We start from the raw sequence: 230,686 nt of genomic DNA on the forward strand, positions 1-230,686 counted from the left end.
GTGTCAGTGGAACTTTGGCAGCAGTGCGTGGAGCTTTTGCGCGAAGAGCTGCCTGCCCAACAATTCAACACCTGGATCCGTCCACTACAGGTCGAAGCCGAAGGCGACGAGTTGCGCGTCTACGCACCGAACCGTTTTGTTCTGGACTGGGTCAACGAAAAGTACCTGGGTCGTGTCCTTGAACTGCTGGATGAGCATGGCAACGGTCTGGCACCGTCGCTTTCCTTATTAATAGGCAGCAAACGCAGTTCGGCGCCGCGTGCCGCACCGAATGCGCCATTGGCCGCTGCGCAAGTCTCCCAGGCTCAGGTGAACGCCGCGCCGGCCAGCGCTCCGGCGCCAGCCCCGACCGCTGCACCGACCAAGCGCTCGACGCAGAAAACCGAAGAAATCAGTGAAGAGCCGTCCCGCGACAGCTTCGATCCGATGGCCGGTGCCGCTTCGCAACAAGCTCCGGTTCGCGCCGAACAGCGCACCGTGCAGGTCGAAGGCGCGCTCAAGCACACCAGCTACCTGAACCGCACCTTCACCTTCGAGAACTTCGTCGAAGGTAAATCCAACCAGCTCGCCCGTGCGGCGGCCTGGCAGGTGGCAGACAACCCGAAGCACGGCTACAACCCGCTCTTCCTTTATGGTGGCGTGGGTCTGGGTAAGACGCACTTGATGCACGCGGTGGGCAACCACCTGCTAAAGAAGAACCCGAATGCCAAGGTCGTGTACCTGCATTCCGAGCGTTTCGTGGCCGACATGGTCAAGGCGCTGCAACTGAACGCGATCAACGAGTTCAAGCGTTTTTACCGTTCGGTGGACGCCCTGTTGATCGACGACATTCAGTTCTTCGCCCGCAAGGAACGTTCCCAGGAAGAGTTTTTCCACACCTTCAACGCCCTGCTTGAAGGTGGCCAGCAGGTCATCCTCACCAGTGACCGCTACCCGAAAGAAATCGAAGGACTGGAAGAGCGCCTCAAATCCCGCTTCGGCTGGGGCCTGACGGTCGCCGTCGAGCCGCCGGAACTGGAAACCCGCGTAGCGATCTTGATGAAAAAGGCCGACCAGGCCAAAGTCGAGTTGCCTCACGATGCGGCGTTCTTCATTGCCCAGCGCATTCGCTCCAACGTCCGTGAGCTGGAAGGCGCGCTGAAACGCGTGATCGCCCACTCGCACTTCATGGGCCGCGACATCACCATCGAGTTGATTCGCGAATCCCTGAAAGACCTGTTGGCGCTGCAGGACAAACTGGTCTCTGTGGATAACATTCAGCGCACGGTCGCCGAGTACTACAAGATCAAGATCTCCGACCTGCTGTCCAAACGCCGCTCGCGTTCGGTCGCGCGTCCGCGTCAGGTGGCCATGGCATTGTCCAAGGAACTGACCAACCACAGCCTGCCGGAAATCGGCGATGTGTTTGGCGGCCGCGACCACACGACCGTGTTGCACGCCTGCCGCAAGATCAACGAACTTAAGGAATCCGACGCGGACATCCGCGAGGACTACAAGAACCTGCTGCGTACACTGACTACTTGATGAACACCAGCGCAGCTTATTAAGGCAAGGGACTAGACCATGCATTTCACCATTCAACGCGAAGCCCTGTTGAAACCCCTGCAACTGGTCGCAGGCGTCGTCGAGCGCCGACAGACCTTGCCGGTACTGTCCAACGTGCTGTTGGTCGTCGATGGCCAGCAACTGTCGCTGACCGGTACCGACCTCGAAGTCGAGCTGGTCGGTCGGGTGCAACTCGAAGAGCCGGCTGAAACTGGCTCCATCACCGTGCCCGCGCGCAAGCTGATGGATATCTGCAAAAGCCTGCCGAACGATGCGCTGATCGACATCAAGGTCGATGAGCAGAAGCTGGTGGTGAAAGCCGGCCGTAGCCGTTTCACCCTGTCGACCCTGCCGGCCAATGACTTCCCGACTGTGGAAGAAGGCCCGGGCTCGCTGACTACCAGCCTGGATCAAAGCAAGCTGCGTCGCCTGATTGAACGCACCAGTTTCGCCATGGCCCAGCAGGATGTGCGTTACTACCTCAACGGCATGTTGCTGGAAGTGTCGACTGGCATTATTCGTGCCGTGGCCACCGACGGTCACCGTCTGGCCATGTGCTCGATGCAGGCCGACATCGGTCAGCAGGAACGCCATCAGGTGATCGTGCCGCGTAAAGGTATTCTCGAACTGGCGCGTTTGCTCACCGAGCCGGACGGCAACGTCAGCATCGTCCTGGGCCAGCACCACATTCGTGCGACCACCGGCGAATTCACCTTCACCTCGAAACTGGTCGACGGCAAATTCCCGGATTACGAGCGCGTGCTGCCGAAGGGCGGCGACAAACTGGTACTGGGTGATCGTCAGGCGTTGCGTGAAGCGTTCAGCCGTACCGCGATTCTGTCCAACGAGAAGTACCGCGGCATCCGTCTGCAACTGGCCAGTGGTCAGCTGAAGATCCAGGCCAACAACCCGGAGCAGGAAGAGGCGGAAGAAGAAGTAGGCGTGGAATACAACGGCGGCTCCCTGGAGATCGGCTTCAACGTCAGCTATCTGCTGGACGTGCTGGGCGTGATGACCACCGAGCAGGTTCGTCTGATCCTGTCCGACTCCAACAGCAGTGCGCTGGTGCAAGAGTCCGACAATGACGATTCGGCTTATGTTGTCATGCCGATGCGTCTGTAATCAGCTGACTCTGGATGTCGCTAAGTCGCGTCTCGGTCACCGCGGTGCGCAATTTGCACCCGGTGACCTTCTCCCCCTCTCCCCGAATCAACATTCTTTACGGCGCCAACGGCAGCGGCAAAACCAGTGTTCTGGAAGCCATTCATCTGCTGGGGCTTGCCCGTTCGTTTCGTAGTACGCGGCTGTTGCCGGTCATCCAGTATGAGCAGCTTGCCTGCACCGTATTCGGTCAGGTCGAGCTCGCGGAAGGTGGCCACAGTGCACTGGGGATATCCCGCGATCGTCAGGGCGAGTTCCAGATCCGCATCGACGGTCAGAATGCGCGCAGCGCCGCACAACTGGCGGAGATCCTGCCGCTGCAGTTGATCAACCCCGACAGCTTCCGCCTGCTGGAAGGTGCGCCGAAGATTCGCCGGCAGTTCCTCGACTGGGGTGTGTTCCACGTCGAGCCGCGGTTCATGGCCACCTGGCAGCGTTTGCAGAAGGCCTTGCGCCAGAGAAACTCCTGGCTGCGGCATGGTACACTTGACGCCGTTTCGCAAGCGGTTTGGGACAGGGAACTGTGCCAGGCCAGCGCTGAAATCGATGAATACCGCCGCGCTTACATCAAAGCCTTGAAACCAGTCTTTGAACAAACCTTGAGCGAACTGGTTGAGCTCGAAGGTTTGACGCTCAGCTATTACCGAGGCTGGGACAAGGACCGGGAATTGAGCGCCGTACTTGCCGGATCCGTGCAACGGGACCAGCAAATGGGTCATACCCAGGCCGGGCCACAACGGGCTGACTTGCGTCTTAGATTGGGCGCACACAATGCCGCGGACATCTTGTCCCGGGGTCAGCAGAAGTTGGTGGTCTGTGCGCTGCGGATTGCCCAGGGGCACCTGGTGAGCCAGGCCCGACGCGGCCAGTGTATTTATCTGGTGGATGACTTGCCGTCCGAACTGGACGAGAGCCACCGTCGCGCGTTGTGCCGCTTGCTGGAAGACTTACGCTGCCAGGTCTTTATCACCTGTGTAGATCACGAATTACTGAGGGAAGGCTGGCAGACGGAAACGCCAGTCGCTCTGTTCCACGTGGAACAGGGCCGTATCACCCAGACCCACGACCATCGGGAGTGAAGGCATTGAGCGAAGAAAATACGTACGACTCATCGAGCATTAAAGTGCTGAAAGGCCTGGATGCCGTGCGCAAACGTCCCGGTATGTACATTGGTGACACCGACGATGGCAGCGGTCTGCACCACATGGTGTTCGAGGTGGTCGACAACTCGATCGACGAAGCCCTCGCCGGCCACTGCGACGACATCAGCATCATCATCCACCCGGATGAGTCCATCACCGTTAAAGACAACGGTCGTGGCATCCCGGTAGACGTGCACAAAGAGGAAGGCGTTTCCGCCGCCGAGGTCATCATGACCGTCCTCCACGCTGGCGGTAAGTTCGACGACAACTCCTACAAGGTATCCGGCGGTCTGCACGGTGTAGGTGTTTCGGTTGTGAACGCGCTTTCCGAAGAGCTGGTTCTGACTGTTCGCCGCAGCGGCAAGATCTGGGAACAGACCTATGTCCATGGCGTACCTCAGGCTCCGATGGCCATCGTTGGCGACAGCGAAACAACCGGTACCCAGATTCACTTCAAGGCTTCCAGCGAAACCTTCAAGAACATTCACTTCAGCTGGGACATCCTGGCCAAGCGCATTCGTGAACTGTCCTTCCTCAACTCCGGTGTCGGCATCGTCCTCAAGGATGAGCGCAGCGGCAAGGAAGAGCTGTTCAAGTACGAAGGCGGCCTGCGTGCTTTCGTTGAATACCTGAACACCAACAAGACTGCGGTCAACCAGGTGTTCCACTTCAACATCCAGCGTGAAGACGGCATCGGCGTGGAAATCGCCCTGCAGTGGAACGACAGCTTCAACGAGAACCTGTTGTGCTTCACCAACAACATTCCGCAGCGCGACGGCGGCACCCACCTGGTGGGCTTCCGTTCCGCACTGACGCGTAACCTGAACAACTACATCGAGCAGGAAGGTCTGGCTAAGAAGCACAAAGTCGCCACCACCGGTGACGATGCCCGTGAAGGCCTGACCGCGATCATCTCGGTGAAGGTGCCGGATCCGAAGTTCAGCTCCCAGACCAAAGACAAGCTGGTGTCTTCCGAAGTGAAGACCGCGGTCGAACAGGAAATGGGCAAGTACTTCTCCGACTTCCTGCTGGAAAACCCGAACGAAGCCAAACTGGTCGTCGGCAAGATGATCGACGCTGCCCGTGCCCGTGAAGCCGCGCGCAAGGCCCGTGAGATGACCCGCCGCAAAGGCGCGCTGGACATCGCCGGCCTGCCAGGCAAGCTCGCTGACTGCCAGGAAAAAGACCCGGCGCTGTCCGAACTGTACCTCGTGGAAGGTGACTCCGCGGGCGGCTCTGCCAAGCAGGGACGTAACCGCAAGACCCAGGCCATCCTGCCGCTGAAGGGCAAGATCCTCAACGTCGAGAAAGCACGTTTCGACAAGATGATCTCGTCCCAGGAAGTGGGCACCTTGATCACCGCGCTGGGCTGCGGTATCGGTCGCGAAGAGTACAACATCGACAAGCTGCGCTATCACAACATCATCATCATGACCGATGCTGACGTCGACGGTTCGCACATCCGTACCCTGCTGCTGACCTTCTTCTTCCGTCAGTTGCCTGAACTGATCGAGCGCGGCTACATCTACATTGCCCAGCCGCCGCTGTACAAGGTCAAGAAAGGCAAGCAAGAGCAATACATCAAAGACGACGACGCCATGGAAGAGTACATGACGCAGTCGGCTCTGGAAGATGCGAGCCTGCACCTGAACGAAGACGCCCCGGGCATTTCCGGTGAAGCGCTGGAGCGTCTGGTGAACGACTTCCGCATGGTGATGAAGACCCTCAAGCGTCTGTCGCGCCTGTACCCGCAGGAACTGACCGAGCACTTCATCTACCTGCCGGCCGTGAGCCTGGAAATGCTCGGCGACCACGCCAAGATGCAAGACTGGCTGGCCCAGTACGAAGTCCGTCTGCGCACCGTCGAGAAGTCGGGCCTGGTCTACAAGGCCAGCCTGCGTGAAGACCGTGAACGTGGTGTGTGGCTGCCAGAGGTCGAGCTGATCTCCCACGGCCTGTCGAACTACGTCACCTTCAACCGCGACTTCTTCGGCAGCAACGACTACAAGACCGTCGTCACCCTCGGCGCTCAACTGAGCACCCTGCTCGACGAAGGCGCGTACATCCAGCGTGGCGAGCGCAAGAAAGCGGTCACCGAGTTCAAGGAAGCCCTGGACTGGCTGATGGCCGAAAGCACCAAGCGCCACACCATTCAGCGATACAAAGGTCTGGGCGAAATGAACCCGGATCAGCTGTGGGAAACCACCATGGACCCAAGCGTGCGTCGCATGCTGAAAGTCACCATCGAAGACGCCATTGGCGCGGACCAGATCTTCAACACCCTGATGGGTGATGCGGTCGAACCTCGCCGTGACTTCATCGAGAGCAATGCTTTGGCGGTTTCCAACCTGGATTTTTGATCACTTTGCACGCATAACCGAAGTCATACCAAGCCCGGTGGATCTTTGATTCATCGGGTTTTTTTATGTTCGAATGCGCCACTAAACCGACGGCCTTTTTCCGACAACAATGTATGCATTTGTAAGCCACCATTGATTCTATGGAGGTGTCAGTGTGAATCTCTTCCGGGTCAAAGGAAGGATTCAGATCACCCCAATCCGCGGAGGATTTACCTTGAGCGAGCAGCACCGGTCTTTCGAAGACCTGAAGCACCAATCGGAAGATGGCTTTGAATTCTGGTCCGCCCGAGAGCTCGCCCCTCTCCTGGAGTACCGTGATTGGCGAAACTTCGAAAACGTCATTAGCAAAGCCGTGCAAGCCTGCGAACTCAGTAATCATCGCATCGCAGACCATTTCGTTGACGTCACCAAAATGGTTTTGTTGGGGTCCGGTTCCCGGCGGTCAGTGAAGGATATTCAGCTTTCTCGGTATGCCTGTTATCTGATAGTTCAAAACGGAGACCCGATCAAACCGGTTATTGCCGCGGGGCAGACTTATTTCGCAATCCAGACCCGACGTCAGGAATTGGCGGACGACGTTTCATTTCAGAAGCTGAAGGATGATCAGAAGCGCCTGCTTTTGCGTAATGAGTTACGTGAGCACAACAAGCAATTGGTGGAAGTAGCACAACAGGCCGGCGTTGAAACCGGCCTGGACTTTGCCATTTTCCAGAATCACGGTTACCAAGGGCTATATGGCGGCCTTGATCAGAAAGCTATCCATCAACGAAAAGGGCTTAAAAAGAGCCAGAAAATTCTTGATCATATGGGTTCAACCGAACTGGCTGCTAACTTGTTCCGTGCTACACAAGCGGAGGACAAATTGCGGCGTGATAACGTCCAAGGCAAGCAGCAGGCCAATAAAGTCCATCTGGACGTCGGTAGAAAGGTGCGAGAAACCATCGCAGAGCTTGGCGGTACCATGCCGGAAGATTTACCGGTTCCGGAGAGCAGCATTAAAGAGATTGAGTCCGCAGCCAAGAAATTACAGTGATTTCTTGATCCAGGTTACTCGCTGCCTGCCGCCACACTCTCCAACCGATACCCATACCCATAAATCGTCAACAACTGCCAACCCCGATCCGCCGTCAGTCCAAGCTTGTTGCGCAGGCGATAGATATGGGTGTCCAGTGGTCGCGACGTCGACATTTCTTCGTGGGGCCAGAATCGTTCGTACAGATAGTCTCGTGACAGCGGTCGGCCGAGGTTGCTGAACAGGCAATGGGCGAGACGATATTCGCGCTCGGTCATGACGATCGGTTTTCCGTCACGGGTGACGGTCAGTTCGGCGTCGTCGAACACCAGGTCATTGAAACGCAGGACTTCGGCCGGGGCGCTTCGTTGCAGACTGTGCCGACGCAATACCGCCGCCACGCGCGCCTTCAGTTCGTTGGGCCGAAATGGCTTGCTGACGTAATCGTCGGCCCCGGCGTTCAGGGCCTGGACGATGTCGCTCTCACCATCGCGGCTGGTGAGCATGATGGCGGCCGGCGGCGCTTCCATGTGTTCGCGGGTCCAGCGCAACAGCGCCAGGCCGGTGAGGTCGGGCAATTGCCAGTCGAGAATCAGCAGGTCGAAGGTTTCCCGGCGCAACTGTCGCAGCAGGTCTTCACCGCTTTCGAAGCTGTGCAGTGACCAGGGCTGTCCTCCGGCCTCGGCCATTTGTTGCAGGGTCTGCTCGACCCGGCGCAGTTCGGCGGGTTCATCGTCCAGTATCGCAACGCGCATACGCGGTGGTTCCTTGTCGCTCGGGCAATGGGTGCCGGTCTTATCGGCTCACTCCATGCAGTGAAAGTAAGCGGCACGCCGTGGGGTGAGCCGCTATGATTCTTCGGGTCTACGTCCTCAGACCGGCCGCCTATGAAACCATTCAACCCGCCCTGCCCTGTTTCCCATGAATAACCACCGCCGACACGAAAGTCGTGTACCCAGCCAGGTTCAGCGTTTATTCCGGCAACTGGTGCGCGAGTGGGTGTGGATAAGTCTAGTGCTGTTGCCGCTGACTGCACTGCTTTCCTGGCGTGCGCAGATCAATTTGCATGACCCGGCGCCGTTGATGGGCGCGGGACTCTCGGTGACCATGGTCGCGTGTGTACTTGGGTTGCTGCTATGGCGCCCGCGTCTGGCGCTCTGGCTGACATTGGGCGGGATGGCCTGCGTGCTGCTGACCAGTGCGGGTCTGGCGGAGATGAAGCGTTGGTGGTCGCCGACGCCGGCGGTGCTGGGCATGTTGTTCGGTTACTTGATCTGGAACTGGCGACGCCTGAGTGTGGTGCTGACCTACTTCGGCTGGGAGCTGGCGCGGCTGGACAGTGAACCGAAAGTCTTTCCCGAACGGCGTCGGGCGCAGTTTCCCAGCGCGGACCGCTTGCAGGGGCAGATCATGGCGCTTGAGCAAGCCATGAGCCGCACCCGCGATACTCGCCGATTCATCGCCGACGGGCTGGAATATCTGCCGGTCGCGACCCTGATCAGCGATCCCCGGGGGCAAGTCCTGTTGGGCAATCGCAAGGCCCGGAGTCTGTTCGATCACAACCTGGTGGGCGAGGATATCCTCGATCAACTGGCGAGCCTGGGCTATCCGGAGTTGTCCACAGATCCGCGCCCGACGCTCTCCGAGCTGCCTCTGCTGGAGTTTCGTGACCACAAGGAACGTAGCCTGCGCCTGGAACGAGCCGCATTGTTGCCGGTAGATGGAGACCTGCCGATCGGCTGGCTCCTGAGTCTCACCGACCTGAGCGCAGAACGGGCCGCCGAGGAACAACGTGGTGTGTTGCTACGCTTCCTGTCCCATGACCTGCGCGCCCCGCATTCGGCGATTCTCGCTCTGCTCGAGGTACACCGACATCAGACGGGAACGGATTCGCCGCTGTTCGAACAGATTGAGCGCCAGGTACGCCGGGCGCTGGAACTCACCGACGGCTTCGTTCTGTTGGCCCGGGCCGAGTCCGAGGCATATCAGTTTCAACCGAGCCTGTTCGGGATGCTGGTCATGGACGTGCTGGACCAGGCACTGCCCATCGCCCAGCAAAAACGCATCGAACTCTTGAGCGATATGGACGAACAATCCCAGGAGCGCCTGATCCTGGCCGATCAGGGCTTGCTGACCCGCGCACTGTTCAACCTGCTGGAAAATGCGATCAAGTACAGCCCGGCCGGATCCACCGTCGACCTGCGTGTCATTTGCCACGACGACTGGCTGCGTTGTGAACTGACCGATCAAGGCAAAGGCATCGCTTCAGAGGAACTGCCCGATCTGTTCAGCCAGTACCGGCGCTTTTCTTCTGCGCAGGGCATCGATGGTGTGGGGTTGGGGTTGTCGATGGTCAAAGCCGTGGTGGATCACCATGGCGGCCGAATCGAATGCCTGAGCGTGGTCGATCAAGGCACGACATTCCGTCTGGAGCTGCCGCTGATCGCTGAAGAGCAGGCATAAAAAAACCGGCTATATCAGCCGGTTTCCTTACTTCCGAAAAAAACTTATGCACCTTTTACGGTGTTTTAGCAGCTTCGGAAATATATAAGTAAATCAGTCACTTAATTTGATAATTCGGGACTTTGCGAACAAACCGTACACAGGTTATCCACAAATCTCAGACAGCGATCTGATCGTTCGCAGCCGGTGCCTGAGGGGACGGAGGCAGCGAGCCCATTTCCCGTTGCGTCTTTTCGTTCCACGCCTGCACCCGATCATTCAGATCGGCGATGGCGCGAGGGCCGTTGCCTTCGGCGTACATCGGTTCACCAATCACCACGGTGATCACGCCCGGCTTTTTACCCCAACCGATTTTCGGCCAGAACTTGCCGGCATTGTGCGCAATCGGCAGCACTGGAAGCGCCGCATTCACCGCCAATGCGCTACCACTGCGGGAGAACTTGCCGATGGTGCCGTGGGGAACGCGAGTGCCTTCAGGGAAGATCAGCACCCAGACATTGTCCTTGAGCAATTCATCACCTTTTGCTGCGACTTGCTTGAGCGCAGCTTTGGGGTTGTCGCGATCAATCGCGATCGGCCGCAGCATGGCCATGGCCCAGCCGAAGAACGGTACGTACAGCAATTCGCGCTTGAGCACCTGGCTCAAGGGCGAGAAATAAGCGGAGAGAAAGAACGTCTCCCAGGTGCTCTGGTGGTTCGATTGAATCACGCAGGGCCGGTCAGGCACGTTTTCCGCGCCTTTGACTTCGTAACGGATACCGAGGAACACCTTGGTCAACCACAAGGCGCAACGGCACCAGTACACGTTGATGAAACGATAGCGCGCCTTGAACGGCAGAAAGGGCGCGATAAAAAAGCTCAGGCTGCACCACAGCAAGGACGTGGTGCCCAGCAGCAGGTAAAAGAGGAAAATTCTGATGGCCTGCAGTATCGACATGGCGACGTTTACCGTTACGGGCAATGCCCGACTGTTCAAGCGCACTCCCGATCAATCCCTGGTCAGGAACTTCAGAAGCACTCTAGTTGTGGATAAGTTCTGCGGCAATCGCCGCGAGATCGTCAAAAATCAGGGTGCCCACCGGCAAGGTCTTGGCCTGAGTCTTTTCGCCTTTCCCGGTCTTTACCAAAACGGGCTGTGAATCGACGGCTTTGGCGGCCTCCAGGTCACCAAGGCTGTCGCCGACGAACCAGACATTCGTCAGCGCCACGTTGTAATGCTGCGCGATGGTTTTCAACATCCCCGGTTTCGGCTTGCGACAGTCGCAACCCTCGTCCGGCCCATGCGGGCAATACACGATCAGCCCGACTTCACCGCCCTGCTCCGCCACCAGCGTGCGCAGGCGCGCGTGCATGGCGTCGAGGGTGGCGAGGTCGTAGTAGCCGCGAGCAATGCCCGACTGGTTGGTGGCGACCGCCACCGTCCAGCCGGCCTTGCTCAACTGCGCAATCGCTTCGATCGAGCCGGGCAGCGGAATCCACTCCTCCACCGACTTGATGTAAGCGTCGGAGTCGTAATTGATCACTCCGTCCCGATCGAGAATCAGCAGTTTCAACAGCAATCCCTCAACCCAGCAGCGAAATGTCGGCAACGCCCAGGAACAGGCCACGCAGACGCGCCAGCAGCGCGTAACGGTTGGCCCGTACATTGGCGTCTTCGGCATTGACCATCACCGCGTCGAAGAACGCGTCCACCGGTTCGCGCAGGGCAGCCAGACGTGCCAGTGATTCGTTGTACTGACGCGCCGCAGCCATTGGCTGTACAGCCTGGTCCGCTTGCTGGATCGCCGAGTACAGCGAGAACTCGTTGGCGTTGTCGAAGTACTTGGCCTGGACTTCGGTCGGCACCGAGCCTTCCACTTTGCTCAGCAGATTCGACACACGCTTGTTCACCGCCGCCAGCGCTGCCGCTTCCGGCAGTTTGCGGAAGGCCTGAACCGCTTGCACACGCTGGTCGAAGTCCAGCGCCGAACCCGGCTTCAGGGCACGTACCGACAGGTAGGTGGCCACATCCACGCCTTCGTCTTCGTAACGCGCACGCAGACGGTCGAAGATGAACTCCAGCACCGCGTCGTTCAGGCCGGCAGCCTTGACCTTGGCGCCGAACGCATTCACGGCGAAAGCCACGGCGTCGTTCAGGTCCAGATCCAGTTGTTTCTCGATCAGGATCCGCAGCACGCCCAGTGCCGCACGGCGCAGGGCATACGGGTCTTTGCTGCCGGTCGGCAGCATTCCGATACCGAAGATGCCGACCAGGGTGTCGAGCTTGTCGGCGATGGCCACGGCCGCACCGGTCAGGGTGGCAGGCAGTTCAGCGCCGGCACCGCGCGGCATGTACTGCTCGTTCAGCGCCAGGGCGACGTCTTCCGGCTCGCCGTCATTGAGGGCGTAGTAGTAGCCGGCGACACCTTGCATCTCCGGGAACTCGCCGACCATTTCGGTGGCCAGGTCGCACTTGGACAGCAGGCCTGCACGGGCAGCCCACGAAGCGTTGCCGCCAATGCGTGCGGCGATGTACGCGGCCAGTTTCGACACGCGCTCGGCCTTGTCGTAGACGCTGCCGAGTTTTTCCTGGAACACCACGTTCTGCAGGCGATCGTTGAACGCTTCGAGCTTCTGCTTCTTGTCCTGCTTGAAGAAGAATTCGGCGTCAGTCAGACGTGGGCGAACCACCTTCTCGTTACCGGCGATGATCTGCTGCGGGTCTTTGGATTCGATGTTGGCCACGGTAATGAAACGTGGCAGCAACTTGCCGTCGGCATCCAGCAGGCAGAAGTACTTCTGGTTGTCCTGCATGGTGGTGATCAGCGCTTCCTGAGGCACATCGAGGAAACGTTCCTCGAACGAGCACACCAGCGGCACCGGCCACTCGACCAGCGCGGTCACTTCGTCGAGCAGCGCCGGCGGCACGATCGCGGTGCCTTCCTGGCGGGTCGCCAGCTCTTCGGTGCGCTTGCTGATGATTTCGCGACGCTCGTTGGCGTCGGCCAGCACATACGCGGCACGCAGATCGGCCAGGTAGCTCGACGGCGAACCGATGCGCACGCTTTCCGGGTGGTGGAAACGGTGGCCACGGGATTCACGGCCAGCCTTCTGCGCGAGGATCGTGCAGTCGATGACCTGGTCGCCGAGCAGCATTACCAGCCACTGGGTCGGACGCACGAACTCTTCCTTGCGCGCACCCCAACGCATGCGTTTCGGGATCGGCAGGTCGTTCAGCGAGTCTTCGACGATGGTCGGCAGCAGGCTGGCGGTCGGCTTGCCGGCGATGTTCTGGCTGTAGCGCAGTTTCGGACCGCTCTGGTCGATTTCGCTCAGCTCGACGCCGCACTTCTTGGCAAAGCCCAGTGCCGCTTGAGTCGGGTTGCCTTCGGCGTCGAACGCAGCCTGACGTGGCGGGCCGTCGAGGTTGATGCTGCGATCCGGCTGCTGGGTGGCCAGCGCGGTGATCAGCACGGCCAGACGACGCGGCGCGGCGTAGACGGTTTTGGTCTCGTAATTCAGGCCGGCCGCCTGCAGGCCCTTGTCGATACCGGCCAGGAATGCTTCGGCCAGAGTGTTCAGGGCTTTGGGTGGCAGTTCTTCGGTGCCCAGTTCAACCAGAAAATCTTGAGCACTCATTGTGCAGCCTCCAGCTTGGCCAGTACTTCGTCACGCAGGTCCGGGGTTGCCATCGGGAAGCCCAGCTTGGCGCGGGCCAGCAGGTAGGCTTGGGCGACGGAACGCGCCAGGGTGCGAACGCGCAGAATGTATTGCTGACGCGCGGTCACCGAGATCGCCCGGCGTGCGTCCAACAGGTTGAAGGTGTGCGAAGCCTTCAGAACCATTTCGTAGCTTGGCAACGGCAGCGGCTGGTCGAGTTCGATCAGGCGCTTGGCTTCGCTTTCATAGAAGTCGAACAGTTCGAACAGTTTGTCGACGTTGGCGTGTTCGAAGTTGTAGGTGGACTGCTCCACTTCGTTCTGGTGGAACACGTCGCCGTAGGTCACTTTGCCGAACGGACCGTCAGCCCAGACCAGGTCGTAGACCGAGTCCACGCCTTGCAGGTACATGGCCAGACGCTCGAGACCGTAGGTGATCTCGCCGGTCACCGGGTAGCACTCGATGCCGCCCGCCTGCTGGAAGTAAGTGAACTGGGTCACTTCCATGCCGTTCAGCCAGACTTCCCAGCCCAGACCCCAGGCGCCGAGGGTCGGCGATTCCCAGTTGTCTTCGACGAAGCGGATGTCGTGGACCAGCGGGTCCAGGCCGACATGCTTGAGGGAGCCCAGGTACAGCTCCTGGAAGTTGTCCGGGTTCGGCTTCAGGACTACCTGGAACTGGTAGTAGTGCTGCAGACGGTTCGGGTTTTCGCCGTAACGGCCGTCAGTCGGACGGCGGCTTGGCTGCACGTAAGCGGCGTTCCAGGTTTCCGGGCCGATGGCGCGCAGGAATGTCGCGGTGTGGAAAGTGCCGGCGCCTACTTCCATATCGTAGGGCTGAAGTACCACACAACCTTGCTCGGCCCAGTATTGCTGGAGCGCGAGGATCAAGTCTTGGAAGGTACGCACGGCTGGCGTAGGCTGGCTCACGAAATTCACCTGTTTCTTGGGCTGCGATTTAAAGAGCGGGAGTATACCCGATTCAGTCGCACCTCCACCCCCTGGAGCCTTATGCCACGCTGCTTTTGGTGCAACGAAGATCCGCTGTACATGGCTTACCACGATCAGGAGTGGGGTACGCCGCTACGCGATGCGCAGGGTTTGTTCGAGTTGCTTTTGCTCGAAGGGTTCCAGGCCGGGCTTTCGTGGATCACCGTGCTGCGCAAGCGCGAGCGATATCGCGAGGTGCTGTTCGGCTTCGACGTACAGCGCGTGGCGCAGATGAGCGACGCGGAAATCGATGAATTGATGCTCGATCCGGGGATCATTCGCAACCGCCTCAAGCTCAATGCCGCCCGGCGCAATGCCCAGGCGTGGCTGGCGCTGGAGGATCCGGTGGCCTTCCTCTGGTCGTTTGTGGATAACCGCCCGGTGATCAATCATTTCAAGGATCGCAGCGAAGTCCCGGCCATCACCCCGCAAGCCGTGGCCATGAGCAAAGGCCTGAAAAAGGCCGGTTTTACCTTCGTCGGCCCGACCATCTGCTACGCGCTGATGCAGGCCTCGGGCATGGTCATGGATCACACTCAGGACTGTGACCGCTACGCGCAGTTGGTCAACGCCGGTTAGAATGGCCGCCTCGCGCACAGCACAAGATCAGGAGTGACCTGTGGAAAAGTTTAAAGGCGCCATGCTGGTTGGCGCTCTGCGGCTGTTTGCCCTGCTGCCGTGGCGGGCCGTGCAGGCCGTCGGTTCGGCGATCGGCTGGATCATGTGGAAAACCCCCAACCGTTCCCGCGACGTGGTGCGGATCAACCTCGCCAAATGTTTTCCACAGATGGACCCGGCCGAACGCGAACGTCTGGTCGGCCAGAGCCTGAAAGACATCGGCAAGTCCCTGACCGAAAGCGCCTGCGCCTGGATCTGGCCGGCCCAGCGTTCCATCGACCTGGTGCGCGAAGTCGAAGGCCTCGAAGTGCTGAAAGATGCGCTGGCCTCGGGCAAGGGCGTGGTCGGCATCACCAGCCACCTGGGCAACTGGGAAGTGCTCAACCACTTCTATTGCAGCCAGTGCAAACCGATCATTTTCTACCGGCCGCCAAAGCTCAAGGCTGTGGATGAATTGCTGCGCAAACAACGCGTGCAACTGGGCAACAAAGTCGCCGCGTCGACCAAGGAAGGCATCCTCAGTGTCATCAAGGAAGTGCGCAAGGGCGGTCAGGTGGGGATTCCTGCGGACCCGGAGCCGGCAGAATCCGCCGGGATCTTCGTGCCGTTCTTCGCCACCCAGGCCCTGACCAGCAAGTTCGTGCCGAACATGCTCGCCGGTGGCAAGGCAGTCGGCGTATTCCTGCACGCCCTGCGTCTGCCGGACGGTTCCGGCTACAAGGTGATCCTCGAAGCGGCGCCGGAAGCCATGTACAGCACTGACACCGAAACGTCCTGCGCGGCGATGAGCCAAGTGGTCGAGCGTTATGTGGCGGCTTATCCAAGCCAGTACATGTGGAGCATGAAACGCTTCAAGAAGCGTCCGCCGGGCGAGGCGCGCTGGTACTGATCGTCGAGGGGTGTTTGTGGATAACCTGACCAAACGGGTTATCCACAGCAGTCACGGCTTCTGCCGATCGAGCTTCTTCAGAAACACCGTCATTTCCTTCTCGGCCTGCTTGTCGCCATGGGCCCGGGCCGCTTCCAGCCCCTGCTCCCACGCCTGCCGTGCAGCTGGCAGATCCCCAAGCGCCAGTTGCGCCTTGCCCAGCAGTTTCCACGCCGCCGAGTACTTCGGATCGAAGCCGACACAACGCTGGAAATGCTCGGCCGCCCGCGCGTTCTCCCCCAGATCCAGATACCCCTTGCCGAGGCCGAAGCGCAGCAGCGAGTTATCCACACCCTTGGCGAGCATTTTTTCCAGGGATTCGATCATCGGTGGATTCCTTGCATGAGAAGTGTCAGGTCAGAATCATGGTGTTGCTGAAACCGCATCGCTGGCAAGCCAGCTCCCACAGAACTTTCGTTTGTTCACAAGTGCAATGTTCACCCGAGAACTATGTGGGAGCTGGCTTGCCAGCGATGGGGCCAGTGCAGTCAATGACGAAAATCAGAAGAAACTCAGGCCAACGTGGAACAGCTTCTCCACATCGCGAATATGCTTTTTATCCACAAGGAACAGGATCACATGGTCGCCCGCCGCGATCACTGTGTCGTCATGGGCGATGATCACTTCTTCATCGCGGATGATCGCGCCGATGGTGGTCCCCGGCGGCAGTGCGATGTTTTCGATGGCCTTGCCGATGACTTTGCTCGACTTCGAATCGCCATGAGCCACTGCTTCGATGGCTTCCGCCGCGCCCCGGCGCAACGAGTGCACGCTGACGATATCGCCGCGCCGCACGTGGGCGAGCAAGGTGCCGATGGTCGCCAGTTGTGGGCTGATGGCGATGTCGATGTCACCGCCCTGGATCAGGTCGACGTAGGCCGGGTTGTTGATGATCGTCATCACCTTCTTCGCGCCCAGACGCTTGGCCAGCAGGGACGACATGATGTTGGCTTCGTCATCGTTGGTCAGCGCAAGGAAGATGTCCGCGTCGGCGATGTTCTCTTCCAGCAGCAGGTCGCGATCCGACGCGCTGCCCTGCAGCACCACGGTGCTGTCGAGGGTGTCGGAGAGATAGCGACAGCGCGCCGGGTTCATCTCGATGATCTTCACCTGATAGCGGCTTTCGATGGCCTCGGCCAGCCGCTCGCCGATCTGCCCGCCACCGGCGATGACGATGCGCTTGTAGGTTTCGTCGAGGCGGCGCATTTCGCTCATTACGGCGCGAATATTCTCACGGGCAGCGATGAAGAAGACTTCGTCGTCGGCCTCGATCACCGTGTCGCCCTGGGGAAGAATCGGTCGATCACGACGGAAAATCGCCGCCACCCGCGTTTCCACATTCGGCATGTGTTCGCGCAACTGACGCAGTTGCTGACCCACCAGCGGTCCGCCGTAGTAGGCACGAACCGCGACCAGTTGCGCCTGGCCCTCGGCGAAATCGATCACCTGCAAGGCGCCGGGATGCTGGATCAAACGCTTGATGTAGTTGGTGACCACCTGCTCGGGACTGATCAGCACGTCGACCGGAATCGCCTCGTTCTGGAACAGTTGCTCCTCGCGGGTCAGGTACGACGCCTCGCGCACCCGGGCAATCTTGGTCGGTGTGTGGAACAGGGTGTGGGCGACCTGGCAGGCGACCATGTTGGTTTCGTCGCTGTTGGTCACTGCGACCAGCATGTCGGCGTCGTCGGCACCGGCCTGACGCAGAATGTTCGGCAACGAGCCACGGCCCTGCACGGTACGAATGTCGAGGCGGTCGCCAAGATCGCGCAGACGGTCACCGTCAGTGTCGACCACCGTGATGTCATTGGCCTCGCTGGCCAGATGTTCAGCCAGCGAACCGCCAACCTGTCCCGCACCGAGGATGATGATTTTCATCCAGTCACTCCATTGAATCCGTTTAGCCGCGCGCGGCAGCGATCTTGATCAGCTTGGCGTAGTAGAACCCGTCATGCCCGCCCTGCCGGGCCAGCAATTGGCGACCATGGGGCTGCTTGATCCCGGCGGCGGTGGCCAGATCCAGCTCCCGGGCACCCGGTGTGCGCTCAAGGAACGCGGCGATCACTTCGGTGTTCTCGGTCGGCAAGGTCGAGCAGGTGGCGTAGAGCAGGATGCCGCCCACTTCAAGGGTTTTCCACATCGCGTCGAGCAGTTCGCCTTGCAGTTGCGCGAGGGCGGCGATGTCGTCGGCCTGACGGGTCAGCTTGATGTCCGGATGGCGGCGGATCACGCCGGTGGCCGAGCACGGTGCGTCGAGCAGGATGCGCTGGAACGGTTTGCCGTCCCACCACGCTGCCGTGTCGCGACCGTCGGCGGCGATCAGTTCGGCGTTCAGACCGAGGCGTTCGAGGTTTTCCTTCACCCGCACCAGACGCTTGGCTTCCAGGTCCACCGCCACCACACCGGCCAGCGCCGGTTCGGCTTCGAGGATGTGGCAAGTTTTGCCGCCAGGGGCGCAGCAGGCGTCCAGCACTCGCTGGCCCGGCGCGAGGTCGAGCAGGTCGGCGGCCAGTTGTGCGGCTTCGTCCTGCACGCTGATCCAGCCTTCGGCGAAACCCGGCAGGCTACGCACGTCGGTGGCAGCGTCGAGGACGATGCCGTCACGGCTGAAGGTGCATGGCTGCGCGGCGATACCCGCTTCAGCCAGCAGGCCAAGGTACGCGTCGCGGCTGTGATGACGGCGGTTGACCCGCAGGATCATCGGCGGATGCGCGTTGTTGGCTTCGCAGATGGCTTCCCATTGCTCAGGCCAGAAAGCCTTGAGGGATTTTTGCAGCCAGCGCGGGTGAGCGGTGCGCACCACCGGATCGCGTTCCAGTTCGGCGAAGATCGCCTCATGTTCGCGTTGCGCATTGCGCAGTACGGCGTTGAGCAAGCCTTTGGCCCAGGGCTTTTTCAGCTTGTCGGCGCAACCGACGGTTTCGCCGATGGCGGCGTGCGGCGGGACGCGGGTGTAAAGCAACTGATAGAGACCGACCAGCAACAACGCCTCGACATCGGCGTCGGCCGCCTTGAACGGTTTCTGCAGCAGTTTTTCCGCCAGCGCCGACAAACGCGGCTGCCAACGGGCGGTGCCGAATGCCAGGTCCTGGGTGAAGCCGCGATCGCGATCTTCGACCTTGTCCAGTTGCGTCGGCAGGGAGCTGTTGAGCGAAGCCTTGCCGCTCAGGACAGCGGCGAGTGCCTTGGCGGCGGCCAGACGCGGGTTCATTGCGCGTCCACCGCTGCGCCCAGCACGGTGCCGGTGGCGAATTTCTCACGACGGCTGTTGAACAGATCGCTGAAATTCAGCGCCTTGCCGCCGGGCAATTGCAGGCGGGTCAGGCACAGCGCCTGTTCGCCACAGGCGACGAGCAGACCGTCCTTGCTGGCGCCGAGAATGGTGCCCGGTGCGCCTTTGCCTTCGGCCAGTGTCGCCCCCAGCACTTTCAGCGCTTCGCCGTTGAGCGTGCTGTGGGTGATCGGCCATGGATTGAAGGCGCGGACCAGACGTTCCAGTTCGATGGCCGGACGGCTCCAGTCGATGCGTGCTTCGTCCTTGTTCAGTTTGTGCGCGTAAGTGGCGAGCTCGTCGTTCTGCACTTCGCCTTCCAAGGTGCCAGCGGCCAGACCCGCAATCGCCTGTACCACGGCAGGCGGGCCCATTTCGGCGAGGCGGTCGTGGAGGCTGCCGCCGGTGTCTTCGCCGCTGATCGGGGTGACGACCTTGAGCAGCATCGGCCCGGTATCGAGGCCGGCTTCCATGCGCATCACAGTCACGCCGCTTTCGGCGTCGCCCGCTTCCACGGCGCGCTGGATCGGCGCCGCACCGCGCCAGCGCGGCAGTAGCGAGGCGTGGCTGTTGATGCAACCCAGGCGCGGAATATCCAGCACCGCTTGCGGCAGGATCAGGCCGTAGGCGACCACCACCATCAAGTCAGGCTTCAGCGCCGCGAACTCGGCTTGAGCGTCAGCGTTGCGCAGAGTCGGCGGCTGTAACACCTGGATATTGTTTTCCAGAGCGAGCTGTTTGACCGGGCTCGGCATCAGTTTTTGCCCACGACCGGCCGGGCGATCCGGTTGGGTGTAGACCGCAACGATCTCGTAAGGGCTGTCCAGCAGGGCCTTGAGGTGTTCGGCGGCGAATTCCGGGGTGCCGGCAAAAACGATGCGCAGTGGCTCAGTCATGGGGGAGTCTCATAAAAAGAAAAAGGCTTGCCGCAGCAAGCCTTTGGAGAGGGGCATCAAGCGTTCTGGCGGTGCTGCTTTTCCAGTTTCTTCTTGATCCGGTCGCGTTTGAGCGTGGACAGGTAATCGACGAACAACTTGCCGTTGAGGTGGTCGCATTCGTGCTGGATGCATACGGCGAGCAGGCCTTCGGCGATCAGTTCGTAAGGCTTGCCGTCACGGTCCAGGGCCTTGATCTTGACCTTCTGCGGGCGGTCGACGTTTTCGTAGAAACCCGGCACCGAGAGGCAGCCTTCCTGGTACTGCTCCATTTCGTCGGTCAGCGATTCGAACTCGGGGTTGATGAACACCCGCGGTTCGGTGCGGTCTTCGGAAAGGTCCATCACGACGATACGTTTGTGCACGTTGACCTGGGTCGCGGCAAGGCCGATGCCCGGCGCTTCATACATTGTTTCAAACATGTCATCGACCAGCTGACGCACTTCGTCGTCCACTACAGCCACAGGTTTGGCGATAGTGCGCAGACGCGGGTCCGGAAATTCGAGGATGTTCAAAATGGCCATAAGCTTGATTGCTGCACGTGTGAGGTAAAGTCGGGCGATGGCCTGGCGGGTCCGAAGATGCAGGCTACCGTTGTGAAACGTAGCTCCTTGATTTTCAGCATAGAGCAGGGAGCGAGCCACGGGGGCTCTGGCGTTTCACGCGAACGCACATAATAAAGGGATTCACCGCATGAGGAAATCACTACTCGCCCTGCTGTTTCTGGCCTCGGCCGGCGCCGCGCACGGGCAAGTGCAACTCAAGGAAGGTTTTCCACAGCAATACACGGTGGTTTCGGGGGATACGCTCTGGGACATTTCCGGTAAATATTTGCGCGAACCCTGGCAGTGGCCGCAACTGTGGCGGGCCAATCCGCAGATCGAAAACCCCAACCTGATCTATCCCGGCGACACGCTGACGCTCAGTTACGTCAACGGCCAGCCGCGCCTGACCGTCAATCGCGGTGAGTCGCGCGGCACCATCAAGTTGTCGCCACGCATCCGCACCAGCCCGGTAGCGGAGGCGATTCCGAGCATTCCGCTCAAGTCGATCAACAGCTTTCTGCTGAGCAACCGCATCGTCGACAAGGTCGAGGACTTCGACAAGGCGCCGTACATCGTTGCCGGCGATGCCGAACGGGTGCTCAGCGGTACCGGCGACCGGATCTTCGCCCGCGGCCATTTCGATCCGAACCAGCCGGTCTACGGCATCTTCCGCCAGGGCAAGGTCTACACCGATCCGCAGAGCAAGGAGTTTCTGGGGATCAACGCCGACGACATCGGCGGTGGTGAAATCGTCGCCACCGAAGGCGACGTCGCCACCCTTGCCCTGCAACGCACGACCCAGGAAGTGCGCCTCGGCGACCGCTTGTTCAGCGGCGAAGAGCGTTCGATCAACTCGACCTTCATGCCCAGCGCGCCCACCACCGACATCAACGGCCTGATCATTGATGTGCCACGCGGCGTCACACAGATCGGCGCGATGGACGTGGTGACCCTGAACAAAGGCAAACGCGACGGCCTGGCGGAGGGCAACGTGCTGGTGGTGATGAAAACCGGGGAAACCGTTCGCGACCGGATCACCGGCCAACCGCTGAAAATCCCTGATGAACGCGCTGGCTTGCTGATGGTGTTCCGCACCTACGACAAACTCAGTTACGGCCTCGTACTGAACGCATCGCGCTCGCTGGCGGTACTGGACAAGGTGCGAAATCCTTAGCTGGCTTCACAAGTTACCAACAGAGTTATCCACAGCTTGTTCCGAAAGGTTCGGGCCTTATAACGATCAAGGATGATCCATGATGATGCCTGACTCGTCGCCGGTTTCGCCGGCGGAACTGGAAGCGCGCCTGCGCCTGCACCGCTTGCCGGAAATCGGTCCCAAGCGTTTCACCAAACTGCTCGAAGCCTTCGGCTGCGCCTCGAAGGCGATCAGTGCACCGGCCACCGCCTGGCGCTCCTTAGGATTGCCGGCGGCCTGTGCCGAGGCCAGACGTTGCCCTGAAGTTCGCGACGGCGCCAGCCACGCATTGCGCTGGCTAGAGCGGCCGGATCAACATTTGCTGATGTGGGATCAACCGGATTATCCGGCCTTGCTGGCGCAGATTCCCGACCCGCCACCCTTGCTGTTCGTCGCTGGCGACCCGCGGATTCTGGAAAAACCGCAACTGGCGATGGTCGGCAGTCGCCGCGCTTCACGTCCGGGCATGGACACTGCTGCTGCATTTTCCCGCAGTCTCGCGGGGGCGGGATTCGTCATCACTAGCGGCCTGGCGTTGGGCATCGATGCGGCGGCGCATCAAGCCGCTGTCGACGTCGGCGGGCAAACGGTCGGCGTGCTGGGTACCGGTCTGGAAAACTTTTATCCACAGCGCAACCGACGGCTGGCGGACGCGATGATTGCGTGCGGCAGTGCGGTGGTTTCGGAATTCCCTCTGGACACCGGGCCGACGGCGAGCAACTTCCCGAGGCGCAACCGGATCATGATTAGGTAAACCCTTTGTCCGTGTAAATAAAAAATCAGAGAAAGGCGCATTGACCCCTAGACGAAGCCATAGGATACCATTAGCATTCATTCGACCCGTAGCGAGTCATAGGCGGTCATCAAAACCGTGATTACTAATCAAATCACAAGCTAAATATCCGTTGAGAGATCTAACACATGAAATTGATTGACAGTTCTACCGTTACCGAAATGCTCGGTATTAGCAAATCAACACTATATCGTTGGTGTGATATTAAAGAGTCATCAGATGACTTTTTAGGCAGTCTAAGCAGCGCATCTATGTTATCTAAAAAACGCGCGGGCTTAGCAGCTACCATCGGAACCTCTAGCATCGGCGGAAATTTGTTTGAAAAGATGTCAAGTCTGGCTGAGGAGTCTATGGACTTTCCTAGACCTTACCGTGTGGGTCGCGCACTAAAATGGAACGAGGAAGAAATCAAGTCATGGCTTGAAACCCGTAGGGTTTGATTCGCCGAATTGGTTTTTTTGCGAAGCATGAAAACTCCAAAGGTGCGGAAATTGTTCCGCATCGACTAGCTGCTAAATTTCGTTCCGTTTCGGTTTTTGGGGAATTGGCGAGAACCTAGAAAATATAAAACAAAGAGGCGAAGACAAAATGGTCGAGTCTAGTGATATGTTAAAGCTATTTATCCCTTATATACTTGGTACTGGCTTATTAACGGTAATCATAACATTATCCGTGGATAAAACATTTCTACTAATAAACAACCGAAAAGAAAAAAAACACTCATCAATTCGCGTAGCAGTGATATTGGAAAGCTATGCACTTACATGCTCGGACTTTATCAGCGGGAATGAGTATTTTGGTCAGCGTTATGGGCTCAATGAGAAATCATATGATATGACGAATGGAGATAGACCTGTCCTTCAAAACTTCCCGACAGATATAAATTGGAAGGAGATAAAGCCGTCTCTTGCATCCAGAGCGCTTTCGTTGAATGCCGAGGAACTAATGACCAACTCGTTACTGAGTTCGTTGACGGATGATGAGTTCGGTTGGGATAGACTCGCTGAGGTACATAAAATAGTTGGTTACAACGGTTATAAGGCGTGGATGCTGGCAAACGAGTTTCGGGCAGATGTGTCGTTACCGAGAGCAGAAACTCTTCACTTGGAAAAATACGTTGAGAAACATCTAAATCGTTACCATGAAAAAAGTATAAAAGAAGCTAACATGCGCCATAGCTTTTCAATCGACTAACTAAAAAGTGTAAATCTGGACAGTTACACCATTTGTAGAACGCGGGCTTTTAGAGTAGATGTAGTCGCCGGGCGAAAACTCAATGAAAAGGTCATGACTTGAAGTGGATTCAGAACAATGAGCTGAACCAGATGAGTCGATAAAGAAATCAAAATAATGCGTCGTCTTTGTGGGCGCTCCTTTGCCACCGTCTATATATTTCCGTTTTAAACAATCACTTTCCGCACTGAGCATCGCATTATATTTAGCGACCTTAGCCTCAGCCATAGCTTTTGCTACTTCTTTTGAATTCTGAACTGGTTGTTGGGCTTGTAGTATTGGGCTAGATGTCCTGTTGAACGCACTCGGATTCATATAATGCAAACAGGCAAAAAACACGATAGGGAAATAGATAAAGCCTAAAAGAGACGTGTCATTGCTTCGCATAAAGATTTTAGATTTGGTATCTGCCAATTATACCATGTCACATTTCAGACTCACGATTTTGATTTTGCTCTTCTTGGATAATTCTAAAATAACTGTCGCAACCTTTAAATCCGTGGCTTCCAGCATATCCCACTTCTATTAATGCTCATACGTTCCATGTCTGCAAAGTGACAGACAATAAAAAAGAGCCTTTCGGCTCTTGTGTTTGGGTTTAATTTGTTATAATGAAGTTACTACACAAAAATATAAGAAATGAAACTTACCAATAAGTCTATTATAGCATTTAAAAATAAAAAGCAAGAGCTAACAAAAGAAAACATCGCAGAAGTAAAATCTAATGCTAAGCTTTTTCTTAATCCGCTTATTCATGTATCCGAATTATCAGCGAAGCTGAAAGTCATAATATCTCAACTAAACCCCCTTACCAGAACATTCGAGTTGTCGAGTCAGTATCGTGTTGAGTCTTCATTGCCATTTTTGAGTGACGAAGAAGCCGATGAACTTGGCTTTACAAAACGAATAAAAATCCTCGGACAAAAAGTTAACGTTATCCGAGCCAATGGAAAACACGCTTTTGGGTACGAAAACAAAATTGATGAATATGCAAAAGAAGCTCTGGCGTTAGCCAAGATGATAAACCGCGTGTTTAGTTATGTATGCTTTGATGACCATATCAAAATGCTAATACTGAATGTAAGTGCGACCCCTGATTTGAAAAAAGAACTGAACCAGATTGAGATATATAAGGACGTTAAATTTGCGGACTTACGTTGCTCGGGGACTATTCTTGACAAACTCTACGAGTTCTTTATCGATGATGAAGGTATAAGGTGCGCCAATGATAGAAGCATTTTCGACAAAGAAATAGATGGTAAGTACAAAAGCATTTTTAGAAGGCTTGTTAAAATAGTCAAGTCTGTTGCAAGGAAACAACGTGAGATGCACTTGCTGAAAAGCCGTAAGATTGGCGAAAGCGGTGAGGCGTATTGCAGTGATGAGCTTTTGGAGTATCAGAAACAAAAGGATATTGAACAGCAGGAATTTATTGATAATACTGAAATTGTTTACTCTGTCGATGGAGTTGAGCAAAAAATACCATTGTCACAATTTGCTTTGACTGACGAACGTAAAGCATCTGAAATCTACATGAAAGTTAAGGACTTGGAGAAAGTAGCAAAAGCGAAGGGATATATGGCTTTATTTACCACGTTCACCTGTCCAGCAGAGTTTCATTCGAATCCTAAAAACGGTCGAAATTGTTGGGATGGATCAACGCCCAGAGAAGCCTCTGATTGGCTTTCCAAAAGACTGGTAGCGTTAAACAAGGATAGGGAAAGACACGGCATACAATCCCTGGGAATGTGGTGTAAGGAAGCCCACAAGGACCAGTGCGTTCATATGCACTCCATGTTTTTTGTTCGTCCCGACCAAGCAGACGATTTGATTTCTCTTATTCACAAGCATTATTCGCATAGTGAAAATGCCGTGAAAATCGTGCATATATCAGAAGAGGAAGCAAAAAAAACAGGTAGAGAATTCGCAAGCCCGGCAAGTTATATAACGAAATACGTGATTAAGAGTCTACGTGAAAAATCCGATGAATCAATGAAGAACAAAGCAGTTGCCCGCCTTTGGGGTTTTAGAATGTATGGTTTTTTCGGTAAAACTCAAACTATACTATGGCGTGCCTTCGACCGTTTTTTCGATAAAGAGCCTCATGAGCTTTTCAAAACATTGAAGAACAAGGTTTTTGTTCAACTCGCAAAATTCAGACAAGCCGGGCAGTTTTGGGCATTTTGTGAGTATGCCAATGAGTTTGTTCAGTCTGTGATTGTTGAGCACGATGAAATTGCTTGGAGTGGTTTTGAGTACATTCGAAAAGTGAAATGGGGATATAGGATAAAAGATACTGATGATTGTTTAAGAACGAAATTTGATTGTATCTTGAACACAATATTCAGATAACAAAAAAGAGTCATAGGCTCTCTTCACGTATTTATTGCATTATGACCAATCGGGCTTTATAGGATTGAGGTCTGGCAAGCCACTAAGTGTTTTATCTTTTTGCTTATTGATTGATTTTAGCAATTTGCTGTCGGTGTCCATGTCGTCGAACAAGAGGTCTGCTCTTGATTTTTGTGGCTGCTTAGTAATTGGTGCTGGTTTAGTATTATTGTTTTTCATTTCAATTTCCTCATTATTTTCAGGTTGTTTATTTGTTTGGTTTGGTTCGTTTGTAAATAAGCTTGAAAAGCTTAACGGTGTTTCTAACATTGTATCAATTTCAAGTCCTTCTTTTTTCAGAGCGTCAAGATGAGTTTCAAGAAGCTTAATTTTTGTCTTTGGGTATTTTTCTTGATTGGCTTTGACACGCTCGAAAAGCGCTGACAAGTCGGTTTTTGTGGGTTGGTAATTGGATATTTCTAAACCCATCATGGCAGATACAAGCCACGTTTTTCGCTTAAAATCTTCCGACCCTGTAAGGTAGAATGGTCCTTTACTACCTTGTTCGATCAAAGCCTGAATTCCTGCTTTGATGCTCATTTCATTTGGGTTTGTGAAAGAAACGCTATTAGCGTTGACCGTAAAGCCCGTTTTGTATTTCTCATTCTTGCTTGTATAGTTCACCCCATCTGAAGTTTGGAATTTGGTATACAGGCTTTCACGGCGGTTAGGTTGTGGTTTCGGGTCTGGTCCTGGACTCGAAGAAATTTCACCTAATTCGTCGGGTGGTAATGGAGACTCATAGCGTAGGATTAATTCGGCAATTCCTTTTTCATCGAACTTGTATTTTTCAATAAGTTTACTCATTTGAAAACCGATGGAACTTGGTTTTATAGATGTTGAACCTTTGCTTATGTAATAGCCTGACAGCCTTGCAGGGTCGGTTTTGCTCTTGTTCGCTCGTATTGTATAACCTTCTTCATTCAACGCCTGAAACAGAGCCTCCGGCGTCTTGGAGTTGGAAAGAATGCTCTTCAACTCGTTTTTATACTTCTTCTCGTCAGATTCTTGACCTGTACGATTTTCATACTGTTTAGCGGAATAGTTCAGTCTGGTCGGATTTGGGTCATTCCTGCTTTCAGAAATTTGCCCGTTTTTAAGCGAATACTTTTTTTCGAGCTTCTGGGCAAGAGACTCTAATCCACGGTAGTTGTCTTTCTTGTAAAATGGCTTATTATCAAAATCTCTATTTTCCATGACCAAGTGCAAGTGCGGGTTGTTCGTGTCTCGATGAATAGCAATCAGGAAATTACGATTATCACCGAAGTGACGCTCAATAAGTTCATTGCCAATGCGCATTAATTTATCATCAGATATATCTTTATGAAGCTCCTCAAACGAAACGATATAATGCATTTCATTGCTTTTTTGCCTATCCGTTAAACGGCTATTGAAATCCAATTCGATTGCTTTGGCTGACTCATTGAGGTTGGCAGTATCGACTGGGATATTACCGCTTATCTTGCTGGCTTTCCTCAAAACATAATTAGCAAGGTTCCGAGTGTTGGGTTTAATTCTTGGGACTTCTTTGATAAGCATTATTTAGCCCCGTCAATAAATGCAAGGAGGTCGGCGCTCGCTTTTATGATTCTCTGATGTCCCTCGCTGAAAAATTTACTTTCAAGAAAAATCAGAATCTGGATTAGCAGCTTTTCATCGCTTATCTTTTTAACAACGTAGTTGTTGACCGCATCACTGCATTTCAAAAGCGTTTCATCGGATGTATAAGCAACGGCAGTATTTGAAAACTCTTTTTCATAAACTGTAAATTCGTCGAAAAAACCGAAGAGCAACTTAACGAAGGTTTGACTTGCGAACATCTCTTGATGCTTTTTATTTTCTTGTTCAGTGAGACTAATCGTATACTGTTTTTTTCTTTCTGAATGACTGTCGTCAAAAGGGGGTAGATGTATAGTTGGCTCAAAATCTGGCTTTGTAGCAGTTTTTATTTCAAGCGTCTTGAAGCGTAAACGACTAACATCGAGCTTCATCTTTATTAAGTTTCGCAGAGAATTATTTATGCGCCTTGTTATTTCAGGTTCGGCGTTTTTAATTTGCGATAGGTTGGTGTGAAGATTTGCAAGTATTTGATTGTACTTACTAAACTCTTCGTAGTTGGCGTTTTTGGCTATTACGACATAACTACGATTATGAAAAAGGTGTTGCTTGAATGCGTCCGATAGCGAAAATTTTGATACAGAAATTTCGTTATACTCTCTTCGAAGTTGTTCGACTTGTTCGGCGTTTATTTCTGTAAGGCGGGTACTTGCTTTAAATTTGCTCATAGTTTATTAAGTGGCTATAAACATATAATAGCATTTGTTTTTTTAATTGTTGCCTTCAAGCTTTGCTGTTAGATACGACCCTTGTGGGAGTAGCTTTGCCCCCCGTAATGACCGCTAGGGAATGAGTGGGGCAAGCATAAAAAACGAACGACGATAGTCGTGATGGTTTTTTATTCTGCTTGCTTCTTTTGATTTCAATGTTGTCTGATATTTTAGCTAATTTTCGAAGTAAACTATTTTAAATAGCGAAGTCCAAAAAAATACGGAATTTTCAATTCAGGATTTTATTGGGCTGGATTTTTAGCTAACAGTTAGGTCAAACATAGTTTGCAAGTCGCCAAGCCCGTAGCTTCCGAGAATGTCTTTCAACGGAAACCTTATAAAGTTATTGCAAATCTTTTCATCAACTAAGTCGTTTTTTCGTCGCATTGAAAATCTCGTTTCTCTTGTGGCTTTCGTATGACTCACAAGAAATATAATATCGTTGGTCTTGAAGAAATAATTTAACTTTGCTCGACCTTCGTCTGTCATAAATAGGTCTGTCACGGTTTTAGTATCTTGTACATCTATGGTGCCCTCATCAGCGAAAGCACTATGAATCAATAATATTTCTTTGTTAAGTGCTTCGATTTCTTTTTCAGTTTTAGATATTTCCTGAATGAATTTCGTAGGGACGTTGTAATCAGCCTCAACCATTTGAGTGTTCATGTTATCGAGTTTAGTCCGTCTTGAAATCAGTTGCTTTTGCTTCTCTTCAAGAACCAAGTTGCTGTTTCCACTATCAGTCTTTAGCAGGCTGTTTATTTTTGGATTGATAAATCTTGCTTGGGTAGAGATACCTTTAAAGTCTCGTTTGAACTCAGTGGCTATCCTATTAATCATCTTTATACTATCCAATAGCGAGCCTAAAACACATTCAAACCTGATATTGTCGGCGGTGCAAACGTGCTTTTGAACTCGGGCATTATCGCATTTAAAAAATGGGTAAATTTTTCCCTTGTATCTGCTTCCTCTATGGTCGTAGTAAAGTTTTCCGCCACACTCTGCGCAGAATATACAATGTTTGAAGATGTTAAAATCTTGTTCTGCTCTTCTACCAGTCCAATTTTTCTGCTTGCGATTTGCCATTACATCAACGGCTTTATAGAAAAGTCCCGGCTCAATCAAGTTAGGATAATAATTTTCGATAAAACCGGTTAAAATCTTTTTGGCTTTACCATCAGCGGTGTATTCGATACGGTGAGTCGCCATACAGCCAATAACAGTTTTATGCTTGATTATTTTGTTGAGTGTGCCGTTGTTCCATTTTTTTAATGATGTTTCGTTAATCTTCGTGATGGCTGTGTTAATGCCAAATTTAAGCAAAAGTTCGAAAAGCTGTTTTATTTCTTCTTGTTCTTCTTTGTGAATTACGAACTGACCTTCTTCAACACGCAAACCGTATGGGATAGATTTGCCTTTTTTGATAATGACTTCGCCATTCTCTGCTCTGGCTTTACGTGCTTTCCAAGCAGATAACAAACGACCAGATTTTGTTTCAGATTCTTCGTTAGCCCTTTTCGCAATTAGGCTAATCATCAGGAGGTTTTCAAAATCCCGACTGGGGTCATTATACGAATATGTCTTTTTATCAACGGTCGTATAGATGTTAATACCTTTCTTCAAAATCCCTTGAAGAAGCTCAACGCCGTCAAGCACACGTTGGCGGGTGATACGGTCAATGCTCTCAACCACGAGGTAATCACCACGGCGAATAGCGCCGCTTTGCATTCTGTCCAACATCTCTTTGAAATTGCCAGACCGGGCATTGTCGCCACGAAAGGCGGATTTGCCTTTGTCGTATACGACTTCCACGATTTTGGTTCCTGTGGCTGTCTCAAAGAGTTCTAGGGCGGTCAACTGGCGGTTTTCGCTGTCCCCGGTGGCTTGGATAGCACGGGAATAGCGTATATATGCGTAGGCTTTGGTCATTTTTTAACCGTCTGATTGTCACTCGGTAAATCATATCACCTGACCATCAGCGGTTTGTCCCTTGGCGTGCTAGTGGTCGAGGCCAGCGTTGCCAGCGGTTCGCTCATTACTGCACGGCTGGCGGCAGAACAGGGGCGCGAGGTGTACGCCATTCCGGGTTCGATCCACCACCCCGGTGCTCGGGGCTGTCATCAACTGATCCGTGACGGCGCCGTGCTGGTGGAAACCATCGAGCACATTCTCGAAGCCCTGCGTGGCTGGCAGCATCTGCCGGTCTCCACAGCCGCAGTGAATCCGGATAACCCGTTGCTGCGTCTGCTGCACGCCGCGCCGCACACCAGCGAGGGCCTGGCCGACAGTAGTGGCTGGGCGCTGCCCAAAGTGCTGGCGGCACTCACCGAACTGGAGATGGATGGCCGCGCGGTGTGCGAAAACGGCCGCTGGTTTGCGCGCGTGAGCTAGGTTTTACATTGAAGATCGGTAAACTGCGCGAAACCTGTTTGCGGAGAGTTTTTCATGGTCAACAGTTGGCGTGTGCAACAAGCCGCACGAGAGATTCGCGCCGGGGCGGTGATTGCCTATCCAACCGAAGCCGTCTGGGGGCTGGGGTGCGATCCTTGGAATGAAGAAGCGGTGGATCGCCTGTTGGCGATCAAGAACCGTTCGGTGGACAAGGGCTTGATCCTGGTCGCCGACAACATTCGTCAGTTCGATTTTCTGTTCGAGGATTTCCCCCAGGACTGGATCGACCGCATGGCCAGCACCTGGCCAGGGCCGAACACCTGGCTGGTGCCGCATCAGAACCTTTTGCCGGAGTGGGTGACCGGGGTGCATGACACCGTGGCGCTGCGGGTCAGCGATCATCCGCAGGTGCGGGATCTGTGCTCGCTGGTAGGGCCGTTGATTTCCACGTCGGCCAATCCGCAGGGGCGGCCGGCGGCGAAGAGTCGCTTGCGGGTCGAGCAATATTTCCGAGGCCAGGTCGATCTGGTACTCGGCGGAGCGCTTGGCGGTCGCAAGAACCCGAGCCTCATTCGGGATCTGGCCACCGGCAATATCGTGCGCCCGGCCTGATATCACCCTTGGTTAATCATGTGAGTACTCCTCGGCTTTCATGGCGAGGAGTACTACGCGTGCCTGCGATTTTTCCTTCATTTAGCTGAATTTATAGCCCCGCGTTTTGTTTGAATTTTTCCTTTCTACGTCAGATGAATCTTTAAGTATTCAATTGTTGTAATTTTTCCGACGTTATTCTCAGAAGCCACACAGTGGCGATTTTTCTAAAACCATTCATTATTTCAATGCGCTCAGAAAACTTCGAAAAGTTAACGGCTGCGGAGAAGAAATGGATATCAGGGATTCGCAATTAACGGATTATCTGCAAGAGATTCAGACGACCTTTAAAAGGCGTCATGAAAACTATCGCATCGTTATTCTTGAAGCAGGATCAGACACACGAGAGTTTGAACGGTTTGTTTCCCGCCATTTTCGGCTGCGATTGCAACACTACATGTTGACCCCTAAGGCCAGGTTACTTGAAACACGCCTGGCGATTATTTCGCGCAGTACCCACTTTTTGTTGTATGAGCACGACAGGCTCACGGCGGTATTGAGAGTGACCACTGCGCCGTTCGAATGGGCCTCACTGGCGCAGCAGCAACTGTCTCCTGCCACGACGCTGTCGCGCCATGTCGAGTTCAGTCGTTTGATCAGCCACTCGCAGAATCAATTTCCCATGTCGGTCAACGGCCTGCTGGCGGCTGCCACGGAATGGGCGATCAAGCGCGGTTATGAAGGCGTTACCGCGCTCTGCCGTTCACCGCAACGGCGATTGTTCCAGCGCTTCGGCCTGACACCCGTCACCGCCGACGCCCTGCGTATCGAACAGCGCCAACGCGGCGATTACTGGCTGCTCTCGGCTCAATGGCAGCAAATCCTCACAGCACTTCAACAGTCTGCCCACCTGCTCGCCAATCCATTGGAGAACCCCGTTGATGAATACGCCTCTCAGTTTTGAACAACAATTAAGCCTGCTCGATGAGCGAATCGAAAAATCGTGGGCCGATATTCTGGAAAGTTCGCGACTGGTAAAAGCCATACGCGAAGGCAGCGTTTCAAAAGCCTTATATGCGATCTACATGATCCAGACTTTTCACTACACGGCACATAACGCACGAAATCAAGGATTGGTCGGAGTTCGGCATGCGGATAATCCGGTGTATGCCAAGTTCTGCTTTGAACATGCGGCACAGGAAGTCGGTCATGAAAAAATGGCGCTGCACGATGTCATGAGTCTTGGTTTGAAAAATGAAGTGTTTGATATGCCGACTGCACTTCCGGCCACCGATGTGCTGATCGCTTATTTATATTGGATTTCCTTTACCGGTAACCCTTTACAACGGCTTGGTTATAGTTATTGGGCAGAAAATGCCTATCAGTTCATTACTCCGCTCATTGATAGCCTGAGTGAAACACTGGCGCTCAAACCCGCTCAACTGACTTTCTTCATTGCGCATTCCGACATTGATATCGAGCACTTCAACGAAATCAAATTGATGCTGCAGCGCACCTGCAAGCGTCAGGAAGACTGGGATGCGATCAGCACTGTCATGGAAACCAGCCTGCGCCTGACCGGCAACATGCTCGAGGCGGTTTACGAGCAGTTCGAGGCCTGGCAAAACGGGCTGGCGCCCCGCTATGACTTCCTCCACGCCCTGGACAACCAATGAAGGCCGCCTGCCCATGTTCAGATCAGACGGCTGGAGGCAGACATGGCTGATTATTTCGACCGGCTCAACTACACGCTCGGGGATGAGGACACCGCGCTTGAGTACGCGATCCTGCCCAGTCATGCCGGGCACGTGCTGGGTATCGCCGGATGCGGCGGCCGGCTGTTGCCGTTATTGGCCGCCGCCCCGGCACGCATGACCTGTACCGATATCAGTGAGCCGCAACTGGCGTTCACCCGATTGCGTTTTGCCCTGCTGGAACAGACCGATCACGAGTCGTTCATGGCGTTCATGGGCTATCGAATGGAAAGTATGCGGGCGCGACGCCGCTCCCTTTTCCAGCAACTGGTTTTACCGCCGGCGGATCGTCGTTGGCTGTCCGCATTCTTCCAGGCCCGACGTTGGGAAGCGCCGATTTACATGGGCGCATTCGAGCAGACTCTGAAGTGGTTGGCGAAGATCACCGGACTGTTTACCGGCAAGGCTGGCCGAGGCATTTTTCAGTTCAGCCAGCTTGACGAACAAACGGAATATTACCGAAACCGCTTCCCGCTCAAGCGGTGGAAAGCGGTGATCGCTTTACTGGGAAACGCAGCAGTCCTCAATTCGCTGCTGTACAAGGGCGCGTTCCCACCCAACAACCTGGGGATCAGTTCCCGCGCGGCGTATCTGGGAATTTTCCATACGTTGTTCACCACTCAGGTGGTCCGCGAGAGCTTTTTCCTGCAAATGCTGTTTTTCGGTGAGCTGCGTTATCCACAAGGCTTTCCGCTGGAGTGCGATCCGCAGATCTTCCAGCGGGCCCGTGAGGGACTTCAGCAGTGCGAGTTGCGCGTGGTGCAGGCCGACATCCTTGACTGTGCTGCCGGGGAGAACGCCATCGATTTCGTATCGCTGTCGGACGTGCCTTCCTTCATGCCCGAAGCGGCCGGCAAGAACGTTTTGCAGCGCCTGGCACCGGCCCTGTCGGAAAACGCACAGGTGGTCATGCGGGGGCATTTGCATGTGGTGCGACCTGATTGCGCAGGTTTCTGCGATGTCACCCATCAGTACCAGACAGACATCGCACGAGAAAAAACCCAGCTCTGGCGAGTCCAGGTCTATCGCCGCACCCCTTCTTTGCAGGTATCCCGATGAACACTTTTCAACCGACCGTCAATTGGGTCAAGAACCGTGTCCGGCAAGCGCGTGACGATCAGCAGCAGCTATTCGATGCGGGGCTGAATGGCCTGAAGCTGGCTAAACGTGAAGGCAAAGAGATCGAACTCGAAAGCGGCGAGCGGCTGACCGAGTTTCTCTCGTGTTCTTATCTGGGGCTGGAGTGTGATCCTCGCTTGATTCAGGGGGCGATGCACTCCGTCGAGTCCTTCGGCGTGCAGTTCGCTGCCGCACGCACCCGGGCGCTGTTGCCACCCATGCATGAGCTGGATGAACTGCTGAACCGGATATTTCAGGGGCATTCGGTCACCTTCAACTCGGTGGGCAGTGCGCATCTTGGTTGTCTGCCGCTGCTCGGCTCCGGTGAGATGCCCTCGTATCCCATGCGTCGTGGCCCCTGCTGGATTGTCGACCGTTCCGCTCATGCTTCGATGCAAGTGCTGCAAGGCATTCTCTGGCAATTCGGCCCGATACAGCGCCGTGATTGCAGCGATGTAGAGCAGGTGGAGGAAGCGTGCTCAACGGCAGTCGCGGCGGGTAATACGCCCATCATCCTGACGGACAGCATTGGTTCAATGCGCGGTGTTTATCCGATCAATCGGTTGCTGCAACTGGCGGAGCGTTTCGACGGTTATCTCTATGCGGATGACGCCCACGGTACCTCGATCCATGGCGTGGCCGGAGGTGGTTACGCGCTGGACGCGGCGGATGAACGACAGCGTGGCCGGCTGATCCTGCTGTCGTCGTTGTCCAAGGCGTTCGGCGCAACCGGTGGGGCAATCACTGTGCGCAGCGAAGCCGACGCCGAAATGATTCGGCGTCATGCATCGACCTACACGTTTGGCGGGCCATTGTCTGTTGGCGGGGTAGGTGCGGCAGTCGCTTCGGGGAAAATCCATTTGTCGCCGGAGCTGGGTCAATTGCAGGTCGCGCTGTGGCGAAACATCGCCACGATCGACCGTTTGCTGGGGCCAGTGCTGGGCAATCATCACGTCGCGTCCCCCATTCGTTTTGTCCGCGTCGGGGCCGAGAGAGATGCGATCAGCCTGGCGCAGCACTTGCGCCGGCAGGGTCTGGCGGTCACTACCGCGCTGTTTCCGGTGGTGGCCAAGGGCGAGGCGATTTTGCGTCTGGCCATCAGCGCGAGTCACAGTCAGCGCCAGCTGGAATGTCTGGCGAACGCCATCCGTAGCGGATTCGATGAGCTGGGCATTCGTCAGGGAGGGCGCGGCCATGAGCAATGAATCTGTAACGGATGTATCGGCCGAGGCCTTCGCTCGTAAATTGGCTCACGCGCGTTCACTGCCGTGGTTCCGTGCGTTGAATCCGCGAATCATGGAAGTACAGAACTCGTCCGATCTGCATCGACTGCCGGTTTTGGCAGTGGAGGACGAGTTCGGAGACGTGCTGTTTTCCGCGCTTGGTGAAGCCTCACATCGAACACCGGGCGGTGGATTGACCCTGACTTCGGGAGGCAGCACCGGCAATCGCAAACAGATCACCCATTCCTGGGCGTTCAACGCTGCAATCGTGCCCCTGGGGGCACGGATGTTCGGTGCGCCGGACGAACGCCCCGAGGTGGCCATCAACTGCCTGACGGCCGGGGAAATGCAGGGTGCCTTTCAATACGCGTCAGCCATCGTCCAGCACATTGGCGCACGCTTGTTGCCTGCTGGTTCACAGATGGGCGTGCAGCGCGTCGCCGAGTTGATTCAGGCACACAAGGCCGATGCGTTGATATGTACTCCCTCCTTCGCCGCCGCGTTGTTCAATCATGAAACAGTCGGCGCTGTGCAATTGTGCAGCCTGAAGTGGCTTTACTACATTGGTGAACCCTGCAGTAAAACGCTGCGCGACCAATTGGCCCGGAACTGGCCGATGCTCAACATTCGCTCGCTGGGCTACAGCTCGACGGAGACCGGTCCCATTGGTTTTCAGTGTGCCCATCTGGAGCACGGCTTTTATCACCTGCATGCCGACGCCATGCTGCTCGAAGTGGTGGATCCTCTGACCCTGCAAGCTGTGGCTGAAGAGGAATCCGGTGAATTTCTGCTGACGCCACTGCTTCCCGATCATGTGCCGCTGTTGCGCTACCGGATCGGGGATCGTGGGCGAATCCTGCGCACCGAGACAAAGTGTGCCTGTGGCAGTTTCATGCCGGTGCTGGCGCTTGAGGGGCGGGTCGAGACGTCGATCAAACTGGGTGGCGCGCTCATCACTCAGTCACAGGTATTGCACGTACTCCGGCAGTTTTTGCCTGAATTGAACACTACAGATGTCCAGGTGCAGATTGATCGACAGCCCGAGGGGGCACGCATGCGTCTGGTCCTCGCCGAGGAGTCACTGACAGCCGACACACGAAGCGTCATTGAAAATGCGTTGCAGGTCGAAGGACAGGCCAGCGCATTGCTCAGGCTGCCTGGCGTGTTGGGGCTGGAGGTGAAGCGCCTTGCCCGTCAGGAATTCGAAACCACCCTGAGCGGCAAGACGCCGTTTTTTGTGACGCTGGAACAGACCCCGGCACCGTCATGAAGACGGGACGAGGTCATCGGTTTTCAGGGCAGCAGGACGGTGGAGCCTGTGGTGCGCCGCGCCGACAGTTCGGTCTGCGCTTTCGCCGCGTCAGCCAGCGGATAACGCTGGCTGATATCCACTTTCAGCTTGCCGCTGGTGATCATCCCGAACAGCTCGTCGGCCATGCGCTGCAGGTTTTCGGCGTTGTTGGCGTAGGTCGCCAGCGTTGGCCGGGTGACGTACAGAGAACCTTTTGCCGCCAGAATCCCCAGGTTCACGCCGTCCACCGCACCCGAAGCGTTGCCGAAGCTCACCAGCAGGCCACGGGGCGACACGCTGTCCAGCGAGGCCGGCCAGGTTTCCTTGCCGACGCCGTCGTAGACCACCGGGACTTTTTTCCCGTCGGTCAATTCCAGCACCCGTTGGGCGACGTTTTCGTGGCTGTAGTCGATGGTTTCCCAGGCGCCGTGGGCCTTGGCCAGATCGGCTTTGGCTTTCGAGCTGACGGTGCCGATCAGCTTCACGCCCAGGGCCTTGGCCCATTGGCAGGCGAGCAAACCGACGCCGCCGGCCGCGGCGTGGAACAGAATGGTTTCGCCACCCTTGAGTTCATAGGTCTGGCGCAGCAGGTACTGCACGGTCAGGCCCTTGAGCATCACGCCGGCGGCAGTTTCGAAGCTGATGGCGTCCGGCAGGTGCACCAGATTCGCTTCCGGCAGAACGTGAACGTCGCTGTACGCGCCCAACGGGCCGCTTCCGTACGCCACGCGGTCGCCGACCTTGAACCGGGTGACCTCGCTGCCCACCGCCTCGACGATGCCGGCGCCTTCCGCACCCACGCCCGACGGCAATGCCGGTGGCGCATACAGGCCGCTGCGGTAGTAGGTGTCGATGAAGTTCAGGCCGATGGCCTTGTTGCTCACGCGAACCTGCTGCGGACCGGGCTCGGCGGGTTGATAGTCAACGTACTCAAGCACTTCGGGGCCGCCGTGGGCGCGGAACTGGATTCGCTTGGCCATCTGCCTACTCCTTGGGTCATTTGGGAAGGTCCCTATCGAACGCTCATGCTTGATCTTCGTCAACTGCGGCGTGCCGGTTTGCGATGGTATGCTACGCGCCCATTTGCGCGGGGCGCCGCGCAGTTCCGCCCGATCCAAGGTGAAGCCATGACGACCCGCACCGACGCCGTAAAGGCCTATCTGCTCGACCTGCAAGACCGCATCTGCGCCGCGCTGGAAACTGAAGACGGTGGCACGCGCTTCGTCGAAGACGCCTGGACCCGTCCGGCCGGCGGTGGCGGTCGGACCCGGGTGATCGAGAACGGCACGGTGATCGAAAAGGGCGGCGTCAACTTTTCCCACGTCTTCGGCAGTGGCCTGCCACCGTCCGCCAGTGCCCATCGGCCGGAGCTGGCCGGGCGTGGTTTCGAAGCCCTTGGCGTGTCGCTGGTGATCCACCCGCACAACCCGCATGTGCCGACGTCCCACGCCAACGTGCGCTTTTTCATCGCCGAGAAGGAAGGTGAAGAGCCGGTCTGGTGGTTCGGCGGTGGCTTCGACCTGACGCCGTACTACGGCAACGAAGAAGACTGCATCCACTGGCACCGCGTTGCCGAACAAGCCTGCGCGCCGTTCGGCCCGGACGTCTACCCGCGCTACAAGGCCTGGTGCGACACCTATTTCCACATCAAGCATCGCCACGAGCCACGCGGCATCGGCGGGCTGTTCTTCGATGACCTGAACGAGTGGGACTTCGACACCAGTTTCGCCTTCATGCGCGCCATCGGCGATGCGTACATCGACGCTTACCTGCCGATCGTGCAGCGCCGCAAGAACGATGCGTTCACCGCCAGGCAGCGCGAGTTCCAGGAATTCCGTCGCGGTCGCTACGTCGAATTCAACCTGGTTTACGACCGTGGCACCCTGTTCGGCCTGCAATCGGGCGGGCGCACCGAGTCGATCCTGATGTCGCTGCCGCCGCAAGTGCGCTGGGCCTACGACTGGAAAGCCGAGCCGGGCAGCGAAGAAGCACGCCTGACCGAGTACTTCCTGCAAGACCGAGACTGGCTGGCTCAGGCCTGAGGATTTCTGATGGATCGTTACGTCGTTTTCGGTAACCCGATCGGCCACAGCAAGTCGCCGATGATTCACAAGCTGTTCGCCGAACAGACCGGGCAGAGTCTCGACTACAGCACCCTGCTGGCGCCACTCGACGATTTTTCCGGCTGCGCCACGGCGTTTTTCCGGGAAGGTCGCGGCGCCAACGTGACCGTGCCGTTCAAGGAAGATGCCTATCGCCTGGCCAACAGCCTGACCGCCCGGGCCCAGCGCGCCGGTGCGGTTAACACCTTGAGCAAACTCGCCGACGGCAGCCTGCTCGGCGACAACACCGACGGCGCCGGGCTGGTGCGGGACCTGACGGTCAACGCCGGGCTCAGCCTCACCGGCAAACGCATTCTTCTGCTCGGCGCCGGTGGTGCGGTGCGAGGTGCGCTGGAGCCGTTGCTGGCGGAAAAACCGGCCTCGGTGATCATCGCCAATCGCACGGTGGACAAGGCCGAGCTGCTGGCCGAACTGTTCTGCGACCTGGGGCCGGTGTCGGCCAGTGGCTACGACTGGTTGCGCGAGCCGGTAGACGTGATTATCAATGCCACCTCCGCCAGCCTCACTGGCGATGTGCCGCCGATTGCGCCAAGCCTGATCGAACCCGGCCAGACGCTGTGTTACGACATGATGTACGGCAAGGAGCCCACCGCGTTCTGCCGCTGGGCCAGCGAGCACGGCGCGGGCGTGGTGATGGATGGCTTGGGCATGTTGGCCGAGCAGGCGGCCGAAGCCTTTTTCCTGTGGCGCGGTGTACGTCCGGACACGGCGCCGGTCCTGACGGAATTGCGTCGGCAGTTGGCGGAATAATCCCTGTGGGAGCGAGCTTGCTCGCGATGGCGTCGCCAGATCCAGCATCAATCTGACAGACAGACCGCCATCGCGAGCAGGCTCGCTCCCACAATGGGTTCTTCTTCAATCCTCGAAGCGGATCGGGCATTTCTCCGGCCCTTCGAGTTTGCGCAACTCCTCCACCACCTGCGGTCGCGCCTGACGCAAGGTCAGGCTGCGATCCTGGCGCAGCAGGCGCCGGGCTTCCTGATGGAGCATTTCCACGCCTGAATAGTCGATGAAGTTGATCTGTTGCGCCTCGATCACCACCCGCGCGCCATGCATCCGTTGCAAGCGCACTTGCAGGTAGTGGCTGGCGCCGAAAAAAATCGACCCGCCGACCCGCAACACGTCGTCTTCGCCATCGCGCCAATGCTGCACCCTCGGCTGCGAAGTGCGCTTGAGGTAGAAAAACAGCGAGGCGAGCACACCGGCATAGATCGCCGTCTGCAACTCCAGCAGCAAGGTGGCGACGCAGGTCAGGCTCATCACCACGAATTCCGCGCGGCTGACCCGCAACAGCGCACGAATGCCACGATGATCCACCAGTCCCCAGGCGATCAGCAGAATGCTGCCGGCCATGGCCGGAATCGGAATGTGCGCGATCAGCCCGGCACCGAAGATCGCGAACAAAGCCACCCACAACGCCGAAAACACCCCGGCCAGCGGCGAACAGGCCCCGGCCTCGTAGCTCAGCCCGGAACGAGTGAACGAGCCGGCGGACAACGATCCTGAAAAGAACGCCCCGACAATGTTCGAAAGTCCCTGCGCGCGGACTTCCTGGTTGGCATCGAGCAACTGTTGCGAGCGCGCGGAAATCGAACGGGCAATCGACAGACTGGTGACCAGCCCGAGCATGCCCACCGCCACGGCACTGGGCAGCAGGCGCAGGATCAGGTCCATATCCAGCGGCAACCCACTGAACGGCGGCAAGCGCCCGACAAATGCGCTGACCAGTTGAACGTGACCGAACATCGCCGGCCACAGCCAGACCACCAGACTTCCGAGTACCAACGTCATCAAAAGCGTCGGCCAGCGTGGCAGCCATTGTTTGAGCAACGCACCGACCACCACCGTTGCCACGCCAAGGACCAACGATGGTTTATCCACAGCCCCGAGATGGCGCAGTAGATCCATCAGACTGGCCAGCGCCGTGGCCTTGGCCGGCAGATCCAGCCCCAGCAGGTTCGGCAATTGACCGATGGCAATCACCACCGCCGCGCCGAGGGTGAAGCCCAGCACTACGGAATGCGATACGAAATTCACCAGCGCGCCGAAGCGCAACAGGCCGAGCAGCCACTGGAAAATCCCGGCGAGGAAGGTCAGCAGCAGGATCAGGGTGATGTAGTCCTGCGACGCAGGCACGGCCAGCGGACTGACACTGGCGAACAGCACAATCGAAATCGCCGCTGTCGGGCCGCAGATCAGATGCCACGACGAGCCCCACAGACAAGCGATCAACACCGGAACGATGGCGGCGTAGAGCCCGTATTCCGGTGGGAGACCGGCGATCAGGGCGTAGGCAATCGACTGGGGCAACGCGAGAATCGCCCCGCTGAGACCGACGACCAGGTCCCGCCCGACGCTGGCGCGGGTCTGCCGGGGCAGCCAGGTCAGGAAGGGGAAAAGTGAGCGACGGCTGGGGAGGGCCATGAATCCTCTCGGGTGAAATTTTGCGCATTGTACGCAGCCCGGGACGCGGAGCGTCCATTGCGGCATTCCCACGCAGAGCGTGGGAACGATCGACCCGCGCAGTTACAGTTTGGCTTTAACTGCCGGCAACGCATCCTTGCCATCCACGGTCTTCACCCCATCAAGCCACTTATCCAGCACCGCCGGATTCGCCTTGATCCAGGCCTTCACTGCATCGGCATTGCTGATCTTCTTGTTCACCACCTCGGCCATGATGCTGTTCTCCATCTCCTGAGTGAACGAAAGATTGGTCAGCAATTTACCCACATTCGGACAGGCCTCGGCGTAGCCCTTGCGGGTCAGGGTATAGACGCTGCCGGTGTCGCCAAAGTACTTCTCACCGCCCTTGAGGTAATGCATTTTCAGCTGCACGTTCATCGGGTGCGGGGTCCAGCCGAGGAAGGTGACGAATTTCTGTTTCTTCACCGCCCGCGAGACTTCGGCCAGCATCGCCTGTTCGCTGGACTCGATCAGCTTCCACTGGCCCATGTCGAAGTCGTTCTTCTTGATGATCTCCTGCAGCGAGATGTTCGCCGGCGCGCCGGAGCCGATGCCATAGATCTTCTTGTCGAACTTGTCGGCGAATTTGTTCAGGTCGGCAAAGTTATGCACACCCGCATCCCACACGTAATCCGGCACGGCCAGGGTGAATTCGGTGCCGTCGAGGTTCTTCGCCAGTTGGGTGACGTCGCCGGTAGCGACGAACTTGTCATAGAAGCCCTGCTGCGCCGGCATCCAGTTGCCGAGGAACACGTCGACCTGGCCGTCCTTCAAACCGCCGAAAGTGATCGGCACCGCGAGAGTGTCGACCTTGGCCTTGTAGCCCATGCCCTCCAGCAGAAACCCGGTGATGGCGTTGGTCGCAGCGATGTCGCTCCAGCCGGGATCGGCCATTTTTACCGTGTCGCAGCTCTCGGCGAACGCAGATGCGCTGCCCAGTGCCAGCAGACTCACTGTCACGACTGTGGATAACTTGACCATGGACTTCCCCTTAACGTTATTGGTTTTGGCAGGGTTGTGGATAACGGGCCTTGCGCTCCAGGTCATCGAGGTCGATGTGGTTGCGCATGTATTGCTGACTGGCGTCCACCAGCGGCTGGTGATCCCAGCTCTTCAGCTTGCCGACGGTCAGCGCCTCGGCGACGAAACGCCGGCGGCGCTGGCTTTCGAGGACTTCGCGGTGGATTGCCGGGATGTCCCACTTGGCGCGTGCTTCGGCAAGAAAATCGTCGAAAAGCTGGCGATGTTGTGGCGATTGGCTGAGTTCTTCCTGTTCGCGTGGATCGTTATCCACATCGAAGAGTAGGCAAGGGTCGGTTTCGCTGTAGATAAATTTGTAGGCGCCACGACGAATCATCATCAGCGGGCTGACGGTGCCTTCGGCCATATATTCGCCGAACACCTCGTCATGACCGCCCTGCCCTTGCAGGTGCGGGACCAGCGAGCGGCCGTCCAGTGGCAGATCCGGTTGCAGACTGCCGCCCGCCAGTTCGACGAAGGTCGGCAGCAGGTCGGCGGTGGACACGGCAGAGCTTACACGGCCGGATTTGAACTGACCGGGTGCACTTATCAACAGGGGTACGCGAGCGGCCATCTCGAACCAGTGCATTTTGTACCAGAGGCCCTTCTCGCCGAGCATGTCGCCATGGTCACCGGAGAACACGATGACGGTGTCATCCATCAGCCCACAATCTTCAAGGGTTTGCAGAATTTTGCCGACGTTGGCGTCGATATAGCTGCAAGCACCGAAGTACGCGCGGCGCGCATCGCGGATTTTATCCACAGGCAGCGGCTTGTCCCACAGGTCATAAACCTTGAGCAAACGTTGGGAGTGCGGGTCGAGTGAATGCGGGTCCGGTGTCGTCGGAAGCGGAATGTCCGCATCGTCGTACAAATCCCAGAACGCCTTGGGAATCGTGTACGGATCGTGGGGGTGAGTCATCGACACGGTCAGGCAGAACGGCTGGTCGCCGTCCTCGCGAATGTGGTCGAACAGGTATTGCTGAGCCTTGAACACCACCTCTTCGTCGAAATCGAGCTGGTTGGTGCGTACGCACGGTCCGGCCTGCAGCACCGAAGACATGTTGTGATACCAGCTCGGCCGCACATCCGGCTCGTCCCAGTTCACCGCCCAACCGTAATCGGCCGGGTAGATATCGCTGGTCAGGCGCTCTTCGTAACCGTGCAGTTGATCGGGACCGCAGAAATGCATCTTGCCCGACAGTGCGGTGCGGTAACCGAGGCGGCGCAGGTAATGGGCGTAGGTGGGGATGTCGGCGGGGAAATCGGCGGCGTTGTCGTAGGCGCCGATCTTGCTCGGCAACTGGCCGCTGACCAGGGTGAAACGCGAGGGTGCGCACAGCGGGCTGTTGCAGTACGCGGCATCGAACACCACGCCTTGTTCGGCGAGGCGGCTGAGATTCGGCAGTTTGATCGGCGACGGGCCGTAGAACGGCAACATTGGCGCGGCCATTTGATCGGCCATGATGAAAAGAATGTTCTTGCGCTTCATGTGATCGCGGCATTCCATAGTGAATATTTATGCGACATTGCTGCGATCGAGCATGGATTCCACGCAATATCCGGTAAAGCCCGCGCCGGACAATGACTAGGATAAGCACAGCTTATGTATGAAGCCCTCGGTGATCTGTCGCTGGACCTGCTGCGCGCCTTCGACGCGGCGGCCCGTCATCGCAGTTTCACTGCCGCGGCGGTGGAGCTCGGCACGACGCAACCGGCTATCAGCCAGCAGATCAAACGGCTGGAAGAACAACTCGGTACGCGGCTGTTCGACCGGATCTACCGGGGCATCGAACTGACCGAGGTCGGATCGATCCTTTTCGAGCAAGTTACCCTCGGTTTGCAGAATATCGACGCAGGATTGAGCGCGATCAGCACTCAGCAGCAACATGAAGTGCTGCAGGTCGCCACCGATTTCGCCTTCGCCGCCTATTGGCTGATGCCGCGCCTGCACCGCTTCCATGAGGCTTATCCACAGGTGGACGTCAGCCTGGTCACCAGCGAGCGCAATCACAACATGCTGCGCCCGGATATCGACGTTGCCGTGCTGTTCGGCGACGGTCGCTTCAAACAGGGCGAAAGTCACTGGTTGTTCAGCGAAGAAGTGTTTCCGGTGTGCAGCCCGCAACTGCTCAAGGATCGTCCCCTGCCCTTGCCAGCCCAGGCATTGATGGAGTTTCCGCTGCTGCACCTGCGCGGGGAAAACAGCAGCAACTGGTTCGACTGGAGCGGTCTGTTTCGCGCGCTGAACATCAGTACGCCGCCGGCCCCGGGCCAGTTGCGCTTCGACAACTACACCTTGCTGATTCAAGCGGCGATTGGCGGCCAGGGCGTGGCCATCGGCTGGCGTCACCTTGTGGATAACTTGCTCACCCAAGGTCTGTTGTGCCGGCCGATCGCCGAAACCACCCTGTCGCGTCTCGGTTATTACGTGGTGCTGCCGCAGCGCAAACGCCGGGGCGCGTTGATTCAGACGTTCGTGGATTGGCTGATGGCCGAACAGGCGAGCAGCGCCGAATCCCTGGCCGGGCTGCCGTTGCCTTCGATTGCTGTGTAACGGATCAGGAGGCAGCAACAAAATCCACATGCTGGCGCAGATGCAAATTCAGCCGCAGCTCATCGGCAATCCCCACCGCCACCCGGTTCAAACGTTCCAAAGGTTCAGCCAGACCCGGTTCAAGCGTGCGGCCCACCTGACTGAAATGCTCGATTGTCAGCCCGGCGACGCTGCGCGGTGCATTCACCAACGTCCAGTGCAGCGGGCTGCTTTGCAGGGCTTCGCGCACTTCTTCGGCGGCGTGGCGTTGCAGCGGGTCGGCGTTTTCCGGATCGTCCAGTGCTTCGAATTCGCCGATGACAAACAGCCGTGAGACGTTCGCCGCCTGCAGCCCGTCGATCAGCGCGTCCACCGCCAACACCTGTTCCACCGGGCCCAGCACCACGGATTTCTCGACATGATCGCTGCTCAGCGGCAAGCCCGGCGCATTGAGCAGGCAGATCACCGCCGAGCTGCCGGCCACGCTCTGATTGACCCGTTCGGCATCGAGCAGATCACCGCTTTTGGTGCGCAGCCCCGGCCGTGGCGCGAGCGCCGTCAGATCGTCGAGGATGGCGATGACTTCGTGCTGACGCCGCAGCAGTTCAGCCATCAACGCACTGCCCAGGCTACTCATGGCACCATAGAGCACCACTTTCACCGCCGGGGTTTCGGCATTTTTCATGGCTGATTTCCCTTTTGTTTTCCCTTGTATGGCGTGTGACATACGGTCAACGCCGAGGGTTCGAACCGATTCAGAGGGTTTGCGATGCAGACGATCAAGGGTTATCACGCCCACGTTTATTACGACGCCAGCAGCATTGAACAGGCGCGGGCGCTATGTGAGCAGGCGGCAGCGCTGTTTCCCTTGAAGATGGGCCGCGTGCATGAACGCCCTGTCGGCCCGCACCCGGACTGGAGCTGCCAGCTGGCCTTCGGCCCGGAGCTGATCGGCGACGTGCTGCCGTGGCTAGCGCTCAATCGCAAGGGATTGGTGGTGTTCCTGCACCCGGACACCGGCGATGACTTGCTCGACCACACCGAGCACGCGATCTGGATGGGCGCGATGCGGCCGCTGGATCTGTCTATTTTTTAATCAGATGGTTTCTTCCGGCTCGCCAGGCAAATGCTCGTCCAGGTGCAGCCATGGCAACTGGCTGTCGGTCCAGATGTGCCGCTCGGCGGCGGCTTGTTCCGGGCGGTCCAGCGTGGCAATCGTCAGATCGATGCTCTCCGGGCTGAGCAACGTCACCAGCGCCAGTTGTGCGCCGCAGTTCGGACAGAAGAACCGAGCGCAACTGGTCGAGGAGTCGTAGCGCGAAGGCGTCCCGGTCAGCCACTGGAAGTTCGCCGCGGGCAGCGTGATCCAGGTAGTGACAATGCCGCCGCTGACCTTTCGACAGATCGAACAATGACAGTGGGCAATGTCGTGCAACGCTCCGCTGAACTGATAGCGGATATGTCCGCAATGGCAGCCACCGCCGTGCAACTCAGTCATCGTCCTGCCCTCCGCTTCCCGTGTTCATTGACTCTAGCCCGCATCCGACGGCCGGTTGGCCGTTCGCCCAAAGCTTTCTTGCGCGAAAGGTAGCTGAAAGGTTCCCCGATTAGGATCGCCCCCACTGCCGGCAACAGACCGGTTGGCCAACGCGTGTGATTGCTCGCACGTCAGGCCCAATTAACAACAACAATGGTGATTCTGATGTCCTCTGCAACCCGCCTCTTCGCTGCAACTCCGCCCGTACGTCTCGTGCTTCCTGTTCTGCGCTGATCCCGCCCGATCCGCTCACTTAACTAGCCGCGCTACGCCTGGAGTATTCCCATGCTGACTTTCCTTGGCTTCGCCATGGTCATCACGTTCATGTTCCTGATCATGACCAAGCGCCTGTCCGCGCTGATCGCTCTGATCATCATCCCGATCCTGTTCGCCCTGTTCGGTGGCTTCGCCCCGAAGATCGGCCCGATGATGCTCGAAGGTATTACCAAGCTTGCGCCGACCGGCGTGATGCTGATGTTCGCGATTCTGTATTTCGCCCTGATGATCGACTCCGGCCTGTTCGACCCGGCCGTGCGCAAGATCCTCAAACTGGTCAAGGGCGACCCGCTGAAGGTTTCGGTCGGCACCGCCGTACTGGCGCTCGTCGTTTCCCTTGATGGTGACGGCGCGACCACTTATATGATCTGCGTAGCCGCCATGCTGCCGCTGTACAGCCGCATCGGCATGAGCCCGCGAATCATGGCCGGTCTGATCATCCTCGCCGGCGGCGTGATGAACATGACCCCGTGGGGTGGTCCGACCGCCCGTGCCGCCAGTGCGCTGCACGTAGACCCGTCGGACATCTTCGTGCCGATGATCCCGGCGATGGCTGCCGGTGTGGTGGCGATCCTGATCATTGCCTACTTCTACGGCAAACGTGAGCGTGCGCGTCTGGGTGAACTGCACCTGATCGGCGACGAAATCGATCACAGCGAAATCAGCGTCTCGCAATTCCCGGATGCCCGCCGTCCGAAACTGATCTGGTTCAACGGCCTGCTGACCCTGGCCCTGATGTGCACCCTGATCGCCGGCCTGCTGCCGCTGCCGGTACTGTTCATGGTGGCGTTCAGTATTGCCATGATCGTCAACTACCCTTGCCTGCAAATGCAGAAGGATCGCGTCGCGGCCCACGCCGGCAGCGTGCTGTCGGTGGTCAGTCTGATCTTCGCGGCGGGCATTTTCACCGGTATCCTGTCGGGCACCGGCATGGTCGATGCCATGTCGAAAAGCCTGCTGGCAGTGATCCCTGATTTCCTCGGCCCGTACCTGGCGGTGATTACGGCGCTGGTGAGCATGCCGTTCACGTTCTTCATGTCGAACGACGCGTTCTACTACGGTGTGTTGCCGGTGTTGTCCGAAGCGGCCAGCCATTACGGCATCACCGCAGTGGAAATGGCCCGTGCCTCGATCGTCGGCCAGCCGGTTCACCTGCTGAGCCCACTGGTGCCGTCGACGTACCTGCTGGTGGCACTGGCGGGGATCGAGTTCGGCGATCACCAGCGTTTCACCCTGAAGTGGGCAGTGCTGGTCTGCCTCTGCATACTGGTCGCAGCCTTGCTGTTGGGGACTTTCCCGCTGTTCAGCACGTTGTAACGGCACCAAACTCACCAGGACGCCAGCTGATTGCTGGCGTCCTGGTTTAACACTCGCTCAAAGGAATACACATGGAATGGCTGACCAACCCTGAGATCTGGGTTGCCTTCTTCACCCTGACCGCCCTGGAAATCGTTCTGGGCATCGATAACATCATCATGATTTCGATCCTGGTCAGCCGCATGCCCAAACACATGCAGCAGCGCACCCGGATCTTCGGTCTTGGCCTGGCCATGATCACGCGGATCCTGTTGCTGCTGTCGATCACCTGGGTCATGCGCCTCACCGCCGACCTGTTTGAAGTGTTCGGCCAGGGCATTTCCGGTCGCGACCTGATCCTGTTCTTCGGTGGTCTGTTCCTGCTGTGGAAAAGCTCCCAGGAGATGTACCACGCACTGGAAGGTGAAGACGAAAGCGACGAAACGCCTGGCGGCAAGGGCGGCAATTTCCTCTACACCATCATCCAGATCGCGATCATCGACATCGTGTTCTCGCTGGACTCGGTGATCACGGCCGTCGGCATGGTTTCCCACGTGCCTGTGATGGTCGCGGCGATCATTGTGGCGGTGCTGGTGATGATGCTGGCTTCGGGCAAGATCAGCGAATTCATCGACAAGCACCCGTCGCTGAAAATGCTCGCGCTGTCGTTCCTGCTGGTGGTCGGCACCGTGCTGATTGCCGAGTCGTTCGACGTGCACGTACCGAAAGGCTACGTCTACTTCGCCATGGCATTCTCGCTGGCGGTCGAAGCGATCAACATCAAGATGCGCACCGCCATCGCGAAAAAACGCAAACAGCAGGATCCGGTGAAACTGCGCAAGGATATTCCGGGTCAGTAACCCGAACGCAGTGAACAGACAAAGGGGCCTTCGGGCCCCTTTTTCCTGCCCGGCCGAAACGCGCGGGAGCCGTTGAAGGTTGACGCACCGGGCTGCGCTGGTTAGCGTCCCCCCCTCGCTTCGACAATGACAAGGAATGCACATGTCCGGAAAGCCAGCTGCACGCGTCACGGATCTGACCACCTGCCCGCTCCCCGGCCATGGCACCAACCCGATTGCCAGTGGCTCGCCCGACGTCTTGTTCAACGGCCTCGCCGCCGCTCGCCTGGGCGACACATGCGCCTGTGGGCAGGCCCTCAGCGGCGCCTTCTCCGCGACCGTGTTGATCAACGGCAAGAACGCCATGACCCTCGACAGCACTGCCAGCCATGGCGGCGTGGTGGTCGGCGGTTCAGGGGACATCATCATCGGCAGCAGCCATACACCCGCGCCGTTCATCCCGCCGTTGCCGATCATTGGCAAGCCACTGGTCGAGTTCAAAGCGGTCAGCGCCGGCAATGGTGAACCCATCGCCGAACAAGGCTACGAAATCGAAACCGCCGAAGGCCGCATCGTCAAAGGCCAGACCAACGCACAAGGCATGACCCAGAGCGTCGCGACCCTCCAGCCAGATCTGGCGGTCGTGCGCTGGACAGTGTGAGCCTCAAGGAAGAACCCATGACCGGACAATGCATCGCCCCCGACGACCTGGACATGAAAAAGCTCTGGGACAGTACCTGCGAGCTGCCTGCCTGCAAACGCGAAACCACCACGACCGGCCCTAATCCGAAAACCCGCGTCGAAGTCCCGCTGCTGACCTGCAACTGCCTGTGGCGCCGCTTCCAGAAGGAGGCCGAAGAATGGGTCGCCCCGGGCGGCGTTCTGATTGCCGATCCACAGGCACGCAACCGCAAGATCAACGCGGCGTACGCGCAGTTGTGGCTGGCGGACAACCGGTTTCAGTGGGCGGGGCTGGCGGCGTTTGCTTCGAAGCAGGTGGGGTGTGGGTTGATCCATGCGACCAAACTTCAAACCGCGATAGCTGCGCAGAAAGCCGCACAGGAGAAACTTCGTACCGCCAAATCGGAAACGATTTTTGAAGGTTTCGGTTTCAAGCTCAGCAAGACCAATCCTGAGGCGGAGCGCGAACTGGAGAAAGCCCGGGCTGCCAACCCGTTGCCCACTGAAGACATCACCTTCGGCGACAACCCGCGCTCAGTGGTTCAGCAGCAGTTGGACTACGTGTATGAGATGTTGGCACTGGGTAATACATCGTTGTTTCTGGACGTTTATCCGCTGCACCGGTTTTTTATGGTGCGGGGGTACAAGGAAATGCAGGCGTGCCTTCCACAGCGCAATAAACTCAAAAACGAGGTTCTATGGCCCATCGCCGACAAAGTGGAGTTCGGTGCGTTGCATTCGGAAGTAAGCGATACATTCAAAGCTATCGATGAAGGTCGGATCGCCAAGAGTGTCGAGTTCATGGCGCAGCATGAGCAGATAAATATCTTGCAGCCTGCTATGTATGACAATTCGCACTTCGCTCTTTTGATGCGCGGCACGCATGCTGGTGACGTTGTCTCAGTGGTGACCGGGCTAATGCCTGGAGCGGCAGAAGAAATTCAGTTGACCTTGGCCAGTCAATGCAAAGCGCCAGACGGACGAAAAGTCGCATTTGGTAGCAATCCATTGGCTAATTTGGCGGATAAGGATCAGCGCATGGAGTTTGTGCTACGCGCGGCTACCCAATTCGATACGTTGCTCAAAGACCCTGCTTCACGAGCAAAGCTTAAGCAGTCCATTACGGAAATCTCCCAAGGCGGAGGAGTCCAGTGATGCGATTCACCAGAAAGTACATGTTGATAACGCTCGGGGTTATGTTGGTTGGAGCGGGATTCGCGTATTTCAACAGTGGCACGGATACCTTGCGTGTCCATATCGGAAAAACGTACGAGGAGACAGTTGCCGATTCGACATTTCGAGTCGAAGCCAACACGGCGATTTATCCCGGAAACCCTCCGCACCCTAGTTCTACCTGGATATCCAAGCCAGTCATCATTCAGTTTGATGACCCGGAGCACGGCTTTACATTGCCTGCTACCCAGTTCGGCTCAGTCGGATTTGACGGGGGTAAGGTCTCGAATATGACCACCTCGCCAATGCTTGAAACGTTGCCGTTCGACCAACTCATCGTGGTACTCGATCAATTACAAAGCCAACTAAAAAACGCTGGCTGGGTGCAGTGGAACAGCGAGACAAATCCTTGGGTGAGCACTGCTACTGAAGACAATCGACAGGCGCTTCAGGCCGAGTTGTTTGATCACGTTATGGTGACCGTGCTCTTGATACCTCATAAATACAGTCTTGCGCTCAATGTCAAATGCTACGCACGCTGTGACGAGCGCGATCCGAAAACCGCAAAGTATCTGATTGATGTCAGCGTTGGGTCGGATTATTACAGCGAATGAAGAGTCGCTATACGGCTCGCCGGAGATTTTGGAAAAGAGCGCTTTTTTTCGCCGCATTTCTCTGCATTACTTCATTCCATCCTCCGATGGACGTTTTGCGCGTCCACATAGGCAAGACTTACGAGCGCGTGGAAAGGGACTCCACTTTCGACGTTGAAGGCAACACTGCTATTTATCCCGGTGAACGTCCTCATCCGAGTTCTACCTGGGTAAGCAGCCCTGCCATCATTGATTTTGACGATCCGGTTTATGGGTTCAAATTGCCTCCGACGATATTTGGAGCGGTAACCTACAGAGACTGGAAGGTCAGGACGCTGACTACGTCACCCATGTCTGCAACGATGCCGTTTGGAGATGCGGTGGTCAGGTTGGGTGAAATACAGAACACGCTCAAAACTCAAGGATGGAAGCTTGAGTCTTTTGAAAACAATGATTGGTTCAACGTCGATTCGGTGGCCGAGCGTGAGCAGCTACGGGGCAAGCTTTTCGATCAGGCTGTTGGCATCGATCTGTATGTGCCGAAAAAATACAGTCTGCTGCTTTTAATCAAATGTTACGCACGTTGTGACAAGCATGATCCCGACACAGCGAAATATTTGATCGACGTCAGCGTGGGAATAGACCACCACCGTGATTGACCCAGCGAAGCGCCGCTACCACACGGTTTTGTGTAGAAATCAAAGGCCCACGTAAATCCCTTTTCATGACACTTTTGTTTCAATCCCCGCTTTAGCTGTGCAATGCTGGCGCCCAGACCGTTAGCCAACTACAGCTTAAGTATCAGAACGTAGAAATTGCGCGGTACCGTCAACTTGCCCCTCTGGGGCGCTGCTATTACAGGGGGTCTGCATGCTCACCCTGCTCAATCTGCTCTCTGCCGTGGCCCTGCTGATCTGGGGCACGCACATCGTCCGAACCGGCATCCTGCGGGTGTACGGCACCAATCTGCGCCACGTGATCGGCCAGAACATGTCCAAACGCTGGCTGGCCTTTGTCGCCGGCATCCTCGTGACCGCGATGGTGCAAAGCAGCAACGCCACCGCCATGCTCGTGACGTCCTTTGTCGGTCAGGGCCTGATGGCGTTGACCCCGGCCCTGGCGACCATGCTCGGCGCCGATGTCGGTACGGCGCTGATGGCGCGGGTGCTGACGTTCGACCTGTCGTGGCTGTCGCCGCTGCTGATTTTCATCGGGGTGATTTTCTTTCTGTCGCGCAAGCAGACCCGGCTCGGGCAGATGGGTCGTGTGGCCATCGGGTTGGGGCTGATCATTCTGGCGCTGCAACTGATCGTCGAGGCTGCGGCTCCGATCACCCATGCCCAAGGGGTGAAGGTGATTTTCGCCTCGCTGACCGGCGACATCCTGCTCGACGCCCTGGTCGGCGCGCTGTTCGCGATGATTTCCTATTCCAGCCTGGCGGCCGTTCTGCTGACCGCGACGCTCGCTGGCGCTGCGGTGATCAGTCTGCCGGTGGCGATCGGTCTGGTGATCGGCGCCAACATCGGCAGTGGTGTGCTGGCATTCATGAGCACCAGCATGCAGAACGCCGCCGGCCGGCAAGTGGCGCTGGGCAGCCTGCTGTACAAACTGATCGGGCTGCTGCTGATCATTCCGGTGCTCGACCCGCTGGTGCACTGGATCGACAGCCTGGATTTCAGCCCGCAGGAAATGGTCATCGGCTTCCACCTGCTCTACAACACGGCGCGCTGCCTGATCCTGCTGCCGAGCGTCGGGCCGATGGCGCGTTTGTGCGCCTGGCTGCTGCCGGAGCGCCCGGAGGTCAACGGCACCGCCAAGCCGCGTCACCTCGACGCCACCGCCCTGGTCACGCCGAGTCTGGCGCTGGCCAACGCCGCCCGGGAAACCCTGCGCATGGGCGACCTGATCGACAACATGCTCGACGCGACCCTCGACGTGCTGCGCGGCAAGCAGACCGCCGTCACCCAGGAAATGCGCAAGCTGACCGATGACGTCGAAGCGCTGTACAGCGCGATCAAGCTGTATCTCGCGCAGATGCCCCGCGAAGATCTCGGCGAGCAGGACAGTCGGCGCTGGGCGGAGATCATCGAGCTGGCGATCAACCTAAAACTGGCCAGCGACCTGATCGAACGCATGCTGCGCAAAGTGCAGCAGCAGAAGACTTCGCAACGCCGGTCGTTTTCCGAAGACGGGCTGGAAGAGCTGGCCGGCCTGCACCAGCAATTGATCGCCAACCTGCGGCTGGGGCTGTCGGTGTTCCTCAGCGGCGACAAGGAAAGCGCTCGTCAGCTGCTGCGCGAGAAACGTCGCTTTCGCGCACAGGAACGGCGTCTGGCCCATGCCCATGTCAGCCGGTTGCAACGTAAGATCGTGCAGAGTATCGAGACCAGTTCGTTGCACCTGGAGTTGATTGCCGACATGAAACGCCTGAATTCGCTGTTCTGCAGCAGCGCCTATGTGGTGCTGGAAACTTCCGATACCGGCGCGCTGGCGGCGGACGATATGGCGGACATCACGCATTCACCTTGAACGTCTGGGGTTGTGGTCAGTCAGTAACTCAAGGTTCGGCCTCGCGGCCGGACTGACGACACGGATCTCCAATTCAGCCGTATGGAAGCTCGTTATGCGTTGCCTGTTGTTCGCCTGTCTGCTGCTCGGTTCCCTGCCCGCCTTTGCCCTGGATCGATTTCAGGTCGAAGGCTATGCGCTGCCCAACGGTTTGCAACTGCTGCTCAAGCCCGGAACCGAACGTGGGCACGTGGCGATCCGGCTGGTGATCGGCGTCGGTCTCGACGATTTCGACTGCAATGAAAAGGAGCTGCCGCACCTGCTTGAACACTTGCTGTTCAGCGGCATCGACGCCACCGGCGAAGGTGGCCTTGAAGAGCGCATGCAGGCCCTCGGCGGTGACTGGAACGCCTTCACCAGCAACGCCGACACCACGTTCGTCATCGAAGCTCCGGCGAAAAACCAGCGCAAGGTCCTCGACCTGCTGCTGGACCTGCTGACCCAGACCCGCTTCGACGACAATGCTATCAACGCAGCCAAACGGGTGGTCGAGCGCGAGGACGGCGGCCATTACACTCGGCTGCAACGCTTTCTCGACCGGCAGGACCTGGGCCACACCGCGAGCAATCAGCTGGCGGTCGAGCTGGGCCTCAAATGCCCGCAGCGGGCCGAGGTCGATGGCCTGACCCGCGAGCAGCTGGAGAAGGTGCGCAAGGCCTGGTACGCGCCGAACAACATGACCCTGATCGTCGTCGGTGAACTCGACAAGTTGCTGCCGGCCTATCTGGAACGGGCGTGGGGCGCGCTCGAAGCGGTCGATCCGAGCGAACACCGTCCGTTGCCGGACATCCGCGCCAGCGCTGCCCACGAACGCACGATCACTCGCGGCTTCATCGGCAACAGTGCCAAGCTGCACTGGCTGGTGCCGGAGCCGGTGCTGGACGATCAGTACGACGAGACCTTCGATCTGCTCAAGGAGTATCTGGAGTGGGCGCTGTACCGCCAATTGCGCCTGAACCACGGTTTGTCCTACGGGCCGTGGGCCGAGCGTGAAGTGTTCGGCGGCGTCGGTTTCATGAGCCTCAACGCCGACCTGGATCGCGGCGACATTGCCGAGGCCGAACAAGTGCTGGAAGACCTCAAGGCCGACCTGCTGAAAAACGGCCTCGATGCCGACACCTTCAACCGACTCAAACAGGCTGCCATCGCCCATCAGGCCTGGGCGGTGCAAGGCACCAGCGCCATGGCCGACTATTACTGGAGCGCGCTGGGGGACTACGAGGATGGCCGCTTTGCCGATCCCGCCCGGGAGCTGCAAGGCGTGACGCTGGAGGCGGCGAACAAGGCCATGCGCGAGTTGCTATTGCAACCGGGCTATCTGCGGATCGAGAAACCGCTGCTCAGCGACGATCAGGTGTTGTGGCTGCTGGCGGGCGGATTGGGCGTGCTGGTGCTGATGCTGCTCGGCTGGCGCCTGCATCGGCGCAAATCCGTGCATCCAGACTGACCGGCAGCCTCGCCACGCGACCCGGCGGGCGGTACTCTGTCGGGGTTTTTTCCTCGACTGTCGTGAACCGCCCAAATGTCTAAATTGACCCTCCTCATCCAGCGCATTCTCGAACTGATGAAGCGCTACCCCGGGGTCATTGCGCTCGGCGGTTTCATCTCCGGGGTCGGCAGCTTCATTCTGGTCGACCGGCAACAGGGGCTGGCGAGCTGGATCACCACGATCATGCTGCTGAGCTGGATCTGGCTGATGCTGGAAAACAGCCTGACCAAGCTGTTCACGCGGATCTTCAAACGGGAAATCCCTCAGCCGCTGCTGCGTTACGCGACGCAGATGATCCACCAGGAAAGCCTGTTTTTCGTCCTGCCGTTCTTCTTCATCACCACCACCTGGAACAGCGGCCAGTTGTTTTTCACCGGGCTGCTGTGCATCGCGGCGCTGATCTCGATCGTCGACCCGCTCTACTACAAGTGGCTGGCGCCACGGCGCTGGGCGTTCCTCGCGCTGCACACCCTGACTTTGTTCGCCGCTCTGCTCACGGCGCTGCCGGTGATCATGCACCTGACCACCTCGCAGAGCTTCAAATGGGCGCTGGGGATTGCGGTGGTGTTGTCGTTCCCGAGCCTGGCGTCGATCTTCCCGATCCGCACCGTGCGCAACGCGCTGGCGATCCTCAGCATCACCATCGGTATCGGCGGCGTGGGCTGGGTCCTGCGTTCGTGGGTGCCGCCGGCGACACTGTGGATGACCGACGTGGCGATCAGCACTCAGGTGCAGGACCGGGTTCCGGGCGCCAGCCTCAAGGAAGTCAGCGCCGAGCAGATCCGTGGCGGCGGGCTCTACGCCTACACCGCGATCAACGCGCCGCGCGGGCTCGACGAGCGGATCTATCACGTGTGGCAGTTCAACGGTAAAGAGGTCGACCGCATCGCCCTCGACATCCACGGCGGACGCAAGGAAGGCTACCGGGCCTGGACCCACAAGCAGAACTTCCCCGGCAACCCGGCAGGCAAATGGCAGGTGCGGGTGTTGACCGAAGACGGTCAGGTGATTGGCGTGCTGCGCTTCGAGGTCACGGACAGCACACCGACCAAAGAAAAGTAACCGTGTTCGTGCTATTACGTATGCCAGCGTATTCAGCCGAACAAGCACGGAGCTTATGACCAGCAGCCCAATGACCGGCAGTGCCCGCCTGGACACCTCGATCACCCCTGCCCGCCTGCGGGTGACCGGGGACTGGACGCTTGCCCACTACGCCGACCTCAAGCAACTGAGCGAAACGCTCCACGGCCAGTACGACGCCAACACCCCCATCGATCTCAACGGCCTCGGCGCCCTCGACACCGCCGGCGCGTCGCTGCTCGTCGAACTGCTCGGCTCCGAACGGCTGGGCAAATCCGCCGAACACCCCGACTGCACGATTTCCAGCGCCGACCGCGCCTTGCTGCAAACCGTGTATCGCTCGCTGACCGATTTCTGCGTACCGATCAAGGAACCGGAAATCAGCGTCAGCGTGCAACTGCTGACCCGCATCGGCCGGGCTGTCGACACGGTCTGGCAAGACACTCTGCAACTGCTCGGCTTCGTCGGCCTGATCCTCGAAACCATCGCCCGCAGCCTGTTCCGGCCCAAGCTCTGGCGGATCACACCGATGATTGCGCACATCGAACAGACCGGCCTCGACGCCGCACCCATCGTTGCGTTGCTGACCTTTCTGGTGGGCGCGGTGGTGGCCTTCCTCGGGGCGACGGTGCTGGCCAGTTTCGGCGCCAGCGTGTTCACCGTGGATCTGGTGGGTTTCGCCTTCCTGCGCGAGTTCGGCGTGTTGCTCACGGCGATCCTGATGGCCGGCCGCACCGCCAGTGCCTTTACCGCGCAGATCGGCTCGATGAAGGCCAACGAAGAAATCGACGCGATTCGCACCCTCGGCCTCGACCCCATGGAGTTGCTGGTGGTGCCCCGGGTGCTGGCGCTGCTGGCGGCGCTGCCGATGCTGACGTTTCTGGCGATGATCTGCGGGATCGTCGGCGGCGCGGTGGTCTGCGCGGTGTCGCTGGATATCTCGCCGGCGATGTTCCTGTCGCTGCTGCAAAGCGACATAGGGATTCAACATTTCCTGGTGGGCCTGGTCAAAGCCCCGATCTTTGCGTTCCTGATCGCCGCCATCGGTTGTCTGGAAGGCTTCAAGGTCAGCGGCAGCGCCGAATCGGTCGGTGCCCACACCACCTCAAGCGTGGTGCAGTCGATTTTCGTGGTGATCGTGCTCGATGCGGTCGCTGCGCTGTTTTTCATGGAGATGGGCTGGTGAGTCGTCTACCCCGCGCGCCCTCCGAGGCGGTGATCGAAGTCCGTGGCCTGTGCAATCGCTTCGGCAGCCAGAGCGTGCACGAGAATCTCGACCTCGACTTGTACAAAGGCGAGATCCTGGCCGTGGTCGGCGGCTCCGGCAGCGGCAAATCGGTGTTGCTGCGCAGTATCGTCGGCTTGCGCCGGCCCAGCGAAGGCATGGTCAAGGTGTTTGGCCAGAACCTGCCGAGCTTGCCGGAGCATGAGCGTTCGCTGATCGAGCGGCGCTTTGGCGTGTTGTTCCAGAAAGGCGCGCTGTTCTCGTCGCTGACGGTCACCGAGAACGTCGCCCTGCCCCTGATCGAACACGCCGGCCTGAGCCGCGACGACGCCGAGCATCTGGCGGCGGTGAAGCTGGCGCTGGCCGGGCTGCCGTTGTCGGCGGCGGACAAGTACCCGGCTTCGCTGTCCGGCGGGATGATCAAGCGCGCGGCGCTGGCCCGGGCGCTGGCGCTGGACCCGGACATCCTGTTTCTCGACGAACCCACCGCCGGCCTTGATCCGATTGGCGCGGCGCAGTTCGACCAATTGATTCTGACCCTGCGTGACGCGCTGGGCCTGAGCGTGTTTCTGGTGACCCACGACCTCGACACGCTCTACACCATCACCGACCGCGTCGCGGTACTGGCGCAGAAGAAGGTGCTGGTGGCCGGTCCCATCGACGTGGTCTCGGAAACCGACGACGCGTGGATTCACGAATACTTCCACGGCCCTCGCGGCCGCTCGGCGCTGGACGCCGCCAAACAGCTCAACGAGGTCTGACATGGAAACCCGAGCCCATCATGTATTGATCGGCCTGTTCACGGTGATTGTGGTGGCGGGCGCCCTGCTCTTCGGTCTGTGGCTGGCCAAGTCCAGCGTCGACACCGAGTTCAAGGATTACGAAATCGTCTTCAACGAAGCGGTCAGCGGCCTGTCCCGGGGCAGCCCGGTGCAGTACAGCGGGATCAAGGTCGGCGATGTGGTCAGCCTGCGCCTCGACCCGCAGGACCCGCGCCGGGTGCTGGCGCGGATTCGCTTGGCGGGCGACACGCCGGTCAAGGAAGACACCCAGGCCAAACTGGCCCTGGCCGGGATCACTGGCACGTCGATCATCCAGCTCAGTGGGGGCACGCCCGAGAGCCCGAAACTCAAGGGCCATGACGGGAATCTGCCGACCATCGTCGCCTCGCCCTCGCCGATCTCGCGGCTGCTCAATGACAGCAACGACCTGATGAGCGGGGTCAGCACGCTGCTGAGCAATGCCAATCAGATGTTCTCCGCCGACAACATCGAGCGCGTGAGCAAAACCCTCCAGCATCTGGAACAGACCACCGGCTCGATCAACGATCAGCGCGGCGACCTGCGTCAGGCCATGCAGCAACTGGCGACGGTGGGCAAACAGGCCGGCAGCATGCTCGAACAGACTTCGGCGCTGATGCGTAACGCCAACGGCTTGCTCAACGATCAGGGCAAACAGGCCCTGGGCAGTGCTGAACAGGCGATGAAATCCCTGGAGCAAAGCAGCGCCACCATCAACGGCCTGTTGAGCAAGAATCAGAATTCCCTCGACAGCGGCATGCAGGGCCTCAACGGTCTGGCTCCGGCGATCCGCGAACTGCGTGAAACCCTGAATTCGCTGCGCGCCATTTCCCAACGCCTGGAGGCCAACCCCAGCGGTTACCTGCTGGGCAGTGACAAGAACAAGGAGTTCACGCCATGAAGCTGACTCGCCTCGCCCTTCTCGCCGGCTTCACGCTGATCAGCGCGTGCTCGATCCTGCCCAAGTCCGAACCGCTGGACGTCTATCGCTTGCCGGCGGCACAGGCGCCCGCCTCGGCCAGCTCGGCATCCACGCAGCACTGGTCGCTACGGTTGAACAAATTGCAGGCCAGCGAAGCGCTGAACCGGCCGGGCATCGCGGTGATTCCCCAGGGTGACGTGATCAGCACTTATAAGGCCTCGCGCTGGAGCGATCCGGCGCCGGTGCTGGTGCGTAATCGGTTGCTGGATGGGTTCCAGCGCGATGGCCGGGTATCGCTGCTGAGCACCGATGACAGCAACTTCCAGGCGGATCTGGAACTGGGCGGTAGCTTGCAGGCGTTTCAGACCGAGTATCAGGGCACGCAGGCCAGCGTCGTGGTGCGTGTCGATGCGTTGCTGGTGCGTGGTTATGACCAGCGGATTCTCGCCAGTCGCCGCTTTGAAGAGCGTCAGCCGCTGAGCGATGTGCAGGTCCCGGCGGTGGTGGCCGGGTTTGGACAGGCCAGTGATCGGCTGACCGCGAAGGTCGTGGCGTGGGCCGTCGATCAGGGCCAGAAACTCGCCCCCGCAAAACCCTGATTCACTGCAGCCCCTGCGGGAGCGGGCTTGCCCGCGATGGCGGTGTGCCAGTCACCAGAGATTCTGGATGTGCGGGCCTCTTCGCGGGCAAGCCCGCTCCCACAGGGTTTTCTATCAGCCGAAAAACCAGTAGCACACGCCGATAGCGCCGAGCACACCCGCCAGCTCGGCCAGCAGCGCGCAACCGACGGCATGCCTGGCACGCTGGATGCCTACCGCGCCGAAGTACACCGCCAGCACGTAGAACGTGGTCTCGGTGCTGCCCTGGATTGTCGCCGCCACCAGCGACGGGAAACTGTCGACGCCTGACGTCTTCATGGTTTCAATCAACATCGCCCGGGCGGCGCTGCCGGAGAACGGTTTGACCATCGCCGTCGGTAGCGCATCGACGAAACGCGTGTCCCACCCTGCCCACTCCACCAGATGGCGGATGCCGTCGAGGCCGAAGTCCAGTGCCCCGGAAGCACGCAGCACGCCAATCGCGCAGAGCATCGCCACCAGATACGGCAGCAGGTTCTTGGCAACGTCGAAACCTTCCTTCGCGCCTTCGACGAACGCCTCGTAGACCTTCACTTTGCGCAATGCGCCGATCACCAGAAACAACATGATCAGGCCGAACAGCGTCAGGTTGCCGAGGATCGACGACAGGCCCGCCAGCGCAGTGGCCGACATCGTCGCGAGCAGCGCCATGAAGCCGCCGAGAATCAGCGCGCCGGGAATCAGATAAGCCAGCACCACCGGGTCCCAGACCCGCAGGCGCTGCATGAACGCCACCGACAGGAAGCCGACGATGGTCGAGCAACTGGTGGCCAGCAGGATCGGCAGGAATACGAGCGTCGGGTCTGGCGCGCCTTGCTGGGCGCGGTACATGAAGATCGTCACCGGCAATAGGGTCAGGGATGACGCGTTGAGTACCAGGAACAGGATCTGCGCGTTGCTGGCGATGGTCGAGCTGGGGTTGAGCTCTTGCAGCGCCTTCATGGCCTTGAGGCCGATTGGCGTGGCGGCGTTGTCCAGGCCCAGGCCGTTGGCGGCGAAGTTCAGGGTGATCAGGCCCAGCGCGGGATGTCCTGCTGGAACTTCCGGCATCAGCCGCAGGAACAGCGGCCCGAGCACCTTGGCCAGCCACTCGACGATCCCGGCCTTCTCGGCGATCCGCAGGAAACCCAGCCACAGGGTCAGCGTGCCAAACAGCAGCACCATGACTTCGACCGACAGCTTGGCCATGGCAAAAATGCTTTCCACCATCGCCGCGAAGATCCCGGCGTTGCCGCCGATCAGCCATTGCCCCAGTGCCGAAACGGCTGCCACGATGAAAAAGCCAAGCCACAGGCCATTAAGCATCAGTCAAATCCCCCGGAAGATGCGGCGAATGATAGCGGGGTCGCCAGAAACGACAAACCCCGGATTTCTCCGGGGTTTGTTCCTAAGGCTTGCATCGATCATTGTGGGAGCGAGCTTGCTCGCGAAGGCAGTCTGTCTAACAGCATATTTGTTGAATGTGCCGGCCTCTTCGCGAGCAAGCTCGCTCCCACGAGGTTTTGCATTACTGCTTCGAGATTTCGCCCGCTGGCAGTTTTTCCTTGCTGCGCCAGTGCGGCAGCGAGTTCCAGTAGCGCTGGCCCTTGGCGTCGTCGTACATGCCTTCCCAACGGGCGATGACCAGTACGGCGAGGGCGTTGCCGATCACGTTCAGGGCGGTACGCGCCATGTCCATCACACGGTCGACACCGGCGATGAACGCCAGACCTTCCAGCGGAATACCGACGCTGCCCAGAGTGGCCAGCAGCACCACGAAGGACACGCCCGGTACGCCGGCGATGCCTTTGGAGGTGACCATCAGGGTCAGAACCAGCAGCAGTTGCTGGCTGATCGACAGGTCGATGCCGTACAGCTGGGCAATGAAGATCGCCGCGATGGACTGGTACAGGGTCGAACCGTCGAGGTTGAACGAGTAACCGGTCGGTACCACGAAGCTGCAGATGGCTTTCGGTGCGCCGTAGGCTTCCATCTTCTCGATCACGCGTGGCAGCACGGTTTCCGAGGAAGCGGTGGAGTAAGCCAGGACCAGCTCATCCTTGAAGATGCGCATCAGCTTGATCACCGAGAAACCGAACAGCTTGGCGATCAGGCCCAGAATCACGAAGGCGAAGAAGGCGATGGCGACGTAAACCAGGATCACCAGCTTGGCCAGCGGCAGCAGCGAAGCGAAGCCGAAGTTGGCCACGGTCACCGCGATCAGAGCGAACACACCAATTGGCGCGTAGTTCATGATCATGTGGGTGACTTTGAACATGCTTTCCGAGACGCCCTGGAACATCTTCACCAGCGGCTCGCGCAGATCCGACTGCAGGCTCGACAGACCGAGACCGAACAGCACGGAGAAGAAGATGATCGGCAGCATCTCGCCGCGGGCCATGGCCGCGAAGATGTTCGACGGAATCAGGTTGAGGATGGTCTCGATGAACGCGTGTTCATGCTGCACTTCGGCGGCGGTCGCCTGGTACTTGGAAATGTCCACAGTGCCCAGGGTGCTCATGTCGATGCCGGCACCCGGATGGAACAGGTTGGCCAGCAGCAGGCCGACAACAATGGCGATGGTGGTGACGATTTCGAAGTAGATGATGGTCTTCAGGCCGATGCGCCCGAGCTTCTTGGCGTCGCCCACGCCGGCGATGCCGACGATCAGGGAAGAGATGACGATCGGGATCACGATCATCTTGATCAGACGGATAAAGATATCGCCTGCCGGTTGCAGGACGTTGCTGATCCACCAGGCCTTCTCGGCACTGAAATGGTTGAGCAACGCACCGATTGCAATCCCCAACACCAGACCGATGAGGATCTGCCAGGCGAGGCTAAGCTTTGCCTTCTTCATTATCTTTACCCTTACTTGCGTTTGACTCAGGCACATGCAGGAACTGGAACGCTCTTTAGCGGAAAAGTCTGTGCATCTGCCTCCGTATAAGGTGCCCCGAAGCGCGTGTTTACGGCTCTCCGGCAGGCGAAAAAAGGCGCAACTATTCCGATGCAAGGTTGCGCCGTCTAATGCCGTAAACGCCTACCCTATGCCGAATCGGCATGAGCTTTTTTAAATGAAACTGGCGTCCCAACCGGTTCGAATACGACATTTCGGCAGGCATAAGTGCCGTGAACCGGCCATTACAGCGTAGGTTGGTTATTTTTTGAACGAGTGATTTCGAAGAAAAATTTAGGAAAAAGCCTACGTTCGGAAACTAAATGTCCGACTTACTCGATCGACTCTTTCTCGATATACGGTCGCCACGAAACACCGCGAAATGCTTTCGCACGCAGTGTGAGCGATAAAAAAGACGAGCAGAACGCTCTGGATCAACGTTTTGTCACGTTGAAAGCTCAGCGCAAGTCCGTCGAACCGCTCCGGTTGGCGAACTTGCGTCGCAGCTTTTACCCTGACCCGGCCCTCATCGCAGGCACTCCCTGTACCCGTAGGTCACTCCGACCCTGCAACAGTCAGAACGTCCCGGCCCCCTGGTCATGCACCGGCCTTCCTCGGGCGGGCGCAATGGAGGACAGCCTTTCAGCTGCCCTCATGTTCAATACCAGTTCGGATCTTTTTTCAGCGTTTCCATCAACAGATCCTGCATGCCCTGGTCGGGCTTGCCGAGGAAGCGGTAGGTGGCATGTCGCGTTGGCGACTTGTCGGCCGGCAGTCCTTCGGGCACATCGACCAGCATGGCGTAAGCGTGTTTCTTGTCGAAGCTGAAGGCGACAATCAGACGGTGGTTGAGGCACTTGTCCTGCGATTCACAGAGCGGCCCCACCAGATACTGATCGCCATCTTCGGTCACGGCATTCATCTGTTGGTCCGGCGCGCCGGAGAGGTTCATCACCCATTCCGGCAGGCGTTCTTCCTTCTTCACCACGCCTTCCCAGGTTTCCCTGTATTGCGGGTCGGAACTCAACAGTTCGTTGACCCGCGTCTGGCCGTCATTGGCCGCCATCGCCATGGCACTGCCGCCCAGAAGCAGGGCGGCTGCCAGTGTCTTTAAGCCCTTCATGTTCAACCTCGACCGCGACGGCCAAAGAAGAAGGAAGCGATGAACATCACCAGGAACACGACAAAGAGAATCTTGGCGATACCCGTGGCGGTGCCCGCGATACCACCGAAGCCCAGTACTGCAGCGATGATGGCAATGATCAGGAATGTAATTGCCCAGCTCAACATGGTGATTCTCCTTGCTTCTATTTAGGGGTGTTGCCGGTCTCGGCGCGGGGGCGCCCAGATTCGTTGATCAGAAAACCCAGCGTTCCTCACGGGGCATGTCGCCCAGTGGCTGTGGCTGGTCGACGTCCATCATGCGCATCGCGCCGTTGTCGGCCTGGCTGCTGCTGACAGCGCTGAAGTGCGTCTGCGTCGCGTGTTGCATCGAAATCAAAGGCTCAGGTCGCTGATTCTGTTCCCAGCGCAGGTACTGCTGGCAGGCGATCAGCGTGATCAACAGCGCAAGTGCGCCAAACAGGGCCTGCTGCAAGTGCAGTGGCGAGATACGCATTTGGGCGGCACGTGGGCGAGTCATCCTGGGTTCCTCACTCTTATTCGGTTGGGGCAGTGCATTTCTGCCCGGGCTGAGAGAGGTATTGCAGCCTGCATGCCAGCTTTTTTGTTTGAAAAAATCCAATAAAATCAGCTAGTTACAGGTCGTGTGAAAATTCATGACGACGCATCCTGCACGATGGCCCGCGCAGGGTCGTGCGTAATGCACGATTATTTCGTAGGAGAAATCATTCTTTTTGAATTGAGAGCAGGGTGTGGATGTCAGAAAGGAAGGCAGGAAACCGCCTCAAAACAGCGTGATGTTTAAAAAATCAACAAAATCAGTGGATTAGCCGTGAGGGCAGGAGAGAGCTACCCTGCTATGACTGGAATGGATCAGAATCAACCATGCAACTTGCCCGATTTTTCCGGGACTAACCCAAGACATTCACTTATGGAGCGTAGGAAAAATGGAATCAGCCACTGAGCACCAAGGCCGCATTCTGCTGGTGGACGATGAATCCGCCATCCTGCGAACCTTCCGTTATTGCCTGGAAGACGAAGGTTATACCGTCGCCACCGCCAACAGCGCGGCCCAGGCAGACGCGCTGCTGCAACGTCAGGTGTTCGACCTGTGCTTCCTCGATTTGCGCCTGGGCGAAGACAACGGCCTCGATGTATTGGCGCAGATGCGCATTCAGGCGCCGTGGATGCGGGTGGTGATCGTCACCGCCCATTCGGCCGTCGACACCGCGGTGGATGCTATTCAGGCCGGCGCCGCCGATTATCTGGTCAAGCCGTGCAGCCCCGATCAATTGCGCCTGGCGACCGCCAAGCAACTGGAAGTACGCCAGCTTTCAGCGCGTCTGGAAGCCCTCGAAGGCGAGATCCGCAAACCCAAGGACGGCCTCGATTCCCACAGCCCGGCGATGAAAGTCGTACTGGAAACCGCGCGGCAAGTGGCGGGCACCGATGCCAACATTCTGATCCTCGGCGAGTCCGGCACCGGTAAAGGTGAACTGGCTCGAGCCATTCACGGCTGGAGCAAGCGCGAGAAGAAGTCCTGCGTCACCATCAATTGCCCGTCGCTGACTGCCGAACTGATGGAGAGCGAGCTGTTCGGTCACAGTCGTGGCGCGTTTACCGGGGCTAGCGAGAGCACGCTGGGCCGTGTTAACCAAGCCGATGGCGGTACGCTGTTTCTCGACGAGATCGGCGATTTTCCCCTGACATTGCAACCAAAGTTGCTGCGTTTTATTCAGGACAAGGAATACGAACGGGTAGGGGATCCGGTCACCCGTCGCGCCGATGTGCGCATTCTCGCCGCCACCAACCTCAACCTTGAAGACATGGTGCGTGACGGACGTTTCCGCGAAGATCTGCTCTATCGCCTGAACGTCATCACCCTGCATTTGCCGCCGCTGCGCGAGCGGGCGGAAGACATCCTGACCCTGGCTGACCGTTTCCTCGCCCGGTTTGTGAAGGAATACGCGCGCCCGGCCCGGGGTTTCAGCGACGAAGCTCGCGAAGCACTGTTGGGCTACCGCTGGCCCGGCAACATTCGCGAGCTGCGCAACGTGGTCGAGCGGGCCAGCATCATTTGCCCGCAGGAACGAGTGGAAATCAGCCACCTCGGCATGGCCGAACAACCGGCCAACAACGCGCCACGGGTCGGCGCGGCGCTGAGCCTCGACGAGCTGGAGAAGGCCCACATCGGCGCGGTACTGGCGACCGCCGGGACCCTCGATCAGGCCGCCAAGACCCTGGGGATCGACGCCTCGACCCTGTATCGCAAGCGCAAGCAGTACAACCTGTGAGCATCCGCCGATGAAACTGGCGATGAAGTTGCGGACCCGCTTGTTCCTGAGCATTTCCGCGCTGATCACCGTCGCCCTGCTCGGGCTGATGCTCGGGCTGGTCAGCGTGATGCAGATGGCCGGTACTCAGGAGGCGCTGATTCGCAACAACTTCGTCACCCTGGATCTTGGGCTCAAGTTGCGGCAGACCCTGGGCGATCAGCTGATCATGATGCTCGCCGAGAAGCCCGACCCCGTGGCGTTCGAAGCATCCAAACAACGTTATTTTGAATTGCTCGACGAGGGCATCGCCCAGGAGCAGAAAAACGACAATCGCCAATACGGGTTCAGTCAGGCAAAAAGCGATTACCTGACTTTCCTCGAGGCGTTCGACGTGTCCCGCGATCCGGGCGCCGCCCTGAGTGGCGGTGGCGACTTGCGCGAGCGATTCAACACCCTGCGTAACGGTTTGATCTCAGAGCACAAGCACGCGCTGGATAACATCAACGCTGTCCAGCACGCCGCCCGTGACCGTGCGCTGCTGATTTCCGGTCTGCTCGGGCTGGTGGGGCTGGCGGTGCTGATCATCGGTTTCATCACTGCCCAAGGCATTGCCCGGCGTTTTGGTGCGCCGATCGAAGCGCTGGCTAAAGCCGCAGACAATATCGGCCAGGGTAATTTTGAAGTGACCCTGCCGGTGTCCTCGGCCATGGAAATCAACCTGTTGACCCGCCGCTTCGGGCTGATGGCCGAAGCCCTGCGCGAACATCAGGCGACCAACGTCGATGAATTGCTCGCCGGCCAGCAGCGCCTGCAAGCGGTACTCGACAGCATCGATGACGGCTTGTTGATGATCGATCGCCAGGGGCATCTGGAGCACTTGAACCCGGTGGCCCAGCGACAATTGGGCTGGGACAGCGATCGTTTCGGCGAGGGCCTGGGCACGGCGCTTCAACGACCGGAACTGGATGCACAACTGCAATTGGTGTTGCGCGGCGGCACCCTTGAACGGGCGCCGGAAGACTTGAGCATCGAGATCGATGGCGAATCGCGCCTGCTGACCTACAGCCTGACGCCGGTCAGCCACACCCAGGGGCATATTCTTGGCGCCGTGATGGTCTTGCATGACGTCACCGAACAACGCGCCTTCGAGCGGGTGCGCAGCGAGTTCGTGTTGCGTGCGTCCCACGAATTGCGTACACCGGTCACGGGCATGCACATGGCGTTCGGACTGTTCCGCGAACGGGCGAAGTTTCCGGCAGAGTCCCGTGAGTCCGACTTGCTCGACACGGTTAACGAAGAAATGCAGCGCCTGATGCAGTTGATCAACGATCTGCTGAACTTCTCGCGTTATCAGAGCGGTTTGCAGAAGCTCACGCTGGCGCCGTGTTCCATCGAGGACCTGCTGGAACAGGCGCGCTTGCGTTTCGCCGATTCGGCGGCCCAGAAGGGCGTTACCCTGCAGGTCGAAGCGCAGGGCCCGCTGCCGCGTTTGCAGGCGGATCAGGCGCAGCTCGATCGAGTCCTCGACAACCTGATCGACAACGCCTTGCGCCACACGGCGCGCGACGGGCTGATCCGCTTGCAGGCCCGACGCCATGGCGAGCGGGTGATCATCAGTGTCGAAGACAACGGCGAAGGGATTGCCTACGGTCAGCAAGGGCGGATCTTCGAACCCTTCGTCCAGGTCGGCAGGAAAAAGGGCGGGGCCGGGCTGGGTCTGGCGCTGTGCAAGGAAATCGTCCAGCTGCACGGCGGGCGGATGGGTGTTTACTCGCGGCCGGGGCAGGGCACGCAGTTCTACATGGCGCTGGCAGTCTAGGCTTCGTCATCGATCCGGCGGCCAGCGAGTCGCCGTCCACGGGTGATCAGCTCGATGAACTGCACTGCGCTGAGGGCATGGGCGAACAACCAGCCCTGACCGAACTTCACGCCCTCGCTGCTCAGCAGCTCGGCCTGGGATTCATATTCGATCCCTTCGGCGATCACCTTCAGGTCCAGCGCCTGAGCCATGTGAATGATGTGCGGCGCGACACCGCTGCTGGCAGCGTCATGGCCGAGGGCGTCGATGAACGCCTTGTCGATCTTCAGGCAGTCTACCGGCAGGGTTTGAAGGTAGGCGAGGCTGCAATAGCCGGTGCCGAAATCGTCGATCAGCACCTGATGGCCGACATCCCGAAGCGCCTGCAGGTTTTCCCGGGCCACCACCACATCGATCAGGCCGCGTTCGGTCACCTCGAACGCAATCTGCCGCGCCGCCACCCGGTGCAGGGTCAGCAGCCGCGCCATGACCTGACCGATGCGCGGCACCATCACGTCGCAAGCTGCCAGGTTCACCGAGATATAAAGCTGCGGATTGGCCCGAAGTAACTGGCCCAACTGCTCGAGCAAGCGTTGCAGGACGAAATCGGTCATCTGGCGAATCTGCCCGGTGTTCTCGGCCATCGGGATGAACAGGTCGGGGCTGGTCAGCGTGCCGTCCGGTCGGCGCCAGCGCAGCAGGGCTTCGGCACCGACGCAGTTGCGGCTGTCGAGATCGAAGATCGGTTGATAGAGCACCTGCAACTCGCCCCGACGGATCGCGCCATGCAACTCGGCGTCCAGCGACTGGCGCTGGCGCACGATCCAGAACACCAGAACGCCCACCAGCGCACCGAGTACCAGACAGAACGGCACCATCCACCACCAGAGTTCCGGAATGTGCATGCCCGAACGCGGGCTGATCAGCACCAGTTGGTATTCCGGGTTGTCGGTGGGCATGCGGTAGATCAGGTGTGACTGGGTGACTTGCAGCGCATCCGGGGTTTTCGGCGGCCAGGGTTCGGTGGGTGGCCAGGCCTGCGGAACGCCGAGTACCGGAATCGCCCGGGTCCCGTGATCCAGCACCACCAGCAGGCTGCTCCCGGGCGACAAGTCGACCATATCGGTCAAATGCCCGCGTGATGTGGCTACGCGAAAGTTGCCGCGCCCGAGCATCAGCGCCGCGCGGTTTTCATCCGGTTCGGTGGTGGTGTTCAGCCAGTAGCTGTAGGTCGGGCCCTTGATGTCGGGAGGACGGATCACCGACAGGCCTTCCTGACGCGGGCGGTTGGAACAGATCCGCGTGGCGTCCATGTAGGCCGCTTCATAGACGAAGCGATAGTTGAACGTCACTTGCTGCAACGTAGCGATCATCTCGTCGTCACAGCTGCGCAAGGGCTGGGCTTCGAGGTCGTCGAGGCTTTCGCGCAGTTGGCCGAACAGTTGCTCCAGACGCGCCAGGAACCGCTCGCCCTGAGCGTTCATTTCCTGGCTTTCGCTTTGTTCGACCTGGCGCATGGCCACGAACAGCCCGCCGGTGATCAGCAGGCTCGCACTGAGGACAGCCGCGATCATCGCCAGAAACCAGGGGCGATAAAACCAGCTACGCAACGTCTCTCGGGTAGCAACCATCATGGATATCCGAAGAATTACCAATGAGTTATAGCTGCTGATTGCGATTTCGCCCTGACCGTCGGGCGGGCGTCATTATTTTGTCTGATTCAGCACCAGCAGCAACGCTGCCGTTTGCGCATCCGGCGTGCCGTCGAAGCGCGTAGGGCGGTAGTGCATCTGGAAGGCCGCGAGCACATGCCGGGTCGCCACATCCAGCTCGCCGGTCTGCGGCGTCGAGTAGCCCAGACGCGCCAGTTGGCTCTGGAACCATGTAATGCTCGGCAGCTCGGCGTCGAACTGCGCCTGTTGGCGTGCCACGGCTTGTTCGTTGGGCCAGAGCCCCAGCCCTTCGGCCGCCAGGCGTTTCCAGGGGAACAGCGGGCCCGGGTCGAGTTTGCGCAGCGGGGCGATGTCGCTATGGCCGATGATGTGGCGCGGACTGATGCCCTGGCGTTTGCTGATGTCCTTGAGCAGGACGATCAGCGACTGCACCTGTGCTTCGCTATAGGGATACCAGAGGCGACCGGTCGGTGTGTCCTTGAAGCCCGGATTGACGATTTCGATGCCGATCGAGCTGGAGTTGAGCCAGGTACGACCTTGCCATTCGCTTTCGCCGGCGTGCCAGGCACGCAGGTTTTCGTCCATCAGCTTGTAGATGGTGGCGTTCTTGTCGTCGCCGATCAGGTAATGGCTGCTGACTTCGCCACGGGTCAGCAACTGCAGTGAGCGTTCGAGCGAGGCGGAGGTGTAGTGCACGATCACGAACTGCACGCGACTGTCGTGATTGACCGAAGGATGGCTGGTGTCAAAACGCGGGCCGCTGGCACAACCGGCCAGTAACAGTAGCGACGCGAGGAAGGTAAAAAATTTCATGGCAGAGGGCAGTACACGCAAGACGATAATGCAACAGTGTAACGTATCGCCTTGCGCTTCGACGCTTAAAGGGCTGATTTAAACAATATGGAACAATTGCCTCAGCCCAGCTCCACCCGGTTACGTCCTGCGTTTTTTGCCCGGTAAAGCGCCTGATCGGCTCTTTTGAGCACCAGATCGCTATGTTCTCCCGGCCGGAACGCCGCCAGTCCCATGGATACGGTGATCGTGACGCGCTCGCCCTTGAAGTGAAACGGGCAGGCTTCGATGGAAGCGCGCAGGGTTTCCAGGAGTTTGGCGCCGACGGCCGGCGGAGTGGCCGGCAGCAGCAATACGAATTCCTCTCCACCAAATCGGGCGATGAAATCGCTGCCCCGCAGGCGCTTGCGCAGCACCGTTGCGATGATCTTCAACACTTTGTCGCCGGCCAGGTGGCCGTAGTTGTCGTTGATTCGTTTGAAGTGATCGAGGTCGAGCATGGCCAGGCTCAGGGTATTGCCGTGCTGCTGCCATTGGGCGATTTCATGTTCGAGCCGTTCGGTCCAGGCGGCGCGGTTGGGCAGGCCGGTGAGCGGATCGATCAGGGCTTTCTGGCGCTGTTCTTCAAGGTGTTCACGATAGCCCAGCGCTTCCTGCTCCATGTGCGCGACGCGCTCGGCCAGGCTTTTCAGGCGTCCGGCGACTTCCTGCTCCCGGGCGTCACGCTGTTTCTGATGCTGATCCATCGTGCCGAGCAGACCTTCGAGGTGGTTTTCCAGCACCTGCTTCAGATCGTCCAGATCGGCCGCTTCCTGCACGCTGTTCTGCAAGCCGTCGACCTGTTCGCGGATCTGCGTGTCCATCGCCCGCGCCGCGGAGCTGTTGTCGGCGTGGCCTTCGCTGGCAGCCTGCAAGTTGCTCTGGAAGGCTTCGAGGCGTTCATTGAGTTGCTGCAAATAAGCTTCGAATTCGTGCTGGCCGCTGTCGGTGATGGCCAGCATCAAGGTCGCCAGATCGTCGAGGATCGGCAGCAGTTCGTACCAGTTCAGCCCATTTTTGAGCCGGTCGCGCATGGCTTCTGCTTGCGGGCGATGGCGCTCCGGCAAGGTCAGGTCATCCAGCAACCCGATCAGCGTGTCTTCGATGTGTTTGGCGACCGAGCTGTAGGACGGCTCCGGCGAGTCCGGCAGGGCGTAGAGAATGTCGTGTTCGGATTGCTCCGGGTCGATGGCGGCCAATGCCTGGGCGATGGGCTCGGGCAGGGGCAGGCTGTCGAGGATCACCGGCGGCGGGGTATCGCCGGGGTGGATCAATTCGTCCGGGTTGATGGCTGTTGGCACAGCCGGCGCGAAAACCGGAGGAGGCGTAAAGGCCTGCGGCTCCGGTTCTGGCTCGGCGGGTTCTGGTTCGCTGGGGGCGGAGGGGGATTCGGTGAGGATTCTGGCCGGCTCGAAGGCCACCACCTCCGGCTCCGCATGATACTCGGGGGTTGGCTCCGGAATTTTCGCGGGTTCGGCCACAGGGGCGGCAACCGGTGCTTGGCTGACGGGCGCAGGGGCGACCGGTTCGGCGCTCGTGACAGGCGCTTCCTGCAAGGGCGCTGTTTCATGCGTGACGGGCGCTTGCTCCGGCTGTGCGGGCGATGCGGCCACGGCAGGCGGGGTCGCCGTCACAGGCGCTTCCTCGTTGTCGCGACTGCCGAACAGACGCTGCAACAACCCTGGCCGTCCCGGTTCCGCCGGCGTCTCCAGCTGGCTCAAGGCCTTGCCCTGCAAGCCGCTGAGTTCGCTGAGCAGCAGCGGCATTTCCCTTGCCTGACTCACCCGGCCGTCCAGCTGCTTGGCGAATTTCTTCAGTGGCTGGGCCACATCCCGGGGTAACGGCAGGGATTGCAGTTGAGTGACCAGCGCAGTCAGCGCAGTGCTGACCTGTTCGATCCGGGTTTCCCGGCGCTGCTCGGAATCGAGCACGGCTTTTTCCAGGCGCGGCAGAAGGGCGGCGAGGCCGGCGTCCATGTCATCGGTGCGCACCACGTCGCGCATCTCTTTCATGCACTGATCGACCACGCGGTCGGTGCCCTCCGCTGCGAGGGTGCTGCGCACCAGCCCTCGGCGCAGCAGGTCGAGCCGGGCGTCCCATCGACGTTCGAGCTTTTCCTGTTGTTCGATGCTTTTGAGGTATTTCTCTTTCCAGCGCTGGGCTTCGTCGCTCATTCAGGGGTTCCGCGAAGGGCAGTGCTCAACGCGGGCAATGCATCGGCCGTGAGCGAACCCGGCAGACGAATCTCTACCGCGACCGGCAGGTGATCGGAAATCGGTTGTGCCAGCACTTCGACCTTTTCCAGAGTCAGGGTCGGGCTGAGCAGAATATGGTCCAGACAGCGCTGGGGGCGCCAGCTGGGAAATGTCGCTTCGAGTTGCGGGGCCAGCAGGCCGAGGTCGCGCAACGGCGAATGTTGCAGCAGATCGCTGGCGTGGGTGTTCATGTCGCCCATCAGCACCTGATGCTTGTAGCCGCCGATCAGTTCGCGGATGTAGGCCAGCTGCATGCTGCGCACCCGGGCGCCGAGCGCCAGGTGCATCATCACCACCACCAGCGCTTCCGGGCCTTCGCCGAAGCGCACCAGAATTGCCCCGCGTCCCTTCGGACCCGGCAGCGGGTGGTCCTCGATCGCCCACGGCCGCAGACGACTGAGCACGCCATTACTGTGCTGGGCCAGTCGGCCAAGGTTGCGATTGAGTTGTTGATACCAGTAGGGGAAGGCGCCGAGCTGGGCCAGGTGTTCGACCTGATTGACGTAGCCCGAACGCAGGCTGCCGCCATCGGCTTCCTGCAGGGCGACCAGATCGAAGTCGCCGAGCAGATTGCCGATCTTTTGCAGATTGCTTGAGCGCCCGGGGTGCGGCAGCAGATGCTGCCAGCTGCGGGTCAGGTAGTGCCGATAGCGCTCGGTGCTGATGCCGACCTGAATATTGAAGCTGAGCAAGCGCAGACGGCTGTCTGCGGGCAGGCCCGTCGATTCCAGGTGATGCTCGTTGACCTGCGGTTCATGCAGGCCAACGAGACGTTCGGTTCCCCAGCGGCGCATGGCGATTGCCGCGCTTAGTTGGCGGCTGCCTTGTTGGTCGCTCGCTCTTTGGCCACCAGTTGGTCAGCCAGCTTCAGCGCCTGTTCGGCGCCGCCGGCAGAGCCGATGTCGAAGCGGTATTTACCGTTGACGATCATGGTTGGAACGCCGGAGATTTCATACTTCTTGGCCAGTTCGCGGGCTTTCACGATCTGCCCTTTGATGGCGAACGAGTCGAAGGTCGCCAGGAACTTGTCCTTGTCCACGCCTTGAGTGGCGAGGAAGTCGGCCATGTCGTTCTTGTCGGTCAGTTTCTTGTGTTCTTTCTGGATCGCGTTGAAAACGGCAGCGTGCACGTTGTGCTCGACACCCATGGCTTCCAGGGTCAGGAACATCTGGCCGTGAGCGTCCCACGGGCCACCGAACATCGCAGGGATGCGCACGAAGTTGACGTCGGACGGCAGTTTTTCAACCCATGGATTGATCACCGGCTCGAACGCGTAGCAGTGCGGGCAGCCATACCAGAACAGCTCGACCACTTCGATCTTGCCAGGCACGGCGACCGGTACCGGGTTGCTCAGTTCGACGTAGGGGGCAGCAGGGGCTTCGGCGGCCTGGGCGGTCACGCCGAACAGGCTGGCAGCGACGAGGGCGGCGCTGATGATCAGATTACGCATGCTTTACTCCTGGACAATTTTGGTCGCCTCGCGCGACCTGTTTTCAGACAGATCCTGGCGGGCATGAGTTCTGTAGTGTAACGGCAGCGGCCACAAAAAAGGGCGGCCAAAGCCACCCTTTTTATACTTGCTGCGACGGATTAATCGAGCGTTAACGTGGCAGGCGTTGGCCATCGCACGCAACGCTCGAATCGCGCGTCTTAGTGCAGGCCCTGAATGTAGCTGGAGACTGCCGCGATGTCTTCGTCGCTCAGCTTGCGGGCGATGGTGCGCATGGTCATCGCGTCGCCGTCGTTGTTGCGGCCGGCTTCTTCCTTGCGGAAATCGGTCAGCTGTTTGGCGATGTACTGAGCGTGTTGGCCACCCAGATGCGGGAAACCGGCGGCTGCGTTGCCGGCGCCGTTCGGCGAGTGGCAACCGGTGCAGGCTGGCAGGCCTTTCTCGAGGTTGCCGCCACGGAACAGGGCTTCACCGCGAGCGACGATCTTCGGATCGGCGGCGCCGACGCTGCCTTTCTGGCTGGCGAAGTAAGCGGCGATGTCGGCCAGGTCCTGATCGCTCAGGTTGGTCAGCAGGCCGGTCATTTCCAGAACGGTGCGCTTGCCCGACTTGATGTCGTGCAATTGCTTGGTCAGGTAGCGTTCACCCTGTCCGGCCAGCTTTGGAAAGTTTGGCGCCATGCTGTTGCCATCCGGGCCATGGCAGGCGCCGCATACGGCGGCTTTTGCCTGGCCTGCGGCTGCATCACCGGCAGCATGGGCGAAGCCTGAGATTCCCACGGTCAACAGCAGACTCACGATCAGTTTGTTCATCAGCTAATCCAACTACGGCTAAGGGTTAAGAGTTATGGACCGGGCTTACTCTCGCTCATCCAGAGGATGAGGGCCTGGTAATCCTCGGCACTGCAGTCCATGCACAAACCACGCGGCGGCATCGCCTTGAAACCCTGGGTCACGTGTTGCACCAGCGTCTCCATACCTTTCGCCAACCTCGGCGTCCAAGCTTCCTGATCGCCTCTTTTGGGCGCCATGGGTAGTTGGCCGGAATGACAGGCTCCACAAACACGGTTGTACACGGCTTCCGGATCCTGTGTAGCCTGTGCGCTGTAAAGCGGCATCAAGACTCCGGCAGCCAGCAGCCATTTCGTCATAAAACGACCTTTTCAGGGTTGAGAGCGTTCTGCGTTCTAATGCGCAATCAAGGTCTGTCGCTCTCGTGAACTTCATCCTTCGCTGGGACAAAGCACACACAAAATCTGCGGCATTATATACTGGCGTCACTGAAACGGAAGCGACACCGCGTTCCGCGCCTAATCCCGGCGCCGCCCACATCGGAAATCCCATGCAACTCAAGAATCCCATCCTCGGCCTGTGCCAACAGTCCACATTCATGCTCAGTGCCGCCAAAGTCGATCAGTGCCCCGACGACGAAGGCTTCGAAGTGGCGTTCGCCGGTCGTTCCAACGCCGGTAAATCCAGCGCGCTGAACACCCTGACTCACGCCAGCCTGGCGCGCACCTCGAAAACCCCGGGTCGCACACAGCTGTTGAACTTCTTCAAGCTAGACGATGAACGGCGTCTGGTCGACCTCCCGGGCTACGGTTATGCAAAAGTACCGATCCCGCTCAAGCAACACTGGCAGCGTCACCTTGAGGCTTACCTCGGTGGTCGCGAGAGTTTGAAGGGTTTGATTCTGATGATGGACATCCGTCATCCAATGACCGACTTCGACCTGCTGATGCTCGACTGGGCCGTTGCGGCCGGCATGCCGATGCACATTCTGCTGACCAAGGCCGACAAGCTGACCTACGGCGCAGCGAAGAACACGCTGCTCAAGGTGCAGTCGGAAATCCGTAAAGGGTGGGGCGATCTGGTAACGATCCAGCTGTTCTCCGCCCCGAAACGCATGGGTCTGGAAGAGGCCTACACTGTGTTGGCGGGCTGGATGGAACTGGCGGACAAAGGTGCTGAATTGCCTGCTGAGTAAATCGCAGGCAAAAAAAGCCCCGGACTTCATATGGGGAGGGAGAAGTTCCGGGGTTTAAGTTCCGAACCGCTAGGGCGGGGTTCAGATATCTGCCAACACTTAACACAACATAGGAGCATCGAAGGGCTTCACCAGCCATTCAGTATCTCTGAGTGCCCTGTCGCAAGATTAGTTCAGATTCTTTTCAAAAAACTTTGGAATAAGCTCAAGAACGATCAGGCCTAAGCCTTTTTCGATGCCTTTGCCGCAACGCTCGGTCGCGGCAAAACCCCGTCCCAGAGGTCTCAGTGAGCCTCGTCCCAATTGTTGCCAACCCCGACTTCCACCAGCAGCGGCACGTCCAGTTTCGCCGCTTCGCTCATGTGTACGCGAATTTCTTCGCGAACCTGATCGACCAGATCCTCGCGAACCTCCAGCACCAGTTCGTCGTGCACCTGCAGGATGACTTTGGCGTCCAGCCCCGAAGTGCTAAGCCAGTTATCCACCGCCACCATGGCTTTCTTGATGATGTCCGCTGCGGTGCCCTGCATCGGCGCGTTGATCGCCGTGCGTTCGGCGGCAGCGCGTTCCTGCGGCTTGTTGGAGTTGATGTCCGGCAGATACAGGCGACGACCGAAGATCGTTTCCACGAAGCCCTGATCCGCTGCCTGGGCGCGGGTGCGATCCATGTACTCGCGAACGCCCGGGTAACGTGCGAAGTAGGTGTCGATGTAGGCTTTGGCGGTCTTGGTGTCGACGCCGATGTCCTTGCCCAGCTTCTGCGCACCCATGCCGTAGATCAGGCCGAAGTTGATCGCCTTGGCGCCACGGCGCTGGTCTGAGCTCACTTCATTCAGCTCGACCTTGAACACTTCGGCTGCGGTGGCGGTGTGCACGTCCAGGTTGTTGCGGAAGGCGTTCATCAGGCCTTCGTCGCGGGACAGGTGGGCCATGATCCGCAGTTCGATCTGTGAGTAGTCCGCCGCCAGCAGTTTGTAGCCTTTCGGCGCGACAAAGGCCTGACGGATGCGTCGGCCTTCGGCAGTGCGCACCGGGATGTTCTGCAGGTTCGGATCGCTGGAGGACAGGCGACCGGTTGAAGCGACGGCCTGATGGTAAGAAGTGTGGATCCGCCCGGTACGCGGGTTGATCTGCTCCGGCAGGCGATCGGTGTAGGTGCTCTTCAGCTTGCTCATGGAACGGTGTTCCATCAGCACTTTGGGCAAGCGGTGATCGTCTTCGGCCAGTTTCGCCAGCACTTCTTCGGCGGTGGATGGCTGGCCCTTGGCGGTCTTCTTCAGCACCGGCAGGCCGAGCTTTTCGTAGAGGATCACGCCCAGTTGTTTCGGCGAACCGAGGTTGAACTCTTCACCGGCGATTTCGAACGCTTCGCGCTCCAGTGCGACCATCTTGTCGCCGAGTTCGATGCTCTGAACGCCGAGCAGTGCCGCGTCAACGAATGCGCCTTGACGCTCGATGCGTGCCAGCACCGGCACCAGCGGGATCTCGATGTCAGTCAGCACGCTGGCCAGGCTCGGGATGGCGCTGAGTTTTTCGAACAGCGTCTGGTGCAGGCGCAGGGTCACGTCGGCATCTTCGGCGGCATACGGCCCGGCCTGTTCCAGAGCGATCTGGTCGAAGGTCAGTTGCTTGGCACCTTTGCCGGCGATGTCCTGGAAGCTCACGGTGGTGTGATCCAGGTACTTCTGCGCCAGGCTGTCCATATCGTGACGGGTGGCGGTGGAGTTTAGTACGTAGGACTCCAGCATCGTGTCGAAGGCAATGCCGCGCACGGTGATGCCTTGGCTCTGATCGCCACCTATGGCGCAGTTGGCCAGGATATTCATGTCGAACTTGGCGTGCTGGCCGACCTTGAGCTTGTTCGGGTCTTCGAGGATCGGCTTGAGCGCGCGCAACACGGTGTCGCGATCCAGTTGCTCCGGCACGCCGATGTAGGAGTGGGTCAGCGGGATATAGGCCGCTTCGTTGGCCTGCACCGCGAACGACAAGCCGACCAGTTGCGCCTGTTGCGCGTCGATGCCGGTGGTTTCGGTGTCGAAGGCAAACAGCTTGGCGTTCTTCAGTTTTTCCAGCCAGACGTCGAACCGTGCCTGATCGAGGATGGTTTCGTACGCGGCTTCAGCCGGAGCGGCAGGCACTTCTTCCGCAGGCGCGCTGAACAGATCGCCGGCCGGCTCAGGCGCAGCAGCGTTGCTCAGTTCCAGACGCTTGGCGTCCCGCTCCAGATCGTTGATCCAGCTCTTGAACTCCAGCAGTGTGTAGAGCTCAAGCAGTTTGGCCGAATCTTCCGGGCCCATCTGCAGGTCGTCGAGGCCGATATCCAGCGGCACGTCAACCTTGATGGTCGCCAGTTGATAGGAGAGGAAGGCCATCTCCTTGTGTTCTTCGAGTTTGGCCGGCAGGGTCTTGGCCCCACGGATCGGCAGGGTCGGCACGATGTCGAGCTGCGCATACAGCTCGGTCAGACCGCCGTTGACGCCCACCAGCAGGCCGGATGCGGTTTTCGGGCCGATGCCCGGAACGCCGGGAATGTTGTCGGAAGAATCGCCCATCAGGGCCAGATAATCGATGATCTGCTCCGGAGCGACGCCGAATTTCTCCTTCACGCCGTCCACGTCCATCGAACTACCGGACATGGTGTTGACCAAGGTAATGTGGCCGTCGACCAGTTGCGCCATGTCCTTGTCGCCGGTGGAGATGATCACCGGGCGGTCGGCGGCCGCGCTGCTGCGGGCCAGGGTGCCGATCACGTCATCGGCCTCGACGCCTTCGACGCACAGCAGCGGGAAGCCGAGGGCGATCACGCTCTGGTGCAGCGGCTCGATCTGCACGCGCATGTCGTCGGGCATGCTTGGGCGGTTGGCTTTGTATTCGGCGTACATCTCATCGCGAAATGTCCCACCCTTGGCGTCGAACACCACGGCGAACGGGCTGTCCGGATACTGCTTGCGCAGGCTCTTGAGCATGTTCAGCACGCCTTTGACCGCACCGGTCGGCAGGCCTTTGGAGGTGGTCAGCGGTGGCAGCGCGTGAAAGGCGCGGTACAGGTAAGACGAACCGTCCACCAGGACGAGGGGGGCTTGGCTCATGAGCAGAATCAACCTTTTCGGCGGGCCCGGCGCTAGAATAGCGGGACCGTTGACGACAAAGGGACAAGGTTATCATGCGTACGTTAAATCGCTTGCTGCTGGTCAGTCTGATTGCTGTCTCACCGCTGGCCGCGATCGCGGCGGATGATGCGCCATCGTCGGAGCCGGAAGTTACCATCAGCACACACACGGAAGGCGACAAGGTCATTCAGGAATACAGCCGGAGTGGATTCGTGTATGCGATCAAGGTCACACCGAAGGGCGGCAAGCCCTATTTTCTGGTGCGCGCCGATGGTTCGGACGTGAACTACATCCGATCCGACCAGCCGGATATGCTGATTCCGTCGTGGGAAATCTTTACCTGGAAGTAAGTTTCCTGACTTTTAATCGGCGCCGTTTGATGGCGGCGCCAGAACTGAGCAGTTTTTAACCATGTCTGTGTTCACCCCCCTGGCTCGGCCTGAGCTGGAAACCTTTCTCGCCCCTTACGGGCTCGGCCGTCTGCTCGATTTCCAGGGGATCGCCGCCGGCAGCGAAAACACCAACTTCTTCATCAGCATGGAACAGGGTGAGTTCGTCCTGACCCTGGTCGAACGCGGCCCGGTGCAGGAAATGCCGTTCTTCATCGATCTGCTCGACGTCCTCCACGAAGCCGACCTGCCGGTGCCTTACGCACTGCGCACCACCGACGGTGTGGCCCTGCGCGAGCTGAAAGGCAAACCGGCGCTACTGCAACCGCGCCTGGCCGGCAAGCACATCAAGCAGGCCAACGCCCAGCATTGCGCGCAGGTCGGTGAGTTGCAGGCGCATCTGCACCTGGCGACCCAGGGCAGCAAGATGATCAAGCGCAAGACCGATCGTGGCCTGGACTGGATGCTGGAGGAGGGCACGCAGTTTCTGTCGCACCTGAGCGACGAGCCGCGCGCGCTGCTGCAAACTGCGCTAAACGAAATCACGCAACAGAAAGAGAAAATTCTCGCGCTGCCACGGGCGAACATCCACGCTGACCTGTTCCGCGACAATGCGATGTTCGAAGGCACGCACCTGACCGGGCTGATCGACTTCTACAACGCCTGCTCCGGGCCGATGCTCTATGACGTGGCGATTGCCCTGAACGATTGGTGTTCGGACGATGACGGCCTGATCGACGGCCCGCGTGCGCGTGCGTTCCTGGGTGCCTACGCGGCACTGCGTCCATTCACGGCGGCCGAGGCTGAACTGTGGCCGACCATGCTGCGAGTGGCTTGCGTGCGGTTTTGGCTATCGCGCCTGATTGCGGCGGAATCGTTCGCCGGGCAGGACGTGCTGATTCACGATCCGCAAGAGTTCGAGCAGCGGCTGACGCAGCGTCAGCAGGTCAGCACACCGCTACCTTTTGCCCTGTAAAAGAAAAAACCGCAGCCTGTGCAGGCTGCGGTTTTTTTGTATCAGAGCGACTCGAGACAACCCGCCAGATCATTCCCCAGCTTCTCCAGCACTTGCTCATAACCCTGAGCCGTCGCTGGCGTGTACCCGCCCAACGCATCCAGCTCTGCCAGTTTCACCGGCAGGCCCGCCACCAGGGTTTCCGCCAGACGTGGGCGCAACGGCGGTTCACTGAATACGCAAGTCTTGCCGACTTCCTGCAAGCGCGCGCGCATTGCCGCCACGTGCTGGGCGCCCGGCTGCACTTCCGCCGCGACGCTGAACACGCCGGTGTGTTTCAAGCCGTAGGCCTCTTCGAAATAGTCGAAGGCTTCATGGAAGACGAAGTAGGGTTTGCTTTCAACACCGGCCAGACGTTTCTTCAAACGCTGATCCAGTGCGTCCAGACGCTCATCGAACGCCTTGGCGTTGCTCTGATAGCGCTCGGCATTGGCCGGGTCGGCGGAGCTCAGGTCAGCGGCCATCTTGTCGGCAATAACCCGCGCGTTCACCGGCGATAGCCACAGATGCGCATCGAGGCTGCCCGGGCGATGGTCGTGATCGTGTTCGTCGGCCTCTTCGGCATGGGAATGACTGTCCGCAGCGAAGCGGCGCAGCTTCATGCCCGGCAGGTCCTGTACCGCAACGCTCGGCAGCGTACGACCATTCAGCACACGAGGCAGGAAACCTTCCATGTCCGGGCCGATCCAGTACAGCAGGTCCACCGATTGCACCTTGCGCACGTCGGACGGACGCAGCGCGTAGTTATGCGGTGAAGCGCCCGGTGGCAGCAGCACTTCCGGAATCGCCACGCCGTCCTGCACCGCAGCGGCAATCAATTGCAGGGGCTTGATGCTGGTGAGGACTCTGACCTCGGCCTGAGCCGGACCGATCAGCAGAAAACCGGTGATGAATACGACAAAAACAGAAAAAAGTCGGGACACGATGACCACTCAATGAGGCGAGAACGGGTAACATAATAACGTCTCTAACCAAACTCGTCGCCGCTCATGCCTATTACACCGATTGCCAGCCGTCCCCACGACCACTCGCACTGCGTTCACAGCGCGCTGTCCGAGGCCGATGCCCTGTGTGCACAGAAAGGCTTGCGCCTGACCGCGCTGCGCCGGCGCGTGCTGGAACTGGTCTGGCAGAGCCACAAGCCGCTGGGTGCCTACGACATTCTGGCGGTGCTCAGCGAGCAGGACGGCCGCCGCGCCGCGCCGCCGACCGTGTACCGGGCGCTGGATTTCCTGCTGGAAAACGGCCTGGTGCACCGCATCTCCTCGCTGAACGCCTTCGTCGGCTGCGTTCACCCGAAACATTCGCACCAGGGTCAGTTCCTGATTTGCCGCGAATGCCACGCCGCCATCGAACTTGAGCAAAAAACCATCAGCGACGCCATCGTCCACAGCGCCAAGGATGTCGGCTTCATCGTCGAAGCCCAGACTGTCGAAGTAGTCGGTCTCTGCTCCGGTTGCCGGGGGGCTTGATGAGTGACGCGCTGATCCGTCTGGAGCAGGTGGCGGTCCGGTTTGCCGGGCAGAACGTGCTGGACAACATTCACCTGAGCGTCGAGCCGGGGCAGATCGTCACCCTGATCGGCCCCAACGGCGCCGGCAAGACCACGCTGGTGCGCGCCGTGCTTGGGTTGCTGAAACCCGACAGCGGCAGCGTCTGGCGCAAGCCGAAACTGCGCGTCGGCTACATGCCGCAAAAACTGCACGTCGACCCGACCTTGCCGCTGTCGGTGCTGCGCTTTCTGCGGCTGGTGCCGGGCGTCGATCGCCCACGTGCGCTGGCGGCACTCAAGGAAGTCGGCGCCGAGCACGTTATCGACAGCCCGGTGCAAAGCGTTTCCGGCGGTGAAATGCAGCGCGTGCTGCTGGCCCGTGCCTTGCTGCGCGAGCCGGAACTGCTGGTGCTCGACGAGCCGGTGCAGGGCGTCGATGTGGCCGGGCAAGCCGAGCTGTACAGCCTGATCACCCGTCTGCGCGACCGTCACGGCTGTGGCGTATTGATGGTTTCCCACGATCTGCATCTGGTGATGAGCACCACCGATCAGGTGGTGTGCCTCAACCGTCATGTCTGCTGCTCCGGGCATCCCGAGCAGGTCAGCGGCGATCCGGCTTTCGTCGAGCTGTTCGGCAATAACGCGCCAAGCCTGGCGATCTATCACCACCATCATGACCACGCCCACGACCTGCACGGTTCGGTGGTCAAGGGGCCGCTGTCGGCTCAACCTCACGTTCACGGAGATAGCTGCAAGCATGGCTGATTTTCTGTTCTACGCCCTGCTTGCAGGTCTGGCGCTGGCGGTGGTCGCGGGGCCGCTCGGCTCGTTCGTGGTCTGGCGGCGCATGGCCTATTTCGGCGATACCCTGTCCCACGCCGCGCTGCTCGGCGTGGCGCTGGGCTTTCTGCTGGATGTCAGCCCGACCGTCGCGGTCACCGTCGGCTGCCTGCTGCTGGCGGTGTTGCTGGTGACTTTGCAACAGCGTCAGCCGCTGGCGTCCGACACGCTATTGGGCATTCTTGCGCCGAGCACGCTCTCTCTCGGGCTGGTGGTACTAAGCTTCATGCATGAAGTGCGGATCGACCTGATGGCCTACCTGTTCGGCGACCTGCTGGCGATCAGCCCGACCGATCTGGCGTGGATCCTCGGCGGCAGCGCGGCTGTGCTGGTGTTGCTGGTGACCTTGTGGCGCCCGCTGCTGGCGATTACCGTGCACGAAGAACTGGCCAAAGTCGAAGGCCTGCCGGTGGCCGGTTTGCGCATGGCGCTGATGCTGTTGATCGCGGTGGTGATCGCAGTGGCGATGAAAATCGTCGGTGTGTTGCTGATTACTTCGCTATTGATCATCCCGGCGGCTGCGGCACAGCGTCACGCCCGTTCGCCGGAGCAGATGGCACTGGGCGCAAGCGTGCTGGGCATGCTCGCCGTGTGTGGCGGGCTGGCGCTGTCCTGGTTCAAGGACACCCCGGCCGGCCCGTCAATCGTTGTGACGGCGGCCGCACTGTTTCTGCTGAGTTTTGTTCTGCCCCGTCGAGGGGTGTAGACTTGCTCGTTTTTTGCGCAAATAGAGAGTCGCAGGAATGAAGCCGTTCGCCTCCCGTTATCTGCTCCTTGTGGCCTTTTCAGTGCTGCTGGGCGCCTGCCAAAGCACGCCACCGGTGGCCGAAGTCCCCGATGCGCGGGCTACGGCCATCGCACAGCTGGAGCAAAGCCTGGCCAGCAGCGAACTGGCCACTGCCGAAGACCAATTGGCAGCCTTGCAGGCCGAGACACCCAACGATCAATCCCTCGAGCAATACCAGCGTCAGTTGGCCGAAGCCTATCTGCGTCGCAGCCAGATCGTCCTGCAGAAGGGCGATGTAAATGCGGCCGCGACCGCGCTGGCACGTGCCCGCGTGCTGATGCCCAAGGCCCCGGCACTGACCGGTGGCGTCAATGGCGCCATCACTGAAGCGCGCAAGGCCGAGCTGGAGAAAGCTGAAGCAGCACTTCAGGCCGCTGAAGCCAAGCCGAAAGCCAAGGTGATCGATCCGACCGCCGAAAACACCACGGTTGCGCTGAACATCACCGATAGCCGCAAACTTCGCCGCCAACTGGATGCGATCGCCGCCGATGTGGTGAATTACGACTGTGCGGTGAGCATTCAGGCTCCGCGCACCAATGATTACCCGTGGCTGGCAACACTGATCACCAAACGCGTGAAGAAGCTCGATCCGGATTTCGATCTGAAGATCGAGAAACAGATTCTGCGCACGGTGCCGGCGCAGATGGTTCTGAGCCCGCGTAAACCTTAAAGGCTTCGTCGGAACGCCGCCCGGAGCAAGCTCGCTCCCACAGGTACAGCGTGAACCCTGTGGGAGCGAGCTTGCTCGCGAAAGCGTCCTTTCAGCCAGCGAAGACCTTAAGCGGGAATGGCCTTGGCCTTAGGCTCCCGATCCCAGACCCGGTGCTGCCCGATCGCCGCAAAGAACGGCTGGGTCAACGCCTTCACATCCTTGCCCTCGATCAGCCCCGCATCCGCCTCCAGCTTCAGCACATCCAGCAACTGCTTGGCCTCGCCGTGCAGTGCGATTGCCTTCAAATGCTTGTACGCCTCCAGCAGGTAATGCAACGCCACACCGTCACCGCTCAACGCCTTGACCGACGCTGCGCCACCCGGCACGAATACCGCGTCGAACGCCACCGAAGGTAAACCTTCCATCGACGCATCCACCGCCAGGCTCTTGCCATCGGCGGTTTTCACCGGCGCCGAGGTCGGGCCGAGCAGTTTGGCGTGCGCACCTTCAGCCGCCAAAGCGGCCTTCATCGCATCAATCGCCGCACCATCGACGCCGTTGGCCGCAAGGATCGCGACTTTTCGCGTCTTGATGTTCTCCGGCAGCAGGTTGGCCTGACTCAGCGATGGCGAGTGATCCAGTGATGTCTTTGGCACATCGACCGTGCCTTTGGCCGGTGCCGGCAAGCCAAGGTTCTGCGCCACGCGCTTGGCCAGTTCCAGATCGATGTTGGCCAGGATCTCGTTCACTTCCCGTGCCCGAATATGCTCGCGCTCAACCTTGCCCAGTTCGAAGCTGTAGGCCGAGATGATGTGTTCCTGCTCGTGCTTGCTCATGCTTTTGAAGAACAGCCGCGCCTGGGAGAAGTGGTCGCTGAACGACTCGCTACGCTGGCGGATCTTGTTGGCGTCGATGCGTTCCGGATAACTCTCGAACCCGCCGTCCTGGGCGGCCGGTGGGGTTTCTTTCGGCCAGCCGCCATCAATCGAGTTCGGCTCATAAGAAGCGCGGCCTTTGTCGATCACCGTGCGGTGCTGGGCATCGCGCTGGCCGTTGTGGAACGGTGCGACCGGTCGGTTGATCGGAAGCTCATGAAAGTTCGGCCCGCCGAGTCGGCTGATCTGCGTGTCGGTGTAGGAAAACAGTCGACCTTGCAGCAGCGGGTCATTGGAGAAGTCGATCCCCGGCACGATATGGCCGGGGCAGAACGCGACCTGCTCGGTCTCGGCGAAGAAGTTGTCCGGGTTGCGGTTGAGGGTCATCTTGCCCAGCGGCGTGATCGGGACGATTTCCTCGGGAATCAGTTTGGTCGGGTCGAGGATGTCGAAATCGAAGTCGTGCTCGTTTTCCTCCTCGATGATTTGTACGCCGAGTTCCCATTCCGGGTAGTCCCCGGTCTCGATGGCCTCCCAGAGATCGCGCCGATGGTAGTCAGTGTCTTTACCGGCGAGCTTCTGCGCCTCGTCCCACACCAGCGAACAGGTGCCGGCGGTAGGGCGCCAGTGGAATTTGACGAAGCGTGATTTACCCTCGGCGTTGATCAGGCGGAAGGTGTGCACGCCAAAGCCCTGCATGCTGCGCAGGCTTTTCGGGATGGCCCGGTCGGACATGGCCCAGATGACCATGTGCGCCGATTCCGGCACCAGCGACACAAAGTCCCAGAAGGTGTCGTGGGCCGAGCCGCCGGTAGGGATTTCGTTGTGCGGTTCTGGTTTTACGGCGTGGACGAAGTCAGGAAACTTGATTGCGTCCTGTATGAAAAATACCGGCATGTTGTTGCCGACCAGATCGAAGTTGCCTTCGTCGGTGAAGAACTTCACGGCAAAACCACGTACGTCACGCACCGTATCGCCGGAGCCACGCGGCCCTTGCACCGTGGAAAAACGCACGAACACCGGAGTTTTCTTCCCCGGATCCTGCAGGAAACCGGCCTTGGTCAGCGTCGAATGGTTCTCGTAACTCTGAAAGAAACCATGGGCGCCGGTGCCGCGGGCGTGGACGATGCGCTCCGGAATCCGCTCATGGTCAAAGTGCGTGATCTTTTCACGCATGATGAAGTCTTCCAGCAGCGACGGCCCGCGAGCACCGGCCTTGAGGGTGTTCTGGTTGTCCGCGACCTTCACACCCTGATTGGTGCGCAAGGCCTGGCCGGTGGCGTCGGAGCGAAATTTTTCCAGGCTGTCGAGTTTGGCGTTGGTGTTGGCGCGATCCGGGGTATCGGTGCCGGCCAGTTCACTTTTGGAAGGGACAGTTTTTTTGCTGCTCATCAGACGTAAACTCCTCGTTTGACCCCGGTGTTGCCGAGGCTCTTGAGTGGTTTCCGGGCACGGTACCCGGAGTTTCAAGTCGCTTACTTAGTGACTGACGAGGATTTTGGCCGTTCCTTTTTTATGACCTTTGATCGCGTTATTGCCAAATGAAAGGTTGAATGCGGAATAAATGCTAATAACCTCTATACGGACAGGCTAAAATGCGCGCCCGGCTAACCGCTGATCCTTTTCCAACGCGCCCCACAAGGTTCGCTACGTGATCGAGTTTCAAAACGTCCATAAGACTTACCGCGTCGCCGGTAAGGACATCACCGCGCTGCACCCGACCAGCTTCTCCATCGAGAACGGTCAGGTGTTCGGCCTGATTGGCCATTCCGGTGCGGGAAAAAGTACCCTGCTGCGTCTGATCAATCGCCTGGAGCAATCCAGTGGCGGCAAGATCATCGTCGACGGCGAAGAAGTCACCGCGCTGGACGCCAACGGCCTGCGCCGTTTCCGTCAGCAGGTCGGGATGATCTTCCAGCACTTCAACCTGCTGGCATCCAAGACCGTGGCCGACAACGTCGCGCTGCCGCTGACCCTGGCCGGTGAACTGTCCCGTGCCGAGATCGACCAGCGTGTGGCCGAGTTGCTGGCGCGGGTCGGCCTGTCCGATCACGCCAAAAAGTACCCGGCACAGCTGTCCGGCGGTCAGAAGCAGCGCGTCGGCATCGCCCGCGCTCTGGCGACCAAGCCGAAAATCCTGCTGTGCGACGAAGCCACCAGCGCCCTCGACCCGCAGACCACAGCGTCGGTCCTGCAACTGCTGGCCGAGATCAACCGCGAGTTGAAACTGACCATCGTCCTGATCACTCACGAGATGGATGTCATCCGCCGCGTGTGCGATCAGGTCGGTGTGATGGATGCCGGTGTGATTGTCGAGCAAGGTTCGGTGGCCGATGTGTTCCTGCATCCGAAGCACCCGACCACCAAGCGCTTTGTTCAGGAAAGCGAGCAGATCGACGAAAGCGAGCAGCGCGATGACTTCGCTCACGTGCCGGGCCGCATCGTGCGTCTGACCTTCCAGGGCGAAGCGACCTACGCGCCGTTGCTCGGTACCGTCGCCCGGGAAACCGGTGTGGACTACAGCATCCTGGCCGGTCGTATCGACCGCATCAAAGACATTCCTTACGGGCAATTGACCCTCGCCGTCACCGGTGGCGACATGGAAGCGGCCTTCGCCCGCTTCACCGCCGCTGACGTTCACATGGAGGTGTTGCGCTAATGGAAGACCTGATGAATTTCTTCACCAATATCGACTGGTACGAAATCTGGCTCGCCACCGGCGACACCATGATGATGCTCGGCGGTTCGCTGCTGTTCACCGTGCTGCTCGGCCTGCCGCTGGGCGTGCTGCTGTTCCTGTGCAGCCCGCGTCAGTTGCTCGAAGCCAAAGGCGTATACGCGCTGCTGTCGCTGGTGGTGAACATCCTGCGTTCGCTGCCGTTCATCATTCTGTTGATCGTGATGATCCCGTTCACCGTGCTGATCACCGGCACCTCGCTGGGCGTGGCCGGTGCGATTCCGCCGCTGGTAGTGGGTGCGACGCCGTTCTTCGCGCGGCTGGTGGAAACCGCCCTGCGTGAAGTCGATCGCGGCATCATCGAAGCAACCCAGTCGATGGGCGCGACTACCCGCCAGATCATCATGAACGCGTTGCTGCCGGAGGCCCGTCCGGGCATCTTCGCAGCGATTACGGTGACGGCGATTACACTGGTTTCCTACACGGCGATGGCCGGTGTGGTCGGTGCCGGTGGCCTGGGTGACCTGGCGATCCGTTTCGGCTATCAGCGGTTCCAGACCGACGTGATGATCGTGACCGTGGTGTTGCTGCTGATTCTGGTGCAAGTGCTGCAAATGGTTGGCGACCGACTGGTCGTGCACTTCTCGCGCAAATAACCGGTTTTGTAATGACATGAGCCGGCCATTCGCTGGCAGGCGCCAGACGGGCGCCGTAAAAAGGAGTTAGCTGAATGAAAAAACTGATCGTTGCCCTGGCTGCCGTTGCAGCGTTCTCGGCCCACGCCGACGAAACCCTGACCGTTGCTGCCACCCCGGTGCCGCACGCGGAAATCCTCGAGTTCGTGAAGCCGGTACTGGCCAAAGAAGGCGTGGATCTGAAGGTCAAGGTCTTCACCGACTACGTTCAGCCGAACGTACAAGTGGCCGAGAAGCGTCTGGACGCCAACTTCTTCCAGCACCAGCCGTACCTCGATGAGTTCAACAAGGCCAAGGGCACCAGCCTGGTGTCCGTGACCGGCGTGCACCTGGAACCGCTGGGCGCCTACTCCAGCAAGTTCAAGAAAATCGAAGAGCTGCCAAGCGGCGCCAACGTGGTGATCCCGAACGACGCCACCAACGGCGGCCGTGCGCTGTTGCTGCTGGCCAAGGCTGGTGTGATCACCCTGAAGGATCCGACCAACATCCTGTCGACCGTCAAGGACATCGCCCAGAACCCGAAAGACCTGAAGATCCGTGAACTGGAAGCCGCGACCATCCCGCGCGTGTTGACCCAAGTGGACCTGGCGCTGATCAACACCAACTACGCGCTGGAAGCCAAGCTCGATCCGTCCAAGGACGCGCTGGTCATCGAAGGCAGCGACTCGCCTTACGTGAACATCCTGGTGTCCCGTGCGGACAACAAGGACAGCGACGCCATGAAGAAACTGGCCGCTGCGCTGCACAGCCCGGAAGTGAAGAAATTCATTACCGAGAAGTACAAAGGCGCGGTGTTGCCGGCGTTCTGACTCACATAGTTGCAACGAAAAAGGGGACGCCAGTGGCGTCCCCTTTTTTGTGCCCGAAACACCGTCCCTTGTGGGAGCGAGCTTGCTCGCGAAAGCGGTGTGTCAGTCAATACAGCTGTTGAATGTGCTGGTCTCTTCGCGAGCAAGCTCGCTCCCACATTGAACTGTGGTGATCTTATTTGCGGTTCAACATCACCGGCAACTGAGCCACCAGCTTGGCGTTGTTCAGCGGCGCCCGGATAAACCCGCGCTGTGTCCCGTCCGGCCCGATCACCGCCAGGTTACCGCTGTGATCCACCGTGTAATTCGGCTTGCTGGTGTCCGCCGGAATGAACGGAATGCTCACCGCGTTCGCCACCTTCTGCAGCTCGTCGATCGACTTCGGCGTCAGGCCGATGAACTGTGGATCGAAGTAACCCAGGTACTGCTTCAACTGTGCAGGGTTGTCGCGGTTCGGGTCGACGCTGACCAGCACGATCTGCAATTTATCCACAGCATCCTTCGGCAGTTCGCTCTTGATCTGGCGCAGCTGGGCGAGGGTGGTCGGGCAGATGTCCGGGCAGAAGGTGTAGCCGAAGAACAGCAGGCTCCACTTGCCCTTGAGCTCGTTGACCGTGACCGGTTGGCCGTCCTGATTGGTCATCGTCACGTCCGGCAGGTTGCGGCTCTGCGGCAGCAGGATGATGCCGGCGTCGATCAGTGCGGTCGGGTCGCCCTGGCCCTTGCCGCTCAGCACTTTGTTGACGGTCAGGCCGAGGATCAGCGCGATCACGGCGACGAGGATGAAGACGGTTTTCTGGGTTCGAGTCATAGGTTCAACAGTAAGTAGTGGTCTACGAGCAGGGCGATGAACAGCAGAAACAAGTACCAGATAGAGTACTTGAAGGTGTTGATCGCCGCGTGCGGCCGAGTGCCACGGTACAGCACCACGGCCCATTGCAGAAACCTTGCGCCCAGCCCGAGCGCGCAGATCAGGTACAGCAGACCGCTCATGTGGATCACATACGGCAGCAGGCTGACCGCCAGCAGGGCGAAGGTGTACAGCAAAATGTGCACCTTGGTGTAGTGCTCGCCGTGGGTGACCGGCAGCATCGGAATGTCGGCCTTGGCGTATTCCTCCTTGCGGTGAATGGCCAGCGCCCAGAAATGCGGCGGGGTCCAGGCGAAGATGATCAGCACCAGCAGCAACGGTTCAGCGCTGACGTGGCCGGTGGCGGCGGTCCAGCCGAGCAACGGCGGGGCAGCGCCGGCAAGGCCGCCGATGACGATGTTCTGCGGCGTCGCGCGTTTGAGGAAACCGGTGTAGATCACCGCGTAGCCGAGCAGCGAGGCCAGGGTCAGCCAGGCGGTCAACGGATTGGTGAAAGTCAGCAACAAGGCCTGGCCAAGCAGCGCCAGCACCAGCGCAAAGGTCAGTGCTCCTGTGGGCGAAACACGGCCCTCGGCCAGCGGCCGTTTATGGGTGCGGGCCATGACCGCATCGATGCGCCGGTCCACCACATGATTGACCGCCGCCGCGCCACCGGCACACAAGGCGATCCCCAGATTGCCGAACACCAGCACCGTCCACGGCACCCCGGCGCGGGTCGCGAGGAACATGCCCACCAGCGAGGTGATCAGCATCAGCACCACGACTTTCGGTTTGGTCAGCTCCAGGTAATCACGCCACAGCGCCTGCGCCGGACGTTCGCCGATCAGAATCGCCATGGCGTCTCTCCTTTAATAGTGATGGGCGCCGCCGAGTGTTTGCGCGGGCTCAGGCGCCAGCGCGCGATCATCGGTTGCTTGACCCGGACCAGGCTGGTGCGCGCGTGATAGTTGACCAGCACCATCGTCAGCAGCAGCGCTGCGCCGCCAGCGTTATGCGCCACGGCCACCGGCAGCGGCAGATGGAACAGCACGTTGCTGATGCCGAGGGTGATCTGCGCGGCGAGGGCGATCAGCACCAGTCCGGCCAGTCGGGTCATGCCCACCACTTTCAGTTGCCAGGCCAAGCCGAGCAGGACGAGCGTGACCAGCAGTGCGCCGATGCGATGAGTCAGGTGAATCGCTGTGCGTGCATCGCTGTCGAGTTGCCCGCCGAGGTAATTCGGGCCGATGTGTTGGGTCAGGTGAAAGCCGTTGGCGAAGTCCGCCGGCGGTAGCCATTGACCGTGGCAGGTCGGGAAGTCGATGCAGGCCACGGCCGCATAGTTGGAACTGACCCAGCCGCCGAGAGCAATCTGGCCGATCACCAGCAACAGGCCGGCAGTGGCCCAATATTGCAGACGCTTGGGCACGGTCAGTGCCGGCAACACGCCGGACAGTCGCAACGTCAGCAGAAACAGCAGACTCAAGGTCGCGAAGCCACCGAGCAAATGCCCGGTCACCACTTGCGGCCAGAGCTTGAGCGTCACCGTCCACATGCCGAACGCCGCCTGGGCAAACACCACCGCCAGCAGAAACAGTGGCAGTTTCAGCGGTTGCCCGGGATGACGACGATTGACCCACGCCCGCCCGGCCAGTATCGAGATCAGCATCCCGAGGGTGCCGGCGAAGTAGCGGTGGATCATCTCGTTCCAGCCTTTATGCGCTTCCACCGGCGAGTCGGGGTAATGCAGTTCGGCATGGGCCAGTTGGGCTTCGCTTTTCGGCACGCTGATGAACCCGTAGCAGCCCGGCCAGTCGGGACAGCCGAGGCCGGCGTGGGTCAGGCGGGTGTAGGCGCCGAGCAGCACCACGATCAGCGCCAGCAGGGTGGCAAACAGCGCGAGGCGAAATCCAGGTTTGGCCATGACGATGCCCTTATCCGATGTTCGACAGTTTCAGCAGGTGGCGCAGGTCGTTGAGCAGATCCTTGCCCTTGACGCTCGGGTCGTAGCGCAGCACGAGGTTGCCGTGGGGATCGATGATCCAGAGTTGCGGCGTGGCCTTGTCGCCGGTGGCCTTGCTGAAGGTGGCTGCGTCCAGCGGGTAGCGTTGCAGTTGCGGATATTCGCGGGTCAGCTTGGCTTCGTAGTCGGCGGCCAGTGGTTGCGCAGCGGCCAGGGCGTGGCTGGCGCGCCCGGCTTCGCGGCCCAGACCGATCTGGATCTGCCGCGCCAGGTACACCAGTTGCTGGCAGTCCACCGCGCAATCCTTCGGCGCGGTCACCAGCATCTGCCAGCGCGTTTCGTCAGCCTGAATGCCGAGGTCGGCGCGGGTCTGGCCGTTGCCGATCAGTTCGCCGTGATAGCTGCGACCTTCCGGCACCCAGAACTGCAACTTGTACATGCCGGTGGCGAGGATCATCGGACCGACCACGCCGAGCACGATCAACAGCAGCTGGATGCGTCCGCGACGGCGACTGGCCGGGGCTTTTGCTTCAGACATGCTGGGTGGATTCATGGCCGCTCCCATGGTGTTTCTCCTTTGCGTTGTGCCAGCCGAGATAGAGGTAGAGACCGAACAGGGCGGTGGCCATGGCGAACCACTGCACGGCGTAACCGAGGTGTTTTTCCGGGCCCATGGCAACTACCGGCCAGTCGGCCTGATAGCTGGCGGGACCGGGTTCAGCACGTAATTCGTAGGCGAAGCCGTCGCGTTGGAGGGTTTTCCACAGCTTCGCGGGGTCGATGGCGGTGACGGTTTGCGGCCAGGTGCTGCTGACCGGATCGGCATGCAACTGGAAGGTCGCGCCGGGGGCGATGTACACCCAGGCATCCACGCTCACGGCGTCGGCCGGTGTGTTGAATTGCGGTGCCGTGCGCCGGTCCGGCCACGGCAGCCAGCCGCGATTGACCAGCAGCCACTGGCCGCTGCGTTGATCCTGAAACGGTTGCAGCAATTCGACGCCGACCTTGCCGTTGCGCTGACGGTTGTCCAGCAGCAGGCTGTGGGCGGCATCGAACTGGCCGTGCAGATGCACCCGGCGAAACGCCGGATCGGCGCTGTGCAGCAACTCGGTGCTGGCCATTGGTTCGGCGGCGCGGCGCTCGGCGTAGCTGGCGAGCAGGGCGGTTTTCTCCGCGCCCCGGCCCAGTTGCCAGAAGCCCAGCGAGATCAGCAACGGAAGCATCAGGCCGACCACCAGTGTCGGCACCACACCCGGCCGGAAGCGCTTCATGGCCGCGCCAGAAAATCAGTGTGCGCGATCGCTATACTCAACTGCATCGCTTGTTCCCCCGGAGTTCTTCCCATGCTCAAAGCAGCCATCGTCCTGATGCTGATTGCCACGGTGATCAGCCTGTTCAGCGGCCTGTTTTTCCTGGTCAAGGACGACAGCAGCTCGAATCGCCTGGTGATCGCCTTGAGTGTTCGGGTGGCATTGGCCGCTTGCACCGTCGGCTTGATTGCCTGGGGTTTCTACAGCGGCCAACTGGTGTCGCACGCGCCTTGGTAGCTCTGTTCCTCAGAGCACATAAACGAAGATGAACAAACCGATCCACACCACATCGACGAAGTGCCAATACCAGCTCGCCGCTTCAAAACCGAACTGATGTTCGTTGTCGAAGTGGCCCTTCATGATGCGCATCAGCATCACGAACAGAATGATCGTGCCGATGGTGACGTGGGCGCCGTGGAAACCGGTGAGCATGAAGAACGTCGCGCCGTAGATGCCCGAGCCGAGGGTCAGCCCCAGTTCGTGGTAGGCGTGGATGTATTCTTCGGCCTGGAAGCCGAGGAACGCGCAGCCCAGCAGCACGGTGATCGCCAGCCACAGTTTCAGCGCACCACGATGGCCTTTCTTCAGGGCGTGGTGGGCGATGGTGATGGTCACGCTGGAGCTCACCAGCAGGATGGTGTTGATCAGCGGCAGGCCCCAGGGGCTGATGACTTCCTTGGGCGGCGGGAACAGTTTTGGATCCGGCGTGTGCAGCAGCGGCCAGGTGAACTGGAAGTTCGGCCAGAGCATGTGGGCGATGCCTTTGGTGCCTTCGCCGCCCAGTGCCGGGCCGGAGATGTGCCGCACATAGAACAGCGCGCCGAAGAAGGCGATGAAGAACATCACCTCGGAGAAAATGAACCAGCTCATGCCCCAGCGGAACGAGCGGTCCAGTTGCGGGCTGTACAACCCCGCGCGGCTTTCCTTGATCACCGCGCCGAACCAGCCGAACAGCATGTACGCCAGCAACAGGCCGCCGACGAAAAAGATCAGCGGGCCGTGGGATTCCGGGCGCGCAGCCTTCAGATCGTTGAACCAGGTCGCCAGACCGTACACGGTGACGAACATCCCCACCGTGGCGACGATCGGCCACTTGCTCTGGGCCGGGACGTAATAGTGCTCATGAGTTGCCATTTATTGTTCTCCTTATCGGGCACGCTTAACCGCCAGTGTTTGCAGCCACCGGAGGATGTCGGGCGGTGATATCGAACAGCGTGTAGGACAGCGTCAGGTGCTTCACGTCCTTGGGCATGTCGCGGTCAACGATGAAACGCACCGGCATTTCGATCTGCTGACCGGGCTGCAGCACCTGCTGGGTAAAGCAAAAGCATTCGGTCTTGTGGAAATACGCCGCCGCATTGCTCGGCGCGATGCTCGGTACGGCTTGAGCGCTCATCGGTTTGTCGGTGGGGTTGCGCGCGATGAAGATCATCTCGTTCACCGCGCCGGGGTTGGCCGTCAGTTCGTCATGCTTGGGGTAAAAATCCCACGGCATGTCGGCGGTGTTGGTCGACAGGAACTGCACCCGCACCTGCCGCGAGGCATCGACGGTCTGCTCGCCTTCGTATTGCCCGGCAGTCTTGCCGTTGATGCCGAAGGCCTTGCACATCACGTCGTAGATCGGCACCAGGGCAAAGCCGAAGACGAACATCGCCACCACCACACCGAGCAGTCGGGTCACCAGTTTCTTCAGCGAAATCGAGTCAGCCATGATCTTTGCCCTCGGCCGAGAACCCTGTGGGAGCTGGCTTGCCAGCGATGCAGCCGACGCGGTGTTTCAGGCAGGCCGCCATCGCGGGCAAGCCCGCTCCCACAGGCGTTTCCACAAGGCAGAAAATGTTCATTTCACTTCCGGCGGCGTGGTGAAGGTGTGATACGGCGCCGGTGACGGCACGCTCCATTCCAGACCTTCGGCGCCATCCCACGGTTTGGCCGGAGCCGGCGCGCCGCCACGGATGGTCTTGATCACGATGAACAGGAAGAAGATCTGCGTGGCGCCGAACATGAACGCGCCGATCGACGAGACCATGTTGAAGTCGGCGAACTGCAGGTTGTAGTCCGGAATCCGCCGGGGCATGCCCGCGAGACCCACGAAGTGCATCGGGAAGAACGTCAGGTTCATGCCGACGAAGGACAGCCAGAAGTGCAGCTTGCCCAGGGTTTCGTCGTACATGTGGCCGGTCCATTTCGGCAGCCAGTAATAGGCCGACGCGAAGATCCCGAAGATCGCCCCCGGCACCAGCACGTAGTGGAAATGCGCGACCACGAAGTAGGTGTCCTGGTACTGGAAGTCCGCCGGGGCGATGGCCAGCATCAGCCCGGAGAAGCCGCCGATGGAGAACAGGATCACGAACGCCACGGCAAACAGCATCGGTGTCTCGAAGGTCATCGAGCCCTGCCACATGGTGCTGGCCCAGTTGAACACCTTCACCCCGGTCGGCACCGCAATCAGCATTGTCGCGTACATGAAGAACAACTCGCCCACCAGCGGAATGCCCACCACGAACATGTGGTGCGCCCAGACGATGAACGACAGGAACGCGATGCTCGCCGTGGCGTAGACCATCGAGGTGTAGCCGAACAGCGGCTTGCGCGAGAAGGTCGGGATGATCTGGCTGACGGCGCCGAAGGCCGGCAGGATCATGATGTACACCTCGGGGTGGCCGAAGAACCAGAAAACATGCTGGAACAGCACCGGGTCACCGCCGCCGGCGGCGCTGAAGAAGCTGGTGCCGAAGTGGATGTCCATCAGCATCATCGTCACGCACCCGGCCAGTACCGGCATCACCGCGATCAGCAGGAACGCGGTGATCAGCCAGGTCCAGACGAACAGCGGCATTTTCATCAGGGTCATGCCGGGGGCCCGCAGGTTGAGGATGGTGGCGATCACGTTGATCGCGCCCATGATCGAACTGATCCCCATCAGGTGAATGGCGAAGATGAAGAACGTCACGCTTTCCGGTGCATAGGTGGTGGATAGCGGCGCGTAGAACGTCCAGCCGAAGTTCGGCCCGCCACCGGGGGTGAACAGGGTCGAGACCAGCAGCAGGAACGCCGCCGGCAGAAGCCAGAAGCTGAAGTTGTTCATCCGCGGCAGGGCCATGTCCGGCGCGCCGACCATCAACGGGATCATCCAGTTGGCGAGGCCGACGAACGCCGGCATCACCGCACCGAACACCATCACCAGACCGTGCATGGTGGTCATCTGGTTGAAGAACGCCGGCTCCACGATCTGCAGGCCGGGCTGGAACAGCTCGGCGCGGATCACCATGGCGAACGAGCCGCCGAGCAGGAACATGCAGAACGCAAACCACAGGTACAGCGTGCCGATGTCCTTGTGGTTGGTGGTCAGCACCCAGCGCATCAGGCCTTTGGCGGGGCCGTGGGCGTGGTCGGCATGACCGTGGTCATCGATGACAGCGCTCATGGCCGGTCTCCTTCAAGTGAGTGGACTGGGCAGGTCGGGGCGCAGGGCCCCGACCGGTTCACGAAGTACGCAATAGACCGGCTCATTTGCTTTCCGCCTGTTTCAGCTCCAGCACTTCTTTTGGCGTGACCATGTCGCCCTTGTTGTTGCCCCAGGCGTTACGTTCGTAGGTCACGACCGCTGCGATATCGACTTCCGACAGCTGCTTGCCGAACGCCGCCATGGCGGTGCCCGGTTTGCCGTGGAACACCAGGCTCAGGTGCGCCTCTTTCGGACCGGTGGCGATTTTCGAGCCCTTGAGGGCCGGGAACATCGGCGGCAGGCCCTGGCCTTCGGCCTGGTGACAGGCGACGCAGGTGGTGTGGTAGATCTTGTCGCCACGTTCCTTGAGCTCGTCGAGGGTCCATTCCTTGCTGGTCAGCTCTTTGAGCTGCATCGCTTCGGCCTTGCGCTCGGCGAGCCATTTGTCGTAATCGGCCTTCTCCTTGACGTCGACCACGATCGGCATGAAGCCGTGATCCTTGCCGCACAGCTCGGCGCACTGGCCTCGGTAAATGCCGGGCTTGTCGATGCGGGTCCAGGCTTCGTTGACGAATCCCGGAATCGCATCGCGCTTGACCGCGAAGGCCGGCACCCACCAGGAGTGGATCACGTCGGCGGAGGTCACGAGGAAGCGCACCTTGGCCCCGGTCGGCAGCACCAGCGGCTTGTCGACCTCGAGCAGGTAATGCTCGCCCTTGGCCTCCTTGTTGTGGATCTGTTCGGCGGGGGTGGCCAGGTTGCTGAAGAACTCGACGTCCTGGCCCAGGTATTTGTAGTGCCACTTCCACTGATAGCCGGTGATCTGGATATCGATATCCGGCTCACTGGTGTCGTACATCTTGATCAGGGTCGCGGTCGCCGGAACGGCCATCGCCACCAGGATCAGCAGCGGGACGACGGTCCAGAGAATTTCGACGGTGGTGCTTTCGTGGAATTTTGCGGCGACCTGCCCGGTAGAACGGCGGTGCACCATCATCGACCAGAACATGGCGCCGAAGACGATGATCCCGATCACCACACAGATCCAGAAAATGGTCATGTGCAGGTCGAATACTGCGTGACTGATTTCAGTCGCTCCAGGCGCCATATTCACAGTCCAGGCCGCGTTGGCCTGGCTGAAAATCGACCACAACAGGAGGCCCATCCAGACGTGTGGATGTCGCATCATTGCGGGTTCCCCTTATCGTTCTTGTTATCCCGCCGGCTTTCGCCTGCGGCAAGGGATCGGCTGCATCAGACTACGAACTTGAATCGCCGGGCCTTGCTGCGGGTGCAGTCGGGCGTCATCAGCTAACTCCATTCAATGGCGAGTATAGACAGCGGCTGAAAAATGCAATGTGCGGACGTAAATCGAATGAAACAGCTGGCACTTGCGTTCCAGGGCACGAATGGAGAAGGATGCAGACGAGTGGTGGCAAACCGATATAACGCCGGTGCATCAAGGATGAAATAATTATGACAAATGCGTCTTAGCATTTTTCGTAAGCCAGCTAAGTTATGTCTTCCCTATTTCATTGCCTTGTTTCCTGGAGTTTTCATGAACACCGCCGCATTGCGCGAGCAGATCCACATAGCCCGACAACACGAGATTGAAACCGGAAAGCTGACCCGTCAGCTGGAAGCCCAACTGCAACACCTGCACCCGGCCATCCAGTTGCCGGAAACCGACGCCAACGGCGTGCTGACGCGTTTTGTCGCCGCCTACATCGACGAAGTGCCAGACCTGCTGGATGCAGCCAATGAAGTCGCCAGGGAAGCGGGAATCGAGTCGCAGATCAAACCGGTGCTGAAAATCGCCGAGCAGTACTTCCTCCAGCCGCCCGTGGGTCTGGACAGTCTGCTGGACGAGGCCTATCTGGCGCACCGCTTTGTCGAAGAGGTCAACGACCTGTACATCAAGCATTTCGGCCAGCCACTGATCCCCTTGGACATGACGGTCGCCAATCTGATTGCTCACCAGTTGCTCGGTGAGGAATTTGCCAATCAACTCGACGAAGTAGTGCATCACGCGGTGGACAGCATGCTCGACGACGACAGCTTTGCGCTGGAGTCGGTGGAAGCCTACCGCGAGAAACTCAGCAGCCCGGACACCGGTGCGGCGTGGAAACGCTGGCCGTGCATGAGCCGCCGTCTGGGCGTGGGTCTGGAACTGGATCAGCCTGCCGCGTAACGCGGAAACATCAATACCTGTGGGAGCTGGCTTGCCAGCGATTGCGGTGGATCAGTCTGCATTGTCGGTGACTGACACATCGCCATCGCCGGCAAGCCAGCTCCCACAGGGTTTATTTAGAGCGTGGGTTATTCACCCCGCCGCACCTATCCCGACATTCGTGCGGATCCGTCCCTCAAGTCTGCGCTTCAACCCGCGCGACTCGATCAACAGTTTCGCCCCTTTGGCTGCATTCGCCCGGCCCCACTCTTCGAGCAGTTCCAGACACGAATGGTCGATGTAGCTCAGATTGTTGAGCGGCACATGCACCGTCGTTCCCGGCGGAATGCTCCCCAGCACCTGAGTCAGTGCCGGCACTTTGAGGAACGTCGCCGCGCCGACCAGGCGCAACTCCATTTCCCCGTCCTGCGGCAGATCGATCAGGCTGATTTTCAGGCGCGAGGCCTTGAACGCCAGTTTCACCAGGGTCAGACCGAAACCGATCAGCACGCCGGTCAACAGGTCAGTGAAGATGATCGCCAGCGCCGTGGCGGCGTAGGTGAACATCGGCATCCGGCCATACCGGCCCAGACCACGGAACGCCTTGAGATCCACCAGTTTGAAACCGGTGTAGACCAGCACGCCCGCCAGACTCGCCACCGGAATGCTCTGCAGCACGCTCGACAGCAACAGCACGAACGCCAGCAGCCACAGGCCATGGAAGATCGTCGAGTAGCGCGTGGTGGCGCCAGCCTGGACGTTGGCCGAGCTACGCACGATCACCCCGGTCATCGGCAGCGCACCGACCAGACCGCAGAGCATGTTGCCGACACCTTGCGCCGACAGTTCACGGTCGAAATCCGAACGCGGGCCGCTGTGCATGCGATCCACCGCGGCGGCGGACAGCAGGGTTTCGGCGCTGGCGATGAAGGCCACGGCGAACGCGGCGATCAGCAGCGTCGGGTCAGCCAGGCTGAGCAGATCCGTCGGTTTCAGCCAGTCGATGGCTTCGGCCAGATTCGCAGGCACTTCGACCCGTTTGACCTGTAACGCCAGCAGCAGACTGGCGCCTGTCGCCAGCCCGACACCGAGCAGCGCACCGGGAATGAAACGCAGCGAATGCGGGCGGAATTTCTCCCACAGCCACATCACGGCGATGGTCGACAACCCGAGCAACCCGGCCTGCCAGCCGAAGGACGGCAGGGCCTGCGCCACCGCGCCGGGGAATGCCGTGAGGTTGTCGAGGCCGGAGGGTTTGGGCGAAGCATCGAGCATCACATGCACTTGGGAGAGCACGATCAGCACGCCAATCCCCGCGAGCATGCCGTACACCACTGCTGGCGCCGTGACCCGGAACCAGCAACCGAGCTTCAGCCGTCCGGCCACCAGTTGCAGGAACCCGGCGAGCAGCAGGATCGGCCCGAGCATTTCGATGCCGTGCTGGCGCACCAGCTCGAACACCAGCACCGCCAGACCCGCCGCCGGCCCGCTGACCTGCAACGGCGAACCCGCCAGCCAGCCCACCACCAGACCCCCGATGATCCCGGTGATCAGGCCTTTGGCCGGTGGCAGCCCTGAAGCAATGGCAATACCCATGCACAGCGGCAGGGCGACCAGAAACACAACCACTGAAGCGAGCAGCTCCCGTGGCAACACAGCTTTCAATTGAGCCGCACGCATGGCGATACTCCCGAAGTTTTCTTCAGGCGTGGCTCCGCCTGGCCGCTGAAACAGCGGCCGGCGTCAAACCACACAGATTTTTAGGAGGATTTAGAAGCGCGCTTTGGGCGTCGCCACCGGAATCGGATGGCTGCCGTCGAGCGGCAGGAAGCAACCCTGATCCGCGTCGTAAGCTTTGATTTCGCTGGTTTCGATGTTGTAGACCCAGCCATGGATGAACAGATGACCGTTCGCCATGCGCGAGGCTACCGAAGGATGGGTACGCAAGTGCTGCAGTTGGGCGATGACGTTCTCCTCGGTGAGGATCGGCATGCTTTCTTTTTCGTCGGTGCAGTTGCAGTTGTCATGCACCATGGTTTTCGCGACTTCGGCGTGGCGCAGCCAGGCTTTGACCGTCGGCATCTTTTCCAGGCTGTCCGGGTTCAGTACCGCACGCATGGCGCCGCAATCGGAGTGGCCGCAAATGATGATGTGTTGCACGCCAAGGGCCAGTACTGCGTATTCGATGGCGGTGGAAACGCCGCCGTTCATCTGGCCGTAGGGTGGCACGACGTTGCCGACGTTACGGGTCACGAAAAGGTCGCCCGGCGAACTGTTCGTGATCAGTTCTGGCACGATGCGCGAGTCGGCGCAGGTGATGAACATCGCCCGTGGCGACTGGGCCGTGGCGAGTTTCTTGAAGAGTTCTTCCTGCTGCGGAAAGACCTCATGATGAAAATGCAAAAAGCCGTCAACGATACGCTTCAACGCTGCATCGGCGGATTCCGCCACAGGGGCGGCTTGCGCCGACGCAGCCAACGGCTGTTTATCCTTGTCACTCATGATTGATCCTCATTGGCGGATTCGGGGAGTCGTTCCCGTGTATTCCGGTGTGAAGCCAGTGGCTGTTTAGAACATCCGGGTCATCCCGACCCGTCAGTCACTCGATGAACAAGGTAACCGCCGAAACTTAACTCAAACTGAATCAAGCGCTCTAGAACGTGTGTTCCAGGTCACAAAAAACGTGACCGGCGTAAACCGGGCCAAGCGTTCCTTCCTCTCAACCATAGGCCAATTGTCCCTAAATCAGCGCCATCTGGCGACCCGGCGGACAGAAGGCCGTGCAGTCGAGGTTGAAGCCTTCGCGGTGATTGAGGCCCAGGCGCTTGATCGCTTTGGCGAAGCGCTGGGCGAGCAGGTCGGCGAACGGCCCTTCACCGCGCATGCGAGCGCCAAAACGACTGTCGTACAGCTCGCCGCCACGGCTCTGGCGGATCAGGCTCAGCACATGGGCCGCTCGTTGCGGGTAATGCGCCTCAAGCCATTCTTCGAACAGCGGCGCCACCTCCAGCGGCAGACGCAGCATCATGTAAGCCGCGCTCTGGGCGCCGGCCGCGTGAGCCTCTGTCAGCAGGCTTTCGATCTCGCTGTCGTTGATCATCGGAATCATCGGTGAACACAGCACCCCCACCGGAATTCCCGCCTCGCGCATCACCCGGATCGCCCGCAACCGGGCCTTGGGCGCGGCGGCGCGGGGCTCGAGAATGCGTTTGAGTTCGTCGTCCAGGGTGGTCAGGCTGATCATCACCGCTACCAGTCGCTGTTGCGCCAGTTCGGTAAGCAGATCGAGGTCGCGCAGGATCAGCGAACCCTTGGTAACGATGGTCACCGGATGCCGATAGCGCAGCAGCACTTCCAGGGTCTGACGGGTGATCCGGTGTTCGCGTTCGATTGGCTGATAGGGGTCAGTGTTGGAGCCGAGGTTGATCGGCCCACATTGATAGCCTTTTTTCCCCCAGCTGTTCTTCCAGCACCTGGGCGGCGTTGGTTTTGGCGATCAGCCTGGTTTCGAAATCCAGCCCCGGCGACATGTCCCAATAGGCGTGGCTGGGCCGTGCGTAGCAATAAATGCAGCCATGCTCACAGCCGCGATAGGGATTGATCGAACGGTCGAAGGGCAGGTCCGGCGAGGTGTTGCGGGTGATGATGGTCTTCGCGGTCTCGAAGCTGACTTCGGTGCCCTGGGTCAAAGGCACTTCCTGATACCAGCCGTCGTCCTCGGCCACCGAACGATTCGGCGCGAAGCGGTTGTGCGGATTGGTGGCGGTGCCGCGACCGCGCGGGGGAAGAGGTGTAGACATGGCAGCGCCTCGATACTGTGTGCATATACAGTATCGAGGCGCTGTCGATCTGACCAGTGCCGTTGGGCGAACAGTCAGTTGTGTTGTGTCACCTGACCGAGGTCATCGTTCGACGTCTGCTTCATATCGTCCTTGCGCAATTCGGCCACATCAGCGGCCTTGACCGGCGCGCCCTTGTTGCCCCAACTGCCACGGATGAAGCTCACCACATCCGCCACTTCCTGATCCGACAGACGCCAGGCGAAACCCGGCATGGTGAAGGTGGATGGCGCCGTGTGCGTCGCAGGCAGGGTGCCGCCCTTGAGCACGATGTGGATCAGCGAGGTCGGGTCGTCCGATTGCAGCACCGGATTGCCCGCCAATGCCGGGAACACCCGGGTGTAGCCGTGGCCGTCCGTGCGGTGACACGCCGCGCAGTTGTCGATGTACACCGACGCGCCGCGCTGACTGTCATCCCCGTTCCACAGGGCCTTGGCGGCTTTCTCGTCGTACTGGTGCGGCTGATCGGCAGGATCATTGGCCGGCAGCGATTTCAGGTAACGGGCAATCGCGGTCAGGTCGGCGTCGGTCATGTACTGCATGCTGTGGGTGACCACGTCGCTCATGCCGCCAAACACCGCGCTGCGGTCGCTGCGACCGGTCTTGAGGAACTGCACCAGTTGCTCTTCGCTCCAGCTGCCGAGACCGTCCTTGTGGTCGCCACGCAGGCTCTTGGCGATCCAGCCTTCCAGCGGCGCACTGCCTGACAGAAAACTGCTGCCTTCGGCCGCGCTCAGGGATTTTTCCTGCATGGTCAGGGCCCGTGGCGTATGGCAGGCGCCGCAATGTCCGAGGCCTTCCACCAGATACGCCCCACGGCTGACCACGGCATCGTCCGACGCGGCTTTGTAATCCTCGACCTTCGGCGCGAACAGCCAGCGCCAGCCCATCAGCGGCCAGCGCATGCTCAATGGCCACGGGATGTCGCTGGTCTTGTTCTCTTGCGCCACCGGTTCCACGCCGTGCATGAAGTAGGCGTAGAGCGCCTGCATGTCGGTTTCGCTGACACGGGCGTAGGACGGGTATGGCATCGCCGGGTACAAGGTGCTGCCGTTTTTGGCCACGCCATGGCGCACGGCCTGGTCGAAGTCCTCGAAACTGTAGTCACCGACACCGGTTTTATCCGGGGTGATGTTGGTCGAGTAGATCGTGCCGATCGGGGTTTCCATCGGCAGGCCACCGGCGAACGGCTTGCCGTCCCTGGCCGTGTGGCAGGCCACGCAGTCACCGGCGCGGGCGAGGTATTCGCCTTGTTTGATCAAGGATTGATCCACTTCGGCGCCGTGGGCGGCAGTGCTGCCGAGCAGCGCCAGGGTCGCGATAACGAGAGTCTTCATGGTCATCGCTCCTTAAGCCTGAACCAGCGGGCCGGGGTTTTTCAGGTATTGCTCGCGGATCGCTTTCGCCGACCAGTAGGTCAGCGCGGCAACCAGACCGGTCGGGTTGTAGCCCAGGCCTTGGGGGAACGCCGAGGCGCCCGGGACGAATACGTTATGCACGTCCCAGCTCTGCAGGTAACGGTTCAGCGCGCTGGTCTTCGGATCGGTGCCCATGATCGCGCCGCCGTTGAGGTGGGTGGTCTGGTACGACGCGGTGTTGAAGTGGTCGCCGACTTTCTTGCCGATCACCGCAATGGCTTTCGGGCCCATTGCCTCGGCGATCTTGCCCATTTTCTCGACCATGAAGCGGTTCATCTTGATGTCGTTTTCCTGCCAGTCGAAGGTCATCCGCAGGAGCGGCATGCCGTAGGCATCGCGGTACACCGGGTCCAGATCGAGGTAGTTGCCACGGTAGGACTGATGCGCACCGTGGGCGTCCATCGACACCTGATGGGTGTAGTAATCGGCGGTCGCGCGTTTCCACGCACTGCCCCAGGCCGGAGTGCCTGGCGGGTTGGAGGTGCCGGCGATCGGTCGGCTGCCGGCCTGGTTGACCCACATCGGCGAGCCACCGACGAAGCCGTGCGGCCCGTGATCGAAGTTGTCGGCGTTGAAGTCATCCACCGCCACACCGTTGCCGCCGGCGCCGATGAAGTTGTTGGTGTGAGTGTCCTTGTCGAAGAACGCCTTGATGGTGGCCATGTTCTGGTAGGCGAAGTTGCGCCCGACCACACCTTCACCGCTGACCGGGTCGTACGGTTTGCCGATGCCGGAGAGCAGCATCAGGCGCACGTTGTGCAACTGGAACGCGCCGAGGATCACCAGATCCGCCGGTTGCTCGATCTCGCGACCCTGACCGTCGATGTAGGTGACGCCGGTGGCTTTGGTTTTGGTGCTGTCGAGGTTGACCCGCAGCACATGAGCGTTAGGACGCAGTTCGAAATTCGGCAGCGGTTTCAGCGCCGGCAGAATGTTCACGTTCGGCGACGCCTTGGAATACATGTAGCAAACGTAGCCGCTGCAGAAACCGCAGAAGTTGCACGGACCCATCTGCGCGCCGTAAGGGTTGGTGTACGGCCCGGACGTATTCGCCGAAGGCAGGTTGTAGGGTTTGTACCCGACCTCGGTAGCCGCTTTGCCGAACAGCTGTGCGGAAACCGTGTTCTTCTGCGCTTCCAGCGGAAATGGGTTCGAACGATCCGGCGCGTACGGGTTGCCGCCCTTGCCCTGACCGACCAGTTGGCCTTTCACGGTCCAGGCCTGGCCGGAGGTGCCGAAGACTTTTTCGGCGAAATCGAAGAACGGTTCCAGCTCTTCATAGCTGACGCCGAAGTCCTGGATGGTCATGTCCTTGGGGATGAAGCTTTTGCCGTAGCGCTCTTCATAGTGGCTGCGCATGCGCAGTTCGATCGGGTCGACCCGAAAGTGCACGCCCGACCAGTGCAGCCCGGCGCCGCCCACGCCATTGCCCGGCAGGAACGCGCCCAACTGGCGGTTCGGCAGGGCGATATCGTTGACGCTGTGGCGGATAGTGACGGTCTCTTTGGAGATGTCCTGAAAGAGTTTTTTGCGCACGCTGTAGGTGAGTTCGTCGATCACCTGGGGATAGTTGCCGTCCGGGTAGGTGTCCTGCATCGGCCCGCGTTCCAGCGCCAGCACGTTCAGTCCGGCTTCGGTCAGCTCCTTGGCCATGATCGCGCCTGTCCAGCCGAAACCGACGATCACTGCGTCGACCTTCTTCATTACCGTTGCCATGCTCACGCCCTCTCGCCGCGAATCGAAACTGCCGGGAAGGGGTACTGCTCGTTGCGTTCCACCCAATCCATGAAATCGGCGCGGGCGCCGGGGAAGCCGATCATGGTCCAGCCGACCATGCCTTTGTTGCCGCCGTGGATCGGGTCGCAGAAGAACCCTTCCTTGGTGTTTTGCAGCAGCAGACTGAAGAAAATTTTCGCCGGAACAGCGTCGAATTGCGGTTTTCCGGCTTCAAGCTGCTTGAGCAGATCGTCTCGGGTAGCGCTGTCTTGCTCGGCAAATGTTTTACCGTTGATGGATTTTGCCCACTGATCCGTGGCGGCAATGCCGAGGCGATAGATCTCTTTGGGCACCAGTTTGCTCTGCCAGCCCATCTCCGGCGCGGCGTCGGCATTGAACGGGCCCTGCATGTACCAAAGGGCCCCGGCGGCGTACGGCGTGTTCATCTGACGGTCGATGTATTCCGGCACGCCCGCCTCGATTGCACCTGGACCCTGCGCATCGTTGGGGATCAACTGCGCGACGGCGGCATTGATGAACGCCCACTCTTCGGCAGTGAAGTAGTTCGGCTGATAAGTGCTTGCGTCAACTGCTGCCGGTTTCGCCGGAGTTGTGGCAGGCGCGCTTTCAGGTGCTGCTTGCAGGACCGTGCTGCCGAGTCCGCTGCCGGCCAGGGTGACGACCGGAATCAGGGTCAGGGATTTGCGCAAAAACTCACGCCGCGGGTTGTCTCGATCTTCATCAGACATGGGATGCACCTCATCAGGCATTGATGGTTGTCAGCCGTTTCTGTGAACGGCTCAAGAATTTTCTGGCTGCGACGTGGCCGGAATGACCGGGAGAAGGGGGGCGCGTCTGCAACATGATGTGACAAATGGTAGCAGGCTAAGCAACCAGATGAACCGATTCAGCCAAAAAAAGACTGCTTTTCGACCAAGGGAACCGGCGTATTCACGATTCTTTTACAAGCGCCTCACGGGGATTTGACTGCGTGGCTCGCAAGCTGCGGCCTTCACTGACAAAACCCACACGGTCGCCGTAAAGCATGTTCCTGACGCGTTTTTTCTCCGTTTTCTGTTTGTCGCTGCTTGCCCTGTTCGGCTGGACTCAAGCTCAGGCCGCGGAAGCCCCGGCTTCCCGTCCCGTCGAGTGGGCGCAACCGGTAGAGGTGCAATACAACCTGTTCCAGATGTCACCTACGCTGTACCGCAGCGCACTCCCCGATGACGGTGCGGTACCTTTGCTGAACAACCTGAAAGTGGTGACGGTCATCAACTTCCTGCCGGAAGCGGATTCCAGCTGGCTGAAAACCCCCGGTATCCATCAGGTGCAATTGCCTTATCGCACCAATCACGTGGACGACAGTGATGTGCTCAAGACCCTGCGTGCGATCCAGGCCGCCGAAACCGACGGCCCGGTGTTGATGCATTGCAAGCACGGCTCTGATCGCACCGGCCTGATGGCGGCGATGTACCGGATCGTCGTGCAGGGCTGGAGCAAGGAAGACGCCCTGAACGAAATGACTCAGGGCGGGTTTGGGGAGAGTGGTCATTTTCGGGACAGCGTGCGTTACGTGATGCAGGCCGACGTCGACAAGTTGCGCACCGCGCTCGCCAATGGCGATTGCAGCACCAGCGCGTTTGCCACGTGCTCGATGAAGAGCTGGTTTCAGACGGTCAATCTGAAGTAACCCTTGATGCCTCCCCGTCAATGAGGCCGGTAACCGGCCGGCCGATGAACGCTTCCACCGCGTCCAGCAACGGACGCCCCGCCCCGGGCGTAAAAAACGTGGCGCGAAATTCACGGCCGGTTTGTGCGTTGAACACCCAGTCGCGGCTGAAACGCTTGAACGCTTCCTGGGCCAGCACGCCCGACCAGACGTAGGCGTAAACCGAAGCGTCGTACTGGGTCACCATGTAATCGAAACCATTGGCGAAGCGGTGATCGTCCGGCAGTTGCAGATGACCCAGACTGCGCTGCACAACGGTGCAAACCTCTTCGACCGAGCGTCCATCGCCGTGGGTCAGGTGCAGTTCGAAATCGATCATCGCTCCCATCAGCAGCAAGGCCTGTTGCCGGCTGGAATGGGCCTGACTGGCTGACAGTGCCGCGTCGACCCGTGTGGCGCTCAAGCGTTCGCCGGTCTGAAAGTGTGCGCCGAGCCACAGTACAAACTCCCGCGACAGACACCATTGCTCGAACAGTTGACCGGAAAACTCCGCCGCTTGATGGCCCAGTTGCAGGATCCCGGAGAGGGTGTGATGGGGCGAACGTGTCAGCACGTGCTGGAGGCAATGGCCAAATTCATGAAACAGCACCCGCAGATCATCGAGTTCGAGCCGGCACGGATGGGTGTCGGTGGGCGGTGTGAAATTGCTGTAAAGCAGGGCAATCGGCAACGCCGGGCGGCCTTCTGCGTTGATCCGGCGGTTGCGCAGCGTGGAGGTTCCGGGAAAATCCGCAGCGCCATCGCGGTGAAACAGGTCTAGGTAGATGTAGCCGATGACCTGCTCATGCTCGCTGACTTCCAGCAGGCGTACATCGTCGTGCCAATGCCCGCCACCGGACTGCTCGGCGATGCGGATCCCGAACATCCGTTCGCAGAACAGACAGAGCCTGCGCAGGGTGCCCTCGAGCGGGAAGTAATCACGCAGGTTTTCCAGTGCACCGGGAAAGTGCTGCTGGCGCCATTGTTCGGTGAGGAAATCTTCATGCCACGGCTGGACCCGGTCGATCCCGCATTGGAGCGCAAAGGCCGCCAGTTGTTTTGCATCCTGTGCGAGGGCAGGTGCCAGTTGCGCCGCCTGGCGCTGGAGAAAACCACTGACCCACGCCGTCGTACCGGCGCTGTTTTTTGCCAGACTCAGTTGCGCGGCGTTTTCATGACCGAGCAAACGGGCTTTCTGCTGACGCAACGCAAGCAGCGCCGTCAGCACCGGGCCGTTATCGAAGCGGCCGGCCAGCGGCCCCTGATCGGAGGCACGGGTCATGTAAGCAACCTTGCACTCCTCCCGTAAGGCACGGTTTTCGGCGTACTTGAGGATGTGCTGGCAGGTGTTCTGGTCCAGGCGGATCAGCCAGCCGTCATGGCCGGCCTGGTGTGCGGCGAGTGCCAGGCGATCCTTCATCGCTGGCGACAGGCCTGCAAGCAGTGCGGCATCGTCGATGCGTTTGCTCCAGGTCGCGGCCCAGCGCTCGAGGTTGTCCAGAAACTTGAACTCCAGCCCGCCGATTTCGCGGTTCAACCGCGCCAGTTCCTGTTGCTGGTCAGTGGGAAGCTCGATGCCCGAGTACTTGAATCTGCGCAGTATCCGCGCCAGTGCGATGTTGCGCGATTCGTCGAAACTGCCGGCGATCGAACTCTGCGCCAAACGCTGATAGGTCTCGTACAACGGGCGATTGCGGGCTTTTTCGGAGCGATACTGGTTGATCGCCAGATGCGCCTTGGCGCTTTCCACGAGCCAGGTGGCATCGTCGGACCGGACCATCGACAACGTTTCGAGAATCGAGCGGATTTCACCGAGGCGGGCATCGGTTTCATCGATGCTCAGCACCAGATCGTCCCAGCCGGGATGCTCGGTCTGACTGGCGATCACCTGGGCGATGATGCGTCGGTTGTCGGCAATGATGCGGTTGACGGCTGGCAGCAGATGTTCGGCGCGAATCGCCGGCCACGGTGGCAGTGTCCAGTGTTGCAGGAGGGGATTGGTGTCGGGCATGGCAGCTTCCTTCGAGGCGTGGCGCAAAGGGCCAGCCTACGAAGCAAGTGCAGGGGACGGGTGTTAAGCCAATACCACCTTCCACCGACGAATCGGGGAAGGTGGTGGAGGATCAGTGTTGCTCGTCGGGCTTTTTCTTCAGCTTCGGATTCGGGAAGAACTGCACCGCCTGAACCTTCTTGTCCGGTGCCGGCTTGAGCGCGCTGGTATTGACCCGCGTGCCCAGCTCTTTCGGCACCGACAGCCCTTGGGCATTGAGCGTATCGCTGTAGCCGCACGCCACGCATTCGCGGTGCGGGACATCGTCCTCGCTCCACATCATCAGTTTGTCCGGCTCGCTGCACGCCGGGCAGACCGCCCCGGCGATAAAGCGTTTTTTGGTCTTCACAGGTGCCTCACTCATGCTGCCGCGTCCTCACTCAGGCCGCTGTGGCGCAAGAGTGCGTCAATCGACGGCTCACGGCCACGGAAGTCGACGAACAGCACCATCGGCTCCTGCGAACCACCGCGGGCCAGGATCGCTTCGCGGAAGGCGCGACCGGTGTCGGCATTGAGCACGCCGTCTTCTTCGAACTTCGAGAAGGCATCTGCCGAGAGCACTTCTGCCCACTTGTAGCTGTAGTAACCCGCTGCGTAACCGCCGGCGAAGATGTGCGCGAAGCTGTTCGGGAAGCGGTTGTAGGCCGGCGGACGCATCACCGAGACTTCGTTGCGCACGCCTTCAAGCACTTGCGCGACGCTGCGACCGTCACCGTGGGTGGCGTGCAGTTCGAAGTCGAACAGCGAGAATTCCAGCTGACGCACCATCATCAGGCCGGACTGGAAGTTCTTCGCCGCGAGCATTTTTTCCAGCAGATCCTGCGGCAGCGGCTCGCCGGTTTCGTAGTGGCCGGAAATCAGTGCGAGGCCTTCCGGCTCCCAGCACCAGTTTTCCATGAACTGGCTCGGCAACTCGACCGCGTCCCACGCCACGCCATTGATGCCCGATACGCCGGCATGCTCGACGCGGGTCAGCAGGTGATGCAGGCCGTGGCCGAATTCGTGGAACAGGGTGGTGACTTCATCGTGGGTCAGCAACGCAGGCTTGCCGCTGTCGGCCGGGGTGAAGTTGCACACAAGGTTGGCCACCGGGCTTTGCAGCACGCCGTCGACGGTGCGGCGACGGTCCCGGGCGCCGTCCATCCAGGCACCGCCACGTTTGTTGGCGCGCGCGTAGAGGTCGAAGAAGAAGCGGCCGACGTGCTGACCATTTTCTTTGATTTCGAACAGGCGCACGTCCGGATGCCAGGTGTCGAAGCCTTTCAGTTCGGCGATTTCGATGCCGTACAGACGCTGAACGATGGCGAACAGGCCGCCCAGCACCTTGTCGATCGGGAAGTAGGCGCGCAGGGTTTCCTGGGCGACGCTGTAGCGTTGTTCACGGAGTTTTTCACCGTAGAAACCGCTGTCCCAGCTTTGCAGATCGGCGCAACCCTGCTCGGCGGCGTAAGCCTTGAGCTGTTGCAGGTCCTGAGCGGCGAACGGTTTGCTGCGCTTGGCCAGGTCGCGCAGGAAGCTCAGCACCTGATCGCTGGACTCGGCCATTTTGGTCGCCAGGCTCAGCTCTGAGAAGCTGGAGAAACCAAGCAGTTTGGCCAGCTCCTGACGCAGGTCGAGGATTTCGCCCATCACCGGGCCGTTGTCGTTCTGGCCGGCATTCGGGCCTTGATCCGACGCACGGGTGCAGTAGGCGGCGTAGACTTCTTCACGCAGCGCACGGTCCTGGGCGTAAGTCATCACCGCGTAATAGCTCGGGAATTCCAGGGTAATCAGCCAGCCGTCGAGGCCTTTGGCCTGTGCGGCAGCAGCCATTTGCGCCTTGGCCGAATCGGTCAGACCGGCGAGGGCGGCTTCGTCGGTCAGGTGCTTGGTCCAGGCCTGAGTGGCGTCGAGCAACTGATTGGAGAAGCGGCTGCCCAGCTCGGACAGCTTGCTCTGCACTTCGGCGTAGCGCTTCTGTTCGGCTTCCGGCAGGTCGATGCCCGACAGGCGGAAGTCGCGCAGGGCGTGTTCCAGAATGGTTTTCTGCGCCACGTCGAAACCGCCGGCCTCGGGGCTGTTGGCCAGGGCTTCATAGGCCTGGAACAGTTCGCGGTTCTGGCCCATTTCGGTGGAGTAGGCGCTCAATGCCGGCAGGCACGACTCGTAGGCTTCACGCAGTTCGGCGCTGTTGCACACGGCATTGAGGTGGCTGACCGGACTCCAGGCAGCGCCCAGGCGATCATTGAGTTCGTCCATCGCCAGCACCAGCCCGGCCCACGTCGGGTTCTGGCCTTGGGTCTTGAGGATTTCGGCGATGGCGGCGCGGTTGTCGGCCAGGATGGTTTCGATGGCCGGCTGCACGTGTTCGGCACGGATCGCGGAGAACGGCGGCAGGTCGTAGGACTGCAGAAGAGGGTTGTTCACGCTCACGGTTGGCACCTTGGCTGGAAGAAACATGCGCCCATCTTAATTACAATCGACACCCACCGCAGCTATCGGCGACAGAGAGAGAACTAATCGTGTCCCTTCGCAAGTACCAGAATCACACCCCACGCTTGAGCCAAGGCGCTTTTGTCGACGGCTCGGCGGTGGTGATCGGCGACGTCGAAATCGGCGAAGACAGCTCCGTGTGGCCGCTGACCGTGATCCGCGGCGACATGCACCGCATCCGTATCGGCGCACGCACCAGCGTGCAGGACGGCTGCGTGTTGCACATTACCCACGCCGGCCCGTTCAACCCGGACGGCTTCCCGCTGCTGATCGGTGACGACGTGACCATCGCCCACAAGGTCATGCTGCATGGCTGCACCGTCGGCAGCCGCGTGTTGATCGGCATGGGAAGCATCGTCATGGACGGCGCGGTGGTCGAGGACGACGTGATCATCGGTGCCGGCAGCCTGGTGCCACCGGGCAAGCGCCTGGAAAGCGGTTTCCTGTACGTGGGCAGCCCGGTGAAACAGGTTCGTCCGCTGACCGACAAGGAAAATGCCTTTTTCACCTACAGCGCGGCGAACTACGTGAAGCTCAAGGACCTGCATCTGGCCGAAGGCTACGACCAGCTCTGACTTTTCTCTCTATTGCCCGGGATTTTTCATGCATTACCAGACCGTACTGTTCGACCTCGATGGCACTCTCACCGACCCGCGTGAGGGCATCACCCGTTCCATCCAGTTCGCCTTGAGCAAACTCGGCATCGACGAGCCGGACCTGACCAGGCTGGAACACTTCATCGGCCCGCCGCTGTTGCAGGCGTTCATGCAGTTTTATGGTTTCGACGAAGCCAAGGCGTGGGAGGCGGTGAACTTCTATCGCGAGCGCTTCAAAGTCACCGGTCTGTACGAGAATCGGGTGTTCGACGGCGTCACGCCGTTGCTGGAAACCCTGAGCGGCCAGGGTCGTCAGCTGTATATCGCGACGTCGAAGCCGTGGGTGTTCGCCCGGGAAATCGCCCGGCACTTTGATTTTGCCAAACACTTCAAGGTGATCTACGGCAGCGAACTGGACGGCACCCGCACCAACAAGGTCGAGCTGATTGCCCACCTGATGGCCGAGGAAGGGCTGGATCCGGCCAATACGCTGATGATCGGTGACCGTAAGCACGACCTGATCGGTGCTCGCAGCAATGGGCTGGACGCGGCGGCGGTGGGTTATGGTTTTGGCAGCCATGAAGAGCTGAGCGCGGAAGCGCCGGCGTATCACTTCGAGACGCTGGCGGAGCTGCATCAGGCGTTTTTGCAGCGCTGATGAGTCAGCCATCGCGAGCAGGCTCGATCCCGCAGTGACCGCGTTTCAGTAGTAGAACTCGGTTTCCTGTAGGAGCGAGCTTGCTCGCAATGGGGACAAAAAGCCGCTCCAGGTTTAAGAGCCTGCCAGCACTCTCAGAGCCGACTTACGCTCAACGACTGGCAAGCCACCCAACTTCTCGACCTCTGCGTAAAACCTGACCCAATCCCCACCGACCTGCCTGAACAATGCCGCAAACGCCGGCACCCACTGGTCATACAGCCCGAACGGCAACAGTCGCGCGTTGTTCAACGGTGCATTGACCCAGGCGTCATAGCGTTTGTCTCCGGCCCACTGGCCATCGCGCATCGTTCGGTAGTCGTGTCGAAACCGTTCGAATTCCGCTGCCTTGCCCTCGCGCATCTGCGTCGCCGCCAATGGCTGTGCATAGAGTTTTTCAAGCCGCGAGCGTGTGTCGAGGATCAACTGAATGAATTGATCGCGCTGCTTGAGCTTCGAGTCGTTTTCCGGGGGCAGGCCACGAAACGCTCGCCACTGCCGCGTACCTTCCTGCTCGACAAAGGTCGCGAAGGACTCGTTGAACTCGGTGTCGTCCTTCACATAGAAACGCTGGTGGGCCAGTTCGTGGAAGATCAGCGTCGCCAGACGCTCGTCGCCCCAGCCCATCATCGAATTGAGGATCGGATCGTTGAACCAGCCCAGGGTCGAGTAGGCCTCGACGCCGCCGATCGACACGTCCATGCCTTGCAGGCGCTGAATCGCTGCCTCGCCCCGCGCCGCGCTCTGGCTGTAATAGCCGCGATAGGCCACGCAACCGGCAATCGGGAAGCAATGGTTCTGCGGGCTCAGGGAAAACTCTTGGGTGGCGAACACATTCCACACGACAAACGGCCGACCGATGTCGGCATAGAGGCGATAGCTTTGGTTGTCCGGCAGGTGCAGGTGTTCGCTGGCGAAGGCCCGGGCTTTCTGGGATTGGGCGAGATGAGTGCGCAGTTTGGGGTCGCGAGCCGGGTCGGCGATCACCTTGGCCACCGGCTCCCGCGCCCGCAAAAGCTGCAGCTGACCGCTGGCCAGCTGGCTGTAATAGCTCAGGCTTGAGCAACCGTTGAGCAACAAAATCATCACACCCGGAAACAAAATCCGCAAAACGCGATCAAGTAACCCATGGCTTGGAAGCGGCCTGATCAAAATAAGAAATCCCCCCGGAAAGTCTGCCCAAGACTATCCCGCCCATTGGAGCTCCGCTATGCGCATGTTGATACTGACAGGAGGCGTGCTGACGCTGGCCGGTTGTGCCGGATTCGGAATGCCGACCCCTGACCCCTCGCAAGCCTGGATCGATCTGGATGCCCGGCAACAGGACACGGCGTTGCAGGCGCTGGAAGTCGACAACAAGGCTGCCGTCGATCATCGTTACTTCGAAGTGCAGCCCGGCAGCCATGAGCTGACGGTGCGTTATCAATTCCCGGTCGAGGCGACGAACATCGGCCCGGACGCCGAGCCGCTCTGGCGCGATTGTCAGTTGAACGTCAAATTCAAGGATTTCAACGCCGGGCAGCGCTATGAGTTGCAGGCGGGAAGCATCGGCTTCCGCCCGTGGGCCAAGCTCTACGACCAACAGCGCAAAGTGGTGGGTCAGGGTACGCCGGCGGGCTGCCAGCGAACCTGATCGGCGTTATGCTGGATGTCCGAACTCACGGACATCCATCATGCGCACGTTGATGTTGTTGCTGGCCGCAGGCGTACTCGCCGGTTGCCAGACACCGTTGCCCCCCGTCGACCCGAACATGGCCTGGGTCGAATTCTCCACGCCCACCCCCGGCGGGAAACTGCTGATGGCCGAGCGTCTCGACAACAAGCGGCTGACTGACGGACGTTTCTTTCAGGTCACCCCCGGCAGCCACGAGCTGCGGGTGCGCTTCGACTTTGAAGTGTTCGGCGGAGGCGGCAGCCTGTTGACCGGCCCTGTTGAGCGGTTGTGTTATCTGACCATCCGCTACGATCATTTCGAGGCGGGACAGCGTTACTTGCTCGAAGGCCGGTCGCTGGCGTTCACCCCGAGTGCCCGCCTGTACAACGACAAGCGGGAAATCGTCGCCGAGGACCGCGAAGTCAACTGCATCATCTGAGGCGTATCAGCGGTCGTTCTTCTGATAGATGATGGCTTTGGTGCCGTTGTCGCAGGTGCCGACGATCATGGCGACGTCGTGTTTTTCCGCTTCCTCTTTGGAGACTATCTCCAGGGTGTAGGAGGGCACGGCGTTCGCCTGAATCTTGATTTCGATCTCTTGCTTGAGTTCTTCGCAGTCTTTGGGCGCTGCGAAGGCCGACGTTGCCAGCACGCCACAGATAACCGCCAAGGCAAAACGTTTCATGGTTGAAGCTCCATCGAAGCAGCGCGCACGAAGATGCGCGAAAGCTGCTGTCATTTATTCGACCACATTTTTGCCTGGCGGGTTCTGATTCGGCTCAATCCGTCAGCCAACCAGCGACGCGTCGAGAGTGATCTTCGCATTCAGCACCTTGGACACCGGGCAACCTTCCTTGGCCTTGTTGCTCAGTTCTTCGAACTGCGCGTGGGTCGCTCCGGGAATTTTCGCCTTGAGGATCAGCTTGACTGCGGTGATCGCAAAGCCGCCATCCACCTGATCCAGCGTGACTTCGGCCTGAGTGTCGATGCTGTCGGCCTTGAGCCCGGCGTCACCGAGAATCATCGAGAACGCCATGGAGAAACAGCCCGCATGGGCGGCGCCGATCAGTTCTTCCGGATTGGTGCCCTTGCCGCCCTCGAAGCGGGCCTTGAAGCCGTAGGGCGCTTCCCGCAGGACGCCGGTTTCGGTGGAAATCGAGCCGATGCCGGTTTTCAGGTCACCTTCCCAGTGCGCGGATGCCTTCTTCACGATAGCCATGTGTGCCTCCTTCAATTCGGGCGCGAAATGCCGCGCCGTCGTGGTTTTTGCCTGCAAGGCTTCTGAGGATAGACGCCGGAACAAAGTTCAGCCCAAGTGAATCGTTGACTTTTTTAGTAGGAAATTTCGGATCGGCTATTGAAACTCGGGTATATGCCCTTATTGCAAAGAACACGCTTATGAATTGGGCAGGTTTGCGTTCGCCAAGAACAAACCTGCGCCCTCAATCGGAGATGCAGGTTTATGAAGCAACTGTCCGACGTAAAGTTTTCCACCCTCGATCTGGTGCCGGTGCGCGAGAACGGCAGCCCGGCGCAGTCGCTGCGCAACTCGCTGGATTTGGCGCAGCATGTCGAGAAGTTCGGCTACACGCGGTTCTGGGTCGCCGAGCACCACAACATGGATGGCATCGCCAGTTCCGCCACCTCGGTGTTGCTGGGATATCTGGCCGGCGGCACGTCGACCATTCGGGTCGGTTCTGGCGGTGTGATGCTGCCCAACCACGCGCCGCTGGTGATCGCCGAGCAGTTCGGCACCCTTGAAAGCCTGTATCCGGGGCGGATCGACCTCGGTCTGGGCCGCGCACCGGGTTCCGATCAGATGACCGCCCGTGCCTTGCGTCGTGAGCGCTCCGGCAGTGCCGACGACTTCCCCGAGGACGTGGCAGAGCTGGTGCGCTTCCTCGGCCCGCGCACCCCGGATCAGCGCGTGATCGCGATGCCGGGTACCGGCACCAATGTGCCGATCTGGTTGCTCGGTTCCAGTCTGTTCAGTGCGCAACTGGCCGGCGAGCGCGGTTTGCCCTACGCCTTTGCCTCGCATTTCGCACCGCGTTTCATGCACGAGGCGATTCGCGTCTATCGCAATCACTTCAAGCCATCGGCAGTGCTCGATAAACCGTACGTGATGCTCGGCGTGCCGCTGGTGGCGGCCGATACTGATGAGCACGCCGATTACCTGGCGACGTCGGTGTACCAGCGCATTCTCGCGCTGATGCGTGGGCAAAGTCTGGTGCAGCGCCCGCCAGTGAAAACCATGGACGGCCTGTGGCTGCCCCATGAGCGTGAAGCCGTGGGGGATTTCCTCGGTCTGGCGATGGTCGGCAGCCCGCAGAAAATCCGCGCGAAACTCGAAGTGCTGATCGAACAGACCCAGGCTGACGAACTGATCTTCACCTGCGACCTGTACGAACACGCCGACCGTCTGCATTCCTACGAATTGCTGGCGCAGGTGATGAAGGGCTGAAATTCAATCTGATTTCCTGTGGGAGCGCGCCTGCTCGCGAAAGCACCATGTCAGCCAACGTCTTGAGTGACTGACACAACCATCGCGAGCAGGCTCGCGCCCACATGAAAAATCATTGCCAACAAAAAAGCCGACGCATTGCGTCGGCTTTTGTTTTTCCGGCGTGATCAGCCGCGGGTGTAGACGATCTCTTTGGCACCGCCTTCGCAAGTGCCGACGACTTTGCCGCCACTGGCTGCACCCTTGTCGACAATCTCCAGCGAATACCCGGAAACGCCCTTGGCATCCAGCTTGGCCGCAATTTCGGCCTTCAGTTCTTCACAGGGCTTGCCGGCAGCAAACGCACCACCCGCAAGGCTCAACAAACCTACCGCCAACATGAACTTCTTCATCGGTCGCACTCCCTGGTCGGATTAATAAAGGCGAGCATCGAGCCGTTCGCCCGATGCGCTCACCCTGTAGCGCTTTGCCATTCCTATGGCACTCGGCCAGCGCGCAAGTTCAGAAGCGTAGACCAAACTCAGCTGCTGGCAATCCGGAACCCGACTTTCAGGGTCACTTGAAAGTGCGCCGCCTTGCCGTCCTTGATGTGGCCGCGGGTTTCGGTCACTTCGAACCATTCCAGATGCTTGATGCTCTTGTTGGCCTCGGCCAACGCATTGTTGATCGCGTCTTCGATGCTGGTGGTCGACGAACCGACCAGCTCGACTTTCTTGTAGGTGTGATGGTCACTCATGGTGTTCTCCTTGAAGTGTGCAATTGAGCCTAGCAGCGATTTGCGCTGTTGATTTCGGTCGCCGGGAGAAACCGGAGTTCAGATTTTCTGCACTTTCCAGAACCCGTGAAGTCCCAAACAACACACGCCACTCATCACCAATGCAGGAGAGCCACCATGGCCAACACCTCGTTACGCAAAGCCTCGTTGCAAAGCATGGAAGCGGAGATCGAGAGTCTGCTCAAGTCGTTGGAGAGCCTGAAGGACGACGCTTCGGACGAATCGCGCAAGACCCTCAAGGCGCTCAAGAGCAACGCTGAAAGTGCGCTGAAACATTCGCGCAGCCTGCTCAGCGATGCGTACGAAGAAGTCAAAGTCAAAACCCGCGAGACCGGGATCGCCACCCGTGACTACGCGCAGGAACATCCGTGGACGACCGCCGGTGTGGCGGTCGGTGCGCTGGGTCTGCTGGCCGCTTATTTGCTGTTCAAGCGCGGCGAGTGATCCGCCTGGTGCAGCTCGTTTTTGAGCCATTGCGCCAATTGTCGGGCGCGCCCGTCTGCGGCGCGCTTGGGTAGCCACAACGCCAGTTGCGCCGGGGTTTCACTGAAACCCCATGGCGCGACCAGGCGACCTGCCTTCAAGTCTTCGGTCACCAGCGGTTCCGGCGCGATCGCCACGCCCAACCCGGCGACGGCCGCTTCCAGCAAATAATACAAATGCTCGAAACCCTGCCCCAGTTTCAATGCCTTGGCTTCGAGGCCGCTTTGCTGCGCCCAGCTTGGCCAGGCTTGCGGGCGTGAAGTCGTGTGCAGCAAGGGTTCGTCGAGCAGGGCAATGGGCGGTGCGGATTGCAGGCGCTGGTAGCCGCTGAACAGCGGGCTCATGACCGGGCCGATGCGCTCGCTGGCCAGTTCGTACACCTGCATGTCCGCCGGCCACGGCGGTTCGGCGAACAGCAGCAATGCATCCAGGCCCGGGCGGCGCGGATCGAGGTCACCTTCACCGGCGGACAAGTGCAGACGCAAATCCGGCAGATCGGCATTCAACCTTCCCAACCGCGGAATGAACCACCTCGCCAGCAAACTACCGGAGCAGCCGAGCACGAACGGTGCGTCGGCGGTACTTTGGGTCAGTTCGGCGCAGACGCTGCGCAAGCGGTCGAACGCCTCGCCGCTGGCATCGCGCAGACGGATGCCGGCATCTGTGAGTTTCAGGCCACGACCTTCCTTGACGAAAAGACTGACGCCGAGATGCTCTTCAAGCACCTTGAGCTGACGGCTGACCGCGCCGTGGGTGACGTGCAGCTGTTCGGCGGCATGGCTGACGCTGTTCAGGCGGGCGGTGGCTTCGAAGGCGCGCAAGGCATTCAGAGGGGGAAGGTCATGGCTCATGATATCTGTGAGTTTTCCTGACAGGTTGTGGCGATCTTATCGGTTTTCAGCCTGGAAGGTCAGGGGTAGAGTGAACGCCATTGTCTTCTCGTGAAATCCGCTGGAGCGAACCATGACCCAGACTTCGAACACCTCCGATCTGCGTAACGGCCCTGACGCCAACGGCCTGTTTGGCTCGTTCGGCGGCCGTTATGTCGCTGAAACCCTGATGCCGTTGATCCTCGATCTGGCCCGCGAATACGAAGCGGCCAAGGAAGATCCGGCGTTCAAAGAAGAATTGGCCTACTTCCAGCGCGACTACGTCGGACGTCCCAGCCCGCTGTACTTCGCCGAGCGCCTGACCGAGTTCTGCGGTGGCGCCAAGATCTACCTCAAGCGCGAAGAGCTGAACCACACCGGCGCGCACAAGATCAACAACTGCATCGGCCAGATCCTGCTGGCGCGGCGCATGGGCAAGAAACGCATCATCGCCGAGACCGGCGCCGGCATGCACGGCGTGGCCACCGCTACCGTGGCTGCACGTTTCGGTCTGGATTGCGTGATCTACATGGGCACTACCGACATCGAGCGTCAGCAGGCCAACGTGTTCCGCATGAAGCTGCTGGGCGCTGAAGTGATTCCGGTGGTCGCCGGCACCGGCACCCTGAAAGACGCGATGAACGAAGCGCTGCGTGACTGGGTGACCAACGTCGACAGCACCTTCTACCTGATCGGCACCGTGGCCGGCCCGCACCCTTATCCAGCCATGGTTCGCGACTTCCAGGCGGTGATCGGCAAGGAAACCCGTGATCAGTTGCAAGCCCAGGAAGGTCGTCTGCCGGACAGCCTGGTGGCGTGCATCGGCGGTGGGTCCAACGCCATGGGCCTGTTCCACCCGTTCCTCGATGACAAGAGCGTCGAGATCATCGGCGTCGAAGCCGCCGGTTACGGCATCGAGACCGGCAAACACGCGGCCAGCCTCAACGGCGGCGTACCGGGTGTGCTGCACGGCAACCGCACTTTCCTGCTGCAGGACGACGATGGCCAGATCATCGACGCCCACTCGATTTCTGCCGGCCTCGACTATCCGGGCATCGGCCCAGAACACGCGTGGTTGCATGACATCGGCCGCGTCCAGTACACCTCGGTGACCGACGACGAAGCCCTCGCTGCGTTCCACCAGTGCTGTCGTCTGGAAGGGATCATCCCGGCACTGGAAAGCGCTCATGCCCTGGCCGAAGTATTCAAACGCGCACCGAAGCTGCCGAAGGATCACCTGATGGTGGTCAACCTGTCCGGCCGCGGCGACAAAGACATGCAGACCGTCATGCACCACATGGAAACCTCCAAGCAGGAGAAACACTGATGAGCCGCCTGCAAACCCGCTTTGCCGAACTCAAAGAACAGAACCGCGCCGCGCTGGTGACCTTCGTTACCGCCGGTGATCCGGACTACGACACTTCGCTGGCGATCCTCAAAGGCCTGCCGAAAGCCGGTGCCGACGTGATCGAACTGGGCATGCCGTTCACCGACCCGATGGCCGATGGCCCGGCGATTCAGCTGGCGAACATCCGTGCCCTGGGCGCCAAGCAGAACCTGATCAAAACCCTGCAAATGGTCCGCGAGTTCCGCAAGGACAACAGCGAAACGCCGCTGGTGCTGATGGGTTACTTCAACCCGATCCACAAGTTTGGCGTCGAGCGCTTCATTGCCGAAGCCAAAGAGGCCGGCGTTGATGGCCTGATCGTGGTCGACATGCCACCGGAGCACAACTCCGAGCTGTGCGACCCGGCCCAGGCTGCAGGCATCGACTTCATCCGCCTGACCACCCCGACCACCGATGATGCGCGTCTGCCGAAAGTGTTGAACGGCAGCTCCGGCTTCGTCTACTACGTGTCGGTTGCCGGTGTGACCGGTGCCGGCGCGGCGACTCTGGAGCACGTCGAGGAAGCGGTGGCGCGTTTGCGTCGTCATACCGATCTGCCGATCAGCATCGGTTTCGGTATCCGTACGCCGGAGCAGGCCGCGTCCATCGCGCGTCTGGCCGATGGCGTGGTGGTGGGCTCGGCGCTGATCGATCACATCGCCAACGCGACCACACCGGATCAGGCCATCGACGGCGTGCTGAGCCTGTGTTCGGCGCTGTCCGAAGGCGTGCGTAAGGCTCGCGTCAGCTGAAGGTAAAGTTCCTGATACAGAGGAATTAGGGCCTCGCGGCACAGACTAAATGAGCAAGACCGAGGGATTCAGAACCCGTTCTGAATCCCTTTTTGCTGTCAGTGCAGTGAGGAAAGACCCGATGAAAATGCCGAAACGTCTGATTGTCAGTCTGGGCGTGCTGATGATCAGCGCGACACCGCTGCTGGCCAGCGCCGATCCGCGCGATGATCACGACCACGGCGGCCCGCAGCAGGGCCACTACGACAATCGCGGTGGTGATCACCATGATTGGCAAAGCAATCATCGCGGCGGCCCGCCGCCTCGGGATTTCGGCCCGGTGCGTCAGGTGATCCGCGACAATCATGGCTACTTCGTTCGCGGTGCGCCGCCACCTCCCGGCATCCACCTGGTACGTGGCCGGCCGCTGCCCCACGGCTATTACGGCGAGCGCCTGGATAACCGGGCGTTGAGTCACCTGCCGTATTACCCGGGCTACGAATGGCGACGTGCCGGCGGTGACATCGTGCTGATCGCGGTGGGCAGCGGCATCGTTTACGAAGTGCTGGATGGCGTTCTGTACTGATCGTCAGGCAATAAAAAAGACCGCAGCCTTCACAGGCTGCGGTCTTTTGTTTTCAGGGTCGTTGTTTTCAGGGCAACTCCAGTCCGCCCGAGGCTTTGTGCAGTTTGCGCAAATGCTCGCCGATCTGCTTCACGTTGGCCTCGCTGGCTGCAATCTCGGCTGCTCGTTTTGGCTCCAGAAGCGCGCGCACTTCTTTATCCAGATCGCCGGTCAGGGCCAGCAATTGTTTCTGGCGCTGGCTGCTTTCTGCTTCCAGGCGGCTGAACTCGCTCGGTCGCGGCAGGCCGTAACCTCGGGAGTCGAGCAACTCTGCCGGCCGGCTGAGGAAGCCGCTGTTGGCGAGGATCTGCTGCAAGGTTGCGTTGGCCTTGTCCATGCCACCGTTTTCCAGCTCACGGGCACCGAGGTAGCGTTGCTTGACCTCATCCTGAGCCAGCAACAGTTGGCGGCGGAAACTGGCTTGCTCCAGCAACAACAGCGCGGCGCTGGTGCGCAGGTCGGCCCGTTCGAACCATGGCCGGCGCTCTTCGGCGGACAGCGAAAGCCATTCTTCAACGGTTGTCTGCTTGATCGGCAATTGCTTCTTCAACACATCGAACATCGCCTGATAACGATCACGGAACGAGTCGAAGCGATAACCCAGGCGCAACGCCTCTTTCGGATCATCGAGCACACTGGTATCGGCCAGACCTCGCCCCTTCAACACTTCCAGCAAGCCGTTGGGCATGATGCTGTCGAGGCCGGTGAGCCGGGCGTTGTTGCTGCCGCTGCGCAACAGTTTCAGGCCTTCGACCGCACAGTTGTTGGAGAGGAAGAAGTAATTGCCGTCGTAGCTCCAATGCATTTCGGCGGCGTGTTCGACCACGCCCTCTATCTCGCTGCGCGAGAGATTCAGCGGCACCGACGCCAGGCTGCGCAGTTCGGTCTTGGTGTATTCGTCGATCACCTGCGCCAGGGGTAGAACGAACAGACGCGATGGGTACTTGCCGACCAGTCCGTCCCAACTCGACAGCTGTACGTCACCGACGAAGGCGCGGTACGACAGCACCAGGTGCTGGTCCAGATCCAGTCGGCAGTCTGGCCCGCGTGGCCGGCCCGGTGCGCAGATCACCAGACGCAACATGCTGTGGCCCCAACGGCTGACCCAGTTCTGGTTGGCTTCGGCCAACAGATAATCCACCGCGTACACGCGTTCCGGATCGACCTGACCCAGGGGCTGTTTGGCAAAGTCGTTGCCGGCATTGAGGAACGCGAAGGTTTTGGCGCATTCATCCTTTGCCGACGGTGCCCAGCCGAAGTGTTGCTGGTAATAGCGATACAGCGCCGGGCGACGGCAGGCGTAGCTCGGGTCGAGGAGGAAATACTCCATGTTGACCGCGACAAACTCTTTCGGGCTTGAGATTTCGTAGAGGTCGGGGCTACGGGCGATCTGCCGGTTGTGCTGTTCCCGCTCACCCCGTCGCCCGACGTATTGCTGCCAGCCGGCGAGGTCGAGCAAGCGTGGATCATCACTGAGTGTGAAGCGCCGACCGTTCTGGCCGCGGCACTCATCGGGAATGCCGATCAGCCCAGCGCTGTTGTTGCGCCGGGTACAGCGCTGGATCAGCGTGCGTTCGGCCGCTGGCCACAAGCGTGCGCGATCGTAAATGTGGGTGATTTCGTGCAGCACCGTGGCCAGCAGTTCCCGGCGAACGGTGCCGTGGGGGCGATTGGTTTTTTCCTTTGCCGCACTGCCGTCAGTGAGGCTGGCGAGCAGTTTGCGGTTCAGGTCCAGCTCGGACACGAGCGTCGCCTGACCGTAGGCGTTGCCGGGCATGTCGTCGGTCCAGCCGACATCGATGCGCCGGTCCAGGCGTTCGATGAAGCTCGGCGGCAATGCCTGCATGGCTTCATCGAGCAGCGCCTGGCTGGCCTGTTGTTGGGCGGGGCTGAGTCCGTCGGTCTTGAGCTGCAATTGCAGGCCAGCGTGGGCGCTGTTGCCAAGCAGCAGCAACGCCCCGGCCAGCAGGTAGGCGCCGAGTGACTTCACAGTGCGAGAATGGCTTCGGCAAGTACCTGATCACTGGCGTCGCGGGCTTCCGGCACGCGGGTGCGCAAGGTATTGAAGGCGGCTTCCAGGTTTGCACCACGGATATCACCGTCGCTGGCCACGAAACTGGCAGCGTCGTCGTGGGCTTCGCGGATGATTTTCGAGTCGCGAATCGACGTGGTGGTATCGGAGGTGAAATCGATGGTGCGCTGGGAGGCGCGGACGATGATGTTACTGGTGGCTACCAGGGTGTGCGCCTGGGCCATATCGGCCAACAACAGCAGGCCAAGGGCGGCAGCAATCAGCGGGCTACGCATGGAACGACTCCGAAAGGACAGGGATGACTATTGGACGAGAATTGCCTGTGCCAGTTCAAGGTCGCTGACATGAAGTTTTGGCCGGCTCTTGCGCAGGTAATGCAGGGCTGATTCGAGCTGTGCGCCGCGCATCTGGCCGTCACTGGCAACGAACGCTGCGGCATCGTCGTGCGCGGCGATGATCAGTTTACGGTCGAACGGCGCGGAAGACACCATGCCGGTGGCCCAGACGCTGACCACGGTGTTTTGTGTGGACACATCGAAGGCGTCTGCCAAAGGAACCCAGCAGGCGGTGATCAAAGCAGAGGGGATAAGCAGATTTGTAAGAAAACGCATGGGACTCGGCAGCTGTTGGCGAGTCCCAAGGCTAGCGCAATGCCCGGACTAGAGCCAGCGCCGAAACATCGGGACACGACCGGCGTGCCCCGCGATGCCTCTGTCGCTTAGATCGTCAGAATGGCCTGGGCCAGCTGTGCGTCGGTCGCGTTCAGTTGCGGCGCCTGATGACGGATGTGATCCAGTGCACTCTCCAGTTTCACGCCCCGGATTTCACCTTCGCTGGCCACGAAGCTGGCAGCGTCGTCACGGGCGGCGAGCACGATCTTGTCGTCACGGAAGGACGAGGTGACGTCGGAGGTGGCATCGGAGGAGGACTTGAGCGCGCCAACCACGGCGTCGGTGGTAACGATGAAGCTGGTGGCGCTGGCGTTGGCAGCCACGGCCAGCAAGGCGGCGGCGCTGAGCAGACGAAGACGGGACATGGGAGAACTCCTGTGGAAAAACCGTATTGAGAGGTGGCTCGGTGTCTGAAGGTCAGACGCCAGTCGCACAGCATTTGCCACGTTCTGCATGGATCTTAGGCTTCCGTAGCAAATTCGCACAGTGGTCAGGATGCTGGCCTGAACACATTTTGCGTAACTGTACTTGTCATTAATCTATTTTGGAAAACTGTACCTGTCTGGTGTTTCGGGCTGGATATTCAGGTTTTTCTGCCCTGAAACGACAAGACCCGTCGCGGTTTCCCGCGACGGGTCTTGTGTGTTCAATTCGGGTTGCTGGCGGTGGGTCTAGCGACCAGAGCCAGCGACGCTGCTTAGCGCCAGAACGGCTTGCTCAGCTCTTCGTAGCGTTGTGCTTCGCTGATACCGGCGTCAGCCAGCAGACGCGAATCCAGACGAGCCAGTTGGTGGCGGCTGGAGATGCGGCGCTGCCACAGCATCAGGTTGGCGATAACGCGCAGAGGCAGGGAAGCCTGGGTGTTTACAGCTTTGTCTTCGAAGAACAGTTCGGAACTGAGTGTACGTTCCATGGTTGACATCCTTCCGCTTGTGGCGGGATTAGGTAGTGGTTTAACTGGTGCCCATGATCCTCTCGTTTGGCCAGACTCTCTAGATACAGTTCACTTGTATTGTGAGTGACCAGTTAACTGTTTATAGGGGGTGTACGGGTCGAAATTGTGCAAACTGTACCTGTCCGCTCTTATTTGGTGCATTTTTACCCAATTCGATGATTCGAGTAGGTAAAAGATGTAGGAAAAGACCGGTACAGCAGTACAGTTTTTGAACGCCCTGGCGGTTTCCAGAATCCCGCTGGCGAAACTGTGTTTGCACCAGCGGAAAATCTGTGCGGCTTACACCGCCAGCATGCGTCCGGTTTCTTCCAGATTGATGTGCCAGCTCAGGGCGTCACGCAGGATGTGCGGGGTGTGGCCACCGATTGCACAGGCTTTGTCGAAGTAGTCGTTCAGCGCCTGACGGAAATCCGGGTGCACACAGTTATCGATGATGACCCGGGCGCGTTCCCGTGGTGCCAGCCCACGCAGGTCGGCCAGGCCCACCTCGGTCACCAGGATATCGACGTCATGCTCGGTGTGGTCGACGTGGCTGACCATCGGCACCACGCTGGAAATCGCGCCGCCCTTGGCGATCGACTTGGTCACGAACACCGCCAGGTGTGCGTTACGTGCGAAGTCGCCCGAGCCGCCGATGCCGTTCATCATCCGTGTGCCGCAGACATGGGTGGAGTTGACGTTGCCATAAATGTCGAACTCGAGCGCCGTGTTGATACCGATGATGCCCAGGCGCCGAACCACTTCCGGATGGTTTGAGATTTCCTGCGGACGCAGTACCAGCTTGTCCTTGTACTTCTCCAGATTGCCGAACACGTCGCTGTTGCGCCGCTCCGACAGGGTGATCGAGCTGCCCGAGGCGAAGCTCAGCTTGCCGGCGTCGATCAGATCGAAGGTCGAGTCCTGCAGCACCTCGGAGTACATGGTCAGGTCTTCGAACGGCGAGTCGATCAGCCCGCACATCACCGCGTTGGCAATGTTGCCGATCCCGGCCTGCAGCGGGCCGAGCTTGTTGGTCATACGCCCGGCATCGACTTCCTGCTTGAGGAAGGTGATCAAGTGATCGGCGATGGCTTTGGTGTCGACGTCCGGCGACGACACGGTAGACGGCGAATCCGACTGCTGGGTGATGACGATGGCGACGATCTTCTCCGGCGGAATCGGGATCGCGGTGCTGCCGATGCGGTCGTCGACCTTTACCAGCGGGATGGGCGTGCGGGTCGGGCGATAGGTCGGGATATAGATGTCATGCAGACCTTCGAGGTTGGCGTTGTGCGCCAGGTTGATCTCGACGATCACGTGTTTGGCGAAAATGGCGAAGCTTGCGGAATTGCCCACCGAGGTGGTCGGCACGATGTGGCCCTGTTCAGTGATGGCCACGGCTTCGATGACGGCAATGTCCGGCAGCTTCAGTTGCTGGTTGCGCAGTTGTTCGACGGTTTCCGAAAGGTGCTGGTCGATGAACATCACTTCGCCGGCGTTGATCGCCTTGCGCAAGGTGCTGTCGACCTGGAACGGCATGCGCCGGGACAGCACGCCGGCTTCGGTCAGTTGTTTGTCGAGGTCGTTGCCCAGACTGGCGCCGGTCATCAGGCTGATCTTCAGCGGCGTGACCTTGGCTCGCTCGGCCAGCGCATGAGGCACGGCCTTGGCTTCGCCGGCGCGGGTGAAGCCGCTCATGCCAACGGTCATGCCGTCCTCAATCAGCGCAGCGGCGTCGGCGGCGCTCATCACTTTATCCAACAACGAAGGCAGGCGAATACGGTCACGGTACATGGATTATTTTCTCGGGCAGCGAGTAGCAGGATGCGCAGTCTAGTGAATTTCGCGAGCGCCTGTCCCGCTACCAAGGTCGCAAACGAGGCGTCTATTTAGCGGGTTTCAAGTAAAACACCGTTACCGGATCTGCAACAACGCGGCAAATTGTCCGACGTTTTGCGCAAACAAAAACGCCCCGACGAGTCGGGGCGTTCGGTGTTGCCGGCGAGGGTTACTCGACCGCTTTGACCATGTCTTCGATGACTTTCTTCGCGTCGCCGAACACCATCATGGTCTTGTCCAGGTAGAACAGTTCGTTGTCCAGACCGGCATAGCCGCTGGCCATCGAGCGCTTGTTGACGATGATGGTTTTGGCCTTGAACGCTTCGAGGATCGGCATGCCGGCAATCGGCGATTTCGGATCGTTCTTGGCGGCCGGGTTGACCACATCGTTGGCGCCGAGCACCAGCACCACGTCGGCCTGACCGAACTCGGAGTTGATGTCTTCCATCTCGAACACTTGGTCGTACGGCACTTCGGCTTCGGCCAGCAGTACGTTCATGTGGCCAGGCATCCGACCGGCTACCGGGTGAATCGCGTACTTCACGGTCACGCCGTGGTGGGTCAGCTTCTCGGTCAGCTCTTTCAGGGCGTGCTGTGCACGGGCCACCGCCAGACCGTAGCCCGGCACGATGATCACGGTGTCGGCGTTGGTCAGCAGGAAAGTCGCGTCGTCAGCCGAACCGGATTTCACCGGACGGGCTTCCTTCTCACCGGCAGGACCGGCGTCTGCTGTATTGCCGAAACCGCCGAGCAGTACATTAAAGAAGGAACGGTTCATCGCCTTGCACATGATGTACGAGAGGATCGCACCGCTCGAACCCACCAGGGAGCCGGCAATGATCAGCATCGAGTTGTTCAGCGAGAAGCCGATACCCGCTGCCGCCCAGCCGGAATAGCTGTTGAGCATCGACACCACGACCGGCATGTCGGCGCCGCCGATCGGGATGATGATCAGCACGCCCATGACGAACGCCAGCGCCAGCATCAGTGCGAACGCGGCGAGGTTGCCGGTCAGCATGAAGGTGACGCCGAGGATCAGCGTCGCGAGACCCAGTACCGCGTTCAGCTTGTGCTGACCGCTGAACTGTACTGGTGCGCCCTGGAACAGACGGAACTTGTACTTGCCCGACAGCTTGCCGAAGGCGATCACCGAACCGGAGAAGGTGATTGCGCCGATGGCTGCGCCGAGGAACAGCTCCAGACGGTTACCCGCCGGGATCGAGTCGCCCAGTTGCTTGACGATGCCCAGCGACTGCGGCTCTACCACTGCAGCAATGGCGATGAACACTGCTGCCAGGCCGATCATGCTGTGCATGAACGCAACCAGTTCCGGCATCTTGGTCATTTCAACGCGCTTGGCCATGATCGAACCGGCGGTGCCGCCGATCAGCAGGCCGACGATCACGTAACCGATGCCTGCGGTAGCCAGCTCAGCCCCAAGCTTATAGATGAGGCCGACGGTGGTGAGGATTGCCAGCGCCATACCGAGCATGCCGAACAGGTTGCCGCGGCGCGACGTGGTCGGGTGCGACAAGCCCTTGAGGGCCTGGATGAAGCAGATCGACGCGATCAGGTAGAGCGTCGTGACGAGGTTCATGCTCATTACTTAGGCGCCTCTTCTTTTGCTTTCGGGGCTTTCTTCTTGAACATCTCAAGCATGCGACGGGTGACCAGGAAGCCACCGAACACGTTGACCGCGGCCAGTGCCACGGCGAGGGTGCCCATGGTCTTGCCCAGCGGGGTGACGGTCAGTGCGGCAGCGAGCATGGCGCCGACGATCACGATTGCCGAAATGGCGTTGGTCACTGCCATCAGCGGCGTGTGCAGCGCAGGCGTAACGTTCCAGACCACGTGGTAACCGACATAAATCGCCAGCACGAAGATGATCAGGTTGTAGATACCGGGGGAGATAAGCTCTTCCATCGTCTGAATCCCTGCTTAGGCGTTTTTGCGGATGACTTGGCCGTCGCGGCACATCAGGCACGCGGCGACGATGTCGTCTTCGAGGTTCACTTCGAACTGGCCTTCTTTGGTGAAGACCAGCTTCAGGAAGTCCAGCAGGTTGCGTGCGTACAGCGCCGAGGCGTCTGCGGCGACTTCACCGGCGAGGTTGGTCGGGCCGACGATGGTCACGCCGTTCTCGATCACGACCTGATCGGCCACGGTCAGCGGGCAGTTGCCACCCTGAGCGGCCGCGAGGTCGATGACCACCGAGCCGGGTTTCATTTGCGCCACAGTGTCCGCGCTCAACAGCGTCGGTGCCTTGCGACCCGGGATCAGTGCGGTGGTGATGACAATGTCAGCCTGCTTTGCGCGCTCGTGCACGGCCTGGGCCTGACGCTGCATCCAGCTCGCTGGCATCGGGCGTGCGTAACCGCCGACGCCGACCGCGCATTCGCGTTCTTCATCGGTCTCGTAAGGCACGTCGACGAACTTGGCGCCGAGAGATTCGATCTGTTCCTTCACGGCCGGACGTACGTCGGACGCTTCGATGACGGCACCCAGACGTTTCGCCGTGGCAATCGCCTGCAATCCAGCCACACCGGCCCCCAGAATCAGCACGCGCGCCGCTTTCACGGTGCCCGCGGCGGTCATCAGCATCGGCATGAAACGCGGATAGTAGTGAGCGGCCAGCAGCACGGCCTTATAGCCGGCAATGTTCGCCTGGGACGACAGCACATCGAGGCTCTGGGCCCGGGAGGTACGTGGCGCCGCTTCCAGGGCGAACGCGGTAATTCCGCATTCGGCCATCTTCGCGATGGTGTCGTTGTTGAACGGGTTGAGCATGCCCACCAGCACCGTTCCGCGCTTGATCAGCGTCAGTTCGGCATCGCTTGGCGCGACCACTTTGAGAATCAGCTCGGCACCAAACGCGTCATTGGCACTGCCAATGGTTGCGCCTGCCGCTTCATAGGCACTGTCGACAACGCTGGCTTTAACGCCGGCGCCGGTTTGCACAGTGACCTTATGGCCTTGGCTGATCAGCTTTTTAATGGTTTCCGGGGTTGCAGCAACCCGTGTTTCACCGGTCTGGGTTTCGAGAGGAACACCAATGTGCACGTCAAATCTCCTGCGTGATCTTATTGAGTAAACCCATGCACTACGGATGGTGCGACTGGGGCGGCCGATCAGCACGATCCCGCCAAATCAGGGCGGGGCGCGGCATTTTGCAGGCGAAGTTTATGCCCTTCAAGGGATTATGACGGGTGACGGAAAATTAACTACAAGTCATCCCGTGACCGAATGTCGCAGATGGCCAGTTGAATCCCTTGCAGGCCGTGCCTTTCAAGGAGTCTGGATGAATTTAAAGAATTTTCTCATCGGTGACGTGAATAGGCCGCAATGAGTCGCGAATGAGGGCGCAAAGCCACGTCGGCAGGCGCTTGTGGGACGTCTGTACGACTTTCGGATACAGTCTGCTTATTTGCGACAAATAGTTATATCTGTAGGGCTTTTATTTTCCTGACTACGGGGTTAGCAATCGCTGAAACCCTTTAGCCTTCTAGGTTGTAGCTGTGTGCCTGATTCACCAGCCAGTCGCGAAAAGCCTTGAGTGACGCCGATTCGACCTTTCGCTCCGGAATCATCAGGTAATACGCCTTGATGCTGGAGAGCGCTTTCGGGTTGGCAATGACCAGGCGTTTCTCGGCCAGTTCGCGCTGAATCAGGAATGGTGGGATCAGCGCGATGCCCATGTCGTGCATGGCGGCCTGGGCCAGCATGGAGAATAGCTCGTAGCGCGGACCTGTCATGTCGCGGGGAATGTTCAGGTGTTGCGAGTTGAACCACTGTCGCCAGGCGTAGGGGCGGGTGGTTTGCTGGAGCAGCGGCAGATCGACGATCTCTTCGGGTGTCAGATGCGTCTTGTTGCCGAGCAGGGCTGGACTGCACACCGGCATCGGATTCTCGCCCATCAGCCTGTGGGATTCGGTACCCGACCAATCGGCATCGCCAAAGTAGATGGCGGCATCGAAGTCAGTGTCTGCAAACAGGAACGGGCGAGTGCGGTTGGTCAGGTTGACCGTCACTTCCGGGTGCTTGAGCTGGAAGTCCTTCAGTCTGGGCAGCAGCCATTGCGTGCCGAAGGTGGGCACCACGGCGAGCTCGATCACGTTGGTACCTTGCTGACCCATCACCGAGAGGGTGTCGCGCTCCACGGCGTCGAGTTGGGTGGCGATGCGGCGGCTGTAGGAGAGGCCCGCTTCCGTCAGCTTCACTCCGCGACGCGAGCGTCGGAAGAGTTCGACGCTGAGGAAGTCCTCAAGGCTGGCGATCTGTCGGCAAATGGCGCCTTGAGTGAGGGAAAGCTCTTCGGCGGCCTTGGTAAAGCTCTCGTGACGGGCGGCAGCCTCGAAGCTGATCAGGGCGGTGGTGCTGGGTATCTTGCGGCGCATGTACGTCAACCTCACTAATACATCGCTTGATCGGCATTTCGCGACGTTTCGGAGTGAGAAATTAGCACAACAGGATGCGAAATCCTCGTTTGCTGGGATGGCGAAGCGGGCCTAGGATCAATGCCACGTTAATTCACTCGATTTGCGAGGACTCACTCATGGGCGGTAAAGCTAGCTTCAACTGGATCGATCCACTGCTGCTGGATCAACAGCTGACTGAAGAAGAACGCATGATCCGCGACACTGCCGAGCAATTCGCCCAGCAGAGCCTTGCACCACGCGTTCTCGAAGCCTTCCGCCATGAGAAGACCGATCCGGCGATCTTCCGTGAAATGGGTGAGGTCGGCCTGTTGGGTGCGACCATTCCCGAGCAGTACGGTGGCAGCGGCCTCAACTACGTCAGCTATGGCCTGATTGCCCGTGAAGTCGAGCGTGTCGATTCTGGCTACCGTTCGATGATGAGCGTGCAGTCTTCGCTGGTGATGGTGCCGATCAACGAATTCGGTACCGAAGCACAGAAGCAGAAGTACCTGCCGAAACTGGCTTCCGGCGAGTGGATCGGCTGCTTCGGTCTGACCGAGCCGAACCACGGTTCGGACCCGGGCGCGATGATCACTCGTGCACGCAAAGTCGACGGTGGCTACAGCCTGACCGGCGCCAAGATGTGGATCACCAACAGCCCGATCGCCGATGTGTTCGTCGTCTGGGCCAAGGACGATGCCGGCGACATCCGTGGTTTTGTTCTGGAAAAAGGCTGGAAAGGTCTGAGCGCTCCGGCGATTCACGGCAAGGTCGGCCTGCGGGCGTCGATCACCGGCGAAATCGTCATGGACAACGTGTTCGTGCCGGAAGAGAACATCTTCCCGGACGTGCGTGGTCTGAAGGGGCCGTTCACCTGCCTCAACTCTGCACGTTATGGCATCTCCTGGGGTGCGCTGGGCGCGGCCGAGTTCTGCTGGCACACCGCCCGCCAGTACACCCTGGATCGTCAGCAGTTCGGTCGTCCGTTGGCCGCTACTCAGTTGATCCAGAAAAAGCTGGCGGATATGCAGACCGAGATCACTTTGGCGCTGCAAGGCTGCCTGCGTCTGGGTCGCATGAAAGATGAAGGCACTGCTGCGGTTGAAATCACTTCGATCATGAAGCGTAACTCTTGCGGCAAGTCTCTCGAGATCGCCCGTATGGCGCGTGACATGCTGGGCGGTAACGGGATCTCCGATGAATTCGGTGTCGCCCGTCACCTGGTCAACCTGGAAGTGGTGAATACCTATGAAGGTACTCACGACGTTCACGCGCTGATCCTCGGTCGTGCTCAGACCGGCCTGCAGGCGTTCTATTAATAGGAGAGCGACCATGGGCGCGCTGTCGCATCTGCGGGTACTGGATTTATCGCGAGTGCTGGCCGGCCCATGGGCTGGTCAGATTCTGGCCGATCTCGGGGCGGAAGTGATCAAGGTCGAGCGCCCGGGCAATGGTGACGACACTCGCGCCTGGGGGCCGCCCTTCCTGAAGGACGCTTACGGTGAGAACACCAGTGAGGCAGCTTATTACCTGTCGGCCAACCGCAACAAGCAATCGGTGACGATCGACTTCACGCGTCCCGAAGGTCAGAAGCTTGTACGGGACCTGGCAGCCAAGTCCGACATTTTGATTGAGAACTTCAAGGTGGGTGGTCTGGCGGCTTATGGCCTGGATTACGAGTCGTTGAAGGCGATCAATCCGGATCTGATCTATTGCTCGATCACCGGTTTTGGTCAGACCGGGCCGTATGCCAAGCGTGCGGGTTATGACTTCATGATCCAGGGTCTTGGTGGGCTGATGAGTCTGACCGGGCGACCTGAGGGTGATGAGGGGGCCGGGCCTGTGAAAGTGGGTGTGGCGCTTACGGATATCCTGACGGGCCTGTATTCGACCGTGGCGATCCTGGCAGCGCTGGCTCATCGTGATCACGATGGTGGTGGGCAGCATATCGATATGGCGTTGCTGGATGTGCAGGTGGCGTGCCTGGCCAACCAGGCGATGAACTACCTGACGACGGGCACTGCGCCAAAGCGCTTGGGAAATGCACATCCGAATATCGTGCCGTACCAGGATTTTCCTACGGCTGACGGCGACTTCATCCTTACGGTGGGTAATGACGGGCAGTTCCGCAAATTTGCCGAAGTGGCGGGGCAACCGCAGTGGGCGGACGATCCGCGTTTCGCGACTAATAAGCTGCGAGTGGCGAATCGGACTGTGCTGATTCCGCTGATCCGTCAGGCGACTGTCTTCAAGACGACCGCAGAGTGGGTGGCTCAGCTCGAGCAGGCGGGTGTGCCGTGCGGGCCGATCAATGATCTGTCGCAGGTGTTCGAGGATCCGCAGGTGAAGTCTCGTGGGTTGGCGATTGAGCTGCCTCATGCGCTGGCGGGGTTAGTGCCGCAAGTGGCCAGTCCGATCCGGTTGTCGCGGACGCCTGTCGAGTATCGGCGTGCGCCTCCTTTGCTGGGCGAGCATACGCTGGAGGTTTTACAGCGCGTGCTGGGCTTGGGGGCGGGTGCAGTGGCCGCGATGAAGGAGGATGGAGTGCTCTAATGGTTCTCTCTATATAGAAGGGGTGCTGAATCCTTCTTCTATATAGAGGGTCTTGAGTGTTTTTTGGCCTATCCGCAAGTTATTGAAAGAAAAGCGAAATTAAGGGTTGACGGCAGATTCTGAGTCTCTATAATTCGCCCCACTTCCGGCGCAGTCGAAACGGAAAACTCCTTGAGATTCAATGAGTTAAGTAGGTTTCGAGAGCGGGTCGCTTCAGTTCATCGAAGTCTGGAAGGAGTTGGAAATGCCGGTTCTTTTGGCGCTTTCAACGGTTCGATCTTCTCGGTCGAAAGCGGAGAAAAAGAGGTGTTGACAGCAGCGTGTAACGCTGTAGAATTCGCCTCCCGCTAACGAGAGATCGGAAGCGCAAGTGGTTGAAGTTGTTGAAGAATTCTTCGAAAACTTCTGAAAATAATCACTTGACAGCAAATGAGGCTGCTGTAGAATGCGCGCCTCGGTTGAGACGAAAGATCTTAACCAACTGCTCTTTAACAACTGAATCAAGCAATTCGTGTGGGTGCTTGTGGGGTCAGACTGATAGTCAACAAGATTATCAGCATCACAAGTTACTCCGCGAGAAATCAAAGATGTAACCAACGATTGCTGAGCCAAGTTTAGGGTTTTCTCAAAACCCAAAGATGTTTGAACTGAAGAGTTTGATCATGGCTCAGATTGAACGCTGGCGGCAGGCCTAACACATGCAAGTCGAGCGGATGAAAGGAGCTTGCTCCTGGATTCAGCGGCGGACGGGTGAGTAATGCCTAGGAATCTGCCTGGTAGTGGGGGACAACGTTTCGAAAGGAACGCTAATACCGCATACGTCCTACGGGAGAAAGCAGGGGACCTTCGGGCCTTGCGCTATCAGATGAGCCTAGGTCGGATTAGCTAGTTGGTGAGGTAATGGCTCACCAAGGCGACGATCCGTAACTGGTCTGAGAGGATGATCAGTCACACTGGAACTGAGACACGGTCCAGACTCCTACGGGAGGCAGCAGTGGGGAATATTGGACAATGGGCGAAAGCCTGATCCAGCCATGCCGCGTGTGTGAAGAAGGTCTTCGGATTGTAAAGCACTTTAAGTTGGGAGGAAGGGTTGTAGATTAATACTCTGCAATTTTGACGTTACCGACAGAATAAGCACCGGCTAACTCTGTGCCAGCAGCCGCGGTAATACAGAGGGTGCAAGCGTTAATCGGAATTACTGGGCGTAAAGCGCGCGTAGGTGGTTCGTTAAGTTGGATGTGAAATCCCCGGGCTCAACCTGGGAACTGCATCCAAAACTGGCGAGCTAGAGTATGGTAGAGGGTGGTGGAATTTCCTGTGTAGCGGTGAAATGCGTAGATATAGGAAGGAACACCAGTGGCGAAGGCGACCACCTGGACTGATACTGACACTGAGGTGCGAAAGCGTGGGGAGCAAACAGGATTAGATACCCTGGTAGTCCACGCCGTAAACGATGTCAACTAGCCGTTGGGAGCCTTGAGCTCTTAGTGGCGCAGCTAACGCATTAAGTTGACCGCCTGGGGAGTACGGCCGCAAGGTTAAAACTCAAATGAATTGACGGGGGCCCGCACAAGCGGTGGAGCATGTGGTTTAATTCGAAGCAACGCGAAGAACCTTACCAGGCCTTGACATCCAATGAACTTTCCAGAGATGGATTGGTGCCTTCGGGAACATTGAGACAGGTGCTGCATGGCTGTCGTCAGCTCGTGTCGTGAGATGTTGGGTTAAGTCCCGTAACGAGCGCAACCCTTGTCCTTAGTTACCAGCACGTTATGGTGGGCACTCTAAGGAGACTGCCGGTGACAAACCGGAGGAAGGTGGGGATGACGTCAAGTCATCATGGCCCTTACGGCCTGGGCTACACACGTGCTACAATGGTCGGTACAAAGGGTTGCCAAGCCGCGAGGTGGAGCTAATCCCATAAAACCGATCGTAGTCCGGATCGCAGTCTGCAACTCGACTGCGTGAAGTCGGAATCGCTAGTAATCGCGAATCAGAATGTCGCGGTGAATACGTTCCCGGGCCTTGTACACACCGCCCGTCACACCATGGGAGTGGGTTGCACCAGAAGTAGCTAGTCTAACCTTCGGGAGGACGGTTACCACGGTGTGATTCATGACTGGGGTGAAGTCGTAACAAGGTAGCCGTAGGGGAACCTGCGGCTGGATCACCTCCTTAATCGACGACATCAGCTGCTCCATAAGTTCCCACACGAATTGCTTGATTCATTGAAGAAGACGAAAGAAGCAGCCCGAAATTGGGTCTGTAGCTCAGTTGGTTAGAGCGCACCCCTGATAAGGGTGAGGTCGGCAGTTCGAATCTGCCCAGACCCACCAATTTTGTGTGGGAAACGCCTGTAGAAATACGGGGCCATAGCTCAGCTGGGAGAGCGCCTGCCTTGCACGCAGGAGGTCAGCGGTTCGATCCCGCTTGGCTCCACCACTACTGCTTCTGAAGTAAGAGCTTAGAAATGAGCATTCCATCGTGTTGATGGTGAATGTTGATTTCTAGTCTTTGACTAGTTCGTTCTTTAAAAATTTGGGTATGTGATAGAAAGATAGACTGATGGCCACTTTCACTGGTGGTGATCAGGCTAAGGTAAAATTTGTGAGTTCTCTTAGTTGAGAAATTCGAATTTTCGGCGAATGTCGTCTTCACAGTATAACCAGATTGCTTGGGGTTATATGGTCAAGTGAAGAAGCGCATACGGTGGATGCCTTGGCAGTCAGAGGCGATGAAAGACGTGGTAGCCTGCGAAAAGCTTCGGGGAGTCGGCAAACAGACTTTGATCCGGAGATGTCTGAATGGGGGAACCCAGCCATCATAAGATGGTTATCTTGTACTGAATACATAGGTGCAAGAGGCGAACCAGGGGAACTGAAACATCTAAGTACCCTGAGGAAAAGAAATCAACCGAGATTCCCTTAGTAGTGGCGAGCGAACGGGGACTAGCCCTTAAGTGGCTTTGAGATTAGCGGAACGCTCTGGAAAGTGCGGCCATAGTGGGTGATAGCCCTGTACGCGAAAATCTCTTAGTCATGAAATCGAGTAGGACGGAGCACGAGAAACTTTGTCTGAATATGGGGGGACCATCCTCCAAGGCTAAATACTACTGACTGACCGATAGTGAACTAGTACCGTGAGGGAAAGGCGAAAAGAACCCCGGAGAGGGGAGTGAAATAGATCCTGAAACCGTATGCGTACAAGCAGTGGGAGCAGACTTTGTTCTGTGACTGCGTACCTTTTGTATAATGGGTCAGCGACTTATTTTCAGTGGCGAGCTTAACCGAATAGGGGAGGCGTAGCGAAAGCGAGTCTTAATAGGGCGTCTAGTCGCTGGGAATAGACCCGAAACCGGGCGATCTATCCATGGGCAGGTTGAAGGTTAGGTAACACTGACTGGAGGACCGAACCGACTACCGTTGAAAAGTTAGCGGATGACCTGTGGATCGGAGTGAAAGGCTAATCAAGCTCGGAGATAGCTGGTTCTCCTCGAAAGCTATTTAGGTAGCGCCTCATGTATCACTGTAGGGGGTAGAGCACTGTTTCGGCTAGGGGGTCATCCCGACTTACCAAACCGATGCAAACTCCGAATACCTACAAGTGCCGAGCATGGGAGACACACGGCGGGTGCTAACGTCCGTCGTGAAAAGGGAAACAACCCAGACCGTCAGCTAAGGTCCCAAAGTTATGGTTAAGTGGGAAACGATGTGGGAAGGCTTAGACAGCTAGGAGGTTGGCTTAGAAGCAGCCACCCTTTAAAGAAAGCGTAATAGCTCACTAGTCGAGTCGGCCTGCGCGGAAGATGTAACGGGGCTCAAACCATACACCGAAGCTACGGGTATCACGTAAGTGATGCGGTAGAGGAGCGTTCTGTAAGCCTGTGAAGGTGAGTTGAGAAGCTTGCTGGAGGTATCAGAAGTGCGAATGCTGACATGAGTAACGACAATGGGTGTGAAAAACACCCACGCCGAAAGACCAAGGTTTCCTGCGCAACGTTAATCGACGCAGGGTTAGTCGGTCCCTAAGGCGAGGCTGAAAAGCGTAGTCGATGGAAAACAGGTTAATATTCCTGTACTTCTGGTTATTGCGATGGAGGGACGGAGAAGGCTAGGCCAGCTTGGCGTTGGTTGTCCAAGTTTAAGGTGGTAGGCTGAAATCTTAGGTAAATCCGGGGTTTCAAGGCCGAGAGCTGATGACGAGTTGCCTTTAGGCGACGAAGTGGTTGATGCCATGCTTCCAAGAAAAGCTTCTAAGCTTCAGATAACCAGGAACCGTACCCCAAACCGACACAGGTGGTTGGGTAGAGAATACCAAGGCGCTTGAGAGAACTCGGGTGAAGGAACTAGGCAAAATGGCACCGTAACTTCGGGAGAAGGTGCGCCGGTGAGGGTGAAGCACTTGCTGCGTAAGCCCACGCCGGTCGAAGATACCAGGCCGCTGCGACTGTTTATTAAAAACACAGCACTCTGCAAACACGAAAGTGGACGTATAGGGTGTGACGCCTGCCCGGTGCCGGAAGGTTAATTGATGGGGTTAGCTAACGCGAAGCTCTTGATCGAAGCCCCGGTAAACGGCGGCCGTAACTATAACGGTCCTAAGGTAGCGAAATTCCTTGTCGGGTAAGTTCCGACCTGCACGAATGGCGTAACGATGGCGGCGCTGTCTCCACCCGAGACTCAGTGAAATTGAAATCGCTGTGAAGATGCAGTGTATCCGCGGCTAGACGGAAAGACCCCGTGAACCTTTACTATAGCTTTGCACTGGACTTTGAATTTGCTTGTGTAGGATAGGTGGGAGGCTTTGAAGCGTGGACGCCAGTTCGCGTGGAGCCATCCTTGAAATACCACCCTGGCAACTTTGAGGTTCTAACTCAGGTCCGTTATCCGGATCGAGGACAGTGTATGGTGGGTAGTTTGACTGGGGCGGTCTCCTCCTAAAGAGTAACGGAGGAGTACGAAGGTGCGCTCAGACCGGTCGGAAATCGGTCGTAGAGTATAAAGGCAAAAGCGCGCTTGACTGCGAGACAGACACGTCGAGCAGGTACGAAAGTAGGTCTTAGTGATCCGGTGGTTCTGTATGGAAGGGCCATCGCTCAACGGATAAAAGGTACTCCGGGGATAACAGGCTGATACCGCCCAAGAGTTCATATCGACGGCGGTGTTTGGCACCTCGATGTCGGCTCATCACATCCTGGGGCTGAAGCCGGTCCCAAGGGTATGGCTGTTCGCCATTTAAAGTGGTACGCGAGCTGGGTTTAGAACGTCGTGAGACAGTTCGGTCCCTATCTGCCGTGGACGTTTGAGATTTGAGAGGGGCTGCTCCTAGTACGAGAGGACCGGAGTGGACGAACCTCTGGTGTTCCGGTTGTCACGCCAGTGGCATTGCCGGGTAGCTATGTTCGGGAAAGATAACCGCTGAAAGCATCTAAGCGGGAAACTTGCCTCAAGATGAGATCTCACTGGAACCTTGAGTTCCCTGAAGGGCCGTCGAAGACTACGACGTTGATAGGTTGGGTGTGTAAGCGCTGTGAGGCGTTGAGCTAACCAATACTAATTGCCCGTGAGGCTTGACCATATAACACCCAAGCAATCTGTAGACTCGAAAGAGACCAGATTGCGGTGTGTGAAGACGCAATGAACCGAAAGTTCGACGCTCACAAAACACCGAAAACTATCCCATACCCAATTTGCTGAAGCGAGGCCATCTGGTCACGAGTCAGTACCCGAATTTCTTGACGACCATAGAGCGTTGGAACCACCTGATCCCATCCCGAACTCAGAAGTGAAACGATGCATCGCCGATGGTAGTGTGGGGTTTCCCCATGTGAGAGTAGGTCATCGTCAAGATTAAATTCCGAAACCCCAATTGCGAAAGCAGTTGGGGTTTTGTTTTAGTAGAAGTCACCGATTTTTGCCGGAACGTTACTGCGGTAACGGGCTGGTCACAGAATTTCTTGACGACCATAGAGCGTTGGAACCACCTGATCCCATCCCGAACTCAGAAGTGAAACGATGCATCGCCGATGGTAGTGTGGGGTTTCCCCATGTGAGAGTAGGTCATCGTCAAGATTGAATTCCGAAACCCCTGTCTGCTAACGCAGACAGGGGTTTTGTCGTTTCAGTGCCTACAAAAGTCTGACCTTCAAACCGCTCTGCGTGCCTTGCTGCTCCGACGAGCCTGCCATTTGCGCCACCAGATGTAGACGCCAGTCCCCGACAATCCCGCAATCAGGATGCCCAGTACCGCGATCATCACTTGTCCGGTGAAGCCTATGATCCGTCCCCCATGTATCGGCAACTGCAACCGATAAAATCTCTCTCCCAACGTCCCTTCTCCTGCGATTTCCTGCCCCAGTAATCGTCCGTCAGTACCGTGGAAGAACAACCAGGATTTGCCGTGGGCCTCGGTGTCATGCTGTCCAAACCCCGCACCGTAGAAGTTGTACTCAAAGCTGTAATACAACTCGCCGATCGCTGCTGTCAGCCCCAACCTTTTGCCTTCCTGTTGTGCCCTTTCATATGCCTGTTGATAACTCAACTGAGTGATCCCCAGCTCTTCGGCAGGCATCCGCCCTCGCGCCTCATACACGCTCGGTTCAATCGAAGAAAACAGCGACACCGCCGGTTTGAATACCTGACTCGGTAAGTTCATGGCCACGCTGCTGATGGCTATTGGCAGCAATAACAACCATAGCCACAAGCCCCCTGCCCGATGCAGATCGAAGTTGAGTCGATAGGCATGACCACCCTTGATCTTCCAGGCGCTCGACCACTTCTTCCAGAACGGTTTACCCCGCGGCAACGTCAGCCAAAGGGCGATGAAGCAATCGATTACCCAGGCGATGGCCACCAACCCCATCAACAGCAAACCCCAGTTACCGGGCAGTGTCAGGTTGTAGTGAAACTCGAGAATGAACGGAACGAGGTTCTCGCGCTGGAAACAGCATTCGCCCCAGTAACGCTGGCCTTTTTGCTGGCCACTGACCGGGTCGAGGTAGAACACCTGATTGTGCTCATTGAACGGTTTTCCCGTCGCCGGATCATTACGTGGAACTGCCGCGAGCAATGCCGTGTGACCTGCCTCATTCGGGTACTCCATGTACCAGACCTGCAACTTCGGATGTGCCGATTGCACCGCATCAACCAACTCACCTGGCGGTAGTCGCGCCCCCTCGGCCGAAGCCGCGTAAAACTCCGGATTCAACCACTCATCGAGCTCATGGTTGAACGCCAGAATGCTCCCGGTGATCCCGGCCAGCAGCAGAAAAACCGCCGTGGCCAACCCGATATACCGGTGCAACAAAACCAGAAATGAACGCATGAAAATTTTCCCCACAGATACGACAAAGCCAGCCCCTGACATCAAGGGCTGGCTTTTTTATGCACAGGACAAAGCTTTAAAACTGATAGCTGACCGTGGCGGCGACATTGCGCTCTTCGCCCATGTAGCAGAAGTCGAGACTGGCGCAGGAGGCTACGTAGGATTCGTTGGTCAGATTGTTCGCATTCAGGCGTACGTCGACACCCTTCAGACCGACCTTGCCGAGGTCATAACCGATCGATGCGTCGAACAATGTGTAGGACGGCACCTTCATGGTGTTCTCTGCATCCGCCCAGCTATAGCCGACATAACGCACACCACCGCCCAGTCGCAGCCCGTCGAGTGCCGCGCTGTCGAACTTGTAGTCCGCCCACAGCGATGCCATGTGCCGCGGCGCCTGGGTTGGCGAGTTGCCTTTGTTCTCGATCACATTGCTCGGTGTGCTCAAGGTGCTGGTCATCGACTTCGAGTATTCAATGTCGGTGAAGGTATAGCTGCCGAGGACTTTCAGGTTGTCGGTCAACTGCATGTGCGCTTCAAGTTCCAGCCCCTGAGAGCGGACAGCGCCAACAGCGCGATAGAAGTTTTCCTGCGGCAGTTTGGTCGCCAGGTTCTCCTGATCGATGCGGAACAAGGAGGCGGTGAACAGATTGTCGGTACCCGGCGGCTGATACTTCAGGCCCATTTCCCACTGCGTTCCATCGGTCGGTGCGAGCGGATTGCCGGCGCTGTCAGCGTAGGAATTCGGGTTGAACGACTCGGAGTAACTGACGTACGGCGCGAGGCCGTTATCGAACAGATACAGCGCGCCGGCACGACCGGTGAGCTTGGTGCGTCGGTCGTTGATCTCGGTACCGACCGGACGGCCCGCTTCGGCGATGCGGTTTTCGTCGGAGGTTTCCACCCAGTCCTGGCGCAGCCCCAGCGAGAAGCGCCACTTGTCCATCTCGATCAGGTCTTGCAGGTAAACGCCCGTCTGCTCCAGGCGTCGCAGGTAGCTGGTATCGCCATAGGGCGTGATAGCGGCATTGCCATAAGCGGGGTTGAAAGCGTTGATCGGCGCCAGGCCGCCACTGGTCCAGTCGACCACGGTTTTGCGTCGCTGATAATCCGCTCCCATCAGCACTGTGTGCTTGGTCGCACCGGTGAAGAACTCGGCCTGGAGCATGTTGTCGACGATGAACGCGTGCAGACGCTCGTCACCGCCGGTGTAGTAGCGATTCAGTTCGTTGCTGGTCGGCGACGTCCAGCCATAGGCGTACACCTGATCCATGTTCACTTTGGAGTCGAGGTAGCGGAAATTCTGCCGCGCGGTGAAGACGTCGTTGAAGCGGTGTTCGAACTGGTAACCGAACGACTGCTGATCTCGGGAGTAGCCATCGATGCCCGGCTCGCCTTCAAAGAAATGCGGCGAGATGCGATTGCCGTTGCGCTGATGAATCGTGCCGTCGGCCGGCACGCCACCGTGATAACCGCCGTCCGGGTCATGCTGCAGATACGCCTGCAGGGTCAGGGAAGTGTCTTCGTTGAAATCGATGCTGACGGTCGGCGCCAGGGCGAAGCGCTTTTCCTTGTTGTGGTCGAACTGCGTGTCGGACTGATCCGTTAATCCGATCAGACGATAGGCGATGCGCTTGTCGTCATCGACCGGCCCGCTGAAGTCAAAACCGACACCGCGCTGGCCCTGAGTGCCGACCGTGGCCTGTACCTGGTGATAGGCCTCGTACAGCGGCTTCTTGCTGGTCAGCGCCACCAGACCGCCCGGCGAACTACGGCCGTAGAGCACCGACGACGGCCCTTTCAGAATATCGACACGCTCGAGGAAATACGGATCGACCTGCATGGTGCTGTAGGTGCCGCTGTCGCCCATCGACTTGAGGCCGTCGAGGTAGATGTTATCCACCGAACCATCGTTGAAGCCGCGCATTGCCACGTAGTCGTAACGGTGCGTGGCGCCGTAAGGATTGGTCAGCACGCCGGGGGTGTAACGCATGGCCTGGGACACGGTTTGCGAGCCTTGGTCATCCATTTGCTCGCGGGTGACGACGGACACGCTTTGCGAGGTTTCCAGCAACGCGGTACTGGTTTTGGTGGCGATCTGGCTGTGCGTCGCGTTGTAGCCGTCCATGCTGCCCAACGCGTTACCGAGAGCGAAGCCTTTGATGTCGGTGGTCGGCAGGGCCAGCGCTTCGGTTTCTGCGACCGAGCGCAACACATAGCTGCTTCCGTCCTGGCTGACTGCTTCCAGACCCGAGCCGCCGAGCAAGTGGCTCAGGGCCTGATCGGTTGAATACTCGCCCTGCACGCCGGGTGATTGCCGGCCCTGGGTCTGCTGTGGCGTCATCGACAACGTGATGCCCGCCTGGCGCGCGAACTGGTTGAGCGCATCGCCCAGCGGTCCGGCGGCGATGTTGTAGCGGTGGCTGCTGACTTCGCTGGCATTGGCCGCGATGCTCAGACCTGGCAGCACGCCAACACCCAGTGCGGTAGAAAACAGCGCCGCCCGAACGGCGTGACGCAACAGGCCAGATTCGGCAGAGAAATTCAGAGGGTTCTTACAGGTAACGCGCGCAGTCATTGTAGGTTTCCGTAGGCAGTCGCGAAGGCTGAGTTGAAGTGCTTACTGACTAAGCCGGACTTGCCGCGAAAACCCGCCAAAATAATTTTCAGACCACAGATTCGAGCGTCACCCACCAACGGGTGCGATAGCGTACTTGCACCGGCAGGGTCTGCGGCAGGATCGCCAGCAGCTTGTCGGTGTCCTCGAGACGGAACACGCCGGACAGACGCAAATTCGCAATGTCCGACGCACAGCTCAGAAAACCCTGACGATACCGGCCGACTTCGCTAAGGAAGTCGCCGAGCCGCATGTTGCGTGTGACGATCAACCCGTCGACCCAGGCGCCAGCGTCCATGTCCAACGGTGGCGCCGGACGAATTCGATGGTGATCGATCAGATAGCTCTGACCGGCGATGGCCTCCGTCGAGTTGCCTGCGGAGTGAATCGCGACCCGGCCACTGGTGACGCTCAGGCGCGTGCAACCCTCTTCCTGGCGCAGAATGAATCGCGCCTTGAGCGGCTCGTAACTGCCATGACGACTCTGTACCCGCAGCGGTCGGTCAAACGATGCACCTTCATCGGCACCGCCACAGGTGACGATGATTTCGCCACGGGTCAGTTTGATCAGTCGTTGTTGCGCGGTGTAGTCGAGATCCACACTGCTGGCGGTGTTGAGTTCGATCCGCGTACCGTCCGGCAACTGGAAGCCACGGCGCTCGCCCGTGGCGGTGGCGTAGTCGGCGCTCCACTGTTGCCAGGCGGAAGTGTCGCTGGCCAGCCATCCCGCCGAGCCCATCAGCAGCGCGCCGGACAACAGCTTCAACGCCTGACGTCGACCCAAACCCTGCGCACTGTTTTCCAGCGTATTGAACGCCACCTGCGCACCGGGCACGGCACGCAGATTGTGGGTCAGTTCGGCTTGCAGAGACTGCACCCGTTGCCAGGCCAGTTCGTGATCATGGTGTTCGGCGCGCCATTGTTCGCACTGGCGATTCAGGCGCGGGTTGCCGTGGTTATTGCGCAGGCGCAGGAGCCAGTGAATGGCCTGTCGGACCACCTGTTGCGGTGGCTCGGCGCGACGGCCAAGCGAGAGGTTATCCACCGGCATCAGCTTTCGTACCGCAATACGTAGCAGTGAAACAGGGCGTCGGCGACGTAGCGTTCTACCGAGCGCAGGGATAGGCCCATCTGCTCGGCGATCTGCTTGTGGGTCAAACCTTCGCACTGCGCCAGCAGAAAAGCCTGACGCACTTTCGGCCTCAAGCCTTCAAGCATGCGGGCAATGCCCTCGAGCAGTTCGATCACCAATGCGCGTGATTCGGCGCTCGGGGTTTCGGCTTCAGGCAAATGGGCGATGGTTTCCAGATAGGCGCGTTCAATTTCTTCACGGCGCCAATGATCGATCACCAGCCCTCGGGCAACCGTGCGCAAGAATGCGCGGGGTGCCTTGAGTTCCAGATGCTCGGTGCGTTGCAGCAGACGAACGAAGGTGTCCTGGGCCAGATCCGCCGCATCGGCGGCGTTACCCAGCCGCGCGCGCAACCAGCCGTTGAGCCAGCCGTGATGACTACTGTAGAGCGCCTGTACTGCAAACTCAGGTGAGGACATGAACGCGACAGCCCGAACGTCACAAATGATAATTGCTCGCATTTTCATCAAGGGTTACAGAATTTGCAACCGGCGCTGCAAAACAGTCATCAAAAAATGACAGGCGAATGCTCTGGCACGCCGTTCGGCGGGAATCTGGCAGAAATGCCGCCCATTTCCTACAAAGCCCTAAGTTTTATCTGAAGCCTGCCGACAGACTGGTGAGACATGCGTGCACCAAAGTAGAGCGGCCATCAGAACGCTGCCTGCGCTGTACATGGAATGTTGCATCCGGAACGCATCCCCACTTTTGGCATAAGAAGTCCCATGAAATGAATCTCAAGTTCAGCCATAAAATCCTGTTGGCCGCCTCGGGCGTCGTGGTCCTGGCGTTCGCGCTGTTCACTTTGTACAACGACTATCTGCAGCGAAACACCATTCGCCAGAACCTCCAGTCCTCCGTCCAGCAGGCCGGCGACCTGACCGCCAGCAGTGTGCAGAACTGGATGAGCGGGCGGATTCTGGTACTGGAAAACCTCGCGCAGAACGTTGCCCACCAAGGCAAGAACGCGGATTTCCCGGGCCTGGTCGATCAACCAGCCTTCACCTCGAACTTCCAGTTCACCTACGTCGGCCAGGCCAACGGTGTGTTCACCCAGCGCCCTGACGCGAAGATGCCGGACGGCTACGACCCGCGTCAGCGTCCCTGGTACAAACAGGCCGTGGCCGCTGACCAGACCATGTTGACCCCGCCGTACATGGCGGCTGTTGGCGGTCTGGTGGTGACCATCGCCATGCCGGTGAAAAAGAACGGCGAGTTACTCGGTGTAGTGGGCGGCGACCTGAGCCTGGAAACCCTGGTGAAGATCATCAACTCGGTGGACTTCGGCGGCCTGGGCCACGCGTTCCTGGTCAGCGGTGACGGTCAGGTAATCGTCAGCCCGGACAAAGACCAGGTGATGAAGAACCTCAAGGACATCTACCCGAACGCCGGTGTGCGCATCGAGAAGGGTAACCAGAACGTGGTGCTCAACGGCCAGGAACGCATCCTGTCGTTTACTCCGGTCGCAGGTCTGCCGAACGCTGAGTGGTACATCGGTCTGTCGATCGACCGCGACAAGGCCTACGCCGCACTCAGCCAGTTCCGTACCTCGGCACTGATCGCGATGTTCGTCGCAGTGGGCGCGATTGCAATCTTCCTGAGCCTGCTGATCACCGTGCTGATGCGTCCGCTGATCACCATGGGCCGCGCGATGCAGGACATCGCCCAGGGTGAAGGTGACCTGACCCGCCGTCTGGTGGTGGAAAGCAAGGACGAGTTCGGCGAACTGGGCAGTTCGTTCAACCAGTTCGTGGAGCGGATTCACGCCTCCATTTCCGAAGTTTCGTCGGCAACCCGTCACGTACACGACCTGTCGCAACGGGTGATGGCATCGTCCAACGCCTCGATCATCGGTTCCGACGAGCAAAGCGCGCGCACTAACAGCGTGGCTGCCGCGATCAATCAGTTGGGTGCCGCCACCCAGGAAATCGCCCGCAACGCAGCCGACGCTTCGCAACACGCCAGCGGCGCAAGCGAACAGGCCGATGACGGTCGTCAGGTGGTCGAGCAGACGATTCAGGCGATGACCGAGCTGTCGCAGAAGATCAGCCTGTCGTGCACCCAGATCGAAACCCTGAATGCGAGCACCGACAACATCGGCCACATTCTCGATGTGATCAAAGGCATCTCCCAGCAGACCAACCTGCTGGCGCTCAACGCGGCCATCGAAGCGGCCCGTGCCGGTGAAGCCGGCCGCGGTTTTGCGGTGGTGGCGGACGAGGTGCGTAACCTCGCTCACCGCACCCAGGAATCGGCGGAAGAGATCCACAAGATGATCACATCGTTGCAGGTCGGTTCCCGCGAAGCGGTGACCACCATGAACGCCAGTCAGGCGTCGAGCGAAGAGAGCGTTGAAGTGGCGAACCAGGCCGGCCTGCGTCTGGTCAGCGTGACCCAGCGCATCGGTGAAATCGACGGCATGAACCAGTCGGTGGCAGCGGCGACCGAGGAACAGACCGCCGTGGTGGAAACCCTCAACGTCGACGTCAACCAGATCAACCTGCTGAACCAGCAGAGCGTGGCCAACCTCAATGAAACGTTGAAGGATTGCGATGCGTTGTCGCAGCAGGCCAACCGTTTGAAACAGCTGGTCGACAGCTTCAAGATCTGACATCAAGTCAGACCGCGTTATCGTTTATCGCGGGCAAGCCCGCTCCCACAGGATTTCTGGCGCACACAACATGTGTGACCGGCATGGAACCTGTGGGAGCTGGCTTGCCAGCGATAGCGGTGGCTCAATCACCGCCGAACTGAAGCCTTACACAAACAGTTTCAGCACATTGCCCATCGCGTCATCGGCAAACCCCTGCACGAAATCCTTGAACCCCGGCAGCGCCTCGGGGCCGCCGGAAGCAGGTTCGGCAATGATCGTCCAGGTCGCCCGCGACTTGCCCGCGCCCAGTGACTCCACGTTCATCGCCGCCCACAGATTGGCCACGCCCAGAGTGTTGTAGATGGTGGTCCAGGTCATGCTCAGCGCCTGGTCGTCCCGGGAGTTGAGTTGCTCGACTACCACGTTGCCATCCTTGAAGAATTTCTTGCGCAGCGAAGACACGCCTTCGCCGGTCATTTCGATGTGCGACAGGGCCGGAATGAAACGGTTGAAACCGTCGAATTTGCCGACCACCGCCCACACGTGTTTGGCGTCCACCGGCACTTCCACCGAAGACACGACGTGGCAGCCGTGAGGGTTTTTGATCAGGGTGTCGGGTTGAAGATTGCTCATGGTGTTGCTCCTTGGTTGATGAGTCAGATGAAGTTGATTTCTTTCAGGTAGTCGCAGCCGCGACGCAGCAGCGCCGGGGATTTTTCCGGGTAGTGCGCGCCCATCTGCTGCACGCCGGCCTGGGCGTTGGCGTGGCCGATCAGGGAGATGTCGCCGATGTCTTCCTCGAAGCCGTTGAGGTAGAAACCGAGCACGCCGAACAGCGCGTTGTCGGCATCGACCCGGCCCAGTTGCTGTTGCCAGTCGGCGACGCTGACCAGCGAAAACTCGCTGCCGGTTTCGCGGAACGACGCGACGTAGGCATCCCAGCTCAGGGGCTCGGGGTTATGCAGGTTGAACACCGCTCGTTCGGCCGAGTAACGGCTGGCGTGGAAGGCGATGAACCGGGCGAGAAAATCCACCGGCATCAGGTCGAAGTTCAGCGCTAAGGCCGGGACCTGTCCGAGCTGGATCGAGCCCTTGAGCATCAGCATCAAACGGTTCTTGTGCGGCTGGCACACGCCGCTGAGGCTGTTGAAACTGATGTTGCCGGGCCGATACAGATTGACTCGCACCCCACGCTCCCGCGCCCTTTCGAGGATGCGTTCGCCGACCCATTTCGACAGGTTGTAGCCGTTGCGGATGTAGATCGGCGGCGTCGGGGCGGCGGGCAATTCCAGCACCCGGCCTGCGTCGTCGACGGTGCTGGAGGCGGACAGCGTCGAGACGAAATTGAACACCTTCTTGCTGCGCCCTTCGCACAGCCGCAGCAGTTCGAAAATCGGCTCGACGTTGTCCGCCGCCAGCGACTCGTAGTCGAGCACGTGATTGACGTTGGCCGCGTTGTGCACCAGCGCGCCGAACTCGCGATCCAGTCGCTCGAAATCGCTATCGGCCAGGCCCAGTTGCGGCCGGGTGATGTCCGCCGAATAGACCCGCACCCGCCTCAGATCCAGATGCTCCAGCCGGTTCTCTCGCAACGACTGGGCAAAGCGCTGCGCCGCCGTCTGCCCGCCGCCGTCGCGCACCAGACACGCCACTTCACTGGCGCCCCATCCCAGCAACGCCTCGACGATGTGCACGCCGACAAAACTGTTGGCGCCGGTGACGATCACCTTGTGCACATCGCCCATGCGGCTGATCGGCAACGGCTCGATATCCAGTGGTCGCTCGGCGTCGGCCATCGCCTGGGCGCTGAGTACCGCGCTGTCGTCGGTGCCGCGTACCAGCGTGGCGAGCTTGGTGATGGTCGGCAGTTCGATGAAGCGGTTGATCGAGATGCTGCGGCCGAATTCCTCCCGCAGACGCAGGAGCATGCGCGACAGCAGAATCGAGTGACCGCCGAGATTGAAGAAGCTTTCATCAGTGGAAATGTCGCTGGTCGGCAGCTCCAGCAACTCGCCCCAGATCTCCAGCAGCAGCGCTTCGTCGGCGTTGGCCGGCAGGCATTTCGGGCCGCTGTCCTGCACGCTGACCGGCAGTTCCAGCAAGACCTTGCGGTCGACTTTACCGTTAGCGGCGAACGGCATGTTCGGCAGCTCCGTCCACGCCACCGGTTGCATGTAGTCGGGCAGAAACTGCTGCGCGTGAGCTTTCAAAGACTCGCGCGCGGCGTCCGATTGCGGCTGGGCGAGGAACGCCAGAATTCGTCGCTGACTGTCGATCACCACGGCGATCTGCCGATACAGCTGACTCTCGCGCAGGCAGCGTTCGATCTCTTCCGGCTCGACCCGGAAGCCACGGATCTTCACCTGATTGTCGCGGCGCCCGCACAGCTCGATGCCGCCCTCGCCCCACTTGGCCATGTCGCCGCTGCGGTAGGCGCGCAGACGCTGACCGTCCGGCAACTCCAGGTCCAGATAGCGCTCGGCCGTCTGCTGCGGATTGTTCAGGTAACCCAGGCAAACGCCGGGGCCGACGATGAACAGCTCGCCCACCGTTTGCTCCGGCACCGGTTGCAGATCGTCATCGAGAATCAGCACCTGACTGTTGGCAATCGGCCCGCCGAGGGTGCGATTGCTGTCGCCCGGTTGCAGTTGCCGCGCGGTGATCAGCACCGTGGCTTCGGTGGGGCCGTAGAGGTTGTGCAGCTTGCCCTGGCGGGTCAGCTGCTCGATCACGAACGGCTCGCAGACATCACCGCCGGTCATGATCTGCCCGACGCTTTGCAGTTGCTCCAGCGGCAGGATGCTCAACAGCGCCGGCGGCAGGAACGCGTGAGTCAGTTGCCGACGGCGGATCAGTGCCACCAGTTGTAGCGGATCGCGGCGCTGGTTGTCGTCGGGCACCACCAGTTCCGCGCCTTCGAGCAGGGTCGGGAAAATGTCGATCAGCGACGAGTCGAAACTCAGCGACGAGAACTGCAACACCCGGCTCTCAGCCCGCAACTGCACGTAATCGGCGTACCACGCCGTGAAGTGCGCGAGGTTCGCCTGACTCAGCAGCACACCCTTCGGATGCCCGGTGGTGCCCGAGGTGTAGAGCGCCATGCATGGCGAGTCGAGCGACGGTCGCTGGCGTATCAACGGCAACGAATGATCGGCGTCGGCGCTGTCGATAAGGCTGACATCCAGCCCCGGCATCGAATCGCTCAGTGGATGTTCGCCGTCGTGCAGTAACAGCACCGCTCCGGCGTTTTCCAGGATGTACTGCTGGCGCTGAAGCGGATGGCTCGGCTCCAGCGGCAGGTACACCGCGCCACTGCCGAGAATTGCCAGGATCGAAGCAAACAGCGCATCGCATTTCGGCAGGCAAATCCCCACCACCCAGGGTTGCGGTTGTGTCTCCAGCATTGCCAGCAAACGTTGCTGGATCGCCCGGCTGTGATCATGCAACTGGCGATAGCTGATCGACTGCTCGGCGAGGTGCAGCGCCGGGCGTTCAGCGTGCTCGATCAGGCTCCGTTGCAGCCGCTCGATCACCGGGATCTGCGCTTGTTGCAACAACCGCGGATTGGCCGTGGCATTGAGGCGATGGACGTAAGCCAGGCTGTCGAGGAACAGCAGTTTTTCCACCTGCTCGAAGTCCGGCGCACGGGCCGTCTCTGCGTGCTGGAAATACTCGGCATCGCGGGAGAAACGGCTGACCAGCAGCGCCACTTCGTCCACTACTTGCGCGAGTGTTCGCTGGCGCAAGGCCTGTCCGTTGCCGGATAGTTCGTCGGCGATGGGCACGCGGCTCAGCAGCGTCGAGTTGCACAGGCACAGCAGATCAAGCACCGGCAAACCGCCGGCGCCCGTTGCACCGATACCCAGGCGTAAAGTCAGGTACGGTGTCGTGCCGTGATCCTGCGGCGCAAGACTGCCGTCATCGATCACCAGATCCATCGACGGAGCAGCTTCTGACAGCAATGAGTGACCGTGTTGTTCGAGCTCCTGCGCCAGGTCGGTCAAGGCCTGGCTGCGGCCCCTCAGCAAAATGTCGAGACGTTTCATGTCAGCCTCCTTGTCAAACCAGGTAGTCGCGCAGGGCGTGCTGTACGCACGGTGTGTCGAGCAGTGAGCTGTTGTGGAAAAACCGCACGATGTTGCCCACCAGCGGGTGGTGGCGATTGATCGGGAAGGCCAGCCCGGCCATCTCGTCTTTCAGGGCGCGACGGGTGGTATCGTTGACTGGCAAGACGTCGATCAGTCGCAGGTCGAAGGACTTCTGGATGTCGTTGGTCAGGTAATGGCCGATGAACACCGGCAGGATCTGCGCGATGCATTCGCGATCCGCATCGCTCGCGGTGTGCCAGTAGATGCGCACCATCCGCGCCCAGAAACTCGAGTGCCGGCCCTCGTCGAGCAAGTGGTCTGCCATCAGGCCCTTGATCGACGGCTTGACCGTGTCGTCCCGTGCAAATGCCGCGACATCGCCGGTCACCGTATTTTCAGCGATGGCCACGCAGATCAGTTCCACGGCGCTGCGCAGGTGTTGCGGGGCCAGTTCGACGGCGGCCGGAATCGCCCTGCTCAGTTCGATTTCATTCGGCAACTCGATGGGCTCGATGCCGGTCATGGCCACGGTCTGCTGCATGAAATCCATCGCCACCAGCGCGTGGTAATCCTCGTCCACCACCACGGTCATGGCGTCGTAGCGGCAGGCGAACGGGAAGGCCACGGCGAAGCGGTTCTTGGCGATGCTGCGGGCGGTCTTGTCGACGATCTCGGTTTCGAAAATCACCACGTCGTTGATGAATTTGTACAGCGTCTGCACCAGGGCGAAATCACGTTGTTCCGGGCACTCGCGCAGGAAGGTTTCGCTGAGCACCAACGGCTGGCGGCTGAGCGGATAGATCAGCCGCGCGTCATCCTCCAGCACCCGGCGCGGCCGGGTGCGGATGGTCGCGCGGCTTTCCCAGGCATCGGCGAAAGACTGGTAGTCGGCGGCGTTCATTGGGCCACCTCCGCCAGCGGTTCGCGCATGCTCAGGCGCAGGCCGTCCCACAGGGCGATGCGGCTTTCCACGGCTGCAATGGCGCTGGCGTAGACCTCGGCTTCGCGCTGTGGATCGCCGTCCACCAGCCGATCCAGCAGTTGTTCTGCGGCGGGGCCGTGGTCTTCGGAGTCGACCTCGATGTGCCGCTCCAGGTAGTAACGGAAGGTCGGCGCCTGTTCGACGCCAATGCCCCAGGCATCGAGCATGCGTTGGAACATGGTCGGGATCACGCTCTCGCGACCGTGCAGGAATGCAGCGGCTACGCTGTGCCCCGGCGCATGCAGCGCGGTGTGCAAGGTGTCACGGACGAACCGCGCCGCCGCCGGATCAACCTCGACGCTTTGCAGGGCGACGTCGTAACTCACGCCTTCCTGTTGCAGCGTCACGAAGCGCTCCACCGCTGTCGTGTCCGCACCGACTTCGCGCATGGCATCGAGGTACAGTTCGAAGTGACTGTAATGCCCGTGTGACAGCCGATCGTCAGATTCTTCCCCGAGCACAATCTCGTTGATCAGTCGTGCCGCGTGCGGATCCCGTGGTGGCAACCACGGCAGGCGGGTGCAGGTCAGTTCCTGCTGCAGGCGCTTGGTCAGTGACATGAAGTCCCAGACAGCAAATACATGGGACTCCATGAACCGGCGCAATGTCGCCAAAGAATCGATTTCGGAGAAGATCGGGTGAACGCTGAGTTCGGCTTTCTTTAGTGTAAGTTGCTCTTTAGTTGGCATGGTTGCGAGTCTCTGGCTAATAGGGAATAGGGACTGTTCAATCAATCGCTAATAACGTTGAACAAGTTTCTCCAGGCGAACGACAGCCTCATTCGGTTTCGATGAAAACAGGCAATGTCTGAAGGGCCCGAGACAGCAGCGGACGGTCAAGCCGTCGCAATCGAGGCCGTACTGCAAGGTTGCGCCGGGTTTGTCATTTCGGATCCAAACTCGGCGAAGAAAAACTAATACATCGCAAAACAACTTAACAAGTTTATTTTTAATTATTTTTAGTTGGCTGTTTTTGAAGTATGAGAGGGTCTGATAAAACTTGTAAGTTAAGTTTTATTTGGGCGTAGTTGCTCCTTTCGGCGTTTAATGGCCAAAATTGAACGACAAGAGTGAATGCCTCACTCGAAGCAACTTTTAAATTAAGTAATTGAATGAATATGAGGGGATGAAGTCGGGCTGTAACGACGCCGTTTCTTCCTGATCCCGTGACAAGGCTCCTTCCGTAGGTTCCTGGTGCGGGGACTGCTGCCGGGGCGGCGCGTCCCCGTTCTATATTGGGTTGGCGGTCCAAGGGTGCGCGTAAATCGGCGCCGCGGCTATCGTCGAAAATGACTTCCTTGCGGTGCAAATTCCGGGCTGTTCAAAGCAGGGGGGAGGTTAGAGCGCAGGCGTCGATGTGCCACGGCAAATGACCGTGACCGGTGGGGGGATTTGTAAGCGGGTTATTCGCCGGGTGAGTGGAGGCTCACCCGGAAGAGAGGATTCAGTGCGCCGCTTTGCGGCTTTGGGCAGTGGAACTGGCCAGGTAACGGGTGATCACCTCGACGCCGCGATTGAGGTGCTGCTCCAGCAGTGTGACCGCGTGTGGGGTGTCACGCTCTTTCACGGCCTGCAACAACGCGCGGTGATCGTCCTGAGAGAGTTTGCCCAGGCCCATGGCCTCGAGGTTGAAGCGCAGGAAGCGTTCTTCTTCATTCAAGCCGTCTTCTACCAGCCGCAACAGCCGGCCATTGGGCGCCTTGCTGTAGAGCGCCATGTGAAACAGACGGTTGAGCCGACCGATTTCAGTGTAGTCGTGTTCGTTTTCCAGTTCTTCGATGTAGCCGGCCGCGCGTTCGTGATCGGCCGGGGTCAGCAGCGGGATCGACTGGCGCAGCGCTTCGGACTCCAGCAGGATGCGCAGCTCGTAAGTTTCCGTTGCATCACCCTGAATCAGCGGCGCCACCACGGCGCCCTTGTGGGCAATTACGTTCAGCAGGCCCTGGGCCTCGAGTTGACGCAAGGCTTCGCGCACCGGCATGCGGCTGACACCGAACAGGTCGGCCAGATCCTGCTGGCGCACGGCGGTGCCGCAGGGCAGGCGTCCGTCGAGAATCGCGGCGCGCAGGGTTTCTTCGATGACCGAGCGCGCCAGATGCGCGGGAATCGGGCCGTCGACTTTGATGCTGTGGAGTGGCTTGGGCTTCTGGGTCACAACTGCACACCCTATGACTGCGATATTTGGATCCAAAGGACACTAGTGATTGCTCTACAGGTTGTCAAACCGTGTAGAAGAACCCTGTCACATCTGAAGTTTAGCGCGCCAGCGATGATCTCAGGGTGCCATTGTTTTTTGCTGGGCTAACCTTCACCATCAAACGCCTTTCTTCCTTGCCCTGGATGCCTTGCATTGGCGGTACGTTTCGCGATCCCTCGGATTGTGCGCTGGCTTGCCTGCGCGCTGCTGCTGGCCGGCATCATGCTGGGCGGCCTGCATGCCGATTGGGATTTTTCCGCGATCAGCCGCAAGGCCACGGCACTGTACGGGCCGTTGGGTGCCGGGCAACAGCGGATCGATGCCTGGCAGAATCTGCTGGCCACGCAGAAGCAGGTCAGCGAGATGGAAAAGCTCAAAGTAGTGAACCTGTTTTTCAACAAACAGATGCGCTATGTCGAAGACATCGATCTGTGGCACGAGGTCGACTATTGGGAAACTCCCATCGAAGCCTTGTGGAAAGGCGCCGGCGACTGCGAAGACTACGCGATCGCCAAGTATTTCAGCCTGCGCCACCTTGGTGTCGCCAGTGACAAGCTGCGCATCACCTACGTCAAGGCCCTGCGCCAGAACCGCGCGCACATGGTCCTGACTTACTATTCCAGCCCTGACGCCATGCCGCTGGTGCTCGACAGCCTGATCGACCCGATCAAGCCGGCCGCCGAGCGAACCGATTTGCTGCCGGTCTACTCTTTCAATGCCGAAGGTTTGTACCTGCCGGGAGCGAAGGGCAACAAGAAGGTCGGTGATACCAAACGCCTGTCACGCTGGCAGGATGTATTGAAAAAAATGCAGGCCGAAGGATTCCCGGTCGAGACGACTAACTAGGAGCACGCGCTCAGATGTCCTTGTTCAAACAGCTGTTGATCGCTATCTGTCTGTTCCTGGTGGTCGCCTTCACCGGCAGCTTCATGGTCAGTCTGGAGAGTTCGCGTACCCAGTACGTCAACCAGTTGCGCTCCCACGCCCAGGATGCGGCCACGGCGCTAGCGCTGTCGTTGACGCCGAACATCGATGACCCGGCGATGGTCGAGTTGCTGGTCAGCTCGATCTTCGACAGCGGTTACTACTCGAGCATCCGCGTGGTCGATCTGAAGACCGATCAGACCATCGTCGAGCGCAACGGTATCCCCGCGGTCACCAACGTGCCGGACTGGTTCGTCAAACTGATCGGCCTGGAGCCGGCCGGTGGCGATGCGCTGGTCAGCCGTGGCTGGGAGCAGGCGGCGCGGGTCGAGGTGGTCAGCCACCCGATGTTCGCCCTGGCCAAACTCTGGCAGAGCGCACTCGGCAGTCTGGGCTGGTTGCTGGTCTGCGGTGCGGTGAGTGCGGTACTGGGCGCGTTGTTGCTGCGTCGGCAGCTGAAGCCGCTGGATTACATGGTCAAGCAATCCCACGCCATCGCTCGCCGTGAGTTCCTGAGTCTGCCGGACCTGCCGCGCACGCCTGAATTACGCCGCGTGGTGCTGGCGATGAACCAAATGGTCGAGAAGCTCAAGGCGCTGTTCCAGGAGCAGGCCGAGCGTAGCGAAAAACTGCGCACCGAGTCCTACCAGGACAACCTCACGGGCCTGGCCAACCGGCGTTATTTCGAAATGCAGCTGAATGCGCGGGTGAGCAACCCGGAGCAGGCCAGTTCCGGTTATCTGCTGCTGTTGCGGGTCAAGGATCTGGCCGGACTCAACCAGCGCCTGGGCGGTCAGCGCACCGATGAATTGTTGAAAGCGGTCGGCGAGCAACTGTCCCGCGAGTGCGCCAAATACCCGGAAACCCAGAACCTTGTTACCCGGATTCGCGGCGGCGAATTCGCCGTGCTGGCGCCGGGGCTGACCCGCGAAGAAGCGCTGCAACTGGCGCAGAGTCTCGACAGTGCGCTGAGCAGCCTGCACGCGACGGGTGCCACCGATGTGGCCGCCGTGGCTTCTATCGGCCTGGCGCCGTTCGCTCACGGCGATTTGCCGCAAGCGGTCCTCAGCCTCGGCGATCAGGCATTGGCTCAGGCCGAAGGGCAGGGCGAGCAGAACTGGGCGTGCCTGGATCAGAGCCTGGTGGCGGATGTCGGTGACGATCACCACGCATGGCACCGTTTGCTCGATCAGGCGCTGAATCAGCGGCGTTTCGAGCTGTTCTTCCAGCCGGTAGTGGCGGCGCAGGACACGCAACTGGTGCTGCATTACAAGGTGCTGTCGCGCTTGCTCGACGAGCAGGGCCAGACCATTCCCGCCGGGCGTTTCCTGCCGTGGCTGGAGCGCTTCGGTTGGACCGCGCGACTGGACCGATTGATGCTCGAGCGTGTGCTGGAGCAGATGGCCGGCCATGAAGAATCCCTGGCGCTGAACCTGTCTTCGGCCACCCTGGCCGATCCACAGGCGTTGAACAAAGTGTTCGAGATTCTGCGGGCGCATTCCAATCTCGGCGCGCGCCTGACCCTGGAAATCGGCGAGGAGCAATTGCCGGAGCAAGCGGTGCTGGAACAGCTGACCCGGCGCCTGCGCGAGCTCGGTTTCTCCCTGAGCCTGCAGCGCTTCGGCGGTCGCTTCAGCATGATTGGCAATTTGGCGCGGCTGGGGTTGGCGTATCTGAAGATCGATGGCAGCTACATCCGGGCGATCGATCAGGAAAGCGACAAGCGCCTGTTCATCGAAGCGATCCAGCGCGCGGCGCACAGCATCGATCTGCCGCTGATTGCCGAGCGGGTCGAGACGGAAGGGGAATTGTCGGTGATTCGCGAGATGGGGTTGTATGGGGTTCAGGGGCAGCTGTTTGGCGAGCCCAAGCCCTGGAAATAATGCAGCGCCAGATGATCGTTCCCACGCTCCGCGTGGGAATGCCGCTCGTGACGCTCCGCGTCACTACGGTGTCCGAGGCACTGCCTATGGTGCGACTGGAAAGCGTCCCTTGATGCATTCCCACGCAGAGCGTGGGAACGAGCAACAGTCGATCAAAATCCCTGATCAGATCAACCCGCCCTCATCCTCATCGATCAGTTGACTCAACCCGCCCAGCGCTTCCCGCGCCTGGGTCCGGTCCATCAACTTGGCCTGGGCCGCCGGCGGCAGGTCGGTGACGCGGATCACGCCTTTGCTGGTCAGCACCTGAATCAGGTCGTCGAGTACCCGGATCATTTCCAGGTCACTCTGCTTGAGCTGTTTGAGGCTGTTCTCCACGGCCTCGTTGGCGTACCAGGCCTGGATTTCGTGGTGGTCGGCCGGCAGCGTTTCCGTGGCCTCGGCGTAGGCCGCAGCTTCCACGCGAATCAACTGACCCTGCGCATCGCGTTGCACGTAAAACATTGAGCATCCCTCGGAAATGGACCAGCGTCATGCTGTCAGCAGCATAGCCAACTGCGCGCGAGTATGCGGTGCGCCGACGAAATCGTCACCGGCACATGCGCCGCAAACGTGACGGCCGCCCCAAGTGGGGCGGCCGTTGTTCACGCATCAGCTGTTGTTGTGATCGACCTTGATGGTCGGATCGCTGCCGGCAATCAGGTTGTGAATGTTGGCCGTGGACCAGTTGTTGCCTTCCAGTTTGATCGTCACGTCCGGTGTGGCGGCTGCGGCATCGCCCGAGTTGAACTTGCCGCCCGAGCTGACTTGCAGCGACGACACGCCGTCGACCGTGGTGATCTTCAGGAAGTTGTCGATGGTGCTGCCGGTCTCGCCCTGCAACAGGTCGCGCAGGTCGATGCGGTCGCCTTCACTGGCCTTGAAGTCCTTGATCACGTCGTTGCCGGTGTCACCCGATTTCCAGACGAAGGTGTCGCCACCGGAACCACCGATCAGGATGTCGTTGCCAGGACCGCCGATCAGCGTGTCGTTGCCGGTGCCGCCGAGCAGGATGTCATTGCCCTTGCCGCCGTCGAGCAGGTCGTTGCCGCCGGAGCCGAACAGGATGTCATTGCCCGCGCCGCCCAACAGGGTGTCGTTGCCGTCATGGGCACCGGACACATCGAATGCCTGATAGTGCTCGGTGATGTACTGGTGCACGTTGCTGGTAGTGACTTTGCTGACGTCGACTCCGGTTTCCTTGGCCACGAACGCCTGCATCGCCTGGTAACCCTCGCCGGCAATGCCGTTGAAGCTCACCAGGTCGCCGAACAGGATGTCGTTGCCGTCGCCACCGCTGACGGTGTCGTTGCCCGGCATCGTCGCTTCGGTGTGGCCGATGATCGAGTTGGCCAGGTCCTTCGGATCGATGTTGGTCTGCGGCGTCTTGTCCGAATCGTACGGTTTCAGGTCGTTTAGGCTGACGCCGTTGTTGAGGCCGATCGCTTCGACGTTCGACAGACCGCTCAGCAGCGCGAAACCGGCGGCGGAGTTGTCGGTGGTGCTCGACGAAGTGCTATTGCCGCTGCCGGCCAGGCTCGAGATCTCGTAGGTACCGTCACCCTGAGCGTGGATGGTGCCCACGCTGCTCCAGTTCCAGTTGCCGTTCTTGTACGTCTGCAATACCACGGCGCCGGCAGTGTTGATGCTCAGGTAGTGGGTGCTGTCGATGTAGGTGCTGAAGCTGTCGCCCAGTTTGTAGTTGCTGGTCTTCACCACGTCATCGAGCTTCACGTTGCCGTACAGCGTCGGGTTGGTCTGCTCGCCGCTCTGGTAGTAGGTCGGCTGGCCGTCGGTGATGAAGTACGTGAGGTTCTTCGCACCGGTGTTGGCTACCGCCTCAGCGCTCTGGAAGAAGTTCGCCGTGGCCTTGAACACGTCCTCGTAGTTGGTGCCGCCACCGGACGACATCGAGTCCAGCACGGCCTTGAGCAAGGTCAGCGCATTCGGGTCGTTGAGGTTCACCGACACCGACTTGTTGACCTGGGTATCGAAGTCCACCAGGAAGATGTTCACCGTGCCGGAGTTGCTGCCCAGGCTCTGCTTGAGGGTGTTGAACACCGACGTCAGCGAGTCCTTGGCGGCGTTGATCGACGAGGCGCTCATACTGCCCGAGCTGTCGACCATGAACGCGATGTTGTAGTTGGTGCCCGGCACCACGGTCAGGCCGCCGATGTCGGCGACGATGATGTCGTTGCCGTCGGTGCCGGTGACGGTGTCGTCGGCCGATGTGGCGACAATCGAGTTGTAGACCGCCGGGACCACGGTGACCGGAATGGTCGCGGTGCTGCTGGCCGAACCGCCCACCTGTTCGGTGGAGGTCGAAGTCACGGTCAGGTTGAACTGGCCGTTGTAGTAGGTCGGCGGGGTCACGGTCAGGGTGCCGAGGTTCCAGCCGGTGACGTTGGCGTCGCCGCTGGTGGCGGTCACGGTGAAGCTGTGGCCTGCGCCATCGCTGAGGACCGAACCGACCGGTGCGCCGCTGATCTTGATGCTCAGGGTTTCCGAGCCGTCGGTATCGGTCAGCGCGGTGCTGATCGACGACAGTTTCACGGAGGTGCCTTCGGCGCCGGTGTTGAGCTTGTAGCCGTCGTAATAGCCTTCGCCATTGGTGCCGTGCAGATCGGAGACGGTCACGCCGGCATTCACCAGATCCTGCACGCCGGTGTAGATCGGCACGCCGGCACTGCTCAGGTCGATCGGCGTGCTGCCGTTGACCGACAGGTTGACGTCATAGCTACCCGGGCCGCTCTGGTTGTGGTGGTAGATGTCCAGGGTGTAGTAGCCGCTGGTGGTCGGGGTGAACGAACCGTTGAGGTTGCCGCCCGCGCCCCACGTGGTCGAGGCCACGCTCTTGCCGCCGATGGTTACCAACAGGCTGTCGTCACCGGTGCCGCTGAAGGTGTAGGTCTTGCCGGCTTCCAGATAGATCAGGCCCGAAGTCTTCGACGCGGTACCGGCGGCCACGCTGCCGTCGGACTGCACATTGTTCACCGTACCGCTGGTGTTCGGTTTGCCTGCACCGTCGATCACGTTTTTCAGGGTGGTCGAGTTGGCGCCGCTGCCATCGGTGCCCAGGCCCGACAGACCGGTCCAGACTTCCTTGATCAGTCCGGTGGACTTCACGCTGTTGTCGGCCACCGACAGGGTCGGGGCATCCGCCACCGGGGTGATGTCGATCTTGATGGTGCCGGTGTTGCCCAGCAACTGGCCGTCGGTTGGCTGGAACTTGATCTGCGCGTAGTCAGCCTGGTTGTTGCCCAGACCGGTTCCGCCGTACCCGTTCACGCCCGACTCGTTGGCATCCGGCAGGAAGCGCAGCTTGCCGGCGTCGATGTCGGCCTTGCTGAAGGTCTGGTTGGTGGCGACGTCTTTCCAGGTCGAACCGTCCAGATACTGCAGTTTGCCTTCGCCCGGCAGTTGGGTGATTTTCACGCCCAGGCTGCTGGCCGGGCTGTCGACATCGCTGACGCCGAAGGTCGACCAGCCGAGGACCAGCGGGGTGTCTTCGGTGCCGGTCACGTTGACCGGTGCTGCGACCGGCGCATCGTTGACCGCCACCACGTTGACCGTGGTGGTCGCGGTGTTGGAGTAGTTGCCGCCATCGGTCACGGTCACGGTGATGATCCGTGGCACGGTGCTCGGGTCTTCACTGCTGTTGGTGAAGCTGATGTTTTTGATGGCCTGCATGTAGTCGGCCAGCGTCGCGTTGCCCGACAGGGTCAGGGTGACGGTGCCGTTGGTGCTGTTGGCGTTGATGGTGATGCCGTTGACGCTGTTGCCCAGGTTCAGCGCATCGCCGTCCTGACGGTTGGTCAGCACGACGGTGGCGCCGGTCAGCATGGTGCTGTCCGGGTCGGTGATCTTGATGTCGGTGTCGGCAATCGACACACCTGCGCCCGGGGTGTTCTCGGTGAAGGTCACCTTGTAGTCGGCACCCATTGCACCGCTGGAGTTGTTGGCGTCGAGGTCGATGACCGGCGGTGCATCGTTGTCGATGATCGAAGTGCTGACGCTGCCATTGGTGCTGCTGACCGCCAGGTTTTCGAAGTTGCCACCGGTGGCCGAGTCGATCTTGACCACGAAGTTCTCGGTGCCTTCGGTGATCTTGTCATCGATGGTCGCAACGTTGAACTGCGCACTGCTGGCACCGGCCGGGATCTTCACGGTGTACACGCCGGTGAAGTCCGAACCGTCGGCGGCGGTGCCGCTGTAGACGATTTTCAGGGTCACTTCGGTCTGCGCCGGGTTGGTCAGACTGACGGTGTAGGTTGCGGTCTGGCCTTCGGTCACCGAGGTGCTGCCGGTGATGCTGACAGTGGTGGTGTCGATGGTATCGGTGACGCTGGTCACCGCTGGTGTGTTGCTGGTCACCAGGTTTTCGAAATTGCCACCGGTGGCGTTGGTGATCGTGGCCTGCACATTGCCGGCGTCCTTGTAGACGTCGTCGGCTGGCGCAGGAACGGTCACGGTGCCGGTGGTTTTACCGGCTTCGATGGTGATCACCGAACCGTTGCTCAGGGTCACGGTCACTGGCGAGCCAGCAGCGTTGGTCAGGGTTGCGGTGTAAGTGATCGAGCCGCCTTCGGCCACGGTACCGGTCGCGCTGAGCGACAGGTTGGTGGTGTCGACGGTGTCGGTGACGGTGGTCGAGACCGGCGTCTTGTCGGCCACGAGATTTTCGTAGTTGCCGCCAGAAACGTTGGTGATCGCGTTGGCCAGCGGCGTGTGGCCGGTCAACGCGTCGTTAGGCGCGGTGGTGGTGACGGTGCCGGTGGTCTTGCCGACTTCGATGGTGATCGACTGACCATTCGACAGCGTCACGGTCACTGGCGAGCCAGTTACAGGCGCGCCAACAGTGGCGGTGTAGACAACGTTGCCACCTTCGGCCGCTGTCGCGGTCGCGGTCAGCTTCACGGTGGTGGTGTCGATGGTGTCAGTGACGCTGGTTACTGCTGGCGTGGTGCTGGTGACCAGGTTTTCGAAGTTGCCACCGGTGGCATTGGTGATCGTGGCCTGCACGTTGCCGGCGTCCTTGTAGACGTCATCGGCTGGCGCAGGAACGGTCACGGTGCCGGTGGTTTTGCCGGCCTCGATGGTGATCACGGCGCCGTTGCTCAAGGTCACGGTCACCGGGGTGCCCGCAGCGTTGGTCAGGGTCGCGGTGTAGGTGATCGAACCACCTTCGGCCACGGTGCCAGTCGCGCTCAGCGACAGGTTGGTGGTGTCGACAGTGTCGGTCACGGTGGTGCTGACCGGCGTCTTGTCGGCCACCAGATTTTCGTAGTTGCCGCCCGTCACGTTGGTGATTGCGTTGGTCAGCGGCGTGTGGCCGTTGAGCGCATCGTTAGGCGCCGTGGTGGTCACGGTGCCGGTGGTTTTACCCACCTCGATGGTGATGCTCTGGCCATTCGACAGGTTCACGGTCACAGGCGAGCCAGTCACAGGCGCGCCCACGGTCGCGGTGTAAGTGACAGTGCCGCCTTCAGCCGCTGTCGCGGTCGCGGTCAGCTTCACGGTGGTGGTGTCGATGGTGTCAGTGACGCTGGTTACTGCTGGCGTGGTGCTGGTGACCAGGTTTTCGAAGTTGCCGCCAGTCGCGTTGGTGATCGTGGCCTGCACGTTGCCGGCGTCTTTGTAGACGTCATCGGCTGGCGCAGGAACGGTCACGGTGCCGGTGGTTTTACCGGCTTCGATAGTGATCACGGCGCCGTTCGACAAGGTCACGGTCACTGGCGAGCCAGCGGCGTTGGTCAGGGTCGCGGTGTAGGTGATCGAACCGCCTTCGGCCACGGTGCCGGTCGCGCTGAGCGACAGGTTGGTGGTGTCGACGGTATCGGTGACGGTGGTCGAAACCGGAGTTTTATCAGCCACCAGATTTTCGTAGTTACCACCGCTCACGCCGGTGATTGCGTTGGTCAGCGGCGCATGACCGGTCAGCACGTCGTTAGGCGCGGTGGTGGTGACGGTGCCGGTAGTTTTGCCGACTTCGATGGTGATCGACTGACCGTTGGACAGGGTCACGGTCACTGGCGAGCCAGTCACCGGCGCACCCACGGTAGCGGTGTAAGTGACGGTGCCACCTTCGGCCGCTGTCGCGGTCGCAGTCAGCTTCACGGTGGTGGTGTCGATGGTGTCAGTAACGCTGGTCACCGCTGGCGTGGTGCTGGTGACCAGGTTCTCGAAGTTGCCACCGCTGGCGTTGGTGATCGTTGCCTGCACGTTGCCGGCGTCCTTGTAGACATCATCGGCTGGCGCAGGAACGGTCACGGTGCCGGTGGTTTTGCCGGCTTCGATAGTGATCACGGCGCCGTTCGACAAGGTCACGGTCACTGGCGAGCCAGCGGCGTTGGTCAGGGTTGCGGTGTAAGTGATCGAACCACCCTCGGCCACGGTGCCGGTCGCGCTGAGCGACAGGTTGGTGGTGTCGACGGTGTCGGTGACGGTGGTCGAAACCGGGGTTTTATCCGCAACCAGATTTTCGTAGTTACCACCGCTCACGCCGGTGATGGCGTTGGTCAGCGGTGCATGACCGGTCAGCACGTCGTTCGGCGCCGTGGTGGTCACGGTGCCGGTGGTTTTACCCACTTCGATGGTGATGCTCTGGCCATTCGACAGGTTCACGGTCACTGGCGAGCCAGTCACAGGAGCGCCCACGGTCGCGGTGTAAGTGACGGTGCCACCTTCAGCAGCTGTTGCGGTCGCGGTCAGCTTCACGGTCGTGGTGTCGATGGTGTCGGTCACGCTGGTCACCGCTGGCGTGGTGCTGGTGACCAGGTTTTCGAAATTGCCACCGGTGGTGTTGGTGATGGTGGCCTGCACGTTGCCGGCGTCTTTGTAGACGTCATCGGCTGGCGCGGCGACGGTCACGGTGCCCGTGGTTTTACCGGCTTCGATGGTGATGACAGCGCCGTTGCTCAAGGTCACGGTCACCGGGGTGCCCGCAGCGTTGGTCAGGGTCGCGGTGTAGGTGATCGAACCACCTTCGGCCACGGTGCCAGTCGCGCTCAGCGACAGGTTGGTGGTGTCGACAGTGTCGGTCACGGTAGTGCTGACCGGCGTCTTGTCGGCGACGAGGTTTTCGTAGTTGCCGCCAGAAACGTTGGTGATCGAGTTGGTCAGCGGAGTGTGGCCGGTCAACACGTCGTTTGGCGCGGTGGTGGTCACGGTGCCGGTAGTTTTGCCGACTTCGATGGTGATCGACTGACCGTTCGACAGGGTCACGGTCACCGGCGAGCCAGTCACAGGCGCGCCGACGGTGGCGGTGTAGACAACGTTGCCACCTTCAGCAGCTGTTGCGGTTGCGGTCAGCTTCACCGTGGTGGTGTCGATGGTGTCAGTAACGCTGGTCACTGCTGGTGTGGTGCTGGTCACCAGGTTTTCGAAGTTGCCACCGGTGGCGTTGGTGATCGTGGCCTGCACGTTGCCGGCGTCTTTATAGACGTCGTCGGCTGGCGCTGCGACGGTCACGGTGCCCGTGGTTTTACCGGCTTCGATGGTGATGACAGCGCCGTTGCTCAAGGTCACGGTCACCGGAGTGCCCGCAGCGTTGGTCAAGGTTGCGGTGTAAACGATCGAACCACCCTCGGCGACCGAGTTGGTAGCGCTCAGCGATAGGTTGGTGGTGTCGACAGTGTCGGTCACGGTGGTGCTGACCGGCGTCTTGTCGGCCACCAGATTTTCGTAGTTGCCGCCCGTCACGTTGGTGATTGCGTTGGTCAGCGGCGTATGGCCGTTGAGCGCATCGTTAGGCGCCGTGGTGGTCACGGTGCCGGTGGTTTTACCCACTTCGATGGTGATGCTCTGGCCATTCGACAGGTTCACGGTCACTGGCGAGCCAGTCACAGGAGCGCCCACGGTCGCGGTGTAAGTGACGGTGCCACCTTCAGCAGCTGTCGCGGTCGCGGTCAGCTTCACGGTGGTGGTGTCGATGGTGTCGGTCACGCTGGTCACCGCTGGCGTGGTGCTGGTGACCAGGTTCTCGAAATTGCCACCGCTGGCGTTGGTAATCGTTGCCTGTACGTTGCCGGCATCCTTGTAGACGTCATCGGCTGGCGCAGGAACGGTCACGGTGCCGGTGGTTTTGCCGGCTTCGATGGTGATCACGGCGCCGTTCGACAAGGTCACGGTCACTGGCGAGCCAGCGGCGTTGGTCAGGGTCGCGGTGTAGGTGATCGAGCCACCTTCGGCCACGGTGCCGGTCGCGTTGAGCGACAGGTTGGTGGTGTCGACGGTATCGGTGACGGTGGTCGAAACCGGCGTCTTGTCAGCAACCAGATTTTCGTAGTTACCACCGCTCACGCCGGTGATTGCGTTGGTCAGCGGCGCATGACCGGTCAGCACGTCGTTAGGCGCGGTGGTGGTGACGGTGCCGGTAGTTTTGCCGACTTCGATGGTGATCGACTGACCGTTGGACAGGGTCACGGTCACTGGCGAGCCAGTCACCGGCGCACCCACGGTGGCGGTGTAGGTGACGGTGCCACCCTCGGCCGCTGTTGCGGTTGCAGTCAGCTTCACGGTGGTGGTGTCGATGGTGTCAGTAACGCTGGTCACCGCTGGCGTGGTGCTGGTCACCAGGTTTTCGAAGTTGCCGCCAGTCGCGTTGGTGATCGTGGCCTGCACGTTGCCGGCGTCTTTGTAGACGTCATCGGCTGGTGCGGCGACGGTCACGGTGCCCGTGGTTTTTCCGGCTTCGATGGTAATGACGGCGCCGTTGCTCAAGGTCACGGTCACCGGAGTGCCCGCAGCGTTGGTCAGGGTCGCGGTGTAAACGATCGAACCGCCCTCGGCGACCGAATTGGTGGCGCTCAGGGTCAGGTTGGTGGTGTCGACGGTGTCGGTCACGGTAGTGCTGACCGGCGTCTTGTCGGCCACGAGATTTTCGTAGTTGCCGCCCGTCACGTTGGTGATCGCGTTGGTCAGCGGCGCGTGGCCGTTGAGCGCATCGTTAGGCGCCGTGGTCGTCACGGTGCCGGTGGTTTTACCCACTTCGATGGTGATGCTCTGGCCATTCGACAGGTTCACGGTCACTGGCGAACCAGTCACAGGAGCGCCCACGGTCGCGGTGTAAGTAACGGTGCCGCCTTCAGCCGCCGACGCGGTCGCGGTGAGTTTCACCGTGGTGGTGTCGATGGTATCGGTGACCTGGGTCACGGCCGGAACAGTGCTTGGCACCAGATTTTCGAAGTTGCCACCAGTGGCAGTCGAAATGGTCGCTTCGACTTTGCCCGCATCTTTGTAGACGTCATCGGCTGGAGCCGGAACGCTCACCGTGCCGGTGGTTTTGCCGGCCTCGATGGTGATCACGGCGCCGTTGCTCAAGGTCACGGTCACCGGGGTGCCCGCAGCGTTGGTCAGTGTGGCGGTGTAAGTGATCGAACCGCCCTCGGCAACCGAATTGGTGGCGCTGAGGGTCAGATTGGTGGTGTCGACGGTGTCGGTCACGGTAGTGCTGACCGGGGTTTTGTCGGCGACCAGATTTTCGTAATTGCCGCCGCTCACGCCAGTGATCGCGTTGGTCAACGGGGTGTGGCCGTTCAACGCATCGTTCGGTGCGGTGGTGGTGACGGTGCCAGTGGTCTTGCCCACCTCGATGGTGATCGACTGACCGTTGGACAGCGTCACGGTGACTGGTGAACCGGTCACAGGTGCGCCGACGGTCGCGGTGTAAGTGACGGTGCCGCCTTCAGCTGCCGATTCAGTCGCGGTCAGTTTGACGGTGGTGGTGTCGATGGTGTCGGTGACCTGGGTCACGGCCGGAACGGTGCTAGGCACCAGGTTCTCGAAGTTGCCACCGGTGGCGGTCGAAATGGTTGCTTCGACTTTGCCGGCGTCTTTGTAAACGTCGTCTTTCGGCGCATCGACAGTGACGGTGCCGGTAGTTTTACCGGCTTCGATGGTGATCACGGCGCCGTTCGACAGGGTCACGGTCAGCGGAGTGCCGGCCGGGTTGGTCAGGGTCGCGGTGTAAACGATCGAGCCACCCTCGGCAACGGTTCCGGTCGCAGTCAGCGACAGATTGGTGGTGTCGACGGTATCAGTGACGGTGGTGCTGACCGGCGTCTTGTCGGCCACGAGGTTTTCGTAGTTACCGCCAGTCACGTCCGTGATCGCGTTGGTCAGCGGCGCGTGGCCGTTGAGCGCATCGTTCGGCGCGGTGGTGGTGACGGTGCCGGTGGTTTTGCCCACTTCGATGGTGATCGACTGACCATTGGCCAGGGTCACGGTCACAGGCGAACCGGTCACCGGCGCGCCGACGGTAGCGGTGTAAGTAACGTTTCCGCCTTCCGCCGCCGACTCGGTCGCGGTCAGCTTCACGGTGGTGGTGTCGATGGTATCGGTGACGTTGGTCACGGCCGGAACGGTGCTCGGCACCAGGTTCTCGAAACCGCCACCGGTGGCGGTCGAAATGGTCGCCTCGACTTTACCCGCGTCCTTGTAGACGTCGTCTTTCGGCGCATCGACGGTCACGGTGCCGGTGGTTTTACCGGCCTCGATGGTGATGACGGCGCCGTTCGACAGGGTCACGGTCACCGGAGTGCCCGCAGGGTTGGTCAGGGTCGCGGTGTAAGTGATCGAACCGCCCTCGGCAACCGAATCGGTGGCCGTCAGGTTCAGGTTGGTCGTATCGACAGTGTCCGAAACTGAGGTATTTGCCGGTTTGGTGTCGACCGCCAGGTTTTCGTAGTTTCCGCCGGTGGCCTTGTCGATGGTCACGCTCAGCGAACTGCCGCCCGCCAGCGGGCTGTTCGGCGCGACGAAGTTCACGGTGCCGGTGGTTTCACCGACGGCGATGGTGATGGTCTGGCCGTTGGACAGGGTCACGACGACCGGCGAACCGGTCACTGGCGCCGTCACGGTTGCGGTGTAGACCACGGTTTCGCCTTCGGCGACGTTGGCGGTAGCGGTCAGCGACACGGTAGACGTGTCGATGGTGTCATTGACGGTGGTGACCGCCGGGGCGGTGCTGGTGACCAGGTTTTCGAAGTTGCCACCGGTGGTGGTCGAAATGGTCGTCTCGACCTTGCCGGCGTCCTTGTAGACGTCGTCTTTCGGCGCATCGACGGTCACGGTGCCGGAGGTTTTGCCGGCCTCGATGGTGATCACGGCGCCGTTGCTCAAGGTCACGGTCACCGGGGTGCCGGCGGCGTTGGTCAGGGTCGCGGTGTAGGTGATCTGGCCACCTTCGTTGACTTCCGGCGTGGCGCTCAGCGTCAGGTTGGTGGTGTCGACGGTGTCGGTCACGGTGGTGCTGACCGGCGTCTTGTCGGCCACCAGATTTTCGTAGTTACCGCCGCTCACACCTGTGATCGCGTTGGTAAGCGGCGTATGGCCGTTCAACGCGTCGTTCGGCGCGGTGGTGGTGACAGTACCGGTGGTTTTGCCGACTTCGATAGTGATCGACTGACCGTTGGCCAGGGTCACGGTCACTGGAGAACCGGTCACCGGAGCGCCGACAGTCGCGGTGTAAGTGACAGTGCCACCTTCCGCCGCCGACTCGGTCGCAGTCAGTTTGACTGTGGTGGTGTCGATGGTGTCAGTGACTTCGGTAACGGCCGGAACAGTGCTCGGTACCAGGTTTTCGAAATTACCACCGGTTGCATCCTTGATGGTCACTTCGACCTTGCCGGCGTCCTTGTAGACGTCGTCTTTCGGCGCATCGACAGTCACGGTTCCGGTGGTTTTGCCAGCCTCGATGGTGATGACGGAGCCGTTGCTCAACGTCACGGTCACCGGAGTACCGGCCGGGTTGGTCAGGGTCGCGGTGTAGGTGATCGAGCCACCTTCGGCTACGGTGCCGGTCGCGGTCAGCGTCAGGTCGGTGGTGTCGACGGTGTCGGTCACGGTGGTGCTGACCGGCGTCTTGTCGGCCACCAGATTTTCGTAGTTACCGCCGCTCACACCTGTGATCGCGTTGGTAAGCGGCGTATGGCCGTTCAACGCGTCGTTCGGCGCGGTGGTGGTGATGGTGCCGGTGGTTTTGCCCACTTCGATGGTGATGGTCTGACCGTTGGCCAGGGTCACGGTGACCGGCGAACCAGTCACTGGCGCACCAACAGTGGCGGTGTAGGTGACGGTGCCGCCCTCAGCCACCGACGTATCGGCGCTCAGCTTCACGGTCGATGTGTCGATGGTGTCAGTCACCTCAGTGACGGCCGGAACGGTGCTCGGAACCAGGTTCTCGAAGTTGCCACCGGACGCATCCTTGATGGTCACTTCGACTTTGCCGGCGTCTTTGTAGACGTCATCGGCCGGCGCCGGAACGGTCACGGTGCCGGTGGTTTTGCCCGCTTCGATGGTGATCACCGAGCCATTGCTCAGGGTCACGGTCACTGGCGTGCCAGCCGGGTTGGTCAGCGTGGCGGTGTAAACGATCGAACCGCCTTCGGCCACGGAACCTGTAGCGCTCAAGGTCAGGCTGGTGGTGTCGACGGTGTCGGTGACTGACGTCACGGCCGGGGTCTTGTCGGCGACCAGATTTTCGTAATTGCCGCCGCTGGTGCCGTCGATCTTCACGCTCAGCGTGTTGCCACCGGCCAGTGCATCGTTCGGTGCGGTGTAGTTGACGCTGGCGCTGCTGGCGCCGACCGGGATGGTGATGGTCTGGCCGTTGGACAGGGTCACGACCACTGGTGAGCCGGTCACCGGTGCGGTGACGGAGGCGGTGTAAACCACCACGCCACCTTCTACGGTGCTGGCCGTGGCGCTCAGGGAAACGGTGCTGTTGTCGATGGTGTCGGTGATGTCGGTCACCGCCGGGGTCTTGTCGACCACCAGGTTTTCGAAGTTGCCGCCGGTGGTCTTGGTGATGCTGGCGTCGACTTTGCCGGCGTCCTTGTACACGTCGTCGCCCGGTGCGGCGACGGTGATGGTGCCGGTGCTCGCGCCTTTGGCGATGTTGATCACCGCGCCGTTGCTCAGGGTCACGGTCATGGCCGTGCCGGCCGGGTTGGTCAGTGTCGCGGTGTAGACGATCGAACCACCCTCGGCGACCGAACCGGTAGCGCTCAGGCTGATATTGGTAGTGTCGACGGTGTCGGTGACCGTGGTCACGACAGCCGAACGGTTGGCATCGACCTGTTCGAAGTTGCCACCGCTGTGGCTGGCAATCGCGGTCTGCACCTTGCCGCCATCGATGTAAGGCGTGTTGGCCGGTGCAGGGAAGTTCACCGAACCGCTGGTGGCACCGGCGGCGATGTTGATGACCGCGCCGTTGGCCAGGGTCACGGTCATGGCGGTGCCGGCCGGGTTGCTCAGGGTCGCGGTGTAGGTGATCTGGCCACCTTCGCTGACGGTGTCGCTGGCGCTCAGGGTCAGCGTGGTCTTGTCGATGGTGTCGTTGACCGTGGTGCTGACCGGCGTCTTGCTGACGTCGAGTTTCTCGAAATTGCCACCGCTGGCATCGGTCATGGTCACGGTGAGCTTGCTGACATCCTTGTAGACGTCATCGCTCGGCGCCGCAATCGTCACCGAACCGCTGGTCTTGCCGGCCTCGATAACGATGGTCTGGCCGTTGCTCAGGTTGACGGTTACCGGCGTCTGCGCGGCGTTGGTGAGGGTTGCGGTGTAGGTGATCGACGTGCCTTCGAGCACATAGCTTTCGGCGCTGAGGGTCAGGTGCGTGGTGTTGATCGTGTCGGCGACGTTAGTCACCGCTGGCGTCGGGTTGGCCACCAGGTTTTCGAAATTGCCGCCGGAGGTGTCCTTGATGGTCACTTCGACCTTGCCGGCGTCTTTGTAGACGTCATCGGCAGGGGCTGGCACGGTCACGGTGCCAGTGGTCTTGCCGGCTTCGATGGTAATGACGGAGCCGTTGCTCAACGTCACGGTCACCGGCGTGCCGGCCGGGTTGGTCAGGGTCGCGGTGTAGACGATCTGCCCGCCCTCGTTGACGTTGCCGGTGGCGGTCAGCGATACGGTGGTGGTGTCGACGGTGTCGGTGATGGTGGTACTGACCGGCGTTTTGTCGGCCACGAGGTTTTCGTAGTTGCCGCCGCTGACGTTGGTGATCGAGTTGGTCAGCGGTTCGTGACCGGCCAATACGTCATTCGGCGCGGTGGTGGTGACGGTGCCGGTGGTTTTGCCGACTTCGATGGTGATCGACTGACCGTTGGCCAGGGTCACAACCACAGGCGAACCGGTTACCGGGGCGCCAACGGTCGCGGTGTAAGTAACGGTCCCGCCTTCCACCGCCGATTCGGTCGCGGTCAGTTTGACGGTCGAGGTGTCGATGGTATCGGTGACCTGGGTCACGGCCGGAACTGTGCTTGGCACCAGGTTTTCGAAGTTGCCGCCGGTTGCGCCGGTGATGGTCGCTTCGACCTTGCCGGCGTCCTTGTAGACGTCATCGGCCGGGGCTGGAACGGTCACGGTGCCGGTGGTTTTACCGGCTTCGATGGTGATGACTGCGCCATTGCTCAACGTCACGGTCACCGGGGTGCCTGCCGGATTGGTCAGGCTCGCGGTGTAGATGATCGAGCCGCCCTCGGCCACGGAATCGGTGGCGCTCAGGGTCAGGTTGGTGGTGTCGACGGTGTCGGTCACGGTGGTGCTGACCGGGGTTTTGTCGGCGACGAGGTTTTCGTAGTTGCCACCGGAAACGCCGGTGATCGCGTTGGTCAGCGGTGCGTTGCCGGCCAATGCGTCGTTCGGTGCGGTGGTGGTGACGGTGCCGGTGGTTTTGCCGACTTCGATGGTGATCGACTGACCGTTAGCCAGGGTCACGGTGACAGGTGAGCCGGTTACCGGGGCGCCAACTGTCGCGGTGTAAGTAACGGTGCCGCCCTCGGCCGCCGACTCGGTCGCGGTCAGTTTGACGGTGGTGGTGTCGACGGTATCGGTCACGTCGGTGACGGCCGGAACGTTGCTTGGCACCAGGTTCTCGAAGTTGCCGCCGGAGGCGTCCTTGATGGTCACTTCGACCTTGCCGGCGTCTTTATAGACGTCATCGGCAGGGGCCGGAACGGTCACGGTACCGGTGGTCTTGCCCGCTTCAATGGTAATGACGGAGCCGTTGCTCAACGTCACGGTCACTGGCGTACCGGCCGGATTGGTCAGGGTCGCGGTGTAAACAATCGAACCACCCTCAGCGACAGTGCCGGTCGCGCTCAGGGTCAGGTTGGTGGTGTCGACGGTGTCGGTCACGGTGGTGCTGACCGGGGTTTTGTCGGCGACGAGGTTTTCGTAGTTGCCACCGGAAACGCCGGTGATCGCGTTGGTCAGCGGTGCATTGCCGGTCAACGCATCGTTCGGCGCGGTGGTGGTCACGGTGCCGGTGGTTTTGCCGACTTCGATGGTGATCGACTGACCATTGGCCAGGGTCACAGTGACTGGCGAGCCGGTCACTGGTGCGCCAACGGTAGCGGTATAAGTGACAGTGCCGCCTTCTGCTGCCGACTCGGTCGCGGTCAGTTTGACGGTAGTGGTGTCAACGGTGTCGGTGACTTCGGTCACGGCCGGAACGGTGCTCGGCACCAGGTTCTCGAAGTTGCCGCCGGTGGCGTCCTTGATGGTCACTTCGACTTTGCCGGCATCTTTATAGACGTCATCGGCAGGGGCCGGAACGGTCACGGTGCCGGTAGTTTTGCCCACTTCAATGGTGATGACCGAGCCGTTGCTCAACGTCACGGTCACCGGTGTGCCCGCAGGATTGGTCAGGGTCGCGGTGTAGACGATCGAACCGCCTTCGGCCACGGAACCGGTAGCGCTCAGAGTCAGGTTGGTAGTGTCGACGGTGTCAGTCACAGTGGTGCTGACCGGCGCCTTGTCGGCCACGAGGTTTTCGTAGTTGCCACCAGTCACGCCAGTGATCGAGTTGGTCAGCGGGGTGTGGCCGTTCAGCGCATCGTTCGGCGCGGTGGTGGTGACAGTGCCGGTGGTTTTGCCGACTTCGATGGTGATCGACTGACCATTGGCCAGGGTCACAGTGACTGGCGAACCGGTCACTGGTGCGCCAACGGTAGCGGTATAAGTGACAGTGCCGCCTTCAGCAGCTGACTCTGTTGCGGTCAGTTTGACGGTGGTGGTATCGATGGTGTCAGTGACTTCGGTGACCGCCGGAGCAGTGCTTGGAACGAGGTTTTCGAAGTTACCGCCGGACGCATCCTTGATGGTGACTTCGACCTTGCCGGCATCTTTGTAGACGTCATCGGCAGGGGCCGGAACGGTTACGGTGCCCGTGGTTTTGCCCGCTTCAATCGTGATGACCGAGCCATTGCTCAAGGTTACGGTCACCGGGGTGCCGGCCGGATTGGTCAGCGTCGCGGTGTAAACAATCGAGCCGCCCTCAGCGACAGAGCCGGTAGCGCTCAGGGTCAGGTTGGTGGTGTCGACGGTATCGGTGACGGTGGTCGAAACCGGGGTTTTGTCAGCCACGAGGTTTTCGTAGTTACCACCGGAAACCCCAGTGATCGAGTTGGTCAGCGGTGCCTGGCCGTTCAGCGCATCGTTCGGCGCGGTAGTGGTGACAGTACCGGTAGTCTTGCCGACTTCAATCGTGATGGTCTGGCCGTTGGCCAGAGTGACAGTCACCGGCGAGCCGGTCACTGGTGCCCCCACAGTCGCGGTGTAGGTGACGGTGCCGCCTTCAGCCACCGACGTGTCGGCGCTCAACTTCACGGTCGACGTGTCGATGGTGTCAGTGACTTCGGTGACCGCCGGAACGGTGCTCGGCATCAGGTTTTCAAAGTTGCCGCCGGACGCATCCTTGATGGTGACTTCGACCTTGCCGGCATCTTTGTAGACGTCATCGGCAGGCGCCGGAACGGTCACGGTGCCGGTGGTTTTGCCCGCTTCAATGGTGATGACCGAGCCATTGCTCAAGGTCACGGTCACCGGGGTGCCGGCCGGATTGGTCAGCGTCGCGGTGTAAACAATCGAACCACCCTCGGCGACGGTGCCGGTGGCGCTCAAGGTCAGGTTGGTGGTGTCGGCAACGTCTGTAACCGTGGTCGAAACCGGGGACTTGTCGGCCACCAGACTTTCGTAATTACCGCCGGAAACGCCGGTGATCGCGTTGGTCAGCGGTGCATTGCCGGTCAACGCATCGTTCGGCGCGGTGGTGGTCACGGTGCCGGTGGTTTTGCCGACTTCGATGGTGATCGACTGACCATTGGCCAGGGTCACAGTGACTGGCGAACCGGTCACTGGTGCGCCAACGGTAGCGGTATAAGTGACAGTGCCGCCTTCTGCTGCCGACTCGGTCGCGGTCAGTTTGACGGTAGTGGTGTCAACGGTGTCGGTGACTTCGGTCACGGCCGGAACGGTGCTCGGCACCAGGTTTTCAAAGTTGCCGCCGGACGCATCCTTGATGGTCACTTCTACTTTGCCGGCGTCTTTATAGACGTCATCGGCAGGGGCCGGAACGGTCACGCTGCCGGTAGTTTTGCCAGCCTCGATGGTGATGACGGAGCCGTTGCTCAACGTCACGGTCACCGGTGTGCCCGCAGGATTGGTCAGAGTGGCGGTGTAGACGATCGAACCGCCTTCGGCCACGGAACCGGTGGCGCTCAGCGACAGATTGGTGGTGTCGATGGAGTCGGTGACGGTGGTGGTCGCTGGCGTCGTGTTCGGCACCAGATTCTCGAAATTGCCGCCGGTGGCACCGGTAATCGTGGTGCTGACGGTGCCGCCGTTGTTGTAGACGTCATTCGGTGCGGTCGGCACGTTGACGCTGCCGGTGGTCTGGCCGGCGCCGATGGTGATGGTCGAACCGTTCGACAGGGTGACGGTCACCGGCGTCTGCGCCGGGTTGGTCAGGGTCGCGGTGTAGGTGATCTGGCCACCTTCGACCACGGTGCCGGTGGCGGTCAGGGTCAGGTTGGTGGTGTCGATCGAGTCGGTGATGGTGGTCACCGCCGGTGTCGGGTTCGGCACCAGGTTTTCGAAGTTGCCGCCCGTGGCACCAGTGATGGTGGTGGTGACGGTGCTGCCGTTGTTATAGACGTCATTCGGCGCGGTCGGCACATTGACGGTGCCAGTGGTCTGGCCGGCACCGATGGTGATGGTCGATCCGTTGGACAGCGTGATGGTCACCGGCGTCTGCGCCGGGTTGGTCAGCGTTGCGGTGTAGGTGATCTGACCGCCTTCGGTCACGCTTGGCCCCGCCGTCAGGGTGACGGTGGTGGTGTCGATGGTGTCGGTGACCTGGGTCGTGGCCGGGGTGGTTGGCGGGGTCACGGTGATGCCGTTGCCGCCGGTGGTGCCGGTGACGGTCACGTCGATCTGGGTCGGGTCGTTATAAACAGTGTCGTTCGGTGCCAGTGGCACGTTGACGGTTCCGGTGGTGGAACCGGCCGGAATCACGATCACCGCGCCGTTGGACAGAGTGATGGTCAGGTCGGTCAGCGGCGCCTGGGTCAGGGTCGCGGTGTACACCAGCACGCCGCCGGCTTCAGTGATGCTCGGCGTGGCGCTGAGGCTCAGGGTCGATTCGCGCAGGGCGTTGGCGTTGGTGTCGGTGGTCTGGCCACCGGTGGTGTCCTGTGCAACCTGGCCGGCAGCGCCGATGCCTGCAGTCGGGAAACCAATGGTCGGGTCGACGCGGCCAGCGGTCGCATCGAGCATCACGAAGCTGTGACCGCCGCCGGCGGCACCGCCAGTCCCCGCAGCGGTCGGGCCGGCAGCGGTGGCTTCAAGGGCGGTGGTCGGGTCGACGCCGGCGGCGATGGCTTGTTGCAACTCTTCTACCGACGGCGCGGCTTGCGCGGTGGCTTCGGCCAGGTCGGTGCTGGAATCCGGGGTATCGGCGCTCCATTGAGTGTCGCGGCCCAGATCGATCGTGCGGCCATCGGCCAGTTCCAGGGACACGGCGCCGGAAACGCCGGTGTCGACCTGGTCGCCGGCAAACAGCCGGTCGCCTTCAACGAGTACGCGACGGACGCCCTCTGGGGACACCACGAAAACCTGACCGACAATGCTTTTGACGATGGCCACAACACTGCTCATTGAAGACTCTCCGGGTGTCACGTTCAGTTGACTTCCATAGACCTGATGGCGGTCTGCGCCGATTCAGTCTGGACGTACTTTTAAAAAAAATGAAACAAAGTTGACGCTGCTGTTCGTCAATATTTTGGCTAGATTCTTTCGCGATTAACTTTATGCCAAACTATTGACCTTCTGGGAGCCATCCTAAACAATCGCCCCGGTAATGTCACATTGATATTTATGCGGCGACCTGCCCTTCAGCGTGTGATCCAGTTCCGGTTTTAAACTTTCCGACATACGGTCATTCCGGTTGCCATCTTCCGACGCAGCTCGCCATTTTGCTGTGATTCAAGACAAGAAGTTCTGGGAAATCTTTACCATGCGTTCGCACCTGTTCAAGGCTCTACCCTTCGCTCTCGCCGCGTCTTTCGTACAAGCACAATCCTTACCAGAAGCCATGCAGCAGGCGCTGGATGTCCATCCGGAAATCCAGGCAGGGGTCAACAGCCGACTGGCCGCGGATTATCAGTTAAAGGCTGCAAAAGGTGGATACCTGCCCAAGGTCGATCTGCTGGGCGGTTATGGCCGTGAAGGCACCGACAGCGTGACCACCCGTGCCAACGGTGGCGGCAATCACTGGGAAACCCTGAACCGCAGCGAGTCAAGTTTGCGTCTGTCGCAAATGGTTTTTGACGGTTTTGCGACGTCCAGCGAAGTCGGGCGTCAACAAGCCACCGTCAACTCCCGCGCGTATTCCTTGCTGGGCACTTCCGAGCGCACCGCACTGACCGTGGCCCAGGTTTACCTGGACGTGCTGACCCGTCGCGAATTCGTGCGTCTGGCCGAAGAAAACCTCAAGAGCCACCAGCGCATCTATGACCAGATCCAGCTGCGCACCCAGCGCGGCGTCGGCAGCGGTGCCGACCTCGATCAGGCCGAAGCGCGGATGGCCCAGGCCCGCAACAACCTGATCACCGAGCAGACCAACCTCGCCGACTCGGAAACCAACTTCCTCAGCGCCGTCGGCCAGATGCCCGATCAATTGGAGCGTCCAGCGCCGTTCATGGCGATGATGCCGGCCAACCTGAACGAAGCTCGCGCGCAGATGCTGGAAAACAGCCCGATCCTGCGCTCGGCTGAGTCCGACATCGCTGCTGCCGAGAAGCAGTACGAGACCGCCAAGTCGACCTTCTACCCGCGCTTCGACGCCGAGCTGGGCCGCACCGCCGACAACGACCTGGACGGCCAGAACGGTCACAACAACGAATGGCAGGCCATGCTGCGCATGCGCTTCAACCTGTACTCGGGCGGCAGCAACAAGGCGGATCTGGAATCCAAGTCCTACCTGTCGAACCAGGCGCTGGACATCCGCAATAACGCCTTGCGTCAGTTGAACGAAGAACTGGGCCTGGCCTGGAACGCCCTGAACAACGCCAACGCCCAGGTGCCGATCGCTCAGCAGTACGTTGATCACAGCACCTCGGTGCGCACCGCTTACCAGCGACAGTTCAGCCTCGGCGAGCGGACCTTGCTGGATTTGCTCGACAGTGAAAACGAGTTGTTCACCGCTTCGCGCCGTCTGGCTGAAATCAAAAACATTCAGTTATTTACTCAATACCGAATCAAGGCGACCATGGGCGAATTGCTCAAGAGCCAGGGAGTGGTCGCTCCATTGGCATCCGTTGTGCAGAACGACGTGAAGCCCAAGGTCCAGCTGCCTGGGATGAATTGAGTTGTCCCTTTTCAACTGCTAAAGAGTGTCGAGCGTGGAATCAGAAGTCAGTCGAGTTCATCTCAGTCATGATCCACGCGCGTTGCACGACGATCCGTTACTGGATGGTCTGCTCGCTCTTTGCATGCTCCACCAGAAACCCGCCAGCGCGGCGATGCTGACCACCGGCCTGCCGCTGCCCAAACAACGCCTGAGTGTCGAGCTGCTGCCCCGTGCGGCGGCGCGCGCCGGGCTGCAAGGGCGGGTGCTGCAGCGCAAGCTGGAAGAAATTCCGGCGATTGCCATGCCGGCGCTGTTGCTGCTCAAGGATGGCCGCAGTGCCGTCCTGCTCGGCTGGCAGGGCGAGAACGAAGCACGGGTGCTGCTCAGCGAAAGCGACGGCGGCGAATCCCTGGTCAGCCGCGAGCTGCTGGCCGACGACTACACCGGCAAAGTGTTCTTCGCCCAGCCCCAGCACAAATTCGACGTCAACCACGGCACGCTGATCCCGCGTGCGCGCTCGTGGTTTCGCGACACTCTCAAGCGTTCGCGCTGGCTGTACGCCGACGCCATCGCCGCCAGTTTCCTGATCAACATCATCGCCATGGCCGCGCCGCTGTTCGTGATGAACGTCTACGACCGCGTGGTGCCGAACCAGGCCGAAGCGACCCTGTGGGTGCTTGCGCTGGGCATCACCGGCGCCTACATGTTCGACCTGATCCTCAAGAGCCTGCGCAGCCTGTGCCTGGATCTGGCCGGCAAGAAAACCGACCTGATCATCTCCGCCACGCTGTTCGAACGCATCGTCGGCATGGCCATGAAATACCGGCCGGCGCGGGTCGGCAGCTTTGCCCAGAACATTCACGAGTTCCAGAGCCTGCGCGACTTCCTCGCGTCGCTGACCCTGACCAGCCTGATCGACCTGCCGTTCACCATCCTCATCTTTATCGTCATCGCGATTCTCGGCGGGCATCTGGTGTGGATTCCGGTGCTGGCCTTCCCGATTGCGCTGCTGATCGGCTACGCGTTGCAGAAGCCGCTGGTGGCAACCATGGAGCGCACCATGGCGCTGGGTGCCGAGCGTCAGTCGAGCCTGATCGAAACCCTCGCCGGCCTCGATGCGGTGAAGGTCAACAACGCCGAAAGCGAACGCCAGTACCAGTGGGAACAGACCATCGGCACCCTCAGCCGCCTCGAGCTGCGAGTGAAAATGCTCTCCGGTCTGGCGATGAACATCACCCTGCTGATCCAGCAACTGGCCGGGGTGATCATGATCGTCTTCGGCGTGTACCAGATCATCGCCGGCAACCTGAGCATGGGCGGCCTGATCGCCTGCTACATGCTCAGTGGCCGCGCCCTCAGCCCACTGGCGTCGCTGTCCGGTCTGCTGACCCGCTACCAGCAGGCGCGTGTGACCATGACCTCGGTCGACCAGATGATGGAGTTGCCGCAGGAGCGCAATTTCGAAGAGCGCCCGCTGAGCCGCAAGGTTCTGCAGGGCGCGATCGAGTGCCGCCAGCTCAACTTCACTTACCCGGAACAACAGAATCCGGCGCTGAAGAACATCAACCTGGTGATCCGTCCCGGCGAGAAGATCGGCATCATCGGCCGCAGCGGCTCCGGCAAAAGCTCACTGGCGAAACTGCTGGTCGGCCTCTATCAGCCGGACGATGGCGCGTTGCTGGTGGATGGCGTCGACATCCGCCAGATCGACGTCAGCGAGCTGCGCTACAACATCGGTTACGTGCCGCAGGACATCCAGTTGCTGGCCGGCACCCTGCGCGACAACCTGATTTCCGGCGCCCGTTACGTCGAGGATGAGCTGGTGCTGCAAGCCGCCGAACTGGCCGGCGTCCACGAATTCGCCCGTCTGCACCCGCAGGGCTATGAGCTGCAAGTCGGCGAGCGCGGGCAGAACCTGTCCGGCGGTCAGCGCCAGAACGTCGCCCTGGCCCGGGCGCTGTTGCTCAATCCGCCGATCCTGCTGCTCGACGAACCGACCAGCGCCATGGACAACACCGGCGAAGAACGTCTCAAGCAACGCCTCGCGGCAGTGGTGGAAAACAAGACCGTGGTGCTGGTGACGCACCGGGCATCGCTGCTGTCGCTGGTCGATCGCCTGCTGGTGGTCGACCGTGGGCAGATTCTCGCCGATGGCCCGAAAGCGGCCGTGATGGAAGCGTTGAAGAAGGGGCAGATCAGTGTTGCTTAAGTCGGGTTTCAAGGATTCGATCCGCCGCTACTTCAAGGGCTCGGCATCGCTGCAGGGCCAGCCGCTGCCAGAGGTCAACAAGGCCTTGATCGAGGACGCGCCGCGCGTGGTGCGGCTCACGATCTGGGCGATCATCGGTTTCTTCGTGTTCCTGATGCTGTGGGCCAACTTCGCCGTCATCGACGAAGTGACCAAGGGCGACGGCAAGGCGATTCCGTCGTCGAAGATCCAGAAAATCCAGAACCTCGAGGGCGGGATCGTCTCCGAACTGTTCGTCAAGGAAGGCCAGATTGTCGAGGCCGGCGCGCCGCTGGTTCGCCTGGACGACACGCGATTTGCGTCCAACGTCGGCGAAACCGAGGCTGATCGGCTGTCGATGCTGCTGAGGGTCGAGCGTCTGAGTGCCGAGGTCGATGACCGTCCGCTGAATTTCCCCGAGGACGTGCTCAAAGCCGTACCGGGTCAGGCGAAAAGCGAAGAGTCGCTGTACGTCAGCCGTCGTCAGCAATTGCACGATGAAGTCGGTGGTTTGCAGGAACAATTGATCCAGCGTCAGCAGGAGCTGCGCGAGTTCACCTCGAAGCAGGCGCAATACCGTCAGCAACTCGGCCTGCAACGCCAGGAAATCAACATGTCCGAGCCGCTGGTGGCCCAGGGCGCGGTGTCGCCGGTGGAAGTGCTGCGACTCAAGCGTGCCGAAGTGGAAACCCGTGGTCAGCTCGACGCCACCACGCTGGCGATCCCGCGCGCCGAATCGGCGATCAAGGAAGTGCAGCGCAAGATCGACGAAACGCGCGGCAAATTCCGCAGTGAAGCCCTGACCCAGCTCAACGAAGCGCGCACCGACCTGAACAAGGCCCAGGCCACCGGCAAGGCACTGGAAGACCGGGTCAGCCGCACGCTTGTCACCTCGCCGGTGCGGGGCATCGTCAACAAGATGCTGGTCAACACCATCGGCGGCGTGATCCAGCCGGGCAGCGACCTGCTGGAAATCGTGCCGCTGGACGACACCCTGCTGGTCGAAGCGAAGATCCGCCCGCAGGACATCGCGTTCCTGCATCCGGGCCAGGAAGCCACGGTGAAATTCACCGCATATGACTACACCATCTACGGTGGTCTGAAGGCCAAACTGGAGCAGATCGGCGCTGACACCATTACCGACGAAGACAAGAAAACCACCTACTACGTCATCAAGCTGCGCACCGAGCGCAGCCATCTCGGCACTGACGACAAGCCGTTGCTGATCATCCCGGGGATGGTGGCGTCGGTGGACATCATCACCGGCAAGAAGACCGTGCTGAGCTATCTGCTCAAGCCGATCATCCGGGCGCGCGCCGAGGCGTTGCACGAACGCTAGATCTTTATTGACCTTCCGGGCCCCATCGCTGGCAAGCCAGCTCCCACAAGTTCCAAGGTGAACACACAAGCGTGTGTCCACCTTAGATCCCTGTGGGAGCTGGCTTGCCAGCGATGGCGGCAGTTCGAACACCACATCCCTGTCAGTAAGTGACACAAATGGTCACTCACCATCCAGTCCATTCCTAAGCAATCGCCATATCGTTATTCGTTAACGGTATTTAATTTCCAATTCTTATAGCTATAAAGTCAGTCTTCTGCGTACCTGCCGACCAATCGGCGCGCCGCACGACACGAACCAACACGCAATCCAGCGTGAGTTTCTGATCGACGCGCGCGCCCTTGAGCGCGCCGTGCGTGGGAGATTGATTGATGTCCGCAGCTACTGCTACCCCAAGCGCCGCGACTGTCGCGCCGCAAACCTTCGAGATCCGTCCGTTCAGCGGTGCCGTCGGCACCGAAATCATCGGCCTCGACCTGACCCGTCCGGTCAACGATGAAGACTTCGCCCGCATCCACCGCGCGCACCTCGATCACCACGTCGTGGTGTTCCGCGACCAGCGCATCACCCCGCAACAGCAGATCGATTTCAGCCGCCGTTTCGGCGTGTTGCAGATCCACGTGCTCAAGCAGTTCCTGCTGGCCAATCACCCGGAAATCCTCATCGTTTCCAACATCGTCGAGAACGGCCAGAACATTGGCCTCGGCGACGCGGGCAAGTTCTGGCACTCGGACCTTTCCTATAAAGAGCTGCCGAGCCTCGGCTCGATGCTGCACGCCCAGGAGCTGCCATCCGAAGGCGGCGACACCCTGTTCGCCGACATGCACAAAGCCTGGGACAGCCTGCCCGAAGCGCTGCGAAAGGCCGTCGAAGGCCGCTCGGCTGCGCATTCCTACACCGCGCGTTACAGCGAAACCAAATTCGAAGGCAACTGGCGCCCGACCCTGACTCCGGAGCAACTGGCTCAGGTCGCCGAGGTCGTGCACCCGGTGGTTCGCACCCATCCGGAAAACGGCCGCAAGGCGTTGTTCGTCAGCGAAGGTTTCACCACCCGCATCGTCGGCCTGCCGGAAGACGAGAGCAAACAACTGCTCGACGAGCTCTACGCCCACAGCGTGCTGCCGCAGAACATCTATCGCCATCAATGGCAGCCCCACGACCTGGTGTTCTGGGACAACCGCTCGCTGATCCACCTTGCCGCCGGTTGCCCCGCGCACCTGCGCCGCAAGCTGTATCGCACCACCATCCAGGGCGACGCGCCTTTCTGATTTGCCGGAGATCCGATCATGTCCAAACGTCTTCCATTCGCTCCTCTGGCGGCGGCCATCGGCCTCGGTTTCAGCCTGATCGCCGGCAGCCTGGTGGCGCCGACCGTGGCCCACGCCGAAGGTGAAATCCGCATCGCCGAGCAGTTCGGCATTGTCTATCTGTTGCTCAATGTGGTGCGCGATCAGGGTCTGATCGAGAAGTACGGCAAGCAGGAAGGCCTCGACATCAAGGTCGACTGGACCCAGCTGTCCGGTGGCGCGGCGGTCAACGATGCGCTGCTCTCCGGCTCCATCGACATTGCCGGCGCCGGCGTCGGGCCGTTGCTGACGATCTGGGATCGCACCCACGGCAAACAGAACGTCAAAGCCGTGGCCTCGCTGGGCAACTTCCCGTACTACCTCGTCAGCAACAATCCGAAGGTCAAAACCATCGCCGACTTCACCGAGAAGGACCGCATCGCGGTGCCAGCAGTTGGCGTTTCGGTGCAGTCGCGCTTCCTGCAATACGCGGCGGCCAAACAGTGGGGCGACAAGGAATTCAATCGCCTCGACAAGTACACCATCGCCGTCCCGCACCCGGACGCCACCGCTGCGTTGATTGCCGGCGGCACGGAGCTGACCGGGCATTTTTCCAACCCGCCGTTCCAGGATCAGGCGCTGGAAAATCCGAACGTACACGTGGTGCTCAATTCCTATGACGTGCTCGGCCCGAACTCGCCAACCGTGCTGTTCGCCACCGAGAAATTCCGCAACGAGAACCCGAAAACCTACAAGGCATTCGTTGAAGCCCTGACCGAAGCCGCGCAATTTGCGCAGAACGATAAAGGCGCGGCAGCGGACACTTACATCCGCGTGACCAAGGCCAGGATCGACCGCGCCGCGTTGCTGAAAATCATCGACAACCCGCAGTTCGAATTCAGCGTCACGCCGAAAAACACCTACCCGCTCGCCGAATTCCTCTACCGCGTCGGCGCGATCAAGAACAAACCCGAATCGTGGAAGGATTACTTCTTCCAGGACGCCAAACCGCTGCAAGGGAGCTGATCGACATGAACGCCCCTTTGCAAGGCCACGCGGCCAGCAACCCGATCGCCACCGCGCAGGCGCTGTTGGCGGTCGACCAGGTCAGCCTCGAATACCGCACGCCGCAGCGCGTCGTGCGGGCCACCCACCAGGTCAGTTTCGAAGTCGATCAACAGGATCGCTTCGTGCTGCTCGGCCCGTCCGGCTGCGGTAAGTCCACGTTGCTCAAAGCCGTCGCCGGGTTCATTGCGCCGTGCGAGGGCGAGATCCGTCTGCAGGGCCAGCGCGTCGACGCGCCGGGGCCGGACCGGATCGTGGTGTTTCAGGAGTTCGATCAACTGCCACCGTGGAAAACCGTCAAGCAGAACGTGATGTTTCCGCTGCTGGCTTCGCGCACGTTGAAGAAAAAGGAAGCCGAAGAGCGTGCGCTGCACTATCTGGAAAAGGTCGGCCTGGCGGCGTTCGCCGATGCCTACCCGCACACCTTGTCCGGCGGCATGAAAGCGCGGGTGGCGATTGCCCGGGCGCTGGCGATGCAGCCGAAAATCCTGTTGATGGACGAACCGTTCGCCGCGCTGGATGCCCTGACCCGGCGCAAGATGCAGGAAGAGTTGCTGCTGCTCTGGGAGGAGGTGCGTTTCACCTTGCTGTTCGTCACCCACTCGATTGAAGAAGCACTGGTGGTGGGCAATCGGATCTTGCTGTTGTCGCCGCACCCGGGCCGGGTGAGAGCGGAAGTGCACAGCCATCAATACGACCTGCACAGCCTTGGCGGCGTGGCGTTTCAAGAGTCGGCACGGCGCATTCACCGTTTGCTGTTCGATGAAGGCCAGTCGCCGGAAACCGAGCGCGAACTGGATTTCACTGATATCCGCATCGCTTATTGAGCCGCCTGGAGGATTGCCCGATGAGCCATTCATCATCCGTACGTCAAGAATTCGAAAACGATCTGCAACCGCTGACCAGCGTCCCGGTGGAGCGCGAGCTGCCGCTGGGCCAGCGCCTCTGGCAACAGGGCTGGCTGCGCAAAGGCGTCATCCTGATTTTGCTCGCCGTGCTCTGGGAAGTGGTCGCCCGGGTGCAGAACAACGACCTGCTTCTGCCGAGCTTTTTGCAGACCAGTCATGCGCTGTACGACGGCCTGCTTAGCGGCGAGCTGCTGGGCAAGGTGTGGATTTCGCTGGTGGTATTGCTCAAGGGTTACCTGATCGGCATCGTCCTGGCCTTCGCCCTGACCACGCTGGCGGTCTCGACCCAGTTTGGTCGGGATTTGCTGAGTACCCTGACTTCGATGTTCAACCCGTTGCCGGCGATTGCGCTGTTGCCGCTGGCGTTGCTGTGGTTCGGCCTGGGGCAGAACAGCCTGATTTTCGTGCTGGTGCATTCGGTGCTCTGGGCGCTGGCGCTGAACACTTACGCCGGGTTTCTCGGTGTCTCGGAAACCCTGCGCATGGCCGGCCGTAATTACGGCTTGAAGGGCATGCGCTTCGTGCTGTTCATCCTGATTCCGGCGGCGCTACCATCGATCCTCGCCGGGCTGAAGATCGGCTGGGCTTTCGCCTGGCGCACTCTGATCGCCGCCGAGCTGGTGTTCGGCGCCACCAGCGGCAAGGGTGGTTTGGGCTGGTACATCTTCCAGAACCGCAACGAGCTGTACACCGACAAGGTGTTTGCCGGTCTGGCGGTGGTGATCCTCATCGGTTTGCTGGTGGAGAACCTGGTGTTCGACACGCTGGAGCGGGTGACGGTGAAACGCTGGGGGATGCAGCGCTGATTTTCCGATCTGCTAGCATTGCGTGCAAATCAATCCAGATCGGTCACGAGTGCTCAGCATGCAACTCCCGGACATGAACCTGTTGGTCGCCCTCGACGCTTTGCTCGACGAGGGCAGCGTGGTCGGCGCCGCGCGGCGGATGAACCTCAGTTCGGCGGCCATGAGCCGCACGCTGACGCGGATCCGCGAAGCCATTGGCGATCCGATTCTGGTACGTGCCGGTCGGGGGTTAGTGCCAACGCCCAAGGCATTGGAGCTTCGCGAGCAGGTGAGGGATGTGGTCGAGCAGGCGGCGCTGCTGTTTCGCTCGGCGGATGCGGTGGAGCTGGGCACTCTGCGCCGACGCTTCAGCATTCGCGCCAACGACTTCTTCGTCGGCGTGTACGGCGGCAAGCTGTTCGACACCCTCGACCAACTGGCGCCGCACTGTGAATTGCGTTTCGTTCCCGAGGGCGACGGCGATGATGAAGCCTTGCGCGAAGGGCGGATCGACCTGAGTGTCAGCAACACCCGCCCGGTGACCCCGGAAGTCAAAGTGCAGAACCTGTTTTCCACTCACTTTGTCGGTCTGGTGCGCGAGGATCATCCGCTGCTGGATGGCGAAATCACCGCCGAACGCTACGCCGGGTTTTCCCACATCAGCATGTCCCGCCGGGGCATCGCCCGTGGGCCTATCGACACCGCGTTGAATGCGCTGGGTCTGGAGCGGCGGGTGGCGGTGATCGCGCCGAGTTTTCACGCCGCGATGTTCGCTCTGCCGGACTCCGACCTGATTCTGCCGGTGCCCAAGGAAGCGCTGCTCAGTGTGCGGCGGCTGGGCTTGAAACTGCGCTCGTTCGACCTGCCGATTCCGCTTCCGACGCTGATGCTGACCCAGGCCTGGCACCCGCGTTTCGACAAGGACCCGGCCCACCGCTGGCTGCGGGAAACCCTCAAGACCTGCTGTGACGAAACCTGGCTGGCGGCACAGCCTTAGTTCCTGCAACTGCACTAAACCCTGTGGGAGCGGGCTTGCCCGCGAAGGCGTCAGTGGCGTCGACATCTTTCTCAACTGACACGCCGCCATCGCGGGCAAGCCCGCTCCCACGGTGACTTCCAATTGCTGCACAAAACGCAACTATAAGCTGCCGACAAGTCAATTTTCGTCAGCCGTAAGCCTGAGTAAGATGCTCCGGTATTTTTCCCTCCGGAGTTTGCTTGCATGACATCCCTGACGGTCACGGCGCCGATTGCCGCTGCCGCTCCGATGGCAGCCGCGCCACCGGTGTTCGGGGCGCGAATAATCATCGGGCTGGTCGGTGTGCTGCTGGCGGTGCTGGTGTCGGGTCTCAACGAGATGGTGACCAAGGTCGCCCTGGCCGACATTCGCGGTGCCCTGAGCATCGGCTACGACGAAGGCACCTGGCTGGTCGCCAGCTACACCGCGACCTCGGTGGCAGCCATGGCCTTCGCGCCGTGGTGCTCGGTGACCTTTTCCCTGCGTCGCTTCACCCTCTGTGCCATTGGCGTGTTCACCCTGCTCGGGGTGCTCTGCCCGTTCGCCCCGAACTACGAAAGCCTGCTGTTGATGCGCATCCTGCAAGGCCTGGCCGGCGGAGCATTACCGCCGATGCTCATGACCGTGGCGCTGCGATTCCTGCCGGCCAACATCAAGCTTTACGGTCTGGCCGGTTACGCCCTGACGGCCACCTTCGGCCCAGGTCTCGGTACGCCGCTGGCCGGGTTGTGGACCGAATACGTCGGCTGGCAGTGGACGTTCTGGCAAATCATCGTGCCGTGCCTGATTGCCATGGCCGCTGTTGCTTATGGTTTGCCGCAGGACCCGCTGCGTCTGGAACGCCTCAAATCGTTCAACTGGAAAGGCCTGCTGCTGGGCTTTCCGGCGATCTGCATGTTGGTGATCGGCCTATTGCAGGGCAATCGTCTGGACTGGTTCGAATCGAACCTGATTAGTGGTTTGCTCGGCGCCGGTTCGCTGTTGCTGGTGGCGTTTCTGATCAATGAATGGTCGCAGCCGATTCCATTTTTCAAGTTGCAGATGCTCGGCATTCGCAATCTGTCGTTCGCTTTGATGACGTTGGCCGGCGTGCTGGTGGTGCTGTTGGCGGTGGTGCTGATTCCATCGAGTTACCTGGCGCAGGTGCAGGGCTACCGGCCGGTGCAGACCGCGCCGATCATGCTGCTCGCGGCATTGCCGCAACTGCTCGCGCTGCCGCTGGTAGCGGCGCTGTGCAACCTGCGTTGGGTCGATTGTCGCTGGGTGCTCGGCATCGGTTTGAGCATGTTGACGCTGTCGTGCCTGGGCGGGTCGCAGCTGACCTCGGAATGGATTCGCGACGATTTCTACGTCCTGCAATGGCTGCAGATTTTCGGCCAGCCGATGGCGGTGCTGCCGTTGTTGATGCTGTCGACCGGCAGCATCCAGCCACAGGACGGGCCGTTCGCCTCCGCGTGGTTCAACACCGTGAAAGGCCTGGCGGCGGTGGTCGCCACGGGCGTGATCGAGGCGCCGACCACGGCGCGCCTGCATTTTCACTCGACGATGCTGGTCGATCGCCTCGGCAATTCGCCGCTGGCCGCAAGCAACGACCCCGGCCTCGCCCATCGCCTGCACGAACAGGCGGTGGTGCTGACTTCTTCGGATCTTTACCTGTGCATGGCTGGCGTCGCGGTGGCGCTGATCCTGCTGATTTTCTGGCTGCCGACGCGGATCTTTCCGCCGCGCGCGCCGACCTGACTGAAACAGAAGGTTTTTATGACGACTCAAGCAAAGCAAAAACTCACGGTCGCTGTGGCCGCTGCGCTGGCGGTCGGTGTGCTGGTGTATCTGGCGATGCCCGGCCTGTTCGGCAAACGCACTCAGCAGAACACCAATGACGCCTTCGTCTCCGCCGACTTCACTCTGGTGGTGCCGCGTGTGGCGGGGTTCATCAAGGAGGTGCTGGTGGAAGACAATCAGCAGGTCAAGGCCGGGCAGTTGCTGGCGCTGATCGATGACCGCGACCTGCGCGCCGCCGCCGAGGCTGCCGATGCGCAAACCCTGGTGGCCCGTGCTCAATTGCAGAACGCCAAGGCAACCTTGGAGCGCCAGACATCGGTGATCGCACAGGCGCAGGCGTCGGTGGTTTCGGCCAAGGCTGAAATGGCCTTTGCCCAGCAGGAATTGAATCGCTACAACCACTTGGCCGGCGTCGGTGCCGGCACCGTGCAGAACGCGCAGCAGGCGCGCACCCGGATCGATCAGGCCTCCGCACGGCTGGACACGGCTACGGCAAAACTGGCGGCCGAGCGCAAACAGGTCGAGATTCTGACGGCGCAGCGCGATGCCGCCGAGGGCAGTTTGAAACACGCTCAGGCCGCGCTGGAAATCGCCAGTTTCGAGCTGTCTTACACGCGCATCACCGCGCCTCAGGACGGCATGATCGGCGAGCGTGCCGTGCGGGTCGGCGCCTATGTGACGCCGGGCAGCAAACTGCTGGCGGTGGTGCCGTTGAAGCAGGCCTATGTGGTCGCCAACTTCCAGGAAACCCAGCTCACCGACGTGCAGCCGGGGCAGGATGTTGTCGTGCGGGTCGACAGCCTCGGCGGCGAAGCCCTTACCGGCCGCGTCGAGAGCATCGCCCCGGCGACCGGCGTGACCTTCGCGGCGGTCAAACCGGACAACGCCACCGGCAACTTCACCAAGGTTGTGCAGCGGATTCCGGTGAAGGTTTTGCTGGATCCGGGCCAGCCACTGGCCGAACGGCTGCGGGTCGGGATGTCGGTGGAAGCGAGCATTGATACCCAAAGCTCGGCGACGTCGGTACGTGAGGTGACGCAGCGATGATTTTTGTTGAATCGACTGACGCCATCGCTGGCAAGCCAGCTCCCACAGGAGTTGTGCGGTTTGTCCAAGGTCTTCAGTTCAAGCAGAGATGCCTGTGGGAGCTGGCTTGCCAGCGAAGGGGCCGGTTGCAGCAACTCACTTTCAGTACGTTGCTCACTATGGGCCTTACCGCGTGCACCGTCGGCCCGGACTTCCAGAAGCCCGAAGCCACGCAGATTGCCGAGTGGGCAAAACCGTCAAAAACCGCCGTCAGCCAGGCCGTCAGCGAACCCTTGAACGAGCGCTGGTGGGAAGTCTTTCACGACGCGCAACTCTCGGCCCTGACCCAACGCGCCCTGCGCAGCAACCTTGACCTGCAACTGGCCAGCAGCCGTCTGCAACAAAGCCGCGCCGCCCGTCAGGTGATCACCGCCGACCGTTATCCAACGACCGCCGCCACCGGCAGCTACGCCCGCAAACGCAACAGCGGCGAAGGCCTGAACGATCCGTCCGGGCACAACGGCGATTCCGCCTTCAACCTGTGGGATGCCGGTTTCTCCGCCTCTTGGGAACTGGACTTCTGGGGCCGTGTGCGTCGGGAAACCGAAGCCGCCGATGCCAACCTCGAAGTCGCGGAAAACGACCGTCGCGGCGTGCTGTTGGCGGTACTCGCGGACACCGCGCAGAACTACATCCAGTTGCGTGGCGTGCAGAACACCCGCGCGGTCACCGAGCAGAACCTCGATGTGGCACGGCACAGCCTGAAACTCTCGCAGTTGCGCCTCAACGACGGCGTGGCCACCGATCTCGACGTCGCCGAAGCAGCCGCCCAAGTGGCGGCCATCGAATCGCGCCTGCCGGCGCTGGAGCAACGTCAGGCGCAACTGATCAACGCCATCAGCCTGTTGATGGGCGAACCGCCGCAGGCACTGGCGAAAGAGTTATCCACAGATGCGCCAGTACCGCAGTCGCCGCTGGAAGTCGCCATCGGCCTACCGTCGCAACTGGCCGAACGCCGCCCGGACATCCGCCAGGCCGAAGCCCGATTGCACGCGGCCACCGCCAACATTGGCGTAGCCAAGGGCAATTTCTATCCGCGCATCACTCTGTCCGGCAATCTCGGCTCGCAAGCCATGCAGCTCAGCGATTTCGGCTCCTGGGGCTCTCGCGCCTTCGGCATCGGCCCGCAATTCAGTCTGCCGCTGTTCGACGGCGGTCGCCTGCGCGGCGTGCTGCAACTGCGCGAAGCCCAGCAGCAGGAAGCGGCGATCGGTTATCAACAGACTGTCCTGCGCGCCTGGCACGAAATCGACGACCAGTTGACCGCCTACAACGCCAGCCAGCGCCGCCGCGACAGCCTCGCCGAAGCCGTACGCCAGAACCAGATCGCCCTGCGCACCGCACAACAGCAATACGTCGAAGGCGTGGTCGACTTCGTCAACGTCCTCACCGTGCAAGGCGCACTGCTCGCCACCCAGGAACAATGGGTGGAAAGCTCCACCGGCGTCTCACTGGCGATGGTCGGGCTGTACCGGGCGTTGGGCGGGGGATGGGAGTCGGTGTATCCGGTGGGGGAGATGGCGCAGCGTTGACGCTCGCGCGGAAAACAAAAAAGCAGGTTGTGCAGCGTTTTGGCTGCTCAACCTGCAAAGTTTTCGATTTTGATTTGCCCATCAGGAAAGGTAGCGATGATTTCAAGCTCGCCACCCATCGCGCGGATGTAATTGCGCAGCGTGCTGATGTACATATCAGTGCGTCGTTCCATCTTCGAGATCGCCGCCTGATTGATGTGCAGGGTCTCGGCAAGTGTCGCCTGACTCAAAGCCTTGGCCTGTCGCAGTTCGTTGAGCGGCATTTCCTTGATGTGTTGTTCGTAGATCGAATCGGCATGTGCCCGGGCTTCGGGTGTCATACGCGCTTCGAGTTCGGCAAATTTCTTAGCCATCTTTGTAACCCTCTTTGCGCAATGTATCGAGGTGCTCATCGTACAGTTGATCGGCGAGCGGGACATTGACTTCATACCAGCGATCCTGACCGGTTTTGTCTCCACCGATCAACAGCAGCGCACATCGTCTCGGATCAAATGCATAAAGTATGCGGTACGGTCGTCCGGCATGTTGAACCCTCAGTTCTCGCAGATGGCCATGTCGCGCACCATTGATCGCGCTGCTGTGTGGAAAGCGCAGGCCAGGTCCGAATTGCCCTAGCAATTTGACGCTCGCAGCCACCGAGCTCTGCTCGTTTTCAGTCAGATCTTCCCACCAGTTGCCGAACTCGTCGGTGTATTCGATATCCCAATTCATGGGGGGGCGAATATGAATGTTATGGAATATTCCTTCAAGGTTATATTTTCGATGAGTTGATCTTAGTCATTTCACAAAATTTCGCCAGCCCTTCGGATGAGTGATGGCCTTTCGCTTGACGCTAATCCCCGCTGTCGTAGACTCCGAGCATCCGTCAGGGAGTAACGGTTATGCGGCGTTTTCGTGGTTGGGTTGTCGGATTGACCTTTGTAACGTGTGCCGTTCAGGCTCAAACGCCCGCGCCAGACGATCCGCTGCTGGATAACGGCGCGGCGGCGAATGCGTCGGCCAGCAGTGAAGCGCGCGGGGTGTTGCGCGCGCGGGATCAGGCGACGCTGGCCAGCGAGTTGTCGGGGCGAATCGTCGAGTTGCCGTTCAGCGAGGGCGAGTCGTTCAAAAAGGGCGACACCCTGGCGAAGTTCGACTGTTCGGCCTATCAGGCCCAGTTGAATGCCGCGCAGGCCGCCAGCCGTGGCGCCGGTGAAGAGTTGGCGCATAACCGGCAACTGGCGGCGCTCAATTCCGTCGGACGTTTCGAAGTGGCTCGGGCCGAGGCCAAGGTCAGCGAGACTCAGGCTCAATCCCAGGTTTATCAAGTCCAGGTCAAACGCTGCAGCGTGGTCGCGCCGTTCGACGGGCAAGTGGTCGAACGCAAGGTGCAGCGTTATGAAAGCGTGCCGGCCGGTGCGCCGCTGCTCGATGTGGTCGACAACCGCACCCTGGAAATCCATCTGCTGGTGCCGTCGCGCTGGATGGCCAGGCTCAAGCCCGGCCAGTCGTTCAGCTTCGTGCCCGATGAAACCGGTCAGCCGATCGACGCCACGGTCAAACGCCTCGGTGCGCGGATCGATGAGGGCAGCCAGACCCTGTTGCTGGTCGCCACACTCCCAGAAGCCAAAGGCCTGCTCGCCGGCATGAGCGGCACCGCGCGTTTTCCGGAGCTTAAGTGAACGCCCCGGTGAGCGGCGCCGCCGAGCAGGTGTTCGCGCGTTTTCTCGATCTCGAACGGCACACCCGCGCGGCCCATGACATCTCGCAACTGGCCTACAGCCTGGTCAATGACGGCCAGTCGCTGTTCGGTTTTCGCCATGCGGCGCTGTTGATCGCCGGCAAGGTGCAGGCAGTGACCGGCGTCAGCGCGGTCGAGCCGAATGCGCCGTTCGTGGCGTTCGTCGAACAGGCCGTGGCGCAACTGTTCAAGCAGGATGTGCTGAAACAGGCGCGGGTGATCACGCCGGAAATGGTCGGCGAATCGATCCAGGCCGATTGGCGCAGCCTGTCGGCCATGCAAGTGTTCTGGCTGCCGTTGATCGACCGTCATGGTCAGGTGTTCGGCGGCTTGTGGCTTGCCCGTGATCTGCCGTGGAATCCTTCTGAACAAGTGCTGCTGTCGCAATTGGGCGACACCTACAGTCATGCCTGGCTGGCGTTGCAACCGCGCAAACCGTGGCGGCTGCGTTGGACCCGCAAACGTCAGGTGGCGCTGGTCGCCGTGTTACTGCTCGGGCTGTTGATCCCGGTGCGCCAGTCGGTACTGGCGCCCGCCGAAGTGGTGCCTCAGGGCGGGCGGGTTGTCGCCGCACCGCTGGACGGGGTGATTGCCGAGTTTCTGGTCAAACCCAACCAGAGCGTGAAAACCGGCGACCTGCTGCTGCGTTTTGAAAGCACGACGCTGAAGGCTCAGGCCGATGTCGCCGAGCGTGCGCTCGGGGTTGCCGAAGCCGAACTGAAGGCCAATTCCCAGCGCTCGTTCGTCGACGCCGAGTCCAGCTCCCGGGTCGACCTGCTGGCCGCCCGCGCCGAACAGAAGCGCGCCGAACGCGACTACGCCCGCGAACTGCTCAACCGCAGCGAAGTGCGTGCCGAGCGCGACGGCATTGCGGTGTTCGCCGATGCCGAGCGCTGGACCGGCAAACCGGTGCAGACCGGCGAACGGCTGATGGAAATCGCCGATCCGAGCCAGGCCGAACTGCGTATCGAACTGGCCGTGGGCGACGCCATCTCGCTGGAGCCGGGCGCTGAAGTCGCGCTGTTTCTCGACAGCGACCCGTTGCAACGCCACCTCGCCACCCTCGAACGTTCGGCCTATGAGGCACAGCCCACCGCCGGCGGCCAATTGGTCTATCGACTGGACGCCAATTTCGCCGACACACCGCCACGTATCGGCCTGCGCGGCACCGCGAAGATTTTCGGTGACCGCGCGCCGCTGGCCTTGTACCTGCTGCGGCGTCCGCTCGCAGGGCTGCGTCAGAGCGTAGGTCTGTAAATGACCCTGCCGAGCCTGCGTGCCGACCTCCAACTGTCGCCCGCGGCGCCGGCGCTGGACGGTTCGCCGCGCTGGACCCTGGCCGACCCGGTGCGCGGTCGCTACTTCAAGCTCGGCGCGGCGGCCATGCGCCTGTTGCGTCACTGGTCGCTGGGCGATCCCGAGCAAGTGCTGCGCGCCGCCAACCGCGAACCGGGTTTGCCGCTGGACGGCATCGAGCTGGAGCAACTGCTGACGTTCCTGCGCGGGCACGACCTGATCAGCGCCCTCGACGAACAGCAACGCGCCAGTTATCAACTCAAGGCCCTCGCGCAACGCCAGAGCCTGTGGAAAATCCTGCTGCATCAATACCTGTTCTTCCGCATTCCGCTGTGGCGGCCGGACGCTTTTCTCAACCGTGCCTGGCCGTGGCTGGAGCGCTTCGGTCCGAGGGTTTTGCGCTACGGTCTGCCGGCGACGCTGGCACTCGGGGTGTTTCTGGTTTCGCGGGACTGGCAGCGGTTCGTCGGCACCTTTCCGCACCTGTTCAGCCTGGGCGGCGCGATCGCATTCGGCATTTCGCTGTTCTTCGCCAAGCTTTGTCACGAATTCGGCCATGCGTTCATGGCCAAGCGCGCCGGGTGTCGGGTGCAAAGCATGGGCGTGGCGTTCATGGTCTTGCTGCCGATGTTCTACACCGATGTCAGCGATGCCTGGCGGGTCAACGATCGACGTGCGCGGCTGCTGATCGGCGCTGGTGGGGTGTTGGCGGAATTGCTGCTGGCGAGCTTCGCGCTGCTGGTCTGGTCGTTCCTGCCGGACGGGCCCGCTCGCACGGCGGCGTTCATGCTTGCCAGTGCGACCTGGATCACCACGCTGGTGGTCAATCTCAATCCGTTCATGCGCTTCGATGGTTATTTTCTGCTCAGTGACTTGTGGGAAGTCGACAACCTGCAGGGCCGGGCCTTTGCCCTGTGTCGCTGGCGGCTGAGGGAATTTCTGTTCGGCTATGGCGCTCCGGCGCCGGAGCCTTGGTCGCCGACGATGCAGCGGCGTTTGCTGATCTGGGGGTATGGCTCGTGGTTATGGCGTGCGGCGTTGTTTTTCGGGATCGCGCTGGCGGTCTATCACCTGTTCTTCAAGGTGTTGGGGATCTTCCTGATGCTGGTGGAACTGGTGTGGTTCATCTTTCTGCCCATCATGAGTGAGTGGCGCCAGTGGTGGAGCCGCCGCGAACAGGCTCACGGCCCCCGCGTATTGCTCAGCAGCCTGGCGGTACTCGGCCTGTTGCTGGTGCTGATCGTGCCGTGGCGCAGCTCGATCGAGTTGCCGACGATGCTCGAGGGCGGTCGCGCCAGTGCCTTGCACGCACCGACGGCAGCGCGGGTCAAAGCCGTGAAGGTGGCGGATGGTCAGACCGTTGCTCAGGGCGATGTGCTGATCGAGCTGGAATCGCCGGACCTTGATTCGCGGCAAGCCATCGTCCGCCGGGAAATCCGCATCCAGCAATTGCTGATGCGCCGTCAGGCCGGCCGCAGTGAAACCGCTGCCGACGCCGGCATCGTCGAGCAGCGTCTGGCCGAAGCGGTGGCGGACTATCGTGGCCTGACCGCCCAGCGCGAACGCCTGCTGTTGCGCGCCCCCCACGCAGGCACCGTGCGTGATCTGCTGCCGAACCTGACGCCGGGCCGCTGGCTGTCGAGCAAGGATGCGCTGGCGCGGGTGGTCGAGGACGGAACGCGACTGCGCGGTTACCTGGCCGAAGCCGAGCTGTGGCGGGTCAAGCCCGGCGCCACCGGACGGTTTATCGCCGACGACCCGATGCATGCCGCTATCGCGGTGCAGCTCAATGAAATCGACACCAACGGTGTGGCCTATGTCGATCAGGAAGCGCTGACTTCCGATCACCACGGACCGATTGCCGTGCGCCGGGATCAGCAGCAACGGGCGGAACCGGTGCAGGCGCAATACGGCGTGCGTTTGACTACGCTGGATCAGGCGCCGACCCCGGTGCAGCCGCTGCGCGGCGTGGTGGTGTTGCAGGGCAGCGGCGAATCGGTGCTCGGCGTGGCCTGGCGCCGGATGGCGGCGCTGGGGGTCAGGGAAAGCGGTTTCTAGGGAGCATGAAAATGACGGAAAACCTGGCGGCGGACGGATTGGTGGTGCGGCCTTCGCGGGCGACTGACGGACCCTTTCTGCACAGCCTGTATCAATCGGCGCGGCCGGATCTGCAATGGATCGACGGCGAGCAGGAACAGGTGCAGCAAATCGTCGCCCAGCAGTTTCAGGTGCAGGAGCAGGGCATGGGTGAAAACCATCCGAATGCCATGCACTACATCGTGGAAAAACTCGGCACGGCCATCGGCGCACTCAGCACTGATTTCGGCGTCAATGAAATCCGCGTGTTGTACCTCGCCTTCATTCCCCAGGCCCGGGGCAAGGGTTACGGGCGAACCGTGCTGCAAGGCGTGCAAAAAGCCGCGCAGCAAGTGCGCTGCCCGGTGGCGACGGTGGTCTGGGCCAACAACCCCCATGCGCGCCAGCATTACCTGGCGCTGGGATTTGCCGTGGAAGAGCGCAATCCGGCGGCGGAGCGGTTGGTGTGGTATCCGCAGGGCTGAGTCAGATCACCGAGTCGATATCGAAGGTATGAGGTGCGCCGATCCTGTGGCCGTAAAGCGGTGCCAGCAGCGGGTCATCCTCGGCGGCCTCCGGTGCCATGGCCAGCTGTTCGGCTGCGAGGTTTTCCGGGTGCAGCTGCCAGCGCGGCAGGCTTTCGGCCAGGCGTTCCGGTTGTTCTGCCAGCGATCCATAAACATCCGTGGTCGTCAGGCGCCGGTGCCGCAGACTGGCCAGCCGTTCGCGGGTCGTGCGGATTTTCTCGATTTCATGATTGAGCGCTTGGACGATGTTTTTCCGGCTGCGCACATAGCTGTCCGGCCGTCCCGGCAGGTTGTTGCGCTGGCGGCGCAACTGATCGGTGATGCGCTGCAGCGCTGTCTCAACCAGCGCGAATTCTCGCTCGGTAACCAGCGTGCGGTTTGACTCCTGTGCCTCCTGCCAACGCCGCAACACCGCCCAGCACGCCGGGATGTACGCCCCGGTCATCGAATGGTGCCCGGCGTCGAAGATCTGCTTGAGCAACGTCGGCCGATCCGGCAGGCCATGCCTCTGCCGGATGGCCACGTCACAGGCTGCGTGTTGATTGATGGTGTCGCAGCCCGGCTCCCACAGGATCGACGACACCTGCTGACGGCCGAATTCCACCGGCATGGCGTGTCGCAGGTTGCCATGGTGGTCGTAGGCTTCCCCGGTCCAGTTGGTGATACCCGCGACGAACACCGACAGGCCGACCGGCACGTTGACGAACGTCAGCGCCGCCCCGGCGCCGTAGATATCGGCTTTGGTGTTCATCCAGCTGCCGGGCACGCTGGGCACCGGGTCGTTGTGATTGACCATGCGGTGATGCACGAGATCGGCTGCGCCCTTCACGAAATCCGCGTCGCCGGCGCGGGGGGCGCCGTAGGTGTAGAGCTGGAGGTTGTAGTTGAACCCGGCTCTTCGGCGAAGCATTTCCGCGAGCAGTAATGTGATCGCACCTCCGAGGCTGTGGCCGCAGATCAGGAGTGTTTGGCCGGTGTAAAACTTTTCTAAGTATTTGACGGCGAAGTCATAGGCTTTCTGCGCAGCTTCGTAAAAACCTCGGTGTACTTGGCCGGCGCCTTCTTCAAACGGCACTTGAAGGGCATCGGCATCGCGCAAGCCATCGGCGACGATCTCGGCGGTGCCGCGAACGGCGATCAGGATCAACTCGTCGTTATGGGTGATGAAGGCCTGGGTGTCGGTGCTGTCCTTATTACCGATGTCATCGAGGAAGTGAACGCTGGCCGGGTGTTCCGGATCATGTTCTGGCGCTTGTCTGTTGACTGCATAAAGGTTCGGATCAAACGGGATAATTTCTAATCTTCCTGAATACGGAACATCTTCGTACAACGGGTAATAGGCCTTGGTCTGGTCGCTATCGACTTTCCACAGTTCCTCTCCTTTGGGCAGAGCATCACCGAACCAGTTGCCGACGCTGGGTTGCAGCAGAAACTCCACGAATCTGGTGTCGGCTGAAGGGACTATGGGTTTCTGGCCGAAAGGGCAGTAACTCAGGGTTGCCATCAATGCGAGCTGATACAGGTTGAGTGCACAGAATGCCGGAGCTGCAGATAGCATCGGCCGCAACGCGCGCAGCGGACGCACTTCAAGAACTGTGTGACGTTGCGGCATCAGCGCTACCCCAATTTTTCCGTGTTCGCGCATGATGGCTGCGCACCCGGAATCCAGGGGGTAATCGCGATAAACCTCGGGTGGAAGATGCGAGGCATGTGTGACCAGATGACGGACTTCGACTTGAAAGTAGTCCGCACCGTCTGCGATTTCGGGGCGTTTGCGTGTACGAGTGGCATTAGGGTTCAGGTAGCGGATTTTCTCGGCTCGTACTTGAAGTTCGGTTATTTTCAGTGGGTAATGTTGTCTGCCTTGCAAACTTAAATAGGGCTTTTCCTTTCCTTTATAAGTTTGATCAAACAGCAGCGATATAGGTCCCGCAAAGTGATTTTCCATCCTGCCCTTGCCCGCTGCGTCTAGATGTCCCGTGTACTTATGGCCTTCCGAGTCAGTTGCGACATAGGTCAAACCGGCAAAGGGTTCACCCGAGCAAAACTCGTCGATGAGTTGGAAACTTGTCCATTTCCCACTTGCAGGACATGTCAGCATGCGACTGCCGAGCGGAGATTGAAGATCCTTTTCCAATGATGTCATGGTGAAATCTCCTTATTCCGTGCAACCCGGATAAATGGTGCAGACCTGGCCATCCGGCATGGTGAAAGTGCTGAAGTCGGTGTAGTTCCCGAAACAAAAGGCGTACTGATCTTGAAAGTTGTCGCCCATGCACCTTTTCCAACCTTTTGGTAACTGGACCCATGTGTCTCTGAAGTAAGGTTTTTCCTCCCTTGCTAATTTAATTGTCATCCTCACCGTCTTGCCCGGCAGTTGATCAAGCCCATAAGCGGAGTAGGTCTTTCCTTTCCCACGCTCTCCTTGGGCATCAGATGTCTTGCAATCAAGAATCTTGACGATGCGGCGTTGTGCGCCAGCTGTCCGGAACCACCATTCACATTGACCGTAAAAAGTACTTTCACCTGCCTCATTGAAAGTGCCTTTGTACTGCTCTTCTATATCGTTCCCCAAAAAGACCATGCCTTCGTCACCCCCAAAATCTCCCCGTGCTTTGTAGTAACTCGCGTTGATCTCCAGCGCGATCCTGCTGATTACCAACGGACACCCCTTAACAATCTTGCGAATCGTGATCTCGGCATCCGGCTTGTAGTCCGTGCGCCACTTGCTATTGAACACCGGGGCAAGGTTGTCGCGTCTGTCGAGGGTGCAGGTCTGGCCCTTTTCGGGTACGTAATGAACCGCTGCGACGTAAGCAAACCCCGGTGGTAGATCGGCTGTGAATTTGAAGGTGTTGGGCGGTTTGCCTTGGCAGCCTCCAATTGCCGCGAAGGCGCCGATCAGGACAATGCTCTTGAGCTGAATCTTCATGAAGGCATCTCCCCGCTCCAGCTCTTCGAAAGCAGGTAAATCCGATCAAAGTGTTCATCCGGTGTTTCGTCCGGTCGGGGTTGCCAATGAGGCGCGAGGGCTTGGGTGTGGAGGCTCTGGATCAGCAGAAACTCCAGCCGCTCGGGCGCCAGCCAGCCCCAGGCTTCGGCCTGTGCCAGTCGCTCGCGTAGCCAGATGTGCGAATCCTGCGCGCACGCCAGTCCGGCGTAGGCCTGCACATGCTCGGCCAGCAGAAAGCGATGGGCGTTGGCCAGCCGGATCTCCATGGCGGGTTCTTCGGGCATCGGCAGGTGCAGCCATGGCGGCGAGTCCGGCAGCGGGTAAGTGCCGGGCGCAGGATTGTCGGTGCTCTGCCAGTGCGAACCCTGCCAGTAACACACGCTGATCGCCGGCCCGAGATACACCGGTAGCGCCTCGGGCGACAGATGCTCCAGCGCTCGGGTCAGTACCCGGTTGTCGTGGAAACGGTACAGCGCCTGATGCGGACGGGTGCCGACGATCAGCCTTTCCTGCCAGTGCCTGGCCCATGTCTTCAGCTCGCCCTGGCCCAGGCTGGCGAGCCATCCCCAATGGCTGTCGGGTCTGTCGAGCAGGGCGTCGAGGCGACGGTCGTCGGGGTGGTCGAAGGTGAACAGGAACGGACCGGTCTCGGCCAGTTCGGCGACCTCGGTTTCGCTGTAGACACCGGCGTACTGCTCGTAACGGCTGCTTTTCAGCCAGCGCTGGCGCATGTCGCGTTCGTTCTGCGAGTCGAGCACCAGGCACAGGAGATGACCGTCGCGGTGTTGTTCGATCAGCCAGCGCTGCACAAGAGAGTCGGTCATGCAGCGGCCTCCGCAATGGCGCACTCGCCCGCGCGGCAGGCTTCGCAGATCGGGCAGAAATCCGCTCCCAGGGTTTTGCTCGCGGCCATCAATGCCTGTTGTGAGGGCGCCACCAGTGGCGGCAAGGGCGCGGGCGCCGACAAGTCTTCAATGCCTTCGGGCTGCAACAGTCGGGCGCGCAGCAAGGGCACGGGAGCGCCGCCGATCACCAGATCGCTGCTCCCGAAAAGACCGCCGTGATCCAGCACGAAATGCTCGCCACCGACCTTCAGGCTGATGCTTTTTCCGGCCTCCAGTACCAGATGTTCGCCGGCGCTCAAACACACCTGCCCAGCAGCTTCGACCGTCAGTGACTGACCGATCCGGGTGTGACTGTTGTCGCTGACGTGCAGATAGTCGCTGGCCTTGAGATGGGTCTTGCGATCGCCGGTAAGGGTGCGGTGTTCTTCTGCGTGCAGCACGCTGACGCTGTTGCCCCGGATGGTTTCCCGCCGTTCGTTGCCGATTTCCAGATGACTGTCGTGCTCGATCTTCTGCTGCAGATCACGCTGGGCGCGCAGATAGATCAGCTCCTGGCCGGCGCGGTCCTCGATCATCAGTTCATTGAAGCCGCTGCTGTCCGGCGAACTGCGGGAGCGAAACACGCTGCGGGTCTTGTGTGCAGGCAGTTCATAGGGCACAGGGTTGGCACTGTTGGCCAGGCAACCGCTGATCACCGGTTGGTCGGGATCACCGTTGAGAAACGTCACCAGCACTTCCATGCCCACCCGCGGAATGATCACGCTGCCATGGGCATTGCCGGCCCAGTTCGTGGTGGTGCGCAACCAGCAACTGCTCTTGTCGTTGTGCCGGCCTTCGCGGTCCCAGAAAAACTGCACCTTGACCCGGCCGTACCCGTCGCAATGGATTTCTTCGCCTTCCGGGCCGGTTACCACGGCGGTCTGGGTGCAGCCGATGGAAGGTTTGCCGTAGCGCAACGGCGGGCGATAGATCAGCTCCCATGGTGTGGCTTCGAATTGGTTGCGGTAGCCCTGGACGAAGTCGCCTTCATTCTTCACGGCGATGTCGCTGCCGCTTTCTTCAAGCACTTGAGGCTGCTTGCCTTCGTGACGGATTTCGGTGAGCAGCCAGAGGTCGTTCAATGCCGGTTCGGGGTGTCCGGCCAGCGCCAGAAAATGCCCTGACACCAGCGCCGGTTCGTCGCTGTCGCCTAGGCCCACATGCTCATCGCTGCGATGGCGTTCCAGAGCCCGCCGGGCCAGCAGTTTGCCCTGATCCCGGTCGAGGATTCGCCCCGGATAGCCGTAGTCTTCCAGATCAGGCTGGCGCTGTTGGTTCGCCATCCGCGCGTCGGACTCCAGCACGATGCGCGCCCTTTCGAAATCGCAGGCGCGCCGACTGGCGCGACTGGTGCGGGTATTGAGCCCGCTTTCGAAACGGTGGATCACCGGCCTGTCGGCCACCATCGCGTTGCGCTGTTTGAATGGCGTCGGCCGGGCCAGCCTGGGAAACACGGTCTGATCATCGCCGAACACCAGCAGGTGCCTGTCGAGGCTGTGGCGGAAGTGGTAGTGCAGGCCATCTTCCTGGCACAGGCGCTGGATGAAGTGCAGGTCGGATTCGTTGAACTGCACGCAATACTCACGATCCGGCAATGGCTGACCGATCCGGAACAGATAGCAATCTGCGTGAATGCCATGTTCCTGAAGAACCTGCCCGATGATTTGCGTGACGCTGAGGTGCTGAAAAATCCGCTGATTGAAACGATGGCCCAGGTTCGCCAGCCATGGCGCCAGGGTCAGTTGGTATTGCGTCAACCGGTGCCCGATCTTGCCCCGGCCAATGTGCTGGATCTGTCCATGAACGCCATGCCCGTTGTCATCGAAGGCCAGAAAAGCCTGCCGGTGCATGAGGCCGGGAAGATCGATGTCCGGTCTCGGGCTGACCAGTTTGACGTTGAAGGAGTAAGGCTGGCTGATGGATTCGGTGCCGGTGAAGGACAGCACCTGCAGATCGTGATTGAACTCGTCGGTGATGAGGCGCAAACAAGCATTGGCATTGAACATCCGTTGTTCCTTGTCCTGTGACAGATTCGGAACAACGCTAACAAGATGGCCAGCGAATTTATGTCAGACGTTTCCCGGAAAATCGGTTTAAAAACACGGCCTACAGGGACTGCGACTGAATCCTACTGATATGTCCTACGTGGTTTTACACTCTGGCGAATCAGTTGAAGGAAATGCAGAAATACCCCAACTGCGGATCCCGCCCCATCGCCGGCACCCGCGATACGAAGATGTCCTCCACCCGGCCGAGTTCCGGCATTTCCAGCGCGCACAAACCGTCGACGAACTCGGTCGGCACCAGGCTGTTGAATTCGAGGCAGAAGGGCATGCGTTCGCTGTAGCGGGTTTTCGCCGCGGGGACCTCATCAAGGTGTTCAATCTGAATCGGCAATGCCGTGCCGTCGGGCAGGTGCAGTATGCGTTGCTGTCCCAGCAATGCCTGTACGTGTCGGATCTGAACCGCTTGCAGCATGGTTTGACTCCCGTGGAAGAAGGAATGGCCGGGGGCCTGAAGCCCCCGGCGGTTGCTCAGTTGCGCGACGGGAACAGGCCGTTCAGGGCAATGCTGAAGTTGAGGACCAGGGCCGGATTCAGGATCGGCAGTGGCTGGCTGCCGCCGGTGGAGGAAATGTCCCCGGTGACCGTGGTGGTCACGCCCTTGAGCGGCACTGGTGTCGCGCCCTGGGCATCGGAATAGATATTCGCCGAGCCCGGGCCACCGCCCGACGCACCGATGTACGAATTGGTGGCGGTCGGCACGGTCGCCGGATTGCTCGCGGGTACCGCCAGCGACAACGCCGTGTTGGCCGTGAGACCGGTCATTGCGTGGGTGTGGTTGGGCATGTTGGCGATGGTGGCGGTGACGCTTTCGGTGCCGTACACCTGACCGATGATACGCGGCGTCAGACCGAGCCCGTTGCCTTGTGCTACCGGCACGCGACCTTGCAGGTTGGGCAGGAGAAAGTTGGTCGTGCCATTGCCGCCGTAGTAAGTGCCCATCAACGAAAACAACGCCTGGTATTGCGAAATGCTCAGGGTTTGCCCGTTGCACAAGGCCCAGCCATTGGGGGCGAAGTTGAAGGCGAACGGTTGAATCGTACCCATAAAGACTTCCATGGTTCCTCATCCTTCTGTTGTGTGGTCGGCGCGCCGCGCGGTCGCCCTTGTTGTCGGGCAGGTCGAAACGTTGTGCTGACTCCTTCCTTTTGCGCGGGCAGGTCACGCCAAGCCGTAGCGTAGACCCGGATCGACGGACTTGCCGGACGTCGTCATGCCCGCGCGTCGACTTCGGCGCTGACCTACAGTGTTCGCAGTTGATGACGCAATTGTGTTCGCAAAAACGCTGAGGGGAGGTTGATGGAGGTCCTTCGCGAGACGCCGCTGGGAGATACCCAGGATCCGTTCGCCGCACCGAATGCCGGTGCCCGGCGCCTGTGGCGCTGGGCGCGCGAACACTGGTTGATACCGATCCTGCTGCTGGCCACCGTGGTGCGCTTTTATGATCTGACCGCTGCCGCGATCTGGGGCGATGAAGGTTCGAGCCTGCTGCTGGCGCGCTATTCGCTGGGCGGCATCTGGACACACGCCGCGTTCGACGTGCATCCGCCGCTGTACTTCATGCTGCTGCACGGCTGGATCGGCGTGTTCGGCGACGGCATGCTGGCCATTCGCAGCTTCAGCGCGCTGGCCGGCATCGCCACGGTCGGGCTCGGTGTGAGCCTGGTCGATCGACTGGCCACCCGCCGCGCCGCGATCATCGCCGGGGTGCTGCTGGCGCTGCTGCCGACGGCGGTGCGCTACAGCCAGGAAGTGCGCATGTATGCGTTGCTTGGCTTGCTGCTGATCGGCGCGACGCTGGTGCTGGTCAAGTGGATCAGGCGTCCGCAGCGTCACCGTTATCTGCTGATCTATGCGCTGCTGATGACGGCGGCGTTGTACACCCACTATTTTGCCGTGCTGGCGGCGCTGAGTCATTGGCTGTATCTGGTACTGATCCGGCTGTTGCCCGGTTATCGCCTGCGCCACCTCCAGCGCAAGGACTGGTGGCTGGCCAATCTGGCTATCGTCGTGCTCTACCTGCCGTGGTTGCCGAACCTGATCGGCCTGCTGCAACACATGGACGCGCTCAAGGCCGGCGGCGATGTGGGCTGGGAAGATCCGGTCACCCTGTCTTCGCTGCCCTCGATGATCTGGCTGTGGCTGATCCAGGATGACGGCGAACGGCTTCCGTTGTTGCTGTTTGGCGGTGTGCCGCTGACCTTGCTGGTGCTGGCGGCTGTCGCCGTCGCCCGGGATCGCAGCGTGAACCATGGCAGCGTGCTGCTGGCGCTCTATACCGGCGTTCCGTTGTTGCTGCTGTTTGCGGTGTCTTTCATCACGCCGTTGTTCATCGAGCGCTATCTGACTGCCTATGCATTGGGGCTGCCGATGCTGGCGGCGCTGGCCATCGACCGCCTCTACAGCAGCGTGCGCGTACTGGCGCTGGCCGTGTTGCTGTCGTTGGTAGGGGTCGAGCTGATCGGGGTGAACACCAATGCCACGGTCGATCGCAATGACCAGTTCAATGTCGTGGTCGATTACGTCAACCGCCATTTCGCCAGCGGCGACCGGATCGTCACCAGCGACATGCTCTGGTATCTCAGTTATGTCTATTACAACCGCACCGACACCTTGGTCCGGCTTTACACGCCGTCCTCCGCAGAGGGACGCTCGAGTCGCCCGAACCACTACGGCTTCGGCACGCTGGTGTCCGATGACGTCTACCTGGATCGGCTGAGCGATCTGCCGCAAGACAGTGTCCGGGTTTGGTTGATAGGTAATCTGGACGCCGACGTGCCGGATCCGTTCGTGCCTTTGCCTATAGGCTGGAAATTGCGGGATCAGGTGCAGGCCGGGGACGCGAAGGCGCGACTTTTTACGCTCCAGGCCGCCGATGGCTCGGGGAGAAGATGACTTAAACGGTTCACCTGTTTATTCGCGATAAAGGGCCGATTTTTAAGTCCGTTTTGCTCTGTTCTGATATCAAAACACTACTAGTCGAAAGGATATTGTTGGATTACGCTCGTCAGACAAAAGGACTTACAAATACGGTGAAGGGATTGCAGCAGTTCCACTTTATCTCCGGCCTGCCGCGCTCAGGTTCCACCCTCCTTTCTGCGATCCTTTTGCAGAACCCGCGCTTTCATGCCGGCATGACCAGTCCGGTCGGCGCGCTGTTCTCCGGTGTCCTTGAACAATGCAGCGCCGGCAGCGAATTCGGCGCGGTGATCGACACCGACATGCGCCGTCGCCTGTTGCGCGGTCTGTTCGATTCCTACTACGCCGACAAGGCCGACAAACCGGTGGTGTTCGACACCAACCGCCAGTGGTCTGCGCGACTGCCGGCCATCAACGACCTGTTCCCTCAGGCCAAGGTCATCGCCTGCGTGCGCAATGTCGCCTGGGTAATGGACAGCCTCGAGCGGCTGTACCGCGCCAATCCTTTTGAAAACACCAAGCTGTTCGGCGATGCGGTCGAGCGCAACACCGTCTACAGCCGTTGCGAAACCCTGGCCCAGCGCAACCGTCTGGTGGGTTTTGCCTGGGCGGCGCTCAAGGAAGCCTATTACGGCGAGCACGCCGATTCGCTGTTGATCGTCGATTACGACCTGCTGACCCAGGCCCCGGAGCGGGTGCTGCGGCTGGTCTACGACTTCATTGGCGAACCCTGGTTCGAGCACGATTTCGAGCACCTGGCCTATGACGCGCCGGCGTTCGACCAGGCCCTGGGCGTGGCCGGCCTGCACAAGGTCAAGCCCAAGGTCGCCCTTGAGTCGCGGCGTACGATTCTGCCGCCGGACCTGTTCAAGCAATACGCCGATTTGTCCTTCTGGCTCGATGGCTCAGCCAGCGCTGCCAATGTCATTCGTATGAAGTCCGACGCCGCGATCAGCTGATCGCGGCGTTTTTCATTGATGCGTCAACAACTGTGTTCGAGTCCGGGTGAGCAACATGTGGTGGAGCAAGCAGAAGTCGCGGGTTACCGAAGGCCAACGGACGCTGGCGGCGCCGCTGATCATGTCGCTGGAACCGCGCATGTTGTTCGACGGTGCCGTCGCGGCCACCGTAGCCGACACCGCCGCCCAGGCTGACAGCCATGCCACGGCCGATGCCGCGAAAGCGCCGGCCGCCGATCACCCGAGTGCGAGCAAGGACACCCACGGCCAGGCCGATGCCACGCCCGCCGCCAGCCCGGTCGCAGTGCCGGGACAGAGCGTGGTGTTCGTCGATTCCCGGGTCAAGGATGCCGACAGCCTGCTCAAGGGTGTGGCTCCCGGCACGCAAGTGGTCAAGCTCGATGCCGGCAAGGACGGCTTGCAGCAGATTGCCGATTACCTCGACCAGCATCAGGGCGTGAGCTCGGTGCAGATCATCGCCCACGGCAATGCCGGCGACTTGTGGTTGGGCGACAGCTACCTGTCGGCCGACAACGTGGCCCAGCGCAGTGCGATCCTGGCGGAAATCGGCAAGGACATGAACGCCGGCGGGGACATTCTGATTTACGGCTGCTACACCGCCGAGGGCGACCGTGGCCTGAGCTTTGTCGATTCGCTGGCGCAGTTGACCGGCCGCGACGTGGCCGCTTCGAACAATCGCACCGGGGTGGGCGGCGACTGGGATCTGGAGATCGCCACCGGCACCATCGAAAGCGCCAACGTGCTGTCGACCAAAGCGATGAGCGAATACCAGTGGGGCCTGGCCACCTGGACCGCCACCAACAATGCCAACACCGGGGTCGGCTCGCTGCGCGCAGCGCTGGCGTCGGCGCAGAACGGCGACATCGTGACCTTCAGCAGCGGCATGACGGTGCAGCTCACCTCGGAACTGCTGATCAACAAGAACATCACCGTCGATGGCGACCTGAACAACGACGGTGTCGCCGACGTTACGCTCGATGGCCAATACCGGACCCGAGTGGTGGAAATCACCTCCGGCAGCACGGTGACCCTGGATGGTCTGGTCATCACCCGGGGCCTGGTTTCGGGCAACGGCGGTAATGGCGGCTACGGCGCAACCGGCGCCATGGGCGGGGGGATTTTCAACGCCGGTATCCTGACCCTGAACAATGTCTCGGTCACCGGTAACGCGGCGGCCGGCGGTGGAGGTGGCGGTGGTGTCACGGGCGCCAACTACGGTGGCGGTGGTGGCGGTGGCGGCGGTCTTGGCGGTCAGGGCGGTGGTCATGGCGGTACGGCCGGTCCGGGCACCGGTACGCTGGGCGGCCAGGCCGGCAGCGGCGGTGTCGGCGGCTACGGCGGTGGCTACGACGCGACACACATGGGTGGCCGCGGCGGCTCTACCACCGGCGGCGCCGGCGGTGTAGGCGTGTCCTATTACAGCAATGGCGGCAATGGCGGCACGGCCAGCAACGGCACCATTTCCATTGGCGGCGGTGGTGGCGGGTCCGGCTGGGACAAGGTTGGCGGCGTCGGCGGCAATGCGGCCGGCGGCATTTACAACGCTTCCACCGGCACGCTGAAAATCGTCGGCACCTCGGTCATCAGCAACAACATCGGTGCGGGTGGCGGTGGTGGCGGCGGCAGCGGCCAGGGCAGCAACAACCTCAATGGCGGCGACGGTGGACGGGGTGTCGGCGCGATCTGGAACCAGGGCGGCACGGTACTGATCACCGCTGCCAACTTCAGCGCCATCAGCGGCAACGCGGCCGGCAGCGGTTCCGGCGGCGCAGAACTGGGCGGTGGCGTGACGGGCTCTGTCCCGCTGGCCTTCGCGGCGATCTACAACAACGGCGGCACACTCAACACCGCCTATGTGGAACCACCGACCGCGACCATCGTGATGTCGGACACAGCCCTGAAAATCGGCGAAACCTCGCTGGTGACCATCACCTTCAGCCGGGCAGTCACCGGGTTTACCAACGCCGACCTGACCATCGCCAACGGCACGCTGACATCGGTCAGCAGCAGCGACGGCGGCCTGACCTGGACCGCGACTTTCACGCCGACCAACAACATTACCGACAGCACCAACCTGATCACCCTCGACAACACCGGGGTGACCGCCATCAGCGACGGCGTGGCGGGCGTCGGCACGACCAGCTCGGTCAATTACGCGATCGACACCGCACGGCCGACCGTGACTATCGTGATGTCCGACACGGCGTTGAAGATCGGCGATACCTCGCTGGTGACCTTTACTTTCAGCGAGGCGGTGACCGGCTTCACCAACGCCGACCTGACCATCGCCAACGGCACGCTGAGCGCCGTGAGCAGCAGCGACGGCGGCATCACCTGGACCGGGACGTTCACCCCGACGGCCAGCGTCACTGACACCACCAACCTGATCTCCCTGGACAACACCGGTATCGCCGACCTTGCCGGCAACGCCGGCAGCGGCACCACCGATTCGGCCAATTATGTGATCGATACCGTGCGCCCGACCGCGACCATTGTCGTCGCCGACAGCAATCTGGCGGTGGGCGAAACTTCGCTGGTGACCATTACCTTCAGTGAAGCGGTCAGCGGTTTCACCACCGCCGACCTGACAGTGGCCAACGGCACCCTGACCGGCCTGAGCAGCAGCGACGGCGGCATCACCTGGACCGTCACGCTCACGCCGACCAGCAACATTACCGACACCACCAACCTGATCACCCTGGACAACACCGGGGTCGTCGATCTGGCCGGCAACGCCGGCAGTGGCACCACCAATTCCAACAATTACGCGATCGATACCGCGCGTCCGACCGCGACCATCGTGGTGGCCGACAACAACCTGCGGATCGGCGAAACCTCGCTGGTGACCATCACGTTCAGCGAAGCGGTGACCGGTTTCACCAACGCCGACCTGACCATCGCCAACGGTACGCTGAGTGCGGTCAGCAGCAGCGACGGCGGCATCACCTGGACGGCGACGTTCACGCCGACCGCCAGCATCACCGACGCGACCAACCTGATCACGCTGAACAACACCGGCATCGCCGATCTGAACGGCAACGCCGGCAGCGGGACCACCGACTCCAACAACTACGCCATCGATACCGTGCGCCCGACCGCAACCATCGTGGTGGCCGACAACAACCTGCGGATCGGTGAAACCTCGCTGGTGACCATCACCTTCAGTGAAGCGGTCAGCGGTTTCACCAACGCCGACCTGACGGTCGCCAACGGCACGTTGAGCGCGGTCAGCAGCAGCGACGGCGGCATCACCTGGACCGCGACGTTCACCCCTAGCGCCAGCATCACTGACACCACCAACCTGATTACCCTGGACAACACCGGCATCGTCGACCTGGCGGGCAACGCCGGCGGCGGCACCACCGATTCCAACAACTACGCGATCGACACTCAGCGCCCGACCGCAACCATTGTGGTTGCCGACAGCAACCTTACTGCCGGTGAAACCTCGCTGGTGACCATTACCTTCAGCGAAGCGGTGAGCGGTTTCACCAACGCCGACCTGATTATTGCCAACGGTACGCTGACGGCGGTGAGCAGCAGCGACGGCGGCATCACCTGGACGGCAACGTTCACGCCGAACCTGGGCGTCAACGACGCGACCAACCTGATTGTCCTGAACAACACCGGCATCGCCGACCTGGCGGGCAACGCCGGCAGCGGCACGACCAACTCCAACAACTACACCATCGATACCGTGGTGCCGACCGCGACCATCATCATTGCCGACAACGCGCTGAAAATCGGCGAGTCCTCACTCGTGACCATCACCTTCAGCGAAGCCGTGACCGGTTTCACCAATGCCGACCTGACCATCGCCAACGGCACACTCAGCGCGGTCAGCAGCAGCGACGGCGGGATCACCTGGACGGCGACCTTCACGCCGACCACCAACATCACCGACGCCACCAACCTGATCACGCTGGACAACTCCGGCGTACAGAACCTGTCGGGCAATGCCGGCAGCGGCACCACCAATTCGAACAATTATTCGATCGACACGGTGCGCCCGACTGCCAGCATTGTGGTCGCCGACACGGCGCTCGGCGTCGGCCAGACCAGTTTGGTGACCATCACGTTCAGCGAAGCGGTGACCGGTTTCACCAACGCCGACCTGACCATCGCCAACGGTACGCTGAGTGCGGTCAGTAGCAGCGACGGCGGCATTACCTGGACGGCCACTTTCACTCCGGCGGCGGGCATCACAGATACCACCAACCTGATTACCCTGGATAACACCGGCATTTCCGATCTGGCGGGCAATGCCGGCAGCGGCACCACCGATTCCAACAACTACGCCGTCGACAGTCAGCGTCCAACGGCCACCATCGTGCTCTCCGACAGCACCCTCAGTGCCGGGGAAACCTCGCTGGTGACCATCACCTTCAGCGAAGCCGTGACCGGTTTCGACAATTCCGACCTGAGCGTCGCCAACGGCACCCTGAGCAACGTTTCGTCGAGTGACGGCGGTATCACCTGGACGGCAACGTTCACGCCGAACGTGGGCGTCAACGATGCGACCAACCTGATTGTCCTGAATAACACCGGCATCACCGACCTGGCCGGCAACAGCGGTACCGGCACCACCAGCTCGCCGAACTACACCATCGACACCGTGCTGCCGACGGCGACCATTATCATTGCCGACAACTCGCTGAAAATCGGCGAAACCTCGCTGGTGACCATCACCTTCAGCGAAGCGGTCACCGGTTTCACCAATGCCGACCTGACGATTGCCAACGGCACGCTCAGCGCGGTCAGCAGCAGCGATGGCGGCATCACCTGGACGGCGACCTTCACGCCGACCACCAACATCACCGATGCCACCAACCTGATCACGCTGGACAACTCCGGCGTACAGAACCTGTCGGGCAATGCCGGCAGCGGCACCACCGATTCGAATAATTACTCGATCGACACCCAACGTCCGACGGCCACCATCGTGGTCGCCGACACAGCCTTGGGCGTCGGTCAGACTACGTTGGTGACCATTACCTTCAGCGAAGCGGTGACCGGTTTCACCAACGCCGACCTGACCATCGCCAACGGTGCGCTGAGTGCGGTCAGCAGCAGCGACGGCGGCATCACCTGGACCGCGACGTTCACGCCGGCGGCGGGCATCACCGACACCACCAACATCATCACGCTGGACAACACCGGCATCTCCGACCTGGCGGGCAATGCCGGCAGCGGCACCACCGATTCCAACAACTACGCGGTCGACAGTCAGCGTCCGACGGCAACCATCGTCATGACCGACAGTGATCTGCGCCCCGGCGAAACCGCGCTGGTGACCATCACCTTCAGCGAGGCGGTGACCGGTTTCGACAACTCCGACCTGAGCGTCGCCAACGGCACCCTGAGCAACGTTTCGTCGAGCGACGGCGGCATCACCTGGACGGCCACCTTCACGCCGAACATCGGCGTCACCGACCTCACCAACCTGATCGTCCTGAACAACACCGGCATCACCGATCTGGCCGGCAACAGCGGCACCGGCACCACCAGTTCGGCCAACTATCAGGTGCAGACCCAGGTGCCGACCGCCACCATCGTGGTTGCCGACACTTCCCTCAAGGCCGGGGAAACCTCGCTGGTGACCATCACCTTCAACGAGGCGGTCAGCGGTTTCGACAACAGCGACCTGACCATCGCCAACGGCACCCTGAGCAACGTAAGCAGCAGCGACGGCGGTATCACCTGGACCGCGACTTTCACACCGACCAGCAACATCACCGACGCCACCAACCTGATCACCCTGAACAATGCCGGGGTGGCCAACCTGTCGGGCAACAGTGGCGTGGGCACCACCGATTCCAACAACTTCGCCATCGACACCGCACTGCCGACCGCCACCATCGTGGTCGCCGACAATCGCTTGGGCATTGGTGAAACCACCGCCGTGACCATCACCTTCAGCGAGGCGGTGAGCGGCTTCGATCTGTCGGACATCAGCGTCGCCAACGGTACGCTGTCGAACCTGACCAGCAGCGACGGCGGCGTGACCTGGACCGCTACCTTCACGCCGACCGCCAACGTCAACGATCCGACCAACCTGATCCTGATCGACACCGCCGGCGTCCAGGATCTGGCCGGCAACCTTGGCGCGAGCATCGCCATCTCCAACAACTACATCCTCGATGCGACCCGGCCGACGGTGAACATCGTGGTCGCCAATCCGCATCTGGGCATCGGCCAGAGCACCACGGTGACCTTCACCTTCAGCGAGGCGGTGAGCAATTTCGACCTGTCCGACCTGAGCGTGACCAACGGTGACTTGAGCAACCTGAGCAGCAGCGATGGCGGCAAGACCTGGACCGCGACCTTCACGCCGACCGCGAATGTCACCGATCCGAGCAACTTCATTGCGCTGGACACCAGCAACGTCACCGACCTGGCAGGCAACGCCGGCAGCACGGTGGCGGTGTCGAACAATTACACCCTCGACAGCGAACGGCCGAGCGCCACGGTGGTGATCGCCAATCCGAACCTGGGCGTCGGCCAGACCTCGCAGGTGACCATCACCTTCAATGAAGCGGTGAGCGGTTTCGACCTGTCGGACCTGAGCGTGGCCAATGGCACCTTGTCTAACCTCAGCAGCAGCGACGGCGGCAAGACCTGGACCGCGACCCTGACGCCGAATGCCAACGTCAACAGCGCCAGCAATGCGATCAGCGTCAACACGGCCGGGGTCAGCGACCTGTCGGGTAACAGCGGCAGCGGCGTCAGCAGCTCCGGTAATTATGTGATCAACACAGTGCCACCGGTTGTGCCTCCGGTGACACCGACTTCACCGCTGATCGTGGTGACGCCGGATCCGGAATTCCGCAGCAGCGATCCGGTCGCGCCGCCACCGGCGCCGAACGTTCCGCTGCAACCGATCGTCTTCACGCCGCCCACCGGCGACCTCGGTTCACCGCTGACCTTCGCACCGTTGTTCGAGCAACGGGTGATCGGCAACGGCATCCGTCCGCTGGGGGATATTTTCATCAACCACGGTGCGCTGAGCCCGAGCTTCATTGCCCAGGTCTTCAGCAGCAGCGACAACCTGGGTGACGGTACCGGCCACGGTTTCCTCGGGTTTGGCGGCGGCGATGGCGGGGTGTTCGGCAGCAGCACGCTGTCGAGCCTGTTCAATCAGGACAGCAGCGCCGAACGCGACTCGCTGAACGCCTTCGACCGTCATTCAATCAAGGGCGGCGATATTTCCCAGGGCCTGCGCGGGGTGTTCGGTGCGCCGACCCTGGGCCAGCAACTGCAACAGATCAAGGACAGCGAACAAAACCGGGTCGACAACCTGGCGGCGGCGCTGCAACAGGTCGGCATCAGCGAAATGCCGGCCTGACAACACACAACAACTCACATATGTGCGGGACCTAGGGGCGATCCAGGGATGAAGAAAAGTCAGAAGTTGTTCGGCGCCAGCCTGCTGGCGCTGGCGATCAGCGGATGTGCAGTCACCAGTGAACCGATCGAACGCAGTGTCAGCGAGCAACGGGCCCGGGCCGACCTGCAGAACATGTACAAGGGCCAGGAACCGCTGAGCGGTCCGCTGACCCTGCACCAGGCCATGGCCCGCGCGGTGAAATACAACCTCGAAGGCCGCTTGAAAATCATGGAGGAAGCGCTGGCCAAGCGGCAGCTCGACCTCGCCAGTTTCGACATGCTGCCGCGCATGGCGCTGGACGCCGGTTACGTTGGACGCAACAACGTCAGCGCCTCCAGCAGCCAGAGTGTGCGCACCGGCACCCAGTCCCTGGAACCGTCGACCTCCCAGGACCGCGACCGCGACGTCGCCGACCTGACCATGGTCTGGAACGTCCTCGATTTCGGCGTCAGCTACATCAGCGCCAAGCAGCAGGGCGACCAGCGTCTGATCGTTCAGGAACGCCGGCGCAAGGTGATCAACACCATCGTTCAGGACGTGCGCTCGGCCTATTGGCGGGCGATGGCCGCCGAGCGCCTGCTCAAGCAGATCGACAGCCTGATGGCGCGGGTCGACACCGCCCGCCGCAACAGCGAAAGCATGAGCGAACAGCGCATCGGCGATCCGGTGCAGTCCCTCGGCTACCAGCGTTCGCTGATCGAAGCGACCCGGCAACTGGAAGAACAGCGCCGTGCGCTGTCGCTGGCGAAAACCGAACTGGCGACCCTGATCAACCTGCCGCTGGGCACTAACCTGACTCTGGCCACCGACGACGGCTACCAGATCCCGGAACTCAAGGTCGACCTGACCAAGCTCGAACAGGAAGCACTGACCAGCCGCCCGGAACTGCGCGAGCAGGATTACCAGACCCGGATCAGCGCCGCCGAAACCCGCAAGGCCATGCTGCGTCTGCTGCCAGGTCTGGAGTTCTCCGCCGGCGGGCATTACGACAGCAACTCGTTCCTGGTCGAACAGGGTTGGGCCGACTATGGCGTCAAAGTCACCTGGAACCTGTTCAACGTGATCTCCGCCCCGGCGGCCATCGACGTGGCCAAGGCCGGTGAAGAAGTCGCAGCCGCCCGCCGTCAGGCAATGTCGATTGCGGTGCTGGCGCAGCTCTACGTGGCCAACGCCAACTATCAGGAGGCGCTGCGCCAGTTCAAGACCAACCAGCAGCTCTCGGACATAGACGGGCAAATCGTCGGTCAGTTGCGCAACCGTCGTCAGGCCGACGGCATTGGTGAGCTGGACCTGATCCAGGGCGAGCTCAACACTTTGCAGGCCGACTTGCGGCGCGACCTGTCCTATGCCGATCTGCGCAATGCCTATGGCCAGATCTTCGCCAGCGCCGGTCTCGATCCGCTGCCGGATCAGGTGCAGTCGACCGAAGTCCAGTCGATCGCAACTGCGCTGGCCAACCGCGAATCGGCGTGGGCCTCGGGGGATATTTCGGTGCCGGTGGCCCATGCCTCCGCGCAGTGAACGATGAGCCGGCCGGCGTATTCACGCCTGCCGGTCAATGTGGATCTGCCGTTGCTGTTGCAGGCGCTGGCGGCGATTGAAGATGCTGCCTGGCGGGAGCATTTCAATACCGCCTATTTCGCTGGCGACTGGAGCGGCGTCGCGCTGATTTCTGCCGCCGACGCGCTGACTGAGTTGTCCCCCGGTAGTGCCGAACCCTTACAGCGTGCCCCTTGGCTGAATGACCGTCGCTGGCAGCAGGCCCTGCGGGATCTGCCGCTGGAAATCGTCAGTGCGCGGTTGTTGCGACTGGGGCCGGGCGGGCAGATCCATGAGCATCGTGACTACGATCTAGAGGGGCCGGATGCCGATCTGCGCCTGCACATTCCACTGCTCAGTCCGCCTGCCGTGGACTTCTGGCTCGACGGCCAGCGGATGCCGATGACGGCGGGGGAATGCTGGTTTCTCGATCTCGCCCGGCCGCATCGGGTCGACAATCGCGACAGCACGGCGCGGGTTCATCTGGTGCTCGATTGCCGTCCCGCGCCCTGGCTGGAGCAGATGATTGTTGAGGGTTGGCCGAGCACTCCGCTGCCTGATGGCGAAGACACAGCGCTGCAGCGATTTCAGCGATTACTCGTCAATGATCCGAAGCTGTCAGCGTCGCTGCAGGCATTGCACGACCCCGAAGCATTCACTGTCCAGACGCTGGCGTTGGCCGCTGAACGCGGCCTGCACTTTTCCCGTGAAGAACTGCTGGCAGCGATGCGCAACGGCCGCCGGTCATGGAACGAACAATGGCGCCTGTGAATTTCGACGGCTGGTTGCCGATTCGCGTCTGGAAAACCGCCGGGCAATGGCAGGTCGATTGGTGCTGGTTTGGTGACACGCCGCTGCATCAGCCGTTCTTTCGTGACGCCGTCGAAGATGCGTTGCGCCTGCCGTTCAATCAGGCGTTCCGCCGGCAAACACCCTTGTCGGCGCTCATGGACTGGCAGGCGCTCAGTCCGGGTCTGCCGCCGAGCGCCTTCATCCTGCACGCCTCGCGTTGCGGTTCGACGCTGGTCAGCCAGATGCTCGCCCGGCTCGACGATCACATCGTGGTCTCGGAGCCACCGCCCCTTGATGCCCTGCTGCGCAGCGATCTGTCGGACGATGAACGCCGCGCAGCCATCGCCGGATTGCTTTCGGCGTACGGTCAGCGGCGGCGCGGTACGGAGCAGCGATTGGTGATCAAACTCGACGCCTGGAACATCGGCGAATGGCCGCTGCTGCGCGAGTGTTTTCCCGATACGCCGTGGCTGTTTGTCTACCGCGACCCGCTGGAAATTGCCGTCTCGCACTTGCGCCGCCCCGGCCTGCACATGGTGCCGGGTGCGCTCGGCGATTGTGTGCTGGACGATGATTTGCCGTTCGAGGGTCGCGAGGATTTCATCGCCCGGCGGCTGGGGCGTCTGCTGGAGGCCGGGTGGGTGCATTGCCGTGATTCCGGCGGGCTGGCGCTCAATTACAGTGAGTTGCCCAACGCGATGACGGGGCGACTGGCGTGGTTTTTCCGGCTGAGTGCCACGCAAAGTGAACAGGCGTTGACGGCAACGGCGCAGCACGCGAAGCAGCCGTCACAACCCTTTGTCGTCGATGGCGAACACAAGCGCCGCGAGGCATCGGCGTTGTTGCAGACGCGGGTCGAGCATTGCGCCCGCGCCCCTTACGCCGCGCTGGAACGCTTGCGCGCACTCACGATTTCGCCGACAGATCCGCCATCCCCTTGAGCAGTTCGATCGGCAGCGGAAACACGATGGTCGAGCTCTTGTCGCCGGCAATCGAACTCAAGGTCTGCATGTAGCGCAGCTGCATGGCGCCGGGCTGGCGGCCGAGCATTTCGGCGGCCTGCATGAGTTTTTCCGAGGCCTGCAATTCGCCTTCGGCGTGGATCACCTTGGCTCGCCGTTCCCGCTCGGCTTCGGCCTGCTTGGCAATGGCGCGCACCATCGATTCGTTGAGATCGACGTGCTTGATCTCGACATTGGCGACCTTGATCCCCCAGGCGTCGGTCTGGGCGTCGAGCACTTGCTGGATGTCGATGTTCAGGCGTTCGCGCTCGGCCAGCAGTTCGTCCAGCTCATGTTTGCCGAGTACTGCGCGCAGGGTGGTCTGGGCCAGTTGGCTGGTGGCCATGAGGAAATCTTCGACCTGGATGATCGCTTTCTGTGGGTCGAGCACGCGAAAGTACAACACCGCGTTGACCTTCACCGACACGTTGTCGCGGGTGATCACGTCTTGCGCCGGCACGTCGAGGACGATGGTGCGCAGATCAACCCGGACCATTTGCTGCACCACCGGAATCAGCAGGATCAGCCCCGGGCCCTTGACCTGCCAGAAGCGTCCGAGCTGGAACACCACGCCGCGTTCGTATTCGCGCAGGATGCGGAACGTCGAGCCGGCCAGGGCGATCAGCAACAGCAGCAGCGCGACAAAACCGATTTGCAGACCCATGATCACTCTCCGAGCGGTGCCGCGTCAGTCGCGGCCACTTGCAGCAACAGGCCCTTGCGCCCGACCACGCGCACCGGTTGCCCGGTGTGCAGCGGCGTGGCGCTCAGCACCTGCCAGCGTTCTCCTTGTAATTGCACCCAGCCGTTGCGGCTGTCTTCCGGTTGCACCACCGTCACCGCCGTGACACTGCCGAGCAGGCCGGCATCGCCGCTGACCGGGTGGCGCGGTCGGGTTTTCAGGGCACGGATCAGCAGTGCAATCAGCAACAGGGCACTGATCAACCCCAAGCCGATCATCATCGGCACCGGCAGTTCGGCGTTGCTCAGGATCAGTGCGCCGATCACAAACATGACGATGCCGCCCAAACCGATCAACCCGTAGTTGGGCAGCGCGGCTTCGGCGATCAGAAACGTGATGCCCAGGGTGATCAGCCACAGACCGACCGGACTGACGGCAGTAAACGGGGTGTCCGCCGCAACCACCGATCCACTCAGCAGCAACAGGGCAAGCGCACAGCAACGGATGTTCACGTGACCCTCCACGAGAGTCAGGGGTTGTTCTTACAGTCTAGTTGAGGCTGCGGCTGGATGATTTTTGATCAATTTGCCTGTCTCGCCAGTGGGCGGATTTCCCGGTGTTCGTGGCTCGCCGGACTAGACTTTCAAGGACAGCCACAGCGTTTCATTACCGTCCGCCGCGCAGCGTCGGCGGGCACCGAGGTGCATCATGCGTATGGCCAAGAAAGTGCAGAGCAGCCTCAACCGGGCGCACTGCGAATATGACATCGTCGCCCACCCGCACTCGTCCAGCAGCCTGGAAACGGCGCGGGTCTCCGGGATTGCCGCAGAACGGGTGGCCAAATCGGTGATCCTGGACGACCGTCACGGGCATTACCTGATGGCGGTGCTGCCCGCCAGTCGCCACCTGGACTTGAGCAAAGTGCGCAGCAGCGGCGAATGGCAAATCACCCGCGAAAGCAATCTGGCGCACATTTTCGACGACTGTGAACGCGGCGCCGTGCCGCCACTGGGCGACTCCTATGGTCTGGACATGGTCATCGACCCGCTGCTGACCCGGCAAAAAGACATCTACCTGGAAGCCGGCAACCACAACAACCTGCTGCACATGAGCATGCCCGAGTTCCTGAAAATGGTGCCGCATGCGCAGGTGCGGGAACTGAGTCAGTAGCTTTTTTAGCGTCTGTGCCGACGCCAATCGCGAGCAAGCTCGCTCCCACAGGTTCTGCGCTAAACCTGTGGGAGCGAGCTTGCTCGCGAAAAATCTTTCACACCCTAAAATCTCGCAGGAGTTCCGACATGGAAAACCCGACGCACAGCCTCCCATCCCTGTTCAAGCAACTCGGCCTGGACAACGACCCGGTCAGCATCGACCAGTTCATCGCCACCCATTCCCCGCTCAAACCCGAACTGCACCTGTGCGACGCTTTTTTCTGGACCAAGAGCCAGGCGGATTTCCTGCGGGACGAGATTCTCGATGACGCGGATTGGGCGGAGGTGGTGGATCAGTTGGATGTGATGTTGAGGAAGGGGCGGGGAATGTAAAAAAAAATGATGGAAAAGACCGAAATGTAAAAAAGACTTGTGGGTTGTAAAAAAAACAGCGCAAAAGTCAGGTTGAGATAGTTTTTCTGAATTCACCTTCGGACATGAATTTGTTTCAAAACTTGACTGAATTTCCCCACCAATGCGATATTGATAGTTAGCAAACTAACAGTGTGTGCATTCCCTCGTGCCCAATAACCTCGACGCTCTCCAGATGAATATCAGCAGTGCCATGGTGGTGGCCGCCAGGCATTGGCGGAAGATCTGCCAGACCACGCTGGTCAACTATGGAATTTCCGAAGCCTGCGCCGTCCCGTTGTTGATGATCGGGCGGCTGGGCGAGGGTGTGCGCCAGGTGCAGGTGGCGCAGGCGGCGGGGATGGAGTCGCCGTCGCTGGTGCGCCTGCTCGACCAGTTGTGTCACGCCGGATTTGTCTGCCGCACCGAAGATGCCCAGGATCGTCGCGCCAAATGCCTGAGCCTGACCGACACCGGCCGTGAGCTGGTGCAAGCGGTGGAGGCGCAACTGGTGCGCCTGCGTCATGAAGTGCTCGAAGGCATCGACCAACGCGATCTGGAGGCTACGCTTCGGGTACTGAGAGCTTTTGAGGCGGCCACTCCGCCAACGGTGATCAATCCGTGAACGGGTTCTTTTCCGGCATGCCACCCGCGCGGGACTGGTTCTACGGGGTCCGCACGTTCGCGGCCTCGATGATCGCGCTGTACATCGCCTTGCTCATGCAGATGCCGCGTCCTTATTGGGCGATGGCCACGGTGTACATCGTTTCCAGCCCGTTCCTCGGCCCGACCAGTTCCAAGGCGCTATATCGCGCAATCGGCACGTTTCTCGGTGCGGCAGCGGCGGTGCTGTTCGTGCCGATGTTCGTTCAGAGCCCGTACGTGCTGGTGGTGGTCATCGCCCTGTGGACGGGGATTTTGCTGTTTCTGTCCCTGCATCTGCGCACCGCCAACAACTACGCGCTGATGCTGGCCGGCTACACCTTGCCGTTGATCGCTCTGCCGGTGGTGGATAACCCGCTGGCGGTGTGGGACGTGGCCGAATCGCGGACCGAAGAGATCTTTCTCGGCATCGCCGTGGCGGCGGTGGTCGGCGCGATGTTCTGGCCACGGCGCCTGGCGCCGGTGTTCAACGATGCCGTGGGCAAATGGTTCGCCGACGCCACCACCTACAGCCTTAAATTCCTTAGCCGCGACGTGCAGCCTGAAGAAGTCACCGCCCTGCGCATGGCCATGGTCGGCAGTTTCAACAGCCTGGAACTGATGATCGGCCAGTTGCCGCACGAAGGTGCGCGGCCGCAAACCGTGCGCAACACCAAGGAGCTGCGCGGGCGGATGATCCACCTGCTGCCGGTGATCGACGCCCTTGAAGATTCGCTGTACGCCCTCGAACGGCGCACGCCCGAGCTGGTGGAAAAGTTCGCGCCGCTGCTCACCGCGACCCGCGAATGGCTCGGCCACAAAGACGCCGATCTCGAGCGCTGGCAAGCCCTGCGGGATCAGCTCGAAGCGCTGCAACCGAGCGCCGAAGCCCTGGAAGATCGCAAACAGTTGCTGTTTTCCAATGCGCTGTACCGCCTCGGCGAATTCATCGATCTGTGGCAGGACTGCCGCAGTCTGCAGGACGCGATCCTGTGCGAGCGCCAGGACAGCTGGCGCGCGGTCTATCGTCACTGGCGCCTGGGTCGTCTGACGCCATTTCTCGACCGTGGGCTGATGCTGTATTCGGTGGCCTCGACCATTCTGGCGATCATCGTCGCCTCGGTACTGTGGATCCTGCTGGGCTGGACCGACGGCGGCAGTGCGGTGATTCTGGCGGCGGTGTCGTGCAGTTTCTTCGCCTCGATGGATGATCCGGCGCCGCAGATCTACCGGTTCTTTTTCTGGACCGGGATGTCGGTGCTGTTCGCCAGCCTGTACCTGTTTCTTGTGCTGCCGAACCTGCACGACTTCCCGATGCTGGTGCTGGCATTCGCGGTGCCGTTCATCTGCGTCGGCACCCTGACGGTGCAGCCACGCTTCTACCTCGGCATGCTGCTGACGCTGGTCAACACCTCGTCGTTCATCAGCATTTCCGGTGCCTACGACGCGGACTTCTTTGCCTTCGTCAATTCCAACCTGGCGGGCCCGATGGGGCTGTTGTTCGCGTTCATCTGGACCCTGATCGCCCGGCCATTCGGCGCCGAGTTGGCAGCCAAGCGCCTGACCCGTTTCAGCTGGAAAGACATCGTCAGCATGACCGAGCCGGCCAACCTCGCCGAACACCGACAACTGGGCGTGCAACTGCTCGACCGCCTGATGCAGCACCTGCCGCGTCTGGCGTTGACCGGCCAGGACACCGGCATCGCCATGCGCGAAGTGCGCGTGGGGCTGAACCTGCTCGACCTGCTCGCCTACACACCACGGGTGACGGGCGCGCCGAACGCATTGCTCAAGCAAGTGGTGGCAGAGGTCGGCGAATATTTCCGGGCCTGTCTCAAGGCCGGCGAACGCCTGCCAGCGCCAAGCGCATTGCTGATGACCATGGATCGCACCCGCCGCGCGCTCAACGGCCACGGTGATGAAGAAACCCGACTAAACCTGTTGCACGCCTTGAGCGGTTTGCGCCTGGCGCTGTTGCCCGGCGTGGAATTCGTTTCCAGTGCCGAGCCCGAAGAACCGCTGCCCGAAGGAGCGCCCCTATGATCGGTGATCTGGACATCAGCGGCATTTTCCTGCCGACCCTGCTGGTGTTGATGGGCATCACTTATGTGCTGTTTGTTTTGGTACACGGCGTGCTCACACGCCTGCATTTCTACCGTCTGGTCTGGCACCGGGCATTGTTCAACGTGGCTCTCTATGCCGTGATGCTCTACGGCGTGGATTCACTCAGTCGATACCTGATGACATGAAAAAACCGTTTCTGACCCTCGGCCGCGTCGTCCTGACGCTGCTGATCGTGACTTTCGCCGTCGTCGTGGTCTGGCGCATGGTGATGTACTACATGTTCGCGCCCTGGACCCGCGACGGCCACATTCGCGCCGACATCGTGCAGATCGCCCCGGACGTGTCCGGGCTGATCCAGCAGGTCGAAGTGAAGGACAACCAGTTGGTGAAACGCGGTCAGGTGCTGTTCAGCATCGACCAGGACCGTTTCAAACTGGCGTTGCGCCAGGCCAAGGCGGCCGTCGCTGATCGCGAAGAAACCCTCGCCCAGGCGCAGCGTGAAGCCAAACGTAACCGCGGATTGGGCAATCTGGTGCCGGCCGAACAGCTGGAAGAAAGTCAGTCGAAAGTTGCCCGCGCACAATCGGCACTGGCCGAAGCACTGGTGACGGTGGACAGCGCCCAGCTCAATCTCGACCGCTCGGTGATCCGCAGCCCGGTGGACGGTTACGTCAACGACCGTGCGCCGCGCGCGCAGGAATTCGTCACCGCCGGGCGTCCGGTGTTGTCGGTGGTCGACAGCAATTCATTCCATATCGATGGCTATTTCGAAGAGACCAAACTCGACGGCATCCACATCGGTCAGTCGGTGGATATCCGCGTGATCGGCGACCGCGCTCGCCTGCGCGGGCATGTCGAAAGCATCGTCGCCGGCATCGAAGACCGTGACCGTTCGAGCGGCAGCAACCTGCTGCCCAACGTCAACCCGGCGTTCAGCTGGGTGCGTCTGGCGCAACGGATTCCGGTGCGTATCGCCTTCGACGACGTGCCGGATGACTTCCGCATGATCGCCGGGCGTACCGCCACCGTGTCGATCATCGACGATCAACCGCAGGAGCCCGCGAAATGAGCAGGGCCCTGATGATCGCCGGTTTGGGCGTGATGCTGTCGGCCTGCTCGATGGTCGGGCCGGACTATCACGTGCCCGAAGACGCGGCGATCCAGCGCAAGGATTTCCAGGGCGAACTGGCGGTGGCCGGCAAACCGGTGGTGTCGGCCCCGGTGCCGGCGGACTGGTGGCGGCTGTATCAGGATCCGCGTCTGGATCAACTGGTGCAGCAGGCCATGGCGTCCAACACCGATCTGCGGGTGGCGGCGGCGAACCTGTCACGGGCCCGTGCGCAGGTCGATGAAGCCGAGGCGGCCGGTGGCTGGAGCGGCGGCGTGAAGATGGGCGCGCAACGCTTGCAGGAGTCCGGCGAGGCATTCCTGCTGCCGGAGAAAGTGCCGGTGGCCAACATTGGGGATATTGGTATCAGCGCGTCTTACCAGTTCGACCTGTGGGGCACGTTGCAACGCGGGATCGAAGCGGCCAAAGCCAACGCCGACGCAACCCAGGCCGCTGCCGATACCGCACGCATCACCCTGGTCGCCGACGTGGTGCGGGCCTATACCCAGGTCTGCGCGGCCAACGAGGAGCGGGAAATCGCCCAGCATTCCCTCGACCTGCAATCCCAGAGCACCACTCTGATTCAGCGTCTGCGCGACGCCGGGCGTGGCGACGAAACCCAGGTCACCCGTTCGCAGACCCAGTTCAAATCCCTGCGCGCCGACATGCCGCGCTATGAGGCGGCGCGTCAGGCCGGGTTGTTCCGGCTGTCGATGTTGCTGGCCAAACCTGTCGATCAATTGCCGGCCGGCACCGCGTCCTGCGCCGAACTTCCGAAAATCGCTCAACTGGTGCCAGTCGGTGACGGCGCCGCGCTGCTCAAGCGCCGGCCGGACATCCGCCAGGCCGAGCGGCGTCTGGCGGCCGCGACGGCCGGAATCGGCATCGCCACCGGCGAGCTGTACCCGGACATCAGTTTCGGCGCGACGATCGGCACCGTCGGCATTCTGGATAACCTTGGCAAACCGTCCACCAATCGCTGGGGCTTCGGTCCGTCACTGAGCTGGAGCGTACCGACCAACGGCGCCCGGGCCCGGATCCGTGAAGCCGAAGCCACAACCCAGGGCGCACTGGCGCATTTCGACGGCGTGGTGCTCAACGCCATCCGCGAAACCCAGACCGGCCTGTCCCAGTACTCCGCGCTGCTGCAACGCCGCGATGCGCTGGCCGATGCCGAGCAGTCGGCGAAACTGGCGGCGGACCAGACGCACCGCTTCTTCCAGGCCGGCCGCGAGTCGTTCCTTGCCGACCTGCAGGCCACCCGCACCTACACCGACGTCACCGCGCAACTGGCCGCCGTCAATACCCAGGTTGCCATGAGCCAGATCGATTTGTTCCTCGCTTTGGGCGGCGGTTGGGAAAGCGGACGAACGCAAGCCTCGAGCGCCAGCAAACCCTGAGGCCGTTGCTATGCTTTGAAGTATTGAAAGGGCGCCCCGAACCAGGCGCCTTTTCAGTGCACATCGCTAGCGCAGGTCTAGGGGAAACCAATAATGAAAAACCCTTACGCTCTCGGCTTCTGGTGCGCCCTGGTAGCCCTGGTGCTGCTGTCGGCCACCTATTTCTACGGCATCATGCTGGCCCACCAGATCGACAAGGCAATGGTCTTCCTCGACAGCACCGTGGCGCTGATCGCGGTCATGGCCATCGTGGTCGTGGCGTCGGCCCTGGTGCAGAGCCAGCGCCTCAAGAAACGCCAGCTTGAGCAAAGCAAGACGCTGCTGCTGATCTGGGACACCAAAGTCGCGCTGCGCAAAGTCGAAACAGTCTTCGACCGCTACTTCTGGGGCAGCTACTGGCAACCGGGGCGGACCTTCGCCGAAGTCATGGGCGAACTCACCGGCACGCCGCTGGAAAAAAGCCTCGAAGCCCTGAAAAAACAATGCCTGGCCCTCGACCGGCAAGTCGCCGACGACGGCTGGCACTGGCTCAACAACGCCCGCGAACTGTCGGACGTCGCCACCGCCATGGCTCGCGAGCGTTATCAACTGGATTTCTGCGACCCGCGCAACGATGGGCCGGGCGGGGCGGTGATCGACCGGGATTTCGAAGTGCTGGTGTACACCTGGACCGCACGGCTGAAAAGCTTCGACCATCAGCTCGATGAGATCGAGGTGCAATATTCCTGATCCCGAAAAGATCGCCGAACCCGGCGATCTTTTTGTTTGTCCATGACTTGTCGACACTCTTTAACCTTTAAACGTTGGGCCGCGTCGCACTGCCAGTGCTAATCTCCACCGCTAAATTCAGCGGAGTCGCGCCACGGCCCGGTCACGGGTTCAGGGAAGACGACCACACTTTCAGCCACGGAAATCGATCAGGTCATTCATGAATAAATCAGCAGGCGTGCTTCTCGGAATTGTTGTGGCCATTGGCGCCATCAGCGTAGGAGGGGCCTGGTACACCGGCACCAAAATCGAAGGCGTGCTGAACAACGCCGTCGCCAACGCCAACAGCGAGTTGCAGACCGCCATGGCCGGCTCCAACGGCAGTGCGTCGCTGGAACTGGTATCGCTCGAGCGCAACACCTTCAGCAGCACCGCGCACTATCGCCTCAAGGGCGAGGGTGAAATGTTCGGCGAGGCGCCGGTCGAGTTGCTGTTCGTCGATCACATCGAACACGGCCCGCTGCCGTTCTCGCGTCTGGTGTCGCTGAAATGGCTGCCGGTCATGGCCACCAGTCACTACGAACTGGAAAAGACCCCGATCACCGAAAAATGGTTTGCCGCCACCAAGGGCGCCGCGCCGCTCAAAGGCGTGGTCAACATCGGTTACGACCAGTCCACCACCGGCAACCTCGAACTGCTGCCGCTGGAAGCCGCGCTGGATGACAAGTCGAGCCTGAAGTTTTCCGGTCTGAACATGGACATTTCCGCCAGCGCCCAGGCGCAGAAGGTCAAGGCCAACGGCTACATGGACAGCCTGCACCTGACCACGGTCGCCGAAGATCAGGCGCCGGTGCAGATCGAACTCAATGGCCTGACCCTGGCCAGCAACCTCGCCAAGAGTACCTACGGCTATTACACCGGCGAGAACACCCTGGAACTGACCAGCAGCAAGACCACCTTCGGCGTCAAACAGTCGGTGCTGGGCGTGAAGAACTTCGAGATGAAGAACCGCACCGAAGAGAACGGCAGCAACGCTTCCGGCCGAGCCGACTACAAGGTCGGTGAAGTGACCCTCAACGACAAGAAAATCGGTTCGGCCAACCTGGCCATGAGCCTGAAAAACCTCGACATTCCGTCGGCCATGTCGCTGATGCAGATCTACCAGACCAAGCTCCAGCCGTACGAGAAGGCCGCCGCTGAAGCCACCGCCGCCGGCCTGCCGGCTCCGGAGCTGAACCTGACCGAGGCCGAGTCCACCCAGGTCAAGGCCGACCTGCAGAAACTGCTGGCGGCCGGGCCGCAACTGGCGCTGGAAGACCTGTCGCTGAAAACCGCCAACGGCGAAAGCCGCGCGAGTCTGGTGCTCGATCTGGCCAAGCCACAGTCGATGGACCTGCCGCCGGATCAACTGGGCAAACAGCTGATCGCGCTGCTAGACGTGAATGTGCTGGTGTCCAAGCCGATGCTGGTCGATCTGCTCAGCGTGCAGGCGCAAATCGACGGTCAGACCGATGCCAAGGCCATCGTTGACCAGGCCAGCGCCGGCGCCGACATGTTCGCCGGCATGGCCGTCGGTACGCAGTTGGCGACGCTGGATGGCACCAACGTTGTCACCAAACTGCATTACGCCGCCAATCAGGTGGAATTCAACGGCCAGAAGATGACCGTCGAGCAGTTCGTCGGCTTCCTGATGAGCAAGTTCGGCAGTATCGAACAGCCTCAGTAAACGCCCCGCGCGACAACGAAACGCCCGGTCTCTGCACCCGCAGACGCCGGGCGTTTTGCTGTCTGGCGTCCGGGTTTGCGGCCGGTCGGGAAATCCATCGTCACGAATCTGAACAATTATTGTGTTCTGAATATTGGTCTACGCTTGCGTGCAAGACTGCTTGGATAAGCTTGGCTGAGCGTTTTTTGCTTGGCCTCCGTTACGAAATGGGCAAGGGGGGGCGTTGCTACCCGGCTGGCCATGTAAGGATGCTGACGAATGCCGCGTATTGATGTTCCCGTATTACATCGTGGTTTACGCCCTTTGTTTCGAGTAGCGCTGTGCAGCCAGTTGCTCTGGCCGGCGTTCGCGTTCGCCGATACGGCCTACGATCAAATGGTGCTCGATGCCCGTGCCGGGCATTACACGCCTGCGCTGACCGCTTTGCGTCAGGTGCCGCCGGCCCAGGCCACCACCGGTCAGGTCAGCGATCACCTGCAAATCGCTGGCTGGGCCGGGTTCGACGCCGAAGTGGTGCAGGTCTACGAGACTCAGGGTCTTGGCCGTGCACTGCCGGTTCAGGCGCTGACCGCCACCGCAAGGGCCTATCGCAATCTCAAACGCTGGGATCAGGCGATCCAGGTCTACAACAAGGCCCTGACGCTGGAGCCCGACAACGCCGACCTGCAACTGGGTCTGGCGCTGACCCAGGCCGATTCCGGCAAGCCTGACGAAGGGGTGATCCGCGCCCGTTCGCTGGTCGCCGCCAAACCCGATGATCCTTCCCGCCGACTGGCGCTGGGGTACGCCCTGAATCGCGCCGGCAAGCCATATGACGCGCTGTTCGAATACGACCAGGCCTTTATCCGCGCCGGCACTAAACCTGAGGTCGCTCGCGAATACGTGGTCGCCCTGCAAAAGGCGCGTCTGCCTGAGCCGGCACTGCGCCTGGCGAAGCAGCGTCCGGGGCTGATCGATCCTGTCACCTTGCGCCGTCTGGAAGGCGATCTGGCCGCCGAACGCGTGCGCCTTGCCGAACTGGCTACCCGCAGCGAAAAAGAACGCTACGTGATCGCCGACCGCGCCCTGGCCGACTACGACCAGTTGCTCGCCACCTGGACCCCGGACGCCACTGCCCACGACGACGTGACCCGCTGGCGCATCGACCGCATGGGCGCGCTCAAGGCCCGGGCGCGCACCGCCGAGGTCATCAGCGAATACCAGAAGCTGCAAGCCGAAGGCGTGAAGATTCCGACCTACGCCCTGCGCTGGGTGGCGGCGTCCTATCTGGATCAGCGGCAGCCGGAAATCTCCACCGATCTTTACCGTCAGGTGCTGGCGGCACCGGACGCCGATGTCGGCGACCGACTCGAAGACACCACGGCGCTGTATTACTCGCTGCTGGAAAGCGATCGCGCCGAAGAGGCGCGCAAGGTCGCCGAAGATCAGGCCAGGACACAGAAACCGCGCATCGAACTCAAGGGCCTGCCGATCGGCAACCCCAACGACGAATGGATGGATGCCCAGCAACTGGCGGCGCAGGCCGGCACCTACGGTTCCGACCTGCCTCACGGCGAAGAGCGTTTGCAGACCCTGGTGGATCAGGCGCCGGGCAACATCGGCTTGCGCCTGGCCCAGTCGGATTTGTACCTGGCCCGAAACTGGCCGCGCCGCGCGGAAAACCAGCTCAAGGAAACCGAGAGCATCGCGCCGCGCGACATGGGCCTGGAAATCGCGCAGGCCCGCACCGCTATGGATCTGCAGGAATGGCGGCAGAT

Annotated in this window: 184 protein-coding genes, 2 tRNA genes, 4 rRNA genes and 3 pseudogenes (1 of these 193 cut by a window edge); 103 read left to right on the forward strand and 90 right to left on the reverse strand. The window is 60.2% G+C overall.

The annotated features are described in order from the left end of the window. From dnaA to dinD, 5 genes are all read left to right on the forward strand, one after another. A complete protein-coding gene (dnaA, locus tag IHQ43_RS00005) occupies window positions 1–1,524 on the forward strand; it encodes a chromosomal replication initiator protein DnaA (protein ID WP_192562945.1) in 1,524 nt (507 codons plus the stop codon). Window positions 1,525–1,563: 39 nt separating this feature from the next. Beyond that, window positions 1,564–2,667: a DNA polymerase III subunit beta gene (gene dnaN, locus IHQ43_RS00010; RefSeq protein ID WP_192562946.1), complete on the forward strand. Its 1,104-nt coding sequence runs from the start codon at window positions 1,564–1,566 to the stop codon at window positions 2,665–2,667. Between the two features lie 14 nt (window positions 2,668–2,681). Beyond that, window positions 2,682–3,785 carry a DNA replication/repair protein RecF gene (gene recF / locus IHQ43_RS00015; RefSeq protein ID WP_003220208.1) on the forward strand — a complete coding sequence of 368 codons (1,104 nt, stop codon included), beginning with the start codon at window positions 2,682–2,684 and terminating at the stop codon, window positions 3,783–3,785. 5 nt (window positions 3,786–3,790) lie between these two features. Further along, entirely contained in the window at window positions 3,791–6,208 is a 2,418-nt protein-coding gene (gyrB, locus tag IHQ43_RS00020) for a DNA topoisomerase (ATP-hydrolyzing) subunit B (protein ID WP_011331734.1), read from the forward strand. A gap of 214 nt (window positions 6,209–6,422) precedes the next feature. Next, a complete protein-coding gene (gene dinD, locus IHQ43_RS00025) occupies window positions 6,423–7,241 on the forward strand; it encodes a DNA damage-inducible protein D (protein WP_192562947.1) in 819 nt (272 codons plus the stop codon). A 14-nt stretch (window positions 7,242–7,255) separates the two neighbouring features. On the opposite strand, the gene IHQ43_RS00030 is transcribed toward dinD, so the two are convergent. Then, window positions 7,256–7,975 (reverse strand): response regulator transcription factor, encoded by a 720-nt coding sequence (locus tag IHQ43_RS00030; RefSeq protein WP_007954125.1) that lies wholly within the window; start codon window positions 7,973–7,975, stop codon window positions 7,256–7,258. Between the two features lie 166 nt (window positions 7,976–8,141). On the opposite strand from IHQ43_RS00030, the gene IHQ43_RS00035 reads away from it, so the two are divergent. Continuing rightward, window positions 8,142–9,683 (forward strand): sensor histidine kinase, encoded by a 1,542-nt coding sequence (locus IHQ43_RS00035; protein ID WP_192562948.1) that lies wholly within the window; start codon window positions 8,142–8,144, stop codon window positions 9,681–9,683. Window positions 9,684–9,840: 157 nt separating this feature from the next. On the opposite strand, the gene IHQ43_RS00040 is transcribed toward IHQ43_RS00035, so the two are convergent. The 4 genes from IHQ43_RS00040 to glyQ all read right to left on the reverse strand — a co-directional run bounded on the left by IHQ43_RS00040 (window position 9,841) and on the right by glyQ (window position 14,251). Beyond that, complete coding sequence (locus IHQ43_RS00040; protein ID WP_192562949.1) at window positions 9,841–10,620, reverse strand: lysophospholipid acyltransferase family protein; 780 nt, start codon at window positions 10,618–10,620, stop codon at window positions 9,841–9,843. 82 nt (window positions 10,621–10,702) lie between these two features. After that, on the reverse strand, window positions 10,703–11,242 hold the full coding sequence (gene gmhB, locus IHQ43_RS00045; RefSeq protein WP_166742338.1) for a D-glycero-beta-D-manno-heptose 1,7-bisphosphate 7-phosphatase: 540 nt from the start codon (window positions 11,240–11,242) through the stop codon (window positions 10,703–10,705). A 4-nt stretch (window positions 11,243–11,246) separates the two neighbouring features. Beyond that, window positions 11,247–13,301 carry a glycine--tRNA ligase subunit beta gene (gene glyS, locus IHQ43_RS00050; protein WP_007954113.1) on the reverse strand — a complete coding sequence of 685 codons (2,055 nt, stop codon included), beginning with the start codon at window positions 13,299–13,301 and terminating at the stop codon, window positions 11,247–11,249. Next, entirely contained in the window at window positions 13,298–14,251 is a 954-nt protein-coding gene (gene glyQ, locus IHQ43_RS00055) for a glycine--tRNA ligase subunit alpha (protein ID WP_003187265.1), read from the reverse strand. The genes glyS and glyQ overlap by 4 nt, the downstream gene beginning before the upstream one ends. Before the next feature lie 81 nt (window positions 14,252–14,332). On the opposite strand from glyQ, the gene tag reads away from it, so the two are divergent. Beyond that, on the forward strand, window positions 14,333–14,890 hold the full coding sequence (tag, locus tag IHQ43_RS00060) for a DNA-3-methyladenine glycosylase I (RefSeq protein ID WP_007954111.1): 558 nt from the start codon (window positions 14,333–14,335) through the stop codon (window positions 14,888–14,890). A 40-nt stretch (window positions 14,891–14,930) separates the two neighbouring features. Then, the gene (locus tag IHQ43_RS00065) at window positions 14,931–15,818 is read left to right on the forward strand and encodes a lysophospholipid acyltransferase (RefSeq protein ID WP_039764942.1); all 888 of its coding nucleotides are present in this window, start codon (window positions 14,931–14,933) and stop codon (window positions 15,816–15,818) included. 51 nt (window positions 15,819–15,869) lie between these two features. On the opposite strand, the gene IHQ43_RS00070 is transcribed toward IHQ43_RS00065, so the two are convergent. The 5 genes from IHQ43_RS00070 to def form a co-directional block, all read right to left on the reverse strand. Next, window positions 15,870–16,184: a tetratricopeptide repeat protein gene (locus tag IHQ43_RS00070; RefSeq protein WP_192562950.1), complete on the reverse strand. Its 315-nt coding sequence runs from the start codon at window positions 16,182–16,184 to the stop codon at window positions 15,870–15,872. Window positions 16,185–16,358: 174 nt separating this feature from the next. Then, window positions 16,359–17,735, reverse strand: a complete 1,377-nt coding sequence (gene trkA / locus IHQ43_RS00075) for a Trk system potassium transporter TrkA (protein ID WP_007954108.1) — start codon at window positions 17,733–17,735, stop codon at window positions 16,359–16,361. 22 nt (window positions 17,736–17,757) lie between these two features. Beyond that, a complete protein-coding gene (gene rsmB / locus IHQ43_RS00080) occupies window positions 17,758–19,068 on the reverse strand; it encodes a 16S rRNA (cytosine(967)-C(5))-methyltransferase RsmB (protein WP_192562951.1) in 1,311 nt (436 codons plus the stop codon). After that, window positions 19,065–20,024: a methionyl-tRNA formyltransferase gene (gene fmt / locus IHQ43_RS00085; RefSeq protein WP_192562952.1), complete on the reverse strand. Its 960-nt coding sequence runs from the start codon at window positions 20,022–20,024 to the stop codon at window positions 19,065–19,067. The genes rsmB and fmt overlap by 4 nt, the downstream gene beginning before the upstream one ends. A 56-nt stretch (window positions 20,025–20,080) precedes the next feature. Continuing rightward, the gene (gene def / locus IHQ43_RS00090; RefSeq protein ID WP_007954104.1) at window positions 20,081–20,587 is read right to left on the reverse strand and encodes a peptide deformylase; all 507 of its coding nucleotides are present in this window, start codon (window positions 20,585–20,587) and stop codon (window positions 20,081–20,083) included. A gap of 169 nt (window positions 20,588–20,756) precedes the next feature. Between def and IHQ43_RS00095 the strand changes: the two genes are divergently transcribed. The 4 genes and pseudogenes from IHQ43_RS00095 to IHQ43_RS00110 all read left to right on the forward strand — a co-directional run bounded on the left by IHQ43_RS00095 (window position 20,757) and on the right by IHQ43_RS00110 (window position 23,790). Then, a complete protein-coding gene (locus IHQ43_RS00095) occupies window positions 20,757–21,782 on the forward strand; it encodes a LysM peptidoglycan-binding domain-containing protein (RefSeq protein ID WP_007954103.1) in 1,026 nt (341 codons plus the stop codon). A gap of 79 nt (window positions 21,783–21,861) precedes the next feature. Then, a pseudogene (locus tag IHQ43_RS00100) lies at window positions 21,862–22,548 on the forward strand (DNA-processing protein DprA); the annotation flags it as partial. Between the two features lie 176 nt (window positions 22,549–22,724). Then, complete coding sequence (locus IHQ43_RS00105) at window positions 22,725–23,036, forward strand: helix-turn-helix transcriptional regulator (protein WP_192562953.1); 312 nt, start codon at window positions 22,725–22,727, stop codon at window positions 23,034–23,036. 148 nt (window positions 23,037–23,184) lie between these two features. Next, window positions 23,185–23,790, forward strand: coding sequence for a hypothetical protein (locus IHQ43_RS00110; protein WP_192562954.1), 606 nt, complete (start codon window positions 23,185–23,187; stop codon window positions 23,788–23,790). Here IHQ43_RS00110 and IHQ43_RS00115 read toward each other — a convergent pair whose 3' ends face one another. Continuing rightward, complete coding sequence (locus IHQ43_RS00115; protein ID WP_192562955.1) at window positions 23,791–24,243, reverse strand: hypothetical protein; 453 nt, start codon at window positions 24,241–24,243, stop codon at window positions 23,791–23,793. Window positions 24,244–24,468: 225 nt separating this feature from the next. On the opposite strand from IHQ43_RS00115, the gene IHQ43_RS00120 reads away from it, so the two are divergent. Further along, a complete protein-coding gene (locus IHQ43_RS00120) occupies window positions 24,469–26,181 on the forward strand; it encodes a replication endonuclease (protein WP_192562956.1) in 1,713 nt (570 codons plus the stop codon). Between the two features lie 39 nt (window positions 26,182–26,220). Here the strand turns inward: IHQ43_RS00120 and IHQ43_RS00125 are convergent, their stop codons facing one another. From IHQ43_RS00125 to IHQ43_RS00135, 3 genes are all read right to left on the reverse strand, one after another. Next, window positions 26,221–27,759 (reverse strand): relaxase/mobilization nuclease domain-containing protein, encoded by a 1,539-nt coding sequence (locus IHQ43_RS00125; protein WP_192562957.1) that lies wholly within the window; start codon window positions 27,757–27,759, stop codon window positions 26,221–26,223. Next, window positions 27,759–28,505: a hypothetical protein gene (locus IHQ43_RS00130; protein WP_192562958.1), complete on the reverse strand. Its 747-nt coding sequence runs from the start codon at window positions 28,503–28,505 to the stop codon at window positions 27,759–27,761. Before IHQ43_RS00130 ends, IHQ43_RS00125 begins: the two co-directional genes overlap by 1 nt. Window positions 28,506–28,805: 300 nt before the next feature. Beyond that, the gene (locus IHQ43_RS00135) at window positions 28,806–30,476 is read right to left on the reverse strand and encodes a recombinase family protein (RefSeq protein WP_192562959.1); all 1,671 of its coding nucleotides are present in this window, start codon (window positions 30,474–30,476) and stop codon (window positions 28,806–28,808) included. A gap of 45 nt (window positions 30,477–30,521) precedes the next feature. On the opposite strand from IHQ43_RS00135, the pseudogene IHQ43_RS00140 reads away from it, so the two are divergent. The 7 genes and pseudogenes from IHQ43_RS00140 to IHQ43_RS00170 all read left to right on the forward strand — a co-directional run. After that, window positions 30,522–30,938: pseudogene (locus IHQ43_RS00140) on the forward strand (DNA-processing protein DprA); the annotation flags it as partial. A 54-nt stretch (window positions 30,939–30,992) separates the two neighbouring features. After that, a complete protein-coding gene (tsaC, locus tag IHQ43_RS00145) occupies window positions 30,993–31,550 on the forward strand; it encodes an L-threonylcarbamoyladenylate synthase type 1 TsaC (RefSeq protein WP_007954101.1) in 558 nt (185 codons plus the stop codon). A 271-nt stretch (window positions 31,551–31,821) separates the two neighbouring features. Beyond that, window positions 31,822–32,493, forward strand: a complete 672-nt coding sequence (locus IHQ43_RS00150) for a GNAT family N-acetyltransferase (RefSeq protein WP_192562960.1) — start codon at window positions 31,822–31,824, stop codon at window positions 32,491–32,493. Then, entirely contained in the window at window positions 32,471–33,205 is a 735-nt protein-coding gene (locus IHQ43_RS00155) for an iron-containing redox enzyme family protein (RefSeq protein WP_192562961.1), read from the forward strand. Before IHQ43_RS00150 ends, IHQ43_RS00155 begins: the two co-directional genes overlap by 23 nt. A gap of 42 nt (window positions 33,206–33,247) precedes the next feature. Next, window positions 33,248–34,342: a DUF3419 family protein gene (locus tag IHQ43_RS00160; RefSeq protein WP_192562962.1), complete on the forward strand. Its 1,095-nt coding sequence runs from the start codon at window positions 33,248–33,250 to the stop codon at window positions 34,340–34,342. Beyond that, window positions 34,339–35,607 (forward strand): aminotransferase class I/II-fold pyridoxal phosphate-dependent enzyme, encoded by a 1,269-nt coding sequence (locus IHQ43_RS00165; RefSeq protein WP_192562963.1) that lies wholly within the window; start codon window positions 34,339–34,341, stop codon window positions 35,605–35,607. The genes IHQ43_RS00160 and IHQ43_RS00165 overlap by 4 nt, the downstream gene beginning before the upstream one ends. Beyond that, window positions 35,597–36,895 (forward strand): phenylacetate--CoA ligase family protein, encoded by a 1,299-nt coding sequence (locus tag IHQ43_RS00170; protein ID WP_192562964.1) that lies wholly within the window; start codon window positions 35,597–35,599, stop codon window positions 36,893–36,895. The genes IHQ43_RS00165 and IHQ43_RS00170 overlap by 11 nt, the downstream gene beginning before the upstream one ends. A 23-nt stretch (window positions 36,896–36,918) precedes the next feature. On the opposite strand, the gene IHQ43_RS00175 is transcribed toward IHQ43_RS00170, so the two are convergent. After that, window positions 36,919–37,896, reverse strand: a complete 978-nt coding sequence (locus IHQ43_RS00175; RefSeq protein ID WP_192562965.1) for an NADPH:quinone reductase — start codon at window positions 37,894–37,896, stop codon at window positions 36,919–36,921. Between the two features lie 147 nt (window positions 37,897–38,043). On the opposite strand from IHQ43_RS00175, the gene hemF reads away from it, so the two are divergent. Beyond that, window positions 38,044–38,958 (forward strand): oxygen-dependent coproporphyrinogen oxidase, encoded by a 915-nt coding sequence (hemF, locus tag IHQ43_RS00180; protein ID WP_085696940.1) that lies wholly within the window; start codon window positions 38,044–38,046, stop codon window positions 38,956–38,958. Between the two features lie 9 nt (window positions 38,959–38,967). Continuing rightward, window positions 38,968–39,789: a shikimate dehydrogenase gene (gene aroE, locus IHQ43_RS00185; protein WP_192562966.1), complete on the forward strand. Its 822-nt coding sequence runs from the start codon at window positions 38,968–38,970 to the stop codon at window positions 39,787–39,789. Between the two features lie 105 nt (window positions 39,790–39,894). Here the strand turns inward: aroE and IHQ43_RS00190 are convergent, their stop codons facing one another. From IHQ43_RS00190 to betC, 3 genes are all read right to left on the reverse strand, one after another. Beyond that, a complete protein-coding gene (locus IHQ43_RS00190; protein WP_192562967.1) occupies window positions 39,895–41,463 on the reverse strand; it encodes a SulP family inorganic anion transporter in 1,569 nt (522 codons plus the stop codon). 102 nt (window positions 41,464–41,565) lie between these two features. Next, on the reverse strand, window positions 41,566–42,483 hold the full coding sequence (gene choX / locus IHQ43_RS00195; protein ID WP_192562968.1) for a choline ABC transporter substrate-binding protein: 918 nt from the start codon (window positions 42,481–42,483) through the stop codon (window positions 41,566–41,568). A gap of 16 nt (window positions 42,484–42,499) precedes the next feature. Beyond that, window positions 42,500–44,014, reverse strand: a complete 1,515-nt coding sequence (betC, locus tag IHQ43_RS00200) for a choline-sulfatase (protein WP_192562969.1) — start codon at window positions 44,012–44,014, stop codon at window positions 42,500–42,502. A gap of 114 nt (window positions 44,015–44,128) precedes the next feature. On the opposite strand from betC, the gene IHQ43_RS00205 reads away from it, so the two are divergent. Then, the gene (locus tag IHQ43_RS00205; RefSeq protein WP_192562970.1) at window positions 44,129–45,079 is read left to right on the forward strand and encodes a choline sulfate utilization transcriptional regulator; all 951 of its coding nucleotides are present in this window, start codon (window positions 44,129–44,131) and stop codon (window positions 45,077–45,079) included. A gap of 4 nt (window positions 45,080–45,083) precedes the next feature. On the opposite strand, the gene IHQ43_RS00210 is transcribed toward IHQ43_RS00205, so the two are convergent. Next, window positions 45,084–45,743 carry an NAD(P)-dependent oxidoreductase gene (locus tag IHQ43_RS00210; RefSeq protein ID WP_007954072.1) on the reverse strand — a complete coding sequence of 220 codons (660 nt, stop codon included), beginning with the start codon at window positions 45,741–45,743 and terminating at the stop codon, window positions 45,084–45,086. A gap of 84 nt (window positions 45,744–45,827) precedes the next feature. On the opposite strand from IHQ43_RS00210, the gene IHQ43_RS00215 reads away from it, so the two are divergent. Next, window positions 45,828–46,154, forward strand: a complete 327-nt coding sequence (locus IHQ43_RS00215; protein ID WP_192562971.1) for a DOPA 4,5-dioxygenase family protein — start codon at window positions 45,828–45,830, stop codon at window positions 46,152–46,154. Here the strand turns inward: IHQ43_RS00215 and IHQ43_RS00220 are convergent, their stop codons facing one another. Beyond that, window positions 46,155–46,556, reverse strand: a complete 402-nt coding sequence (locus IHQ43_RS00220; protein WP_192562972.1) for a GFA family protein — start codon at window positions 46,554–46,556, stop codon at window positions 46,155–46,157. Window positions 46,557–46,880: 324 nt separating this feature from the next. Here IHQ43_RS00220 and IHQ43_RS00225 point away from each other — a divergent pair, with 324 nt between their 5' ends. The 13 genes from IHQ43_RS00225 to IHQ43_RS00285 all read left to right on the forward strand — a co-directional run bounded on the left by IHQ43_RS00225 (window position 46,881) and on the right by IHQ43_RS00285 (window position 60,136). Beyond that, window positions 46,881–48,188 (forward strand): CitMHS family transporter, encoded by a 1,308-nt coding sequence (locus IHQ43_RS00225; RefSeq protein ID WP_007954069.1) that lies wholly within the window; start codon window positions 46,881–46,883, stop codon window positions 48,186–48,188. A gap of 71 nt (window positions 48,189–48,259) precedes the next feature. Continuing rightward, the gene (locus IHQ43_RS00230; protein ID WP_007954068.1) at window positions 48,260–49,027 is read left to right on the forward strand and encodes a TerC family protein; all 768 of its coding nucleotides are present in this window, start codon (window positions 48,260–48,262) and stop codon (window positions 49,025–49,027) included. A 142-nt stretch (window positions 49,028–49,169) separates the two neighbouring features. Beyond that, on the forward strand, window positions 49,170–49,667 hold the full coding sequence (locus IHQ43_RS00235) for a PAAR domain-containing protein (protein WP_192562973.1): 498 nt from the start codon (window positions 49,170–49,172) through the stop codon (window positions 49,665–49,667). A gap of 17 nt (window positions 49,668–49,684) precedes the next feature. Further along, the gene (locus IHQ43_RS00240) at window positions 49,685–50,842 is read left to right on the forward strand and encodes a DUF2515 family protein (RefSeq protein ID WP_192562974.1); all 1,158 of its coding nucleotides are present in this window, start codon (window positions 49,685–49,687) and stop codon (window positions 50,840–50,842) included. Continuing rightward, window positions 50,842–51,474, forward strand: a complete 633-nt coding sequence (locus IHQ43_RS00245; protein ID WP_341829651.1) for a hypothetical protein — start codon at window positions 50,842–50,844, stop codon at window positions 51,472–51,474. The genes IHQ43_RS00240 and IHQ43_RS00245 overlap by 1 nt, the downstream gene beginning before the upstream one ends. Next, window positions 51,471–52,112 carry a hypothetical protein gene (locus tag IHQ43_RS00250; RefSeq protein WP_244142235.1) on the forward strand — a complete coding sequence of 214 codons (642 nt, stop codon included), beginning with the start codon at window positions 51,471–51,473 and terminating at the stop codon, window positions 52,110–52,112. The genes IHQ43_RS00245 and IHQ43_RS00250 overlap by 4 nt, the downstream gene beginning before the upstream one ends. 211 nt (window positions 52,113–52,323) lie before the next feature. Continuing rightward, the gene (locus tag IHQ43_RS00255) at window positions 52,324–53,982 is read left to right on the forward strand and encodes a Na/Pi cotransporter family protein (RefSeq protein WP_179693147.1); all 1,659 of its coding nucleotides are present in this window, start codon (window positions 52,324–52,326) and stop codon (window positions 53,980–53,982) included. A gap of 94 nt (window positions 53,983–54,076) precedes the next feature. After that, window positions 54,077–55,468: a M16 family metallopeptidase gene (locus tag IHQ43_RS00260; protein ID WP_192562976.1), complete on the forward strand. Its 1,392-nt coding sequence runs from the start codon at window positions 54,077–54,079 to the stop codon at window positions 55,466–55,468. 75 nt (window positions 55,469–55,543) lie between these two features. Further along, window positions 55,544–56,572 (forward strand): DUF5924 family protein, encoded by a 1,029-nt coding sequence (locus tag IHQ43_RS00265; protein WP_085690406.1) that lies wholly within the window; start codon window positions 55,544–55,546, stop codon window positions 56,570–56,572. A gap of 55 nt (window positions 56,573–56,627) precedes the next feature. After that, entirely contained in the window at window positions 56,628–57,776 is a 1,149-nt protein-coding gene (locus IHQ43_RS00270; RefSeq protein ID WP_192562977.1) for an ABC transporter permease, read from the forward strand. Next, complete coding sequence (locus IHQ43_RS00275) at window positions 57,773–58,576, forward strand: ABC transporter ATP-binding protein (protein ID WP_007954063.1); 804 nt, start codon at window positions 57,773–57,775, stop codon at window positions 58,574–58,576. Before IHQ43_RS00270 ends, IHQ43_RS00275 begins: the two co-directional genes overlap by 4 nt. Before the next feature lies 1 nt (window position 58,577). Beyond that, complete coding sequence (locus tag IHQ43_RS00280; protein ID WP_007954061.1) at window positions 58,578–59,516, forward strand: MlaD family protein; 939 nt, start codon at window positions 58,578–58,580, stop codon at window positions 59,514–59,516. After that, entirely contained in the window at window positions 59,513–60,136 is a 624-nt protein-coding gene (locus tag IHQ43_RS00285; RefSeq protein ID WP_192562978.1) for an ABC-type transport auxiliary lipoprotein family protein, read from the forward strand. The genes IHQ43_RS00280 and IHQ43_RS00285 overlap by 4 nt, the downstream gene beginning before the upstream one ends. Before the next feature lie 114 nt (window positions 60,137–60,250). On the opposite strand, the gene IHQ43_RS00290 is transcribed toward IHQ43_RS00285, so the two are convergent. From IHQ43_RS00290 to IHQ43_RS00310, 5 genes are all read right to left on the reverse strand, one after another. Beyond that, window positions 60,251–61,480: a nucleoside recognition domain-containing protein gene (locus tag IHQ43_RS00290; protein ID WP_192562979.1), complete on the reverse strand. Its 1,230-nt coding sequence runs from the start codon at window positions 61,478–61,480 to the stop codon at window positions 60,251–60,253. A gap of 202 nt (window positions 61,481–61,682) precedes the next feature. After that, window positions 61,683–63,014, reverse strand: a complete 1,332-nt coding sequence (gene gltP / locus IHQ43_RS00295) for a glutamate/aspartate:proton symporter GltP (RefSeq protein ID WP_192562980.1) — start codon at window positions 63,012–63,014, stop codon at window positions 61,683–61,685. Window positions 63,015–63,711: 697 nt separating this feature from the next. After that, window positions 63,712–64,176: an inhibitor of vertebrate lysozyme family protein gene (locus tag IHQ43_RS00300; protein ID WP_192562981.1), complete on the reverse strand. Its 465-nt coding sequence runs from the start codon at window positions 64,174–64,176 to the stop codon at window positions 63,712–63,714. Window positions 64,177–64,178: 2 nt separating this feature from the next. Further along, a complete protein-coding gene (locus IHQ43_RS00305) occupies window positions 64,179–64,343 on the reverse strand; it encodes a DUF1328 domain-containing protein (protein ID WP_003177151.1) in 165 nt (54 codons plus the stop codon). A gap of 67 nt (window positions 64,344–64,410) precedes the next feature. Then, entirely contained in the window at window positions 64,411–64,695 is a 285-nt protein-coding gene (locus IHQ43_RS00310) for a hypothetical protein (RefSeq protein ID WP_192562982.1), read from the reverse strand. Window positions 64,696–65,122: 427 nt separating this feature from the next. Here IHQ43_RS00310 and algB point away from each other — a divergent pair, with 427 nt between their 5' ends. Together algB and IHQ43_RS00320 are read left to right on the forward strand one after the other, a co-directional pair. Continuing rightward, window positions 65,123–66,469, forward strand: coding sequence for a sigma-54-dependent response regulator transcription factor AlgB (algB, locus tag IHQ43_RS00315; RefSeq protein ID WP_007954049.1), 1,347 nt, complete (start codon window positions 65,123–65,125; stop codon window positions 66,467–66,469). 10 nt (window positions 66,470–66,479) lie between these two features. Continuing rightward, window positions 66,480–68,270 (forward strand): KinB sensor domain-containing domain, encoded by a 1,791-nt coding sequence (locus IHQ43_RS00320; protein WP_192562983.1) that lies wholly within the window; start codon window positions 66,480–66,482, stop codon window positions 68,268–68,270. Here IHQ43_RS00320 and IHQ43_RS00325 read toward each other — a convergent pair. The 7 genes from IHQ43_RS00325 to IHQ43_RS00355 form a co-directional block, all read right to left on the reverse strand. Beyond that, window positions 68,267–69,880: an EAL domain-containing protein gene (locus tag IHQ43_RS00325; RefSeq protein ID WP_170929372.1), complete on the reverse strand. Its 1,614-nt coding sequence runs from the start codon at window positions 69,878–69,880 to the stop codon at window positions 68,267–68,269. The two genes, IHQ43_RS00320 and IHQ43_RS00325, sit on opposite strands and share 4 nt — an antisense overlap. Before the next feature lie 75 nt (window positions 69,881–69,955). Then, the gene (locus IHQ43_RS00330) at window positions 69,956–70,735 is read right to left on the reverse strand and encodes an N-acetylmuramoyl-L-alanine amidase (RefSeq protein ID WP_192562984.1); all 780 of its coding nucleotides are present in this window, start codon (window positions 70,733–70,735) and stop codon (window positions 69,956–69,958) included. A gap of 101 nt (window positions 70,736–70,836) precedes the next feature. Continuing rightward, window positions 70,837–72,927 carry a diguanylate cyclase gene (locus IHQ43_RS00335; RefSeq protein ID WP_192562985.1) on the reverse strand — a complete coding sequence of 697 codons (2,091 nt, stop codon included), beginning with the start codon at window positions 72,925–72,927 and terminating at the stop codon, window positions 70,837–70,839. Beyond that, window positions 72,924–73,802, reverse strand: a complete 879-nt coding sequence (locus IHQ43_RS00340) for an endonuclease/exonuclease/phosphatase family protein (protein ID WP_192562986.1) — start codon at window positions 73,800–73,802, stop codon at window positions 72,924–72,926. The genes IHQ43_RS00335 and IHQ43_RS00340 overlap by 4 nt, the downstream gene beginning before the upstream one ends. Before the next feature lie 14 nt (window positions 73,803–73,816). Then, window positions 73,817–74,458, reverse strand: a complete 642-nt coding sequence (locus IHQ43_RS00345) for a thiol:disulfide interchange protein DsbA/DsbL (RefSeq protein ID WP_007954043.1) — start codon at window positions 74,456–74,458, stop codon at window positions 73,817–73,819. A gap of 200 nt (window positions 74,459–74,658) precedes the next feature. Beyond that, window positions 74,659–75,270: a c-type cytochrome gene (locus IHQ43_RS00350; RefSeq protein ID WP_039764863.1), complete on the reverse strand. Its 612-nt coding sequence runs from the start codon at window positions 75,268–75,270 to the stop codon at window positions 74,659–74,661. Between the two features lie 32 nt (window positions 75,271–75,302). After that, window positions 75,303–75,608, reverse strand: coding sequence for a c-type cytochrome (locus IHQ43_RS00355; protein ID WP_085690419.1), 306 nt, complete (start codon window positions 75,606–75,608; stop codon window positions 75,303–75,305). A gap of 191 nt (window positions 75,609–75,799) precedes the next feature. Here IHQ43_RS00355 and yihA point away from each other — a divergent pair, with 191 nt between their 5' ends. Continuing rightward, window positions 75,800–76,444 carry a ribosome biogenesis GTP-binding protein YihA/YsxC gene (gene yihA, locus IHQ43_RS00360; protein WP_115986479.1) on the forward strand — a complete coding sequence of 215 codons (645 nt, stop codon included), beginning with the start codon at window positions 75,800–75,802 and terminating at the stop codon, window positions 76,442–76,444. Window positions 76,445–76,728: 284 nt separating this feature from the next. Here yihA and polA read toward each other — a convergent pair whose 3' ends face one another. Continuing rightward, the gene (gene polA, locus IHQ43_RS00365) at window positions 76,729–79,533 is read right to left on the reverse strand and encodes a DNA polymerase I (RefSeq protein WP_192562987.1); all 2,805 of its coding nucleotides are present in this window, start codon (window positions 79,531–79,533) and stop codon (window positions 76,729–76,731) included. Between the two features lie 74 nt (window positions 79,534–79,607). Between polA and IHQ43_RS00370 the strand changes: the two genes are divergently transcribed. Further along, a complete protein-coding gene (locus tag IHQ43_RS00370) occupies window positions 79,608–79,904 on the forward strand; it encodes a DUF2782 domain-containing protein (RefSeq protein ID WP_192562988.1) in 297 nt (98 codons plus the stop codon). Window positions 79,905–79,965: 61 nt separating this feature from the next. After that, window positions 79,966–80,919: a homoserine kinase gene (locus IHQ43_RS00375; protein ID WP_192562989.1), complete on the forward strand. Its 954-nt coding sequence runs from the start codon at window positions 79,966–79,968 to the stop codon at window positions 80,917–80,919. 41 nt (window positions 80,920–80,960) lie between these two features. Here the strand turns inward: IHQ43_RS00375 and IHQ43_RS00380 are convergent, their stop codons facing one another. Continuing rightward, window positions 80,961–81,881: a zinc ABC transporter substrate-binding protein gene (locus tag IHQ43_RS00380; RefSeq protein ID WP_192562990.1), complete on the reverse strand. Its 921-nt coding sequence runs from the start codon at window positions 81,879–81,881 to the stop codon at window positions 80,961–80,963. A gap of 66 nt (window positions 81,882–81,947) precedes the next feature. Here IHQ43_RS00380 and zur point away from each other — a divergent pair, with 66 nt between their 5' ends. The 4 genes from zur to IHQ43_RS00400 are packed head-to-tail and all read left to right on the forward strand — an operon-like array spanning window position 81,948 to window position 84,747. After that, a complete protein-coding gene (zur, locus tag IHQ43_RS00385; protein WP_011331783.1) occupies window positions 81,948–82,430 on the forward strand; it encodes a zinc uptake transcriptional repressor Zur in 483 nt (160 codons plus the stop codon). Continuing rightward, the gene (gene znuC, locus IHQ43_RS00390) at window positions 82,430–83,215 is read left to right on the forward strand and encodes a zinc ABC transporter ATP-binding protein ZnuC (protein ID WP_085690422.1); all 786 of its coding nucleotides are present in this window, start codon (window positions 82,430–82,432) and stop codon (window positions 83,213–83,215) included. Before zur ends, znuC begins: the two co-directional genes overlap by 1 nt. Beyond that, a complete protein-coding gene (gene znuB, locus IHQ43_RS00395) occupies window positions 83,208–83,996 on the forward strand; it encodes a zinc ABC transporter permease subunit ZnuB (protein ID WP_007954005.1) in 789 nt (262 codons plus the stop codon). The genes znuC and znuB overlap by 8 nt, the downstream gene beginning before the upstream one ends. A gap of 37 nt (window positions 83,997–84,033) precedes the next feature. Beyond that, the gene (locus IHQ43_RS00400) at window positions 84,034–84,747 is read left to right on the forward strand and encodes a PA5502 family lipoprotein (protein WP_192562991.1); all 714 of its coding nucleotides are present in this window, start codon (window positions 84,034–84,036) and stop codon (window positions 84,745–84,747) included. Window positions 84,748–84,854: 107 nt separating this feature from the next. Here the strand turns inward: IHQ43_RS00400 and katE are convergent, their stop codons facing one another. Next, complete coding sequence (katE, locus tag IHQ43_RS00405; RefSeq protein WP_192562992.1) at window positions 84,855–86,996, reverse strand: catalase HPII; 2,142 nt, start codon at window positions 86,994–86,996, stop codon at window positions 84,855–84,857. 259 nt (window positions 86,997–87,255) lie between these two features. Between katE and IHQ43_RS00410 the strand changes: the two genes are divergently transcribed. The 3 genes from IHQ43_RS00410 (at window position 87,256) to IHQ43_RS00420 (ending at window position 89,785) form a co-directional block, all read left to right on the forward strand. Then, window positions 87,256–88,263, forward strand: a complete 1,008-nt coding sequence (locus IHQ43_RS00410; protein ID WP_007953999.1) for a methionine ABC transporter ATP-binding protein — start codon at window positions 87,256–87,258, stop codon at window positions 88,261–88,263. After that, window positions 88,263–88,937: a methionine ABC transporter permease gene (locus IHQ43_RS00415; protein WP_425220288.1), complete on the forward strand. Its 675-nt coding sequence runs from the start codon at window positions 88,263–88,265 to the stop codon at window positions 88,935–88,937. Before IHQ43_RS00410 ends, IHQ43_RS00415 begins: the two co-directional genes overlap by 1 nt. A 74-nt stretch (window positions 88,938–89,011) precedes the next feature. Continuing rightward, window positions 89,012–89,785 (forward strand): MetQ/NlpA family ABC transporter substrate-binding protein, encoded by a 774-nt coding sequence (locus IHQ43_RS00420; protein WP_007953996.1) that lies wholly within the window; start codon window positions 89,012–89,014, stop codon window positions 89,783–89,785. A 175-nt stretch (window positions 89,786–89,960) separates the two neighbouring features. Here IHQ43_RS00420 and IHQ43_RS00425 read toward each other — a convergent pair whose 3' ends face one another. From IHQ43_RS00425 to IHQ43_RS00445, 5 genes are read right to left on the reverse strand one after another with little or no spacing between them, the layout of a single operon-like run. Beyond that, entirely contained in the window at window positions 89,961–90,596 is a 636-nt protein-coding gene (locus IHQ43_RS00425) for an SCO family protein (RefSeq protein ID WP_007953994.1), read from the reverse strand. Next, window positions 90,593–91,492, reverse strand: a complete 900-nt coding sequence (cyoE, locus tag IHQ43_RS00430) for a heme o synthase (RefSeq protein ID WP_007953992.1) — start codon at window positions 91,490–91,492, stop codon at window positions 90,593–90,595. The genes IHQ43_RS00425 and cyoE overlap by 4 nt, the downstream gene beginning before the upstream one ends. Further along, a complete protein-coding gene (locus IHQ43_RS00435) occupies window positions 91,480–92,559 on the reverse strand; it encodes a COX15/CtaA family protein (protein WP_192562994.1) in 1,080 nt (359 codons plus the stop codon). Before IHQ43_RS00435 ends, cyoE begins: the two co-directional genes overlap by 13 nt. A gap of 10 nt (window positions 92,560–92,569) precedes the next feature. Further along, the gene (locus IHQ43_RS00440; RefSeq protein ID WP_085606407.1) at window positions 92,570–93,163 is read right to left on the reverse strand and encodes a hypothetical protein; all 594 of its coding nucleotides are present in this window, start codon (window positions 93,161–93,163) and stop codon (window positions 92,570–92,572) included. Continuing rightward, the gene (locus IHQ43_RS00445) at window positions 93,129–93,869 is read right to left on the reverse strand and encodes an SURF1 family protein (RefSeq protein WP_192562995.1); all 741 of its coding nucleotides are present in this window, start codon (window positions 93,867–93,869) and stop codon (window positions 93,129–93,131) included. Before IHQ43_RS00445 ends, IHQ43_RS00440 begins: the two co-directional genes overlap by 35 nt. A gap of 72 nt (window positions 93,870–93,941) precedes the next feature. On the opposite strand from IHQ43_RS00445, the gene IHQ43_RS00450 reads away from it, so the two are divergent. Further along, on the forward strand, window positions 93,942–94,145 hold the full coding sequence (locus tag IHQ43_RS00450) for a twin transmembrane helix small protein (protein ID WP_065260656.1): 204 nt from the start codon (window positions 93,942–93,944) through the stop codon (window positions 94,143–94,145). A 9-nt stretch (window positions 94,146–94,154) separates the two neighbouring features. On the opposite strand, the gene IHQ43_RS00455 is transcribed toward IHQ43_RS00450, so the two are convergent. The 4 genes from IHQ43_RS00455 to coxB form a co-directional block, all read right to left on the reverse strand. Then, window positions 94,155–95,042, reverse strand: a complete 888-nt coding sequence (locus IHQ43_RS00455; protein WP_179693127.1) for a cytochrome c oxidase subunit 3 — start codon at window positions 95,040–95,042, stop codon at window positions 94,155–94,157. A 25-nt stretch (window positions 95,043–95,067) separates the two neighbouring features. Beyond that, on the reverse strand, window positions 95,068–95,619 hold the full coding sequence (locus tag IHQ43_RS00460; RefSeq protein ID WP_074689750.1) for a cytochrome c oxidase assembly protein: 552 nt from the start codon (window positions 95,617–95,619) through the stop codon (window positions 95,068–95,070). 129 nt (window positions 95,620–95,748) lie between these two features. Beyond that, window positions 95,749–97,335, reverse strand: a complete 1,587-nt coding sequence (ctaD, locus tag IHQ43_RS00465) for a cytochrome c oxidase subunit I (protein WP_192562996.1) — start codon at window positions 97,333–97,335, stop codon at window positions 95,749–95,751. Window positions 97,336–97,417: 82 nt separating this feature from the next. Beyond that, window positions 97,418–98,545, reverse strand: coding sequence for a cytochrome c oxidase subunit II (gene coxB, locus IHQ43_RS00470; RefSeq protein ID WP_192562997.1), 1,128 nt, complete (start codon window positions 98,543–98,545; stop codon window positions 97,418–97,420). A 369-nt stretch (window positions 98,546–98,914) separates the two neighbouring features. Between coxB and IHQ43_RS00475 the strand changes: the two genes are divergently transcribed. Then, complete coding sequence (locus IHQ43_RS00475) at window positions 98,915–99,547, forward strand: hypothetical protein (RefSeq protein WP_096822440.1); 633 nt, start codon at window positions 98,915–98,917, stop codon at window positions 99,545–99,547. A gap of 132 nt (window positions 99,548–99,679) precedes the next feature. Here IHQ43_RS00475 and IHQ43_RS00480 read toward each other — a convergent pair whose 3' ends face one another. From IHQ43_RS00480 to IHQ43_RS00505, 6 genes and pseudogenes are all read right to left on the reverse strand, one after another. Beyond that, window positions 99,680–101,206 (reverse strand): SulP family inorganic anion transporter, encoded by a 1,527-nt coding sequence (locus IHQ43_RS00480; protein WP_192562998.1) that lies wholly within the window; start codon window positions 101,204–101,206, stop codon window positions 99,680–99,682. A 90-nt stretch (window positions 101,207–101,296) separates the two neighbouring features. Next, a complete protein-coding gene (locus IHQ43_RS00485) occupies window positions 101,297–102,028 on the reverse strand; it encodes a carbonic anhydrase (RefSeq protein ID WP_192562999.1) in 732 nt (243 codons plus the stop codon). 238 nt (window positions 102,029–102,266) lie between these two features. Next, window positions 102,267–103,326, reverse strand: a pseudogene (locus IHQ43_RS00490) (PA0069 family radical SAM protein). Between the two features lie 74 nt (window positions 103,327–103,400). Further along, window positions 103,401–104,702: a c-type cytochrome gene (locus IHQ43_RS00495; protein WP_192563000.1), complete on the reverse strand. Its 1,302-nt coding sequence runs from the start codon at window positions 104,700–104,702 to the stop codon at window positions 103,401–103,403. Window positions 104,703–104,714: 12 nt separating this feature from the next. Then, on the reverse strand, window positions 104,715–106,499 hold the full coding sequence (locus IHQ43_RS00500; RefSeq protein WP_085696522.1) for a GMC family oxidoreductase: 1,785 nt from the start codon (window positions 106,497–106,499) through the stop codon (window positions 104,715–104,717). 2 nt (window positions 106,500–106,501) lie between these two features. Then, window positions 106,502–107,248, reverse strand: coding sequence for a gluconate 2-dehydrogenase subunit 3 family protein (locus tag IHQ43_RS00505; RefSeq protein ID WP_192563001.1), 747 nt, complete (start codon window positions 107,246–107,248; stop codon window positions 106,502–106,504). Window positions 107,249–107,544: 296 nt separating this feature from the next. On the opposite strand from IHQ43_RS00505, the gene IHQ43_RS00510 reads away from it, so the two are divergent. Continuing rightward, entirely contained in the window at window positions 107,545–108,189 is a 645-nt protein-coding gene (locus IHQ43_RS00510) for a phosphatase domain-containing protein (RefSeq protein WP_192563002.1), read from the forward strand. On the opposite strand, the gene IHQ43_RS00515 is transcribed toward IHQ43_RS00510, so the two are convergent. From IHQ43_RS00515 to prlC, 3 genes are all read right to left on the reverse strand, one after another. Beyond that, window positions 108,176–110,218, reverse strand: a complete 2,043-nt coding sequence (locus IHQ43_RS00515) for a M3 family metallopeptidase (protein WP_192563003.1) — start codon at window positions 110,216–110,218, stop codon at window positions 108,176–108,178. The genes IHQ43_RS00510 and IHQ43_RS00515 overlap by 14 nt on opposite strands. Before the next feature lie 112 nt (window positions 110,219–110,330). Next, complete coding sequence (locus IHQ43_RS00520) at window positions 110,331–110,621, reverse strand: YheV family putative zinc ribbon protein (RefSeq protein WP_192563004.1); 291 nt, start codon at window positions 110,619–110,621, stop codon at window positions 110,331–110,333. Then, window positions 110,618–112,669 (reverse strand): oligopeptidase A, encoded by a 2,052-nt coding sequence (prlC, locus tag IHQ43_RS00525; RefSeq protein WP_244142236.1) that lies wholly within the window; start codon window positions 112,667–112,669, stop codon window positions 110,618–110,620. Before prlC ends, IHQ43_RS00520 begins: the two co-directional genes overlap by 4 nt. 89 nt (window positions 112,670–112,758) lie before the next feature. Here prlC and IHQ43_RS00530 point away from each other — a divergent pair, with 89 nt between their 5' ends. Beyond that, window positions 112,759–113,304, forward strand: coding sequence for a gamma carbonic anhydrase family protein (locus tag IHQ43_RS00530; protein ID WP_064379538.1), 546 nt, complete (start codon window positions 112,759–112,761; stop codon window positions 113,302–113,304). Window positions 113,305–113,332: 28 nt separating this feature from the next. Continuing rightward, window positions 113,333–113,983, forward strand: a complete 651-nt coding sequence (locus IHQ43_RS00535) for an HAD family hydrolase (RefSeq protein WP_192563006.1) — start codon at window positions 113,333–113,335, stop codon at window positions 113,981–113,983. A gap of 114 nt (window positions 113,984–114,097) precedes the next feature. Here IHQ43_RS00535 and IHQ43_RS00540 read toward each other — a convergent pair whose 3' ends face one another. Continuing rightward, the gene (locus IHQ43_RS00540) at window positions 114,098–115,174 is read right to left on the reverse strand and encodes an aminopeptidase (protein WP_192563007.1); all 1,077 of its coding nucleotides are present in this window, start codon (window positions 115,172–115,174) and stop codon (window positions 114,098–114,100) included. A 58-nt stretch (window positions 115,175–115,232) separates the two neighbouring features. On the opposite strand from IHQ43_RS00540, the gene IHQ43_RS00545 reads away from it, so the two are divergent. Continuing rightward, window positions 115,233–115,655: a PA0061/PA0062 family lipoprotein gene (locus tag IHQ43_RS00545; RefSeq protein WP_192563008.1), complete on the forward strand. Its 423-nt coding sequence runs from the start codon at window positions 115,233–115,235 to the stop codon at window positions 115,653–115,655. Window positions 115,656–115,695: 40 nt separating this feature from the next. After that, on the forward strand, window positions 115,696–116,115 hold the full coding sequence (locus IHQ43_RS00550; protein ID WP_192563009.1) for a PA0061/PA0062 family lipoprotein: 420 nt from the start codon (window positions 115,696–115,698) through the stop codon (window positions 116,113–116,115). 6 nt (window positions 116,116–116,121) lie between these two features. Here the strand turns inward: IHQ43_RS00550 and IHQ43_RS00555 are convergent, their stop codons facing one another. After that, window positions 116,122–116,361 (reverse strand): DUF1161 domain-containing protein, encoded by a 240-nt coding sequence (locus tag IHQ43_RS00555; protein WP_074689739.1) that lies wholly within the window; start codon window positions 116,359–116,361, stop codon window positions 116,122–116,124. A 102-nt stretch (window positions 116,362–116,463) separates the two neighbouring features. After that, a complete protein-coding gene (locus IHQ43_RS00560; RefSeq protein ID WP_192563010.1) occupies window positions 116,464–116,895 on the reverse strand; it encodes an OsmC family protein in 432 nt (143 codons plus the stop codon). 243 nt (window positions 116,896–117,138) lie between these two features. Here IHQ43_RS00560 and IHQ43_RS00565 point away from each other — a divergent pair, with 243 nt between their 5' ends. Next, window positions 117,139–118,140 carry an LLM class flavin-dependent oxidoreductase gene (locus IHQ43_RS00565; RefSeq protein ID WP_192563011.1) on the forward strand — a complete coding sequence of 334 codons (1,002 nt, stop codon included), beginning with the start codon at window positions 117,139–117,141 and terminating at the stop codon, window positions 118,138–118,140. A 167-nt stretch (window positions 118,141–118,307) separates the two neighbouring features. Here IHQ43_RS00565 and IHQ43_RS00570 read toward each other — a convergent pair whose 3' ends face one another. Both IHQ43_RS00570 and IHQ43_RS00575 read right to left on the reverse strand, forming a co-directional pair. Further along, window positions 118,308–118,532 carry a DUF1161 domain-containing protein gene (locus tag IHQ43_RS00570; RefSeq protein WP_085748065.1) on the reverse strand — a complete coding sequence of 75 codons (225 nt, stop codon included), beginning with the start codon at window positions 118,530–118,532 and terminating at the stop codon, window positions 118,308–118,310. Between the two features lie 128 nt (window positions 118,533–118,660). After that, window positions 118,661–118,876 carry a dodecin gene (locus tag IHQ43_RS00575; RefSeq protein WP_005783406.1) on the reverse strand — a complete coding sequence of 72 codons (216 nt, stop codon included), beginning with the start codon at window positions 118,874–118,876 and terminating at the stop codon, window positions 118,661–118,663. A gap of 156 nt (window positions 118,877–119,032) precedes the next feature. Between IHQ43_RS00575 and IHQ43_RS00580 the strand changes: the two genes are divergently transcribed. Further along, window positions 119,033–119,359 (forward strand): ElaB/YgaM/YqjD family protein, encoded by a 327-nt coding sequence (locus IHQ43_RS00580; RefSeq protein WP_011331820.1) that lies wholly within the window; start codon window positions 119,033–119,035, stop codon window positions 119,357–119,359. On the opposite strand, the gene IHQ43_RS00585 is transcribed toward IHQ43_RS00580, so the two are convergent. Continuing rightward, the gene (locus IHQ43_RS00585; protein WP_192563012.1) at window positions 119,332–120,249 is read right to left on the reverse strand and encodes a LysR family transcriptional regulator; all 918 of its coding nucleotides are present in this window, start codon (window positions 120,247–120,249) and stop codon (window positions 119,332–119,334) included. The genes IHQ43_RS00580 and IHQ43_RS00585 overlap by 28 nt on opposite strands. A gap of 112 nt (window positions 120,250–120,361) precedes the next feature. Between IHQ43_RS00585 and trpB the strand changes: the two genes are divergently transcribed. The 3 genes from trpB (at window position 120,362) to IHQ43_RS00600 (ending at window position 122,971) form a co-directional block, all read left to right on the forward strand. After that, entirely contained in the window at window positions 120,362–121,594 is a 1,233-nt protein-coding gene (gene trpB, locus IHQ43_RS00590) for a tryptophan synthase subunit beta (protein WP_007953916.1), read from the forward strand. Continuing rightward, window positions 121,594–122,406, forward strand: coding sequence for a tryptophan synthase subunit alpha (trpA, locus tag IHQ43_RS00595; protein WP_192563013.1), 813 nt, complete (start codon window positions 121,594–121,596; stop codon window positions 122,404–122,406). Before trpB ends, trpA begins: the two co-directional genes overlap by 1 nt. Window positions 122,407–122,527: 121 nt before the next feature. Then, a complete protein-coding gene (locus tag IHQ43_RS00600; protein ID WP_192563014.1) occupies window positions 122,528–122,971 on the forward strand; it encodes an anti-virulence regulator CigR family protein in 444 nt (147 codons plus the stop codon). A gap of 67 nt (window positions 122,972–123,038) precedes the next feature. Here the strand turns inward: IHQ43_RS00600 and IHQ43_RS00605 are convergent, their stop codons facing one another. The 10 genes from IHQ43_RS00605 to IHQ43_RS00650 all read right to left on the reverse strand — a co-directional run bounded on the left by IHQ43_RS00605 (window position 123,039) and on the right by IHQ43_RS00650 (window position 132,880). Next, window positions 123,039–125,000, reverse strand: a complete 1,962-nt coding sequence (locus IHQ43_RS00605; RefSeq protein WP_192563015.1) for a DUF7844 domain-containing protein — start codon at window positions 124,998–125,000, stop codon at window positions 123,039–123,041. After that, complete coding sequence (locus IHQ43_RS00610) at window positions 124,997–125,317, reverse strand: DUF2388 domain-containing protein (RefSeq protein WP_007953910.1); 321 nt, start codon at window positions 125,315–125,317, stop codon at window positions 124,997–124,999. The genes IHQ43_RS00605 and IHQ43_RS00610 overlap by 4 nt, the downstream gene beginning before the upstream one ends. A 27-nt stretch (window positions 125,318–125,344) precedes the next feature. After that, window positions 125,345–125,653, reverse strand: a complete 309-nt coding sequence (locus tag IHQ43_RS00615; RefSeq protein ID WP_192563016.1) for a DUF2388 domain-containing protein — start codon at window positions 125,651–125,653, stop codon at window positions 125,345–125,347. A 107-nt stretch (window positions 125,654–125,760) separates the two neighbouring features. Beyond that, window positions 125,761–126,078, reverse strand: coding sequence for a DUF2388 domain-containing protein (locus tag IHQ43_RS00620; protein WP_007953908.1), 318 nt, complete (start codon window positions 126,076–126,078; stop codon window positions 125,761–125,763). Window positions 126,079–126,410: 332 nt separating this feature from the next. Next, window positions 126,411–126,626 (reverse strand): DUF1127 domain-containing protein, encoded by a 216-nt coding sequence (locus IHQ43_RS00625; RefSeq protein ID WP_007911656.1) that lies wholly within the window; start codon window positions 126,624–126,626, stop codon window positions 126,411–126,413. Window positions 126,627–126,947: 321 nt separating this feature from the next. Continuing rightward, window positions 126,948–128,441, reverse strand: a complete 1,494-nt coding sequence (locus IHQ43_RS00630) for an acetyl-CoA hydrolase/transferase family protein (protein WP_064592552.1) — start codon at window positions 128,439–128,441, stop codon at window positions 126,948–126,950. Window positions 128,442–128,655: 214 nt separating this feature from the next. Further along, the gene (locus IHQ43_RS00635; protein ID WP_115079871.1) at window positions 128,656–130,089 is read right to left on the reverse strand and encodes an NAD(P)(+) transhydrogenase (Re/Si-specific) subunit beta; all 1,434 of its coding nucleotides are present in this window, start codon (window positions 130,087–130,089) and stop codon (window positions 128,656–128,658) included. Continuing rightward, a complete protein-coding gene (locus tag IHQ43_RS00640; RefSeq protein ID WP_003220416.1) occupies window positions 130,089–130,409 on the reverse strand; it encodes an NAD(P) transhydrogenase subunit alpha part 2 in 321 nt (106 codons plus the stop codon). The genes IHQ43_RS00635 and IHQ43_RS00640 overlap by 1 nt, the downstream gene beginning before the upstream one ends. A gap of 15 nt (window positions 130,410–130,424) precedes the next feature. Continuing rightward, complete coding sequence (locus tag IHQ43_RS00645; RefSeq protein WP_011331831.1) at window positions 130,425–131,546, reverse strand: Re/Si-specific NAD(P)(+) transhydrogenase subunit alpha; 1,122 nt, start codon at window positions 131,544–131,546, stop codon at window positions 130,425–130,427. 434 nt (window positions 131,547–131,980) lie between these two features. Then, window positions 131,981–132,880: a LysR family transcriptional regulator gene (locus tag IHQ43_RS00650; RefSeq protein ID WP_192563017.1), complete on the reverse strand. Its 900-nt coding sequence runs from the start codon at window positions 132,878–132,880 to the stop codon at window positions 131,981–131,983. Window positions 132,881–133,038: 158 nt separating this feature from the next. Here IHQ43_RS00650 and IHQ43_RS00655 point away from each other — a divergent pair, with 158 nt between their 5' ends. The 8 genes from IHQ43_RS00655 (at window position 133,039) to rrf (IHQ43_RS00690) (ending at window position 141,528) form a co-directional block, all read left to right on the forward strand. After that, on the forward strand, window positions 133,039–134,220 hold the full coding sequence (locus IHQ43_RS00655; RefSeq protein ID WP_011331834.1) for an acyl-CoA dehydrogenase: 1,182 nt from the start codon (window positions 133,039–133,041) through the stop codon (window positions 134,218–134,220). Between the two features lie 13 nt (window positions 134,221–134,233). Then, the gene (locus IHQ43_RS00660) at window positions 134,234–135,454 is read left to right on the forward strand and encodes a CaiB/BaiF CoA transferase family protein (RefSeq protein WP_192563018.1); all 1,221 of its coding nucleotides are present in this window, start codon (window positions 134,234–134,236) and stop codon (window positions 135,452–135,454) included. Between the two features lie 644 nt (window positions 135,455–136,098). Further along, a 16S ribosomal RNA gene (locus tag IHQ43_RS00665) occupies window positions 136,099–137,635 on the forward strand. A gap of 81 nt (window positions 137,636–137,716) precedes the next feature. Further along, window positions 137,717–137,793, forward strand: a tRNA-Ile gene (locus tag IHQ43_RS00670). 30 nt (window positions 137,794–137,823) lie between these two features. After that, a tRNA-Ala gene (locus tag IHQ43_RS00675) sits at window positions 137,824–137,899 on the forward strand. A 244-nt stretch (window positions 137,900–138,143) separates the two neighbouring features. Next, window positions 138,144–141,034: ribosomal RNA gene (locus tag IHQ43_RS00680) — 23S ribosomal RNA — on the forward strand. Window positions 141,035–141,190: 156 nt separating this feature from the next. Continuing rightward, window positions 141,191–141,306, forward strand: a 5S ribosomal RNA gene (rrf, locus tag IHQ43_RS00685). 106 nt (window positions 141,307–141,412) lie between these two features. After that, window positions 141,413–141,528 (forward strand): 5S ribosomal RNA (gene rrf / locus IHQ43_RS00690). Together the 16S, 23S and 5S rRNA genes with 2 tRNA genes alongside form the textbook arrangement of a ribosomal RNA operon. A 73-nt stretch (window positions 141,529–141,601) precedes the next feature. Here rrf (IHQ43_RS00690) and IHQ43_RS00695 read toward each other — a convergent pair. From IHQ43_RS00695 to IHQ43_RS00710, 4 genes are all read right to left on the reverse strand, one after another. Further along, the gene (locus tag IHQ43_RS00695; protein ID WP_192564933.1) at window positions 141,602–142,780 is read right to left on the reverse strand and encodes a PepSY-associated TM helix domain-containing protein; all 1,179 of its coding nucleotides are present in this window, start codon (window positions 142,778–142,780) and stop codon (window positions 141,602–141,604) included. A gap of 76 nt (window positions 142,781–142,856) precedes the next feature. Then, window positions 142,857–145,358, reverse strand: a complete 2,502-nt coding sequence (locus IHQ43_RS00700) for a TonB-dependent siderophore receptor (protein WP_192563019.1) — start codon at window positions 145,356–145,358, stop codon at window positions 142,857–142,859. Window positions 145,359–145,446: 88 nt separating this feature from the next. Continuing rightward, a complete protein-coding gene (locus IHQ43_RS00705; RefSeq protein WP_192563020.1) occupies window positions 145,447–146,448 on the reverse strand; it encodes a FecR domain-containing protein in 1,002 nt (333 codons plus the stop codon). After that, window positions 146,448–146,948 carry a sigma-70 family RNA polymerase sigma factor gene (locus IHQ43_RS00710; RefSeq protein WP_192563021.1) on the reverse strand — a complete coding sequence of 167 codons (501 nt, stop codon included), beginning with the start codon at window positions 146,946–146,948 and terminating at the stop codon, window positions 146,448–146,450. The genes IHQ43_RS00705 and IHQ43_RS00710 overlap by 1 nt, the downstream gene beginning before the upstream one ends. A 311-nt stretch (window positions 146,949–147,259) precedes the next feature. On the opposite strand from IHQ43_RS00710, the gene IHQ43_RS00715 reads away from it, so the two are divergent. Then, entirely contained in the window at window positions 147,260–149,140 is a 1,881-nt protein-coding gene (locus IHQ43_RS00715) for a methyl-accepting chemotaxis protein (RefSeq protein WP_192563022.1), read from the forward strand. A 147-nt stretch (window positions 149,141–149,287) separates the two neighbouring features. On the opposite strand, the gene IHQ43_RS00720 is transcribed toward IHQ43_RS00715, so the two are convergent. The 5 genes from IHQ43_RS00720 to IHQ43_RS00740 form a co-directional block, all read right to left on the reverse strand. Continuing rightward, window positions 149,288–149,755 (reverse strand): SRPBCC family protein, encoded by a 468-nt coding sequence (locus IHQ43_RS00720; protein ID WP_192563023.1) that lies wholly within the window; start codon window positions 149,753–149,755, stop codon window positions 149,288–149,290. A 23-nt stretch (window positions 149,756–149,778) separates the two neighbouring features. After that, window positions 149,779–153,168, reverse strand: coding sequence for a non-ribosomal peptide synthetase (locus tag IHQ43_RS00725; protein WP_192563024.1), 3,390 nt, complete (start codon window positions 153,166–153,168; stop codon window positions 149,779–149,781). A 13-nt stretch (window positions 153,169–153,181) separates the two neighbouring features. Then, window positions 153,182–154,111, reverse strand: coding sequence for a diiron oxygenase (locus IHQ43_RS00730; RefSeq protein ID WP_192563025.1), 930 nt, complete (start codon window positions 154,109–154,111; stop codon window positions 153,182–153,184). After that, window positions 154,108–154,881 (reverse strand): DUF3050 domain-containing protein, encoded by a 774-nt coding sequence (locus IHQ43_RS00735; RefSeq protein ID WP_085684382.1) that lies wholly within the window; start codon window positions 154,879–154,881, stop codon window positions 154,108–154,110. The genes IHQ43_RS00730 and IHQ43_RS00735 overlap by 4 nt, the downstream gene beginning before the upstream one ends. Window positions 154,882–155,635: 754 nt before the next feature. Further along, window positions 155,636–156,346, reverse strand: coding sequence for a GntR family transcriptional regulator (locus tag IHQ43_RS00740; protein WP_192563026.1), 711 nt, complete (start codon window positions 156,344–156,346; stop codon window positions 155,636–155,638). A gap of 195 nt (window positions 156,347–156,541) precedes the next feature. Here IHQ43_RS00740 and lapG point away from each other — a divergent pair, with 195 nt between their 5' ends. Together lapG and lapD are read left to right on the forward strand one after the other, a co-directional pair. Continuing rightward, window positions 156,542–157,234, forward strand: a complete 693-nt coding sequence (gene lapG / locus IHQ43_RS00745) for a cysteine protease LapG (RefSeq protein WP_192563027.1) — start codon at window positions 156,542–156,544, stop codon at window positions 157,232–157,234. A 14-nt stretch (window positions 157,235–157,248) separates the two neighbouring features. Then, a complete protein-coding gene (gene lapD / locus IHQ43_RS00750) occupies window positions 157,249–159,195 on the forward strand; it encodes a cyclic di-GMP receptor LapD (RefSeq protein ID WP_192563028.1) in 1,947 nt (648 codons plus the stop codon). Between the two features lie 165 nt (window positions 159,196–159,360). Here lapD and IHQ43_RS00755 read toward each other — a convergent pair whose 3' ends face one another. Together IHQ43_RS00755 and IHQ43_RS00760 are read right to left on the reverse strand one after the other, a co-directional pair. Continuing rightward, window positions 159,361–159,699, reverse strand: coding sequence for a hypothetical protein (locus IHQ43_RS00755; protein WP_007960236.1), 339 nt, complete (start codon window positions 159,697–159,699; stop codon window positions 159,361–159,363). 147 nt (window positions 159,700–159,846) lie between these two features. Further along, window positions 159,847–178,179 carry an immunoglobulin-like domain-containing protein gene (locus IHQ43_RS00760; RefSeq protein ID WP_192563029.1) on the reverse strand — a complete coding sequence of 6,111 codons (18,333 nt, stop codon included), beginning with the start codon at window positions 178,177–178,179 and terminating at the stop codon, window positions 159,847–159,849. A 358-nt stretch (window positions 178,180–178,537) separates the two neighbouring features. Here IHQ43_RS00760 and IHQ43_RS00765 point away from each other — a divergent pair, with 358 nt between their 5' ends. The 11 genes from IHQ43_RS00765 to IHQ43_RS00815 all read left to right on the forward strand — a co-directional run bounded on the left by IHQ43_RS00765 (window position 178,538) and on the right by IHQ43_RS00815 (window position 192,900). Next, on the forward strand, window positions 178,538–179,890 hold the full coding sequence (locus IHQ43_RS00765) for a TolC family outer membrane protein (RefSeq protein ID WP_192563030.1): 1,353 nt from the start codon (window positions 178,538–178,540) through the stop codon (window positions 179,888–179,890). 34 nt (window positions 179,891–179,924) lie between these two features. After that, a complete protein-coding gene (locus IHQ43_RS00770; RefSeq protein WP_192563031.1) occupies window positions 179,925–182,081 on the forward strand; it encodes a type I secretion system permease/ATPase in 2,157 nt (718 codons plus the stop codon). Next, window positions 182,071–183,438 (forward strand): HlyD family type I secretion periplasmic adaptor subunit, encoded by a 1,368-nt coding sequence (locus IHQ43_RS00775; RefSeq protein ID WP_192563032.1) that lies wholly within the window; start codon window positions 182,071–182,073, stop codon window positions 183,436–183,438. The genes IHQ43_RS00770 and IHQ43_RS00775 overlap by 11 nt, the downstream gene beginning before the upstream one ends. Before the next feature lie 371 nt (window positions 183,439–183,809). Beyond that, window positions 183,810–184,706, forward strand: a complete 897-nt coding sequence (locus IHQ43_RS00780; RefSeq protein ID WP_192563033.1) for a TauD/TfdA dioxygenase family protein — start codon at window positions 183,810–183,812, stop codon at window positions 184,704–184,706. An 18-nt stretch (window positions 184,707–184,724) separates the two neighbouring features. Then, window positions 184,725–185,750 carry an ABC transporter substrate-binding protein gene (locus IHQ43_RS00785; protein WP_192563034.1) on the forward strand — a complete coding sequence of 342 codons (1,026 nt, stop codon included), beginning with the start codon at window positions 184,725–184,727 and terminating at the stop codon, window positions 185,748–185,750. A gap of 5 nt (window positions 185,751–185,755) precedes the next feature. Next, window positions 185,756–186,616 carry an ABC transporter ATP-binding protein gene (locus IHQ43_RS00790; protein ID WP_007957720.1) on the forward strand — a complete coding sequence of 287 codons (861 nt, stop codon included), beginning with the start codon at window positions 185,756–185,758 and terminating at the stop codon, window positions 186,614–186,616. A gap of 20 nt (window positions 186,617–186,636) precedes the next feature. After that, complete coding sequence (locus IHQ43_RS00795; RefSeq protein ID WP_192563035.1) at window positions 186,637–187,503, forward strand: ABC transporter permease; 867 nt, start codon at window positions 186,637–186,639, stop codon at window positions 187,501–187,503. Between the two features lie 58 nt (window positions 187,504–187,561). Then, window positions 187,562–188,479 (forward strand): LysR family transcriptional regulator, encoded by a 918-nt coding sequence (locus IHQ43_RS00800; protein WP_127796543.1) that lies wholly within the window; start codon window positions 187,562–187,564, stop codon window positions 188,477–188,479. 225 nt (window positions 188,480–188,704) lie between these two features. Then, window positions 188,705–190,240: an MFS transporter gene (locus IHQ43_RS00805; RefSeq protein ID WP_192563036.1), complete on the forward strand. Its 1,536-nt coding sequence runs from the start codon at window positions 188,705–188,707 to the stop codon at window positions 190,238–190,240. Window positions 190,241–190,258: 18 nt separating this feature from the next. Next, complete coding sequence (locus IHQ43_RS00810; RefSeq protein ID WP_192563037.1) at window positions 190,259–191,329, forward strand: HlyD family secretion protein; 1,071 nt, start codon at window positions 190,259–190,261, stop codon at window positions 191,327–191,329. Next, window positions 191,326–192,900, forward strand: coding sequence for an efflux transporter outer membrane subunit (locus IHQ43_RS00815; RefSeq protein ID WP_192563038.1), 1,575 nt, complete (start codon window positions 191,326–191,328; stop codon window positions 192,898–192,900). Before IHQ43_RS00810 ends, IHQ43_RS00815 begins: the two co-directional genes overlap by 4 nt. A 47-nt stretch (window positions 192,901–192,947) precedes the next feature. Here IHQ43_RS00815 and IHQ43_RS00820 read toward each other — a convergent pair whose 3' ends face one another. Then, window positions 192,948–193,253, reverse strand: a complete 306-nt coding sequence (locus tag IHQ43_RS00820; RefSeq protein ID WP_064382656.1) for an XRE family transcriptional regulator — start codon at window positions 193,251–193,253, stop codon at window positions 192,948–192,950. Further along, the gene (locus tag IHQ43_RS00825) at window positions 193,246–193,611 is read right to left on the reverse strand and encodes a type II toxin-antitoxin system RelE/ParE family toxin (RefSeq protein WP_064382657.1); all 366 of its coding nucleotides are present in this window, start codon (window positions 193,609–193,611) and stop codon (window positions 193,246–193,248) included. The genes IHQ43_RS00820 and IHQ43_RS00825 overlap by 8 nt, the downstream gene beginning before the upstream one ends. A 170-nt stretch (window positions 193,612–193,781) precedes the next feature. Between IHQ43_RS00825 and IHQ43_RS00830 the strand changes: the two genes are divergently transcribed. Genes IHQ43_RS00830 through IHQ43_RS00845 form a run of 4 tightly spaced genes read left to right on the forward strand, consistent with a single transcriptional unit; the run spans window position 193,782 to window position 198,477 of the window. Further along, window positions 193,782–194,561 carry an efflux RND transporter periplasmic adaptor subunit gene (locus IHQ43_RS00830; protein WP_192563039.1) on the forward strand — a complete coding sequence of 260 codons (780 nt, stop codon included), beginning with the start codon at window positions 193,782–193,784 and terminating at the stop codon, window positions 194,559–194,561. Further along, a complete protein-coding gene (locus tag IHQ43_RS00835) occupies window positions 194,558–195,877 on the forward strand; it encodes an efflux RND transporter periplasmic adaptor subunit (protein WP_192563040.1) in 1,320 nt (439 codons plus the stop codon). Before IHQ43_RS00830 ends, IHQ43_RS00835 begins: the two co-directional genes overlap by 4 nt. Continuing rightward, window positions 195,878–197,974, forward strand: a complete 2,097-nt coding sequence (locus IHQ43_RS00840; protein WP_192563041.1) for a site-2 protease family protein — start codon at window positions 195,878–195,880, stop codon at window positions 197,972–197,974. An 11-nt stretch (window positions 197,975–197,985) separates the two neighbouring features. Further along, the gene (locus tag IHQ43_RS00845; protein WP_425220289.1) at window positions 197,986–198,477 is read left to right on the forward strand and encodes a GNAT family N-acetyltransferase; all 492 of its coding nucleotides are present in this window, start codon (window positions 197,986–197,988) and stop codon (window positions 198,475–198,477) included. Window position 198,478: 1 nt separating this feature from the next. Here the strand turns inward: IHQ43_RS00845 and IHQ43_RS00850 are convergent, their stop codons facing one another. The 6 genes from IHQ43_RS00850 to IHQ43_RS00875 all read right to left on the reverse strand — a co-directional run bounded on the left by IHQ43_RS00850 (window position 198,479) and on the right by IHQ43_RS00875 (window position 205,478). Then, window positions 198,479–200,665: a lipase family protein gene (locus IHQ43_RS00850; RefSeq protein WP_192563043.1), complete on the reverse strand. Its 2,187-nt coding sequence runs from the start codon at window positions 200,663–200,665 to the stop codon at window positions 198,479–198,481. Between the two features lie 12 nt (window positions 200,666–200,677). Then, window positions 200,678–201,451 (reverse strand): hypothetical protein, encoded by a 774-nt coding sequence (locus IHQ43_RS00855; protein ID WP_192563044.1) that lies wholly within the window; start codon window positions 201,449–201,451, stop codon window positions 200,678–200,680. Continuing rightward, complete coding sequence (locus IHQ43_RS00860) at window positions 201,448–202,296, reverse strand: DUF4123 domain-containing protein (protein ID WP_192563045.1); 849 nt, start codon at window positions 202,294–202,296, stop codon at window positions 201,448–201,450. Before IHQ43_RS00860 ends, IHQ43_RS00855 begins: the two co-directional genes overlap by 4 nt. Then, window positions 202,293–204,362 (reverse strand): type VI secretion system Vgr family protein, encoded by a 2,070-nt coding sequence (locus IHQ43_RS00865; protein ID WP_192563046.1) that lies wholly within the window; start codon window positions 204,360–204,362, stop codon window positions 202,293–202,295. Before IHQ43_RS00865 ends, IHQ43_RS00860 begins: the two co-directional genes overlap by 4 nt. Before the next feature lie 160 nt (window positions 204,363–204,522). Further along, window positions 204,523–204,834, reverse strand: coding sequence for a DUF6916 family protein (locus IHQ43_RS00870; RefSeq protein WP_192563047.1), 312 nt, complete (start codon window positions 204,832–204,834; stop codon window positions 204,523–204,525). Window positions 204,835–204,890: 56 nt separating this feature from the next. After that, window positions 204,891–205,478, reverse strand: coding sequence for a phage tail protein (locus IHQ43_RS00875; RefSeq protein WP_192563048.1), 588 nt, complete (start codon window positions 205,476–205,478; stop codon window positions 204,891–204,893). A 240-nt stretch (window positions 205,479–205,718) separates the two neighbouring features. Between IHQ43_RS00875 and IHQ43_RS00880 the strand changes: the two genes are divergently transcribed. The 6 genes from IHQ43_RS00880 to IHQ43_RS00905 all read left to right on the forward strand — a co-directional run bounded on the left by IHQ43_RS00880 (window position 205,719) and on the right by IHQ43_RS00905 (window position 218,977). After that, a complete protein-coding gene (locus IHQ43_RS00880) occupies window positions 205,719–207,314 on the forward strand; it encodes a glycosyltransferase family 39 protein (protein WP_192563049.1) in 1,596 nt (531 codons plus the stop codon). Between the two features lie 137 nt (window positions 207,315–207,451). After that, entirely contained in the window at window positions 207,452–208,297 is an 846-nt protein-coding gene (locus IHQ43_RS00885) for a sulfotransferase family protein (RefSeq protein ID WP_192563050.1), read from the forward strand. A gap of 55 nt (window positions 208,298–208,352) precedes the next feature. Further along, the gene (locus IHQ43_RS00890; RefSeq protein WP_192563051.1) at window positions 208,353–215,663 is read left to right on the forward strand and encodes an Ig-like domain-containing protein; all 7,311 of its coding nucleotides are present in this window, start codon (window positions 208,353–208,355) and stop codon (window positions 215,661–215,663) included. Between the two features lie 48 nt (window positions 215,664–215,711). Beyond that, window positions 215,712–217,226, forward strand: a complete 1,515-nt coding sequence (locus IHQ43_RS00895) for a TolC family protein (RefSeq protein ID WP_192563052.1) — start codon at window positions 215,712–215,714, stop codon at window positions 217,224–217,226. Window positions 217,227–217,229: 3 nt separating this feature from the next. Continuing rightward, window positions 217,230–218,015: an aspartyl/asparaginyl beta-hydroxylase domain-containing protein gene (locus IHQ43_RS00900; protein ID WP_192563053.1), complete on the forward strand. Its 786-nt coding sequence runs from the start codon at window positions 217,230–217,232 to the stop codon at window positions 218,013–218,015. Beyond that, window positions 218,003–218,977 carry a sulfotransferase family protein gene (locus tag IHQ43_RS00905; protein WP_192563054.1) on the forward strand — a complete coding sequence of 325 codons (975 nt, stop codon included), beginning with the start codon at window positions 218,003–218,005 and terminating at the stop codon, window positions 218,975–218,977. Before IHQ43_RS00900 ends, IHQ43_RS00905 begins: the two co-directional genes overlap by 13 nt. Here IHQ43_RS00905 and IHQ43_RS00910 read toward each other — a convergent pair. Together IHQ43_RS00910 and IHQ43_RS00915 are read right to left on the reverse strand one after the other, a co-directional pair. Further along, on the reverse strand, window positions 218,943–219,701 hold the full coding sequence (locus tag IHQ43_RS00910) for a slipin family protein (RefSeq protein ID WP_192563055.1): 759 nt from the start codon (window positions 219,699–219,701) through the stop codon (window positions 218,943–218,945). The two genes, IHQ43_RS00905 and IHQ43_RS00910, sit on opposite strands and share 35 nt — an antisense overlap. Window positions 219,702–219,703: 2 nt before the next feature. Continuing rightward, the gene (locus IHQ43_RS00915) at window positions 219,704–220,231 is read right to left on the reverse strand and encodes an NfeD family protein (protein ID WP_192563056.1); all 528 of its coding nucleotides are present in this window, start codon (window positions 220,229–220,231) and stop codon (window positions 219,704–219,706) included. Between the two features lie 196 nt (window positions 220,232–220,427). Here IHQ43_RS00915 and IHQ43_RS00920 point away from each other — a divergent pair, with 196 nt between their 5' ends. From IHQ43_RS00920 to pgaA, 10 genes are all read left to right on the forward strand, one after another. Next, a complete protein-coding gene (locus IHQ43_RS00920; protein WP_192563057.1) occupies window positions 220,428–220,889 on the forward strand; it encodes an aminoacyl-tRNA deacylase in 462 nt (153 codons plus the stop codon). A 128-nt stretch (window positions 220,890–221,017) separates the two neighbouring features. Then, window positions 221,018–221,263, forward strand: coding sequence for a DUF2789 domain-containing protein (locus tag IHQ43_RS00925; RefSeq protein ID WP_085697944.1), 246 nt, complete (start codon window positions 221,018–221,020; stop codon window positions 221,261–221,263). A 214-nt stretch (window positions 221,264–221,477) separates the two neighbouring features. Further along, the gene (locus IHQ43_RS00930; RefSeq protein WP_011331882.1) at window positions 221,478–221,906 is read left to right on the forward strand and encodes a MarR family winged helix-turn-helix transcriptional regulator; all 429 of its coding nucleotides are present in this window, start codon (window positions 221,478–221,480) and stop codon (window positions 221,904–221,906) included. After that, window positions 221,903–223,966 carry an FUSC family protein gene (locus tag IHQ43_RS00935; protein WP_192563058.1) on the forward strand — a complete coding sequence of 688 codons (2,064 nt, stop codon included), beginning with the start codon at window positions 221,903–221,905 and terminating at the stop codon, window positions 223,964–223,966. Before IHQ43_RS00930 ends, IHQ43_RS00935 begins: the two co-directional genes overlap by 4 nt. Then, on the forward strand, window positions 223,963–224,172 hold the full coding sequence (locus tag IHQ43_RS00940; RefSeq protein ID WP_007957657.1) for a DUF1656 domain-containing protein: 210 nt from the start codon (window positions 223,963–223,965) through the stop codon (window positions 224,170–224,172). The genes IHQ43_RS00935 and IHQ43_RS00940 overlap by 4 nt, the downstream gene beginning before the upstream one ends. Continuing rightward, a complete protein-coding gene (locus IHQ43_RS00945) occupies window positions 224,169–225,056 on the forward strand; it encodes an efflux RND transporter periplasmic adaptor subunit (RefSeq protein WP_192563059.1) in 888 nt (295 codons plus the stop codon). The genes IHQ43_RS00940 and IHQ43_RS00945 overlap by 4 nt, the downstream gene beginning before the upstream one ends. Further along, a complete protein-coding gene (locus IHQ43_RS00950; protein WP_192563060.1) occupies window positions 225,053–226,495 on the forward strand; it encodes an efflux transporter outer membrane subunit in 1,443 nt (480 codons plus the stop codon). The genes IHQ43_RS00945 and IHQ43_RS00950 overlap by 4 nt, the downstream gene beginning before the upstream one ends. Window positions 226,496–226,588: 93 nt before the next feature. After that, window positions 226,589–227,224 (forward strand): NADH:ubiquinone oxidoreductase subunit N, encoded by a 636-nt coding sequence (locus tag IHQ43_RS00955; RefSeq protein ID WP_192563061.1) that lies wholly within the window; start codon window positions 226,589–226,591, stop codon window positions 227,222–227,224. A 199-nt stretch (window positions 227,225–227,423) separates the two neighbouring features. Then, complete coding sequence (locus IHQ43_RS00960) at window positions 227,424–228,929, forward strand: YdgA family protein (RefSeq protein WP_007957649.1); 1,506 nt, start codon at window positions 227,424–227,426, stop codon at window positions 228,927–228,929. A 258-nt stretch (window positions 228,930–229,187) separates the two neighbouring features. Further along, window positions 229,188–230,686 carry the 5' portion of a poly-beta-1,6 N-acetyl-D-glucosamine export porin PgaA gene (pgaA, locus tag IHQ43_RS00965; protein WP_192563062.1) on the forward strand. The gene runs 982 nt beyond the window's last position, so 1,499 of the gene's 2,481 nt are visible here — the first part of the coding sequence; it begins with the start codon at window positions 229,188–229,190; its stop codon lies off the right edge, out of view.

Origin of the sequence: Pseudomonas gozinkensis (assembly GCF_014863585.1) — a bacterium.
GTDB lineage: Bacteria > Pseudomonadota > Gammaproteobacteria > Pseudomonadales > Pseudomonadaceae > Aquipseudomonas > Aquipseudomonas gozinkensis.

Excerpts from the sequence above, each read along its gene's own strand:
- IHQ43_RS00440 (WP_085606407.1), bottom strand. The coding sequence starts at position 93,163 with ATGGGAGCGGCCATGAATCCACCCAGCATGTCTGAAGCAAAAGCCCCG.
- IHQ43_RS00240 (WP_192562974.1), top strand. The coding sequence starts at position 49,685 with ATGACCGGACAATGCATCGCCCCCGACGACCTGGACATGAAAAAGCTC.
- IHQ43_RS00415 (WP_425220288.1), top strand. The coding sequence starts at position 88,263 with ATGGAAGACCTGATGAATTTCTTCACCAATATCGACTGGTACGAAATC.
- IHQ43_RS00755 (WP_007960236.1), bottom strand. The coding sequence starts at position 159,699 with ATGTTTTACGTGCAACGCGATGCGCAGGGTCAGTTGATTCGCGTGGAA.
- IHQ43_RS00870 (WP_192563047.1), bottom strand. The coding sequence starts at position 204,834 with ATGCTGCAAGCGGTTCAGATCCGACACGTACAGGCATTGCTGGGACAG.
- IHQ43_RS00375 (WP_192562989.1), top strand. The coding sequence starts at position 79,966 with ATGTCTGTGTTCACCCCCCTGGCTCGGCCTGAGCTGGAAACCTTTCTC.
- IHQ43_RS00485 (WP_192562999.1), bottom strand. The coding sequence starts at position 102,028 with ATGAGTGACAAGGATAAACAGCCGTTGGCTGCGTCGGCGCAAGCCGCC.
- IHQ43_RS00705 (WP_192563020.1), bottom strand. The coding sequence starts at position 146,448 with ATGCCGGTGGATAACCTCTCGCTTGGCCGTCGCGCCGAGCCACCGCAA.
- IHQ43_RS00715 (WP_192563022.1), top strand. The coding sequence starts at position 147,260 with ATGAATCTCAAGTTCAGCCATAAAATCCTGTTGGCCGCCTCGGGCGTC.
- IHQ43_RS00855 (WP_192563044.1), bottom strand. The coding sequence starts at position 201,451 with ATGAAGATTCAGCTCAAGAGCATTGTCCTGATCGGCGCCTTCGCGGCA.
- IHQ43_RS00600 (WP_192563014.1), top strand. The coding sequence starts at position 122,528 with ATGAAAATGCCGAAACGTCTGATTGTCAGTCTGGGCGTGCTGATGATC.
- IHQ43_RS00335 (WP_192562985.1), bottom strand. The coding sequence starts at position 72,927 with ATGAGCGACGAAGCCCAGCGCTGGAAAGAGAAATACCTCAAAAGCATC.
- IHQ43_RS00555 (WP_074689739.1), bottom strand. The coding sequence starts at position 116,361 with ATGAAACGTTTTGCCTTGGCGGTTATCTGTGGCGTGCTGGCAACGTCG.
- IHQ43_RS00710 (WP_192563021.1), bottom strand. The coding sequence starts at position 146,948 with ATGTCCTCACCTGAGTTTGCAGTACAGGCGCTCTACAGTAGTCATCAC.
- IHQ43_RS00215 (WP_192562971.1), top strand. The coding sequence starts at position 45,828 with ATGCAGACGATCAAGGGTTATCACGCCCACGTTTATTACGACGCCAGC.
- IHQ43_RS00480 (WP_192562998.1), bottom strand. The coding sequence starts at position 101,206 with ATGCGTGCGGCTCAATTGAAAGCTGTGTTGCCACGGGAGCTGCTCGCT.
- IHQ43_RS00300 (WP_192562981.1), bottom strand. The coding sequence starts at position 64,176 with ATGAAGGGCTTAAAGACACTGGCAGCCGCCCTGCTTCTGGGCGGCAGT.
- IHQ43_RS00255 (WP_179693147.1), top strand. The coding sequence starts at position 52,324 with ATGCTCACCCTGCTCAATCTGCTCTCTGCCGTGGCCCTGCTGATCTGG.
- polA (WP_192562987.1), bottom strand. The coding sequence starts at position 79,533 with ATGAGCCAAGCCCCCCTCGTCCTGGTGGACGGTTCGTCTTACCTGTAC.
- IHQ43_RS00070 (WP_192562950.1), bottom strand. The coding sequence starts at position 16,184 with ATGATCGAATCCCTGGAAAAAATGCTCGCCAAGGGTGTGGATAACTCG.
- IHQ43_RS00580 (WP_011331820.1), top strand. The coding sequence starts at position 119,033 with ATGGCCAACACCTCGTTACGCAAAGCCTCGTTGCAAAGCATGGAAGCG.
- IHQ43_RS00220 (WP_192562972.1), bottom strand. The coding sequence starts at position 46,556 with ATGACTGAGTTGCACGGCGGTGGCTGCCATTGCGGACATATCCGCTAT.
- IHQ43_RS00285 (WP_192562978.1), top strand. The coding sequence starts at position 59,513 with ATGAAGCTGACTCGCCTCGCCCTTCTCGCCGGCTTCACGCTGATCAGC.
- IHQ43_RS00110 (WP_192562954.1), top strand. The coding sequence starts at position 23,185 with ATGGTCGAGTCTAGTGATATGTTAAAGCTATTTATCCCTTATATACTT.
- IHQ43_RS00105 (WP_192562953.1), top strand. The coding sequence starts at position 22,725 with ATGAAATTGATTGACAGTTCTACCGTTACCGAAATGCTCGGTATTAGC.
- yihA (WP_115986479.1), top strand. The coding sequence starts at position 75,800 with ATGCAACTCAAGAATCCCATCCTCGGCCTGTGCCAACAGTCCACATTC.
- IHQ43_RS00895 (WP_192563052.1), top strand. The coding sequence starts at position 215,712 with ATGAAGAAAAGTCAGAAGTTGTTCGGCGCCAGCCTGCTGGCGCTGGCG.
- IHQ43_RS00095 (WP_007954103.1), top strand. The coding sequence starts at position 20,757 with ATGAGGAAATCACTACTCGCCCTGCTGTTTCTGGCCTCGGCCGGCGCC.
- IHQ43_RS00190 (WP_192562967.1), bottom strand. The coding sequence starts at position 41,463 with ATGGCCCTCCCCAGCCGTCGCTCACTTTTCCCCTTCCTGACCTGGCTG.
- IHQ43_RS00155 (WP_192562961.1), top strand. The coding sequence starts at position 32,471 with ATGAATACGCCTCTCAGTTTTGAACAACAATTAAGCCTGCTCGATGAG.
- IHQ43_RS00900 (WP_192563053.1), top strand. The coding sequence starts at position 217,230 with ATGAGCCGGCCGGCGTATTCACGCCTGCCGGTCAATGTGGATCTGCCG.
- IHQ43_RS00475 (WP_096822440.1), top strand. The coding sequence starts at position 98,915 with ATGAACACCGCCGCATTGCGCGAGCAGATCCACATAGCCCGACAACAC.
- IHQ43_RS00920 (WP_192563057.1), top strand. The coding sequence starts at position 220,428 with ATGCGTATGGCCAAGAAAGTGCAGAGCAGCCTCAACCGGGCGCACTGC.
- IHQ43_RS00905 (WP_192563054.1), top strand. The coding sequence starts at position 218,003 with ATGGCGCCTGTGAATTTCGACGGCTGGTTGCCGATTCGCGTCTGGAAA.
- IHQ43_RS00850 (WP_192563043.1), bottom strand. The coding sequence starts at position 200,665 with ATGACATCATTGGAAAAGGATCTTCAATCTCCGCTCGGCAGTCGCATG.
- IHQ43_RS00585 (WP_192563012.1), bottom strand. The coding sequence starts at position 120,249 with ATGAGCCATGACCTTCCCCCTCTGAATGCCTTGCGCGCCTTCGAAGCC.
- IHQ43_RS00765 (WP_192563030.1), top strand. The coding sequence starts at position 178,538 with ATGCGTTCGCACCTGTTCAAGGCTCTACCCTTCGCTCTCGCCGCGTCT.
- IHQ43_RS00545 (WP_192563008.1), top strand. The coding sequence starts at position 115,233 with ATGCGCATGTTGATACTGACAGGAGGCGTGCTGACGCTGGCCGGTTGT.
- IHQ43_RS00250 (WP_244142235.1), top strand. The coding sequence starts at position 51,471 with ATGAAGAGTCGCTATACGGCTCGCCGGAGATTTTGGAAAAGAGCGCTT.
- trkA (WP_007954108.1), bottom strand. The coding sequence starts at position 17,735 with ATGAAAATCATCATCCTCGGTGCGGGACAGGTTGGCGGTTCGCTGGCT.
- IHQ43_RS00370 (WP_192562988.1), top strand. The coding sequence starts at position 79,608 with ATGCGTACGTTAAATCGCTTGCTGCTGGTCAGTCTGATTGCTGTCTCA.
- IHQ43_RS00170 (WP_192562964.1), top strand. The coding sequence starts at position 35,597 with ATGAGCAATGAATCTGTAACGGATGTATCGGCCGAGGCCTTCGCTCGT.
- IHQ43_RS00460 (WP_074689750.1), bottom strand. The coding sequence starts at position 95,619 with ATGGCTGACTCGATTTCGCTGAAGAAACTGGTGACCCGACTGCTCGGT.
- IHQ43_RS00500 (WP_085696522.1), bottom strand. The coding sequence starts at position 106,499 with ATGGCAACGGTAATGAAGAAGGTCGACGCAGTGATCGTCGGTTTCGGC.
- IHQ43_RS00505 (WP_192563001.1), bottom strand. The coding sequence starts at position 107,248 with ATGTCTGATGAAGATCGAGACAACCCGCGGCGTGAGTTTTTGCGCAAA.
- IHQ43_RS00420 (WP_007953996.1), top strand. The coding sequence starts at position 89,012 with ATGAAAAAACTGATCGTTGCCCTGGCTGCCGTTGCAGCGTTCTCGGCC.
- ctaD (WP_192562996.1), bottom strand. The coding sequence starts at position 97,335 with ATGAGCGCTGTCATCGATGACCACGGTCATGCCGACCACGCCCACGGC.
- znuC (WP_085690422.1), top strand. The coding sequence starts at position 82,430 with ATGAGTGACGCGCTGATCCGTCTGGAGCAGGTGGCGGTCCGGTTTGCC.
- IHQ43_RS00175 (WP_192562965.1), bottom strand. The coding sequence starts at position 37,896 with ATGGCCAAGCGAATCCAGTTCCGCGCCCACGGCGGCCCCGAAGTGCTT.
- IHQ43_RS00760 (WP_192563029.1), bottom strand. The coding sequence starts at position 178,179 with ATGAGCAGTGTTGTGGCCATCGTCAAAAGCATTGTCGGTCAGGTTTTC.
- IHQ43_RS00575 (WP_005783406.1), bottom strand. The coding sequence starts at position 118,876 with ATGAGTGACCATCACACCTACAAGAAAGTCGAGCTGGTCGGTTCGTCG.
- IHQ43_RS00650 (WP_192563017.1), bottom strand. The coding sequence starts at position 132,880 with ATGCGCCGCAAGATACCCAGCACCACCGCCCTGATCAGCTTCGAGGCT.
- IHQ43_RS00830 (WP_192563039.1), top strand. The coding sequence starts at position 193,782 with ATGCGGCGTTTTCGTGGTTGGGTTGTCGGATTGACCTTTGTAACGTGT.
- IHQ43_RS00330 (WP_192562984.1), bottom strand. The coding sequence starts at position 70,735 with ATGAAATTTTTTACCTTCCTCGCGTCGCTACTGTTACTGGCCGGTTGT.
- IHQ43_RS00035 (WP_192562948.1), top strand. The coding sequence starts at position 8,142 with ATGAATAACCACCGCCGACACGAAAGTCGTGTACCCAGCCAGGTTCAG.
- choX (WP_192562968.1), bottom strand. The coding sequence starts at position 42,483 with ATGGTCAAGTTATCCACAGTCGTGACAGTGAGTCTGCTGGCACTGGGC.
- IHQ43_RS00825 (WP_064382657.1), bottom strand. The coding sequence starts at position 193,611 with ATGAATTGGGATATCGAATACACCGACGAGTTCGGCAACTGGTGGGAA.
- IHQ43_RS00550 (WP_192563009.1), top strand. The coding sequence starts at position 115,696 with ATGCGCACGTTGATGTTGTTGCTGGCCGCAGGCGTACTCGCCGGTTGC.
- tsaC (WP_007954101.1), top strand. The coding sequence starts at position 30,993 with ATGGTCAACAGTTGGCGTGTGCAACAAGCCGCACGAGAGATTCGCGCC.
- IHQ43_RS00865 (WP_192563046.1), bottom strand. The coding sequence starts at position 204,362 with ATGTTCAATGCCAATGCTTGTTTGCGCCTCATCACCGACGAGTTCAAT.
- trpB (WP_007953916.1), top strand. The coding sequence starts at position 120,362 with ATGACCCAGACTTCGAACACCTCCGATCTGCGTAACGGCCCTGACGCC.
- IHQ43_RS00800 (WP_127796543.1), top strand. The coding sequence starts at position 187,562 with ATGCAACTCCCGGACATGAACCTGTTGGTCGCCCTCGACGCTTTGCTC.
- IHQ43_RS00660 (WP_192563018.1), top strand. The coding sequence starts at position 134,234 with ATGGGCGCGCTGTCGCATCTGCGGGTACTGGATTTATCGCGAGTGCTG.
- IHQ43_RS00890 (WP_192563051.1), top strand. The coding sequence starts at position 208,353 with ATGTGGTGGAGCAAGCAGAAGTCGCGGGTTACCGAAGGCCAACGGACG.
- IHQ43_RS00355 (WP_085690419.1), bottom strand. The coding sequence starts at position 75,608 with ATGACGAAATGGCTGCTGGCTGCCGGAGTCTTGATGCCGCTTTACAGC.
- IHQ43_RS00165 (WP_192562963.1), top strand. The coding sequence starts at position 34,339 with ATGAACACTTTTCAACCGACCGTCAATTGGGTCAAGAACCGTGTCCGG.
- algB (WP_007954049.1), top strand. The coding sequence starts at position 65,123 with ATGGAATCAGCCACTGAGCACCAAGGCCGCATTCTGCTGGTGGACGAT.
- IHQ43_RS00210 (WP_007954072.1), bottom strand. The coding sequence starts at position 45,743 with ATGAAAAATGCCGAAACCCCGGCGGTGAAAGTGGTGCTCTATGGTGCC.
- IHQ43_RS00340 (WP_192562986.1), bottom strand. The coding sequence starts at position 73,802 with ATGCGCCGCTGGGGAACCGAACGTCTCGTTGGCCTGCATGAACCGCAG.
- IHQ43_RS00960 (WP_007957649.1), top strand. The coding sequence starts at position 227,424 with ATGAATAAATCAGCAGGCGTGCTTCTCGGAATTGTTGTGGCCATTGGC.
- IHQ43_RS00785 (WP_192563034.1), top strand. The coding sequence starts at position 184,725 with ATGTCCAAACGTCTTCCATTCGCTCCTCTGGCGGCGGCCATCGGCCTC.
- rsmB (WP_192562951.1), bottom strand. The coding sequence starts at position 19,068 with ATGAACCCGCGTCTGGCCGCCGCCAAGGCACTCGCCGCTGTCCTGAGC.
- IHQ43_RS00730 (WP_192563025.1), bottom strand. The coding sequence starts at position 154,111 with ATGAACGCCGCCGACTACCAGTCTTTCGCCGATGCCTGGGAAAGCCGC.
- IHQ43_RS00320 (WP_192562983.1), top strand. The coding sequence starts at position 66,480 with ATGAAACTGGCGATGAAGTTGCGGACCCGCTTGTTCCTGAGCATTTCC.
- IHQ43_RS00695 (WP_192564933.1), bottom strand. The coding sequence starts at position 142,780 with ATGCGTTCATTTCTGGTTTTGTTGCACCGGTATATCGGGTTGGCCACG.
- IHQ43_RS00225 (WP_007954069.1), top strand. The coding sequence starts at position 46,881 with ATGCTGACTTTCCTTGGCTTCGCCATGGTCATCACGTTCATGTTCCTG.
- cyoE (WP_007953992.1), bottom strand. The coding sequence starts at position 91,492 with ATGGCGATTCTGATCGGCGAACGTCCGGCGCAGGCGCTGTGGCGTGAT.
- IHQ43_RS00945 (WP_192563059.1), top strand. The coding sequence starts at position 224,169 with ATGAAAAAACCGTTTCTGACCCTCGGCCGCGTCGTCCTGACGCTGCTG.
- IHQ43_RS00955 (WP_192563061.1), top strand. The coding sequence starts at position 226,589 with ATGAAAAACCCTTACGCTCTCGGCTTCTGGTGCGCCCTGGTAGCCCTG.
- IHQ43_RS00620 (WP_007953908.1), bottom strand. The coding sequence starts at position 126,078 with ATGTCCCGTCTTCGTCTGCTCAGCGCCGCCGCCTTGCTGGCCGTGGCT.
- IHQ43_RS00245 (WP_341829651.1), top strand. The coding sequence starts at position 50,842 with ATGCGATTCACCAGAAAGTACATGTTGATAACGCTCGGGGTTATGTTG.
- IHQ43_RS00880 (WP_192563049.1), top strand. The coding sequence starts at position 205,719 with ATGGAGGTCCTTCGCGAGACGCCGCTGGGAGATACCCAGGATCCGTTC.
- aroE (WP_192562966.1), top strand. The coding sequence starts at position 38,968 with ATGGATCGTTACGTCGTTTTCGGTAACCCGATCGGCCACAGCAAGTCG.
- IHQ43_RS00565 (WP_192563011.1), top strand. The coding sequence starts at position 117,139 with ATGAAGCAACTGTCCGACGTAAAGTTTTCCACCCTCGATCTGGTGCCG.
- IHQ43_RS00235 (WP_192562973.1), top strand. The coding sequence starts at position 49,170 with ATGTCCGGAAAGCCAGCTGCACGCGTCACGGATCTGACCACCTGCCCG.
- IHQ43_RS00120 (WP_192562956.1), top strand. The coding sequence starts at position 24,469 with ATGAAACTTACCAATAAGTCTATTATAGCATTTAAAAATAAAAAGCAA.
- IHQ43_RS00150 (WP_192562960.1), top strand. The coding sequence starts at position 31,822 with ATGGATATCAGGGATTCGCAATTAACGGATTATCTGCAAGAGATTCAG.
- IHQ43_RS00535 (WP_192563006.1), top strand. The coding sequence starts at position 113,333 with ATGCATTACCAGACCGTACTGTTCGACCTCGATGGCACTCTCACCGAC.
- def (WP_007954104.1), bottom strand. The coding sequence starts at position 20,587 with ATGGCCATTTTGAACATCCTCGAATTTCCGGACCCGCGTCTGCGCACT.
- katE (WP_192562992.1), bottom strand. The coding sequence starts at position 86,996 with ATGAGCAGCAAAAAAACTGTCCCTTCCAAAAGTGAACTGGCCGGCACC.
- IHQ43_RS00260 (WP_192562976.1), top strand. The coding sequence starts at position 54,077 with ATGCGTTGCCTGTTGTTCGCCTGTCTGCTGCTCGGTTCCCTGCCCGCC.
- IHQ43_RS00290 (WP_192562979.1), bottom strand. The coding sequence starts at position 61,480 with ATGCTTAATGGCCTGTGGCTTGGCTTTTTCATCGTGGCAGCCGTTTCG.
- IHQ43_RS00270 (WP_192562977.1), top strand. The coding sequence starts at position 56,628 with ATGACCAGCAGCCCAATGACCGGCAGTGCCCGCCTGGACACCTCGATC.
- IHQ43_RS00700 (WP_192563019.1), bottom strand. The coding sequence starts at position 145,358 with ATGACTGCGCGCGTTACCTGTAAGAACCCTCTGAATTTCTCTGCCGAA.
- IHQ43_RS00625 (WP_007911656.1), bottom strand. The coding sequence starts at position 126,626 with ATGGAACGTACACTCAGTTCCGAACTGTTCTTCGAAGACAAAGCTGTA.
- IHQ43_RS00305 (WP_003177151.1), bottom strand. The coding sequence starts at position 64,343 with ATGTTGAGCTGGGCAATTACATTCCTGATCATTGCCATCATCGCTGCA.
- IHQ43_RS00560 (WP_192563010.1), bottom strand. The coding sequence starts at position 116,895 with ATGGCTATCGTGAAGAAGGCATCCGCGCACTGGGAAGGTGACCTGAAA.
- IHQ43_RS00610 (WP_007953910.1), bottom strand. The coding sequence starts at position 125,317 with ATGCGTAGCCCGCTGATTGCTGCCGCCCTTGGCCTGCTGTTGTTGGCC.
- IHQ43_RS00795 (WP_192563035.1), top strand. The coding sequence starts at position 186,637 with ATGAGCCATTCATCATCCGTACGTCAAGAATTCGAAAACGATCTGCAA.
- IHQ43_RS00570 (WP_085748065.1), bottom strand. The coding sequence starts at position 118,532 with ATGAAGAAGTTCATGTTGGCGGTAGGTTTGTTGAGCCTTGCGGGTGGT.
- IHQ43_RS00845 (WP_425220289.1), top strand. The coding sequence starts at position 197,986 with ATGACGGAAAACCTGGCGGCGGACGGATTGGTGGTGCGGCCTTCGCGG.
- IHQ43_RS00130 (WP_192562958.1), bottom strand. The coding sequence starts at position 28,505 with ATGAGCAAATTTAAAGCAAGTACCCGCCTTACAGAAATAAACGCCGAA.
- betC (WP_192562969.1), bottom strand. The coding sequence starts at position 44,014 with ATGAAGCGCAAGAACATTCTTTTCATCATGGCCGATCAAATGGCCGCG.
- IHQ43_RS00615 (WP_192563016.1), bottom strand. The coding sequence starts at position 125,653 with ATGCGTTTTCTTACAAATCTGCTTATCCCCTCTGCTTTGATCACCGCC.
- IHQ43_RS00925 (WP_085697944.1), top strand. The coding sequence starts at position 221,018 with ATGGAAAACCCGACGCACAGCCTCCCATCCCTGTTCAAGCAACTCGGC.
- IHQ43_RS00030 (WP_007954125.1), bottom strand. The coding sequence starts at position 7,975 with ATGCGCGTTGCGATACTGGACGATGAACCCGCCGAACTGCGCCGGGTC.
- IHQ43_RS00040 (WP_192562949.1), bottom strand. The coding sequence starts at position 10,620 with ATGTCGATACTGCAGGCCATCAGAATTTTCCTCTTTTACCTGCTGCTG.
- IHQ43_RS00510 (WP_192563002.1), top strand. The coding sequence starts at position 107,545 with ATGTTCCTGACGCGTTTTTTCTCCGTTTTCTGTTTGTCGCTGCTTGCC.
- IHQ43_RS00520 (WP_192563004.1), bottom strand. The coding sequence starts at position 110,621 with ATGAGTGAGGCACCTGTGAAGACCAAAAAACGCTTTATCGCCGGGGCG.
- IHQ43_RS00450 (WP_065260656.1), top strand. The coding sequence starts at position 93,942 with ATGCTCAAAGCAGCCATCGTCCTGATGCTGATTGCCACGGTGATCAGC.
- IHQ43_RS00350 (WP_039764863.1), bottom strand. The coding sequence starts at position 75,270 with ATGAACAAACTGATCGTGAGTCTGCTGTTGACCGTGGGAATCTCAGGC.
- IHQ43_RS00790 (WP_007957720.1), top strand. The coding sequence starts at position 185,756 with ATGAACGCCCCTTTGCAAGGCCACGCGGCCAGCAACCCGATCGCCACC.
- IHQ43_RS00735 (WP_085684382.1), bottom strand. The coding sequence starts at position 154,881 with ATGCCAACTAAAGAGCAACTTACACTAAAGAAAGCCGAACTCAGCGTT.
- IHQ43_RS00630 (WP_064592552.1), bottom strand. The coding sequence starts at position 128,441 with ATGTACCGTGACCGTATTCGCCTGCCTTCGTTGTTGGATAAAGTGATG.
- tag (WP_007954111.1), top strand. The coding sequence starts at position 14,333 with ATGCCACGCTGCTTTTGGTGCAACGAAGATCCGCTGTACATGGCTTAC.
- znuB (WP_007954005.1), top strand. The coding sequence starts at position 83,208 with ATGGCTGATTTTCTGTTCTACGCCCTGCTTGCAGGTCTGGCGCTGGCG.
- IHQ43_RS00860 (WP_192563045.1), bottom strand. The coding sequence starts at position 202,296 with ATGACCGACTCTCTTGTGCAGCGCTGGCTGATCGAACAACACCGCGAC.
- IHQ43_RS00125 (WP_192562957.1), bottom strand. The coding sequence starts at position 27,759 with ATGCTTATCAAAGAAGTCCCAAGAATTAAACCCAACACTCGGAACCTT.
- IHQ43_RS00725 (WP_192563024.1), bottom strand. The coding sequence starts at position 153,168 with ATGAAACGTCTCGACATTTTGCTGAGGGGCCGCAGCCAGGCCTTGACC.
- IHQ43_RS00265 (WP_085690406.1), top strand. The coding sequence starts at position 55,544 with ATGTCTAAATTGACCCTCCTCATCCAGCGCATTCTCGAACTGATGAAG.
- dnaN (WP_192562946.1), top strand. The coding sequence starts at position 1,564 with ATGCATTTCACCATTCAACGCGAAGCCCTGTTGAAACCCCTGCAACTG.
- recF (WP_003220208.1), top strand. The coding sequence starts at position 2,682 with ATGTCGCTAAGTCGCGTCTCGGTCACCGCGGTGCGCAATTTGCACCCG.
- IHQ43_RS00455 (WP_179693127.1), bottom strand. The coding sequence starts at position 95,042 with ATGGCAACTCATGAGCACTATTACGTCCCGGCCCAGAGCAAGTGGCCG.
- IHQ43_RS00720 (WP_192563023.1), bottom strand. The coding sequence starts at position 149,755 with ATGAGCAATCTTCAACCCGACACCCTGATCAAAAACCCTCACGGCTGC.
- glyS (WP_007954113.1), bottom strand. The coding sequence starts at position 13,301 with ATGAGTGCTCAAGATTTTCTGGTTGAACTGGGCACCGAAGAACTGCCA.
- IHQ43_RS00230 (WP_007954068.1), top strand. The coding sequence starts at position 48,260 with ATGGAATGGCTGACCAACCCTGAGATCTGGGTTGCCTTCTTCACCCTG.
- gltP (WP_192562980.1), bottom strand. The coding sequence starts at position 63,014 with ATGAAGAAGGCAAAGCTTAGCCTCGCCTGGCAGATCCTCATCGGTCTG.
- IHQ43_RS00280 (WP_007954061.1), top strand. The coding sequence starts at position 58,578 with ATGGAAACCCGAGCCCATCATGTATTGATCGGCCTGTTCACGGTGATT.
- IHQ43_RS00425 (WP_007953994.1), bottom strand. The coding sequence starts at position 90,596 with ATGACTCGAACCCAGAAAACCGTCTTCATCCTCGTCGCCGTGATCGCG.
- trpA (WP_192563013.1), top strand. The coding sequence starts at position 121,594 with ATGAGCCGCCTGCAAACCCGCTTTGCCGAACTCAAAGAACAGAACCGC.
- IHQ43_RS00435 (WP_192562994.1), bottom strand. The coding sequence starts at position 92,559 with ATGGCCAAACCTGGATTTCGCCTCGCGCTGTTTGCCACCCTGCTGGCG.
- IHQ43_RS00840 (WP_192563041.1), top strand. The coding sequence starts at position 195,878 with ATGACCCTGCCGAGCCTGCGTGCCGACCTCCAACTGTCGCCCGCGGCG.
- IHQ43_RS00940 (WP_007957657.1), top strand. The coding sequence starts at position 223,963 with ATGATCGGTGATCTGGACATCAGCGGCATTTTCCTGCCGACCCTGCTG.
- IHQ43_RS00820 (WP_064382656.1), bottom strand. The coding sequence starts at position 193,253 with ATGGCTAAGAAATTTGCCGAACTCGAAGCGCGTATGACACCCGAAGCC.
- IHQ43_RS00445 (WP_192562995.1), bottom strand. The coding sequence starts at position 93,869 with ATGAAGCGCTTCCGGCCGGGTGTGGTGCCGACACTGGTGGTCGGCCTG.
- IHQ43_RS00135 (WP_192562959.1), bottom strand. The coding sequence starts at position 30,476 with ATGACCAAAGCCTACGCATATATACGCTATTCCCGTGCTATCCAAGCC.
- IHQ43_RS00655 (WP_011331834.1), top strand. The coding sequence starts at position 133,039 with ATGGGCGGTAAAGCTAGCTTCAACTGGATCGATCCACTGCTGCTGGAT.
- IHQ43_RS00160 (WP_192562962.1), top strand. The coding sequence starts at position 33,248 with ATGGCTGATTATTTCGACCGGCTCAACTACACGCTCGGGGATGAGGAC.
- hemF (WP_085696940.1), top strand. The coding sequence starts at position 38,044 with ATGACGACCCGCACCGACGCCGTAAAGGCCTATCTGCTCGACCTGCAA.
- IHQ43_RS00805 (WP_192563036.1), top strand. The coding sequence starts at position 188,705 with ATGACATCCCTGACGGTCACGGCGCCGATTGCCGCTGCCGCTCCGATG.
- IHQ43_RS00910 (WP_192563055.1), bottom strand. The coding sequence starts at position 219,701 with ATGGGTCTGCAAATCGGTTTTGTCGCGCTGCTGCTGTTGCTGATCGCC.
- IHQ43_RS00640 (WP_003220416.1), bottom strand. The coding sequence starts at position 130,409 with ATGGAAGAGCTTATCTCCCCCGGTATCTACAACCTGATCATCTTCGTG.
- lapD (WP_192563028.1), top strand. The coding sequence starts at position 157,249 with ATGTCCTTGTTCAAACAGCTGTTGATCGCTATCTGTCTGTTCCTGGTG.
- fmt (WP_192562952.1), bottom strand. The coding sequence starts at position 20,024 with ATGACTGAGCCACTGCGCATCGTTTTTGCCGGCACCCCGGAATTCGCC.
- coxB (WP_192562997.1), bottom strand. The coding sequence starts at position 98,545 with ATGATGCGACATCCACACGTCTGGATGGGCCTCCTGTTGTGGTCGATT.
- IHQ43_RS00205 (WP_192562970.1), top strand. The coding sequence starts at position 44,129 with ATGTATGAAGCCCTCGGTGATCTGTCGCTGGACCTGCTGCGCGCCTTC.
- IHQ43_RS00310 (WP_192562982.1), bottom strand. The coding sequence starts at position 64,695 with ATGACTCGCCCACGTGCCGCCCAAATGCGTATCTCGCCACTGCACTTG.
- IHQ43_RS00325 (WP_170929372.1), bottom strand. The coding sequence starts at position 69,880 with ATGGTTGCTACCCGAGAGACGTTGCGTAGCTGGTTTTATCGCCCCTGG.
- IHQ43_RS00815 (WP_192563038.1), top strand. The coding sequence starts at position 191,326 with ATGATTTTTGTTGAATCGACTGACGCCATCGCTGGCAAGCCAGCTCCC.
- IHQ43_RS00950 (WP_192563060.1), top strand. The coding sequence starts at position 225,053 with ATGAGCAGGGCCCTGATGATCGCCGGTTTGGGCGTGATGCTGTCGGCC.
- IHQ43_RS00875 (WP_192563048.1), bottom strand. The coding sequence starts at position 205,478 with ATGGAAGTCTTTATGGGTACGATTCAACCGTTCGCCTTCAACTTCGCC.
- IHQ43_RS00780 (WP_192563033.1), top strand. The coding sequence starts at position 183,810 with ATGTCCGCAGCTACTGCTACCCCAAGCGCCGCGACTGTCGCGCCGCAA.
- IHQ43_RS00930 (WP_011331882.1), top strand. The coding sequence starts at position 221,478 with ATGAATATCAGCAGTGCCATGGTGGTGGCCGCCAGGCATTGGCGGAAG.
- IHQ43_RS00810 (WP_192563037.1), top strand. The coding sequence starts at position 190,259 with ATGACGACTCAAGCAAAGCAAAAACTCACGGTCGCTGTGGCCGCTGCG.
- IHQ43_RS00515 (WP_192563003.1), bottom strand. The coding sequence starts at position 110,218 with ATGCCCGACACCAATCCCCTCCTGCAACACTGGACACTGCCACCGTGG.
- IHQ43_RS00495 (WP_192563000.1), bottom strand. The coding sequence starts at position 104,702 with ATGAAGACTCTCGTTATCGCGACCCTGGCGCTGCTCGGCAGCACTGCC.
- IHQ43_RS00635 (WP_115079871.1), bottom strand. The coding sequence starts at position 130,089 with ATGAGCATGAACCTCGTCACGACGCTCTACCTGATCGCGTCGATCTGC.
- IHQ43_RS00345 (WP_007954043.1), bottom strand. The coding sequence starts at position 74,458 with ATGCGTAATCTGATCATCAGCGCCGCCCTCGTCGCTGCCAGCCTGTTC.
- IHQ43_RS00400 (WP_192562991.1), top strand. The coding sequence starts at position 84,034 with ATGAAGCCGTTCGCCTCCCGTTATCTGCTCCTTGTGGCCTTTTCAGTG.
- zur (WP_011331783.1), top strand. The coding sequence starts at position 81,948 with ATGCCTATTACACCGATTGCCAGCCGTCCCCACGACCACTCGCACTGC.